The sequence below is a fragment of the Microbulbifer mixtoriginis (SeqCode) genome (genome assembly GCF_052468275.1).
The window spans coordinates 2705857-2936542 of sequence record NZ_CP174341.1; the positions used below are offsets into that span (position 1 = coordinate 2705857).

Consider the following 230686-nt stretch of genomic DNA (forward strand, 5'->3'; position numbering starts at 1 on the left):
TAAGAAGACTGGTTTTTGGCTGGAGGAATTTGCCGCGCCTTACTACGTCTTCAAGGATGCCGGGGCGCAAGTTACACTGGTTTCCCCCAAGGGCGGGCAACCACCGCTAGACCCCAAAAGTGATGAACCAGATTTCCAGACCGATGCCACCCTGCGTTTCCGCCAGGATCCGGCAGCCCAGCAAGCGCTTGCCAATACGGGCAAGCTTGCCGATGTGCAGGAGGCGGATTTCGATGCTGTTTTTTATCCCGGTGGTCACGGCCCCCTTTGGGATCTGGCAGAGGATAAGGATTCCATTTCCCTGATTGAGGCGTTCTATGGGGCTGATAAGCCGGTGGGTGCTGTGTGTCATGCACCGGCCATTTTTCGCCATACCCGGCGCAAAGGCGGCCATCCCCTGGTTTCCGGCAAGAGTGTCACCGGCTTCAGTAACTCCGAGGAGGAGGCGGTGGGATTGGTGGATGTTGTGCCCTTTCTGGTGGAGGATATGCTTAAAGATCGCGGAGGTAACTACTCCAGCGAAGACGATTGGGCACCCTATGTGGTCGTGGATGGCAAGCTGGTCACTGGTCAGAACCCCGCTTCTTCGGAGGATGTGGCACAAACCCTGATGGGAATGATCCCCGTTTGAGCCATTTTCGGGGGGCTGCTCGCGGCCGTCACCCTCCCGAAAAACACACCGGTTTCACTTGGGCGTTTCTGAGAGTAAAATACCCGACAAAGAAGCTCGGTTATTTGAGAAGGCTTATGTCAGAACTGAATGTCACCATCACTGAATCCGCGCAGGAGTACCTGAAGGAACTGCTGGCCAAGCAGGACTGCGAGGGAATCGCGATTCGTATGTTTGTCTCTAATCCAGGTACTCCCAGTGCCGAAACTTGCATTGCCTACTGTCGCCCCGGCGAGGAGGAGGCAGAAGATGTGGTGATGGAGATGAACGGCCTCAAGGCCTACTTTGAAGGCCGCAGTGTGCCTTACCTGGACGATGCCAGGGTTGACTACTCCTCCGATAAAATGGGTGGCCAGCTCACCATTCGCGCGCCCAACTCGCGAATGCCGAAGATCACCGATGACAGCCCAATAGAAGACCGTATTAACTATGTACTCTTCAATGAGGTAAACCCCGGGCTGGCGGCTCACGGGGGTCAGGTGAGCCTGGTGGAGGTCACAGAGGATAAATTTGCCGTGTTGAAGTTTGGCGGCGGCTGCCAGGGTTGTGGCATGGTGGATATGACCTTGAAAGAAGGTGTTGAGAAAACTCTAAAAGAGAAAATCCCCGAACTGGCCGGTGTTAAAGATATTACCGATCACACTGATAAGTCTCAGGCTTATTACTAGTAGTTGGGTCCGTATGCTCTTCCCGGAGAGCATTAAAAGGCGAAGTAATACTTCGCCTTTTTTCTTGCTTATCTGAACTGGTTAGTTCCTTTCTTATGATTTTGCCTCCCTTCTTACCTGTCGCTGCACTCCTTATTAACTTCTGAAGGCGCCTGGGCCGCCCCGGACTTTGCCTGCCCCGTATATATTTTAAAGACCTCTTGGATTTGTAGCTGGGGTGGTATCCACGCTCAAAAGGGGTGTATGGCGCCTTGTGGGCGCTCTGACTTCAGTGGCTATAGCGGGCAGGCCGGGATAGAGTTCTATGTTCGATCAGGTGGTATTCGCCGGTGGAGGAGTGCGCTGTACCTGGCAGATTGGGTTTTGGCAGTCTGTTGCAGACAGGATTCAACTTAGACCCAAGGTGGTGAGTGCCGTCTCAGCCGGCGCCCTGGTTTCCAGCCTGATATTGATGGGCAAGTCCTTGGATGCAGTAGAGTATTTTGCCGAGGCCTTCGAGGAAAATCCCAGTAATGTTCACTGGGGCAATCTCTTTCGTAAAGACCCGCTATTTCCCCATCACCACATCTACCGTAATGGCATGAACCGACTGTTTGAGGGCGGTTTTGAACGCCTGCGAGAGGCTGCGGAAATGCGAATAGCAGTTAGCCATTCGCCGGGCTGGTTAAATGGCTCTTTAGCACTAATTATCGGAGTTGGTATTGATTACTCCGATACCTTTCTCACTCGCTCACTGCACCCAAACACCGCCAAGCGCCTTGGTTATCGACAGTCCTTTTACTCGGTAAGAGACTGTAACAATGTGGGAGACCTGCAAAAACTGATCCTCTCCTCTTCTTGCACGCCACCTTTTACTCCCCGGCAACAGGATCGGGGTAGAGAGGTCCTGGATGGCGGTATCGTAGATAGCGTGCCGGTAGGCGGGCTCAAGCCGGGGCCTAGTCAGGTACTGATTCTGTTAACCCGCAATTACCCCCAGTACCCAAATCATTTCAGTTGCCAAAAGGGTGAGCAACTCTGGACCTATGTGCAGCCGAGCCGCCCCTTGCCGGTGAGCGTCTGGGATTTTTCCAATCCACAGAGTGTGTGGCAGGCCTTTGATGCGGGTTATGCCGATGGAGAGGCATTCCTGGCGGCATATTCTCCAGAGGGGAGCGCCAAGTGAAGAATTGGGTTATTGCTAGGTGGAGCAATTAAAGGGTGTTTGATCAGGTGGTATTTGCCGGTGGGGGTGGCCGCTGTACTTGGCAAATTGGGTTTTGGGAAGTGATTGCCGACCAGATAAAGCTCAAACCGAGAGTGCTCACAGGGGTTTCTGCGGGGGCCATGATTGCAGGTTTGATATTGATTGGTAGAGCAACTGCTTCGGTGGATTACTTCTCATCGGTATTCAATGCGAATCCTCGCAATGTGTATTGGAGAAACCTTTTGGGTAAGGCGCCAGTGTTTCCCCATTATGAAATCTATAGGGAAGGTATCCAAGAGCTATTTAGCGACCGCTTTAAAGACTTGAAATCCGCCGCGGAACTCAGGGTTGCTGTTTCCCGGCCACCCAATTGGCTGCCAGCATCAGTGGCATTGGCTGTTGGAGGGGCAATTTATTATTCCAACAAATATTTGCACCGCAAAATGCATCCAAAAGCGGCGCGGCGGTTGGGTTACAAACAGGATTTTTTCTGCGCTCAGGAATGTACTGATATCGGAGAATTTACGCAGCTGATCCTGAGTTCATCGTGCACACCACCATTTACGCCAAGGTTGAGCTTGGTGGGGAAAAAAGTTTTGGATGGTGGGGTAGTGGACAATGTACCGGTTGAGGGCATTGACCCTGGTGAAGGGCGAGTGCTTATTTTACTGACCCGTCGCTATCGGGGCTTTCCCGATTGGTTTACCCAGTCTCAAGGCAGGCAATTGTGGACTTATGTGCAGCCATCACAGTCGCCCCCTATTAGTGTTTGGGACTTCACTAATCCTGAAGGCTTGATCAATGCTTATGAAATAGGGCGCCGCGATGGACGTATATTTATGCAGAACATGTTGGCTGAGCGGGGTTTTTATACGGGCTCGCAGAAAAAGTAACTCGGTATTTTAACCGGCATAAACAGTTGCCAAGAGATGATTGCTACAGATTAGATTTATTCAGCGGGGGAAGTTCGGTAAGTGCCGGCTCAGGAAGAGCGGTACAGTGGTAATAGGGAGCTTTTCAATGTTTGATCAGGTAGTTTTTGCTGGCGGTGGCGGCCGTTGTATCTGGCAGATTGGTTTTTGGGAATCTGTATCTGGTGAAATCAATCTATCTCCCAGAGTGGTGAGTGCTGTGTCGGCGGGTGGTCTTGTGGCGGGCTTACTGCTGATCGACAGGGGCCCGGAGGCGGTGGAGTATGTTCGCTCAGTTTTTAGTACCAATCGCAAAAATATCTATTGGGGTAATTTATTTAGGCAGGAGGCGGTTTTTCCCCAATACGCTATCTGCCGCGATGGGATTCGACAGCTGTTCGAAAACGGACCTCAGGCCCTGCAGAGTGTGGCTGAGCTGCGTCTGGCGGTTAGCCACCCGCCCGCCTGGATGTACGGCCCTTTGGCGCTAACTTTTGGTGCGGTTATTTATTATGCCGATAAGGGATTTACCCGCAATCTTCACTCCACGGCAGCCACCAAACTTGGCTTCCGCCAGAATTTTTACCGCGCTCAAGATTGTAAGAATATGGATGAACTGGAACATCTAATTCTGAGTTCCTCTTGCACCCCGCCATTTACTCCAAGGCTCCATCTGAATGGCAGGGAAATTCTGGATGGCGGAATCGTGGACAATGTGCCGGTTGGCGGTTTGGATAGCAAAGAAGGCAGGGTGTTAATTCTGCTAACCAGTCGCTTCCGTGATTTCCCTGACTGTTTCACCCAGCGTCAAGGTGAACAGCTATGGACCTATGTGCAGCCCTCCAAAACGTTGCCGATTAAAGTGTGGGATTTCACTAACCCGGAAGCGGTTAACAAGACTTTGGAGATAGGTCGAGCTGATGGTAAGGCCGTATTGAGAAGGCTTAGAGAGGGCTCACCCCTTAGTGATGACCTAATCGCGCTTTAAGTTAATTTTGCTGATTAATTTTAAAAGTTGGGTGGCTCCGCGTGGGAGTAAAGGGGGCTGCTTTCTTGGTGGAAATGCCTGGGATGGCAGTGCTGAGGCCTCTGGTTGCACTAGCCCGCTGAATCCATTAGCTTATGCAATTAGTTGCATATAAGCTTTGTGCGGCGGTGCCCTAAGTGGAGATCGGCTTTAGGCTTTATAAGGGCAGTTTGCCCATTGAACAGGAAAGGATGCATGTTTGATCAGGTTGTATTTGCAGGTGGCGGCGGTCGCTGTACCTGGCAGATTGGCTTTTGGGAGTCTGTTGCCGCAGAAATTGGGCTTTCTCCAAGGCGGGTAACCGCAGTTTCTGCTGGGGGGCTGATGGCAAGCCTGATCTTGATGGGGCGTATTGAGGCGGGTAGGGAGCACTTCTGGTCGGCTTTTGCCGCCAACCGCAAGAACGCTTATTGGGGCAACGTGCTAAAGAAAGAGCGGGTGTTTCCCCAGTACGGTATTTACCGCAATGCCATGCTGGAGTTATTTCGCGATGGCCTTGAGCCACTGAGTGCGGCCGCAGATCTGCAGATTGGTGTTGTACACCCGCCGCGCCTTTTGCCTGCTGGGTTGGCGTTTGGGGTGGGGGCTTTGGCCTATTATACCGATAAGCACTTATTGCGCAGTCTTCATCCAAAAATAGCTCTGGGCCTGGGTTTCAAGCAGAACTTTTACCGCGCACAGGATTGCCAGAGTGTGGAAGAGTTGGTGGAGCTCATTCTTTGCTCATCCTGTACGCCGCCTTTTACACCGCGTTTGCGTCGTGCAGGAGATCCCGTGCTCGATGGTGGAGTCGTGGACAATATCCCCGTGGCTGGGCTGGATAGTGAGGCGGGACGGGTGTTGATTCTGCTCAGCCGCTGCTACCCCCGTTACCCAAACCGCTTTACCAGGCGCCGCGGAGAGCAACTTTGGACCTATGTGCAGCCCTCGCGGCCGCCTTATCTCAGCGTTTGGGACTACACCAACCCTGAGTTGGCACAAAAGACTTACGAGCTCGGCCGTACCGATGGCCGGGAGTTTTTACAAAAACACATGCTTGAACAGGAGATGCTCGATGAGCAATACCAATAACCCAATAGCGGAGTCAATCGCCCTGTGGCACGAGATGGTTGCGGAGCGGGACCTCAGTCGCCTGCCCACTATCGTTGCGGAGGATGCGGTATTCCGCTCACCGGCGTTCTTTAAGCCTTACCACAGCTCTGCGGCGGTCTGCCTGATCCTCAATACCGTGATGCAGGTATTTGAAAGCTTTGAATACGAACGCAGCTTCACCACCGAGTCAGGCCGCGATTTGGCTTTGGAGTTTAAGGCCAGCATCGGTGACAAGAGCCTTAAAGGGCTGGATATCATTCGCTTTGATGAGAATGGCAAGATTGTAGAGTTTGAGGTGATGATACGTCCCCTCAACGCCCTGCAGAAACTGGCGGAAGAGATGTCCGGCCGCTTGTCCCAGTATGTGACTCAGTACAAGGACTCCCAGCCGGCCTGATTCCCAATTTCCACCCGTCCAGTTGGCGATGGGTGGAGATTTAGGCGACATGAACGTGAGGAGTACTCTTATTCCTCGGTTTCGAGGGAATCGAAATACTCAAAAACGTCGATGCCATCCATATAAGCACCATCGAAGCCTGCATCTACGATCTTGAAGATATAGGAGCTGTTGTTGCCATAGATAATGTCCTGCCAGCCGGCTTTCCAGTACTCCACGTAATAGTTGCCCGATTCATTGGGGACTTCGTCCAGTAGCCAGGCCGGTGGATTGGTCGGCCAGGAGTTTTGCCAGTAGTAGCGGTTACTCTGGGCCATGCCAATGTTGACATAGGCCATCAACAGGCGGCGGCTGCCGTTGCTCTTCTTTTTTAACTGCTTGATCTGCTCTTCGGTATAGGGCTCCCCATCAAAGAAGAAGTCGATAATCAGCAGGTCGTAGTCGGTTTCGGATAACTTGTCCACGAATTCCTGGGGTGTGGAGAAGCTCGTAGTATTGGTGATATTAAGGAAATTTTTGACATCTTCCAGTTTATCAATGTCGTCATTGTTCACATTGAAAGGTTTTTCTGGGTAGGAAGGAATATTGTCCAGAAGCGTATTGTCGGCGGCGAAGGAGACGTAGCCGGCTTTCTCGTTCTCCTCGTAAGACTCTTTAACCTTGTCTTCGCTATAGGCGTAATCGGTCACCAGGATTTCACGGCCTTTCTCCTTGGCCAGGTTGAGATAGTCCTGCAGGCGCTTGCTTTCAGTTTCGCTGGTGGGTTGGTCTACATTACCGTTCTGCCCAAAGAAGACCGCCTCCTGGGCGATACCATCGGTAGAGTTTACATAGGCGTCATCTACCGGGCCATTGGTCCTGGTATTGGTGGTGATCAGCTCAATACCGTTTTGCGGAACGATAATAAAGTCTCGCTCAAGGCCCTTTGCATACTTGCTGATATCTTCCACAAACAGGCGCATTTCTTCATCGTAATCGATATTTACGGGAATAATGATGTCGGGTAAATCATCACTACAGCCAAGAAAGAGTAGTGGGCTGAAAAATAGCGCTAGCTTCCTATGCAAGGTCGTTCTCCAACTAGATGTAATAGTTAAGCTTAGATGTTTTGTCTGTTAGTAATCTATTGGCAGAAAAGTACAGATATTGTTCCCCATTGGCAAACGCCAACTTAAATTGCTGCAATCTAGTGGGGGATTGCTGAATGCGAACTTAACAGGGCTGAAAAACTTGATTTGGGGCTCTTAGGAGCCCCTGGGGTTATCCATTCTCTTTTTAGTCTTGTTGGTGGCGACCGCTGTACGGGGGTCATCTGGCCAGTAGTGCTTCTGATATTTGATACGCAACTCCTTTTTGACCTCTTCGTAGGTGTTTGCCCAAAAATTAGCCAGATCGCGGGTAATCTGTACCGGGCGACGAGCAGGGGAGAGCAGGTGAATCATTAGCGGGTATCCCCCACGCAAAACTGCGGGGGTTTGTGCTAGGCCGAAGAGTTCCTGTAAGCGCACAGCTAGGATTGGTGGGGATGCTTCGTAATCGATAGCAATGCGTGAGCCGCTGGGTACGGTGTAGTGGCTGGGAGCCAGCTCATCAACTTGCTGAATATGGGCCCAGTCGAGTTGTGCGCGCAGAATATTGAGCAGGTCCAGCTGCTTGAGCTGCTCAAACTTATAGAAGCCATGTAGATGCGGTAATAGCCAGCGCTCAAGGTCCTGCAACAGCGTATCATCACTCCAGTCGGGCAGCGGAGTGCCTTCCAGTGGTGACTTGCCACTTTCCTCCTTTCGCAAAAACGCCACCCGCGCACGAAATTGTAGGGCTTCTTTACTCCAAGGCAGTAGAGAAAGCCCTTTTTGGCGAATGGCATCGAGTAGTGCCCGGCTCAATAACTCTGATGGAACATCTCTGACGACTTGCTGCTGCAGCACCAGTTTGCCCAGTGTGACCTGCTCCAGGGCCTCGGCACGCCCGGCGGTATCATCCCAGCGAATAGTGGTATTTTGCTCGATTTGGTCGGCAAAACAGCGCTGTAAGGCGTTTTTTGAAATTGGAGCGGCCAGCTGTATTCTCGCATCGCGCCCCAGTCCATCCAGTTCGGCAACCACAAGGAAGTCGCTGAGAGCCAGGGCGTCTTCGTGCGAGAAATGTGCGCCTCGGCCGCTGCAAAGCAGGTAGCGGCGTGCACTATCTTGGCGGCTTTTGGCAATTCTATCCGGATAGGCGAGCCCCAATAGCCCCCCGATTCTATCGGTCTGGTCAATGCTATCGCTGTTACGAGGTTCTTGCGGCTTGAAATCCTTTAATTGCCCCTGCCAAGTGTTGGCCTGCTGGCGAATACGTTGCACCGCACCGCGGTCGATATTTTGCCCCTTAGAATGGGCCTGTAGTGCTTCGATACGTTTGCTGATGTCTCTATCCCAGCGTGCTTCTCCCCGGAAGATATCCCTCTCTGACAGTAGCGCCGCGAGTAGGCAGGCCTGTTGTGATAGATGCCAGTCGAGGCTGCGAAGCATCATATGGGCGAGGCGTGGATGGCAACCCAGGGAGAGCATGGCGCTGCCGTGTGGAGTGATGCGCAAGTCTTGGTCTAGTGCGCCCAGTTGCTTTAATAGTGCCTGGGCTTGGGCTAGAGGACCTGTGGGGGGAAGGTCCAGCCAGCTCAGGTCGGTGGGATCACTGACTCCCCACTGGGCTAATTCCAGCGCCAGGGGGGCCAAATCGCTGCGTATTATTTCGGGGGTGTTTTTACTGCTGAGGCTGCGTTGGCGGCCCTCGCTCCACAGTCGCAGGCAGAACCCTTCGCTGAGGCGCCCGGCGCGGCCGCTGCGCTGGGTGGCAGAGGCTTGTGAGATTCGGCAGGTCTCCAGCCGATTCATACCGCTGTTAGGATCGAAGCGAGACTCTCGCATTAAGCCGGAATCCACAACTATGCGGATTCCCTCAATCGTCAGGCTGGTTTCTGCCACATTGGTTGCTAGTACCACTTTGCGTTGATCGGGAGCGGCCGGAGCGATGGCCTGATCCTGCTGTTCGCGGGTCAAGTCTCCATAAAGTGGGGTGAGAATAATGCTATCTGGTTTGAGATCATCCGCAGAGGCGAGTTGTTCGCGCAGTAACTCCTCCACCTTGCGAATCTCGGAAACTCCCGGAAGAAATGCGAGTACACTGCCTGACTCTTTGCGAAGTGCTTCGAGAATCTTGCGACTCATGAGCGCGGGCATAGAGCGGTGATCATCGGGCTCCTCCCGCTGGCCAAGGTAATCGATATGTACGGGGAAGCTGCGCCCCTCACTACTGACCACTGGCGCACCGCCGAGCACCCTGGCTACCGCCTCGGTTTCCAGGGTTGCAGACATTACCAATAGTTTCAGGTCTTCGCGCAGATATTCCTGGGATTGCAGGCACAGTGCCAGGGATAAGTCGGCTTGAAGACTACGCTCGTGAAACTCATCAAAAATAACCAGCGAGGTTTCTGACAGTTCCGGATCAGACTGCAGCAGCCGGGTAAGAATACCTTCGGTAACAACCAGGATACGGGTTTTCGCACTTCGCCGCCGTTCCCCGCGTACCTGGTAACCCACAGTCTCGCCTAGCTTCTCTCCGAGCTGGGCAGCCATACGTGCCGCAGCCGTGCGCGCAGCCAGGCGACGAGGCTCCAACATAATGATATTGCGTTGCCCCAACCAATCGGTTTCGAGCAGGGCCAAGGGAACAACGGTAGTCTTGCCTGCGCCAGGAGGAGCTTGCAGTACCACATTGTTATGTGTTTCCAGTGCTTTGAATAACTCTGGTAGGGCGGAATAAATTGGTAACTCTGGCATAGCAGAGAATTATAGAGGATTAAGGGGTGTGAGTGTATGGGGCTATTGTACTCCTACAAAGTAGTAACTATTCGGCACTGAGTACTATTTGTACCTGATGACTACTTAATAGGCCCCATCTTTGCTAAGAAAGTGAGTGGTATTTCTGAAAAGTAAACTAGCTAGTAACCCAGTGAGAGATAAGCAGAGAAAAGCGATCATTAACGCATGAAATCCAGAGTGAAATGATGTTTGTCCCCACTCCAAAACCTGAGAATGTAGCGAAGAATCTGGGAAAATTCTTGTTATTTTTTTAAGAGGTTGAGCTCCAGTTATAAAGGGGAGAACATCCAGCATATTAACTTGGTGCTCATTGGAGAGAGTTTCTTTTGAGAGCATTGTGAAAGTTCGGACACTGACAGTGCTTACTATTATTCCTGTGAATGATATTCCTGCAGCATACCAGAGGTAGGTGTTAGAGATGAACAGCCCATAAGCTGCTCCCTTTTCATTTTTTGGGGCACTTTGAACTGCTGCAAGATTGGTTGAGGAGTACATTATTCCGGCAGTAATACCCATAAAAACCATGCCGAATATGAGGTAATGCCAGGACAGTTTATCTGGCATCAGTATTAGTGATAGAGCAGCTGTTAGACAGGTAAATTGGGCAAAGACGATGGAGGGGATGGGGTTGAATTTATTATTGAATATTCCAGCTGCAATTGAGGAAAAGCATAAGAATATTGTCATTATGAGAATGATGAGGCCAACCTTGGCAGCTTCATAGCCAAGTATATTCTCTAGGTATAAAGGTAAAATAAATAAGAAAGAGCCAAATATCATTTGAAAGCATGCGCGAGTTATAAGTAATCCTTGGAAAAGTTTGCTTTGGAGTAGGTTCAGGTTTATCAATGGTTGGGGTAGGGTTCTCTGCCATAGGAAAACAAAAATTAATATTCCTAAAGAGGATACAAGAGGTAGAATAAACTGAAAGCTGGCTATTCCTTTGTGAGGTTCAAGGTTAAGTGAAAGTAATATTAGGAGGTAGGCAGCTAGAATAAGAAATCCTGATTTGTAATGAATATATATTTTTTTGTTTTGAGTATCTCTTTTTGCGAAAATTTGCAAGATGGTGAGACATAGCAAGCATACAGGAATATTGATTAAAAAGGCCCATCTCCAACCCAGGTGGGTGACAATAAAGCCGCCTAAAATCGGGCCTATTGACTGAGCTGTAGCGGTAAAGATCACCAGTAGGCCAACGGCTAGGCCTTGTTCAGACTTTTGAAAGTGACTTTCCGCTAGAACAAAAATCATGCCGAAAGAGGCTGCCATGCCAGATCCTTGTATAAACCTGCCAGCGATTATGGTCTCAAGGTTGGGGGCTGCACTGGCAATTACTGATCCTAGAAGAAAAATGGTTATGCCCAGCATGAGGGTGTTTTTATGACCAAATCGATCTCCAAACTTACCCGTAGTAATGATTAGCCCGCCCATGGCAATAAGATAAATATTGTTAACCCACTGCAGCTGATATATTTTTGCGGAAAAATTTTCTCCTATAGTAGGGATCGCAAGGTTGATCACGGTGACATCAATATTGATGATCATTAGGCCAAGTCCAAGGCCGCCTAGTACCCACCATCGATGTTGATAAGGAAGTTCCGTTTGCTTACTCATGCCGTCCAATTAATCATGACTTTAGGGAAAGTGAGGGGATCTTTTTAGCTTGAAAGTAAAATATCTCAATAAATGAATATGTATCTGCTATCAGAATTTTGGAGTGTCTTTAGTTTCTCTAGAATCTCATTATGTATGGTAATTGAATGCTTGATATTAAAAGTTATAGCTTTGTTATAGGGGAGCTATTACTTATTGGATTGGACTGTAACAATATATGACAGTGATGTTCATTATTTGGTTGTCTACTTGAACCTATAAAATTTTAGGGGGCATCTATTGTTGATTAAGTTGATCTGAAATCTGAGTGGAGAAAGGTATGGGGCTAAATTTAAGGCGTGTAGTAACAGGGCATGATAATTCTGGTAGACCTATTGTGGTTCTAGATGACAGCGGTGAACATATATCTAGCTGGCGCTCGCATATGGAACAGCAACAATTCTGGACGACAGTTGAGCTGCCCGTAGAGATTGACTCAGAGAATAGTGATAAGGGCGCACGTGAGGTTGGCACTGTGATACCTGGTGGCTCAATCTTCAAGGTGGTGGAGTTTGGTCCTGGGGTAACTCCTCGTATACACCGCACAGATAGCCTGGATTATGCAATTGTACTCTCCGGAGAGATCGACATGGAGATGGGGGAGGATACGGTAATCCACTTATCGGAAGGTGATGCTTTAATTCAGCGAGCTACCGTTCATAACTGGGTCAATCGGGGAGATAAACCCTGCAGAATTGCGTTCGTATTAATCAGTGCCCAGGGCGATACTGCTATCGGTTAGCGACGGGCTATTAAAAGATAGTGGGGAAGGATACGCCACCCATGAGTTAAGTGAAGAATTATTGATTGTGAGCCTATCGGAGCAGGCTTGCTATTCATTAGAAAGACATCTCTCTGGGCATCAGGCGGTGTAAATATATAACGCTGAAACCGGGCTAAATTTGGGGCTTGGAGAGAATAGGTTCATCAATATCCTCAGTGTGCCCCAGTGCAGCTTCAATTCCGGCATGCACTCCGAGAGCCGCTGTCTCTCTCGACATGCTGGGGGTGCCGATGTTTTCTGCCAGCGCGGCTACTTGAGGTAATTGAGGAAGGTGTATCCAGCCTGCGCGAATATCCAGCTGATTGGTAATAACATAGTGAAGTACCCCATACATCAGGTGGTTACAGCAGAAGGTGGCGGCAGTGTCGGAAATATCTGCGGGAGCGCCGGCATTGCGCATGGCTTTTACCATTGCACGAAGCGGTAGATTACTGCGATAGGCGACCGGGCCATTGGGTATGGTGGGCTCATCCTGCATCTCCACCCCGCGGTTATCTTTAAGGCGGTAGCGTGTTGAGTCATTATAGTTTTGTGCGATTCTCTCTACAGTGATAACTGCACGGCCGGCATATTCACCAAGCATCATCACTATTTGTGGGCGAAGTTCGTTAATAGCCCTCGTGACGATCTCGATACATTCGAAAAAATTGTTTGGCACAAGTAGACCGCAGACTTCAGCGCTGCCAATACGGGTGCCATCCAGTACACGCATCACGGATTCGGCCGGGTTGATTGGTGTATGGCCAAAGGGTTCAAATCCAGTAACAAGAACTTTTGTCATGGCAGTTTATTGTTGATAGTAATTCGATGAGATCCGTATCTAACTAAATCCCCGAATTCACATTTGCCAGATCCGGGGTTTTAGCTCCTAGGGTTTACTGGATCAGCCCAAGCTCCTCAAGGAAAGAGTATTTATCCCAATCCACCCAGCTTTCTACCATCTTTCCACCTTCGTAGCGATCAGTATGGGTGCCTGTCCAGCTGCTGGTTTTATTGGTGGCCTCATACTGCATGAATTTACCTGTGTGAGTGGCCGTTACGCGCCAACGGGTACATACATAATCACCCTCTGCAACTTGCAGTAAAATCTCCATTTTTACGTCGGAGAAGCTATTGTGAAACTCCTTCACTAAGTCTTGCCACTCTTCCAGCGTTTCTGTTGAGGTACCTCCAGAGGCATCTGGCATTTGGTGATTTTTGTAATTGGCAGATAGATAATCTGAGGCTTCATGTGGGGTATTGTCCCCCCAAAGCTCAAGTAACTTTTTAGAAGTTGCTTTATGGTTGGCGGACATAGTGCTCTCCAGGATTGTGGATGGCGACATTTGTGTTGTCAGGCAGGGCAAGCATAGTGTAGAGAAGGAAAAATGCCCTATTGAGGCTGCTAGAAGTTGTCCTTTTACACGGCTATTCGATCAGTCTTCCGATTGTGTATCGTTTTGATATTGTTCGACAAAGGTTTCAGAAAGGTTCAACCAACAAGAAAGGGGCCTTGCGGCCCCTTTAGTTTGCTTCGCAAACTCTATTGATAGGTCATCAGTTACTCATACTGTTAGCGGTAGTTACTGATGCACTGATTGTATTCGCGGATGTAGATCTTACCACCATTCGCATGGTTACGGTTCGCCTTGTCTGCCGCGAAATTCATGCAGCCTCTTACTTGGTCTTGAGTCAGACCGTAGTAGCGAGGCGTAGGCGCACGCCAATAGTAGTTAGGTCGAGAACCGCGCCAGTAATAACGAGGCTGAGAACCGCGCCAGTAGTAACGGGGCTGAGAACCGCGCCAATACATATTTCTGGGCTGCTCATATTGACGGATAGCAGTGGGCGGATTTACTGGGTAAAAATAACGGCCTTGTTCATTAAAGGCATAAAAGGTATTTCCGCTTTGATAGTAAGTCTTGCCGAGTATTTGTACTGGTGAAGAGCCGGCAGGTAGCTGAGCGAGACGCTCTTGGGCTACACCGTACCCCGCAAGAGAGAACAGTAAGATCATTGAAAATAAATAGCGCATAACGTTTTCTCCTTCTCCCAACTTGGCAACAAGTCTACTCAAATGTGTGTTGTGTCCCAATGCGCTCTATTGGAAGTTTCGGTTGCTTCACCACTAGTTTTAAAGACTACAACGAAATAAAGGAAAATAAACCAATAGTAAAGTTTTCTGATATTTTCTTGGGGTGCAAAAATTGCTCTAATTGATGATGTTTTTAGGGAATTTAAATTCTACTCCTTGGCAAAAGTAACAACAGGGCGGGTAAAAGTGTTTTTCAGTTGGGGGGATATGAAGTTGATTATCTTTTGGTCGTCTAGCATTGAAAAGGGCTTTGCCATGAGATGAATGTATTCTTTTATTTTCAGTTGCGTGGCTGTGGGGGTGAATTCTGTGAGTATTAATGATGCCTGTTGTGTTTAACCAATATAAGGACACTAGTGGGGCCTACTTTGCTGGAGGTGCGGATGTCTTCCAGGGAGTGATGTTTGCCATGCAGAGCAGGGTTGGCTAGTGGCTGGATAGGGTATTTACTAGGTTTTAATGCTACATCGGTTGACTTGGTGGGATTGTTGCTTTGTATTTGGCTGGTTTTGATCGTTCTTAATCTTTTATCGTAGTGTATCAAAGCGTATTGTTGAGCGTAGATGAAAAGTCACTCAGTCTAGCTATTGGTCGCACGCAAAAGATGGAAGGGTTTAAAAAGTTTTCTGAATTAAGCTCCTCATTTACTACGGGTTTGGTAATAGTCTACGGGTGTTTTCTAAACACATATTGTATTCGCGTATATAGACTTTGCCGCCCTTAGCAGGATTGGCATTAGCCTTGTCTGCTGCCATATTCATACAGCCTGCAATTTGTCCTCGAGTCAGCCGCGGCCCTGGCTCCGTACGAGTAGAACGAAAAGATAGGTTTCTTGGGCGTTCATATTGGCGAATAGCGGTAGGAGGATCTACCGGATAGTAGTAACGTCCTTTTTCACTAAATGCATAGAAGTTATTGCCACTTTGGTAGTAAGTTTTTCCGAGAATTTGTACTGGCTGGGCATCAGCTGGAAGTTGTGCGAGTCGCTCTTGAGCAACGCTGAAATTGGCAATGGAGAGTAACAATAGTACCAAAAATAAAAAATGCATTCTGCGACCTCCCTCGCGCAACCTAGCAGAATTTTACTTTAGTTAAATGTAAGCCCCAATGTGCTTTTTAGGGCTCCTATCTGCTGTGAGAAAGATAATTTTAAAGCGATTTATAAAGACAGTTTCACTTTTCCAAATAAAAAATGAGCAAATTAATCTATAGGTAGGCGGCATATGGGGAGCCAAGATCTAAATTCGGAAGCTTTTGGTTTCATAATCTGTCTGTTAGCGCTTCACCCTGGATATCACCAAACCAGCTGGGTTTATGTAAAAGGTATAGGTTTGTCGTTGAGATAAAGAGAGGTCGTGACAGGTGTGGCTTTGGCTACCGTTTGCAGCGACATACAGGCTTGCCGGCAGCAGTGGGCAAACTCCACGAGTTTTTCCTCGGTCTCATCACTTTCTATAATCAAGTGAATCTCCACCCGGTCACCCTGACCAAATACCTTTTCGGGTTGAATTCCACCAAAGTTAAGAGTGGTTGAAAATTCGGTCTTTTGTTCAAGCCTTACCTGCTTAAGTTGAATATCAGAGAGTTGTGCCAGCATCTCTACATGAGACATCATGCAGAGTGCCAACCCTGCAGAAAAGTACATGATGGGTGATGGAGCGCTACCCCGGCCTCCAACCGCAGTTCCTTCATCACATATCAGCTCCCAAGTTCCTCCATTAGGCACATTCGAGAAAATAGTTGCCTTCTTTAAGTGATGTCCTTGGGGCATTTGTTCCACATTGATATGGGCATGAAATCTTAAAAGCTCCCCCTGTTTCACTTTGTCCAGGTGAGGTGGGGGAAATGTATCTTGCTCAGCCTCATCATTAAGCTTACGAACGATGGTTGTCGAGGACATATCCCATTCTACGGATTCCATAGTGGGTACCTCTTAATGGTTGTGGGTTGGCTTTGAAAGTGCCAGATGCTCAAAAGAACATAGAAATGTCGGTAGTTTAGAGTTTCTGCTAAGGGCTCCCCAATTGCAGGGGGAAAATCAGGGTGTGTAAATGTGAGGTTTTTCGCAGAGCCTTTAGGAGTTATGGTATTTGTCTATTGATCTTAGGCAAGCAGTGCTAGGCCTGTCCGTTGTTCTAACTCATAAGCATAGCGTTGAGCTTCTTTTAATTGCTGGTAGGACCTTGCCGTAATGCCCTCATTAAAAGTCGCGTATTTGAAAATAAGCACTACCTGATAGCTGGTATGGCCACTTCTGCTCTCTTTAGAGTGGCTAGAGCAGGAAACTATTTTAATACCTTTGAAAATCGTGAGGGGCTTTTCTTCTGTCCAGTTGTGCCAGAGAATTCGATTTTGAGACACGTATTGCCTAGTTTCAAAATCAATATAGTGATCTTTCTTGAACGAAAAAGTGATTACGGCGAGAAGGCAAAGTAGGGTGGTGGCAATCCAGGAGAATACAGAGCCAGTATCTAGGGCAAAGCTAAGGCTCACAAAGAGCCATATCAGAACAAAACCACCCAGTATATAGGTAAGTATTTTATTAGACTGCAGTTCCATTTAGCTGCTTCTATTCTAAAAGATTTATTCTTGGTCAATATTTGTACAGGTTTGATTCCCTGCCTATCTGGAAAACCGCTTCCTATGCCCTGTTTACTGTGGGGAGGGTACTCCTACGGCGTCCCATTGTCAGCCTTTCTGAGGCTTTTGGTGGTTAGGAGATATCTAAGCTCGCCATGAGGACGCTTGGGAGGGGCTGGCAGCCAGTATTAGAAATAAATAGCTGCCAGTTAGAGAAAAAGGGGGCACAGCCCCCTATAAAGTCACATACTTAGCAAGTTCTACTCTTCAGTGGCTCACGCAATTGTTCGGCCATACCCAGTAATAGGGACTCGGTAGTTTCCCAATCGATACACTTGTCGGTAACAGAGACGCCGTATTCCAGGTCATTCAGATTGGCGGGAATCTTCTGATTACCGGCTTTCAGATTACTCTCCACCATAATGCCAATAATTGATTGATTACCATCAAGAATCTGGTGAGTCACGTTATCTACCACCAGGGGCTGTAATTCGTGATTTTTATTGGAGTTGGCGTGGCTGCAGTCGACCATGATATTGGGGGTAATACCGGCGCTGCGTAGTTCCTGTTCACACATGGCAACGCTGACCGAATCGTAATTTGGTTTGTCGTTACCGCCACGAAGCACAACATGGCCATAAGGGTTGCCGGAGGTATGAATAATGGCAACCTGACCGCGCTTGTTGATACCGAGGAATCTGTGGGGATTAGCGACAGATTGCAAGGCATTAATTGCTACTTCTAATCCGCCATCGGTACCATTCTTAAAGCCCACAGCAGAGGAGAGGCCGCTGGCCATTTCCCGGTGGGTTTGGGATTCGGTAGTGCGTGCGCCAATGGCTGACCAGGAAATCAGATCTTGCAGGTATTGGGGAGAGATTGGATCCAGTGCTTCTGTCGCGGTGGGCAGCCCCAGTTCAGCGACATCTAAAAGTAGCTTGCGGCCGATATGAAGGCCTTCCTCAATCTTGAAGGAATCATTCAAGTGGGGATCGTTGATCAGGCCCTTCCAACCAACTGTGGTGCGGGGCTTTTCGAAATAGACTCGCATTACTATCAGCAGGGTATCGGAAACCTTATCTGCCACCGCTTTCAGGCGCTTGGCATAATCCATTGCAGCGTCCACATCGTGGACGGAGCAAGGTCCGATAACCACCATCAAGCGGTGGTCTTTACGATCGAGGATATCACGCACGGCGCTGCGCCCTTTGGCGACGGTCGCTTCGGCTGCATCGCTAATGGGGAGTTCTGCTTTCAGCATCTCCGGGCTGATCAGGACTTCCTGGGAGACGACATTCAGGTCGTCGAACTGCTGTGTAGTCATAGCGTCTTCTGATTACTCTGTTCCTTAGTGCCGCTCTGCACCTGCAGGCGGATGACTTATCCTACTGTGCCGCAAAGAATAGGGCGAGGGTTTCATTTGCAACCAAATATTTGGCCTGATTTTGGGATGTGCATTTGTATTTTTCCTATGACAGTTTGGCACTTCAGGAGCGTTTAGAGGAAGTCGGTTAGGAGAGTTTTGGCGTGGAAGAAGTGATGATTTGGAGCTTCATCAGTTGAGTACAAGCCTACTTATGAGTACCCAGTGATTAAGAGGTGATCAATGGGCCTTCCTTTCAGAGTTGTTCATGCTGAAAGGAGCTAGCTTATGATGAGCCACTCATTATGTGAGAAGTTCAGTTTTACAGAGATAGGAATAGCAATCCAAGTAACCACCTTGATAGATCTAATGCCAACTGCTTAGATGGCTTAACTCAGGGTAAAAAATTGAGCCTGTAGCTGAAACTACTGATATAACCTGTGCGGGAGAGTTCAGAAGTACCCCTGAATATGAGGGGCAGTATTCATGAAGTAAGCTGATTTCCCCGGACTGTAACTTGTGTCAACAAAGTACTAGGAAAGCTGAAGATGAAGAGGGGTTGATCTCTAAGGCTTAGATGACCTTATATATTGCGCTCATCCCTGAGCTTTACATTTCTAGACTTTTCAAGTCTGTTGATGTTGCAAAGAAATCATTAGTTACTCAAGAAGCGCCAATAAATAAAGTAAAAGCTAAAACCTATCATTAAGCACAGGCAGGCATAAGTGTAAACTAAGTACCACCCTTTTAAGTGATACTCTCTTGGTACCCATTTCCCGTTCATAACAAGAATGTTGAGTAAAGCAAAGATTGGAGCACAAACGAAAGATAAAGTAGTTACAAAGTCGATAAGGTTTTTTAACTGATCAGCAAATAGGGAGATAATAAACCAGCTTATAAGGCTTAGTATAACAAGGGTGGATACGTAGACTCTATTTTCTGGAATCTTGATACTATTCGATGATCTCAAGGCACTTCGCCAAACTTGAGGAAAGCCATCGGAGACTGCAAAGGTGGTTGAGAAAAGCGCGACAAAACAGATAATACTGATTGTTAAATGGCTCCAGTCACCAAGGGATTCAGTATAAATATTGATTAGCTGACCAGCAAATATGCCTGCAGATTGGGATAATTCAATATCTTTCCCAAACATTACTAGTGCACCTAACCATACAAATACAATCGCTAATAACAAACTGGTGAAATAGCCAACCTTAAAGTCAAATATGAGAGATTTCCTGGCAAACCCTCTATCTGGTTTTTCCTTTATCCTTCGTTCCGACCAAATAGAGTGCCAAACAGAAACTTCAATCGAAGTTGGCATCCAGCCGACTAAGGCGACAACAAATGCGATGCTCACAGCTGGTGCTATATCGGCTGTTAAATGGGATTTAGAGGGAAGAAGTCCATATTGACTTATTGCAGCAATGAGTGTGATCAAGCTGGCAATAGCCAGTATGAGGACCATCCACTTTAAGCTTTCATTCAGCCATTTAAATTGGCCAGCAATCAATATTGCACAGGTAATGACCAGAATGATGGCAGACCACTCTGAAACATTTAGGATATCGCCAAATAAATTGAGCGCTAAAGCAGCTGTGACAATCGTAACTGCAGCTTGAACAAAGAACATTGTTAGAAATGTGAGAGCCATATAACTATAAAAACCCACTCGACTGTGTTTTTTATAGCCTTCCAATAAACTCTCGCCGGTGACAGCTGCATACTCTGGACCGATTTTGAAAAAAGGGTATTTGACTAAATGAGCTAGGAAAATAAAACCAATCAAAGCGAAAGCGTAATCTGCTCCTGCGCGTGTTGACTGCACGATATGAGACACGCCAATACTGCTTGCGGCCCAAATAATTCCAGGGCCAAGGTTTGAGAAAGTGCGTTTAAATACATCCATTAATTCAGAACTGCTCGGAATGATGTTGCTCAAAATAGCTCTTAGCCACATCGATAAAGGTTTTAACCTTCAAGGAAAGCTCGCAGCGATGAGGGTAGAGCGCAAAAATAGTCAGTGGCTTTATTGTGAATTTAGGTAAAATCTCAGTGAGTTGGCCAGAGTCGACATAAGATTTGACAGAGTAAAAAGGCGCTTGGATTATTCCTTGTCCTTCAGCGGCTGCCTCATTCAATAGCCTCCCATTGTTGGATTGCCAGGCCCAGGGGAGTTTGATTTTTTTTATTTCTTCTTTGTCTTGAAATAGCCAGTGATCCCCTCGTATGCTGTGGTTAAAGAAAAGTAATTGATGCTTCTTTAATGAATCCATGTTTTCAGGGAGCCCATTCTTCTCAATGTAAGAATCACTTGCCCAGAGTGCTAGCTTAGTTTTCGCGATAGATTGGACGATATAGCTAGAGTCGGGTAATTCTGGTGCGATTCTAAAAACGAGATCGATTTTATTGTCGAGTAAATCGAGTGGGTCATTGCTGAGGTGAAAATCCAGGAATACCTGAGGGTATAGCCTGCGGTAATTGGCAATCAATCCTGAAAAATATTGACTGCCTAGCTCTATGCTGGTCGATATCGATAGCCTGCCTCTGGGCTCTTGATTATATTCTGACATCGCCTGGTCGACGGAGTGGAGTTTTTTTAGTATTGGTGAAATTTGCTTATAGTAATCATCGCCCGCTTCGGTTATTGATACTTTGCGTGTATTGCGCATCACCAACAGGCAGCCCAGTTCCTCTTCTAACTGCTTAATGTACTTACCAACCATTGCTGCGGAAATGCCGAGTTCGCGAGCAGCAGCTGCAAAGTTTTGTTTTTCGCATACCAAACAGTATGCCTCAAGGGCGTGTAACTTGTTCATTGACTCCCCTGATGGCTAGTCTTCTTCTCTTCTTACGGTGGGCGTAAACTGGAGTATACCGATAAGTATAATAAACCAATAGTTTATACACTATAAACTTAAATGATATTTAAAGTGCATCCCAAATGACGCAAAATTTTGCTATTAGGTTAAAATTCCCCACAGTCTTCTTTTAGATAAGTACATGAAAATAAAACAAATTTTTATTCTAGTGGCTCTATACATTGCTACCAACGGCGTTGTATTCGCAGAGGAAAGTAAGCTAGAGCAAGTCTTGCTCATTAACGCCAATATAGTGGACGTTAAATCACTCAAAATTGATGAAAGACAGTCGATTCTTATTGAAGGCGATAAGATCAAGAGAATTTCTTCAACGAATAAGCTCTCCAAAGTGAGGGGGGCCAGTGTTGTCGATTTAAAAGGGAAGTTTGTGATCCCCGGCCTGATAGATGCGCATGTCCACCATGCAACAGATCCGGATAGCTGGGATAAATTGTCAATCACTACTGAGCGACTTCGATACCTGCTTCGTGGTGGTGTCACTTCTGTGAGAGATATGGGCGGTGATGCGCGAGCCTTGGCCTACTTAAGACGTCAAGCAGAGGTCGACGCCATCGCTTCGCCAGACATCTACTTTTCAGTCATTATTGGTGGGGAATCCTTCTTCTCGGATCCGAGAACCATTGCCTCAGCTAAAGGGCGTACACCAGGCCACACAACATGGATGAGAGCAGTAGATCATAATTCAGATATGGACTCAGTAATGCTCCAGGCCATAGGCGCTGGTGCAACAGGCATCAAGATATATGCAGATGTTGAGGCCGAGACAGTGCCATTGCTTGCAAATGCAGCCAAAAGACATGGTTTAAAAGTCTGGTCGCATGCTTATATTGGCCCCTCCAAACCTTTGGATATTGTCAATGCTGGTGTTGAGACTATTTCACATGCCTCTGATATGTCCGCTCAGTTAGTTGATAACTTCAAGGCGTGGCGCAGGAAAACTGCTGAATTCGATGATTCAACTTGGGAAAAAATGCTGCAAAAAGATAGCTATTTAGATCTTTTTGGCGCGATGAAAGAGAAAGGGACAATATTAGATGCAACGCTTACAGTATTTGAAAGAAGAAATGACTTAAACGAAAAATACAGGCAGCTTGATCAGCTCAGTACACAAATGACACAATTTGCCTATCAAAGCGGCATTACCATTGCCGCTGGCACGGATGCATTTAGTGACCTTGAAAATGACACTACACCGATGATTCATCATGAGCTAAAGCTGCTTGTAGATGAAATCGGCATGACACCACTCGAGGCAATTCAGGCTGCAACTTTAAATGCTGCGAAAGTGATAGGGATAGAAGGTTCTGTCGGTAGTATTGAAGAGGGAAAGAAAGCAAACATGGTTGTGCTTTCAGAAAGTCCCGAAACAAATATTGAAAATAGCCAGGCGATAGCTCATGTAGTAAAGAACGGTCGTTTTATTTTTATTGGTGACGATCCACAGTTGCCTTTCTCTTCTTCACGTGAAATGAATGGAACCATTTGGTTATCCGGGCAAATCGGTAATCATCCTTCAACTTTAACCTTGGCAGGTGAAAGTCTGGAAGCTCAGATGCATCAAACAATGAAGAATATTGGCCAAGTTCTTGAGAGCAAAAACCTGGGCTTTGACGATGTAGTTAAGTGTACTTTGATGCTCGCTGATATTGATGATTGGCCAGCGGCGAACAACGTCTACATCCAGTACTTCAGTGGGAAAAAACCAGCGAGGAGTGCTTTTGCAGCAAGCGGCCTGGCACTTGATGCCAAAGCTGAAGTGGAATGTATTGCTTCACGAAGCACTGATTAATTCTGGAGTGGGGATCTTATGAGCGATATAAATAGAAGAGCACTAATTAAATCTCTAGTATCAGGTGGCGTTGGTTCATATTTGGCTATTAACTCGGGTATATTAAATGCTTTTTCTGGGGTTAATGCAGGAAAATCAACGTGGAATTCATACGGTTCATCGATTGTAATTGATGGTCTCAGCGTAGCATTCTCGCTCAGGGAGCCAGTCTCTGAAGAAACTCTGGGAATATTCAAGAGCTCGGGGATTAGTGCCTTGAATATGACAGTTCCCTATCCAGGTGATGACTATTCCGAGACTTTAAAGAAGGTTGAAAAAGCTAAGTCCATCATCGGGCAGAACTCAAGCTACTTGCGCTTAATTCAATCCGCATCAGATATCCTGAAAGCGAAGCAGGAGAGTAAGCTCGGTATCATAATGGGATTCCAATCAACTGAAATGTTTGATGAGTCACTTTCAGGTATTTCAGAATTCGCCAAAATGGGCGTTAAGATAATGCAGGTATCCTATAATGGTCCTTCTATCCTTGGCAGCGGCGGTCTCGTTAAGGAGGATTCAGGGATAACTTCCCTTGGCAAGAAAGCCATAGAAATAATGGAGGCGGAGAAAGTTCTGATCGACCTCTCGCATTCAGGAAAGAAGACAGTTTCCAGTGCTATCAGTCAATCAAAAAGACCGGTTGTGATCTCTCATACTGGCTGCAACGCAATTTACGACCACCCTAGAAATAATGACGATACAGAATTAAAAGCTGCTGCAGACACCGGTGGCTTGGTTGGAATCTACTTAATGCCATTTTTGGAAGGTGGCGAGCATGAAATAAAGGCCGATGTGGTAATAGAACATATACTGCATGCCTATAAAGTATGCGGTGAAGATCATGTTGCCATAGGTAGTGACCAAGGCGTAGTGCCGGTCAATGATGGTCCTGAGTATCGAGAAAGTATTCGTAAGGAAGTTGAGCGTCGTATTGCGGCTGGAATTTCGGCGCCCGGCGAAACACCAAATCGTCCACCGTTTATTCCGGAATTAAACTCCGAGAGACGGATGGAGCTTATTGCCTATAAGTTAAGCCAAAAAGGAATTCCTGATCGAGTGGTAGAAAAAATAATTGGTAAAAACTGGTTGCGTGTTTTTGCTACCGTATGGAATTAAAGGAAGGTGAGATTCAATGGTTAAATATATAAAGTTTGATGATGTTCTATCTCGACTGGTTGTTTGTGTTACGCTTCTCTTTTCACCTTTGCTTTTTGCTGAAGAGCTTAGCACTTACTCAGAATTTCCAAAAGATTCAAAGACGGAAGTAATTTCTTTTCCTATCGAATTTGCCTCAGATATCACCTTGAATGGTATTGAAGAGCTTGTGTTTCTGCCTGGCATGTATAAACAAGAAAAAGAAGATTTTTTTAGCTATGCTTTTTCTTGGACCCACAAGCCAGAGAAGAATCAAGTTTTTGGAAAGTTAGAAATTCAAGATTTTATAGCCGCCTACTATAGGGGGTTGTACAAAGCTGTCACTGAAGGCAAAGAGTATGAGCCTGCTATTACAATGGAGTGGGTTGATCGCAAGTATACTGGCCAGATAAAGTGGATTGAGCCATTTGTAACTAAAAAAGAACAGACCCTCTACTTTAAAGGGGATCAAGTTAACTGTAAAAAAACGAGTGAGCTTCGGTGGTACTTTATTGTTTCTCCACAGAATTCCTCTCACCCTGTATGGAGAGAACTTCAGTCGATAAAACCCAAAAGCTGCTAGTGATAAAAATCAAATGTTATCAATCCCTATAAAGTATTTTATATTGGGGGATCATAGAAAGCGCACAGCTTATACTCATCTGATTTTCAGAAATTTTTTTGGTCTTTTAGGTGAATAGGCCCTAAGTGTTTCTCTGCTTTGGGCCAGCTCCGTTCGTCATACGCAATGACTTGGCTGTCTGGGGTAGCAACCTAGTAGGCAATTTATTAGTATCCGGCTATCAGAAAATTCTTTTTTATGTAAAGTATCCCTTATCTTTAAAGAATCTACACTACTACCAGTATTCAAAGGCTGGGGGATGGCTATCTACCTCTTTACGAGAAACACACCTGGTTGGGCTCATAACATGGTTCGTTTTTCCTAACAGCAATAGTCGAGTGGATTTTTTTCTCCAGGTCTTAATGAAAAAGCTAAAGTAATAGTTAGGCGTTGCTTGCAAAGCCCTTTTGATTGCTATTCTTAGCAAGTCGATATGGTTAAAAGACCATTTGAAGTGCGGGGAAAAGAACGAGATGAATATTATTGTTATGGGCGCCGGAGCCCTCGGAAGCTACTTTGGCGGCCACCTGGCGAGGGCAGGACACAAAGTGCTCTTTATTGCTCGAGGGAGGCAGCTGAAGGCACTTAAAGAGCGTGGTTTAACGGTGCTGCCACTTGAAGAAGAGCCCTTTACTATCCAGGTTGATGCTGCGGAGACTACGACTTCGGTGGGGGGAGTGGATCTAATCCTATTCTGCGTTAAGACCTACGATACCGAAGCAGCCATAAAGCTTATCGCCCGTGCTGTAGGTGAAGACACAAAGGTGCTTACCCTGCAGAATGGTGTCGACTCCTTGGATTCCCTGAACGAAGCCTTTGGGCGAAAAGCTATTCTGGGCGGTATCTCATGGACTAATGTGGCGATCGAAGAGCCTGGAGTTGTGCGGCACAGATATCCCGGCCCACTTGTCTTTGGTGATCCAAATGCAACTGGCTCAAAGCGCAACCAAGTGCTTAAAGATACATTTCTACAAGCTGGGGTTGTCGCTGAGGTCAGAGATGATATCACTCGGGCTATTTGGGAGAAGTTCCTGTTCATCTGTGCGGTGAATGGAATGACAGCACTCACACGATTGCCTGTGGGTACGCTTCTAGCCTGCCATGCCTCTCGCGAGTTATTTGTTGACATTATGTGTGAGGTTTATTCCTTAGCACGGCGAAGTGGAATAGAGCTTTCGGAGGATACGGTTGAGCGTACAATTAGGCATATGGAGAAGGACTTGCCTCCTGGAGTACTCAATAAGACTCTTGGTTCGATGTACTTCGACATAGCATCTGGAAGGCGCCTAGAGCTTGAGTCTCTAAATGGCGCTGTTGTGCAAAGAGGGAAGCAGCTGAAGGTAGCAACACCGGTTAACAGTTTTGTCTGCGGGGCATTGAAGCCCTGGGCCAATGGCGAGCCTATGCGCAATGGGGTATAACAAGTTGAGTAAACACCCCGTATATAGCGCTTGATTCAAACGTTTTGCTCCCATTTCCTTGATCAGTGTACAAAAATAAGCCGTTGCTGAGTCGGATTCGGGGTTACTTCATAAAAACACAATCATGGAGTTCTTGGGTTAATGGTTTGGAGTAGTTGATAACTCCCGTTTAACCAGATTCCGCCAATGTGGTCATGTAGTGACCTATCTCGCCCTCCCCATTACAACTACGCCTCAATGGTCTCGTGTATCCGGAATCCCCTGGAGCTACCGGATCAGTGTGATGTCATTATCGAAAACGATTGTTATAGTAATAATATTAGCTGGAGGGGCCCGTGACTGTGTTCCTCACCTAGAAGGTGGCTTCAGCACGGACCATAGATAGCAGGCAGCAGGTAAATGAAGGGGAGGCATCCCCACTGAGTAAAGGCACGCTCGTAACAACTAGAGGACTAGATTCTGAGAACTAGAGAAGAAGCACTTCAGCTATTGGACAATCTGGATGCGCCCCAGCATCTCATTAATCACGTTACATTAGTTGGTGAGGCGGCCGATCTCCTGATTAAAAAGTTTATCGAAATGAAAGTGAATTTCGATCCGGACTTTGCCCGTGTTGGTGTAGTGATACATGATATTGGGAAAATTATACATAACAATGAAATGTATGGCCCAGGATCACAGCATGAACCTGAAGGTGAAAGGATATTACTATCAAAAGGTTTTACACCAGCAATCGCTCGATGCTGTCTTTCTCATGCCCGTTGGAGTGATATGGAATGTACGATAGAAGAGCTAGCGATAGCGCTCTCAGACAAGTTGTGGAAAGGTAAGCGCGTAGAGGAGCTTGAGCTCCAAATAATAGACCGAATATCACATATCTTAGATGTGGAACGTTGGGATATCTTCTCCGAATTAGATTTATGCTTTGAGAGTATTGCTAGTGAAGGCCTTAAGCGGTTACAGCGGAGTGTCACTAGAGGATAGATTATTCGAGATTCCTCTGAGTAAAATGGTACGTTATTTTCTAATAAGAAGCATTCAAAATTGACGTCACTTTATTAAGAAACTCCAAGATTATAAATTGACAGCCAATTGATATATCTCTTTCCTTAAATCCTGATATGGTTACTGGGAAAAAAGGTGCACGTGTTGGCAGAAGCCAGTGATTATCTACTGCTTGATCTGCTTTTGTAGGATGTGGAAGCCGATGCTAACAGATCAAGGGGGTATTGTCGACTGGATTATTTTGAGTAGTCTTAAGCCTTGATAGCCGAATTACTGTGAACCTTACTTAAAACATAGAAGTTTTTGGGTTTATTTTTAGTTGGGATTTGAACTCATTTTTAATTGGCGCCGTAATCTTTAGATTCGATAGTGAGTTGAAATATAACTTGCATCAGGTTTGAGGGTGAAGTGATACTCGTATTAGAGAAAGATTATAAATAAGGTGCTGGGCACCAAGGGAAGATTGTAATGTGCAGCAAAGAAAAGTTGGCTGGTTGGGCGTTATCAATATATGCTTTTCTATCACTTATAATATATATTTTTGGTTTTGTTGTTTTCTATTTTTTCTTTTTTAGTGAATTTCCTGAGTTGTTATCGTGGGCATTCATAGTTCTTTTAGTGTTATTGATGTCTATCAATTCTATTGGTCTGGCAGCAGGTATAAAGCTGATTCAAGAGGATAGAGGGGCATACAAAATAGCTATCCCTTATTCAATATTCTGCTTACTCAATTTCCCTGTCGGCACAGTGGTCGGCTTTTTCTGTCTGTGGGTATATTATGAGAAGGACGGTTAAGTCATGGTGGGTAGATATTTTGTAGCCAGCCTCTCTGTGGTGAAGAATCTATGTATTCTTATGTTGAGTGCTTAATATTGTTGGCCACATTTATGGAGTCATGATATGAAGATGAACTATGTGGTTCTCGGTAGTAATGATCTGGAGGCATCAATAAGGTTTTACAATTCACTTTTTGAAGATGCGAGATTTGAACAACTATTCTCTAATGAAAGGATGACTTTTTGGCGGTACAAAGAGTTTACATTTTCGGTGGCAGAGCCCTTTGATGGGGAAGAAGCTACGAATGGAAATGGAACAATGGTTGGATTTAATACTGAATCAAAGAAGGAGGTGATAAGACTATATGATAAATCGGTTGAATTGGGTGGCACCTGTGCGGGTAAACCAGCTCAGAGGGGCTTGAAATTTGCCGCATATGTAAGAGATTTAGATGGAAACAAAATATGTTTTTTTGAATAGGATTTATGTTATTTCAATGAGGTGGGTGATTTTTAACTTTAGGTTGTCTGCTTTTGGTGTAATAGTTTATAGAGTTATAACTATCAATTGATAGAGTTTGATAGGAAGCGTCTTGAAAAGAAGAGTAATGCATAGCGGCCTGATGGCAGCTTTTGTTAAAGCTTAAGTCTGCTAAAATTGTTTTTTATTGCCGCCAAAAGGGAATGTAGGCAAGTTCTATGCTATTGAAATTTAGAATGTCATGGAAAGAGCTGTATGAATAACGTCAGGGTTTTCGAGCTGGATTGGTTGAGAGTCATATTGATTTTGGCGGTATTCCTACACCATGCATTAATGCCATTTAATGGGGATGAATGGCATATCATGAATGCGGAGTCTAGCAAGCTGCTTGATGATGTTATGGTATATTTTGAGCAATTCAGGCTGCCAACACTATTTTTTATTGCTGGTGTAGGAAGTGTATTGTTGCTCCGTAAAGTCTATCCATCTCAGTTTTTACGAGATAAATTTTTTAGGTTATTTATTCCTTTGCTTGTAGGGGTGTTACTTGTTGTGCCGCCTCAGAATTATATTGAGGATATTGGTCAATATGGCTCATTTTTGCAGGCCTTTCCTCAGCTTGCTCTTAAGTTTGATTCAAACTACCTATGGTTTATTGAATACTTGGTCTTCTTTTCATTGCTTGCAGTACCGTTTTATTTTTTTCTAAGGTCACAATGGTCAAGTTCATTTAAAGGATTTGTAGAGTGGTTGTCGGAGACATCAAGTGGTCTATTTGGATTAGTTTTGGTATTGATTGTAATCAGAGTGGGGCTGAAATTATATTTTCCTGATAATGGTCATGGCATAGGCAATCTGTCTTCCACTTTGTTTTATCTTTATTTCTTTTTTGTCGGTATGTTTTTCATACAATCTCGGAAGATTTGGGCATCATTAAAGAAGTATCGGAAGGTAAACTTTGTGTGGTTACTGGTCAGCTCATTAATTTTTTATGCTTATTACTATTCTCCGGACTTAAGCGAGTATTTGTCGTTGCAAGCTCGTTGGTCAATTTGGTGGTTTGTAGGTTGTTTAGTCGCCTGGTCAGCGTTATTGACCCTGTTAGGTTATGCTCAACACCACCTAGCAAGCACCCCTAAATGGCTAAAATTTAGTAATGAATTGATATATCCATTTTACATTTTTCACCAAACAGTCATCGTTGTGCTTGGTTACTTTGTAATTAGCTTGTCAATGTCTTTGACGTATAAAGCTATGGTGCTAGCTGTTGGTTCTTTTTTGATAACTACAGCTATATGCTTGTTAGTTGTATATCCATTCAATGTAACACGTAGACTCTTTGGGCTTAAGCCTAGAAGAAGTAACGTAAGTGATGATATTGCTTGTAATAAAACAATTCACGGGACTGTCAGGTAATAGTAGTGTAAGTATGAGAATTGCAGTTTCTAACTGATAAGGCATGGTTGTTATAAAGAGTAGATGGAGTACCGTGATGAGCTTTTTTAACTTTATTAGGAGAGCGGTCACATAATAATTTATAGGGCTACTTTGGTTGAGGACACCTGTCTCTAATCAGCAACTTTTAGCACCTAGTATTGTAGGTGAGACGTATGTTTTAATTTTTGGATGTCACTGGTTCTGAGAGTTAGTATTAAAATCTTAACTTCCCACTGATGACAAAGCTGTAAGTGGGCTCTGCGATGAAAGGGCTTACTGGAGGAGCGTGGTGGTCTCTTAGACGGTAGATGTACTTAAATGGAAAAGAGTAGCAAAGAAACTCTTGCAAGTTTAATTGGACTACGGAGCTTGCCTGGCCATGAATGGTAATCCCCACTACAGCAGAACAGCTCAATATATCTAGTACAAAAATCTCACCTAGAAGATGGTAAGTAAGACCATGGTATCAATTTTACTTCAGAGTAAACCCGGACTACTCAGCGTCTCGCCCTATTAGATATTGATTCGGAAAACTGCTCTTCTTAAGTTGATAGTTTTGATTAAGTAAACTGTAAGGATAGCAGTTACTTAAAGTGAAAATTGGAATAATCTTTTAATAAAAATTAAAATCAATGTTATATTCGATTTTTGAGAAGCTTCTTTGTACAACTTCGTTACAAAAGGATAGGGGTAAAATGAAAAGATTAATACTTGGCATATTTCTGCTGATGTTGAATTTAAATGTGTCTTTTGCTGATGTGATAGAAGATAGACAGAGGCGTTACAAAGAAATTTTGGTGGAAAACGTTAAAATAGGTGAGCCTGGCGTCGCGGTTATTGTCAGTAAAAAAGGAAAGGTGATTTTCCAGGGGGCTTATGGCCTCGCAAATCTAGAGCACAATATACCTTTGACAGCTAATAGTGTATTTCGCTTAGGTTCTATCACTAAACAGTTTACTGCAGCAGCAATAATGATGTTGCAGGAACAAGGTAAGCTTTCACTAACGGATAATATTCATAAATATGCACCTGATTTTCCAACTGAAGGGAGTGATGTAACCATTGAGCATCTTTTAACTCACACTTCTGGTATTGCTAATTACACTGAAGATGAGGAGATTTTTGCTAAAGAAATACAGTTGCCGACAACCATTGACGATATGTTAATTCGATTTGCCAAGCACCCGATGAAATTTAAGCCAGGCGAGCAGATGCGTTATTCGAATACGGGTTATGTTCTTTTGGGAAAAATTATTGAGGTTGCTAGTGGGCAATCATATGCTGATTTTATCGATGAAAATATTTTTAAGAAAGTCGGCATGAAATCTAGCTACTATGGTGGTTCCAAAGTTATCCCAAATAGGGCTAATGGTTATGATACATCACCTGATGGCGTAGTTAATGCTATGTATATCGATATGATGTGGCCTCATGCTGCTGGAGCACTTTTATCTACTGTGATTGATCTGGATATATGGTTCAAAGCTTTACGAGACGGCGAGGTACTCTCCAAAGAAAGTTATCAGAAAATGATTGAACCGTTCAGGTTGAATGATGATTCTATGTCAAATTATGGCTATGGGTTGGGCATCGGAAAACTTAATGAATATGACATGGTAGCACACAGTGGTGGTATACCAGGTTTTGCTACTGATGCATTTTATATTCCATCTGAAGATTTGTACATTGCCGTCTTAAGTAATCTAAGTAGCCGTAACCCAAGTTTAATTAGTAAGTTATTAGCAGCTGAAGTTCTTGATATACCTGTGCCGAAGTTTAAATCAGTCGAATTAGATGAAAGTAAAGTTAAAGAGCTTCTGGGTAGCTATAAGATTGATGAAAATTCCGTTAGGATATTATCTTTGGAAGATGGAATTTTTTATTCTCAACGAAGTGGTGGTCCAAAATACGAAATTATTCCAATGTCTGAGAATAGTTTCTATTTCGAGAATACTTTGACCTATATGGTTATTGAGCAGGATAAAAATGGTAAGCAGGTCATGAGTTTCTATAATGATCTCGCCGTAAAGCCCCAGCAGGCAGTCAAGTTGTAGAAATATTTTACCCCCTCTTAAAAGAAGGATAGAGAGGGGGTAAATTGCCGTCATCAGGTATAAGGATAATATGAAAGGTGACTTAATCTTTCTTTATCGTATTCATGTGTAATCAAATATGGGAAAGCTTCTTATGGATAATGCTCCCACTGCTACGATAGGTATATTCTTAATGCCTATTCTAATAACAGGAGGGGTAATCCCAAAAACTCATGAAGATTCTTGTAGTTTTGTTTCGCACAGTAGAATAAAAGTAGAAGGCTCGACAGAAGTCGCTTGGGCAAACAACTGAAATGGCTTGGATAAATTAAAAGAAATGTCGGAATCATCCTGTAAAAAATCAAAGAGTAATATCATCATATTCAGTAACCATATCTGAAGAGTTTGTAATTCAATCTACCAATTGAGAATTATGAACATACACCATTTAGAAATTGTTACTCTAAATGTAGATAAAGTATGTGCAGCATACGAAGCTGCTCATAATGTCCGATTTGATGATGCTGATGAAATTCTCGGTGGAGCTCGAACATGTAGCTTAAAAGATTGCAGTATCGTCGGTGTGCGTCGACCTTTACGAGAGTCGAAAGAATCCGTAGTTCGCCCAAATTGGCTTGTTGAGGACATAGTAGAAAAAGCCATAAGCCTTGTTAAAGCTCAAGGGGCAAAGATTGCTGTTCCACCATTAGAGATACCTGGTAAAGGGATATTCGCTATTTATATCAATGGCGCTGTTGATCATGGCTTTTGGCAAGTTTGACGAGGGTAATTTTATTAGCCATCGAGTAATAGCTCAAAAATTGTCTTGAATTTATTACGATGATTGAATCTAGGTTCACTCTCTACAAGCCCTACAATCGATCAATTTTCGATCCCCATATAAATCATCTTTTTGGTAGATGAGAAGGAATTTAGGGGACGTGGATTCGCCCTCTAACAATTAGTTTAATTCTTATCTTAACTCAATAATCTATATGCTAGTATTCCGCTAGAGAATGATTAAAGTACCTCTGGCTCAGCTGGCTCCAGATTTAAGCATGTGATCAAAGCGTTGGGTCGACGGTTCGGTACTAAATCTAATTATGTAGCCTGGTCTGAGTAGAATAATTTTTACAAGATCGCCATATATCCCTGCTTAGACAAGTAATACAGTTAAATACGCATTTTGGATACATGTAAACTTTAATAAGGAAGCCTTTAACTACAGTTTAATCCGGCAAATTTGGGGTGACTAAAAGACCTTGGTTTCAAATAGTTCTTTTTTATATGTTATAATGGATTTAGATTTTAGGTTTAAATATGCGCCAGTTGACGGGCTTTACGTTTTACATTGGGCTTTTCATTGTTCTGAGTATTTTCATTAAAACATTATATTTTAAGGTTAAATCTATGTCGAAAGTTAAAGTAGAGTGGAAAGTTATTTTACTCTCCGCTTTTGCTGGTTCTTTCTTAACCGGTGTGTCCCAATATTTACTTTTAAATGCTTCATATGATAATGATATAAAAAAGGCAAAATTATTAGTAAGGCAAGAGCTCCTTATGAAAGAGCTAGAAGAGCGTAAAAAAGCATACAAAGGTATAAGGAAAGCTGTCTTGGAGTTTCATAGCGCCAGGTCTGAAAGAGATATGCTGGTTGCTGGAATTAAAATAAATGCTCTTAAGCCATATTTTGAAAGGGTATATAGATCTCAAGCAAGTGTTGAAGCTTGGCGGGAAAAAATGATGGAAAAAATTAAAAATAAAGATAAAGAAGCCTCTGACGATTTTTTTGAAGAGATGGAGGCGGCTTTTCATGCAGATTTAAAAAGAATTGAAAGTCAAATACTTGAATAACCTCTAATCAGCACATCCGTCAATTAAATTTCCTATGCTTCTGAACACTTATTTTGAAGACGTAAGATAATGGTGTAGCTTTTTAATGATAGATTTAACTTAAACCTGTAACTCTAAATTAAATGTAAAATGTGATCAGTAAAATACTGATTTATACACCCTTAAATGAGCATGGCTTTTCATACTTCATTTCGACGGCTTTTTGTTCACGATATTGACCGAGTAGTGAGATTCCTATTCCGGCCATGATAATAATTCCTCCAATAATTTGAGCAAAGTTTGGAATCTCTTGAAGGATAACGAAGGCGAAGAAAGTGCCTGCTACGGGGGTGATGGCGGTAGCGATAGAGATGTCGGCAGAGCTGGCCCCTCCTTGGAGCCCTTTAAACCAGGTGATCTGCCCAAAAACAATAATGACCGCTCCATATACAAGCATCCACACCCAGAGGAATGGGGAAAGGAGGTCGTTAAAGTGGTTGGCTCCAAATACAGAGAGGACAATGACCGAGAAGAGGATCACACCCGCAAGCATGCGGAAAACTGAAAAGACGCCAATAGGGACGCGATCAAGCAGTTTCCGACTGACTTGAACGGCAATGACGCCTAAGAGTGTTGCTACAGCGGTTAAAATTTCTCCAGCTTTGGGGAGGGTTTCTAGGAATTGGTTCATTGCTGGATTTCCAAGATTCAGCATTTTCATGCTCATTGGATCTTCCATCGGAGGTTGATGTAGCAAAAAAATTGCAATAACACCAACCGTTACCACAAGGGCACCCACTATTGAGAACCCTGTTGGCTTCTCCCGGAACATTAAAAAAGCAAATAAGAGTCCTAAGGGAGCATCTAAAGTTGCGATTAAAACGACATTAGTCACCTCTGTGATCATTAGAGCAATAAAAAAGAAAGCTGGGGCAAGAACGCCAGACATCAAGATGAGCACAAACATGTAAAACCAGTCCTTGAAAGGGTACTGTTTTAAGATGCTGAGGCGCCAATCTTTCCTATAGATTATCAAAAGGGTGATACCCGCCAAGAGATTTCCTGCGAACAAGAGATTGCAAAAAGAGATGGGATTGTTTCCATTAATGAGATGATGGGCACCGAGCTCCCCGATTTTCGCAACAACAGAGTTGGAAGCAGCAAAGATAAGAATCGAAATCCATAGCCAAAATCGGGTACTTTTTACGGTATGCTGATTTTCCATTTTGAATCCCCTGAGTGCTATGGCAAGCTTAAGCGGATTTACCTCGCCCTTTGCCAACTACGACTTATCTGATAGTGAAGGTGGGTCATTCTAATCTGGATTAGTTTAGACTAAATCTCATAATCGGCTGCCTAAAAGCAGTTAAAATTAATCTATATATCCACGTCAGAGTGATTTTTCTGGTCAATGTTTGAGGCAATGTTACACACTTTCTACCTGCGCTCAGTAAAATATTCGAATTTAGTTCGGAAAACATGATAGTGAAATCTGATTAAGCGGATGGATTTTATAGGCGTAATTTCATCTCTTATGCTGCATCGTCAAACAGTCCAGAGATGGATATTTTCTACGAGCCGAAAGTTTTGTGACGCTAATGGATGAAACTGGATGTTCGACTGCCTAAGGTGGTAGATCTCTTCTCGGTGGATAGGGTGAGGCCTAGGGCTTGGAAGTTCATAACTACTTGATCGTTTTTCACTTCCTGCACTGTGACTGAGACACTGTAAATAATTCTTAGTTTTGGACGGTTGAGCGCTAATGGTTAATCGGCTCGTTTTCTGCTGACACTCAAGATCAAGGTAAGTATTCTGAGCTGGGGAAGCTTGGTAATAAGTGGTGCCTGTAGTCTCAGTTTGGTGAACATAAGGGTAGAGAGTCTCGACTTGTTAAAGGTGGGTGTCAGGTTCCCAGTGATTAGGGATTTTTTCCAGAGTAATGAATATATTTTACTCTTTTATCTCGAACCAACTTGGCCAGTTGGTTCTTCATGCTTCGTTTAACTTTCTTCTTCAGTCAATAGTCTTGGTAGTTTATACTTTGCTGGTGGGTAGCCAATGGTTACTTCGACTGTATCTTTGTGAAAGGAGTGCTAGATATCAAGCCGTTTCATCTATCGTTCGTTGTTCCAGACCTAGAAAAGGCAAGGGAGTTCTACGTAAATCTACTTGGCTGTACTGTAGGCCGAGATACAGGAGAATGGATTGATGTAATATTCTATGGGCATCAGATTACTATACATCAAGAAAAGGATGGAATGGTAGCCAAGCCTATAGATCACTTTGGCCCATTACTTGAGAAAAAACAGTGGAGTGAAGTATTAGCTTTACTCAAAGACAGTTCGATTCCATTTGTACTGGAACCACTAGTGAGAGGCGAGGACTCTGAAAATGATGCTGGGAAATTTGTAGTTAAAGATCCGGCGGGAAATTTACTTGAGTTTAAGTACTACAATAATTTTTCAGGCACTGTAGTTGGTAATGATAAATAAAAAAGACAGATAGTAGCTATAGTTGTATATTACTTAGCAAGTTAGTTCGATAATCCAGGCTTGATGTATCTTGCAGTTTAATCAAGTTCAACCTATTTATCTTTACTGAAAATCAATTCAGGGTGTTTCCCGATCGGGAAGCATTGTGAGCGATGCATGGTGCCTGGCGGCGGAGTAGGTGATGGGCTTTTAATGGGGAAGGTGGGTAATAGGCTTTTAAAGCTTGGGGGTCTCTTCAATTTATTCAGGGTGATCGAATTTCATATTAAAGGATGTAAAGTTGGCTGGTTGATTTTTAATTTTTCTAAGTATTCTTTTTAGCTGTTAGTCTAGATGAATTGTACTTCTGTTTTGTCGGTGTCTAGGGGTATATGTTTTCAATAGGGTTGCCAGATTCGGATTAAGATTGAAGAAATAACTGTACTAACTATGACAGCAGTCCAACTTCTTTAATTGTGGTCATTAATGCCTAGCTTATCAGCGATTAGGTAATCTAAGCTAAATCGACCAGGGCCTGTAGTTATTAACCATACAAATAAAATAATATATAAAACTTGGGGTAGGTAAATAAACCAGCTTAGCCAATCCAATGGCCCTATGCCTTTGGGGATGACATGCTCAATTTCAACAGTGGTGATAGCCACAATCATTACGATAATTAGTATAATCGCAACAATTGAAGAAAAAAGCCCTGCTATTAATAGTAAGCCACCAAAAAATTCTACAGAAGCTAAAAATGTAGCCATAAGTTCATGAAAGGGCACTCCTATTTCTTTCATTAAATTTATTAGGTCTGCATGTCTCTCAGGTACAAATAGCTTGTTATAACCAGATACTGAGAAGAATAACCCCAATGACACACGTGCTACCAAGATAGGTATCCATTCCCAATTATGAGCACCAACAAGTATTTTCTTCGTCAGTGGAGAATCTTGTGTAAACATAAGCGCCTTCTTATATAGCAGTATTCTAACTGTCAGTTTTAATTTTAAATGCTTCGTATGCTTTTAAAGTCTTTTCTGCAGTCTGTACAAAATGTTGGAGTATTTTCATTCTCACCTTTTTCACTTTTACCTATAGGTGCGTATATTATAACGTCTTTTTATTGGGGCTGTTTGCAAACAAGTAATCACCTCAGTCATTAATGCTGTATCGTAAATAAATTATTTTTATTTAGGTATTAAACATGGCTAAAATGGCTGGCGCAGACGCAAATTGCCTTACTCGTTATACATCGAATCGGCATGATTTCGCATATCCTAAAAGCCAGCGACCTATCTTGACTGCGCACTCATTTCGGGTGCGAAAGCTAGAGAGATATTAAAAAATACGACAAATGCAATACAATCCGCAATGCTTTCACCATCTTAGCCTATTCAAATGTCAGGGCAAATTAAATCGATGATTGACCTTTTCCGCGCCATATGACGTGTTTGTGGTTAGGTAGCCCACAGAGCTCCTTATCCAATGGGAGCTTTGGTGCTATTTCTAATTTTTGCCGGGACTCACTCATGGACAAGTGTGGAGATGGATCAGAATATCCTGTAGTCCTTTTGCAATAGTGGTGAATGAAAAATCGGTCAGGAACAGGAAGCAGTGAGTGGCTATATCAAGGGAAGAGATTTTAATAGGGAGAAATGTACAAATGAAAAATACCGCCTGGCTTAATTCAAGAATTAATAAGAAGCTCGGATAAAAATAAGAGCAAAAAAGCATACTCTTTCTTCTTTAAATATTTGCCCCTTTAGCCTCCTCTTCTGTAACCGAAATAATATTCCCAGCTGTTATTCTTTACCGTTTCGGTATTTTTTACCAATCTCTTTCTTTTCTACCGGTGCTCAAACTGCGATGGGCATTCCTTGATGAGTTCGCTTGGAAAGTGGCTTAAAGCCGGAAGGTAAGGTTGGGGCCTGGGTTGTGTTCTTTGTATAGTAGGTATGATAAATTTTGTAAATGTAAAGATGCATAATATAGAACAGCTATTTTTGAATTAACTGTTAACCTCTTTAAGAGATCATAAATTGAATATTAAAATTCGTAATGAAAGTGGTGGAGATGCTGAGACAATCCACCGAGTTACAGTCCTAGCATTTCGGGATGCTCCACATAGTGATCACACTGAGCAGCTTATTGTGGAGGGGCTTCGCAATGCAGGTGCATTATCTTTATCTCTGGTGGCTGAGTCAGATGGAGAAATTGTAGGTCACATTGCCATTTCACCAGTAAACATTTCTGATAACTCGACCAACTGGTTTGGACTTGGGCCGATTTCAGTACTACCTGAGTATCAAGGAAGGGGAGTTGGCTCGAAACTTATGGGGAAAGCTCTTGCAGACCTTAAAGAAAAGGGGGCAGAGGGTTGTGTAGTACTTGGGGATCCTAATTATTATGGGCGCTTTGGCTTCAAGGTAATCGATGGATTGGTTTTGCCAGGGGTTCCAGCAGAGTACTTCCAGGCACTGTCATTTGGTAGCAATTTTCCGCAGGGAGAGGTTGTGTACCACGAGGCATTCTCGGTTCAAGGTTAAGAATCGGCTACACAGCGACTGACTTTCTACCGTTTTGCGGCTCTGGGCCGACGCGTGGCCTGAGTCAAGCACGGTTTATACACCGTTATTTGCTAGGGTTGTCTCTATAGAGATTATTAAGACTCTTTTTTTTGGGCCTCCTTCCTTGGAGAATCTACTTTCAACGCTTCCCATTGCCTGCTTTCGCTCGTTTCCGATACGTACATAGATCTCTTCTTCGGTTGATAGTCTTGGCGATTTATATTCTTATTTGGCGGGTGCCTAGGTTTGCCATTCGAGTTTTCCTACAAAGTTGAATTTACGAGTCGTGAACCTCTACAGCCAAATCCGCGTAAGAAATCCACGATTATCAGCTCGATTAACCTTAGATCCGTGGCAACCACATTCCCATCGTAGCGGCAAAAATACCAATGGCCATAAACACAGTCAAAGGTATCAGGGTACTGACAAAAGCAATCTGAGTACCTTGTGCGGTTCCACGCTTTTGACAGTGAAAATACCATTCCAGCATGGCCAGCGGGAGGAGGTATTGGCCGAAGCCCAGTGCATACAGGAATGGCCCGGTAAAAGATTCCCAGTCGACTCCCCAGCCGCCGGTGAGCATTGCCCAGCCCATCAAGGCTACACGAAAGAACCACACCGCACTGGCAGCCATAAATAGGCGTAAGGCCCAGCGACGGTGCTCAGCAAAGCGTCTGGCCATCGCGGTACGCACCGCCAGAAAGGCAAACATCAAAATTAGTATGCCGTCCATGGTGATACTGATCTGTGATACCAGATTACCAATAGTGTGCCGCGTCCAGGTCATGTAGAGCCCCGCAACACTGGCGATGACGGCAGTCAGCAGATAGCTGCGTCCCAACCAGCGATGGAAGTTGGGGGCATGCCGTCGCACTGAAGGGATCAGCTGCAGGGGCCCACCGCCGATTACAATTGCGGCCAATAGCACGTGACTCACCGAAGCGAGATTACCCAGTGTATCTCCCTCGCGGAAGCCTGCCGGAAGGTGCAGTCCTTTCAAGCCGTGCACCCCCGATTCGGCAATGGGTGGGTAGAAGACGGCCAGGATATAGGCAAAGAAGATCGCATGGCCGATGGCCGCGATGCAGAACCAGGTTTTTACCGACAGGTAAACGGCCCGCCGGGTGTCGAATGATCGCGGCAGTGTTTGGCTGAGTACAGCGTCGTTCATGGGGTTTCTCCAGGCGTTTATGGTGCGTGCTTGGGCTGAATGTGCCTGCCGAGCATGTTCGGTTTTTTCAGGCACACGCACATCGGCCACAGGCAGGAATCTGACCTCCCCCAAAAGGTGGAGATGCGACTGCTCCCGCCTCCCCCGAAAGCCCCATGACAGCTGGTTGTGCCTGGTTTAGCATGCGGAAATGAAATCGTCGTCCCTAAATACACCTGCGCCGAATCCGCTCAACACCAGCTCGGAACTACCCAAGCTTCCGGTGTGGCAGCCCTTTCGCGGGCCATTCGAACGCTGGCCGCACCTGACTGATCTGCTCATCGCCTTGCTCATGTTTTTGCTGACGCTACTGATGTGGTCGCGCGACGAGGCGCGGGAAGTGCTGGCCATGCAAAATCTGGGGGATGTTATTGCTTTCCAGTGTGCGTTCATTGGCTCCTTCGCTCTGTTGTGGCGTCGCACACACCCCTGGCAGGTACAGGCCGTTATTCTCGGCGCAACAATATTGCTGGAACTGGGTTTACCGGCGGATGGCATCGTTGCCATGGCGGTTTCGCTGTATAGCCTTGGCCGCTACGAGGCCAACACCCGGGCCAGTTTTATCGGAGTCATCGCAACGCTGGTTTTTGTGGCGATTGATCAGGGTATTCCGGTTCAACCAACTGCGGCAGGCACAGTAACGGTGATGCTGGTATGGGCGTTGTGGTATATCGGTCGCCGGCTGCGTTTTCGCGGTGAATATCTCCGCTTACTGGAAGAGAGAGCTGAGTATTTGGAGCGCGAACGCAATGCCGAATCCGAGCGTGCGGTAGCGGCCGAGCGCACACGAATCGCCCGCGAGATGCATGATGTGGTGGCGCATCAGGTGAGCCTTATGACCGTGCAAGCCGGTGCCGCCAGGGCCATCAGCCGCAATAACCCGCAAGCCGCCAGTGAGGCCATGGCTTCGGTGGAGGCTGCTGGCCGTCAGGCCATGACAGAAATGCGCCATTTACTTGGCGTACTGCGCCCGGCAAGTAGCGACACCGCGCTCACGCCGCAACCGGGTCTCAATGATTTACCGGCTCTGATTGAAAAGGTCCGGCAGGTGTTAACCGAGGTCGACTACGAAACCCACGGCATGCTGGAGAATGTACCGACCAGCGTCGCTCTCACCGCCTATCGTATCGTTCAGGAATCTCTCACTAATGTCATCAAGCACGTTGGAGCCGCTGCGCGGGTTCAAGTGAGCCTGCGCGTAGACCATGAGACTCTAGTGATTCGTGTAGCCGATGATGGCAACACCACTGGCGACCGGCCCATGGTGGAAACAACTATTGACGAGCAGCCTGGCGGTGGGCACGGCATTGCAGGCATGCGCGAGCGCGCGGAATTGCTCGGCGGCCATCTGTATGCGGGCGCGGTCGATGGTGGTGGTTTTGAGGTATATGCACAACTACCCACAGGAATGGTGAAAACATAATGTTGCGAGTGATGGTGGTGGACGACCAGGCTTTGGTACGGTGTGGTTTTGCGCTGATCCTGAACAATGAGCCCGATATTGAGGTGGTCGCCGAGGCGGGTACCGGCATTGAGGCAGTTGAAGCCGCACGAGCGCATCAGCCGGATATCATCCTGATGGATATCCGCATGCCGGAGATGGACGGGCTGGAAGCCACGGCACGCATCCTGGAAGCTAGTGATGCAACTTGCCGTGTCATTATTTTGACTACGTTCGATCCCGATGAATACGTGTTTCGTGCGTTGAGGGCAGGGGCCAGTGGCTTTGTGCTCAAGGATATTCCCCCGGAGGCACTGGTGCAGGCAGTACGCACCGTAGCAGAGGGCGGTGCCATGCTTGCACCGGGCATCACTCAACGCCTGATCAGCCAGTTCGCACAGAAATTGGGGGCAGGGCGCAACCTGTCAGAACGCCTGGAACGCCTCACTACCCGCGAGCGTGAGGTACTGGAGGCCATCGCCGCTGGTAAGAGCAATGCCGAGATTGCGGAGGCCCTGTTTATTGGCCCCGCCACTGTGAAAACCCACGTTTCCAGCTTGCTCTCCAAACTGGGGTTACGCGATCGTGCACAGGCGGTCGTGTTCGCTTACGAATGTGGCCTGGCCACCGTAGGGGAGCGCGATGTCGGTTTCTAGGTCAACACGCGCTTCGCAACGCAATGCACTGTATCGGCTTGCTGCCATCGGCGCAGTAATTCTGGGGCTGTTCCTCACCCTCGGAGCTCAAGGTCACTTTACTGCCGTTTGGCCACTGGTAACCAGCGACGGAATGGGTTTAGCCCGTCGCTTGCTGTTGATGTTGCCCGGCATGATGCTTGCCGGCACCGCGGTGTTGAACTTCCTGCTCTGCAAACCACTCTGGCAAGAACGTGGTTACGCCCTTAACGTTACGCTTGCGGGTAATCTGCTTGCCATGAGCTATTTGCTCTACCTGTTGTTACGCGGCGTACCCAATCACCCTATTGGCGTTTTCCTCGCATTGGAGATGTCTTTTGTACTGCTGCTCGTAGTAACAAGGGCGGGACTGGTCTGGCCTGCGGTAGCAGAAGCGCCGGTTGAGAAGGGCATGCAGTAATGTATACGCTCGGGGATTGCACTAGCTACCCGGCACCTTAAACCTCAAGCTTGTTATTAACTTGCTAGCTTCTTTCTGAAGTCAGACAAATCGATTTCTCTTTGTACTTTTGAAGCCCTAACCGGGTTGTTTTTGGAAAACAACTTCACCCGTCAAAATGATTTTGATCACCACCAAAACTTTCAAAGTAAAACACCTGTCCGCTAGTATTATCACGAAGTGACTCGAAAAGAATCTTCCCGGTAAGGTCATTGCTTTTTCTCCGAAGCCCGATCGATAGCTTCCCGCATAAACTTTGCTGAAACAAAATTTACCTGCTTGATGATTAATGTTTAGACCAGCAGATCCTTGTTCAGGGTTCTATCAAAATCTTTCCCTAAATATGTATACCCGTTAAAGAAGGCTTCTTAATCCATTGTATATTTTTGTGTGATCTGGGTGATGAGCTTTGGAATTAGGGAGTAGCATGATATATAGATGTTACTTTTGAGTTAACAGTTATGTGCCTTAGGTAAATTACGAGTATGGGTTTAAGAGCGACTCTTTATCAGATCACGAAGGAACAATATCGAGAGACCGGTCAAGGTAAGAGCTATGTTGATGGAATAGATGAGTCTGTTACGCCTCTATCACTTGGTAGGTCTTGGGGCTGCATCAGTTATCTGATAACCCAAGATGAAAATGCATCATTTCTAAATACCGGCAGGCAATGTGAAGATGTGTGTGAACATTGTGAAGCTCACTCACCTGAAGCTATTAGTGAGCTTGCAACGTATTTAGATGAATGTGAGTCGTCAGCGATTATGCAGCGTTATGATTCACACACTTTGCGGCACTTAGGTATATATAAATCTGATTACCCCAAAATGGATATTAGTAACTACCTAGTTCAGTTTACTGATTTTGTTAGGTCAGCAAAAAATTTGGGTAACGGAATATTAGTGGTAATATGCTAGCAGAACACAACAAATTTATCTTAGTGTCTTTTGTTGCTAAGCTTCATTTTTAGGTGATCGCGCCATAGTACCTCAAACTACATTTCATAACAAAAGTCCTATATAGCCACGTCAAATGATCCATGGAGAGTAGATGAAATCATTCCTCATTAATCTAATCGGCTTAGTTGGATCATGGTATTTGATTGATCTTGCTTCCAAGAACCCGCTTAATTCTACTTTTGCCCCGTTTGTATTTGCAGCTTTTTTTATATCCAGTTTGCTATGGTTTATTGTGAAGTTTGGAGTGACTCAGCGCTCTGGCTTTGCTGGTGACTCCGGAGGTGGTGATTCTGGTGGCTTTAGTGGTGGAGATGGAGGGAGTGGTGATGGTGGGTGTTAAATCAATTAACAAGCCTATATTGTCCGTCGCTATCGAAGCCGGAGTGTTCAGCCACCGCAAATATGAACGTTATGCATCAATAGAAGAGAATTATGAGTGCTCATAAATTTGTTTGTTATGAATATTTGCAAGCACTCAAGTGAGATCCAACAGATAATTCAATGGTTTGTGTCCCTCATGTCGCGCTGAGTGCGTGTATCTTGGAATGAAAATACCCATTCTCCAAAATCCAAACCATAAAAAATGAGAAGAGCTTAGGGTTCAATTCCTGAGTATGATTTTTAAAAGGCGGGTGTACTCGACCTTCGGCGGGTCCATGCTTTGGTTATATTTTTAGGTGAATTGTGATAGAGGTAATAATTTCAAATTTTCGGTATTTTTTATATAAACCAAGTTATTTGCAATCCTTTGTACGTTTGCCATGTTTTGTAAATCAAACGGAAGTTATGCCAAGTATCAAGTCAATATATTTGTTCTCTTAATTCGGTTCGTGGTGGCAACTCTCCCTCTTGGGTGGATGTTGCTTTGGCTCAATTACTCTGAGTCTGGCAGAAATGGGGAGCCAGGATTATCATTATTTTTTTATTAACTGGTATAAAATATAACAAGAAAAGGAAAAATGACAGATAAATAGGCACTTGCTTTTGATGTAGTGTATTTTAATTGGTGCCTACATCTAACCTAAAATAGACTGTGGAGCAGACCTTTAACGTTTGTGTGCAGTAACTCGAAACGAGCTATGCAGTCTATCGAACCAATAGTTGAATACATAGGTATATATCACGATGTAAATCACCATGACTATCTCAAGCATAAATGCTTCTAGGATAGTCAGATTAAAGCTCCAGGCGATTACTGGCAACGTCAGTACCAACATGCCCCCCTCAAACAATAACGCATGTATGGCTCTAACGATAAATGTCTTTTCTGGGTTTTTACGTATATTCAATAAGTACCAGTCAAAGGCGTGATTGAAAATCATATTCCAGACCAACGCAAATAGTGATAGTCCAACAGCAATTGCGAGCGACTGGTGTACCTCCAAATCAAATATTGGAACCACTAGTAGGCCACCCGTGAGCAGCAGAAAAAACTCGTAGGAAATTGCTTGTACTAAACGATTCTTCAATGAATAAGTCATCAACCATACTCACTCTGCTTGAGAAAATGTGCTTGAATGATATATAGTTAAGTTAGATGGAAAAAGTTAGATACCATACGTTAAACAGATAGATTGAATGAATGGCAGTTTCTATTGAACAACTGGAAGCATTTGTAGCTACTGAGCAGGCTGGCTCGTTCTCAGCGGCTGCACGTAAATGTGGAAAGGCACAGTCGGTAATCAGCTCACTGGTATCGAACCTTGAGGTTGACTTTGGAGTCAATCTATTTGATCGAAGTCAACGATACCCGCGATTGACGGACGCTGGTGAGTCACTGCTGGAACGCGCACGGAATCTTATCGAGCAGCGTGAGCGATTGATGGCGATCGCACAGGGGTTGTCTCTGGATGTCGAGGCCCGGTTGACGTTGGCTATTGCCCAGCATGTTCGTATTAAAAACCTGGGTGGACTCTTTCAAGAGTTTGAGACCAAATATCCGAATGTTCAAATTACGCTCAGAGCGGGAAGTGTTCAGGATGTACAGACCTGGGTTGAAGGGGATATAGCCCAACTCGGGATTATCACACAACTGGATGAAGTGCCCGCTGGATGCGATTTCAGGGCCCTGGGCCATCTGAAGCTTACAGGCATCGCCTGCGTTGATCACCCGATTGCGAGACTCACTGAAGTTACCTGGGAAGACCTGAAACAATACCGACAAATCTTATTGCAGGAGTTTGAGATATCCAGCCAAACTCGCTGGCTGGTGTCTCCCGACGTGTGGAGTGTGTCACGGGTTGATGATGCACTTGACCTTGTTGAGGCCAATTTGGGCTGGGCAGTATTGCCACTACACGTGGTTGCGAAGGGGATAGCGGCGAAAAAACTGATACAGCTTCCCCTAGTATTTGAGCAGGAGAAAGAGCTGTCACACGGTGTAGATATTATCTGGTCCAGTAAGCGTCCACTGGGTCCCGCAGCCACTGATTTGATGAAGTGGCTGAGCACAGAGGACGCAATACTGAACAAGGATCAGTCGTTATGAAGCGTTTGACAGGTCTCGGGCAAAATCTGTGATAGTTGTATCTGGTTTACCTAACACCTGCCAAGTTTTTTGACTCACTGGTTGCTCCTTTAGCTGTTCTACGTAAGTCAGCATATGCTCCATGAATACTGCCTGTTCTTCGGGCAGTCCCATTTCTGCAATGGCGGCGATAGGGTGGTGGACAATTTCTGTTCCCGGAGAATAGCCCTCGACAAACTTCTTGGCTGCTTCAGGCAAAGACACCCCCTCAGTACCCTGAACCGAAAAACTCTGGTTGTAAGCCATCTCATTCCCGATAGCATTACCGATCATCTCTGCCAGATCTGTTGTATTGGTGTAATAGATAGGGTGAACATGATTACCGATGATAGCAAATTGATCGTTCTCAATGAATGTAGGAAAAGTATCCAGGAAGAACGAACAGAAGAAGAAAGTGTAATCAATGCCAGAATTTTTAATGGCCTCTATACCTGGTTTACGGATTATATTGGTCTCATACTCTAGGCCCTTGTCTGCTAATTCCGGGTGTAGATAATCAATACCCGCAATCTGCATAATGTGCTGCACACCAGTGACCTTTGCAGCCTCAACGATATTAATCACTCCTTCACGTTCAGTGTGAAAGGGTAAGCTAGGGTCAAGTGACGTAGTATTCAGGGTAATATAAAGCGTTTTGGTACCAACCAGTGCCGAGACCAAGCTCTCTTTGTCCGAGACATCTGCTTCGACAAGCTGGATACTCTCTGGGAGGATAGTGCGAGCGCTAATTACGTCCCTCACGATCGCAGTTACCTTTACACCTTTTTGATCCAGTTTTCGTGCTACCTGACGACCTAAATGGCCTGTGGCGCCAATAATCGTAATAGTTTTCTGCATGATTCAACCTTTAAAGTAATGAATGAAGTAGCCCATACTTTGCCTAAGGTCTAAAAAATCTTACAGTTATGTACCATCTATCAAACAGATACTACGAAAGCTTTCACTGCATCAACGTATCTAAGCGACCGACAGGTTTTAGGGGGTAATTAACTTAAAGTGGGCTATGACTGACGATTCTTCAGTCTAAATACTAAAATATCATCGGCATCAAATTTGAAATTATGATATCGCCTTCTGATTAAATGATCACCTAATTCAGTTGGCGGGTGTCATTGGGTATTGGTATTCAGTTTATTTTGCTAATCCATTGCTTATTAATGTATAAGCATTGCAAGTGTAAGAAAAAACGTGACACTTAGTGCAGTTCCAAATGAGATCCAGGAAATGAGCTTATGTTATGAATCTACTAGCACGTTTCACAACACCGAAGGAGTTAGGGTTTAGATTGTTATCTAATCCATCTTTTAAATGGCCGCCAACTATAATTGATCATTACTTATAGATATTATAATAAAGTAAAAAGATAACCCTGCTGATACTAGGTTTTAATCATCTAGCCTATATGCGATAGATCAATGTCGATTTCATGGTCTTTGATAGCGGGACCACGGAAAATAGCTATATCAAAATAGTAATTGTCAAGGAGTGCAATTCTATTATCTTTTTATTTTATAAGACCATTAGCTTTGTTAAATCCATAATTTTTTCAAAAGATTTTATTTTGCTGCACTCTTTGAATATATTATTGCACTTATTGGTTTCGGGAGTGGGGAATATATTAAAAAATTTATTCTTTACTTCTTCAAGTGATAAAGGATTGTTGGCTGAGCCTTTGAAGTCAATAACTTCCTTGTTATAGTAGCTTCCATCAAGCAGTACAACTTTAACGTTGGCACCAAAACAATTGTCCGTATATTCTGGATTTTGATACAAATAAATAGAATCCATGATAGATAATATTTTTTCATCTTTAAATAACTTTTCATCATACTTTATGGAGGTAGGAGAGCCGTAAGTGAAAGTGAGAGCTACAACATAGTATATAGATAGTTGGGCGCTTAGTGAGTCAGTTATGTTTTTGTTAGAGCAGTGATCGATTGTAAACTTGCTAACTCCAATTTTTATACTACGTATAGAGTTAACATTTATAGGGTTTGCATTAATCAGGTGTTCCACTGCTTCTACAGCACCATGAAGAGCGTTGCAACAGTTGTATTTCTTTATTGCTGTTTCCATGAGCAAAAATTTTTGCCCAAGATGATTTAATATGATATTAAAGTTTCGCTCCTTGCTAAAATTGCAAATTCCATGTTTTCCTTCGATGACTGTATGAGGCGCTGTTATATTTATGGAGGCATAATGCGCAGATTCAATACCAGCACCAACTGCTACTGAACATAACATCCTCTTAACACTACCACCATGATCAGCCCACTCCTGTACCCCTCCACTATAAGAAGCGGCAATACAAAATGCATTTAGAAGCTGTTCCTTATTTAATCTCATGAGCAAACCAGCAGTAATGGAGCTCGCCAATGGCCCGACAACTGTAGGATTGTAAAAGCCATAAAAATTGTCATCTCTGAATGCAGCTCCAAGGCGAACAAAAATCTCCAGTCCAATGCAGTAGCTATAGAATACATCAGCGCCACTAGCATTATACTCTTCACCTATAGCTAGGGCTGTTGATAGAATAATGGTGGAAGGGTGAACGATAGCAATCATTGATGTCTCATCAAACTCAGTTTGATTTGCTAGGATGGAATTTATTTTTGCGGAAATTACTGCGAAAGATTTTTTGTTGAAGCCAATTATAGAGGCTTTATTTGAGTTTTGAATCAATTTCTTTCTCTCGTATAAAGATATGATATCTTTGGGTATGTTAAATGTTGAGCCTGCCAGCATTAGCCCTATACTATTAAGTAATAATTTTAATGTGTGAGTCTCTACTTCTTTTGGGAAATCTCTGTTTATATACTTTTTAATTGAGAAATTAACAAGCTCCTCTGAAATTTTACAATCTAAGTTTTCTGGATTCATAACATAACCCCTTTTAATGTTAAGAGTAAAAAGTAAATTGCTACCAATGGTTATCTAACTGGGTGAGATGAAGTCAAATATCATTTGGTATCATCAGTCTTTCAGCCTGGCGAGGACTTGCTGCAATGCCACGGCTCCGACTTAAAATCTGGGGCTAGGTTCCCATGAACCGCTTTAGGGGGAACCCATGAGCCTTCAAAGTATGTATTACTTCATTTGGCAAGTTCCTGAAGGATTGACAAGACGTCCTTGCCTTTTTGTGTTAGCAAGTACTTATATCGCTTAGGTTTTGACTGATATTGTTCTTTTACCAACATTTCCTCTGTTTCTAGCATCTTTAATCTCTCTGCTAGTCTATTTGTTGGTATTTTCTCAGGTGAATCAGCAAGTTCGTTATAGGTTTCTTTGCCACATAGTAAGTCTCTTAGAGTAACTAGCGTCCATTTATCGCCAAATACATCCAGTCCATTCAAGATAGGGCAATCGGAACGGATAAGTTGATCGTCAGGGCTCATACACACACTTATACATAAAAAATGAAATGGTAGACTAGTGACTTTAATTTCGTAAGTAATGGTAGAAATTCATGCCCAAAATATCCGGAGAGTGTTTGTACCGTTTTATTAATTATAATTGCTCCGAAGAGCCTGTAATGGCGGGGCATGGCCAATGTACAGATTGCCAGAAAGTTAGTGCCGCAGGGCACATTGCCGATATTGCTGTTCCTCGCGGAATTTAATCATAAACGGTGATCTTGCGTTTCATGAGAAGCAGGCGGATAGTAGAAATGCAGCAAGGAGGGGTTTTGTCCTCGTTGCGGTTCGCATAATTATGCAGAAAACAGTGGTTTGTCGTGGTTAGAATTTGTCCATGCCGGAAGTCTTCATGATTTGGAGCAATTCAACCCTACGATGATCGTATATGAAAGTAGCGGCGAACCTTGGGATTATATGGACCCAGATTTACAAAAGAATGAAAAAGTGCCAAAGATGTGATTGTAGTCACTCTGGCTAGAGGCCTACAAGACAGTTCGAGCTATGTCTATTGGGTGCTTATTACGTTCCTGCTTGTTTGAGATTGTGATTAAACGGCGTTTTATACAACGTTTGAAGATTTTTATTTCTACGAGTAAGCCTGCATAAGATGCCATAAAGGATTTACCCCTCGAGAGAATCAGCCAATGAGAAATTTAGCCATATTGATATTTCAAACTCTTGACGGTGTAATGCAAGCACCCAGTATACCCGAGGAAGATTTCTCCGGCGGCTTCCGTCATGGAGGTTGGGCAAAAGATTGTTGGGATGACGTTATGGAACAGGTTTCAAAGGAGGCAATGAAGGAGCCGTATGACCTGCTATTAGGGCGTAATACATATAATTTATTTGCCTCAAATTTTGCTAGTGCCGAACCTGATAATCCAGTAGCAGACAAACTAAATATGGCAAAAAAATACGTGGTGACATCAGGTACTGATGATCTAACATGGAATAATTCATTCAAACTAAAGGGCTCTAATGCAGCTGTAGAGGTCGCTAAAATTAAAGAAATAGATGGGCCCCTGTTACAGGTTCACGGTAGTTGGCAATTAGTGCAGTTACTTCTTAAGCATAACTTGGTAGATGAGCTTAGACTTTGGACCTTTCCAGTAGTTGTTGGTGAAGGAAAACGCTTATTTGAAAACGATGAAATTTCGTCGAAATACAAACTCATAAAATTTGCGACGTGTCCTTCAGGAGCCTTTATGCACTTCTATCAACCACTAGATCGAATTGCAGTATGAAATTTTACTTATATAGGCACTCACTCGTATGGTCTCTGATGCAAGGTAATATTTTTCTTTTAGCGTTGAGTAATTTTCGCAGTTAACGCAAAAGAGAATCCACAGAGTGACCAGTGATGCAAAAGGCACTCGACGAGATTAAAGAGCACATTGAGCTATTTCAAACCAGATACAAAATGATGGTTTAATCGACGATGAAGATTTTAGGTAGAATATTTCATACCATATCCATTCGAATAGATTGTAGAATGGCTGAAATCAGACTAGCAAAATCGATCAATATTTACACAATGAGTTGTCTGAAATCCTAATCGACTTCATCCCTTTAGGTTAAAAGGCATAACCGGTCAATACATCAGTAGGTAAATAATGCAGTTACTGACTTAGGTGTTTGTGCGATATCTGTATCTTACAGTCTAATACAGTTTTATCTTCTATAGACAAGACTCAGCTGGAGTTTCCTTCCTTAAAGAGTTTGTTCTTAACACACGTCCAGTGTCTACTTCTTGTTCTTTTTTACGCTCACAATTTTCTAAATTTGCAGGATCGTCTTTCGGCTCTGTGTACTTCAATATATCGTTTGAAAAGCGCCTTTGGCCTGAGTTCCCCAATGGTGGAGCAGCGCGAAGGAGAAGAAAGTTAGGTATAAACCTCGGTTAGCGGCCTAGTCTATATGGCATTGAAGCCTTGGATCTATCGCTGGCCCGTGCCCAACCTCGTGCATCATTATCAGATACGTTGAGCGCGCCACACTGGATGAGGGGCTGGAGAGAGGTTTAGCTGCCAAATAATCTAGATACGTCAGAGAATCTTATAAATCTCATATCTCAGCTTGGGGTAATATTTCTAGAATAAACGAAATACCGTTACTATTAGGGGTGCTACTGGAGCAAAAGTAAAGAACATAGGCCTCTTGCGGCACCTTTTGAATACATCCCTGTAGACTTGCAGTCGGGAGTTTGCGTTATAAGGCTTTGCATGGGGTCTATTCAGCCAAACCGGCTATTCACTAAGCCCAATAATACTATCAGTATCAACGTGCATCTTTATTGCGCAATACTATTGAGTAGCCCTTTAATCGGCGTATCTACACGGGTGACTTGGTGATTAATTTATCGTAGTCTTGACTGACAACTGATTAGCACCAAATTCACTCTGAGCTAATCAGAAGTTCCCTAGGATTTGAAATGGAACTATTGCCAAACGAAACTGTGACACATAATAATTAAGGCGGTGACAATCCTATGTTAAGTTTTGAATTTAATACTACAAAATCGATTATAAACAGTCCTGGCGGGTTAAATAAAATTAGTGAGATATGTGACCAACTAAATATAACTAAGTTGTTAGTGGTCACGGATCAAGGTATTGTAAATTGTGGTTTGGTTGAGAAACTGAAGGAGCAACTACATAGTAAATTTGCGACCATTATCTTTGATGGAGTTAGTGCTGATCCTAAAGAGCAGATCGTATTGTCGGCAGTAGCCTTAGCAAAGCAGCATAATGTTGATGGTGTAATTGGATTTGGTGGTGGCAGTTCAATGGATACCGCTAAAGTTGTTGCTGTTATGATGGATTCTCACCAACCTTTAGAACAGCTTTATGGGCTTGAACGAGTTCAAGGAGGTCGTGTACCTTTGGTTTTAATACCTACCACTGCTGGCACCGGTTCAGAAGTAACACCTATCGCGGTTTTAACAACAGGGGAAACCACCAAAGATGGCATCGTCGCTAAACAATTATTACCAGATGTTGCCTTATTAGATGCACAATTAACTCTAGGGTTACCAGCTCATGTGACTGCTGCAACTGGCATTGATGCTATGGTGCATGCCATAGAGGCATATACGTCTAAGCATAAAAAAAATGCCTATTCTGATATGCTAGCTAAGCAGGCGTTGTTATTGCTATCAAGAAATATAGAACAGGCCACACATCATGGCGAGGACATAGAAGCAAGACAGAATATGTTATTGGGTGCCTGCCTTGCAGGTCAGGCTTTTGCCAATGCACCAGTTGCCGCTGTACATGCTCTAGCTTACCCATTAGGGGGGCATTTTCATGTACCTCATGGATTGGGCAACTCGTTAGTATTACCACATGTAATGCGCTTTAATCAGAGTGATACGGCCAAGCTCTATAGTGAATTGGCGCCATATATTTGTGAACACATAAATACGTCTCAATCAGATCAAAAAGTGTGTTCTGATCTCATTGTCTTTATTGAGCGGATAATTGAACAATTAAAATTACCCCGGACCTTAAAGCAATTAGATATTGGCGAGCACCATTTAGAGATGCTCGCCACTGATGCAATGCTACAAACTCGCTTACTAATCAATAATCCGAAACCGCTGTCTCATGATGATGCACTCCTGATTTATCAGGCTGCTTATGAGGAGGCTTTGTGAGTAAGCAGGCTGTGTTACGTACAGATTATTTTTATTTTGAAGAGTTAACTACCAGATGGATGGATAATGATGTGTATGGGCATGTAAATAATGTAGTTTACTATTCCTATTTTGACACCATTGTGAACAGCTTTTTGATTAATAAGGCTGAATTAGATATTAAAACCAGTGAGAACATTGGTTACATAGTCAAATCTGATTGTAATTATTTGGCCAGTATTTCTTACCCTGAAAAAATACTTGGTGCTTTTAGGGTTAATAGAATAGGAAATTCTTCGGTGGAATATGGTGTCGCGATTTTTAAAGAAAATCAAGAAAATGCATGTGCGCATGGATCTATGACGCATGTCTTTGTTAATCGCCATACCGAACAGCCGACAAAAATTTCTGGTCAATTGCTCAAGTCGTTACAAAGTGCATCATTTGGTGCTGGTTAACTTTTTAGTCGATAGGGTTGAGGTTATACTTTTTAATTGGTTGGCGTCCAGGATTACTCTTTACACTGATGGCCTGTTTTTGTTCAGCTGGTTATGAAGATGAATGGGAAAAGGTAACTGATAAAATTAGAGTATACAGATTGCAGTAACGCTAACTATGTCTTGAACTCAGCTGATCCTCCTAATTAGTATTGATTTTTCAGTTATAGAGGGTGGGGAGTTACTTTCTGATAAGTGTGAAGATAAATGTAGGATTGTGACATTGCCCATCATAGAAATAGTGTGCGCTCAAAGGTGCCACTATGATGATGAAAGAGGGGAGGAGGTTTGGTTGGTGTTCCCTCCATTGTGAATCAACTCTCACCGTCTTTCGGTGCCTATTTTTTGTTCTCTTTCGATGTGTACAATGATCTCTCACAATGAACTGAGTGGTATTAGAGAGCGTGGGTACCTATCTTTACTTGGTTGGCATTCATTTTCAGCAATGTAATTGAGGCATTCGTGCCAATTTTTAGGTTATTTAAGGTTTGGCGATTTAGAATCGACCTGTTTGGTTGTTACTGATGCTTTTAGCTATGGGTGGGTATTACTAAGTGGAGAAGCTTGTATAAGGAAGGGGAGCGCGGCAACGGTGGGGGTAGAATAGAAATATGCCGCGCTAGGTACCTTTAACTAGCTATCTCATTATTTTATACCTTGAATAGAGGCTGAATTAGATGAAAATAGATCTATCCGATGAAGAAATCTCTACGCTACGTGAAGTCACCAAACAGTTGGTGGTGAAGAAGCGTACTGGAGAAGTGGGTATAATACATGGTATGAATCGCTTCGTTTCGACGCGAGTGGTTCTAAAGAAGAAGGGCCGTGAGAATCTATCTTCAGCCTTTAAGAAGCTGGGTTTGGCTGGTTTTCCTAAGGAGGTAGATGTGTAGTTCAAAGTAACACATAGTCTGATAGGTGCTCGTTCAGACCAAATCTCTATAAAGGAGGATGGGCTCGAGCCTCTTTCCATAGAAAACTCTCCTCGCTGCCTACTTTTTGTTCACTTTAAATGCGAGTACCGATTTCTTCGCGATGAACGGGAGGGCGCGTGGAATCCAAGCTTTACTTGAATGCCTTCCATCTCCTGCAATGTGCTTGAGATATACGTCCCGATTCTTAGGTTTTCGCCGTTTCGACGCTTTATGGTCAAAATGCTTATTTCGTGCTGATTCTCAAGCCGAGTGTAGGCATTCCTTGGTGGAGAAGCTTGATAAGTGAAGCCCTTAGAGGAATGGGGTGGGGTGAGATAGTGGTAGGTCCAGAGTAAGAATATGCGAAGCTAGGCCTCTAGATCCAGCTGTCCCACGGTGTTTTATTTGAGTCTACTCTTCAGTCTGATAGCTCTTGCGGTTTATACTTTCAATTTAGTGGGTATCCAGAATTGCACTAATATGGAAGTAAAATTAGAAGCATTAATAGAGTTGCCAATATCAGATCAGGCTAACGATCTTAGGAAAGAATGCAGTTCGACTGCAAGAGACGAGCTACTTACAGTAAGTGGATATCGAGACTTGGTCGGATATTCAGCTGATCATCAATTTCATTCGTTAAGTAAGCTTAATGACAACAATTTGGCGCGCGCAATAGAGCTGCATATATCAGATTTTAAAGTCAAAGATTGTTGCGCGTTCTTTGGCGGCTTTGCTCTAGTTTTAAATGGGGTAAATAAATTACTTCCCCAATGTTGTGGGACTATAGCTGATCTTGAGTCCTGGGTGCGCTTGAAGTCAGAGACCGATCTCTACATAGCCATTGAGGGGCATCCAAGTCCGCGTGCGTTTAGAAAGGGCGATAAAGTAATAATTGAGTGCATTGATGACGAGCCATTCATCCCGGCCACAGATAGAAAAATTGAGGTTGATTATCCTGCTGTGTGTGAGGCGATAGGGATGGCCGAGTCAGAGATTATCATGGTGGCTAATCGTATAGATGGTTTGGCAAGCTCAATGGGGTTGCCAAAAAATACATCCATTCACTTGCTAAGAGAGATGGCGTAGGACATGAAATAAGATAATACAGCGGAACTGAAACTCCGCTGATTTGGATGTTACCAAGCTGTGAAATAGGTGCAACAGTTGAAGATGATGGAAGAGAAAGTTATTTTAGCAGTTAAGGACTTTGCGAACTCGATAAATTCGGGGAGCAAAGTTGTTGCTGATATGTCTGCATTAGTTGATGTGACGAGTCAGTTATCGCTTTCCAGTTTTGACTACTGGGAACGGTTTATACGCTCTGAGTTCTCTTCAGCACTAAGAGAATCCACGCCTTCCAAGTGGAAGCTTTGGTCAAAACCTAAGGAGCTGATAACTTGGCTTGACCTAATTAGTTGGGATGGTTACAAAAGAGAGAAAGCTCTACGAGCCCTGTCAGGCGGAGCCCCAAATACATTCTTTTTCTCGCTTGCCGTTCGTAGGCTGAATGATTGGGTGCCTCAAGTACGTGAGGCTGCAAGGGTAAAGCTTCCTGAGATAGCAAAATTGACTGATCCAAAATACGTAGTTGAAGCACTATGTATTGCACTATCAAATTGGAACTCATGGGGCAGAATCAAGGAGGAAGACAAGCAGATTCTTCTTCAAATTATTTGTGAAAAGGATATAGCAGAGTCGCTTCGACGTAAGTTAATTTCGTCAGCGTCTGGGCCTATGCCGTCGCTCTTTTCCCAGCTTGGGCGCACACCTATTCTTGATGAGAATCTAGAGAAAATAGCGAGACTAGCTATTCAACCTTCGGTTAGAGCTAAGGCATATCGTAGTTTATTTGAAGGCCGTATTGTATGGGTGGAGGGCCGGAAATGGGAATGGACAGATATACGCTATTGTGAAGGTAGAGTAAGGCCCATCGTAGGTGAACGAAAACTAGACATCAAGATCCCGACACTCGATTTTTTAAAATTATCATCTAATGATCGCTCCTCTATCGTTAGACGAGTTTCAGCTGAGATTTTGATACGAGATCTGGATAAAATTGGAGTAGTTATTGCTAAAGAGTTAGCTAACAAGTTTGCTTCAGATAAGTCTCACCCTGTATCAGAAAGGGGTAAGTTTGCGAAAAGAAAATTAGAGGAAATGGCATCTGTCAATGACTCTTAACGAGTGTATATTGATAGATTCGCTTTCAGTTTCGGTCCAACAAGAAGGCTGTATTACTAAATGGGTAGCCATACATACAAGGTAACTTGCTATGTTTAAAGTGTTCTATAATTTTAATGTAAAAATAATAGTTTTCATGGCATTGACAGTTTGTTCCCATATTGCAAAAGCCTGCTTGTGTTCAGATAAACTAGCGCTTGAAAAAGGGGTTTCCGAAATTGCTACAAAATTTCCGACCAAAAGCGCAAAAATTGGGGGCTACAAGTTGATTATTGATGGTCGTTTCTATTTTGTGCTTCCGAAGGAAGAATCAAAGTATGGACGTGGCGGTGGTCAGCCGATTGTGAAAATACACCGTGAAAGCTGTCAGATAGTTGATATTTCACTCACTCGCTAGTTGCATTTCATCCTTGATTAATAGTTCCGTAGCATACCCATTGTCTAAAGGTATTAGCCCTCACTGTTCGATAGGAATTTCATTGGAAGCCAGCCAGGTTACGAGAAAGTAAAAAGGAATGCTGAAGGGAGAGCAAAAGAGTTGTTCAAACCACTTCCTGAAGACATTAAAAAAGAGCTTAAAAAAGGCAGTACCTTGGGTTCGCCGGAAAGCCTAATAGATCTTAGTGATGTGGAAGAGTAGGTTGAAAAACGATCAGGGTCTTCTGCTAAGCAATGATACTGCTGGTTCACTCTAATTTGCGTTGTCTTTACCTTTCTCTTGGTAAGTGATTTTCTGTAGTTGTGGAGAGGGTTTTATAAGTCCGAAGCCCTCAACCTCGAAGATTGCTGGCTATCAATAGCGCCTCCATGGAGCTTTATTGAGGTGGAGCCTCCTTCTTTGGAGAATCTGCCCTCAATGCCTTCCATTACTTACCCTCGGATATGCACATAGATCTATTTACGATGGGTTGAGAGTGCTTTAGGCGTTATTCTCGATTGCTTTTCACTTTTAGCGCAGTACCTGGGGCGATCGTTCTATTTTGAAGGCTTTCACCGGTTCGGTGCTTTATGGCCAGCCTATTTGCTTCTTAGTGGTATACAAGCTATGGGTGGGTATCTGTTGTTGGGGGACTAAGTAATGCCTTTGGGTGGTGAGTTGTTGCAATAGTGCAGAATAGGGCGGAGTGGGGGCTAGTCTTTCTGAGTTGGTATTTCACTATAACCTGTGAATCTAAATCATTTTTGTAGGGCCAATGCCAATTTTCTAATCTGGCTTCTACCGTTCTGCTCGCCCCTCTATTTGGTGGCTGTCCAGAACTGTTGTAAATCGGTGGGTATCCATAGCTGCAATTTCGTGTATTTTTATTATTACCTGGATTTGAATGGAATGTCATGACTGAAAGATATGAGATCCGAACAAAGAGGCTTCTAAGTCTACTGCGCCCAGGAAATACTAAAGAAGTATCGAGCGGGGGGCAGGTAGCTACAGGTTACAAGCCTGATTGCGTTTACAAGGAAGGAAATAAACTATGGGTGCTTGAACTTGAATCGAGTACAAGCAGAAAAGGATTTATTGGAGGCTATATTAAGGCCCAAAAGTATTTTCAGGAGAATTACCCATATGACGGTAGATTGTTATTTATTATCAATCATAAAAAAAGAAATTTAATGCCTATTTATCAGCAAATTAAACAATATCACGAGTGGCTTAAAGAAAATGGCATTTCAGTAATGCCTACGTATCTTATGTACGATGAACCGTTGCTTGAGTTAACAAAAAGAGATGTTTCAATTTTTTCTGAAGAGTTTTTAAAAAGCGCAGAGCTAGTTAAGTGAAAAATGTATAACAAAAGGTTATAGTACGTTCTGGATAATAGGCCTCACCGGACCACGTCTAACTTATCTCGCGCTGGTGTTAGTCTGATGATCATGGATTGATGCATCATTGCCCGATTAAAATTCCTTAGGTGGGTGAGGTGTTGCGAAATCAGTTGGGGTTTTCCTTCCTTGGAGGGCCTATCCTCACTGCCTTCGACTACCTACTTTAGGTTCCTTTTTGAGGCGCACATAGATCTCTCCACTGTGACCTGGGAGGGATTTTGAATTTTAATTAACTATTAAGATGAAAAGTCACCCATAATTACTATGACAAAACAACTTCATATTAAAAATCATTTCGTCCCTCAGTGCTATTTAAAAAGATGGGAGGAAGATAAAAAAATTTATGTTTATAGGACGCTAGTTAGTAATGAGAATGTTCCACTCTGGAATAGGTATTCTACCTCAGCGATTGCTTATCATAGGCATCTATATACTCAGGTCTTGTCTGGTAAAGAAACCGATGCAATGGAAGTATGGTTTGATCAAGAATTTGAATCTCCGGCAAATGAAGTAATTGAAAAAGCTACTAGTGACAAAAAGCTTTCGAAGGAAGACTGGAATATTTTAATCAGATTCCTCGCTTTGCAAGACGTTAGAACGCCCGCTCGCATGCTTGAGCACTTAAAGCGTGGTGAGAAAGAAATGCCTGGTATATTGCAGGATGTATTAAATGACCTAAAGATGAAGCTAGAAAATAAAGATTATGAATCCCTAAGGAAGCATGATAAGCCAGCAGCAAACTCCGAATTATTACCTATAAAGGTTGCCACAGAGTTCGAGGACGGAAAGGAAGACGGTACAATAAAAGTAGAAAGCTATATTGGTAGAAGTAGTTGGATTCATTCTATGAGGCATCTATTGGAACATACTGAAAAAATACTGCATTCGCATAAGTGGTCGATAGTTAAGCCTGCAAAGGGTTATTATTGGTTTACTAGTGACAACCCAGTTATAAAATTGAACTATATCAATAGTAATAAATATGACTTGCGGGGTGGTTGGGGAGTAAATAAGGGAAATATTATCTTTCCGATAGGTCCGGAGCATGCGATGTTTGTCCAAATTGGGGATAGACCAATACCCAAAGGAACACGCTTAACCGTTGCGCAAACGGTGGAATTAAGAAAGTTCATGGCTGAAAACGCGCATAGAATGATATTTTCTAAGGGTGAAGATAGGGAGGTTAGTATATTTAGGAAGAGGGTCGTTGATAGGGATCTTATTAAAAGAGAAAATGAAGAGATGAATAACTGGCATGAAAGAAATTCTGAAATGGAGCAAGATTACTTCAAATGCGATAAAGAAGACTAGCAAAAATCTAAATTCTGAAATATACCGCTATGTTTGTTTTGTGTCTTTCGTCGCACTCTTTTTAGATGAATTCTCTCCGAAGTACGTGCAGTTGAGCTTGGCTTTGGTGCGATAATCAAATCTTATATTCAAAAGAACGGGCAGGTCTCCTTCCTTGGATAGTCTGCCCTTAACGTCTACAAATGCCTATGTTTTTTCCACTTTTAGTGCGTACATAAATCTCCTCACGGTAGATGAGGAGGTGTTTGGGAGCCAAAAAGTCTCTATTTACTTGATCACCCTTTTGTGGTTGAAGCTTTAATACCAATTTTAAGGTTTTCACCGTAGGGCACAACATGTTTGTTTTCTACTGATAGTTAAGCCTTGGGTTGACATCCTTGGCGAGGGAGCTTGGTAAGTGACGTTTGTTTGGAGAATGGAGTGGAAAACGATATGGCTTAAAGCCGCTAACTTCTTACGTCGTTGCGCTGACATGCTTTGAAATTATAGAGAAGCATGGTAGATAGATGTAACTTTTGCATTCACTGATAACTGGATGGAGCCAGAATGAGGTACTTTGCTTACGGGTCAAATATGTCCCTTCCAAGACTGAAAGAAAGAGTTCCGAGTGCTGTGCGAATAGGAACGTTTACTCTTACTGAGCATTCTCTTCGTTTTCACAAAGTCAGCAGTAAAGACGGTTCCGGCAAGTGTGATGCACTGTTTACCCAAAATCCCAAAGATCATGTGATTGGTGCATTGTTCGAAATATCAGATAAAGAAAAAGGTGCTCTAGATAGGGTAGAGGGTTTAGGTTACGGCTATAAGGAAAAGAGGGTTCGGGTAACTGATACCAAGGGAAATTCCCTCGAAGCAATTACATATTATGCAACGAATACGGATCCTTCTTTGCAACCTTATTCTTGGTATCTATATCATGTCATATATGGAGCGAAAGAAACGGGGGTTCCTACGGACTATCTAAATAAATTGGAAGCAGTCAAAAGTATGGAAGACCCTGATAGAGAAAGGGATGCAAGAGAACGTGCAATATACAGTTGACAAACTAAGACACAACAAAGGCTATTGCGTTATGACTTCTCTTTTTGTGCTAAGTGCTTTCACGTGCTACATGCGATAGTGCGATAATCAAAGTTTAATGTAACTTGCCATCGGAAAAAGTTAAACTTTGGTAGAGAAAGTAGGGGAGGGGTAGGCCTCCTTCCCTGGAGAGCCTATCCTCTACGCCTTCCATTGCCTAGTTTTTGTTCATTTTTATGCGCACATAGATCTCTTCACGATGAACGGGAAGGGATTTGGGGGCGCGGATGCCTATCTTTACTTGATTTCCCTTCACTTCCAACACTGTGATCGAGACATTCGTTCCAATTCTTAGGTTTTCGCCTGTTCGGCGCTTTAGGATCAGCATGTTTGTTTCCTGGCGATACTCAAGCTGTGGGTGGGCATTCCTTGGTGGGGAGGCTTGGTAAGTGATGCTTGATGGAAGAGTGGGGTGGGGCGCGGGGGCGGTGGGCGTAGAGAAGGAAAAGGCGGGCGCTAGGCTCCCAGAGCTTGAGGAGTCGCTCCAAGCTGCTGATTGTGCTCCACTTTATTGAAGACGAGCGGGTTTCTAGCGTAGTATGCATACAGCCATCTTGATATCGTGTTTATCAATTTGGTTAGCTGGCCCCTGGTGTTGCAGCACCTTGGGTCAGCGCCCTTTCCCTATTCTAAGCTCATGTGATCATTCTCCTGCTGAAGGAATGATAATTTAGGAAAATTTCTGGATCTTTCTTTAGGTGTGGGCTTTATAGTGGTCACCTAAATACAGTCCACAAGTCTGATAAATGTCGATCAATTTTACGCAAAATTGACATGAAGAAAAGTCTAATAAATTCCAATAAGATGGTTTTGACGCCTATATTTCACGATGTATTCTTACATTTCTGCTGTGCAAATTTCTTCTTTAGTCGAAAATATTGGCGATCTATATTTCTGCTTGGTGATGGTCGAGGGTCAACCTTCATGGGCAGAAGCTAAACTTTTTGAGCTTACTGAAAGACTCTCTGAGAATTGCTGATTTTGAAATTAGCTAGCATAATAATTTATATTTTCGACAGAGCTATAGTGCCTACATATGAAACCGATTATACATCCGACTGGGTATCTAACTGAAAATTAGTATCATACTACAAAGGAGACTTTTACTTCGTGGGCTAAAGAAGGCCGGAAGCCAGTCATAGAAGAGCAATAGATCTACAGTGCGGTTAGGGGGTAGTCAGCGTGTACATGAAGTCTTCAACAAGTTTACGGTCGTTGGGTGTTAAATTCTAATTTGGTCGAAAATGCTATCGACTAAGTTGACTCCTAAGTTGCTTTAGGTTTGTAGATTTTTATTGAAGGTTCCGGTGTGAAGTTTGGCTATATTCAGAAATTTCTGAAAGCTAAGAACAATATGGATGGGGTGATTTTGAATAAAGTGCTACCAAGAGAGGGTGAAAGCCAAGAAATTGGCAAAATGGCATCGAGAGCATTTGTTGCGAAGTTGCCTGCGAATTGGATAGAAAAAGAATTGGATGGTGATTCCGACTTTGGGTTAGATTATTTGGTTCAATTAAAAAATGAGAAACATGGTGTTTCTGCTGGTTTTTACCTTCAACTTAAAGGTACAAGGGTACCCTCATTTGTTGATAGCGGAAGAGAAATATCTTATCAGTTCGATTCCTCTACTTTAAATTACTATCGAAGACTCGAGCCGGCTATTATGGTTGCTATCGTTGATTTGTCTGCCAACGATAAACCTAGAGAATGCCCGGTTTACTTTAAATGGCTTGATGAGGATTTTCTTGATTCAATATCTGAAAAGCTTGAAAAAAATGGCAAAGTGAATATTAGGATACCATTAGTAAACGTACTTGATGAGGGTTTAGATGTACTGCCATATTATAGAAAACGCCTAGAGGCGAGAAATTCTTTAATAAATCTTAGGCGAGCGGTTGAGCAATGTTCGGAAGATCCAGTTAGTCACATTGAAGCGTTAGCAGAAAGCGTAAAGGAGAAACCAGTAATTTTAGAATTGCCTAGAGATGATTCTGGTGCGCCCTGGGTTATCAACCCTAAAGATCTAATTGCTGGAAAACTATGTCAGATCTCAGAAGCTATTTCAGCGAATAGAATACAAACCGCAGAAGTTCTTCTAGAGGAAGTTGAGCGTGAAAATTACACTACCAAGCATGAGCAAGCAGAAATATTCTTCTTGAAAGGAAAAATTCTAACGCTCAAAGGAGAAGATGATCAGGCAGTAATGCTATTTGAGCAGGCTTATCGTATCTATAATGTGACTCGTTATAAAGTTGGATTTTATGAGTCAACATTAAGAGAGGGTAAAATCCCTAAGAAAGAGGTTTTGGATGGATATATTGAAGATTTAAATGTTAAAGTGTATTCAGAGTGTTTATTGAAATCTAAGTGTCTTGTTATTTTGGGGAGGGAGTCAGAGGCAATTAAGTGTTTAGACTATTACCCCTTGGATAAAGTTGTTGCATCTAAGTTGCTTGTATTTACATTGTCTGGAAATGTTAATGCTTTTGATGACTTGTCTTCGAGGATTGTTGAAGGTGATCTCTTGGAGAGCCAAAAATTTCTTTATTACACTCTTGTTGGTAGGCGATATTTCTATCGTGGGATTAATTATAATTATTCTTCCGCTGGAGAGGTGTTATTACCTGCAAAAGGTAAGAGAGGTTATGATTTTAAGATTTTAAAGAATGCATTTAAATACATAGAGATTGCCTTGACTCTTGCTAAAGACAGGGGTTACCCATGTGATACCTATATTCTTTTTGATGTTGCTAACTTGCTGTTTGGATTCTTTAATCAAGAACATGCTTTCACATCCTATCTTGAATCTATGTTGCAAGGTAGGCCTGGATCATTGCCAGTTATATCGGCATTGATTCATTTGAAATTCAATGCGAGAAATTATGAGGATGTACTAAAATTAATTGATGATTTAAAATGCGAAGGGCTTGAGTTTATATCTTTACAGATTTTGGCCAATTACCATTTGGGAAATAAGGTCAAAGTTGTTGATCTCATTACTATTAATAAAGAATATATCCTTCTTCAAAAGCCTCAGGGATATAGTGTGTTATTTTGCGTTGCGGCCCAGTGCGCATATGATCTTTTAGATGAAAGCAGGGAGGAGGAAATTCTAGAAGTTGTTGCGGGGTTTCAAGATGGGGAAGAATTGCTGGCAATATACAAATATGTTAAGAGTTGTAATATTTATCCTGAAAGGAGAAAAGAATTTAATCGCGATTTGTATGATAAGTACTTAAGTTTAAATAAGTCTTTTTCAGTTGCTGAACAATTGTATTCAAGTCTTGATGTGGAAAATTCTGCTGAATCATTGATGATCTGTGATTTGGCAACTTCAATTGTGGGTCGTAGAGAGCTTTATCCGGAAGAATGTATAACGCTTGCATTTGCTCTTTCGAAACATGAAAAGTGGTCAGAGCTAGAGGCATTATGTGAAAGGGTTGAAGTAAGAGGAACTCTTGATAATCTATGGTCGCTACTTAAGGCATCCGCGCTAGATGCGATGGGCAGGAGCGCTGAAGCTTTATCTATATTAGATGGGGCGGTTAGCCGTGATGGTAGATCGGTCGAACGTGCCGAGTATTTTGTACGTATGTGTGTTCATTTGGGTTTTTTTGAAAAAGCTTCTGCTAAGTTAGAGTGTCTTTTAGAGAAAGCTGCTCCTGATAAGCAAATTTATATACTTGAGTTATTGTTGTTTATATATTCCTCTAGCACAAAGCCTTCCAAAAAATTGATCCCAACACTTTTACGCTACGGAAGGCTCGTTGATCAGGGTGATGAGAAATCAGAAGGTCATTACCTAATGTCATTTCTTACGATGACAAATAGAGCTGAATGTGATGTAAGCGATTATGTTGATGATTTTAGAGAGAGGTTAAGTAAATATACTCAGAAATTCCCAAATTCGACCGTATTAAGAAAGGGAGAGGTATCTCTTGAATCTGGAGGGGATTCTATTCTGGAGGAGGTTCGAAGGATTGCAGGAATTACAGATGATCAAATTAAGGTTTGGGAGAGGAATAGAAATCAAATAAAATCCCGAAAACTGCCAGTCCCTTTTGCATTGCTACCAAACTTTCTGGATGATGTTGGTGATATTTTTTCTGCATGGGTTATGTGTAAATACTTTGGGCATAAAAGAAAAGAGTATCAATTGGTGCATTCAAAAAGTGCATCTCCAGAGATTGTTAATGGTTTAGGTGGAAATTACTCACAAGTAATTTTGGATGAAACGTCGTTAATCATTCTTAATGATTTAGGTGTTCTTGAGTTAGCTTTGCGTAATCTTCCTGGGGTTGTTGTAAGTAAGAGTACATATGATTTTTTCTCAAGGAAATCTCATGCTGTTATGGGTTCTATCTATTCATCAATTCCAAGGGATATTGTCCAGTCGTTAAGTGACAATCTTGGTTCCATTACTCTCAAAGGAAGCTTGACTCAGGATGAGTCTTTCATAGATAGATATGAGCTTATTATGAAGGAGCTAGATGCCCCCGTTTTCTGCTCCGATGACTTATATATGTCCATGTTTCTGGGGCATAGCGGTTTTTCGACTGTTAACTCTATAAATATTATCGATTGGTTGGAGTCGAAAGGTCACCTTGGTATGGACCAAAAAATTATTGCTGTTGAGAAGTTCTGTTCTTTTATGGTTGAAGGGGCTTCTTTAAATCGAAGCCATTTATTGCACTCAATAGGTTTTAATTTAAAAACTATTGGTGGGAATATATTTGATAGTGGGTTTGCTTCTGTGTTTAATGCATACTTCCCCCTTGACAAAGGATATGATAATGCGATTGTAGATCTAGGTAAGTTTTTTTCAGGCCTTCTAAATTCTTATGATGGCCGGATAGATCTCGATGGTTTGGAGGATGTCGTTAATGTGTGGATGGTGCGTTATCCTAGCCACGATAGGATTAGAATGGTTTCCACCTGGTTTGTTATATCTGTGTGTGGAGTGAAATATATTCCCGAGGGGATGTATCTTAATAGGGGGGTGGGAGAAGCAAAATTATGGTCGTTAGCTAAGAAGCTCACGGTTGAATCTGACAATAGGTATACGATAAGGGAACTTATAACGGCCATATGTCTGGCTATTTTAGGGTTGAAACCTAAAATGGCGTCCGATGTTTATGATAGGGTAAAGTTTTCTTTTATTGAAGGGTCAAATGAGAGGCAAATGTTTTCCAATATATATATAGAGGAAGCTGTGAAGGTGAGATCGTCTCAATCTCAATTTGAAAGTTGGTATTAGTCATTTATTTGTTGTTCTGTACCCGCTTTGTTAGTCGATTGCTAAGCTTGATATCTGGAATGTATGGAGTTGATTTTGGGGTAGTATCACAAATAAAGAATCAAACCAGATTTGAGGATTTAGTTCGGTTCTTACTAGAAATAACTGATGGTTCTCTCGGTAGAGGGGGATAAAGCAAATTTAGGTAGAATGTATGGCAGTTTTTTTACTGAACAGGATTATGCAGTTACATCTATATTTTATATTTATAGTTGCCCTAGTTAAAATTTTCTGCGGGTATTTTACTTAGGTTAAGGCAACACCTTTCGAGGATCAACAGGAAAATGCTGCCGTTTTATTCTGTTAAGCTAATCAACACCGAGTAAGTTAGTGTATGCAGTACATCAATGTATGCTTGCATCTATTCTCTAAAAAAGTATTAGAATTTCGTAACATACCCTAATCCAACTCCACCAACCTCCGCATCAACGGAAAATACAGCGCACACCGAATATTCCGCTCCCCCCGTGCATAAAAGAGCTTGCGGTAATTCTCCAGCTGATTCCGATACTGCTCCAATTGAGCCGCAATAAACTCTTCCTGGCTTTCCTCACCACTGGGCTCAGCCGTTTTGTAATCGACAATCCAGCGGGTACCTTCGTTATCAATAAAGGTGCGGTCAACAATGGAGCGCCTTAACTGTCGGCCGCCGCTGTGGAGTTCCAGTTCGCAGGCGGATTCCCTTAGTGAGCCATCCAATAGCCAGCGGCCGGTGGGGCAGTTGAGGCTGTTGCGTACGGCGATCTCCACTTTCTCGGCGGCGCGGTCCAGGCTGGTGGCGGATAGCCCTAATTGTTTCAGGCGCAGTTGCCATAGAGGGCGTTGGGCTTTCAGTTTGCTGGGTGTCCAGTCGTTGATATTGGTCTCGGCAATAGTGGCGAGGGTTTCGTGGGCTACGGTGCCGGCGTGTTTGAGCCAGCGCAGGGCTACCTGGCCCAGTTCGGGAATATTGTCTTCTTCCTCGGTTTTGGGTTGATAGTCTGGCATGCGGTACTGGGCCAGCCATTCCTGCCGGGGCATGGCTTGGGGTTGCCATTGGTTGGGCAGGCGCAGTAGGTAGTCGTGATCTCTGCTGGCTTCGTCCTGGTTTAGCAGGGGTTCTTCTGCTTCCAGCCAGTGGCACCAGTCGCTTTCCTGGTGATGCAAAACACTGGGCCAAATGCCGGCGAGTAGGGCGGCGCTGCCGGGGGCTTTTAGGTGGCCCTTTTTTTCATCCCGGTTGATGCAGGCCAAAAGATGCAGCGAGCGGATGGCGCGGGTGCAGCCTACATACAATAGGCGCGTACCTTCCAGGCGTTCGCGTTCGCTGTTGTCGTGCTTCAGGTATTCAAAAACCGGGTCGCGGCCGCCGCGTGCATTTTTGGGGGCGAGCAGGAAGCGGCTTTCGCCTTCGCGGTTGAGCCATTCGCTCCAACGCAGCAGTTGATCACTGCCGGGTTTGCCGCCTTGGTCCAGGCCTGGGATCAGTACATGTTCGAATTCCAGCCCTTTGGATTTGTGAATGGTCATCACCTGCACTTTGGCATCCTGGGCGGGGCGGGCGTAGAGCTGTTCCAGGGCCAGGCTGAACTGTTGCCAGTCGGTAATAGCGCCGCCGGTATCGAAGGCTTCTAATAATTGCAGAAAATCCTGCACATTATTCAGGTCAGATTTTTGTGCAACGGTGGCGGGGCCGCCCAGTTCCAGCCAGAGGCCTTCAATCCAGGTGCGCAGGGGTTTGCGGCCGCGCTGTTGCCAGGCGTGCAGCAGTTTGGGAGCCACTTGGGCCAGGCGTGTGCGCCCTTCATCGCTGAGCAGGGCGATATCGTCTACTTCCTGCAAGGCCATTAATAGTGGGCGTGCGCTGGTATCGGTTACGGTGATATCTCCATTGCCCCAGTTGGCCAGGGTGTAAAGGTCTGGCAGCTGTAGTCCGCACCAGGGGGCGCGGAGTACGGCCAGCCAGCTGATGCGGTCGCTGGGGTCAAGCAGGGCGCGGGTGAGGCTGAGTAAATCCAACACCACCATTTTACTGGCGAGCGGCGCCAGCTCTGGGGCCTGGAAGGCGATATTGGCGGCGCTTAGGGCCGGCAAAATCTTTTGTAGATGCTTTTTCTTGCGCACCAGAATGGCGATACGGCTTTCAGGGTCTTGCGCTTGTAATTGCTGCACCAGTTCAACCGCTTGAGTGGCTTCGCGGTTGCGGTCTTCGTCATCGATGCAGCCGTAAAAATTCACCGAGGGCTCGGCCCATTTGCTGCCTTTAAAAGCTTCGGATTGCAGATAGCGCACGGCGCCGCGACCGATATTGTCTGCTTGCGGGAAGGCCCTTTGGAAAGTCTCGTTAACCCAGTTCACCACTGCACTTTCGGAGCGGAAATTTACCTGGAGGTCGAGGGCTTCCAGGGGCACTTCACCGATACCGCGTTCGCGCGCATCCAGGAAAATACCCACGTTGGCATTGCGGAAGCCGTAACAGGACTGCATGCCGTCGCCGACAATAAATAGGGTGCGGCCGTCTCCCTGCTGCCAGCCGGCAGTGAGTTTTTCCAGCAGTTGTAGCTGGGTGTGGGAGGTGTCCTGGAACTCGTCCACCAGAATATGCTGGGTTTGCAGGTCCAGTTTTAGGGCTAGGTCTGTGGGGTTATCGCTATCGCCCAGGGCGATCAGTGCGGCCTGGGCCACTTCGGTATAGTCGGTGGCGCCAAGCTGTTGGAAAACCAGCTTTAGTTCGGCGACTAGTTTTGGCAGTACCTGGGCGAGCCCTTGCAGCAGTTGCCACTGGCTCTGTTGCAGTCCGCTGGGGAGCTTGCCCACTTCCCGCAGGGCGGAGAGCAGTGGTTCGTTGCCGGCCAGTTCCGCCAGCAGGTCTTTCATGCGCTGTTTGTATTCTTCGGCGATGGGGCGCTCGGGATCTTTTTTATCCGGCAAGCCAAAGCCGAGTTTTTTATTGATGCCGCCGCCTTTGCGCAGATCACCGGTGGTCGTGAGGAGCAGGCTGCCGAGTGCGAGCCAGGCGGGCAGGCCGCTGCTGTTTGCGCTGGGGAAATCGTCCAATTCGGCGAAGAGGCACAGGCCGTGGCTGGGGTTTTCCTTTTGTAAATTGCCGCCGGCATAACTGGCCAGCTCCAGCAGTTCCCCGGCGTAACTGCCGAGGGCTGTGGTGAGGTCTTGCAGCTTTTCTGCCACCAGTTCGTCGATAACAAAATGGAAATAATCCTGGGCACCGTCGAAGTTAACGCTCAAAAGTGGGCCGAGCCATTGCTCGCGCTTGTCCAGCAAAATACGCAGTAGCTTATTGAGCTGGCCCAGGTCGTTGTCCAGGTGGAGCAGTAGCTGTTGTAGGTCTGCGTCTGGGGTTTCGCCATCGAGGTGCTTGAGCAGGTTCACCACGGCCAGTTCGAAGGCGATTTGAGTGCGCTCCAGGGGTTCGCCCGGTGCGCCCAGGCCACTTTCGATCGGCAGTTGGCTGGCGAGGCTGCGGCAGAGGCCGTCGATGGTTTGAATACGCAGGCGCTGGGGTGTTTGCAGCAGTTCCCATTCCAGTTCGCGATCCCGCTCCAGCAGCGCGCGGGCTAAATCCCAGGTGATGGCATCGTGGGGGTTATCTGGCCGGGCTTGGTTGCGAGCGCTGTGCAGGGCGTCGATCAGGCGCTCGCGCATTTCACCGGCAGCTTTGCGGGTGAAGGTAATGGCCAACACTTCTTCCGGTTGCTGGCAGGCGGCGAGCAACTTTAATACGCGCTGGGTGAGCAGGCCGGTTTTACCGGAGCCCGCCGGGGCAGACACGGCAAAGCTACGGCTGATATCCAGGGCTTGGTTGCGGGCGTCAGCATCGATGGGGCGGCGCAGGGCGGGAGTCGTCACGACTTCGTTCATTCGGTTATTTGCTCCCTTTCCGGCCAGCGGTTTAGGGGCCAGAGTTCACTGTTGTTATCGGTGGGGCGATCAAAGGCGAGGGTGGCTACACCACTACGATATTCGGTGGCGAGGGATTCCAGGCTGTAGAGCCAGTGCTCCACCAGATTGCTCCAGGTGCCGTAGGGGGATTCCTTTTCCGTATCGCCCACGGCTTTAATGCCGGTAATGGGGTGCTCCAGGTCTCCGCAGCCATTCCATTTGCAGTCGCCGTTGCGCACTTGGCCGAAGGCGATGGCGTGGGCGTCCGGTTGGAATAGGGCGTAGAGCGGCAGCTGGGGTTCGCGGATACGCTGGGTAAGCCAGTCGCGAATACTGGGGACGCCAGTTTTGTAATCGATTACCAATTGTTCGCCGCTGGCGAGTTGGTCCAATCGGTCCAGGCGCAGGTTAAAGTGCAGCCCGCCGATTTCCACGGCTTGTTCCCATTCGACTTTTTCTACGGAGAAATTGGGCCTGTCCAGTTCCACGGATAGCCATTGTTGCAGCAGGCGCTCCAGGCGCTGCTTTTCCATGGCCCAAAATCCGATCGGCAGGTGATTGTATTTTTTGCGCACACTGCCGAGGGAGCGCTCCACTGCGCGTTCGATTTGCGCTTGGCGCTCCCCGTCGTCCATAGCTTGCAGTTGTGCGAGGGTGCCGCACTGTTGCCAGAATTCCGCCAGCACCTGGTGCACCACATTACCGCGCTCGGCAGGTCCGAGGCCGATATCCGGTTGGGTAAAACTGCTGGCGCCGAGGCGAAAGCGCAATTGCGCATTTAACGGGGACAGGGCCTGGGCTTTGAGTACCGAGGCACCGCCGCGCACTTGTTCGCATTCGGCGGGGGTGAGTGACGGTAGCTTTTTGTCTTCGACTTTTTCCAGCTGGCAGGCTTGCGCCAGTTGGCTGTAGTGATTGTGCAGGGCGCCTTCGGCAAAGTGTTGGGCTTGTTGCGGGCTTTCAAACAAGCTGCTCAGTCCTTGCTGAACGCCGTCTTCTTCACAGGTGTAACTCACGACGATATCGCCGCTGGCATTCTGCAGGTCGGCGGTGAGTTCGCGGGCCAGTTCCAATTCCCGTTCGGCGCTGGCGCGGGGCATCTTCCAGTGTTTTTGCCATTGAATCGGCAGCAGCGGATTGGGTGCCGGTGCCGGCGGCCACTGCTGCTGGCCGAAGCCGACCAAGCGCAGGTGATCGAAGGCGAGGCCGCCGGCTTCCAATACCCCGAGAATTTGCAGGGGGCCATCGCGGGTTTCCGCTTGGAAGGGGGTGCGGCTGGCAATCTGACGCAGCAATTGCAGGGCCTGGGTGAGGGTAAGGTTGCCACCGCAGGCGCTGAGTGCGGCGAACTCTTCCAGGATGGACTCCCACTGCATCAGCTGCTGGTATTCCTGGCTGTCCGGGTTGCGGTTGCCGGGCCAATTTAATGCGGTAAGTGTTTCGGAAAAGCGCGCGGCCCAAATTTCTGCGGGGGCTCGCTGCCAGCGCCGGGCGCGTTCGGCCATTTGCTCCAGCTGGCGGGGCAGTTGCGGTGATTCCAAGTGGAGGACTTCTGCGGTGCGCTCGGCCCAGTAGCGCAGGGTTGCGCCGTCGATGCGTCGCAGTTCCAGTTTTTGTAAACGGCGAAACAGGGCGCTGCGCAGCCAGGTTTCACTGTCGTCACCCCAGAAAGGGCTGAACAGGATATTTTGCAATTGGGGGTAATCCCATTCGTCTTGCAGCAGCGATAGCAATTGTAGGGCGGCGCTGCCGACCGGTGTCTGTGCCAGGGGCGTACCGGCGGAGAAGTTAAACGGCAGTGTGTAGCGCGGTTGCTGCGGGTCCAGGTATTGGGGTTCGAGCACGCGGGAAAATACCGCTTCCACCTGCGCGCGGCACTGGCCCAGATTGTTTACCACTATGCCTACGCTGTGGCCGGGGTTTTCGGCGAGCTTTTGCCCGGCCCAAAGAGCTGCTTGGTAGAGTTCTTCATCTAAATCGGCGCAGGCGGCTACGGACAGTTCGCTCTGCTGGGTAAGTCCCGGCCTTTCATTAACGGCTGTTGCACCTGCGTGAATCAGGGCATTGGCGAGGGGCGAAATCTGGGCAAAGCCGGCGGTATCAATTTGCGCGACGGGTTCCAGAATGCCTTCCTGGAATGCGCGCAGGATCAATTGATCGCGCTGGTCTGGTGTGATGGCGCTGTGGGCCTGAAGCTCAGAGGCAAAGGCCTTGATCATGGCGCACAGAGGCAGTTCGTCGCTACGCATAGAGAGTGCGAACTGTTCCAGTAGGGGAGTTAGCGCTTCATCTATTTGCGAGAGGTCGGAGATCAGCTGCCATTGGAGCAGCTGCGCCAGAGCGCTATCGGCATCCCGGCACAATTGCTGGCTGTTGAGCAGTTGCCGGTCCAGGGACTCATCCAGGGCGCGCTGCCAGAGTAACTGCCGCTGCTCGCGATTCAATACCTGCTGCAAGGCGGGCTGCCAGTTGCGCTGTTGCAGCTGGAACCAGAGCTTGTCCAGCCAACTGCGCAGTGATTCCACCGGCGGCGGCATCCAGCAGGCACCGGGCGACTGCTGCGCGGCAAACACCTGTTGGCAGCGGTTGCGCAAACGGTTGTTGGGGGTGAGCAGTAGTCCGCCGGGAGGCAGCTGCGCAAATATTTCGAGAGCGGGAAATGCCGGCTTCAGCATGAATTCGGGTACCGGTTAGGGCTTGTTATTCGGGGAACGGTCGCGGTTTGTGACGGAGCTGTCAACCTTGACGAGCAGTTGTCACTATTTTGGCGATCTTAGGTGTCGGGTTCGAGGGGTTCGGCAACTGGGGCGAACTCGCGGAAGGCCCGTTCTATGTTGCCGGTTAAGTCCACAGTGCTGGTGATCAGGCGGCCAGTGTTTGGAGCATCCGGCAGCATCAACTCAAGTTCTTCCAGCCACCAGCGTACGCGCCGGGCGATGGCTTCGCCGGAATCCAGCCATTGGATTGAGCGGGGGGCGAACTGGTCCAGTTCTTCCCGCAGCAGGGGAAAGTGGGTGCAGGCCAATACGGCAATATCCACTTGGTCACCGCCGGCGGTGTGGAATACGCGGTGCAAGACCGGCTCCAAATCCTCTGCGGTGATGGCTTCGCCGCGCAGTTTGCTTTCCGCCAGATGCACCAACTCCGGTGCGGGCACATTAATTACCCGGTTGCCGTTGGCAAATTGCTCGATCAGCTCGCGGGTGTAGCGGCGATTGACGGTGCCTTCGGTGGCAATCAGGGCAATAGTGCGGGAACGGCTGGCGGCAGCGGCGGGTTTCACCGCGGGCACAACGCCCACTACGGGTTTCTTCAGGGATTCGCGCAGCTGGGGCAAGGCCAGGGTGCTGGCGGTATTGCAGCCCACCACTAAAATATCGGCCCCGCAGTGCTCCATCATGGCTTGGGCCTGCTGGACGATGCGGGGGCGCAGCTCCTCTTCGCTTTTATTGCCGTAGGGGTAAAAGCCGTTGTCCACACCCAAGTGTAAGGTCAGGCCCGGCATCAGGCGGCGGATCTCGCGCGCAATGCTGATGGCGCCCACGCCGGAATCAAAGATCAGGGCGCTGGGGGCAGGGCTATCTGGGTGGGCGCTGTGTTTGTGCATGCGTTCTGGAGTACCAACATCGAAACCAATCCTCCAAGAATACCCTAAAACCCTTTGTAAGTTACTGCTGCGCCACGCATCCTCGGCAGGCTTCATTGGGGTTAAGAGTACTTTCCCTGGCCAAGCTGTTAGAATGGCCGCCTCGCCCACGGCTAGTAGTGGGTATGTCGATTGCGGGCGCTTGGTCTGAGCAGAAGCCTGCTTCACACTTCTATTCCGGGTCTGGGAGTACCTCTATATGCCAGCGTTCCCGCTGCAATTAAACGCCGATCACGTGCTATTGGCGGCTATCGCCTTGTTGATTTTGCTGGGACTCGCCTTCTGGGTGGGCCGTTCTGCTGGGCGCAGAAGAATCCTGCAAGTGCAAGCAGCGCAGCAGGAGGCGGTAGCAGCTCAGAGAGAAACCTTAGCGGCGCAGCAAGTCATACAGGCACACTTGGATACCAGCCGTGAGCGGGAAACCCAGTTGGGTGAAGAGGTGGATACTTTGCGCGGTGAGCTGGCGGCTAAGTTACAACAGCTCACCCGCAGCCAGGTACTGGTAGAAAAAGGAGAGCATGCCCTGGCGGAGCAGCGCAAGCTGATGGAGCAGATGCGCGTTGCTATGGGGGAACAGTTCGAGAATCTGGCCAACCGGATTTTCGAGGAGAAGCAGCAGAGCTTCGTGCGCCGCAGTGAAGATAGCCTGCGCAAAAGCCTCGATCCACTGGAGCGCCAGCTGGGGGATTTCCGCAAGCGAGTAGAGCATGTCTACGATCGCGAAAATGCCGAGCGTAACAGCCTGCTCGGGCAGATCAAAGCGTTGCGCGAGCAAACCCAACGGATCAGTGATGAGGCCCTGAACCTGACTTCGGCCTTGAAAGGAGATCGCAAGATTCAGGGTAACTGGGGGGAAGTGGTGCTTGAGCGCTTGCTGGAAGAATCCGGCCTGCAGAAGGGGCGCGAATATGAAACGCAAGTAACCCTCACCAGCGATGGCCGCAGGCGCCAGCCAGATGTGATTGTGCGCCTGCCGGAAAACAAAGACCTGATTATCGATTCCAAGGTGTCTTTGGTGGATTACGAGCGCTATAGCTCGGCGGAAACCGATGAGGAGCGCACTCAGGCCCTAAAACAGCATGTGAATTCCCTGCGCGCCCATATCACTGGCCTCAATAAAAAAGCCTACGAGCAGTTGGAGGGTGTTCGCACCCTGGATTTCGTCTTTATTTTCGTGCCCATCGAAGCTGCGTATATGTTGGCCATGCAGGCGGACCCGGATTTGTTCCGTTTCGCTTATGAGAAGCAAATTGTCCTGGTGAGCCCCACCAGTCTGATGGCGACCCTGCGCACGGTCGAGAATATCTGGCGCTACGAGAAACAAAACAAGAACGCGGAAAAAATCGCCGACGAAGCCGGCAAGCTGCACGACCAGTTTGCTATGGTGCTGGAGTCACTGGATGTTCTTGGTGACCGCCTGCGCCAGGCCGATGACGCTTATCAACAGACTTACAAGCGACTGGCGACAGGCCGCGGTAATGCGGTGAAACGTATTGATAGTCTGCGTAAGCTGGGTGCCAAGACCCGCAAACAAATTTCTGCAGACTTGCGCGATAAAGCCGAAGAGTCAGCGCTCAAGGCACTTCCCCAGGCTGAACTGGCACTGGACGAATAAATAACGATGGAAAATCTGGCTTTTGCTCTGCTGGTTACCGGCCCGATCTTTTTAATGATCGTCGGTGGTTATCTGCTCACACGGCAGGGCATGCTGCATCAGCCATTTATTAATGATGCTACTGCATTGGTTTTCAATGTAATGCTGCCGGCGCTGCTTTTTAACAGTATTTATAGTTCCACCGTGCAGCCATCCAAAGAAATCCCCTTGATCACCGCAGCAGTTTTGGGGACTTTCGCTATTTTGCCGTTCTCCTGGTTACTGGCCAGACCAATAGCAGTGAAAGATAGAAGCGCGTTTATCCAAGGCGCCTTCCGCGGCAACGTAGCTATTGTCGGCCTCGCCTGGGTGGAAAAAGCCTTTGGCACTGTTGGGGTTTCTCACTCGGCCGTGCTGGTGGCAGCACTTACCATCCAATTCAATGTATTCGCGGTGATCCTGTTCGTTTTTTACGATAAGGACAAAAAGTTTGGCCTGGGTATGTTACTGGCTGAGCTGGGTAAGAATCCGCTCATCATCGCTGTAATTCTGGCCATTCTTTTTAGAGTGGTGAGTATTCAGTTGCCAGAAGTGGTGCTCGATACGATTCAAATTCTGGCCTCTGCCAGTCTGCCTATGGGGCTAATTTGTATAGGCGCCAGCATGAAGTTTGGCCAGCTGTTGCGCAGTTCCCCAACGGCCTTAATGTCTTCATTTCTGAAACTAGTGGCTGTGCCGGCGCTCACAGTAGCTATTGGTTGGGGTATGGGGCTGAGCCCACAGTATCTCGGCTACCTGCTGCTGATTACCGGCTCACCCTGTGCGATATCGGCATTTGTTATGGCCCACTCCATGGGTGGTAACAGCCAGCTGGCGGCCAATATTGTTGGTCTCAGCACTTTGCTTTCTGTTGTATCTGCCAGCATTGGGCTGGCTTTGCTTAAGGTGTATATCTAATGACGGAATTTCCCATCTGGTTGCTGGTTATTGCGGCTTTAATTATCTTCACCCTCGCCGTTATTGCCGGCTACTACCTGCGCAAGCTCTCCGCAGCGCAAAAAAAACAGGCCGAACAACTAGCTGAATTGGAGCAGGCCGCACAAGAGCAGCGCCAAAGAGTGAACGATAGCATTCAGATTATTGCGCGTTCACTACTGGATGATGGAGTAGGGCTTACTGAAGCTTCCATTCGCATCCGCGTACTTCTGGATGCGCTTCAGGTGGAAGAGAGCGTGCGTGAAGAGTTTGTCGCTTTTTACACCATCGCAGAAAAAACCAGCCATATTCCAATTCTAAAAGAATGGAAAGCACTCCCTCGCAAAGAGCAATTTCAATATGAGCTGGAGATGGCGCAAGTGGAAGCGGACTATAAAGATTTCGCCCTAGATGCAGCTAAGCGTATTTTGGGTCGTACTTTTTGAACTCAAAAACTGACAAGTGATTCATTATTTAAAAGTACTCAGCGAGCAGAAATCTGCTCGTTGAGATTAGGCGAAGCCTTTCCCTTTAAGCTATTCTGAATTTCCTCTCGGATTAATTTTTTATTAAATCTCATATTTGTGAAAATATATCCCAATTAACTCACCTGCTATTAAGTGTAAACGCCAGCTTAGATATGTTTCCTTGTTTTTATAAGTTGACATATAGCCTGCTTTTTAGCCTAATCCCGCTCAAGGTAGCTAAAGCCAAAACCAGCCTCGTCTGTTTGCAGTACTTGGAAGTGGGCTAACTCATTGATTTTTAATGAAATTAGCAGTTTTATCTAAAGTAAAGAAAGCGAAAATGTAAAGAGCCGGTGTTATCTGTCTGCCAGGTGACTTTATCGTCGATAGCTTTCATTTACTGAAGGGGTTTCCTTTTTAGTTTCTATGTATCTTCCGGTCCAGGAATGCAAAGGAGAGTGATTTTTTAAATTTACCAATAGAGCATTGATATGAGCAGGTTGTGTGTATTTATATTGGTTTTATTTGGGGGTAGCCCAGTCTTACTTTCCGCAAAAGAGAGTTGTGAAGAAAAGCTGGAGATTGCGTCAAAAGTTTGCGTGCAAGTGGCAGAAAATGCTTATAGTGAAATGCTTGAAATAACGCTAACCCCTGGTTTTGATGCGCTAAATAATTTGGAGGTTTATCATGCGGGGGGGGCGTAGAATCCCTTTTAAATAGCTATGATTTGCGTATTGATTTCGCCGTGATAGGTGCTAGTAAAATGCTGAATATGAAAATTTCTGAGGATGATAAATATCATTTGCACACTTTTCTATCACGAGCAAAAGATTATCGAGAAAAATACCCTAGCACTGCAGTTGATACAAAGTACTCACTAGAGGCAAAGGAGGTTCTTGGTAAATATATTCCTCCAGAAAAGGATTTGGATAAAGAAAGGCAGAAAAAAATTATTCTTGATAGACTCCGCGAGTTGATCGGTAGGGATCGTGTTGAGTAACGTTAACTATTGCCGACAGTTAAGTAGAGGCTCCGATATTTTTGCTGGAAACCTTATATATGTTTTGTGGTAGGTCCACTCCTATTTGCACGCATGAAGTATCCAGGGCTGGCTGCTGTTGCCAACGACTCTAGGGGTATAAATTGATGGTTTTTAAATTTGTACAGCTACTTATTCCGGTGCTCATGATTTTGTTTGGGTTTTTCCAGACATTCATCTATCTGAAGCTACGTAAAACATTCAGTAATTGGCCTGTGGTAGTTGGAGAAATAACGCACTCCAGATTATTGAATCAATTGGATCTCAATGGAAAGAATGTAACTGAAGCAATAATTGCATTCAATTATAAATTTAAAGGGAAGGTGTACAGATCTGAAATGCCAGTCTTGCGGGGTTATGATCTGTTTCCAAGTTTAGAGTATGAAACCTACCTTACCAAGAAATACCGACCAGGGGATGTTGTTGAGGTTAGGGTGAATCCAAAGGTAAATGAGTTTGCATGCTTAGAGGTGGCGCCATTCAGCCGGCTAAGTGCCATTTTGGTGCCGTTAATGCCAATTCTGGGTATTGCTTTAATTGTTTTATTGAAAAATAATTATTTTTCAGAGTTATATGAATATTTGTTGTTGCAGTATGATCTGGCTATGTATGAAGCGCAAAATACCTAAAAAGACATTGCATCATGACTTCCTTGGCGGAAACCTTTTTTGGATGCTGCGTTTAGACCTCAAGGGCTGTTGAATTTTAGCGGTGCCTGGGATTGGTGTTATGCGTAAATTGATATGAGTGCTCTATTTTATCTGAGGTAGGAGGTTTTCTTGAAATTTTTAAATCAGTGGAGTGTGCATCCCATTGAATGGGAATCTGAAGATATTGTAAAGAGTGTTCTAGGAAGCTTATTGTGCAATATTTGTTGTCCAGCGGGTGTCTTCAGCAATAGAGTTTAAGTTGCTCAAAACATTCCTGCCGCCCTTTATTAGTGTATTATGATTGCTGCAGAATTAACAATGAAAGAAGTTGAAAATTACACCATTCAAGAATTACAAGAAGCCATCGATGGAATGGATCAGGAAAAGTATCCGGAAAAATATATTGAGATTCAATCTGAACTATCCAGGAAAAAGGTGAAGGTTCAAGAGCTGAATGATCGGATAGTGAAATTGTCTGGGGTAACGCCTTTGCAAAGAGCGATGGGTGAAGGTCAAAACACATTTACTTTCAAACGTTGCTTTTTAGCATGCTGTTGCAGTATTGGGCTGTTATGGTTGCTTCTTGGCATTCTAGGATTTTTTGGTTTTGGAACAATCATCGCAAATGGTGAGCAAGTACACGGTATTAGTGCATTGGTTTCCGCAGTGCTTGGTGGTGGTATTAGCTGCCTAATCTTTGGTTTTATGGTTTGGCTGGGTGAGAAGGTCCTTCGAATTTTCGAAGGCGCATGATGTAATTCGCAAGTGAAATGATTTATCATTAAGTTCGAATAATAAAGACCAAAGTGGAAATGAAAAATACATTTTACCTGGCTGCCATTTTTGTGATGGAAGGCGCTGGTAAACTATATTGGGTTCAGTTTCCCTTATATAAGCGGCTATCTTGATTAATCTTCACTGAGTTAGAAGTTCTGGGTAAGTTATCCAAAATCGGAATATCAATATTTGTTGTTGATATTATCTGGTGCGCAGACCTATTGGGGCCGGGCAGTCAAGTTCTGGTTAACGTTTATAATTTATTTGGGTGAAAAGTAGTGAAGATAGAAGCAAGACAAATGTTTCAGTCAAATGGGTTGATTGATGATCTTGTCCTATATGCGAATTCAGAGGATTACTTACGGCTCGCTGATATTGTTGGAATAGCTATTGGTTCAAATAAGCCAATGCTCATGATGTCTGAGTCAGAAATATCAATCGAGATTATTTGTGATGAAGCAAAAGAGGAGCTTTTTACGGCTCTTCAGAACAAGGCTAACGACTACTTCTCAATGGATGATTGGAATAGCCGGAACATTTTAAGAGTATACGGAAGTGGTGATATCCTTGCTAACTTTCAGCAGTTTCTGGTCAAACTATCTGGGCGAGGTCCCGGGTACAGTTATATCAGTGAATACTCAGAAGACTATAGTTACTCGCGCTATTCACCTGAGTGGAGGCTTCATGTTGAATCCTGCTGATAAGTTAATAAATATCGTCACCCGATAGCCGCACTCTATGTTGTTAGTTCTTAGCTGTGGGCGCCTGAGGTTTTAAGTACAAATTAGATTATGAATGATATTTTACTTGGGGTGATTTTATTTGGACTTCTTGTCTTAGGTCTGGTTGGAATCATTTTTTTGATTCCATTGTGGGTAAAGGTATCAACCGAGTCAGAACGAGATCCCGATCATCTTTACAGTATTTTCTGGGAGGAGGCCGGCTCCCAAGGACATAAAATTACATCAGCTACAGGATGCCTTTTACCCTTTGTTTTTTTGTCTAATCCTAATTTCAGTATTGAGGGGCTGGTTTTATGTTTTGTTGTTTCGGTGGTTTGCGGGCTATATCACTCTTCTGTTTATAGAGGTTATGCGATAATTACCGGCAAAATGAAAGTGGCTGGTGCGGCAGCTCTATGTATGCTTACTGCCGTTAGCTTTATGGTAAGGTATCAAGAGTTATCAAGCTTTTATATTATCTTCTGTGTCGCTTCAATTGGTGCTGCTTGGGGTAGTTATGCTGTCTACAGACGCGCTTACCTAATTCGATTAGAAAGGGTGGTATGGAGAGTAAAAAACCAGACTAAGCCGCCTCTTGTAAGCTGAGCCCCATATGAATTCTACTAATAGGCGAAGTGGTGCAACCTATATCTGGCTAAGAGGCCGCAGGAGTATAATATAGACAGCTAAAGCGACTCTCATTACATCTTTATTAGGCTGGGTGGTTATCATTTCTGATACAGAGGTCTATAAATGGTGATGATTCACGTTTCATAAAGGGTTGCTCTATATGAGCATAAAACCGTCAAAGATATTACTGATAAATATATTGATTACTGGCGCATTTTATGTGGCCGGTTTTGTCGCATTAGGCAGCTCGTATCCAACTATCGATTCTAGTGGTGAGCAAATAGTCCATTGGTTTTTAAATAATGGATCGAATGCTCGATTTTATGCTTGGACAGCCGCTTTCTTTTCTCTTGGCCTCGCTATCTTTGGTGGGCAGGTTTCAGCTCTGTTACCAAAGCCGAGTAGGTATATCTTTCTGGCAGGTGTACTAGGGTTTGCCATCACAGCTCAGGTACAGGCTTGGCTATGGGCAGGATTGGCACTGCATCCTGAAGGATTAGAGCCTGCAGTTGCTCGCACACTCTTTGACATATCTTCTTATTGGGGACCTTTGGTGAATGGGTCAACAACTGCGATGGCGGTAGCGTTTCTTGTTGTAGGGTTTGATAAATATGTTGAGATCCCGCGTTGGCTTACATGGCTCAGTATCATTTTCTTTGTAGAGCAGGCAATTGAGACGATTACTGTATTCGGTCACAAAGGCTTTATAGCCCCGGGGGGAACTATGAATGTCTATCTAGGAGGCCTTATAGGGTTTCTATGGATTGCAGGGGTTGTACGTTGGGCGATACCACGCATCAATCAGTCCTCTTAATATAAAATTAGTAGTCGCAGTTTTATTTCGCTTATGTGCTGCACTAGGAATACCTGATGCGAATTTTCAGCATTGGGCTGTATGAAATTTCAGGTAATGTAAGGGCTGAATCTAAAAGATTAGGAAAGAAACTTAGCGGGGGGTTCCTTTGGTATCTATGAAAACCTTCTCAGCCGTAAAAATTCTACTCTAAACTAATCGGTCAGGGTTCTATAGATTTTTTCATATTTACATTATCAGATTTCGATTGCTACATTCGTTTGAGAGCTGCAATCTGTTATGGTGGCTAATTGATAAGGTATGGCAAGGCATAAATACTAATAGGTTGTAGCAGACCTTTGGTTTTCAATGAGATAGTAATGCTACTTGCCAGTCGCCCAGTTACGGATATTAGAGGCTCAAGTGTAAAATGACACCAGCAATTTCTATGGCCAAGAAGGCTAAAATCTCTCATAAAGTACATGAATACACGCATGATTCATCGAGTGAATCATACGGATTGGAGGCTGCTGAAAAATTGGGGGTGCCCGAGTCTAGGGTCTTCAAAACACTAGTTGTTAGCCTGGAAAACAAAGAGCTGGCCGTTGGGATAATTCCTGTTTCATCAATGCTCAGTATGAAGCTCTTAGCAAAATCTGCTGGCGCTAAGAAAGCCACAATAGCTCCAAAATCAGATGTAGAAAGATCAACTGGTTATGTGTTAGGAGGTGTTAGCCCATTAGGTCAAAAAAGGCGACTTAAAACCATCATTGATTCTTCGGCTAGAAATAACGCTACGATTTATATTAGTGCGGGCCGCAGGGGGCTTGAAATAGAGCTGGCTTCTGATGACTTGGCAAGTCTTGTCAGCGGGGTTTTTTCTGAAATATGTCAGTAATTCCATATCTAATTGTATTGAGTGATTAAACTAGCAGGGGAGTGATTATGATAAAAATACAAGCTTTCAAGGGCTAAACTTAGCAATTCCATACGTTTCAAACTACACAAGGGGTGTGCTGGTAATGGGGGTTGATACACCATTGCGAACAATAAAGCTGAAAATACTATGAAAGCTATCGAATATCTAAAATTTAGCGAGGTTAATCCGCACAAATTTCTGCCTATATTAAATAGCCATAAGACAAGAAAGCATTTGATTGAGCATGAGATATTTACACTTAAAACAGTAACAGAATGGATGCATTCAAAAATAGAGGTAGATAAAGAGGCAGGTTGTAGAGTTAGAGCCATTATTGTTGATGATGAATTAGCTGGTTGGTGTGGGATTCAACAAGAATGTGGAAAGTATGAGATCGCGATTGTCATTGATGACCAGTTTTGGGGGGTAGGTAGAATAGTGTTTCAAGATCTAATGAGGTGGGCGCGGGAGCTTAATCATGATGAGGTATTAGTCAACTTCCATCACACTCGTCCTATTTATAAGTTCTTGGAGAAAATCGCTGAGGATATTCATGAGTCTGAAATATATGGCAGTAAATTTACAACGTATAAAATTAAATTGAAATAACATTGTTCAAAAATCAATGTTGATAGACACTAGAAAATTTAGTATTCAGGATGATTCGAACGTTCATTGCTACAGACTTTCCAAGAATCTTGGAGATCTATACTCTCTCTAAGTTAGATGAGCTTAGATTTGAAGCTGTGGAATTTGAGTTTCTACCGTTGGAAAAAGATGCGAAGAGGCTGTCAGCGCTAAGGGAGTCAGATATTTACGTCTACGAAGATGAAACAATTCTTGGCTATGGCGCAATGTTCTAGCAAGAAATTCAAGCTCTGTTTGTATGCCAGAGGGGAAGGGGTAGGGAAGTCGATGCTTGAGTTTCTGCTAGCAAAGGTCAGTGGCCAAGCTAAGTTGTTCGTTGCAAAATCTAATTGGCCTGCAATCAAGTTTTATCAAAAGTTTGGATTTGAAACAACCAAAGAGTTCATTGCTGAATACAATGGTACGCCGGTGCAGGTTATCGAAATGGTTTGTTCAAATAAGAAGTGTTAGCATCTCGATGTTTATTACTCCGACCTTACAGGGCTCCCAGAGGTTGCCCTAGCTTTACCTAGGCGATGGGCTAGCTCTTTCTAAGGAATCAAATATGACTGGTAGATTTAATTATTTGGGATTGGCGGGAATACTTACTCTGATCGTTGCAGGGTTGCATGCTGGTTGTATTCTGTTTGGTGCGGAATGGTATCGATTTTTAGGTGCCGGAGAGGCAATGGCTCAAATGGCTGAAGCTGGAGATTCTTACCCTACAATAGTTACAGGGATTATTGTGAGTGTTTTACTAGTTTGGTCTGCCTATGCTTTTTCCGGGGGTGGCCATATATTCAGACTCCCATTATTACGCACAGGGCTTACACTTATATCTCTAGTGTTGCTTGTGAGGGCGCTCGGTTTTTACTTTATCATGCCAGCTTTTCCGGATAACTCATTAACCTTTTGGCTTGTTAGTTCAGCATTGTGTTTTACTTTAGGTATTACCTACTTGCTAGGCTTGCATCAGTCATGGGGACGTTTATCCAGCAAAGCCTAACAAAGCCGTTAAGAATCGTCACTAAAAATACAACAGTAAAAAGCTGAAATATCGCTTAATTTGCATGGTCCTTTTGCTCGCAAATAGGAGTAGTTTCTAGAAGACTTACATAAATATCTGATGTAGCCAACATAACTGTGCTATCTCAAAGAAGAGGGTATATTGGGTTGGATGTATCTTTAAAAGAGTAACTCATACCCTGACTTTTTAAGTTCTTTGTTAACGAGTCTGCGTAATTTGGCTGTGCACCTGCGGTTAGCCCTCTGGTTATATAAGCGGGATATCGTTCGCAGAGAAGATAGTCCGCGGCTACCAATGCCGTCGATAACCACAAAATGGCTATTAATCTCATCCCATACAATATTAACCGTACGTAAGTCACGAACGACAATAAAGGTCTGCTCTAACCATTTCAGTAGGTCAATAAGGCCGTCGATATGCTTCTGGTTGAACTCCTGACTGGTGATCAATTTATGAAGAGTATCAGCTAACTCTCCAGTGTGTTTTTTGACGGCTCTTACAGTAATCCCCAGCCCTAAGTTAGTATCCACAAATCCTTTAAATTCTTGTACAAAGTGCGTATCTTTTACCTTACCTTCGCGCAAATAGATGTGCTCGGAAACCTCCTTTATGTATGGCCAATAGTAAGTAAGTCGGCGTAACCGAGTGGAAATGGAAAACTTGTAATCCATTGTTCTTCTAAACTGATCACTGATTACTTTAATAAGGAGATCATCTGATTCCGGGTGAGGAAATACTAGCTTCTCATTTCCCTTTGCGATGGCTTGGTCTAACCTTAACTGCATGTCCATAGTGCTTGCTCAAGAAAACTAGTCTTTTTTATTTTGTATTCCACTTTGAGGTTTGGTAGCCGATCAAAGGGAATGACTACTTAATTATAGTTAATATTTTATTTTTCTCTTGCGAAATGTTAGTTGAGAGAAAATGGGTTTAGCTGCTGTGCTGATACTGGATGTAAACTCTAGTGGACTTTATTTGTATAGGTACGGTGGTTTAGCAATTGGTAGTTAGGGAGTAAGTAGATGTATGTTTCTGAAGACTAAGAGAGTCTCTGAATAATTTCGTGATACCTCTGACTTTAAATCAAGATGTGGCTTTACTGGATCTTTCAAGCAGTCGCAATGCTGAGTATGAATGGCTCTGCAAGCACCGTAAGGGCTGGCCATGGAGGCCACTGATGTTGCGTGCACGAAAAATAATCGAAAAATCTGAGTTGAGAAAGTAATAGAGTGTGCTAAGCAACACGTTTGAAGGAATATGTTTTTATAAATTGAATAGAGGTTATATGTGTGCTTAGGGTGCTATTTTTGGAAAGTTGTCGTTAATGGCTATGTGGGCTTACTTATTGCCGGTGAAGAATAGCAGTATTTTCTTTAGGTTTAATGAAATCAGATAATGCTCGATTTTTGTAAAGATTAACTTATTCTCTTAATTATCCACTACGATGATTTTCTATCTTAAATTTGCAAAAATGTGAAACAGTCTAACCGAAGCCTAATGACTATTTCTCACCATTGTTGACTCTATCAGCTAAAAGAGTCATACACTTTATCTTTGGGGTTTATCTATCAATACCCTCGCTTCGCCGATACTTCGCATTTGGGGTGTTGAAACTCATTTTATTTCAGTGCTTACTATAAAATAGAAAATTGAAGTTTTCTTTTTAGAAGCCTTTTTAGTTAATTTTATGTTGCGGTCTTATAAGAATGATTAATGTAAAGAGAGCGGGTTTGGGTGCATTGGTAGTTTCATCGGTTCTTATGGGGTGCACTGTTGCCGATAACCAAACTGATGTGGCAGGTAGTGAAGCTGTAGATGACTCAGCACTACTCCATGACCTAGCGGATCAATATGCTGAGGTTTATTTAGAAAACTTCCAACCATATGCTTACTTCTCCGATATGGAGCTGGACAGGCACAACCTTTTCTTAAGTAACTCCCCCGCGAACTCTGCCTCTCTAGCGGCCTCTGAGGACAAAATTCTCAGTAAATTGGCTGAAATAGATCTGAATGGGCTAAAAAGTGATCAAGAGAAAGTGTTCTACTTCAAGCTGAAAGAGCGATTGGAGTCGAATGTTGGCTTAAGGGTCTGTAAGACTGAACTCTGGTCTGTTGATCATATGTTCGGTCCCCATATTATACTTGGCTTTTTGACGGAGGTTCAGCCGGTTGAAACTGCCCAAGAAAGGGCAGATGCGATTGAGCGTTGGCTTGACGCGGCTCGTTACTATGAGCAAGAAATAGCCAATCTCCGCCGTGGGTTGGAGCAAGGCTACTCCGCACCTCAGAGTGTGGTTAAGAGAGTCATTCAGCAAGTTGATGGTTTGACCCAAGTACCCATTGATGAGCACCCTTTCCTGAGTTTAGCGAAGAAAGCTAAGGACCCGGCATTTGAGGCAGCATTTAAACAGGTGCTTTCAGATCACGTTATCCCTTCAATGGTGAATTATAAGAATTTTCTAGAATCCACTTATTTACCTGAAGCCAGAGCCGAGCTTGGCATCCATGCGATTCCTAATGGCCGTGAATGCTATATGGCTCAGTATCGTTCTTATACGACATTGCAGAGAACACCAGAAGAAGTTTTTGAGTTGGGTTTAAGTGCTGTCAACGCAAACAAGAGCGAAGTGGTTCGCTTAGGCAAGGCGTTCTATCAAGTAGATTCCTATTCTGAGGCAGTGGCAAGGGCCAGTGAAGATAAAACTCAGAAATTTAACAGTGCTGATGAAATGCATCAGTTTTTTGAGGGCTTGGTAGATAAGTCTAGAGATTTAACCGTGGACTTTTTCCATGAAATGCCTTTGATAGAAATGGAAGTGAAGGCCATCCCTGAACATGAGCAGGGTTCTGGTCGCAGTGCACACTATATTCCGGGCACTAAGGAGCGAAAGGCAAGATTTGGATATGACCCGACAACCTATCAGGATGAGTCATACGCTTCTGCAGAGAAGGTAACTATCCATGAAGGATACCCGGGCCATCATATGCAAATTGCTCTCGTTCAAGAGCAGGAAAAGTTTCATAAAATAGAAGATGCCTTGTCTAACTCTGCTTTTGCTGAAGGTTGGGGCAGGTACTCTGAACATCTAGCGGAAGAAGCTGGGATGTATCAGTACGGGTCCACCAAAATCCTTAGGCGTGCTTGGCCTGCCCGAGGTATGGTAGCGGATATCGCAATGCATGTACTCGGTTGGAGTGATGAAAAAGTTGCGGAGTTTTTGCAGGATTCTGGCGCTTCATTTGCGAAAGGCCCGAGGACTCTAATGGACCGAATGGCAGTAATGCCCGCCCAGCTTACCTCTTATGATTCTGGTGCCCTCGAGATTTTCGCCTTGCGAGAACTGATGCAGAATGAACTGGGTGAGGACTTCGATATTAAGGACTTCCATGAGATTATTCTGAGAAATGGCAATGTCCCTATGGCCGTACTGAGTGAACAGGTAAGGGACTTTATCGAAAAAAAGAAGAAAGGTTAATTTAGGATCTTTACTAACTCAGTCCCACACCCATGCGGGACTGAGTTATAAATAGGCTTAGCAAGAGGCTTTTATCCTGCTCCTCTAAATACCCATCTGCCTGGAAGCCAGATCCCGCATTATTTCTTCAGATCCGCCACCAATCGCATTCACCCGCACTTCACGATAGATACGCTCAATCCGACTGCCACGCATATAGCCTGCGCCACCTAACACCTGCATCGCTTCCCGGGCGCAGAATTCAAGGGTTTCTGTGGCTTGGACTTTGAGTAGAGCGATATCGGCTACCTTGAGCTGATGCTGTTGCTCCGCCCAGGCGCAGAGGTCCAGATAGGCTTGGGTGGCATTGATGCGTTGAAGCATCTGGGCAAACTTGTGTCGAATCACCTGGTGATTGGCGAGGCGCTTTCCGAAAGTTTGGCGCTCTTGGGCCCACTCAATGGCATCTTGCAAACAGACCCGGCTGAATTCTACACAAGAGGCGGCAATGCCCAGGCGCTCGCGATTGAAGTTGTGCACTATGGGTAAGAAACCTTGGTTCTCACCGCCAATTAGATTGCTCGCGGGCACGCGCACCTGATCAAAAAAGATACTGGCCGTATCAGAGCACCACCAGCCCTGCTTTTTATCGAGTAGCTGCCGGCTTACCCCTTTGGCATCCGCAGGGATTAAGAGCAGGGAGATACCGCCGAAGCCTTCTTCACCAGTGCGCACGGCAGCAGTAAACCAGTTAGCGCGCATGCCACCGGTGATATAGGTCTTTTCGCCGGTAACGATATAGCCATCCCCATCACGCTCTGCGCGGCACTGGAGATTGGCTACATCGGAGCCTGCGCCTGGTTCGGTAATTGCCAGGGAAATATGCTTATCACCACGTAATACCGAGGGAATAACCTGATCTTTTAGGGCCTCGCTGCCATAGTGCAGTAATGGGGGCAGGGCAATGCCGTGGACCATTAGGCTGGCGTAGAGGCCACCAGCGCCGGGGCGGGCTAACTCCTCTGCGGCAACAATCATATGGAAGACATCGGTTTCGATGCCGCCGTAGTTTTCCGGATAACTCATCTGCAGAAGGCCAACTTCTGCCGCTTTTTTCCAAAGCTCGGCGGGCAGTTGGCCGTCTTCGTCCCATTGAGTGATGTAGGGAGTAATCTCACGGTCGACAAAGCGGCGCAACTGGGTGCGCCATTCCTGATGGCCTTCGTCATAAAAGGGGCTTGCCATACGGGAGGCATCAATATCGTACATTTTGATCTCCTTTAGGAAGTAGCGTCACTGGGAATTTTGGCGGTTTCCGTGGGAGCGGCTTCGATCTGGACTAACAGCTGGCCACCGCGCACCTGGTCTCCTTCACAGGCGCCCAGTTTAATTACGGTTCCGTCGCGGTCTGCGCGCAGGGCGTGCTCCATTTTCATGGCTTCCATTAAGGCGATAGTGTCTCCCCGCTGAACGCTTTGATTGGGCTCAACCAATACCTGCACCAGGCAACCGTCCATAGGAGCCGTGATACGGCCACTGCCTTCGTTAAGGCTCGATTTGGCTGGGGCGTGGGTGATATCGACAAAATGAAATTGCCTACCGTCTAACAGGAGATGCAGATTGCTTTGGTTGGCTAGGAACAATCTCTTTTGGCTAACGCCATCCAGCAGGAGTTCAGCACTGTAAAGTCCACTTTCTTTTTGTGATTGCTCAAAATGGACCCACTGAATCAGGAACTGCTGTTCGCCTACCAAGATTTGGTAAGAATGATCTACTAACACCAGCAGCTCACAGTTTAGGGTTTGTCCTGAAATTTCCAATCGATAGTTGATTGGCACACTGTTGTCGCCACTGCGCCAGTCGCTGCGGCCGCTACGCCGATCTTGAGGGTTGGCTTGGTGCAAGTGATTCAGTAATGCGGCTTGGGCTGCAATTACTGCTGGAACTGGTTCTGCGGATGTCAGTGTACTGTTTTGGTCGAGAAAACTGGTATCGGCATCGCCAGCGATAAACTGTGATTCAGCCAGGATCTTCTGCAGGAAATGGATATTGTTTTTAGGACCGATAAATTCCAGCTGGCTTAGGGATTGGGTTAGCTTGCGCCGAGCTTCTTCTCGATCCTGCCCCCAGGCAATTAATTTGCCGAGCATAGGGTCGTAAAATGGCGTAATTTCGCAGCCACTTTTCAAGGCGTGGTCGATACGGATTCCTCGCCCCTTTGGCGCCTTCCAGTGGAGCACTTTTCCGGCCTGGGGCAGGAATTGTTGTTCCGGGTCTTCGGCATACAGGCGGACTTCCATGGCGTGGCCATGCTGGGTGACTTGCTGCTGGGAAACGCATAGAGCTTCGCCGCGTGCTACTGCCAGTTGCCAGGCTACCAGGTCAAAACCGGTTACCATTTCTGTTACCGGGTGCTCTACTTGCAAGCGGGTGTTCATTTCCAGGAAATAGAATTCGCCGTTGGGGCAGAGTAGAAACTCTACGGTTCCCGCGCCTAGATAACCGCAGGCTCGCGCGGCGTCGACTGCGGCTTGCCCCATTCTTTCCCGCAGCTGGGTGTCGACCGCTGGGGAAGGGCACTCTTCGACCACTTTTTGATGGCGTCGTTGTACGGAGCAATCTCGCTCCCCCAGGTGAATACAGTTGCCATGACGATCCGCAAATACCTGGATTTCGATATGGCGAGCGTTGACCAGTGCCTTTTCCAGAATTAACTCGTCGCTGCCGAATGCACTCATGGATTCACTGCGGGCAGCGCGCAACTGGGAGGCCAGTTCGCTGTCTCCGTGAGCCAGGCGCATGCCGCGCCCACCACCGCCTGCGGCGGCTTTGATCATTAACGGGAAGCCAATGCGCCGCGCCTCGGCGATCAGGGTGTCGTCGTCCTGGGCACCCTGGAAGCCGGGAATACAGGGTACGCCGGCAGCGGCAACAAACTCCTTGGCTTTGCGTTTGTTGCCCATTAGCTCTATGACTTCGGCACTCGGGCCAACAAAACTCAGTCCATTCTCTTCGCAAGCGCTGGCAAATTCCGCATTCTCAGCGAGAAAGCCGTAGCCGGGGTGGACGGCGGTGGCTCCGGATTTTTTAGCCGCGTCGAGAATTTTCTGGATATCCAGATAGGACTCCGCCGAAGTCTGCCCGCCAATGGCTACGGCGATATCGGCAGTCTGTGCGTGAAGTGCATCGCAGTCCGCATCGCTGTAGACGGCGACTGTGCGATAGCCCTCCGCCCGGGCAGTACGCACAATTCGCAGTGCGATCTCGCCGCGGTTGGCGATTAACAGGGTCTCTGTTGTCGACATCAGTGCTGCCACTCCGGTGATCGTTTTTCCAGAAATGCACGGGCGCCTTCGCGCCCTTCATGGCCTTGAATTGCGCGGGAAAACTGCTGCGCAGCGCCGTCGAGTAGTTGGCCGAGGGCAGTCTCATCGCTCACCCGCGCTGCATCCAGCAAGATCTGCTTGGTCGTTGCCAGGGCGCCGGGAGCGCAGGCATTGATCGCGCCCAGGTGTTCCTGCAGCGCGCCTTCGAGGGCTTCGGGATTATCGAGTAGCTGATGGATTAACCCAATTTCCAAGGCCTGCTGAGCGTTGACTTTTGCTCCGCTGAGGGCCAGGCGTCGGGCCTGGGAGAGGCCGACCCGTGCTACGACAAAGGGAGCAATTTGTGCAGGCGGTAAACCCAGGCGGGTTTCCGGAAGGGCAAAGCGGCAACTGCGATCGGCGATGGCAATATCGGCACTGCAAGCGAGCCCGAAACCCCCGCCCATTACGGCACCTTCCAATACCGCAATGACTACCAGGGGAGTGCGATTAAATCGCTCCATCAATTCGCCGAATCGGCGGTTGAGGTGGAAGAACGCATCGCTATTACCATTACTCGCGCCCTGTTGCGCATTGAGCATATCGGCAATATCACCACCGGCGCAGAAATGGTGTTCTGCGCCCCGCAGCACCAGTGCTCGCACCTGCGGGTCTTCTTCCGCTTCTGCGAGCTTTTGCAGAAGCTCATCCACCATTTGCAAACTGATGGCGTTGCGCTGTTGCGGGCGATTTAGCGTGAGGTGGCAGGCGATGCCGATGGTTTCATCAATGATTGTCTGCATGGCCTGACCTTATGCGTTGGGTTTACGCTTGCCGGGCAGTATGCCCATCAGCTTACAGATAATGCCGAGCATTACTTCATCGGCACCGCCACCGATAGCGGTGAGGCGGCTATCCCGATAAGCGCGGTTGATAACGGTTTCCTCGATATAGCCCATGCCACCCCAGAACTGCAGGCACTGATCGGGAATAGAGCGGGACAGGCGGCCAGCCTTGAGCTTGGCCATTGAAGCAAGGGTAGTGACATCTTCACCAGCTACATAAGCTTCCACCGCACGCCAGGTTAATGAGCGCAGGCACTCCACTTCAGTCTGCATTTCTGCGAGGGCAAAATGGATAGTTTGATTGTCGATCAATGGTGCTTTAAAGGCCTGACGCTCGCGCACATAGTCGATGGTGCTACTCACGCAGTTTTCCAGGCCTTTTAAATTGAGTGCGGCGCCGGCGAGGCGCTCTTCCTGGAATTGCAGCATCTGCAGCAGGAAGCCGGCACCCTCATCGCCGATGCGGAAATGTTTGGGCACCCGCACATTGTCAAAAAAGATAGGGGCGGTTTCTGATGAGCGCATGCCCAGTTTGTCGAGCTTTTCGCCGATGCGTACCCCTGGCGTTTTTGCCGGAATAATGATCAGGGATTTGTTGCTATGGGCTTTGCCCTCACTGGTATTGACCAGGGTGCAGAAAAAGTCTGCGCAGGGGGCGTTGGTGATCCACATCTTGCTGCCGTTGATCACATAGTCGTCGCCATCGCTTTTGGCAGTGGTTTTAATCGAAGCAACATCGGAACCGGCGCCCGGTTCGGATACGGCGATTGCGCCGATCATCTCTCCGTTCACGGCGGGAATCAGGAACTGCTCTTTGAGGTCCTGGCTGCCGAAGTTGGCCAGGGCAGGGGTACACATGGAGGTCTGCACCGAAATCGATAGGGGCACGCCGCCACAGTGGGCACCGCCCAGCTCCTCGAGAAAAACGGTTTCATAACTGAAGTCGAGACCCAGACCACCGAAGTCTGTGGACTTGCTGATGCCAAGCAGGCCCAGACCGGCCAGTTGTTGGAAAATTTCGCGGATGGGAAAGCGGCCGGCCTTTTCCCATTCGGCCACGTTGGGATTGATTTCCTGCTGTACAAAGTTTTGTACGGTGCGCTGCAGTTCCCGGTGTTGATCGCTAAATATCATTATTATTTTCCCTGCCTTGAAGTGTGAACCCGGTGATGGTGTTAATGGGCAACCGCACTTCCTTGTTGCCCAGGTTTTTCGATCTAAAACCTTGCTACCCCGAAGGTGTTTTTATTCAGTTTGCTCTGCTCGGCCTCATTGCAAACTTCTAGCAACATGCCTAAAAGTTTGCGCGTATCGCGGGGATCGATAATGCCGTCATCCCAGAGGCGCGCACTGCAGGCGAGAGCATCGGAATTGCCCTGCATAAATGCGCTGGTGTCGTTTTCCAATTTGTCTAATACCGCCTCATCCACATTGCCGCTGCGTTGCATTTTTTGCTCGGTGACGATGCGCATTACCTTGCCGGCCTGGGCTGCGCCCATAACGGCGGTGCGGGAATTGGGCCAGGCAAAAATAAAGCGGGGGTCGAATCCGCGGCCACACATGGCGTAGTTGCCGGCCCCATAGGAGCCGCCTACGACAATGCTGAGTTTTGGTACGCTGGCATTGGCCACGGCCTGAATCATTTTGGCCCCGTGCTTGATGATGCCGTTGCGCTCCACCTCGGTACCCACCATAAATCCGGTGGTGTTATGTAAAAACAGCAGTGGCGTGCCACTCTGTTCGCACAACTGAATAAACTGCGCGGCCTTGTTGGCGCCCTTGGGGGTGATCGGGCCGTTATTCCCAATAATTCCCACAGGGAAGCCTTCGATACGAATATGGCCGCACACGGTTTGTCGATCGAATTCTGGCTTGAAATCCAGCATGGCAGAGCCGTCGGCGATACGAGCCAGAATTTCGCGCACGTCGTAGGGCTTTTTGCTGTCTGCTGGAATCAGGCCGAGCAGGTCGTCGATAGGGTGCAGAGGGTCCTGGTAATCTTTATCTACTGAGCGTTTAATTGGTGAGGGGAGGGCGGCAACAATCTCTCTTGCGATTCGAATCCCATCGGCATCGTTCTCTGCCAGGTAATCGCCACTGCCGGATTCGGTACAGTGCATTTCCGCTCCGCCGAGGTTCTCTTCATCGGCAATTTCACCGGTGGCAGCTTTCAGCAGCGGCGGCCCAGCCAGGTACATACCGGTTTGGCCGCGCACCATGACCACATAATCTGACAGGCCCGGCTGGTAGGCGCCGCCAGCAGTAGCGCCGCCGTGTACCACAGTAACTTGCGGAATACCGGCGGCGGACATTCGCGCCTGGTTGGCAAAACCCCGCCCACCGGGAGCAAAAGTGTCACTGGCGTACATCAGGTTGGCGCCACCACTTTGCGCCAGGGCGACTACCGGCAAATGATTTTCCAGAGCGATCCGCTGCATTCGCAGGGCTTTATCCATCCCGGCTGGTGAGATGGTGCCGCCTTTTACGGCATAGTTATCAACCCGCACCATACAGCGTCGACCACTGATTTGACCGATGCCGCAAATGGCACCGCCACCTGCACCGGTACCGTCCTGGTCGTCAAACAATTTATAGCCGGCGAGGGAGCACAGTTCGACAAAAGGGGCGCCGGGGTCGAGGAGCAAATTAAGGCGCTCCCGTGGCAGCAGCCAGCCCCGTTCACGATAGCGCGCAGCCTTACTTTTCTCTGCCTGTACCGGGCGTTGCTCAGCTTCACGAAACTGGTCGATCTGCTCCAGCATGGCAGCCTGGTTGTCATTGAATTCTGCCGAGCGGTTGTCGAGCTGGGAATCAATCGGCTGCATTAGAGCTTGCCCTCCGCTTCCAACTCTTCCACAACTTGGGGCCGGCGTTTGCGGTGGAATCCATTAAAGCGCTTGGAGTTGTTGGCGGCTTGTGGCTGCCAAAGAGGAGAGTGGTGCTTGAGGCTGGAGCCACCATCGATACGCAGGGTTTGCCCGGTGATATAGCTGGCCGCATCGGAAAGTAGGAAGCACACGGCCCCGCTAACTTCCGCTTCCTCTCCCAATCGGTAGAGGGGGATACTGTCGCGGAAGCCCGGTAGTAGCTCGCGCAGGAATTTGGGGTCGTAAGTATCAAAGCCGCTGGAAAGAATATAGCCTGGCGCCACGGCGTTAACTCGAACGCCAAAAGGCGCCCACTCCAATGCAGCGGTTTCGGTAATATTTTCCATGCCTGCGCGAGCGGCACCGGAGTGGCCCATCATTGGCATGCCGCCGGCGTTATCTGCGGTGATATTTACGATACTTCCGCCATACTGTTTCATCGACTGCACAAAGACTTCTCGGGACATTAAGAATCCACCGAGCAGGTTACTGCGTACAACAGCATCGAAGCCTTTTGTGTTGATCTGCTCAAGGGGGGAGGGGAACTGGCCACCGGCATTGTTCACCAGCCCATGAATTTGGCCTCGGGCCTGGACAATTTGCCCAACCGTTTCCTGAACACCCTCTTCATCGCGAATATCCAGGCTGAACAAACTGCACTCGCCACCATCGTTATTGATTTCACCGGCAACCCTTTCCAGCTTGTCCAGTTTGCGCCCAATCAATACAACATGGGCGCCGAGGCTGGCCAGTTCGTGGGCGATACAGCGGCCAATACCACTGCCGCCGCCGGTGACGATATAGGTTTGCTCGCTAAAGCTGCCTGAACGCAGCTGGCTTTGATAGCGCATGAAAGTTTCCTTTTCTTGGGCCTGTCAGGCCTGTTCAATTTTTATTGTTCTTGTTGGCGCTTGCGCCTGCGTGTGGGAAAACGCAGAATAGCTTAACGCTACCAAGCAAGCGCTTGGTATTCAAGGGTTGGCGCCTTTTTGATTGTGTGATTGTTAGGTTGCCGATTAGTCTGCAAAACAAAGCAAAAAAGAAAACAAAGAATTGGGAGTGTTTCGTGCAAGAGGGCGCACAAGTGGTGGTAGAGGTGCAAGGTGCTATGTCGCCACAGCAACTTATTGGAACCCTGGTAAAGGCAGGAGAGCTTACAGACCCGGCCTCCCCGCGGGGGCGTTTGCTCAATGCTGCCGCGCGCCTGTTTGAGCAAAAGGGCTTTTCACGTACTACTGTGCGAGACCTGGCGGCGGAAGTGGGCATTCTGTCTGGCAGTATTTTTCATCACTTCTCCAGCAAAGAGCAGATTCTCTGCGAGGTGATGAAGGAGGTAACTATTTTCGCCAGTGCTCGTATGCGTAGTGCGGTGGAGCAGGCCGCGTCACCTCAGGAAAGACTGCGGGCCTGTATTCAGTCTGAGCTTGAGGCGATTCACGAGCGGGCGGTGCCGGGCTTTTCCATCTTGGTAATGGAGTGGCGTAGTCTGTCAGATAAAAGCCAGAAAGAGGTGTTGTTGCTGCGCGATGAGTACGAGCAAATATGGCTGGATGCGATCAATTCCGCCCGTTGCCCAGGCGGGGATGCCACAGTGGTGCGCCGACTTATGGTTGGTGCATTGAGCCATACCTACAGCTGGTTTAAAGCCAGGGAAAATGGATTGACCATTCCCGAGCTCGCCGATCGGGCCTATCAAATCTTCGCGCCCAAATCCTAAGCGTTAACAATACGAGTTACTGGCAAGGTGCCGTTAAAACTGTGCACTTTGCCACCTTTCCTGCCAATTTCTCTCTTTTGAAGAGTTTCCTGAGAACTGGTGCGCACCTGTTTTTCTCCGAATCTTTTACCCTGCGCGCAAGATGATAAGAATGTGACAATAAGTGTCACTTGGTGACAGGAGAAGGGAATGGCGGGCCAGGATTTATACCAGGTGGTTTCCACGGGAAGGACACTCCACGCCAAAGAAGCAGGGGCTGTGACTCGGGATATCGCCAAACTATTTTCGGTTCCTGAGGCCCAGGCTCGCAGATTACTGTTAAAAGGCTGGGTGATTAAAGACAGCCTGGCATCGTCACAGGCCCTGGAGTACAGGGCCAAGCTGCACAAGATCGGTCTTCGTGCCGAGGTTTGCCCTGCGGGAAAGTTCGATAACCAACAGCTGATTGCAAAAATCAAAGTGGCCCAACGGCGCAAGGCCAATGCAGCAGAAAAGATGCTGACAAGTACGGCCTCGGCAGGTGCATCCAAGGCTGGGACTGCACGAGAGCAAGAGGTAGAGAAATCCCTTTCGGTGAGCAATGCCAAAGGAAGCGTTGCCCCCCCTAAGGATTCCGAAAAGGTCAAACCTCAGGCAACAGAGCCTGAAGCCAATGAAAAGAGGCCGTTCTTCAGCAATAGAAAAACGCAGCTGGCTACAGTGGGTTGGCGAGTGCTATTCGGATTACTCCCTGCTTTAACGGTACCCACAATTTTTATCGGCTTGGCAGCTCTGTGTCTCTATGGTGCCGGTGCATTGCTCTGGCAAACTCCCTTGGCAGTTTGGCAGGGGGAGTTAACTGGTGGCACTTTACTCATCAGTCTAGGGGGGACGGCAGTCTTTATTTTTTTATTGTTGCTGGTCGCTTTGCCTTATTTTTGCTTCCCTCGAGAAATGCGTTCAAGGCCTGGTGAAGTCCCTCTGAAGCAAGCGGACAACCAAGATTTGTTGCCCTTACTTGGGCAATTGTCTAGTGCAACGAAACTGCCCAGGGTGCAGGAGCTGATAGTCAGCCCAGACGCTCGTATTTATTGCGAGCCCAGGTTTTCTGAGGTAATGCGTCAGCAATTGCGGTTAAACCTGGGCCTGGCCAGTGTGGCTTCCCTTAGTGGCCGCGATACCCTGGCGTTAGTGGCACGCAGCCTTGGCCTTTATCAGGGAAAACTCAATGGGCTACTGGCCTGGCTGGTGTTAGATGGCGTTAGGCGCTTGGAGCTGATGCAGTGGGCACTGGAAAATGATCGAAGTGTGCTGTACCGAAGCGGGGAACCGGGTCCGCTAAAATCCTTGCATCAATTACTGGCAACTTGTGGCCACTTTCTGTTGCCATTGATTGAGCGGCTAGAAAATCTGCACCGTATTGTCACTCGGGGTAGCGCACGCTATTTGGAATGCCGGGCTGATCTCTGGGCTGCCGACTTGATTGGCAGTGGGGCTTTTGCCGAATTTGCCGGGAACTGGCATCGCCTGGTGCATGCCGACCTAATGGTTGCCGAGACTGCCCGCGAGGCCTCGGCAGTGGGGCAGTGCTTTGAAAATATCCCTGCCGCTGTAGCCTGGACACTGAACAATCTGGATGAGGAAACCAGTAATACCATTGAGCTTGCGATGGCTCAGGCCAGTGATCCCTGGGATGTTTTTGAGGCGGCGGATCTACAGCGTATTGAGGTGGTTCAAAAGCGCAATATTAGTGGGCGTCTTCAACGGGAGCTTGGCTGCATGGAGCTTTTTGCCGATTTTCCCAAGTTGGCCAGTGAGGTCAGCGGGGAGGCTGGCGCGTCGGACTGTCAGGTTGTGGAGAATCGCCGATTACTTTGTGCCAGTCGCGAAGCGGAGGAGGCGTTACAGATCCTGGATGTTTATTTTAACCGTCTGCCGCCGCTCAACCTGCTGCCACTACGCAGGCCTGCGACTCAGGAAATGCAGGCGATGGATTTACAGGCCAGTATCAATTGGCTAAGAAGCAAGCTCATTGAGCTGCGTGAACTCCGGGAACAACGCGAGAACACACGTCAGCTTATGGTGTCGGTGCAACTTGGCGCGGCGCTGATTCGGGCCAAGGTGCGTATCGAACCACAGGAATACTCTCTGAATAGCGCAAGCCTTGCAGCGGCGCAGGAAGCATCGGCGTTAAAGCGGTCTGAGTTGGAGGAATTCGAGCGTCAGCTGCAGAAGATCTACTCGGTGTTTTACCAACGGTTGTGCTTGGCTTTAGTCGCTATGCCGGCACGGGAGCGCCAGCAGGCAAGGGGAATGCTTAGCCAGTTGGCTGCTTACGACGCGCTGGCCACACACCTCGAGCGCCTTGCGGGGTACAGTACCAGCCTCTCTGTATTCTCACGCCGCTTATCCCCAGGTCTTGCCGAGCGGGAGTTGGTACAGAAATACCTGGCCCTCTCTGCTCGGGAGTTGGATGCGACCTTTGCCACAGTGGAGTCTTCTGAGCTATTAAAAGCCCAGGGTTTGGATAGCGCACTTTGTATCAAGGCAAAACGCGAGCCATTGCAACAGCTACCGCAGCGCCACCAGGAGGCATTGGCCGTGGTGCGTACTATGGAGTCCCGCTGTAACTATGCAAGTACGGTAATTCTGGAGCGCTATCAAATCCAGCTGGCGGCGCTACTGCAACGTTGTCTGCATAGAGAAGGGCAGCTGGAAGTGAACCCTTTACGTCTCCTGCAAGCGGTTTAGAGCCTGTTGGTATTCAATGAGTTGTCGCCAGGCTCTATCCGCCGGCAAGCTTCACTTTGTAGTTTTTGGATTCCAATAGCGCTTTGATTTCCGCGCGCTTGTCGCCCTGGATTTCGATCACACCGTCTTTCAGGGCACCACCGCAGCCACAGCGCTTTTTCAATTCCGCCAGTAGTAACTTCAGCTCACCATCGGTGCCGTCCACGCCACGCACACAGGTAACCCCTTTGCCCTTGCGTCCTTTAGTCTCTCTTTGGATGCGCACAATCCCATCACCCTGGTGACGCTTCTCTGCTGCGGGCTCTTCTTTGATACGACCGCGGTCGGTGGAATAAACGAGACGGTTCTCCTTGGCCATGGTTGGGCGCTCTCCAAAAAATTGTTGCACAGGGTAACTGGGGCGCGATTGTGCCCGAGGCGTGGGGGAAGTCAAAGAGGTCGCGGCTGAATATCTGGATGAGAGTGGAATAGGGGGCGACCCACCAGCCCCCAGCAGGTAAAATTTGAGCGCAAATCCTTGGTAGCTGGTAGAAGAGGTTGATCCATGGCGTTGACTGGACGTCGCAAACTGCTCAATGAAGTGATCTTTGGCACCGAGACGCCCGCAGGGCGCAACTTTGATGTGTTTTTGATCTGGGCAATTTTAATTAGTGTGGGACTGGTACTGCTGGCTTCAATTGGACCAATAGCTGACCGCTACGGCACGCTCCTGATCACATTGGAATGGCTGTTTACCGGGCTGTTTACCCTGGAATATGCCGCCCGTATCTATTGTTCAGTAAACAGACGCAAGTATATTTTCAGTTTCTACGGTGTTGTTGATCTGCTGGCAATTCTGCCTAGCTATCTGGCTCTTCTGTATACCGGTGCAACCTACCTATTGGTAATCCGTTTGCTGCGGGTGTTGAGAATCTTCAGGATATTGAAGCTGGTGCGTTATTTACAGGATGCCAACCTGCTACTGCGGGCCCTGGGTTTGGCCCGGCGAAAGATCCTGGTGTTTTATTCCAGCGTACTAGTGATGTGCGTCATCTTCGGCTCATTGATGTTTGTGGTAGAGGGGCCGGAAAATGGATTTACCAGCATCCCCACCAGTGTTTACTGGGCCATTGTAACGATTACCACGGTTGGCTACGGGGATATCTCTCCGCATACGCCACTGGGTCAGGCGATAGCGGCCATGACCATGTTGATTGGTTATTCAATTATTGCTGTACCCACCGGAATTTTGACTGCAGAGCTGGCCGGTGAGATGCATCGCGAACGCAAGCATCACCGCTGCAACAACTGCGGGCGCAGTGTCCATGATCCAGATGCTGAGTTTTGCAAGTTTTGTGGTTACCGGCTCGAGCCGTCTTTACAAGTGGAAGAGGTTTGATTTGATTGCGGGTGCCTCACAGAGGCTCCCGCTAACCCTAATTTTTGCGGATTACCATTCGTCGGGTACACGTACCGCGACCACGTCGGCCTTAGCGCAGAGGCGCCCGTCACTGCTGAGTTCACAGTGCAGGATAGTTTTCTTGGGGCCACGCTCGACAATGGTGGCTTCCAAGAGTACTGGTTGATCAATAGCGGCGGGAGCCAGGTATTTTATGTCCAGCTTGCCGGTGGCGAACCAGATCTTGTCTCCGCTACCTACCGTGCGACCAGCCTGCAGATAGCCATCGGCGATAGCGGTACACACAGTGTGGCAATCGATGACTGTGGCGATAATGCCACCGTTCAAATACTGGGCGGGTCCTGCATTGTGGTAAGGGCTGGGAGTGAATAGACAGCGGGACTTATCCGGCTCTACCCAATAGCTTTTAATACGCAGGCCTTGGTCATTGTCCGGCCCGCAGCCAAAACAGTGGTTGCCTTGAATCTGATCCTGAATGGCGATTTGCTCAGTCATAACTATCCCTCGCTGTGGACGCGCATAGTAACGATTTGCGCCAGGGAGGGGAAGAAACTAACCTTGCGGACCTGCAATAGAGTTACCCAAATTATTTGGACCTAGATACATGGAAATATACGGCTTTTGCGCCCCCGGTTTTGAAGCCCTGTTCGAGGCTTTCGCAAAGAATTTTCGCGAGTGTGGAGATACCGGTGCCGCCTTCGCGGTGCGCCAGCATGGCGAGTTGATCTGCTCCCTGTGGGCGGGCAGCGCCGATCGGGATGGGGAGCAACCCTTTACCGAAGAGGCTCTGGTCAATGTGTTTTCATCCAGCAAAGGTGTACTGGCACTGCTGGCTATGCAGCAAGTACAGGCTGGCAAACTGGATCTGGATCGCCCGGTTGCAGACTATTGGCCGGAATTTGCACAGCACAAAGAATCTGTCACCGCGCGACAATTACTTAGCCATCGCAGTGGTTTGGTCGCTTTTCGCGAGCGGGTTAAAGACAACCTTATTTACGATTGGCAAGCGGCCTGCGATGCGGTTGCCGAAACAGCCCCCTGGTGGGAGCCGGGTAGTGAACAGGGATATGCGCCTTTTCTCTACGGCTGGAGCCTGGGCGGCCTGATCGAACGGGTTGCTGAAAAACCTCTGTTGGAACTTTATCGGGAAATGCTAGCCAAACCCCTCAATCTCGATGGTGGCTTTGGTGCGCTGGGGCATAGTTCAAGCCGAATTGCCGATGTGAGCCCATTGAAACAGCCATTGCCGGAGTTGCGTGAGAATGCCATTGGCCGGGCAATTAAAGAGGATCGCAAAGGCCCCGTGGCCATGGCGTTTAGCAACCCCGTTAGCTTAATGATGGGCACCAATAGCCCCGAGTGGCGCGGTGCCCTGATTCCTGCAGCCAATGGCCATTTCAGTGCGCGGGATCTTGCTGCAGTTTATGGGGACCTGGCGGGGGGAAATCCAATTACCCTGAGGCAAAAATGGGTCGATGAGGCTTCCCGAGAGCAGAGTCGTGGGCGGGATAAAGTATTGCAGGCCGAGGTGAGTTTTGGCTGTGGCTTTATCCGTAGTACTCAGGCGGCCGATCTGCGTTTTGGTGGAAAGCAAGGTTTTGGTCACCCTGGTGCTGGGGGCAGCGTCGGCTTTGCCGATCCGGAGCAGGGACTGGGGGTGGGTTATATCACTACACGTCTGGGGCAGAGCCTGTTTATGGATCGGCGCGCGGTTAGATTGGTCGAGACTCTGTACGGATTATTGAAATGACAGAAGACGTTTTAAAACTGATGGAGCGAATCGATGAGCTGGAGACTCGCTTGGCTTTTCAGGAAGATACGATTTCTCAATTGAATGATGTCATTGCGCGCCAAGATGCGGATATTCGCTCTGTAGTAGCAAGAATGCGTGAGCTTGGAGAGAAGTACAGCGCGCTGACCTTTGAAATGCAGGCTGGCGGCAAGCCAGTCGACGAAAAACCCCCTCATTACTGAGGAACATTAAAAGTAGGGGAATAAAGTAGGCGGGCACGCCACTTGATTGCCTTAATAATATGCTGGCGCAGAAATACAAATTTGCTGGCTTTGATGAAATTTATGTCGACAGGCATCGCCAAAATTTATTGAAAATAACTCGATGTCACTTCGGCGCTGCCTTAAGTATTAAAGCGTCTAAAAAAGTTTGTATTGTATCGTCTTTGCTATTGACAAACTTTTCCACACTCAATAGTGGGCTAACTGGCGCTCTAGTATTTATCGGCCCAGCTGGTACATAATTTCTTGCGTCGCCTATAACTCTTTGTTTTTAAAGAGAAAACTAGAGAGTTTAAAAAATAAACAAATCGCTGTAAGCGAGAGTCAATGCCGCCTGGCGGGGACCTTCGTTTATTAATGCACAAAGTTATCCACAGAAGCTGTGGAAGAAGTTTGCAGCGTTTACTTTTTGTGCAGCAACTTAGTGCGAAAGTGCCGCAAGCTGGAAATTCGATGCTTGCAATGGGGACTGGTCAATAGAACTGGTAATGGCTTCGCCGTAATCTTCACATAATTTGGTTGGGTTGATTCAGCCGCCGGTCAGCTTTTAGCTGGATAATGCCGGCACTGTGATGGAGCACTGGGTTCAGTGCGTCCCGATACCCATTTATTAAAAGTGCGTTAGGAGAACCAATAATGAAACATTGGGTAGCAATTCTCGCTATGGGCTCACTGGTAGGCTGTTCCACCCTGGATCCCTACACCGGTGAAAGCAAAACCAGTAATGCCGCCAAGGGGGCCGGAATAGGTGCCGTAGCAGGTGCTATTGTCGGCGTGGCAACAGCGAGTAAGAAAGACCGCAAGAAGGGAGCTCTGACTGGTGCTCTGGGCGGTGCCGCGATTGGTGGTGGTATCGGTTACTACATGGATCGCCAGGAAATGGCTTTGCGCCAGCGTCTGGAAGGCAGTGGTGTGAGAGTCCAACGTGAAGGGGACAACATTCGCCTGATCATGCCGGGCAACATCACTTTTGGTTCCAATCGCTCAGATATTCGCACGGATTTCTATGACACGCTCGAATCCGTAACGGTAGTTTTGCAGGAGTTTAATAAGACCGCCATCCGCGTGAGTGGCCATACCGACAGTACTGGTTCCGACGTGTATAACCAGTCCCTGAGTGAACAGCGGGCTAACTCTGTGGCGAGCTTCTTCAGCCATAACGGCGTTTCTTCCGGCCGCGTACAGGCTGTTGGTTATGGTGAGCGCTATCCGCTGGCCAGCAATAGTTCTGAGTCTGGCCGTCAGGCCAACCGTCGTGTTGAGTTGGAGTTACTGCCTCTGTAAACACTTTGTGCAGCGTATAAACTGCTGCACTGTCAATCACTGCGTCTCGATAACCCCAAGCCCAGGTGGAAGTCTTGTACGCAGTGAAGTTACTTTTCTTTTTTAGCTAATAAAATTCCAGTTGAAACCTTTCCCTCTGTATAAATTCTCTCCTTTCGATTTCTATTAGACACTGAGTTGCACAAGGTTCTAGCGGACACCCCGGACGTTTTTTACACCCATATAAGTTTTGCTCCGACAAATGATTCCGGTGCATAGCTGAAGGTTAAAAAACCCGGCGATTGGCTGGTTGGCTGTGCTATCTCTACATCTACTAATAAGTAAATAGTGGAGCAAAGCCGTGAGTCATCGCCTGTTCAAATGGAAATCCATATGGGTCTTTGCCTTGGTGCTAGTGGCCATCCAGGTTTTTGCCTGGCAGGAGGAAATGGCGGAATCCAGCACTAACCTGGAGGTCCGATTTGGCGCGGCTGCCGTAGTGGCACAGGTGGAGGTCATAGGTATTCACCGGGATGTAGACAGCGCGCTGTCGGAGCCGGGTGTCACGGCGATTTCAGGTTATGTCTATTCCGCGGTGCCAGGCCAGGTCTGGAAAGGTATTGTGGCGGACCAAATTACCTTTCGCCTGGGATTGGAATATTGCGACAAGAAGCTTGAAAAGGGCGAGCGCTATCTGATTTTTGCCAGGCTCGATAGCTACGGCAGGTTGCAGTTGCAGAGCTGTGATTCCGCGGTTGTTGAATCGGAGGCTGAGGCACTGTTGGCTGAGCTCAATGAATTCAGCTCCCAAGGCTGATTTCTCCAAAAGGCCACACTCATTAGAATATTCGGTTGTAAGTCGCGGGCCAGTTACAGCAATCCAGACTCTTCTGCGTAACCCCCGTGCCTTGAAGAACCCTCATGCCGGGTTATTCTTATCATTATTGGCGCCACCTTCTTTGGCCGATTGAAGTTGAACTTCCTTTGCTTCGGCGTCAAGAGGCTGCAAGGCCAGCGATTATCGCGCGGAAGTAGGTTCCCAGAACCCTGGGGGCTGGCCAAGCAAGAGCGCAATTCTTGTAACTGCCTGGGGTCGAGAGGTCGATATATGAAGAAGCTATTGATTCCACTGATCATCCTGCTGCTGATCATCGGATACTTTATGTCGCGTAGCGGCGAACATAAGGCCAAGGAAGCCTACGATTCGATGAACACTCCCAATAGTGAGCAGATGAATGACAGTTCCAAGCCACCTGGCAGCGGAAGTGATTCAACTACTCCCAACAGTACTACCACGCCACCAGACGGTATGGGTAACCCCGATGCACAGATGCCACAGGGCTCTGGGCAGACAGATCCAACACCGCCTGGGGGGAATGGCTCCAGCAGTGGGGAAGGCCCGGATACTATGGGGGCTGGATCGGGGGCTGGATCGACAGGGGATGCTGGCGCCGCGGGTGCTCTTCGTGGGCCTCCTGGTGAGCCTGGCGCAGAAGGGGACTCTGCAGATACGCCCAATGCAGGTTCAGATACCCCAGCGGGCAGCGTAGCGGAAGATGCCGCCAATGAGGCCCAGAAAGCTGTGGAAGGTGCAGACAATATGGATAGCACTACACCGGATGGCGATAGTGAGATGGATCAGGGCGTGGACAACAACGAAGACCAGCCCTAGTAAAAGGATTATTAGATACTCAGTTAATAAGGAGATATTGCGGGCCACCTATTGAGGCGGCCCGCAACCTGTGCAAAATGATCGAACATAAATGGCTACAGGGACATACCGTTTTACAGGTTCGGCCGCGTGGAAAATTTACCGCAGAGGATTTTCATCAGCTGGCAGAAAAAATAGATCCGATTATTCGCGAGCAGGGCAGGATAGAGGGTTTACTGATTGACGCTGAAGATTTTGCCGGCTGGGAAAATTTTGTCGCGATGGTCTCGCATTTTCGCTTTGTACATAATCACGAGAAGCATATCCAGAGGATTGCGGTGGTGTCAGACAACCCGGTTCTGAAATTTATGCCGCACCTGGTTTGCCATTTTATCAGTGCGGAGGTTCGGCCTTTCCCCCTAAATGATTATCCTGAAGCCCTGGCATGGTTAAAAAATCCGGGTTAGCATCGCGCACCGTTTAACTGTTATATGGAGTGCCGGTGAGTCCAGTCTTGGCCATTATTGCGACGACTTCCGCAGACCTGCCCAACGCCCAGGAATTATCCAGTCAACTCAACCTTCCCTGTTTGGGTGTTGCTTCCCCCAGCGAAATTAATGAGGTTCCCCAAGTATTAGCTTGTGGAGAGCAGTTGCAACTCTGTGCGACCGGGCGCAAAGCACCGGGGCCAGTTTCTGTTGATTTCGTTGGTGGGGCTTTGGCGCACCGACGCAAATATGGTGGGGGTAAAGCCCAGCCGGTTGCCAAGGCCGTGGGTTTGCGCCCTGGTTTTTACCCTCGCGTGTTGGATGCCACTGCCGGGTTGGGACGTGATGCTTTTGTGTTGGCGACTCTGGGCTGCGAAGTGAAGATGCTTGAGCGCAATCCGGTTGTACGCTTGCTCCTTCAGGATGGTTTGCGGCGATTGCAAGAGGCTGCCACTGCCGACCCGGAATTGGCCGCCATTGTTGGGCTTTTATCTCTGGCCGATGATGTTGCACCGGCCGCAGACTGGCTGGCCCAGCAGAGTGAGGAATCTTGGCCGATTGTTTATCTGGACCCCATGTTTCCGCCCCGGGGCAAAAGTGCCAAGGTAAAAAAAGAGATGGTGGCTTTTCATCATCTGGTTGGAGAGGACCTGGATGCGGACGATCTGCTAGAGCCAGCACTCAGGGCCTGTTATTACCGCACTGTGGTCAAACGGCCCAAGCTGGCACCATATCTTGCAGATAAAAAGCCAATGCTTTCTTTTGAAGGGAAGTCAGGGCGTTTCGATATTTACACCAAGCACGGTGTGCCGGGGTAATAGGCGGATTTTAAATAGAGTTGGCACCTACTAGTATTTTTGGATTTTCTACACCTTAAGTCATTGTCTAGCTTATCTACACTGGCAGATAGTCATTCGCTAAGTGCCTAATCCGATAGAGTGGAGGGGTAGCTGTGAGGCGTAACATCGACGAATCGCAGCAGCCAGATATATCCAACCGTAAAATATTCTCTGCCAGCGCTCTAGGCTTTCTCACCGCAGCAACGATCGTAACCAGCCTTCGCAATTTGCCCATGATGGCGCAGGAGGAGATGACGATGTTTTTCTACATCGGCATTTCCGCCCTGTTATTTTTGATTCCGGCTGGACTGGTGGCCGCCGAACTGGGCAGTGCTTTCTCCGACCGCACCGGCGGTGTTTATACCTGGGTGGGAGAGGCTTTTACGCCTAAGATGGGTTTTGTCGCTATTTGGTTGCAATGGGTGGAGTGTGTGGTCTGGTATCCCACCGAGTTGGGGTTTGCCGCAGCCGCTATTGCTTATGCGCTCGGAGAGCAGAATCTCGCCAGTAATACCTACTATATCGGCGGCTTCTGTATCGTTGCCTATCTTATTGCCACTGCTGTCGCCCTTTCGGGAACCAGATTTCTGGTGGTAGTCACCAAGTATGGATTCCTGGTGGGCACACTAATGCCTTGTTTGATTCTTATTGCCCTGGCAGTGGGCTGGGTGGTGATGGGAAACCCCTTGGGCTGGGAAACCGCTACCGACCCGGCTGTAGCCGTAAGGGAAGATGGGCAAGTACATCCGCGCTGGTTTCCCCATATTACCGGTCTCGGTGCTGTAGCCTTTCTTGGAGGGATACTGCTCTCTTTCGCTGGAATTGAGGCCCAGGCCAGCCATGTCTCAGAAATGCCCAACGCCCGCCGTGGTTATCCGGTTGTTATTGGCATTGCCGCTGTCGTTTCTTTTCTGATCTTTACGCTTGGGGCGCTCGCCATTTCTGCCATCCTTCCCTATCAACAGATATCAATAGAGACGGGATTATTCACAGCGTTTGGTCAGGGGTTTTCCCAGTTGTTGGGTATCGGTTGGCCGGTTCAGATTCTGGCGGGATTGATTGCTTACGGTGCCCTCGGGGGAGCCCTGGCTTGGTTGGCCGGTCCCAGCAGAGGGCTATTGGCCACCGCCCAGGATGGCATGCTGCCCCCCTGGTTTCAGCGGGAAAATGCTCGCGGCGTACAGAAAAATATCCTTTACGCCCAATGCCTGATTGTCTTGCTCATCTCATCGATTTATATCCTGGTGGATAATGTGTCGACCGCCTTTGTTTTGATCTCGGTTATGGCGATAAGCCTGTATATCATTATGTACTTAATGATGTTTGCTGCGGTTATCCGTTTGCGCTACACCCAGCCAGACCTTCCCAGGGGTTTTAAAATTCCCGGTGGAATCACCGGCGTTTGGATTACTGCAGGCACTGGCATGGCCGCAGTTTCTTTTGCGCTGTTGGTGTCCTTTTTTCCTCCTCAGCAGCTGTCAGTGAGTGACCCCAGACTGTATGTAGCTTTGGTCTTTTCTGGGATTGTTATTACGGTGACTATTCCGCTATTTATTTTCTACTGGCGTAAGCCCTCCTGGCGTAGAGAGGGTGGGCATAAGCAGCAATCTTTTTCAGACATTAACGAGTGACAAGGAGGTCGGTCGTGAAGCAAAAGTCGCCATTCGATATGTTTTTCGATGAATACAATGAGGATATCCCCGAGGATCATTTCCCCAGGGGGAGTATCTCTGCGCATGCGGCGGAGGCGATAGTTACCAGCGAGACCTGGTCTGATGCCAAGCCGGCCATGAATCTTTCTTCTTTTGTCACTACATTTACCGAGCCAGAAGCTTTCGATGTTGCTAAAAAACATTACCTGAAAAATTATATCGACCACGATATGTATCCGCAGTTATTTGCTATGGAAGCGCGTATGGTGCGCTGGCTGCATCAACTGTGGAATGGGCCTAAAGGAGTGAAGCCCTATGGCGCTGCAACTATAGGTTCCTCCGAGGCTTGTATGTTGGCGGGATTGGCCCATAAATGGAACTGGCGCAAAAAGAGAGAGAAGGCCGGCAGGGATGCTTCCAAGCCAAACCTGGTTACCGGGGCCAATGTTCAAATTGTCTGGGAAAAATTTATGCGCTATTTCGATGTGGAGCCGCGCATAGCAGCCCTAAAGCCTGGGCATTACCGCTTTAATAGCGAGCATCTGGATGAGCTGGTAGATGAAAATACCATCGCGGTGGTGGCGATTGCCGGGCAGACTTTTACCGGAGAAGACGACGCCTTTCGCGCTATCCATAATTGGTTAGACCGCTACCAGCAGAAAACAGGTCATGATATCCCAATGCATATAGATGGTGCCTCTGGGGGATTTGTAAACCCGTTCTTATACCCCAACTATCACTGGGATTTTCGCCTGCCGCGGGTAAAATCTATTAATGCGTCGGGGCATAAGTTTGGCTTGGTGCCACCGGGGCTGGGCTGGGTGATTTTTCGCGAGCGTTCCGTTTTTGATGAAGATCTGATGTTTTATGTCAATTACCTGGGGGGAGAGATGCCCACGGCAACTTTGAACTTCAGCAGGAATGCATCACCGGTTGCCTATCAATACTACAACTTTATTCGTCTCGGTTTCGAAGGTTATAGAGATATTATGCAGCACACTTTGGCGAATGCGCAGCTATTACGCCATCGTCTGGTAGAAAGCGGCTACTTCGAAATTATGAATAAAACCCAGCGTATTCCTGTAGTGTCGATGACCCTGAATTCTAAATATACCAATTTCAATGAATACGATATATCTGACAAGGTACGTGAACGCGGCTGGGTGTTATCCGCCTATTCAATGCCGCCTAATGCTCAATCGGTAAATTGCTTGCGTATTGTAGTGCGACCACACCTTAATCTGAATGCGATTGAAGGTCTTGCTGACGATATTATCCATGCGTGTGAGTGGCTAGAGCAGCATGGGGGTAATGCCACTCCACCAAAATTGCATGATCCTCATAAGGTAGCGGCGAGTAAATGTTAAGGATTTGATTTATCTCTGTAATGATTGTTCAGAAATCAATGAATAAAAAAATAAGGCGACTTAAATTGTTCTATAGAGAAGATCGAATCCAACGGTAAATTCTATGGAAAGGTGTGTGCTGAACAGCGACTTGCAGGAGCCGGAAGGCCCGGTTTGTTTACCTGACGGCCAGATATTCGTTGCTGAAATGTCGAGCGCGCGGAATTGTGTTAGTCGCATTGATATACGTGGAGGATATCATCAGGTCGGCCATCCCGGCTGGCGGCCCAATGGTATGGTGATCGATGGCGATGGCAATTTTTGGATAGCGGGAGGCGGGGGGAAAAAGCTGGTACACATGAGGCCCGATGGAACAGTCCTCAATACTTATCTGGGACCTGCAGATCGCCCCTATCTTTGGCCCAATGACCTGGTATTTGGTCAAAATGGTTTGCTGTATATGACGGACTCCGGCATTGACCCGGATAGCTTTGTTGAGGGGCAGGCAATCCGCCCTGACTTCCGAAAGTGTGATTATGATGGGCGGGTATTTGAAATTGACCCTAGTAATGGCCGCGTATTGCGCTTAGTAGATACGGGTTTGTTATTCCCAAATGGCATTGCATTTGATGCCGATGACTTACTGTATGTGGCAGAAACCCTAACAGGAAATATCTACCGTTACGATCTCAGCTCCTCAGCCCCCGGTGAATCTGAGCTATTTGGCAATGTTAACCTGGGATCACCAGAAGAATTCATTGGGCCTGATGGAATGGCTTTTGGTGATGATGGCCGGCTTTACTGTGCCGTATTTGGTCAGGGTGATGTGAGTGTTTTAGATCACGATGGCAGGGTGGCTGAGCGCATTCCGACTTGCGGGAAGCGCCCCACCAATATCGCTTTTTGTGAAGATCAAAAGGGTGGGGCGGTGGTGACAGTTTTAGATGCTGGTTGTTTGGAATGGCTGGGCCTGCCCTGCCGAGGTAGAGATTTATATCACCCCGAGATACGAACTTTACTTGGTTAATACAAAAGAAAATGTAGGATTACAATAGCGCAATGTTCAGAAGCCGTTTCATAACTTCTTTAGCGTAATAAACATGCAGTCGATATAGAAAAAAGCTCTAGAAGCCAAATAGGGATCTCACCTAACGGCCAAGCAGTAGTAGTTTCCGAGCCATACATAAGTTCGCTCAGTTTTCCAGCGTCACATATGCCTTCGAAGTTATCTACCATCTTATTTCGAAGGCTTTCTTCTATTCCTACGGTGAGGGCAATTCAGGTCAATTTTACGGTGGGCGAAGCTATTGCGTAAGGGGGCAGAATCTGCAGCTTGGTCGTACACTAGGCGCCGATATTTTGTATTTTTATAGATGACATTGAGAAGTGGATGTAATAAATTTACTCCTGCTGGTGAGGCCGAAGTAACGGTGTATCCCAATGGAATACCCTTGTCATTGACCACCACCGTCCACTTTGTACCCTTGCCTGCTTGGTTTTTCCAGTTTCTGCTCCTTTTTTTGCTGAAGCAAAGCTGACATCCGAAAAACTTCTTCCCAGTCAAGCAGGGATCTTTGATCGGACTGTCCGAGAAATTTTTGCCAAGCCTCCAGCCAAGCGCCCGGTTCTTCCCAAACTGAAGCCTTCTCCAGCAAGTACTTTGCGATGGGTAAGGTGGGGGAAAATCCTTCCATCGGACTCCTTAGCGCAAAATTCATAAGATATCTTCAAAACATGCAGGGTTATCAATGGGCTCGGGGCCATCTATTTCACGTTTTAGCTGGGGAAGGCAAGGTACAATCAACTCCAATTGAGCGTCGGTTAATTCTCACTTAAATCTATTCACGTTTGCTGGTCTTATTATTTCATGAGACCGCAAGAATAACTGATTTCAAGATATTAAGCAGTGTCCAGTAGTAGTTGGCTAACCTCTCCTATATTCCTATTGCAACTGCCATACCTAGTGGTAGTAGAGGACGCCTGCAGGATGATTGTGTTTTATACAGACAGGCCACTCCCTAAGGGAATCTCTACCAGCTGAGTATCCTTTTGGGGCGATGGTAAATCAAACCTTAATGTGAGTACGGCTATCTAACTCAAGCAGTTGTATTAAATTTTATGGATATATACGTATCAAATGCATATAATATATTAGTTAGGCATGATTGGGTTTAGGATATTTTTTAATGAAGGTCTTTGTCAAAAAAATTAAGCGATCAACTTTTTTTTCGAGAAAAGATGAAGGAAAGTACATAGTTGAATTTTCATTTCAACTATGTGCAGATGATTCTCGTCACGCTCGATCAACAAATGCAGGTAAATCCAATGTAAAGTTAGGTGGAAATTCTGCTCGTTTTTTCTTTCGGGATGACCTGGAGCTCCCACACCCTGACTTATGCGCTTTAGCAGCACTTAAGATTATAAGCCCTTATATCGGCAGTACTTTAGTTATGGATAGGCCGGTATCATATAAAATGGCTCAAGCGATAAAGAGGGCCTACCCAAATATAGCATATGTCAATGCTGCAGACGTTAAGCCTAGACAAGCAATTAGTGAATCACCAGCAGTATCATTTTCTGGAGGCGTGGATAGTGTCGGTGTTGCTTCAGTTTTAGAGGAGGGCGTACCGCTAGTACTTTTAGCTAGAGTTTTTCATCCCGATATAGGCCCATTTGAAACTTGGTATAATACATCTTCAAATGTCAAGACTTTAGAAGCCATGCCAGCAAGATTCAAGAAAATTGTAGTTTATAGTGATTTTGAATTTTTGAGCACTAATGGGCACTGGTGTATTTATCCCGATAGTTATGCGTTTACAATTCCCTGTATATTACTCGCCGACAAATTGAATTTGTCTCATATTTTGACTGGAGATATTTCATTTGCCTTTACAGGAGATGAAACTATTTATAATAAAGATCTTACTACTCGGCATGGTACATTATTTGAGGCTGTATCTTTACCATTGGAGTATCCCTGCAATGGGTTGGGAGAGCTTGGAACGTTGAGGCTGGCGAATCACTATGGTCTTGATGATATCCCAACTAGTTGCCAGTACGGTTTTTTTAAAAAGCCTTGCATGAAATGTATTAAATGCTTTAGAAAGTCATTATATGCTTGGGCAATTTTCAATAAACCTTTGTCGGATAAGCAGCTGTCTGTTTTCGATATGTGTGCTCCAGTAAAAAAACTGGCTCAAGATGAGAGCAGGAATGGTTGGAAGATCATGCCAACTTATAAATATGTCTTCAGTAAAATTGGTAGAAAATTTTCCGGTAATATTGGAGTTATTCAGTCTAGGGCGGAAAAGATAAATTACGATGTGGGTTTTGTAGATAAAATATACCCGGGCGCTTATAACTCATCCTCTGCGAAAAATAGACCAAAATTTATAGTGAGGGCGCTGGAGAGAATTGAAAGAATTGTTCCGTATATGTCTCAAGCAGATGAGCAAAACTTTAAGAAGATGGATTATAAAAAATATGTAAGTAAGGGGTGAGCAGAGGGCAGCAAGCCAATGATGGATAATTTTTAGCAGTCAATTCTTTTTGGCTGCTGGGCTCTGAGTATTCCAATATTTTTTCGCCAGATTTGGTAGAAGTTTATCATTTTCTGGGGTATTGAAAATTCTTTATCATTTCTTTACGGTTAACTAAAAAGAGTTTATCTATGACCAAACCTACTTTCTAATTGGATGCCATCATCAAAGCTTTGGGTGAAGGCAAAGACCTCAATGGCAAAGATGGCATCTTGACCTCTCTGATCAAACAACTCCTTGAAGTTGTCATGAAAGTGGGGTTGGAGGAGTACCTTACCAATACGGAGCGGAGCTTTACAAAGGTACCTCTGAACTTCAAGTTTGGCGTGAGCGTGATCTGGAGGTGATCTAATTCATTTCCTAGTTTGATGCTATCCACGACATAATCAAGGAAAATAGTCGCTACCCCAACAAGCCCATTTACGTGAATCTTAGGCTCAATATCGAAGGATAGAAGGAGCTGCAGGGGCTCTACTCATCAGACCAAGAAGGCGCACATGACTGACTGACAGCTCTACCAACCCCTGCAATCGTGTAGTTAAAGATATCCTAATAGTTTATGTTGGTGGTCTGTAGGGTTTTCCAGAGGCCTAGTGGGGGGATCTTTATCTGATGGTGATTAGGTTCTAGTGCGGTAAATGGCCGACTCTCTCGGCTTACTTTAAGTATCCATAATACAGCCGCACACTGACCTAAACCACTAATGTGGAAGAGGTTGTCCATAGGGATTTCCACAAGTTGACTAATACCAAAGGCGGTTTCGCCAATGAGGGTAGCTGACTGAGGCTTCTCTACGCCGTTTTACTAAAAGCCACCGAATGCTGGGTACTCCCGATTCAATATTGGAGTTCGATTGCAGTAGTTGATGTTTCACTTCCCTGATTGTTTGGAGAAATGTATCAACCTGTAAGGCTATTATAATTACTGACAAAGAGTCCTGAGCGCTAGCAGTTATTATTTTCTGCTCTGTCTGGTGATTATTCTTCTATTGATTGCCTTGTTTAATTTTTATTGATTGTTTGGGTGATGTGAGTGTTTTAGATCACGATGGCAGGGTGGCTGAGCGCATTCCGACTTGCGGGAAGTGCCCCACCAATATCGCTTTTTGTGAAGATCAAAAGAGTGGGGCAGTGGTGACAGTTTTAGATGCTGGTTGCCTGGAGTGGTTCGGCCTGTCCTGTCGCGGCAGAGAGTTATTTCATCCAAAATTATATACGTAATAGATTTTTCGTTTAGATGTTACGGTGTGATAAAGGAAAGCGAGCATGCAAAATTTAATACTAAAGTTTGCTTGCCATGAATTATAAATTGTTGGCTTTACCAATCTGATCGAACTGAGCGAGTCTAATTGTGCTCATAGTGGGGGGTGCTTAACAAACCAGAGAGATGGTTAGTTTTATAATTCAACTGAAAGAAATATATATTTTACTCTAGTTTTATGGGGGGTAGTTGAAGAGTCCTGTTCTGTTGGTGAGTGTTGTAAGTAGGTAGTATCCGTTTTTAGTTGGTGTTGAAATTTTGTAAAGGGTTTGGTTTCACGTTTTAGTTGTATTGTAATAGAGGGCACAATTGGATTCTTTATGTTGTTTTTTGTTGTTATTCTTGAGTCGAAAAGAAAGCAGTTTGTTGTGTTTTCTCGGGGTGAGATAGTGCCCGTGAAGGATACCTCACCTAAGAGAATGGGTTTGATTATTTATATCCGTATTCAATGGCGTAGATGTGGCAATAAGCATTGCTTGACCCACTCCATAAAACATCAGTAAAACCACGAAGGTTAATCGAGTCGCCGCTATGATAAGCTGCCAAAAGCATGCTTATGCTTGAAGAATACCCGATATCATCAACTTTAAGCCAATAACCTCCACTACAAGAACTTCCGTTGTTCTCAAGTATAATGCTGACGTCACCATTATAATAGGACGTTATTCTCTGTATTTGGGAAGTTGGGGAACGTTCAATGCCGGCAAATGCTGAACTGGCATATAAAGTAATCAGAGTTAATAAGAGTGCTCTTTTCATGAAGGGTAAAGCTGTAGTTAGTTTAATGTGCGGCGTTTGCCAGTTGATGGCGCTGATTATATGGGTTTGTGTTTTCTGGGAGAAGGGGGTGTTAAAAATAATTTCATTGCGCTTGAACTTTCGCTTTTTTTTGAAAGTATTTTTAATGTTTTTTTGTTTCTTTTTTTGCTTTTAGTGAGCTTTTCCGTTTTTATTATTTTTATTTGTTGGGATATTTTTCTCTGCAGGTTTGACTTGTCAGTTTTTTAAGGGGGTGGTTATTTTTTTGGGTTTGTTGGGTTGGTTTTCAGTATGTATACTTCGCGCGCAATTTGGGGTGGCACGCTAGATGGGGGTGTTGCTCTCAAAGGTAGGTTTTTCTAGGTTTTTTATAAAAAGTTTTCCTATAAAAATGCATTTATAAAGTACGGTTTCTAGCGTGCTTTATGTCTTCAATCCCCGGTGATGCCTTTTAGAGATGTTTATGCGCACTTCGTTTTATTTTTTATTGGTGCTCTTTGTCACTTTTTCTGCTCATGAAGCTGTCGCTTCGGGGATTATGAAGAATGGATATACGGTTTATCGTGGGGATGTTAATGATGACGGACGTGAAGACCTTTATTTTGAGTACAATAGACCAGTAATTCTTATACATGGAGATATTGCTTCTCCTCTGGTAATGCCCCAGCTGCCGAACTTTGTTCTGTACTTAAATCGAGGGAGCGAGAGCTATAAAGATCCGGTTGAAATAAGCCTGACAGAACAAGAAGTCGCAAATCTCGATCAGCTTGAGGATAGTCTTTCAGTATTTGGGGACTTCAACGGTGACGACGCAACAGACTTACTATTTATCGATACCATGCCACTGGTTATACATGCCCAAGGGAATGGGCTACCAGAGCTTGTTCAGACCCTGTCGGTTGAAAACCGGGATGATGAAATTTCTTATGCGGCGGCCATTCTCACCAGTGTAAACCCTGACTCTATTGTGGTGTTGGATGAAAATAATGATGGTAGGGCGGATATATCTGTAGGAGACTTTATGTTTCACGCAGATGAATCTGGGGTTTTTGGTAGCTATACCACTCCAACCACAATTCAAGCGCCCAATATGGCTGGAACCTCTGGAGGCCAATTCCGGGTTAGTGAATCCGGTGCGGCAACTTACTCTTTTCCAATAGCAACGGCTACTGGTACAGCTGGTGTTGTACCAGAAATCTCCCTGAACTATAGCAGTAGTGGTAGTAATGGTTTAGTCGGTAAAGGGTGGGCTATTGGAGGTCTTTCTGGAATTTCCCGCTGCCGTCAGACGCTGTCAATTGATGGAAATGTGGGGCCTATCAACTGGACAGACTCAGACAGGTTCTGCCTTGATGGTCAGCGCCTAATAACAGTAAATGACTCTCAATATGGCGCTGTTGGTGCCGTATATAAAACTGAAATGGATTCCTTTGTCAAGGTAACTTCACTTGGCGGCAGCCTTGGAAATCCGAACCACTTTATGGTAGAGCGCAAGGATGGATCAGTCAGTTATTACGGCGAGAGTGATGACTCTAAGCAGCTTGTAGGAGGCAATGTACTTACTTGGGCACAAAATAGATTTGAGGATAGTGTCGGTAACCACATTGAGTATCTGTATGATGGGGATTCAGAATCAGGGCACCGTGTCAGTTCAATTCGATACGCTTATGGTTCTGGCTTCTATGAGGCGGATGTAGAGTTTGTTTATGAAGATCGTCCTGAGCACCTTAGAGGCTATACCGCAGGTTATGCACTCAGTACTACTAAGCGCCTGGATAAGATTATCTCCAGTTCTAATGGTAGAGTGATACGCGAATATAAGTTGGGTTATAAGCCGGTTCTGCCATTTATTCCCGGTGAGAAATATAATGACAGAACCTCATTGCTAACTTCATTACAAGAGTGTGTAGATTCTAACTGTCTTCCTGCAATCAGTTTTGAATGGCTGCAAGCTCCATGGATGCAATACGGAACTCAGTCAGAAGCTATTGATTTTTCTCCTACCAATAACCGATTTTTGAGCGATTATAAGTACGCTGACTTCAATGGAGATGGCAAGCAGGATATCGTTTGGATTGAGGGGTACAATGACGATGGGAGTGATACTGACATTCGTGTTAAATACGCGATTTCTTATGGCTCGAAGTTCGTAAAACAAAATTTCACGGGTGGCTTGTTTTCTTCCGAGTATTTTACCAGTGCCAATGTTGGTGAGGGTTTTTCGATACGAGTGTTGGACTACAACGGCGATGGTCGGCATGATTTGGCGATCTACAATCCACGTACTACCAAGTATGGAATTCCAGGCAATTATTGGCATGTTTTTTTAAGCCGTTATGATACTGGAAGTAAGCGTTGGAAATTGGATTCCAGACCAATAAGTACGGGTAGATCAAATAAAGATGCGATCTTTGCTGATTTTAATGGTGATGGACTGGCTGATTATATTTCTGTCAGCTATAGCAGCAGTACGGGTGCAAGAGTACTCGTTAGGCTGATGGAGCCTTCAGGGGATGACGTTTCATCTTATAAGCATTATAAATTCAGTGATGAATACACCAGTTATCCCTTAAATATTTCTGGTGCTAACAGCATGAAGTCTAGCGGCCGAGTACCCGATACTTTAGGGGACTTTAATGGCGATGGAGCTATGGATATTCTGGTGGCAACTTCCGCTGGATTTGAAGCAGCAGTATTTGATCAGGAAGCGGGAGAGTTTCACTCAATTGGCCTTTTCTCTACAACAAATACTTCAAAAAGCCCGATAGCAGTAGATATTAATGGGGATGGCCTAACGGATGTTGCCTATCCAGGAAACTCTGGTGGCTTGTTTGGTCAACTAAGTACAGGAACTGGATTTGTTAGTTTGGGATACTTGGGGGGCAGTAAGGGAACTTTTGTTGATCTAAATAATGATGGTTACCAAGACTTTGTTTGGCCGGTTTCTTATAGTGATTTTATTTATGTACGTTTCTTTGATCAGAACACCGGTACTTTTGTTGACACTGATGACCGTAAGACTTTTGATGCTATTTTTCCTTGTACCTCGCAGGCAAAAGAACTCAATATCGCCTGTGGTGATCTGAAGGATAACGACTTTATTTGGTTTGCTGATACTAATGGGGATGGCGAGCCAGATTATCATCGCTATGAAAGTTCCAGTGGTAAAGTATATACCCGCCTGGATAACTCAAAAGATTCGCAATACAGCAATACTCCACGTAATGTAATTCATAAGATTGATAATGGGTTGGACAATATTACCCAGATCACTTATGAAAATATGGTAGATGGAGAAGTCTATTCTCGTTTGGATGTAGCTACATCAGGAAGTGTGACCGATTTCTACTCTGCATTAAATGGCGAATGGATACTGCCAAGCGGAAGCCAAACTTTAGGTAAAGACAAGCCTGTACTGGATATTTTAAGCCCAATGTATTTGGTGGCTAAGGTAGAAAGTTCTGCCCCTGCCGCCGCTGCAGCACCTGGTTCTGTCGACCAGTCCGCCCTCAGCTCGGTTTCTTACCACTACCATCAGATGAAACTCCAGGCTGCTGGAAGAGGGATGTTAGGCTTCCAAAAAGTTAGCACCACTGATAATCAAACTGGTGTAGTAACAGAAACCACCTATCGACAAGATTTTCCTTTTGTAGGTATGCCCCTACAAACAGAAACTCGCTCAGCAGAAGGGCAACTGCTAAGCCGAGCGAGCAACAATTGGCGTCTACAGGGCTGGAATGGTAGCGGGAAACCTCTGCCGTCTTATCAGCCTTATATTTATCAAGCGGTGGAAGAAACTTATGACTTGAAGGGTGCCGGTAGTGCGCAGGGAGAATTGCTGCAAAGTGTTACCACCACAAACAGCTACGATACCTATGGCAATGCGCTCAGTATTGACGTTGTCACTAAAGACGGCATCTCTGGTGACCAGTTTGCTAAGAAAACGGAAAATACCTATGGCAGCAATGTTTGGGAAAAAGAAAAGGGCCGTCTAACTGCAACAAAGGTGACCAGTTCCCGCCCAGGTATGCCCAGCCATATCCGTGAGTCGGCCTTTAGCTATTATGCATCGGGCATACATAAAGGCCTTTTAAAAATCGAGGTTATTGAACCTAATAAACCAGAGTACAAGCAGATTACCGCTTATGAATATGACAATTTTGGCAACGTTAGTAAGAAGACGGTAACTGCCCCCGGCGAAGTCGCTCGCAGTGCAAGAACGCTGTATGACCTCTCGGGCCGCTATGTGTTTGAAAGCTACAATGCCCTCGATCACCTAACCGAAAGGGTAGTATCCCGCAACCACTTTGGCGCTCCGTTGGAAGTTAAAGGGATGAATGGGCTGGAAACCGTGTTCGCTTACGATGGGTTTGGTCGTGAAACCATTAGCCAGAGCAATACCGGCGCGGATAAGCTGACGGATTATGATCGTTGTGTTATCGCCTGTCCGGCCGGTGCACAATATATGGTGACCACTCATAGCAGTACCGGTAGCTGGAGTAGGGAATACTTCGACGCACTGGGGCGCTCTATACGGACTGAAACCAAGGGCTTCAACAGTAAAATCTATACCGATAAAGAATACGATAATCTAGGCCGCGTGAAGTTTGCCAGTGAGCCTTATTTCTCTGGTGATACCCGCCTATGGTCCAAAATGGAGTATGACCTGCTCGGCCGCCCAAGCCGTGTCACTGCGCCAGATGGCTCAGTGTCCAGCATCACCTACAGCGGCCTTGAGACCATCACCACGAATGATAAAGGCCAGCAAAAAACTGAGATCAAAAATGTTGCTGGGGAGCTGGTAGAAGTCATCGATGCGATTGATGGCCGCCTCACCTACGAATATGACAGCCAGGGTAACCTGTATAAAGCCAAATCCTGGGGTAAAACCAATGCTGCAGGTGCTCATATCGACGAGGGCGACGGTCTCAGTTATCCCATTGTGGTTACAATCGAATATGACGATCTGGGCCGAAAAACCCGTATGGACGATCCCGATAAGGGAGAGTGGCACTACGAATATACCGGCTTTGGTGAGCTGAAAAAACAAACCAATGCAAATGGACACACCGTAGAGTTAACCTACGACGAATTGGGCAGACAGTCCACGCGTATTGAAAAGTCTAAAGGCTCTTCCGCCCCCACTAGCGATGTCATCTGGTTGTATGACAGTGCAGCCAATGGTTTGGGCCTGGTGGAAATGGTTATGGACAGCGTCTCTGGATATCAGGCGGTGTATGAGTATGACCAAGTTGGCCGAAATCATATCCAGGCGGTGGACTTTGATGGGGCTGGTACACAACCCTCTTATGTCACCACCACGGTATTTGATGGTCATGGCCGTGTCGAATACAGCTACGATGCGCTCGATAGTATACTCGATGGTGGCAAATCAGGGACTCAGAATTTCTACAATACCTATGGATATCTCTACAAGGTAGTAGACTTGGCCACCGGGGACTTGATTCAAGAGGTGAAAGCCCAGACCGCTCGCGGCCAACTGAAAGAGCAGCTATTGGGTAACGGCGCAACGTCTAATTTTACTTTCGAAGCTGCCAGCGGCCGCCTAACAAAGCAGACCTCTACGGTATTGGGAGCCTTTGGTATCCAAGATATCAGCTACCAGTGGGATACCCTCGGCAATCTCACCAGCCGTCACAACCAGAGCGGAAGCAAGGATCTGCGTGAGAGCTTCTGCTATGACAAGCTCAACCGTTTGATAAAAACCCATATTGGTAACAGCAATGTCAACTGTAGTGGCCTAAGTACGTCCGAACAGGATATCCGCTACAACGCTATCGGCAATATCACCTTTAAAGCCGGCGTAGGGGATTATATCTATGGTGAAAATGGCGCTGGCCCCCATGCGGTGACAACCGCCGGAGGCGTTAGCTATAACTATGACCTCAATGGCAATATGACTTCGGATGGTTTTGATGGTGGCCGCACCATCAGCTACACCACCTTCGATAAAGCCTCCCTGATAAAAAAGGGAAATAACACCACAGAGTTCCTCTATGGCCCGAGCCACAGCCGCTATTACCGCAAGGATACCAATAGCAGTAATGGCGAGGTGACAGAGACCTGGTATATCGGCGGTATCGAGCGTATCCAGAAGTCCAGTAAGCCCAATGAGATCGAGTGGAAGCGTCACCTGGTGGGCACGGCGGTCTATACCGTAAAAACCGACAAGGAATTCAAGGTACTCTCGACTGATAAGCTGTTCCTCTACAAGGACCACCTGGGCTCCATGGATCTCATTACCGATAAGGCCGGTAAGGTAGTGCAGGAAATGTCCTTCGATGCCTGGGGGCAGCGCCGCAATAGCGCCAACTGGAATGCGTTATCCCTGACTGCGCTATCGAACTTCGATCACAGCCGCACCACCCGTGGTTACACCGGCCATGAAATGCTGGATGAGGTGGGGCTGATTCATATGAATGGCCGTATCTACGACCCGCGTCTGGGGCGCTTTATGCAGGCGGACCTTATTGTTGATGGTAAGTTTAATACTCAAGGCTACAACCGATACAGCTACGGGAAAAATAGCCCTCTGAGTGGCGTTGATCCAAGTGGCTATGGATTTTTCTCAGAGGTATTCGATGACATCTTGGGTATTACTGAGAGTTCAATTCTTAATGCGGTTGCTCAAGCTGCGGCTTGTTATTATGGAGGCCCAGCAGGTTGTGCTGCCTACGCAGCGGCATCTGCTAAAGGACATGGAGCATCTTGGGGGGACGCATTTAAAGCAGGAGCTATAGCTTATGTTTCGGCCTACGCGTTTGGAGAAATTGGTACTGGTTATGAAGCTGGTGCTATTTCCTTGGGTGAAGCAGCTCTCTATTCTGGCTTAGTGGGCGGCACAATGAGTGTTTTGCAAGGTGGAAAGTTTGGGCATGGTTTTGTTTCTGCTGGAGCAATGGCAGCTACGGGCCCACTAATAGGAAATATAGGCAACAGAGCTGCTCGCGTTACTGGCCGAGCTATATTGGGTGGTACAATTTCTAAGCTTACTGGTGGTAAGTTTGCAAATGGTGCAGCGACAGGAGCATTTCATGAGGCGGTTAGTTCAAGGGCATCTGATAAAAATATCTCTGATGATGATTTAGTGGGGAAAATGGTTCCTGAAGTCCAATGGAATCAACTTGATGATGCAGCTGCATATCAATATGCCGCAGAAGGGTTAGCGGCAATGGAGGGGGATTTGAATGTCGATCAGGGGGCCCTTCGAGTTGCCCAATATAGGTTGGGTGCCCATCGAGTTATATCAAGCTTGGCTGCATCTACACTAACTTCTAAAGAGGTTTCTTGGGGAGTGTTTAACCATAATTTTTATCGCGATCAAAAATATATTGCTATTGGTGGTGCTGGCGTTTTGTGTGGAGGTTTTTTCTCAGCCTGTACTAGTGGGTTAAGTTATTACGGTTATGGCCAATTAGGAAAATCCACTTATGATTTGGTTACTGACCCTTCTGCCGGTAATGGGTATCGTTTTGGTGTAAATGTTACTAGAGAAGTGTTTACAACAATGGCACATCAAGGGGCACCAGCACCAATCAAACCTATCATTTGGTTTAATGCAGCTGTTGGTGAGGCTGCGGGGAGGATTCCAGTTGAATAGCCATAGAAAAGTTCGGGAATTTATTTTAATCTTTAGTACTGCTTTAGCCTTAGTTCCTGTTTGGTTTGTAGGGATAGTCGAGGTCGAGATTTGGGTTTTGTTGCGAGTAATTTTGTTGTTTTGTGCATTGATGCTCGGCCTAAAAATTTATGATCTACTTGGTGTGTATGAACTAAAGGTAAGGCTCGTAAGGTATGGTTTTTTATCTTCTGCGCTTATCTCAGTAATTTCTTTTCAGTTTTTAAGGGGAGGGTTTGCTGGGGCTTCAGAAAGAGAGTGGTTTGTTGCGGTTTCTTTTTTGCCGTTAATCACTGTTGTGCTTTTGCAGAAAATAGTTTCTTTTAGGGGGTTGGGTAAGGATGAGTAAGGAATAACTGGGCTCAGAGTAAAATGTTGGTGTTATATGTCTCTTTGTGAGAACAATAGGGCTGGGAGTAAGTGGTCGGTGCTGATTTGACTTTCGAAAATGTCTTTTTATAGGGTATTTTGATGGCTAGGTCTTTAATAGTTTTAATAGTGCTTCTCTGCGGCTGTTCTCAGGCATATTCAGATTCTGAGAGTTCAGATTTGAATGGAAAGGTATCTGGTTTTATGGAAGGGGCAGGGTCAACTTTAATAAAATTGATTCCGGAGATGCGCAATTACTCGAATGGTGAGCCTGTCTATACTGATAAGTTTTTGTGTTCTATAGATCCTGATACAAATGAGAGGGGAAAGTATTTATTTATAAAAAATTCTTTGCTCTTGATAATAGGAGAGGAGTTTCCTTGTGAGCGAGGTATAGATGCTTATAGGCGATACTTTACATTAGAAGATGACGCTCTTTACTGGGTGTCCTTGGCGTCAGGAAATGAAATGTTTCTCAATTATTTTGAGAGGTTAAACGGTGTTTGTAAATTACGTGATCGGTATCCTGAGTCTATACGTTTTTTGAAGCATCGCACTCATACTAGTATCGCGAAAAGGCTTCTACTTCAGTGGAAAGAATGCGATAGGTAATGGATAAGGCTGGGAGAATGAATGCTTTAAGTGGTCTTAAGTGCTGGCATTGTATGGTTATTCAGGAGGATTATATAGTTGGGAGTAAGTCGTGAATGCTGACTTGGCTTTCGAGAATCAATTTTTGATTAAGATTGGTTTGAATATGGGGTAGGATATTGTATTGGTTAATGGTTTTTAGACCTTGCTTTAAAAAATAACCTTTTTGTTCTTTTCAATTCCTTCGGTTAAGTCTTCAGTCACTTATGATATTGGTCCTTTGGGTAGGGCCTGTCCTGATGGTGCATCTATTAAATTATGATTCTTAAGTGGCTCCTGTAAAGAGTATTATGAGTGAATATTAAGAATTAAAAATTAATAAAGGTGATTTTTACGTGGTATGGGAGTGTTTTAAAGGTTTAAATCATCAATTAAGATTTTCAAAAAATGTTGGTGTGAATGGTTTCGAGCTTATTGTATATCATGTATAGAAAATAGAGTTCTTCATGATTTTGGATGGCTAACTATTATTTATAGGGATTATAAACTCTCTAAACGAGCTAGGAGATGTTCCCTCCCAACGCTTAAAAGCTTTACCAAACGCACTCTCATCCGCGTACCCAAGTGCTACGGCAATTTCTAGGTTGGTTTTTTCGCCCTCTCTTAACCACTGCTTCGCATAATAGCTGCGTACCTCATCCTGTAGTACACGGAAGTTAAGTTGTTCTTCTTGTAATTTTCGCGCTAGGTGCCTTGGGCTAAGGCAAAGGCGCTGTGCGACTTGCTCACGTGTTAAGTTTGGAGCTTGCTGCAGCAATAGGGTTACTTTCCGGTGCAGGGATTTCTTTGTAAGCGCCTGTAGGAGGGCTTCTGCCTTTGGCTTTAAGCAGGCCTCCACTTCTTTATCTGCGGCGATTAATGGCAGCGACAGATCTTTAGTGGGAAATTGGATTGCCGAAATCCCTGCATTGAACTCAACGGGTATTTGTAACAGTGCCTGATAGCGTTGCTGCAGGGCAAGGCTAGGCGCAGGGTAGGCGAGCAGTAGTTTGAGGGGCTGAAACCTCCCACCGGTTAACATTCGGGTTTGCGCAATACAAGCAGCGAGCACCGTTTCTACCCGGATTTGCGCAAAATTCAGGAAGTTGGGGTGATAGCAGAGGTTTACCGAGAATGCATCGCGTCGCAGTTCAAAGTGCCCACCTTCGCCCAGCAGTGGGTGGTAACTAATCAATTGCTCTATCGCCTCTCCCAAATCTTTTTGCGTCATCAGCAGGTAACCAACTAGGCCGATTTGGTTGGCCTGCATGGCAAGCCCGAGCTTAATACCCAGTAGAGTGTCGGGGTAGCTATTGATTACCGACTCCCACAGCCGCTCCTGCAGATGAATAGAGATGCGTTCCTTCTGGTGTATTTGGGACAGGATTTTATTGGTTTCCCCCGGTATAGGGAGATCCATGCTGGCTAAAGCCTCTAGTAAAGCTTTGGTATAGCTCAGATTAACGCTTCTGGTGTCGGTCAAATCCATTATGAATGTCCCAAAATAACCAGTACCTGCCCGATAATGACGATCCTTAGTGTGTTTGTCACGATATATTCCTTCTGGCTCGGCTCTTAAACAAGTCAACAGGGAGGGGCAACTACCGTGAAACCTTACGCCGTAATTGGTGCCGGTCCTATGGGGCTTTGCACCGTTCGAAATTTACTCAAATGCGGTATTCCCTGTATTGGCTTTGAGTCGCACAGTGATGTGGGTGGCTTATGGGATATTGATAACCCCACTAGTACTATGTATGAGTCGGCCCACCTTATTTCCTCCAAGAAAATGACTGAATTCGCTGAGTTTCCGATGGGGGAGAGTGTTGCTGACTACCCAAGTCATCGGGAGATGCGGGATTACTTCTGCTCCTATGCGAGAGAATTTGGCCTTTACGGCCATTACGAGTTCGACACAGAAGTTTTGAGATGTGAGCGCAGTGGAGAAAACTGGCTGATTACCACTCGTAGAAAGTGGCAGGAAAGAACTCGGGAGTTTAGCGGATTACTCATTGCCAGCGGCACTTTGCACCACCCCAATCAGCCTGCACTTCCAGGCCAATTTAGCGGGGAGTTGTTACATTCTGCACAATACCAGTCCTCTGAAATCTTTGCTGGAAAAAGAGTCCTGTTGATTGGTTGTGGCAACAGTGGAGCGGATATTGCTGTAGACGCAGTCCATAAAGCGAAAAGCGTTGATATCAGCCTGCGCCGAGGCTATTACTTTCTGCCGAAGTACATAGCCGGTAAGCCTATCGATCAGCTGGGCGGCAAGTTTCGGTTACCTCTCTTTGTTAAGCGGCGCCTTACAAAAGCGCTGGTCAAATTCTCTTTAGGCAGCCCATCTCAATATGGTTTGCCAGAGCCCAATTATCGACTCTTTGAATCCCACCCGGTAGTCAACTCCTTACTGCTGCATCATATTGGCCATGGCGATATCAACCCCAGGTCTGATATCAAATCGGTGCATGGGAATAAGGTGAAGTTCTCAGAGGGTGGATGTGGAGAATATGACCTGATCGTACAGGCCACCGGTTACAAGTTGCACTATCCGTTTATCGATAGCAGTGAACTGAACTGGAGTGGTTATGCACCGAGCCTGTATCTGAATGTATTTCATCCTGAATCCGATAACCTATTTATGATGGGTATGGTGGAAGCGGCTGGATTGGGGTGGGAAGGGCGTAACAAGCAAGCAGAGCTTGTTGCCCTTTATATTCGCCAGTTAATTTCTGGTGCACCGTCTGCTAGTAGATTTAGGAAAATCATCCAGCAGAGATCGGCAAATCGTGTAAACGGCGGTATGCGTTATCTGGATCTTGAGCGCATGGCGTATTACGTACATAAAGAGGCCTATTTAAAGGCACTCAGAACGCATAAGGCAGATTTACAAAAAGACCTGCTACCGCGAGAGGAGGTTTTTCATACAAATGGATCAGAAGCGACTTCCTGATAGGAGCCTCAGAATGAACAAGCGGGTTTTAATTACCGGGGCGGCGGGATATATCGGTCATCAGCTTGGGGAGCAATTGAGGAAGACTTTCCCTGTGATCGGGATGGATATTCGAACTAGAGCCGCGAGTTTTCCCATTCTGGCGTGGGATATTTGTGATAAAGACCTTGGTCAGTTTATTCAGGCGGAATCTATAACCCATGTGATTCATCTAGCGTCGGTAATGGCTGCGTGTCGTGATCATGCCGCTGAATACCGTATAGATGTGGAAGGCACAAGGAATGTATTAGAGGCCTGTCTCTACGCTGGGGTTGAACATATCACTGTGACAAGTAGCGGCGCCGCCTATGGTTATTATCCGGATAATCCACCCAGGCTCGAAGAGCATCATCCCTTGAGGGGGAACCCTGAATTTGGCTACTCCAATAACAAGCGTAAAGTAGAGGAGTTGCTGGCTGAATACCGTGAGCGGTATCCGTATCTCAAGCAACTGGTATTTCGCGTGTCTTCCGTTTTAGGTGCCAACACCAATAATAAGATCAGCGCACTCTTTAGCCGAAAAGTACTTCTGGACCCCGGTGGGCATAATTCCCCCTTTGTCTTTATCTGGGATCAGGATGTGATCCGCGCACTCACGCTTGGTGTGAGTGCTGGGAACAGTGGCATATTCAATCTAACCGGTGATGGCAGTCTCAGCCCCAAGGAAATAGGTCAAATTCTGTCCAAACCACTGATGAGACCACCAGTATGGCTGATAAAAGCGGTTCTCTGGCTGGGTTACAGCCTCCACCTAACGGATACCCACCCAGACCACGTGGCCTTTTTGCAATACAGGCCGGTACTGGATAATCGCCGTTTAAAAGAAGAGTTGGGGTTTATTCCGGAGAAGACTTCAAAAGAGGTTTTTCACCTGTTTGCAGAAAGGGCACTCGGCATAGTAGCACTCTCCAGTAAAACTCCCTTGTCTGTGGAGGAGAGTTGAGATGGACATAAATCAGTCGGAAAATTTACAGAAGACTTTTGTGATTACAGGGGCTGCCGAAGGCTTGGGTTGGGCGATTACCCTGTGCCTTGCAAAAAAATATAGAGCTGAATTTGTTCTGGTTGATATTTCCACTGAAAAACTTCGCCAAAGAGAGGCCCAACTCAGGGCTATCGGTGTTCGAGTCAGGATATATACCGTTGATCTATCAAATTATTTGGCCGTAGAGGAGCTGGTTGAATCCTTACGGAATGAGTGCTCGAGAGTTGACCTGTTGGTAAACAATGCCGGCATTACACACCGAAGCCTCTCTACACAAACGTCCAGCGCGGTTATTCGCAAGGTGATGGTGGTGAATTACCATGCACCGGTAGAGCTTACTCAAGGCTTGTTTGCGGGGCTAAAAGCGGCCTCTGGCTGTGTGGTAAATATCAGTTCAATGGCTGGATGGATGCCGGTATTGGGGCGCGCGGGCTATTGTGCAGCCAAGAGTGCATTGCACCAGTATTTCGAGGTATTCCGTGAGGAAGTGCGCAACGATGGAGTTAGTGTATTAATGGTTTACCCAAGTTTCCTGGCTACAACGATTGAGCAAAACGCTTTAGCTGGAGATGGTGGGCAGGCCAAGCACCAAAGGAGCACGGTGGGAGCGGTGCGTAGCCCTGAGTGGATGGCCAATCAGATTATGACGGCATTAGAAAAGGGCAGGGAGCGTTGGTTTCCGAAAGATATAAGCCTGATTGGAGCCTACTTGTACAGGCTGGCCCCGATGACCTTTCTCAAACAGTTAAGAAGGCGCTTTCGTATGGAGCTAGGTACCACTCCCTAAGGTACAACTCCCTAGTGGGAGCACTCTAGGACGCTGAGTGAACTATAGCTTAGGAGGAAAATCTTTAAAGTAGGCCATTTATAATACAGCTATTGAGTTATCTGCTTCATTCCTTCCCTTAATTTCTATTTTTATAGACAAGAGTTAGCTTTAGGTGCTACTATCCTGATAGCTGGTATAAACGCCCAGTTTTTATTTTAGTTCAACTCGTAGTTTTAGTCATAATCCTTCGTTCTGTCTCTTTTAAATTCTCAGTTTTTGCCCGCTCGACCAACAGGTCAACTATGATCAATTTATTTTCTCAGGATATTTATTATGTCTAACACAACGACTGGTACTGTTAAGTGGTTCGATGAAGCCAAAGGTTTTGGTTTCATCGCACAAAAATCCGGCCCCGATGTTTTTGCGCACTTCAGCAATATTGCCAGCAGTGGCTTTAAAACATTGCAGGAAGGGCAAGCTGTAGAGTTTACAGTGACCCAGGGTGCCAAGGGCCCTCAGGCAGAAAATATTATTTGCCTCTAAATTTTTAAGTCTTATTGCTTTTTAGTAATGGCTTGTTTGTCGCCCTTTCGAGCTTTGCTCGTAAGGGCGATATCGTCTAAATTGTATATATAGTTTATTCTATTTCTTCAAGTAGCCAATCAAGAAACACACTAACCTGCTTGTTATTTATATTGCGGCCTGGGATTACTGCGTAGTATGAAAGCCCTTCAGCCTTTTGCTTTATAGCTGCGCTTTTATACGGCACCAACCATTCGTTCTGTAAGGCATTCTGAATCAGCAGGGAACTGACTAAAGCAATCCCCTGGCTAGCCAGTGCGGCTTGTATAACGTGATGCTCCTGATCATATTGACGAATGGTAAGGTTTTTTTTGAAGTTGCCAAGTAAGGATTTCCAACTGAATGGGGTTAAAGATTGGTTGATCCATTTGGTTTCTAATAGCTGCGCCTGCTCGAGGTCGGTTATGTTTGATAAGTAGTTCCGCGTAGCATACATACCCACTGATTCAGTAATAAGCTTTGTGGTATTTTTGGCTTTTGGATCAAATTTACCGTAGCGAATAGCTATATCAATGTGTCGGTCGCGCTCAATATCATCTATCTGTTCACCGGTCGAAATGGATATCTCGATACCAGGATGCTTCTGATAAAAGCGTTCCAGGTGGGGAACCAGCCACAGTGCAGCAAAAGATGAAGTTGTACTGACAGCAATCACACGATTTGAATTGGCTATTTCACCTATGGTTTCGACAAGTTGCTGAAAAACTCGTGAAGTTGTTTCTGCGAGTAGCCTTCCTTCTTCTGTTAATTGTATTGCGCGGGTTTTACGCTCAAACAGCTGGCTGCCTAGCGTTTCTTCCAGGCTTTTTATCTGATGGGATACTGCTGTAGGGGTAATAAAGAGTCCCTCCGCAGCTTTCTTAAAGCTACCGAGCCTCGCAGCTGCATCAAAAACCTTTAAGGAATTGAGGGAGGGTAGGTTTGGATACATGGACTACTCTTCCTTATAAATGAAATTAATTCATCTATAAGGAGAAATATCTCATTTGTCAAGAATGCTTATAGACTGCACTATCGCTGGACCAAATGATGAATTTTTCGAGGTCTAATAGATGAAAACTCTTCTTCATATTGAAGCCAGCGCTCAGATTTTTGGGACTATTCAGGTACCGGAGGAGTATAGGGACATACCAAAACACTCCTCTATCTCCAAGGCCGTTGCCGCAAGTTTTGTGAAGCGTTGGCTTGGGCTAAGACCAAAAGATAAACTCATCTATAGGGATGTTGGCCAGACCCCGCCAGGATTCATTACCCAGGATTGGATTGCCTCTGTATTCACTCCAGAAGATCAGCGCAGTGAAGAGCAAAAATCGTTGGTTACATTATCGGATACTTTGATCAATGAACTCGACCAGGCGGATGTCATAGTAATGTCCTCCCCAATGTATAACTACGGTATGCCGGCGGCTTTAAAAGCCTGGTTCGACCAGGTGATACGTATTAATAAGACCTTCACCTTTGACTTGGCCCGTGGAGACTATCCGCTTGAGCCCATTATGTCGGGAAAGATGCTGGTGCTAATTACTTCTGCTGGAGAATTTGGCTTTGCAGAGGGGGGAGTGCGCGAGAACATGAATCACTTGGGGCCTCATATCAGGACATTGAGCCATTACCTGGGGGTCGATCAAGTATATGAAATCAATGCGGAATTCCAGGAATTTACGGATGAACGGCATCGAAATTCGGTAAACCAGGCCTTGTTGCAAAGTCAGTCATTGGCCGAAGAGCTTGCGACTAAACTCAAAAGTCAACTTACTCACTCTCATTCAACGCAGCCCAAAGCGCTCGCCCTAAGAAAGCAAAGTATTGCTCAAATACAATATTGAACTGCTGGCGCTGGTGTCCTATCGGGAAGAGGCCAAGCTAGGCCTCTTTACTGGCCTTTGAGCCCGCCATCAGAAGAGTCATAAAAAGAAGATGTCCTTGGCCGACCATCGATTCTATTTCGTCCCCCAAATTTTTTAGCCCTATGAAATAAACTTCAGGGTTTGGTCAAGCGCTTGCTCAGTATTACAGCGTTGCACCTCTAAATGATGAACGCCACTGTTGTGAAGCTTCTCCTGAATTTGAGCTAGCTCCTCATCACTGGTGAGGTGAGGATGTCTGGTAAGGCGTACTTGCATTGCTGTTCCCGCCTCGACGAGTAGCTCTACACATTGCCAGGGTGCTGTACCGCTACCATCTACCCCGGTAATGGCAGGGTAATTTTCCGGCAACGCTTTTATATCCAGCCCAACCCAGTCCAAGCTGGGGATCAAGCGACTCAGTTTCCGAGGGTAGATCCCGGCAGTATGTAAACCTATCTTAAACCCCAGGCTTCGGGCTTGGGCAATGGCGGCTTCCAGTGCCCCCTGGGCAGTTGGCTCTCCGCCAGAAAATACCACCGCATCCAGCAGTCCTTGCCGGCTGGCGAGGAACCCCAATATCTGGTCCCAGTCGTAGGCACTGGGCGCGCGGGCCGGCAACAGATCACCATTATGGCAGTAGCGGCAACGCCAGGGGCACCCCTGGCAAAAGACCACCGCGGCCAATTCACCAGGGAAGTCGATAGCGGTAAATGGTGTAAAACCGCCAATGCGCAGCTTTTCAGCCATAGCTATTTGCCATTACCTGCAACAAAAAAGCGGCGCTCCCTGTGTTCCGATTGTTTGCCTGGATTCCAGAAGGAGACCGGGCGGTGATAGCCCATCACCCGGCTCCAGACTTCACAGCGGGTGCGCTCTTCATTTTTGAGTGGTGAGGTTGGTTTATTCATGATGTCTCTCCTTGGTGGTTGGTTTTAATCTCTGCAGCAAGATTGCTCACGAGCGAGCAGAGCCTCATCGCAGCGGGGACAGAATTCGTGTTCGCCGCTCAGGTAGCCGTGTACTGGGCATATAGAAAAGCTGGGAGTTACTGTGATATAGGGCAGCCGATAATTTTTCAGGGCGCGCTGTAATAAGCGGCGGCAGCTATCGGCATCTGGCAGTTGTTCACCCAGGTATAGGTGCAGCACAGTGCCGCCCGTATAACGGGATTGTAAGGATTCCTGCCGGGCCAACGCTTCGAAAGGGTCATCGGTAAAGCCGACTGGTAGCTGGGATGAGTTGGTATAGTAAGGTGCTTCCGTGCTGCCAGCCTGAATAATATCTTCATAGCGCTTTTGGTCTTCGCGGGCAAAACGGTAAGTAGTTCCCTCAGCCGGTGTGGCTTCGAGATTATATAGGTGGCCAGTTTGTTCCTGGAACTCTGTCATTCGCAAACGAATATGGTCGAGCAACTGCTCGGCAAGTTTTTTACCGGTATCTGTGACGATACTTTCACGGTCTTCACTAAAGTTTCGCAGCATTTCATTAATGCCGTTAACGCCAATGGTAGAGAAGTGGTTACGCAGAGTGCCAAGATATCGACGCGTGTAGGGAAACAGGCCGGCGTCCATATGCCGCTGAATCACTTTGCGTTTCACTTCCAGGGAATCCCGTGCAAGTAGCAGTAGTTTATCTAACTGGGCGAGCAGGAGGTCCCAGTCCCCCTTATACAAATAGCCCAGACGTGCACAGTTGATCGTTACTACACCGAGAGAGCCGGTCTGTTCCGCGGAGCCAAATAATCCATTGCCACGTTTAAGCAGCTCTCGAAGGTCCAGTTGTAGGCGGCAGCACATGGAGCGCACCATGTTTGGACTGAGGTCTGAGTTAATAAAGTTTTGGAAGTAGGGCAGTCCATAGCGGGCAGTCATAGTAAATAGCCGCTCCGCATTCTCGCTCTCCCAGGGAAAGTCCTCACTGATATTGTAAGTTGGAATTGGGAAAGTGAAGACCCTGCCGCGCGCGTCCCCTTTACTCATCACCTCAATATAGGCGCGGTTAATCAGGTCCATTTCCACCTGCAAGTCACCATAAGTGAATGGCATTTCTTTGCCGGCAATCACCGGCAGCTGGTCTTGCAGGTCTTGAGGGCAAACCCAATCGAAAGTGAGGTTGGTAAAGGGAGTCTGGGTGCCCCAGCGGGATGGCACATTCAGGTTAAAAATCAGCTCCTGCATGCACTGGCGTACGCTGGCGTAATCCAGCTGATCCTTGCGTACAAAGGGTGCGAGATAAGTATCGAAGGAGCTAAATGCCTGGGCTCCAGCCCATTCGTTTTGCAATGTGCCAAGAAAGTTAACGATCTGCCCAACTGCACTGGTCAAGTGGGCGGGCGGTGCCGACTCCACTTTGCCGGGAACTCCATTCAGCCCTTCGTGCAGTAAGGTACGCAGTGACCAACCGGCGCAATAGCCGGCCAACATATCCAAGTCATGGATGTGTAAATCACCATCCCGGTGGGCTGCACCAATCTCCGGGGAATAGACATGATTTAGCCAGTAATTGGCAATCATTTTACCGGCACTATTTAAAATCAGGCCGCCGAGAGAGTAGCCCTGGTTGGCATTAGCAGCGACACGCCAGTCCGCCTGCTCCAGATATTCTTCAATGGAAGCCCCAACATCTACCAGAGTTTGTCGATCATTGCGTATGCGCGCATGTCGCTCCCGATAGGCGATGTAGGCCCGAGCAGTATCTATATAATCGCAATTGATTAATATTTGCTCGGCAATATTTTGGATTTCCTCAATATCGACTGGTGTCACAGCATTAAAGCGATGATTAATCACCTTCAAGATGCCCTGGGTTAGCCAATCAACTTCATCTTCACCAAATTCACCAGTAGCCTGCCCGGCCCGCACAAGTGCCGAAGTAATACGTTGAGGATCAAAAGCCACAGCGCGACCATCTCGCTTTCGCACCAGAAAACTGCTTAGGTTTTGAGTGGGAGATGCGTCACTTTCAATTTCTGGGGTAGAGGTACTGGTCATGGGCCTTCCTTCACAGATTGTGCGGGAAGGTTATAGAAGTGCAAGAGAGGAGCGCTTGATCTGGATCACTATATATGGTGTCTACTGATAGCTTTTAGCACATTATATTGTATCCATTGGCTGGGGTGCCTAGCTGAAAAATATTGTGTCTTCAAGATGTCGGCACTGGGGTAATGGGGTAAGGGTATAGGATTTTCAGGTAGTTCGTATAAGAAACAATCTATTTGGTACTTGGCGCTAGATATCGATATGTCATTGATATTTTCATATCAAGTGATTGGCACTATTAGAAAATGATTAGAATGCAGAGCCTTTGCTCTTTCTGAGGGGCTTTAAGGATGTTATTTTTATGTCAATATTTTATTTGGCTTCATTTTTTCAAAAACCAAATATGATAATTATGCGAGTTTTCTTGGAGGGGGTAGTAGATATGCCTGGTTGTGATTTGGGGAGTGTCAGTGAAATTTGGTGATGCGGTTAGACGTGTGGCTTTAGCCTTCATTCGAGAAAAACAGTTACCCGAAAGTGTTTGGTATGGAGATCGTATCGATTTCACATTTACCTCATTGTTTTGGGGAGCGCTTTTGCTTTCAGCCTCAATTGTACTTTCCCCATTAATTTGGTTACTTCTCCAGCCCGTGCTTTATTTTATGTCCCAGGATATATCTAATCCTGTGGAGAGATGGCTCTGGCTTCTTCTGCTAGTTGTATTTATGGTAATTGTTAGGGTGCTTGATAGCTTTGTTCGGAAGGCAGATAGGAAACTTAGAATTTCATATGATGACTTGGGTTTGGGAGAAAAATTGATCTATTGGTTGGCTTCATTAGCTGCATTCAGTTGGATGTTTTCTCCTGGATTGGTAACAACTATGGATAGACTGTTTACAATGTTATTATGTATGTGGTATGTCTTTTTTTGTTCTATTCTTGCCGGTATGTTTTAGAGAAGTAGTAGCGATCAGATATGTTCACTAGCTGCCTTGGTTGTTAAGGAATGGAGAATTGGAGCTAAAATAATTAGGGTCAGAGTAAAATATTTACACCAAATTATATTTTTCCATTAAGTGGATGAGCAGAATTCCCAGTTGCCGCCCACAGCTTGCTAGCCCCATCCAGCAGCTGAAAAACCTTTATCTTTGCAGCGGCTAAAGAAAGCAACTCAAAAATAAAAATAAACCTCCACTAATTGACCTCAGTGAGAAAAAGATCGTTCTCCTGGTTCTATTGGCCATCTCTTGTTTGTTACAGATAGGAAGCGGAACGGCGAGAGAGCAGGTGTTGCTGAAGCCTGGGTTGCTGCGTGAGAAATAAAAAATCGCTCAAAAATAACTGCTGTAGATTGATCCAGGCTTAGCAGAAAATGGCAGAAAGAAAGTCTCGACAATCTCAAAAGCCGCACCCCAGTGCTTTCGCACCTTTATACAGGCCAAGCCCACAGCCTCTGTTAATCCCGGCGGTTGCCTAAGGCAAGTTTCACCGATATATCTGAAAAAGAGCTTGTGCCCAAAGGGAAATTCTATTCGATGAAATTTAAACCTGGATATCTATAGATTGGAGAGCTGAAGTCCAAGCCATATTTTGTTTTTGCATGCACTTTCGTGGAGCCGATCATGAGGAGAAAGAGGGGGCTATTAATAAAGAGTGATACTTATTCCAATGATAGTTGAATCATACTCCAAACTATCCCCTTTTCCTTATGAGCCAATCCGATTTGAAATTTCCTTCAAACGAATAACCTGCTGAACATAGAGTGGTAACGCAGATACCTTCCCAATAAAGTCGAAGACGTACATTAACAGGGCAACGATCAATCCATAGTTCACTAGGCCCCCATCGATTGCCGCTATGGGAGCGTAAACAAACAAAGCGACTATGCCAGCCCACAATATAAAGTAGGTGCCTGTTTCCAGGTCGCTCAATTCAATATTCCACCGCATAAGGCGCCGGAAGTGTGCTTTTGCATGCTCAACATTAGGTTGTTTAAGGGCATCAACCTGATATTCCAGCTCATTATTATAAGATTCATTCAGCTGGTAATTGGTATTTCCGATTACGCAATAGATCAGGATAATCAAAGCGAGAATTGCCAGGCAAGCCAGAAAGACGTTGAGGTTGATGGCGCTAATAATAATGAGTAAACCCACTGTGCCAATAGAAACGCTAATGACCTCTGGCAGGCTGTTTTCAAAAAATTCGACAATTTCAGTTAACAAACCGGAGCGCGCAGTAATAGTCGATACAGACTGTTTCTTTGCTTTTTCACGGGCTACCATTTCCGAAGTAACTACTTGATAAATATGTGCGTAGACTCTGGTATCGTAAAATCTTCGGGCGCTTCCTATAAGAATAGAAATGCTACCTAAGGTTGCCAAAAGATAGATGCCATTGTAGGACTGTTCTAATAGACTATTGATAGCCCAGCCGATGGCAAGTGGAAAAAGTAGTTCGAGGAGTGTTTCAATAACGACCAGCGATAGGGTCAAGGATACTCGCCACTTAAACCGGGTAAAAATCGAAAGTAAAGAATGTTTGTGCTTGCCTTTCGTATAATCATCATCTGTTGATTTTGAAACAGTGGTAACTGGCTGAGTCATTTAACAACACTCTCAATGGTTAACGAGCAACGCCATTGCAAAATGTGTGAAACGCTAAATCGGCCAGCGTATCGTGATCTATGGATTCTACATTTTTTGTTAGCCAAGATGTATAAAGCAGCCCCTCTACCAGGTTTACCACCCAGGAAGTAGGAAGTTTCTTGGACAGGCTGCCTTCAGATTTTGCGTATTCCACCAATGTTGCGATTTCACTCTCTTGTTTCTCATAGATAGCGGTGAGCTCTGGGTCATCTTCATCAAAGTCTCCCAACTTCATTAAAAACTCCATTTCGGCCGACAGCGGAAAAATCGCCTTGAACATCAGGTGGAAGGCTTGCAGAGCCGATTCAGCCTCGCTTTCCAAGTGTTCGGTGGCTTTATCAAATGCCTCCAGGCAGTGAATCGCAACCGCCTTAATCAGCTTTTCTCTCGTGTCATAAAGACGGTAAAGGGTAGTGCGCCCAACTCCGGCCGCCCGGGCAATATCGCTAAAGGATGCCTCCCTATTTTTGTTCAGGAGTTCCATACCCGCCTTCATGATCGCAGTTTGTGACTTCTGAATACGCGCATCTAGGTGATCTGCCATGGAGTTATTACCTGAACTTTATGGAACATGCTTGTATCATAATCTGCTATTAGTTATGGTTCAAGTATGTTCCATAAAATGTAAGTTGCCTAGGCATGATGAAAATGGCGGGAATCTGGTTAAAGCGGCGGGCTGCAGGTATTGTTGCCACCAGCTTGCTGGTCTTGGTAGGGCTGTGGCTTATGGCTGAGCAGCAGCCTGCAGCCATGGTGGAAAAGCCCAAAGAGTCTGGCCTTACTGTTACTGTCGTGGAGGCAGTACCGGCGGATGCTCAGCTTGAAGTCAAAACAACAGGCATAACACAACCCCGCTGGGCGACTGAGGTTATCGCATCAGTGAGCGGGCGTGTCACCCATATTGCTAACCAGGCAATGCCGGGCAGTCTCATTAGGAAGGGAGAAATACTGGCGTCGCTACAGGATACTTTTTACCAGGCTGAAATCCGTGCTGCTCAAGCCAGAGTGTCAGAGGCTGAGCTCAACTTGGCCGAAATACTCATGCGTCAATACGTGGCAAAACGCGGGGATAAAGCGAAGTCATCATTTGGCCGACTAGAGCCGCATGTCAAAGCCGCAGAGGCAAATCGAGAAGCGGCGAGGGGAGCTCTCGCATCCTCCCTGCAGAGGCTGGCTGATACACAAATTAAAGCACCTTTTGACTCGGTGGTTATTGCTGATTTAATCCATCCTGGCCAATGGATAAATGAGGGGGATGTACTCTTTCGAGTAGCAGCCAGTGACTACCTGGATGTCAAAGTTGAGCTTTCCGAGCAGACTTGGCAGCGCTTAAACGGACTTCAGCAAGGCCCCTACAAAATCACAATAGAGGCGCCTGATGGACAACAGTGGCAGGCCTCGGTCCGTTACCTAAGCCCAATTATGGATGCGGACACCCGTCAGCGCAGCCTTATGTTGCAAGTGGCTAACCCCTTTCAGCGCGAGACCCCCTTGCTTGCTGATCAGCAGGTTGATGTAGTGTTTGCAGGCAACACACAGGGCTATGTTGTCAGTGCACCAGCATCGGTTCTTACAGAAGATGGGAAAGTATGGAGCGTTTCTGAACAATCCCTACTTTTGGAAGAGATAGAGCTACTGGATATGCGGCCGGATTCGGTTCTATTTCGTTACAAGAATCGACCCCATCAGAATCGTCAGCTTGTTCGCTTCCCTTTGACCAACTTCTTAGAAGGTCAAGCGGTTGCAATGACTATCCACTAAGGCCTGGATATGAAAAAACTCTCACGCTGGTTCCTGGATAACCCGGTTGCCGCTAACCTTCTCATGGCGTTCATTCTGGTTGCAGGCTTGCTGACCTTTCAAAATCTGCGGGTGGAAAGCTTTCCACAAATTCCTCCTACGGAAGTCGAAATCTCCGTTGTCTACCCCGGCGGTACTGCCCGCCAGGTCGATGAGAGTATTACACAGCGTATTGAGGAAGCTATTAGTGGTGTTGCGGGAATAAAGCGCATAACCAGCCAATCAAGCAAAGGTTACGCTTTATTAGTAGTGAAAAAAAATACTAATGTGAAGCTGGACCGTTTGATTGAAGATATTCGCAATCAAGTTGAAAGTATCGAAGGCTTTCCCGTATTGGCGGAGCGGCCGCGTATTTATCGCAGTGAATATACGAATCTTGCGGCGTTTGTCATGGTCTACGGTGGTGACAATAATGATTCGCTTCAGCAGGTATCCTTACGAGTAGAGCGAGCGCTTAAGAAGCATCCTGCCATTTCCAAAGTGACAAACCTGGGGAAAAGAAAGCAACTACTGGCTATAGAGCCAGACCCCAGGAAGCTTCAACGCTATGGTTTATCTCTTGAAAACCTAACGGAACGTATTCGCCAGTGGTCAGTGGAGTATCGCAGTGGTGAATTAAGAACTGCCAATGGCAATATTGTGCTGCAGGGCAGTTCCCTGGCTGACAACTTGGCGGAACTTAGGAATATTCCCATTATCACTAAATCGACGGCACGAGTGAGACTCAGTGATATCGCTACTGTTAAGCGAGATTATGAGCAAACCGACAGTATTGTTCGATATCAGGGGCAACCAGCAATCGCACTAATGGTATCCACCAGCCAAAAGGATAACCTGTTTCATATCCATGAAGCCACAAAATCAGTATTAGAATCCTTAGAGACGACACTACCCAAGAACCTGCAGTTGGATGTAATGGCGGATATGTTCCCCTATATTTCCGAGCAATTAGACTTGCTAAGTACCAACGCCTTGCAGGGGTTATTCATCGTATTATTGCTATTGGTGCTTTTTTTAGATACGCGGCTGGCCTTTTGGGTTGCCTTAGGTATTCCCTTATCCCTGGCTGGTGCGATTACATTGATGGGTTTTCCTTCCCTGGATTACAGCATCAACGATATCACTATATTCGGTATGATTTTGGTACTGGGGATATTGGTAGATGATGCCGTTGTGGTCGGTGAAAGTATTCATCAGGCGAGACAAAATACAACTGACACGAAAGAGGCTGCCTGGAAAGGGGTTGAAGCCGTAGCCGTGCCCACAGTTTTTGGCGTATTGACTACAATCGCGGCCTTCTCACCGATGCTATGGATTGAAAATGAGTTGGCAAAAGTTTTATCAGGATTCTCTGCTGTAGTGATATTTGCATTGATATTTTCGCTAATTGAAAGCAAATTTATATTGCCCGCGCATTTAAGCTACCCAAATACACGTACTCACACCAAATATGCAATGAAGCGATGGATTGAGATCGCCAGAGAGAAATGTAACCGTTCATTAAATCAATTTTCAGATAAGATATATATTCCGCTTTTGTCATTGAGCCTGGCAAACCGGAAAACAAGTATCAGTCTATTTGCCATCTTTTTGCTGCTGGCCTATGGCGCTATGTTCAAGGGACATATCGCTTCAGTATTCTTTCCCGAAATTCCAGGACGCTATGCTACGGTTAAAGTCACTATGCAGCATGGAGTTGCAAATACTTTAGCGGAACGTAATACCGATCAACTTGAACAGGCCATCAAGCGAACCGCAAATAGATTGCAGCAGGAGTATGGACTTCCGGAGCCTCCTGTTAGCAAGTATATCGTGTCAAAGGAAGATGCTAAGACCATAGAGTTGACAGCGGAATTAACACATGACGCCTTGGCTAGAGTAGAGGGCAACCGCTTTTTGCAGGAGCTACGGCTGCAAACAGGTATTTTGGAGGGGAGCTATGCAGTGAAGTTTAGCCTTACCGAAGAGCCGGCGGGCGATACTGCCATTGCGGTTTCTGCCAGCAATCGGGATCAGGCGAAACAAGTGGCCGACCGCCTCAAGGCTTCACTGGTAGAGTTACCCGGCGTGAACGATGTCTACGATGATAGCCAACTAGCCAAAAGACAGCTGAAAATTATGGTCAATGAGCGGGGAGCCAGTCTGGGCATTGATCAAAGTCATCTGGCTTCTGTGATTGGAGGTGCATTCGGCCAGATTGAGATACACAGGCTGTTGGATAACGGGGAAGAGACATTGGTATTGGCTCGCTTACCTCAAATGCAGACTAAAACAATCGAGCAGTTAAAAGCCACTCCTATTAACCTGGGCAACAACAGCTACGTAAGCTTAGGTGAAATAGCGCAGCTGAAGTATGAGCGGGAACCGGAGGTCATTTATCGGCGAGATCGCGATGAAGTGGTCAGCATCTACTGGCGTCAGAATCGCTCTGTCAGTTCACCGGAAAAAAACTGGGAGCGGTTAAAAGAAGAGCTGGTGCCAGAACTGGAGCGCCTTTATCCGGGTGTCCAAATTAAAGCCGTTGGTGAATTTTCCGAAATAGTAGAAGTACAGGCTGGATTTAAAAAGTCCATGTTGCTGACGCTTTTACTTATCTACGTTTTGTTGGCGATACCATTAAAATCCTATTGGCAGCCAGTGATTATTATGTCGGTGATTCCAATGGGCTTTGCGGGGGCAATTATTGGACATGGCCTACTGGGCTTCCCAGTAAGCTTATTATCCTTATTTGGAATGATGGCAATGACTGGGGTAGTGATTAACGATTCCCTAGTATTAATGAGCCGATTTAATCAACTCTACACGCAGGGTGTGCCAGTAAAAACAGCGCTACTTCAAGCTGGGAAAAGTCGCGTAAGGGCAATTTTCTTAACTACGGTGACTACTATCTGTGGGTTGCTACCCTTATTAGCCGAAACCAGCGAGCAAGCCCAATATTTAAAGCCAGCGGCTATATCCCTAGTGTTCGGGGAGCTATTTGCTACACCGATTACTCTAATCCTGATCCCTTTGTTGCTTTCTTTTAAGAAGAGAAAAATTGCTTTGAAAAGCGATAGTGCTTCTTATCCTGGGCAAGTCTCGCTTAGGTGACTTAAGCTGTAAGGTTAAGCTGATGAGTGAACGTTTAGGAGCGAGCGCCGGCTAGACGTTCATTTATTTGCTGCTAAAGCCTCCAGTTTTTTTGCGGAAGCAGGTGATCGGCTGTCATCAATAAGCAATTCGGGAGTGCTCATACTGAATAATATCACCCATTTTTAATAGAGCTTTATGAATGTAGAGCACGCTTCTAACGCAATTTGTATATAGGTGACAAATATCGTCAGAAAGGCACCGATATAGGCAGGCTTTAGTTTCTTCATTTTTTTAAATGCGACACAGAAAATTATTCACGAAAAAATAAAATTCTTTTCGTATTTTCATTTCGTGACTCATTGGAACTTAATTCTTAATCCTTACCTAACACACAAATCAAAAAATAAGATTTCAGGCGATTATGGACAAGTTATTTAGCAAGAAACTATTGGTGCTGGCATTAACTGCAGCTTTGGCTGCGTGTAGCGGCGGAGGGGGCGGTTCTTCAGACTCTGAACCTGAGACACCAGCTGTGGGTGATGGTGGCAGTAATAATGGTGGTGATCAGGGTGGCGATAACCAAGGAGGTGATAGTGGTTCCGGCGATACTGGGAGCGATACGCCCCTTCCCGATAATGATCCCTCAACGGTAACGGTTGGAGACGTTTCTACTTCCGATCTGGGGTTTGCCACTATAACTGCTACAGATATCACCCTGCCTGATGCAATGGTAAACGCCCAAGAAGTTTACCAGCTTGCACACTATATTGGCCGAACAGATAGTGAGCAAGATGAAGAAAATATCGACATCCCTATTCGTAGCTATACGGCAACTTGCGCTACGGATACTGATAAGCCGCGGATGTTCGTATCCACTACATTATCAGAAGGGTTAAAAGCTTCTGATCCAACATACGGTTCTGTTTACGAGCTGCAGTATAACCCTGAAACCTCAAGCTTCGATCAAACGGGTAATACCACAATCCTTAAACAGTGCTATGAAACCCATGGTATTACTGCAAGTGCAGATTGCTCTAGAGTCGCTGTTTTATGCAACACCGAATATAAAGCCAGTGAGCGCTATGATATTAAGAAAGACATAGTGGAAGAGCATGGCACTAGCAAAATGAAGATTAACGAGGATAACCTCGCTAGTGTTGCCGGTACTGATAATGAGAAAAAGTACAATGATCAGATTTGGTTAATGGAGTGGGATGACAAACCCTTATCTGAAAAACCGGATGCTTACGTCGTTAACAAAATGCATGGCGGCACCCACTTAGGCACCCAAGAGCTTATATATGTTGAGAATGACAGCAAAGGGCGTACAAATTATGCTTTTTCAGTCACTGCACGTGTACTCTCAAGTGGTTCTCATTATTCAGCGGGATTAACCGTGATTGATCGGGATGATTGGTCCTTAACAATGACGGGAGATGATCGTAGAGGCTGGGATTGGTTATGTGGGCATGGGCACGTACTTAATATCCGGGCTTTCTATAACCCTGGAAATGAAATGTTTGGGGCGCTTTGCACCAGTGATGGAAATAAATACCACCCTTCACCTGGCTTGAATGCAATTGCGATCAAAATGGAAGATGATGGCTCATCCATCTTGGAAGGCACCTATAATCACGTCGTTCCTACAACAAGTGCAATGATTTCGAATGGGGGAGGGCACACAGTCGTTCCGGTAGATGCTAATACCAATCTCTCAGTGGTTGTTTCGCCGAAGTACATCGAAGATGAGGATATGGATAGGTTCTTACAGGATACACTCGGTATTGATACCAGTGGAGATGGCCCCTTTGATGATCAATGTGCTGCTAAGGCCAATAAGAATTGCTTCTTCTCGTATCTCGAAGAGATCGAATATGATGAGGGTAACTATTCACTGATGCCAAGGCAAGGGCTCTATTCTGGCGGCGCCCTGGATGAATCATCCTTAACTCGTGTAGGTATTGCTAAGGTTGATTGGGAAGGTAATATTGAGGGAGTTGGCATCAATTGGTTGGCGGAAGATTCCGACTGCCAAATTAGTGACCCCCAGCTCGTCGACTTGAAGAATGGCCGCTACTTGTTTGGTTATGCACAGTTCCAGTGTATTTCCGATAACCTTCCCTACAATCGCAGTTACAACAAGAAAGGCGAGGCTATGCGTATGTTGGTACCTAAAGCCTACTATGTGATGGAGATTGACGCAGACCTCAATGTACTTGAAGGGCCAGTAAAACTCACCGATTATGGATGGGGTGGATTGGATGAGCCGATGTATCTAGGTAACGGCAAAGTGGCCTGGAACTATATCAAGAATCCTACCTTTGAGAATTATATCGGCGGTCAGCAAAACGTGTGGCAAGCGATTGTTTACCACTCTAAAAGTGTGAACTAATCCAGCTATTCATCTTTATACGGGGGTAGGCTTGCCTACCCTCGCAATTTCTGATGCTTATAATTGCACCGCTTTAGTGAGTTTAAAATAATTAAAGGCTCAAGTCTTATCTATTCAATGTGATTTTAACGTTCCACTGCAGTCTTAGTATTACATCTTTCAACTACATCATAGATTTTTTTAGATAGCTCTTTAAGCATATTAATCTGAGGTCTTTCTGCATTCCTGTTGGTGAGAATGACAAGTGCAAGCCCTGTTTCAGGAGCAACATAAGCAGCCGTGTACACCCCAATATTGCCACCCCAATGGCTTAAATAGGAGCGCTTTTTGTAGTTATAGCTATTCCATGCAACAAGTTGACTTTCCAGATGGTCTGGAATGCCACTCATGGAGCGCTCAGCAAACATCTCTTGAAGCACCTTTTGGGAGGAAATAGTCTCCCTCATAAATACACCTGAATTAGCAACCGCACCAAAGAATTTTGTCAAATCTGATACTGTTGAGCGCAACATTCCTGCCGGATATCCGGGAGTACTACTTTGTGCAATTGCGACTAGCTGGCCATCAGAAAGGGTTTGATAAGGCGTTGCGACTTCTAACCCAGACGTATCTGCTATAGTCCAGAAAGTATGATCCATTCCCAGTGGCTCAAAGAAGTTTTTCTGAGTCCAATCTTTTAAATTCAATCCAGATTGTTGCTCGGCCCAGTTGCCCAACAAGTTGTAGCCCATATTGCTGTAGCTCCATTGCTCCCCGGGCGGGGATTTCAGGAAAGACTTATCTGCTGAATAATATTTGCCGCTCTCTAGAAGGACATCTTCCAGCAGCTCGGAAAGCTTCATTGCTGAATCTTGCCCGGGTGTTCTGAAATCCACCTCATAATACATACCATCCTTTATGCTGGATGTATGTGTAAGCAATTGGAGTAGGGTGATTTCCTTTGAGGGGTGATGGGGGTTCGCTAGGAGAGAGCCTGGTCCAAGGGCCACAGAACTTTCTAGTTCGAGCAAGTGCTTATCAGCAATCTCCATTACCGCCAAAGCTGTGATTGGCTTGGTTACTGAGGCAATCTGGAAAATAGTGGAGGGAGTAACCGGTGTTTTGTGTAACTTGTCAGCAAAGCCAAAACCTTCTTCATACACCAATTCTCCGTCTAACGCTGCTCCTATCGCTATCCCCGGTATATCGGCCTCAACTCTAAGAGCTTCAATATCCTTTGAAAGGTCTTGTAACTGAACAGAGCAGTTTGTTTGAGCTAGCGCTCCCCAAGACTGTAAGAAAAGAGTGAAGATGATCCATTTTGTCCGCATTGCTACCCTCCATAAATATATTTATAAACATGTTTATAAATATATTTGAAGATTATGGTAGAATCAAGCATCAATACTCTGCTGATGAGCCCCAAATTAATTTGAAAGATGGATGAGAGTTGTCTTTTATGAGCCCTGAGAATTACTTTATTGGCAAGACTGCGGAGACTATCTCTACTCTTATCACCAAGCAGTGCGAGATAATTCTCACGAGAAATGGTGTGGAAGTTCCGGTTAAATCTTGCTCAATCATCGTGACTTTGCATCGATTGGATGGATTGTCATTGAATGAAATTGCTCGTGAGACAGACTCCTCCCCTCAGCTGATTAAGCAGAAACTTCCGAAGTTACTTAAGCTCTCACTCATTAAGCATGAAGATGACTCAAGTGATAAGCGAAGGAGGCTTTTCTTTCTGACAGATAAAGGAAAGCTGCAGGTAGAGAAAATACTTGAAACATTTCAGGAGTTAGAGCGTACATTGGATAGGCTCAATAAACATCTGGGGTTCAGCCTTTTCGAAAAGCTCGAGGAAATAAAACGGGCACTTACTGAAGTTCCACTTCATTCAGATGGTGAGCATTCTATTAAACAATAAATTGTCTTGAGGAAGTGGACTGGTCTACTAAACCTGGACCCCAATTTGGGTGGTAAGATTGCTGTGAAAACACATCTGTTCAAAGTGTAGACAACGTTGACCTTTTCTCCTGAATTTAACGTCTGGTAGTAGATCTGGGCTATAAATAGCTGAAGCGGCCTGTTCATTGGATATTAGTACATCGGTCATCTGCCTGTTGGTTGAAGCAACTAGAAGTAAGGTGTGGGGAAGCATATCTGCAAGTAGAGCATTTTTCACTGAGCAATAGATCTCTCGGGAGTTTGAAGCCCATATCGGTTGTCTAGAAAGGGAGAGGCATGAAATAGGCTACCGTTCACTTGATATCGGGCGAGATAAACCGTACTCGCTGATAGGCTCGATTGAGTGAGCGGGAATTCTTTAAGCTGGTCTGCAAAGAGTTTGAAATACCCTGATTATGCTACTACGAATATAGGAAAAGGAAGGTCATCCGTTGATGTACCCAGAGCGCAGCTTTACTCCAAGGTCATTGAGGTATTCGAGGGCAGTCGTAGTTTTGCAGGAAACTGTACAATTGAAAGTTTACTTCATGAGTAGTGGATATCAATCGAGCGCTTAAAAGCCTGAAGGCTAATGTGTAAAGCGGCTTTGGTTTGTAAACAACCTAGTCCTCATGATCATTAGAAAGCAATAGTCGAGCACTTGGATATACTGAGTGAACTTGATCGCCGGTTTAAAGTGGAAAAAATTAATCATGATTATTGTGGTGATGATACTTATATCGAGGCTGGTTCAATCTGGTGTTACCTAGCTAGCGTCATAGCTTTTATATGCTCGGGTAGCGTTGGATGAGCCCTCCCTGGTAAGCCAGCCACTAACGATAAAAGCGCTGAAGATGGCTTGAGAGCAGTAAGGAATAGCCGGTGGGGTATATTTCACTCGGATCAAGGCAATCAGTGGATGAGTCATCAGTTCTGCCAACGGTCTTGGCCTTATGGAATGATCCAGAACATGGGTCGATGTGGGAATTCCTGAGAGAGTGTACAATTAGAAGACTGTTTCGGAATCTGAAAAATGAATGGATACCTTCTCTCGGTTACATGTAAAGCAAGTCAATACATCACTCATTACTTGATAACTTACAACAACTGGTAGTGCAGCTACCAACTCAAGTAAGGTATGTCGCCTGCTAAAGCGAAGGAAAAACTTAATTTGCTATCCGAGAATCGCTGATTACTACAGTCTATTTAGTTTACTCGGTAAATTGGCGTATAATAATTTGCTACAAAACTATCAAGGTATAAATAAGCTTAGATCACTTTATGATCGATAATCTCTAAAGCTGAATTAGTCTAAGGAATTTTTGGGTATGAATTTAGTGGAGTGCGCTGCTTGTGGGAATGATATATCAAAGCAAGCTATAGCTTGCCCGAATTGCGGTCATCCAAGTGCATCTAAAGGGTCTAAAGGGACCGCTGGGAAGGACGTTAAATCTATTGGCGGCATGCTATGTTTGGGGATATTTTTGTTTCCTTTGATTTTTTCTTGGGTCACCCTAAAAAAAGAGTATTCTAACACTATAAGAACAGTTTCCTTTCTTTGGATGTTAATTGTCTTCTTATATATGTGGAGTATCCCTACTGATGAGGGGCAAATGTCCCCCGCTGCAGCCGAAGTTAGCTCTAAACCGCAAAAAATACCAGAACAAGTTGCTGCCGAACAAACTGAATGTCGTAAAGATTTGAAGTGTTGGGCTGAAGAAAACTTCATTTCAGCAACGGTACACTGTAATCGGTATATTGAACAGCTTGCAGAATATAGTCACAGATGGACTAATGCCTGGTTGGAGCCAAAATTTAGTTATTATCGTTGGAAAGATATAAGTGCGGGTGTTGTCACTTATATCGGAGACAAAATACAGTTCCAGAATGGTTTTGGAGCTTTTCAAAATCATGTGTACGAATGCGATTATTCCCCAACTTTTGAGTCTGTAATAGACGTTAGGGCAGAGCCAGGAAAAATATAGATCTATTTGAGAAGTCAATGAGTTTAAAGGTGGTTATTATTTAGGTTAGTCCTAGGTTAGTTTAGTGTTCGTACTTTATTTTTTCATTATACATTCTGAGTATTGCGGGCTCAGTAGTGCTTACCCAGGACGCCAAAGAGTCTATTATTAATAATTCGGCAAAGTAGTAGTTTAACTCTTTAATCTTCGTTCAAAATGCTTGTAGAGCCTAAATGAGGCTTTGTAGGCATTTTTTGTTTTGAGGTTGCCATTTTCCCAGGGGTGGATTTAGTAAAATGTAACTCCAAATTAATTTAGTGCATTAGTAGCTGCAAGAGATAGAGGGGAAAGAATTGAATTAGGGAAAAGTGATGATTAAGCCTTAGAAGCTATTTAGTTACTCCTATAATGAAATTGATATGTGGAGAAGTCATGATAAGAGGGTAAGCAGCTCTCCCGCCGAGCGACCCAAAAGGGGCAATTTCCCAGCCATGCAGATGAGATCTTTACGACTCAGCAGGCTATCCAGAAGAAGATCAGAGGAAGAGGCTTTGTTGCACACTAAGCGATGAGTCTTTTTTTATAGGATAAATCAAGTAATGGACGTAATAATTTTACACCTCTCAATTAGGTCAAAATAATAGTGCCTCCCAATTGAACCCCTAAGCATAAATAGAGTAACGAGGCCAAACCCAGCCCCGGCATAAAGAAACCCATCAGCAGTTAACGGCGTTAACCGCCAGCCCACCCAAGGAAGTTTCTTTGTATTTGCTCTGCATATCGATACCGGTCTGGCGCATGGTTTCGATCACGCTATCTAGCGGTACGATATGGGAGCCGTCACCGCGTAGGGCCAGGCGTGCGCCGTTGATGGCTTTTACCGCGCCCATGGTGTTGCGTTCGATACAGGGCACTTGCACCAGGCCGCCGATGGGATCGCAGGTGAGGCCCAGGTTGTGCTCCATGCCAATCTCGGCAGCGTTTTCGATTTGCTGATTACTGCCGCCTTCCACGGCGGCCAGGCCTGCGGAGGCCATTGAGCAGGCTACGCCGATCTCACCCTGGCAGCCCACTTCGGCGGCGGAGATAGAGGCATTTTTCTTAAATAGCATGCCGATGGCGCCGGCAGTGAGCATAAATTTCACCACCTGCTCTTTGAGTTCTCCGTGCACTTTCGGATCGTGCACAAATTCCACGTAATAGGCGATCACTGCGGGAATAACACCGGCAGCCCCGTTGGTGGGAGCGGTAACGATACGTCCGCGAGCAGCATTTTCTTCATTGACTGCAAGCGCGAACAAACTCACCCAGTCGAGGATGGCGAGGCCGCGATTGCGCTCTTCCGCTGTTTGTTTGCTCAACTCCTGATAGAGCTCGGCGGCTCGGCGGCGTACCTTCAGGCCGCCGGGCAGAATCCCTTTTTGTTGGCAGCCCCGCTCTATGGAGGCTTTCATCACTTTCCAGATATTCCACAGGCGGTCTTTGACTTCCTGCTCGCTGCGAAATGCTTTTTCGTTTTCCATGGCCAACTCGGCAATGGTCCAGTCGTGTTGGTCGCAGATCTTCATCAGCTGTTCGGCACTACTGAAATCGTAGGGCAGCAGCGTGGCAATTTCTTCTTTGTGAGCGAAGTCTTCCTCTGAGAGAATAAAGCCGCCGCCGATGGAAAAATAACTGCGCTCGAATAGCAGTTCTTCGCCGCAATAGGCTTGGCAGGTCATGCCGTTGGAGTGTTGCGGTAGGAACTCTTCCATATGGAAGAGCAGGTCGCGATCGCGAACAAATTCTATTTTGTGGTCACCATTAAGTGTCAGCGCTTTTTCGCTGTGAATGGCGGCCATCTTCTCATCGATACTATCGACATTGATGGTATCGGGGGTTTGGCCAAGCAGTCCCATCAGTACCGCCATATCGGTGCCGTGGCCGATACCGGTCAGGGCCAGGGAACCGTAAAGGTGTACTTGAATGCGGTCGGTTTTTGCGAGTTGGTCGCGGTCGCGCAGGTCCTGAACAAATTGGCGGGCGGCGACCATTGGGCCCACCGTATGGGAGCTAGAGGGGCCTACGCCAATTTTAAACAGTTCAAATACGCTAATACTCATATAAATTCTCTGCGCTGGGCCGCAGACAGTCGCGGCCTTCCCTTAAGGATATAGTTGCACCATTTGGGGGCGCACTTTGCCCTACAAGGCGCAACAATCAAGATGGCAGTCGCTATTCCGTACAAAATTCTATTTGTTACGGCTTTTGCGGAATTTATGAGTTTCCAGATTGTGGCTGTGAAACAAGCTATGGCGCTTCCGCGACCAAAACAGCCCGTTTGGGCGCGGGGTGACCTTCTACTGTTTTGTCCGGTGATTGCGGATCGAGAAAGTCGGCCAGTGATTCAAAGTGCATCCAGTCGGTGCGTCGCTGTTCCTCCAGGCTGGTGATATTCAAGTCTACTGTCCTAGGATTGCGAAAACCGCACTTGCGCAGCCAACTTTCCAGGGTTGCGCAGCTGGGAAAGAACCATACATTGCGCATTTTAGCGTAGCGGCCCTCTGGCACCAGGCAATCCCCGAGCCCGCCATCAATCACCAAGGTCTCCAGCACCAGTTGTCCACCAGGGCGTAAGGTCTCACGCAGTTCGCGCAGGTGGTCCATCGGCGAGCGGCGGTGGTAGAGCACACCCATTGAAAAGGTGGTATCGAAGGCGCGCAGATTTGCGGGCAGGGCTTCGATGCCGAGTGGCAGCAGGTCTACCGGCTGTTCGTCGCCGAGATATTTTTTCAGGGCGTAAAACTGCGCGACGAATTTTGCCGAGGGATCTATGCCGATCACCCGCCGGGCCCCAGCGCCATAGGCGCGCCAACAGTGGTAGCCGTTGCCGCAGCCAACATCCAGTACCAGTCTGTTTTCCATAGGAGCGAGGTGCGGCAGCACCCGGTCCCACTTCCAATCGGAGCGCCACTCGGTATCGATAGGCAGGCCAAATATTTCCCAGGGGCCTTTGCGCCAGGGGTGTAGTTTTCTCAGTTCCTGTTCCAGTCGCTGTAATTGCTGAGGCGAGGCGTCGCTGGCCTTGCCGATACGCACGCTATTGCTGAGCTCGATGCTGGAGGGAGCGATATTCGGTAGGGCTTCGACAGCTGCGCGCCAGTCGGGCAGGTCGCCCCAGCGATGAGGGCTAAGGTTTTCGGCTACCTGTTGAGGAAGCTGAGCCAGCCAGCTGCGCAGCTCTGGGATATGTTGCAAGCCTTGGTAGAGTTGGGTGTAGTCAATCACGGGTAGTTACTTATCGGGGCTGCCTTTGATAGCGATCAGGGAGGCAAAGTTAAAACATTGGAACCAGACATCGACGCTAGTGAAGCCGACGCTCTTAAGACGAGATCGGTGGGTGTCTAAGGTCTCTGGAATCAGCACATTTTCTAAAGCGGAACGTTTCTGTGCAATTTCCAGTGCGCTGTAGCCATTGGCGGCCTTGAAAGAGTGGTGTAACTCAATCATCAGTTCATTGTGGTCTTTATCGGCGAAGTCCACTTTCTCGGAAATAATCAGGATGCCGCCGGGGCGCAGTCCCTGCTGGATTTTGCGCAGGATTTCCTCGCGCTCCTCAACCGGAATAAATTGCAGGGTGAAATTCAGTACCACAACGGAGGCGTTTTCAATCGCTACGTTTTGCAGGTTGTCGCAAATGAGTTGCACGGGTACTTCACCGCTATCCGCTTCGAGTACAGTGCGCGCCTGGGATACCATCGCTTCGGAATTATCTACGGCAATGATTTCGCAGTCTGCTGCGGGAATACGGTGGCGCATGGCCAGGGTGGCGGCACACAGTGAGCTGCCCAGGTCATAACAACGGCTGCCCGCTTGGGCATAGCGTTCCGCGAGGGTGCCGATCATGGCCACGATGGTGGTGTAGCCGGGCACGGAGCGCTTGATCATGTCCGGGAAGACTTGCACCACCTGCCGATCAAATTCAAAGCCGGCCACCTGGCCCAGTGGGTTTGCGTAGATATTATCTTGTTTGCTCATCGGAACTTCGCTTAGGGATCACGGCATGGATCCAGGAGAAATGATTACTGCCGAGTACTATTTATCTGCAAACGGGTTAAACCGGCGCCCCGGCAGTAGATACTGCCGGGGCCAGGCTCAATTACAGTTTTTCTTCTTGCAGGTTGAGCTTCGCAGCCGCTTCACTGCCCTGGGGGCCGGTAACAATCGCGGTGCTGGCTTTTGACGGTTCCAGGTAAGTGGCACCAACGCGCTGCAGGTCTTGCAAAGTAACTTCGGTCACCCGCTTGCGGAACTGCTGGCGTACTTCGTGGCTGCGTCCATAGAGGCCTGAGTGGAAATTCTTTTTGGCCTCGCCGGCGGGGGAGCCGGGTTTATCCAGGCCGCCAATCACACCGAGGATGGACTCCTCCACTTGCTCTTCTTTGTGCTTGCCTTCGGCCAGCCACTGCAGGGAGGCATCGAAGTCCTCTAGGGTTTCTCCCATACGCGGATCGCGATAAGAGTAAAAGCGGAATACCCCGATATTGCTGTCGTGCCCGGCACCACCACCGTAGGCGCCGCCCTGTTCGCGAATCGTGCGGTGCAGGAAGCCATTGCGCAGGAAACCGCTCAATACGGACAGCGGCGCGGCATCCGGGTGCGACATGGGTACGGTGGCGTAGGCTTTGGAGCAGAAATTCACCTGGCTGTTGGCCACCCAGAGCTCCTGTACCCGTCTGCGCTCGAAAGGCGCGTCCGGATTGGCCGCAGCCGTGCTGGATGAAGAGATAAGTGGTGCCAGTGCCTGGCTGAAGTCACTGAGTTTTTCCTCTTCGCCAATAAGCAAGAACTGGCGCGGGGCGGCGAGGATCTTGTTGTGGATTGCCTGGAAGTGCGCAGAAAGTTGCTGCAGGCCATCTTTCTCATCGAGTCCTTTGACCATGGCTCTCAGGTTGCGCAGGCCAAGCAGTCCGCCGCTGGCATGGCTCTCCCAGGCTGCGCGATTATAACCGGCACTTGCCGCCGCCATGGCGAGAGCATGGCCGTTGCCGACAACACCCTGTTCGCGGCGCGCCAGGGTCTGTTGCAATAACTCTTTGATACGGGCGTGCTCATCGAAGCGCACCTGTGCCATAGTGGCCTGCATCAGCTCGGTCAGTTCACCCTGGTTTCGAGAGAGCGCCTTGCCGGAGAGAATAAAGTGGCCGGACAAGTGATCGAGGTTGTCGATGGCGGTGCGGCTGCTGGTGAAGCCATGCAGAGCACCGGCGACACGGGTCTGCCACTGCTGGACCTCCAGGTAGTCTTTATCGGCGAGGCCAACCTCGCTCAATACCTGGCAGTAGTAGGGCAGTAGTGCCTTTTCTTCTTCGCTGAATTCCGGCAGGGCGCACACCATTTGTTGGTAAACCAGACCATTGGTGCCAGCGCTGTAGCGGGTGAGTTTTTGTTCGCCGATCTCAGTGGTTTCACCCTCGACATCGGGCATTTCCGCGGGGATATCCTCTACACCCACTTTGGGCAGGATGGAGGCATCATCTTCGCGATTCTGGCGGTCCGTGAGGGCCTTGGCAGTTTCGACTATTTGCGCTTTTTCCTGCTCGCTAAGGCGCGCTTTGATCTGTGCCAGCTGTTCCTTTTCCGCCTGCTCTTTACGCCCGGCCAGTTTATCGTCCGGGCTCATTACCAGGCGCACGCGGTGCTGGTTTTCCAGTAGGAGTTCGCGCGCTTTATTGGCGATAAACATCGGGTCTTTGATCTGATCGCGCAATTTTTCCAGGGTAGTGTCGATATTCAGCAGGCCAACCGCATCACCGCGGTGAGTGGCGCCGGTGAGTGCGGTAAGGATCAGCTGCAGGCCATAGGGGTAGCCATCGCCTCCAATTTCGCGCTGCTGCAGTTCCAACTGATGCAGACTGGCAGCTACTTGCTCGTAGGGGATGCCTTTCTCGGCGACTTCTTCCAATACGGAGAGCACTTGTTTTTCTAGCTCGTCGGCGCGCTCGCGCTCGCTGCCTTCAATGCCACAAACAAATACCAGCTCCCGCTGGGAATCGTCCAGCCCGATAAGGGGGGAGGGGGAGGTGCCGAGGTCAGTGGTCTCGAGCAGTTTCATCAGTGGGGAGGCGCTGTTATCCAGCAGCACGCCGGCGAGCAGGTGTGCAGTGAGTGCCTCTTCCAGATCGGTAACGTCGCCGAGTAGCCAGCTCAGAACGATATGGGTTTTTTCTTCCAGTGCTTCACCACTAAGCGGGTAGTGTTCTTCCACCTTGAGCGGGGCGTGATAGCGGTCTTCGCGGCCCACTTCGATCGTCTTGTCCAGCTTCTCAAATTTGTGCAGCGCTTTTTCTTCGAAAGCTGCCTGGTGTTCGGCGGCGGAAATATCGCCGAAAGTCATAAAAATGGCGTTGCTGGGGTGGTAGTGACTGCGGTAGAAATCTACCAATTCTTCATAACTGAGTTTGGGGATATCTGTAGGCTCGCCACCGGAGTTGAAGTGGTAAGTTGTGGTGGGGAACAGATATTTACTCAGGGTGTGCCAAAGCTGCGAGCTGACCGAACTCATGGCGCCCTTCATTTCATTGAACACCACGCCTTTGTATACCAGCTCGCTGCTGGTGTTTTCAGTTTCGGCGAATTCCAGGCGGTGCCCTTCCTGGGCAAAATCCAGTGGGTCCAGTGTGGCGAAAAATACCGCATCCAGGTAGACATCGAGAAGGTTATTGAAATCCTTGCGATTCTGGCTGGCAAAGGGGTAGGCGGTCCAGTCCGAGCTGGTGAAGGCATTCATAAAGGTGTTGAGTGAACGCCGAATCATCATAAAGAAAGGGTCGCGCACCGGGTATTTGTCACTGCCGCACAGTGCGGTGTGCTCAAGAATATGGGCCACACCGGTGGAATCGTGAGGCACAGTGCGCAGTGCCACCAGGAAAACATTTTCCGCGTTGTCTGCGGCAATGTGCAGGTGTTGGGCACCGGTGGTGGTGTGGCGGTATTCCTCGACACGTACGCCGAGGGAATCGATATCTGCGCTGGTAACCAGTTCAAATGCAGGATGTGAGTTGTTCAAAAGACAGCTCCCTGGAGTTATAGAAAATTTTCTGGCCGGCCTCTGCTGCCGGCGAAAGGGCGCTATTCTACCGCTTGCACACACCGGAAAGACAGTGTTGACAAGGATGTCAGCAAGGCGAAGACTTCACCTACCGAAGCCCCGGCATAAATGTAGACGAACAGGGAGATAGAGGTTGTCCTGGTTGGATATCGCCAGCGTCACTGGCTTTTTAATCACATGGGTCGGTTACACCGTCTTTGCACGCAAGAAAGCCAAAGAGACTTGGTGTCTCACATCATCATTACAGTGGTACCGGGTGGAGTGGATGCTGCGCATGCTCGATCGGGATATGCGCATGGCAGATACCGCAATCCTCAGTAACCTGGAGCGGGTGATTGGTTTTTTTGCCTCCACTAGTATTCTGATTTTGGCGGGCCTGGTGACGGCCTTGACGGCGAACAAAGCTGCCATCGAAGTGCTTACCAGCTTGCCTTTTGCCGAGCCTACCACGGTTGAGCAGTTTGAACTGAAAGTGATGCTGCTTATCCTGATTTTTATTTTCGCCTTTTTCAATTTCACCTGGTCCCTGCGCCAATACTCGTTTGCCAATGTGTTGATTGGAGCCGCACCTCCGCCGGAAGCGGGTGAACTGTCGGAGGATGAGCGCCTTCGTTTTGCTATCAGCACCGCTAAGGTGATCGACCACGCCGGGCACAGTTATAACTACGGGCTGCGCTCCTATTACTTCTCCATGTCAGTGCTGGGCTGGTTTATCCATCCGCTGCTGTTTATTGCCGGTTACCTTTTTGTGGTTTGTGTCTTGTATCGGCGGGAATTTATGTCCCGCGCACTCAACTCGATTTTGGCGGCGCGGGAGGGCGGCCTGGAGAGGCAGCAGAGGAAGAAGTTCAGTGGAAAATAGTGAAATTGTGGCGGCTTTTGACAAGGTGGCCAAGCTACGGGGCTGGGAGCAACTACATACTGCAAAGAATCTGGGGGTGGCACTTTCGGTAGAGGTGGCCGAGTTGAATCGGCATTTTCAATGGTTCGAAGACGCGGATATTCATTCGCTGATGCAGAGTGAGAATGCTAGAGAAGTTGCTGCAGAGCTGGCGGATATCCAAATGTACCTGTGTAAGTTGGCAGAGGTGCTGGGGGTGAATATGGATTTAGCGCTGCGCGATAAGATTGCGGAAAACGAGCGCCGCGCGATAGAAGTTGTAAATGGTGGGGCTCCATGAGTGAGGTAGATTTTAGCGACAGGAACTTTGATGACCTGGCGCATCGATTTCGCGATCGTATTTATGGCGGCCTCAAGGGGGATATCCGTCTGGCGGTGTTGAATCGGGATTTAGCTGCGATCGTCAGCCGGGAATCGCGCACCTTAAAAATCGTGGATGCAGGCGGTGGCCAGGGGCACTTTGCCATGGACCTGGCGGCTGCGGGGCATCAGGTGTACTTGGCAGATATTTCGGCACAAATGCTGGAGCACGCAGCCGCTGAAGTTGAGGCGAGACATTTACAAAAGCGAGTAACCCTTTTGCACAAGCCCCTACAGGCGCTGGCACAGATGAAAGCGTTGCAGGGCGCGGACATTGTGATTTGCCATGCAGTGCTTGAATGGCTGGAGGAGCCACGCTTGGCCTTACAGCAGCTACACCGTTTGCTCAAGCCGAGTGGCCATTTGTCCCTCACTTTTTACAATCGGCGCGCGCTGGAGTTTCGCTTGTTGCAGCGTGGCAGTTTTCGCCAGCTGGAGCGCAATATCGATGAAGACTATTGGGGTGGGCACCCCGGGAGCCTGACACCACAAAACCCACTGCTATTGGAGTGGGTGAGTGATTGGCTGCAGGAGGCCGGTTTTGAGGTGACCTGCCACAGCGGTATTCGTTGCTTTCACGATTTTATGACGCCTGCTATTCGTGACAAGTTACCCGCTGCGGCAATTGTACAAAAAGAATTGGAGTATTCTCAGACCGACCCTTATCGCCAGTTGGCGCGCTATGTTCACCTCTTGTGTCGTGTACCAGAATAACCTTGCCCTGATAAATAGTCGCGATCAGAGCGTATTCAGCAGCAGTTCTTTGGCGGCATTTACTCTTGAAGCTAGATAGTCGTTGCCGCCACGATCCGGGTGTAGTTTTTGAATAAGCTTGCGGTGAGCGCCGATAATTTCATCGCGTCCGGCATTGGCGCCAACGCCTAGAATTCGTCGCGCTTCGTGTTCACTCAGAGGCGGCCCTTGGTCGGCCTGGGCGGCTTTTTGTTCCTGATGGGGTTCTTGTTCTTGTTGTTGGCTTTGATTTTGTCGATTGCGCGCATAACGCTCGAACAAGGGGGCCAGCCAGGGCATTAAACGAGTGAGTTGATTGAGCAGGCGGCCCAGCACCGGTAGGATCAACAGAACCATGGCACCGACCCAGTGCAGCCTTCCGCTGACGGCTAGTAACACTACGATGACTGCTGCACCCAGTAGGGTGATAAAGAAAATCTGCTTGCGCCTATCGCCTTTTGAGCTGGACTTGATTTTCTGCCAGGCATACCAGATGCCGAGTAAGATCAGTATTAGAAGAATTAAACGTGCCAATGGCGGCTCCTTAGGTTCTGCACTTGCCAAGTTTGTGCCCAGGGCTTAAATATCTTTTCGATCCCATGGATTGTCAGGTTAACATGGCTCGCCTCAAGCCTTTCCAATCTCTGGGCGGAATGAGGGCTTGTGGCTATCCTGTTTGAAGAAAATTTCAGCACTTGAGATAACAGTATGCAATACGACAAATTCCAGATCCCGGATGCGGATCAGATTTTGCCCGGCCGACCACAGCCGATGGAAATCACCGGTATCCATCATGTCAACGGCAATTCAATCCAGGAGCCATTCCCCGAAGGCATGGAAGTCGCAATTTTTGGCATGGGGTGTTTCTGGGGTGCAGAGAAACAGTTTTGGGACATTGACGGTGTCTATGCCACTGCGGTGGGTTACTCGGATGGTGCCACCGAGAATCCGAATTACGATGAGGTATGTAGTGGGCGTACCGGGCATGCCGAAGTCGTTAAGGTAGTGTTTGACCCCAACAAGGTCAGCTACTCGGAATTACTAAAAACTTTTTGGGATATGCATGATCCCACCCAGGGAATGCGCCAGGGCAATGATATCGGTTCCCAATACCGCTCCTGTATTTTCTGCACTCACGAGGGGCAAAAGAAAGAAGCGGAAGCGAGTAAAGAAGCGGTGCAAGCAGCCTTGAACGAAAAGCAGCGCGGTGAGATTACTACCGAAATCAGCATGGCCCAGCCATTTTATTACGCCGAGGAATACCACCAGCAGTATATGGCGAAAAATAAAGAGGCCATCTGTCCAATATTGCGCAACCCCATGTACGATTGAGTCAGATCCGTTTGGCCAGAGGGGCGGTAACCACCGCCCCTTAATCCTGCCTGCCCATTAATCTCATTTTATTTCTTACTCAGCTTTTTCATGGTCTGTCATGTCAGCTCATGGTGCGTTTATTGAGGGTGCTGCTTTCCGCTTTATTTCCCTTGTCGCTGATGCGCGCACCAGTCACTCCAGCTGCCGGGATAGAGCAGGGAGTCCCGGCGTCCGGCAAGTTGTTGGGCAAAATAGTTCACACAAGCTGTCACCCCGGAGCCGCAGTAATTCAGAATAGGGCGTCCATCGGAGCGAGCGTCCCATAGTGCTTGGAGTGCTGCAGTTGACTTCACTTTACCCACATCATCGGTCATTTCGCGCCAGGGTTGGTTAATCGCACTGGGAATATGGCCGGCAATAGGGTCTATGGGTTCGTGTTTTCCGGCGAAGCGATCCTTATCGCGGGCATCGATCAGCTGCCAGGGTGCGTTGCCCAGGGAGGCCTTGAGGGTTTCGTAGTGCACCAGCAGGTTATCTTTGGGGTTTGCTTTGAAATTACCCTCTGGTGTGGTGGCGGGTTCACGGGTCTCTAGCGATAGGCCGGCATCGAGCCAAGCCCGCAGGCCCCCATTGAGAACCTTAATATTAGTGTGGCCAAAGAAGAAAAACAGGAACCAAGCCCGTGCGGCAAAGCCCAGGCGATTATCATCGTAGACAACGACTGGCGTATCGGCGTTGATCCCCAGTTTGCGGGCGAACTGTTGGAACTGGGCGCTGCTGGGCATAGGATGGCGCCCACCCAATTGATGGGTAGGGGCCGATAAGTCCCTATGCAGGCTGGCATAGTGGGCTCCGGGAATATGCCCCGCTGCATACGCCAGGGCGCCACTCTCCTTATCGGCGAGGTCATAGCGACAATCCAGAATCCCTACGGTTTTGTTAGCGATTAATTCTTGTAAGTCTTCCACCTCAATAAGCGAAGCGCTACGAACTCTGTCCATGCTGTTTCCTGCTGTCGTTCAAAGACACCAATTGATTAAGGGCTGCTTTCTGGGGCCTGTACTCCGCTGGAAGGAGCCTCTGTCTGTTCATCTTGGTTCTGCCCCTGCTGTTCTTCCTGGATCTGATCGGCCAGCTCCTGCTGGCGGCAGATTTTGGTGGGCTCGGTCTGGTCGCTTGTCGGGTTATCGAGAAAGCGTGCTGCCGCTTTTTCGGCACAGCTGCTGGCGGAAATAATATCGTGAGCTAATTGAGGGAAGAGCAGCCACTGGTGATTGGGTAGTGCCTTGCGCGCTACATCTACATCTTCGGCTGATAAAACAGGATCTAGGCCGCCGTGTAACACCATAACCGGCGCGGGAGTGGCGATGGGTTGTGATTCCAGCAGTGGTGCGGCGGGGATCGCCCAGATTCGGCATTGTAGTTGCAGCAGCTCCAGGTCTGAGCGCACGGCGCCACCGAGAATACCTGTGTCCTCGGCGCTTTCGCGGGCCTCGTCGAAATCGACAAAGGGGGCTTCCTCATAGCAGAAATGGCTAACTCCGGCGGCATCGCCGAAGTAGGGGTCCAATACGATCTCCATAAAGTGCCCTATGGCCTTTTGCGCGGGCTTCAGACCTTCATCGCCACTGTTTTCCAGGCCCTCAATGAGTTTTGGCAATTCACTGTAAAAGTTCTCGTTGTATAGGGCTTGGAACAGTACCCGTAGCAAGCGTTGGCCAGTGAGTACAAAGGGATAGGGCTGGTTGGAATAGCGGTGTTTGATGGAGATCGTGCGCGGTTCTTCATCCAGGGTTTGCACCAGATTTTCCAGGCGGCGGCGCAAGTCTGGGTAGCGGCTGTTGCATTTCGCATCTTCAATACAGTGCTTGAGGCCGCGCTCGTAAGCTGCCAGTGAATCTTGTGCCAACTGTTGGGTGTAGACAATATTAGGAAAGACGGCGCTGTTGAGTACCAAGGCGCGGGTTGAATCGGGGAAATCCCGCGCATAGGTGAGGGCATAGCGAGAGGAGTAGGAAACGCCGTAGAGGTCGAGTTTATCGATTTTTAACCGCTTGCGGAGTTCATCTACATCCCGCGCAATCACCGAGCTGTTGTATTGCGCCATATCTGCGCCCTTGCTCAGGCGGCTATAGCAGCGCTCCATACTGAAGGCGAAGACACGCGCTTCTTCTTCCGGGGAGAGATTGCGCTGGAAAGCTGTCTGCGCATCTTCGATAAATTCGCTGCAGGTAAGGCGCGGCCTTGCCATGCCGGTGCCGCGCGGGTCTATCACAATCAGGTCGCGCCCATCCTCTACAGTCATGGCGGCGTAATTCAACCATAGCCAATCGCTGGCGTTTTCTGGTTCCAGGCCCATGCTGGCACCGGGGCCACCCGCCCCGAGATGCAGCAGCGGGGCCTTGTTTGGCGCTGGATTTTTGGCGCGAAAGCGTATAACCGGGAAGCGGATTTTGCGCCTTTCTGGATGGGCGTAATCCTCCGGTACTTCCATCATGAAGCACTGAGTGGCGGGCCAGCTGTCGTCTGTTTTGAACCAGCAGGATCTGGGGTATAGGTGGGTATAACTTCTGGGCTTTTTCGCTGCGGGGGAAGTTGTCCCTTGTTCAGACCGATCACAGGCACTCATCAGCAGGCCGATCAAAATGATGGAGGCGGTCAGTGGGCGGAAGTTTCGCACTAAGAGTATTCCTGTGGGCCGAAAAAGTTCTGGGTTTTGTAAATTGAGCCGCTCAATGATTGCCAAATCGGGCAATGGGAGCGGATAGATTCCATCGCAAGGCCGCTAAGCGAATTGACAAGGTCACCACTACAGCGATGGCAATCACCAGATCCCCCGGCAACTTACCACTGGCATCCAAGGCAACTAATACAGCGGCGCCGGTAAGAGCTGCTGTGGCATAGATCTCCCGGCGCAATAGCAATGGGATATCGCCGGAAAGTACATCGCGAATTACTCCTCCGAAGGTGGCGGTCATCATGCCCATTACGATCGCAATAGTGGCGGAATAGCCAAGTTCTAAACCTTTCTGCGTGCCGATTACTACAAACACCGAGAGGCCGATAGCGTCTGCCACCATCAGCAGACGCATGGGTACCTGTAGATAGCGTATCAGGTAAAAACTAATTACACCGGTCGCGACAGCAATCCACAAATAGTAGGTGTCCTGCAGCCAAAATACGGGGATATTGAGGATGATGTCCCGGATGGTGCCCCCTCCCGTAGAGGTAACACAGGCGAGCACTACTGCGCCAAATAAATCCATCTGCTTGTGACCTGCAGCGAGTACGCCACTAAAGGCAAAGACTGCGATACCGATCATATCGAACCAATGCAGCAGCTCATCCATATCATCATTACATCCTGGAATTGGCGGGCAGGGGAGAATAGCACTTCTATTTAAGCAAAGGGAATCGTCTACTTTACCGCTGGAGAGAAGTGTGAGGTCGTGCAGAGTGGGGCATTAGAGCAATTCCGTTAGCGGTTGCTATGTTTGGCAAAGCGGGGAGTTGTTTTCTTCCGCTCCAAAAATTTTTACCCCCCTATAAACGCTAAAAAGAGAGCCTGCTGAAGTGGCAGCGAAACGGGCAGAAGCACAGGATGGATAACTCTTAACATGCCAATTCATAGCATTTTAAAAGCACTGGCTTGTGTATTCATCATTGGTATGGCCTATCCGATTGTTAAGTTGGCTCTCAGTGATGTTCCCCCTTTGATGCTCACGGCGATGAGATATGCCTTGGCGTCTATTCCATTTGTTTGGTTTTTCCCTTTTCCAAAAACCTCAGTATGGAATGTTGTCCTGATAGGCGTATTTTTACAGCTTCTCACTACGGGACTGGTTTACTTGGCGATGCGCACTGATGCGCAGGCAGGAATTGCCTCGCTGCTGGTGCAGTCACAAGTGATTTTCACCTTAATTTTCAGTATCTGCTTTTTTGCGGAAAAAATAAGTTGGCAGCAGCTTGTGGGTCTGTTGATCGCGGCCGCTGGCTTTACATTGTTTTTCATTGATGCTGATAAGGGAGGGGCCACAACGCAGAAAGGGTTTTTGCTCTTGATGGGCTCGGGTATGGCTTGGGCCATTGCTAATCTGGCTTTGAAAAGAATGCGGGGAGTAAATTTATTCCATCTGATGGTCTGGGCATCGCTGGTGCCGCCAATTCCTCTATTCGTATTGTCCTATTTCCTGGAAACTCGAAAGCCCGTTCAGCATTTACTGGAGGCCTCGCCAATAGCCTGGGGTGCGATCCTCTATCAAAGTCTATTCCTTACGTTGCTCGCTTATGTTTGGTGGGGGGACTTGATTAGGCGTTATTCAGCTGCTTTTGTTGCCCCCTTTGGGCTGCTGGTACCGGTATTTGGTTTGATGGGATCCTGGGTGATTTTAGGCGAATCGATGGATGCGATGGAGTGGGGTGCATCTCTATTGGTTTTTATCGGAATTGCTTTTTGTGTGATTAATGTGCAGGCGATAGAGGCACAGGCCAGGCAATAGCAGTGCGCTAAAAGGGAGAAAAGTTTACTGTGAGCGCGCCACCCGCGTATGCCGCGGGTGGCGCCCGGTGAGGCGTTAGACGAACGCCTGTAGGCCGGTTTGGGCACGGCCCAGAATCAGGGCGTGAACATCGTGGGTGCCCTCGTAAGTATTTACCGCTTCCAGGTTCATCACATGGCGAATCACGTGGAACTCGTCGGAGATACCATTGCCGCCGTGCATATCGCGGGAAATGCGGGCGATATCCAGGGCCTTACCGCAGTTATTGCGTTTCACTAGGGAGATCATGGTGGGGTCGAACTGCTTGTTCTCATCCATGATGCGGCCAACGCGCAGGGAAGCCTGCAGACCCAGGGTGATTTCGGTTTGCATGTCGGCCAGCTTCTTCTGGAACAGCTGGGTTTGAGCCAGTGGGCGGTTGAACTGCTTGCGGTCCAGGCCGTACTGGCGCGCTGCGTGCCAGCAGAACTCACCGGCACCCATGGCGCCCCAGGAAATACCGTAGCGGGCGCGATTCAGACAGCCGAAGGGGCCGCGCAGTCCGCCAATTTCGGGGAACTTGTTTTCTTCGGGTACGAAGACATTGTCCATCACGATCTCGCCGGTGATGGAGGCGCGCAGGGAGAATTTGCCCTCGATCTTCGGCGCGCTCAGGCCTTCCATCCCCTTCTCTAGTACGAAACCACGAATGATGTCTTCGTCATCTTTGGCCCAAACCACGAATACATCGGCGATGGGGCTGTTGGTGATCCACATCTTGGCGCCGCTGATGCGGTAGCCGCCGTCTACTTTTTTGGCGCGGGTTTTCATGCCGCCGGGATCGGAACCTGCATCCGGCTCGGTCAGGCCAAAACAGCCAACCCACTCACCGCTGGCCAGTTTGGGCAGGTACTTCTGCTTCTGCTCTTCGCTGCCGTAGGCGTAGATCGGGTGCATTACCAGGCTGGATTGCACGCTCATTGCGGAGCGGTAGCCAGAGTCCACCCGCTCGACTTCGCGGGCTACCAGGCCGTAGGAAACGTAGTTGAGACCGGCACAGCCGTAGCCTTCGATGGTGGAGCCCAGCAGGCCCAGCTCGCCCATTTCGCTCATGATTTCACGGTCGAAAATCTCGTGGCGGTTGGCCTCCAAGACCCTCGGCATCAGCTTGTTCTGACAGTATTCGCGTGCGGCATCGCGCACCATGCGTTCTTCGTCGGTCAACTGCTGGTCCAGCAGCAGGATGTCGTCCCAGTGGGCGAGTGGCTGATGTTTACTCATGGCTAGTCTCTTCTACTTCTTCCGTTATTAATCGGCACCGGGGTTTGTCGCCAATCCGGCAAAAGTTGCCGAATCTTGAAAGGGACATTGGCAAGCATCCCGCGGCAAAACCCAGTGACCATTCAGTTTATTGTGGCGCATCATACCTAAGTAGCTGCGATGGGGCACTCCTAACGGCAGCAAAATTTAGACTGGTTTGAGCATGGCTGTGTAAACAAGGGTAAAACGCCTTGCGAGCTATTTTTGTCGGAAGATAATGGGCGCAATAATTCTCTGTTTTTCCTGTTTTTAAATACTTTTCCGGTGATTTTTCTTGGGCTTTTACCGTGTTTTGGCAATTTGTGTTCCACTGCTGGCCAGCTGTTCCTCTCAGCCCCTTGAGACTGTCGAGCCGCAGGATATTTTGTCTCTGCCGCAGACATTCAGCGCCTCGGGTACTGAGGCGGCCGATGTCCGGTGGTGGCGAGGGTTTGAAGATCCACAGCTCGACCAGCTGGTAGAACTGTCTCTGCGGGATAATCCCAGCTTGCAGGCCAGCTATTGGCGCCTGCGCCAAGCTGCGGCGGCGGCCCGTGGAGCCCGTTCAGGGCTTTTCCCCCGAGTGACTGCCCAGATAGAAAATACCGAGCAGCGCTACTCCTCTGGGGAATTTACCGACCCTTCCAACGAGGGTAACAGCTGGAGTACCCGTATCGCTGCCAGTTATGAGCTGGATCTCTGGGGACGCGTGCGCGCCGGAGCCAGCGCGGCTGAGGCAGGGCTTCAGGCCCAGCAGCAAAATCTACAGACCGCCGCTCTGAGCCTCGCGGCGGAAGTCTCCTCAACCTGGTTGCAGCTGTGCGAACAGTGGGGGCAGCACAACTTACTGCTGCAGCAGCTGGAAATTAATCGGAAGTCTCTCAGGGTGCTGGAGTCGCGTTTTGCACGCGGGGTCAGCGACGCCGCCGATGTGCTGCAGCAGCGCCAGTTGGTGCAGCGCTCTGAGCAGGAGCTGGAACAGACAGGCTCCGATATTGAAGTGCTGAAGGTGCAACTGGCCACTTTACTGGGCATCAATCCGGATCAGTTGACTGGATATATCCACAAAGAGGCGAGTCTGCCGTTTTTGCCGGCCCTGCCTGATACAGGCATCCCATCGCAACTGTTGCTACGGCGCCCAGATGTACGGGAAGCCCAGCGCAAGCTGGAGCAGGATTACCACCTGGCTGATCAGGCTTGGGCGGACAGGCTGCCCGTACTGAGTCTATCCGCTGTGGCCAGTAACGGTACCAGCCTCATCAGTGATATTACCGAGAACTGGCTGTTGGCTATCGCCGCCTCCCTGGAAGGGGTGATCTTCGATGGCGGTGCGCTCAGTTCCGCACGGCAGCAACAGGATGCGGCTTTGCAGGAACGTTGGGCGCTATATCGAGAAACCGTGAACCAGGCACTGTCAGAAGTGGAGCAGGCCCTGATTCGCGAAGGTGCCTTGAATCGGGAACTCGAACACCTGCGAGAACGAAAGCGTTTATCCGAACTGATCGTGCAGCGGCGTAACCGTGCCTATACACGCGGTGCTGTCGATTTTCTCAATCTGCTGACGGCTACCACCGAACAGCAGAGCCTGGCTCGTGAGGTGTTGTCTGCCGAACGCCAGCTGCTGCAAAACCGAGTCACATTATATCGCGCACTGTCCGGGGGGCTGCCGCAGCAAGATCTGCCCGAACCGGAGCCCGCAGACCTGGAGTTGTACTTGGAGGGAAATAGTTGATGTTAAAGAAGTTCAATCCGCGCTCGCTCATACCTGTGGCTTTACTGGTGTTGGCAGCTGTGATTGCCGCCTGGATGCTGCGGGAGAAACCCACAGTCTCTCGCGGTGAGCGCAAGATGCCACCGCCGGCTGTGGATGTGGCTGTGGCGGAGCAGGGGAGTTTCCCCATGACTTTAAGCGCCCTGGGAAAAGTGACCGCGCGCGAATTGGCGGAGTTGCAGCCTTTGGTAGACGGGCAGGTGGAATGGCTCGACTACGATCTGGGGCCGGGCGCGGTTCTACCCAAAGGTAAAGTGCTGCTGCGTATTGATTCTGAACCCTACCAATTGGCCCTGAAATCCGCTCAGAGCACCCTCGCCGGCCGGCGTGCGGAGTTACAGCAGGAGTTGGGGCAGCAGCAGGTGGCACAGGAAGAGTACGAACTGCTTGGCACTGCTCTGGGAGAAGCCGACCGTGCACTGGTATTGCGTGAACCCCAGAAAGCTGCGGCCGAAGCAGCCGTGCAGTCGGCGGAGGTCGAGGTGGCTCTGGCGCAGCGTAATCTGCGCCTGACCGAAGTGCGTGCCCCTTTTGACGCATTAGTGGTGGCGCGTAATGTGGATGTGGGGGATCGAGTATCCCCCGGGATTAATCTCTACAGTTTGGCCAGCGCTAGCCGCTTCCAGATTGCTGTTGAGGTACCTGCTAGCCAATTACACCGTCTGGATAGTGGCGATGTGGAAGTCCGCATTTATGGCAGTCAGTGGCCCGCCGGTAGTTTCCGCCAGGGAGAGTTTGTTCGGGTGATACCGGTGCTTGAGGAGCAGGGGCGGCTGGCACGCGTACTGGTGGAATTGAAAGATCCTCTCTCTGTATTGGACCCCTCTCAGCCGCAGCTTTTGCTGAATGATTTGGCCAGGGTGGAAATTGTCTCACGAGCTGAGGAGGCGCTGGTGCGAATCCCCCTTACGGCCCTGCAAGATGACAACCTGGTTTGGGTAGTGCGCGACAATCGTACCAGTATTCAGCCGGTTGAGGTTGCCTATACCAGCGGCGATTTTGCAGTGCTCGATAAGGGGCTAAATGGTGGCGAAACCCTGGTTACGACTCGTCTGATCACCGTTACTGAAGGTATGCCGGTGCGGATTGCCGCAGGCCCCCGTTCGGTAAAAGAGCTGCCCGCCGATGCTGCCGCTTCAGCCAGTGAGGCCCCAGGTGCCGGAGCGCGGCGCCGTGAAACTGGGGGTGACAATGACTGAGCGCAAAAGAAGTGATGCGACTATTGATACCCGCCAGGGCGCTATCGCCTGGATGGCGCGCAACCATGTAACCGCCAACCTGTTAATGCTGGTCCTGATTGTGGGCGGGCTGGTTTTCTCCCTGGTGGTGAAGAAAGAGGTTTTTCCTGAGTTCAGTCTGGATAGGGTGACGGTTTCCATTTCTTATCCCGGCGCCAGTCCGGAAGAGGTGGAGCGTGGTGTATTGGTGGCCGCCGAACAGGCGGTACAGGGTATTGTCGGCATTAAAGAGATGCGCGGTGCGGCCAACGAGGGTAGCGCTTCACTGATTCTGGAACTTGAGGGCGATGCGGATGCCAATCTGGTTTTTCAGAATATTCAGCAGGCCATTGATTCGGTGACCACGTTCCCCGGTGACATTGAGCGCCCACAGGTGAGTCTGGCCGAGCGCAAGCGCGACGTATTGGACCTGGTCCTGCATGGCAATCTGGATGATCGCAGTTTGCGCGCCCTGGCCATGCAGGTGTACGACAAACTGGAGGCGCACAGCGGTATCACCCAGTTGGAGGCCCAGGGCGTTCGAGATCTGGAAGTGGCCGTTGAGATACGTCGCGACGATTTGCGGCGCTATGGCCTGACTCTGACAGAAGTTGCCCAGGTGGTAAAAAACGCGGCGGTGGATATTCCCTCCGGCAGTGTTAAATCCAAGGCCGGCGAAATCCTGGTTCGGGTTACCGAACGGCGTGATTGGGCGCGCGAGTTCGGCAATGTGGTGGTCACCCGTGGCAGTGGCGGCGGCCCGGTGTATCTGCGTGATATCGCCAATATCAGCGATGCCCTCGAGGACGAGGCGCGCAATATGGTGTTTAACGGGGAGCCCGCCGTCAGTATCAAAATTTACCGCGTAGGTGAGCAGACACCGATGAGTGTCAGCGAGGCGGCGCGGGAAGTGATCGATGAGGTCAGAGCCAGCCTGCCGCCAGGAGTGACGCTGACCATTCGCGATGACGACTCGGAGATCTTTAAAGAGCGCCTCTCTCTGCTGTTGAAGAACGGATTTATCGGCCTGCTGCTGGTATTTGTGGTACTCGGTGCCTTCCTGGAATTGCGTCTGGCATTTTGGGTGACCCTCGGTATTCCCACCAGTTTCCTCGGTTCACTGCTGTTTCTGCCCGGGCTGGATATCTCAATCAGCATGGTGAGTATGTTCGCCTTTATTATCGCCCTGGGTATTGTGGTGGATGATGCCATTATCGCGGGGGAAAATATTCACGAATGGCGGCAGAAAGGTTATAGCAATTTAGAGGCGGCTATTGCCGGTGCTCGCCAGGTAGCGGTACCACTGACCTTTGCCATCCTCACCAATATCGTCGCCTTCATTCCCTTAATGGAATTGCCCGGCTTTATGGGCAAGATTTTTGGCGTAATTCCTTTCGTGGTGGGTTCGGTATTTATCATCTCCTGGGTGGAGGCGCTGTTTATTTTGCCTGCGCACCTGGCCCATTCACGTCGGGGTTATAAGAGTCGGCGGGCCCGCCGTTTCGCCGCTCGACAAAAATTGTTGGCTCGTGGTCTGGACCGTTTTGTGCAGAGGCGTTTCCGTCCCTTTTTGAACCTTTGTGTAGCGCACCGCTACAGCACCATTGCCATCGCTATTGCCATCTTGTTGGTGATGGCGGGCTATGCGGCCAGCGGGCGTATGGGCTTTACCTTAATGCCGCGAGTGGAGCGGGACTCTGGCCGCTTTGCGGTAACTTTCCCTACCGGTACCCCTCAACAGCAGTTGGAAAAAGCCAGGACGCAGATTATTGATGCCGCCGACAGGGTGCTCGAACAGTACGACCGCGATCGGGTTTTCCTCGGCAGTCGCGGGATGATTGGGGACGATGCGATTCAGGTGGATGCCTATTTTGTTGCGGCGGATCAGCGCAGTTTTTCTACCGGGGAGTTTGTACGTCAGTGGAGAAGGGAGGTGGGGCCGATAGCCGGTTCTCTCAGCGCAATTACTGCATCCGATCGCGGTGGGCCTGGTGCCGGTTCCTCTCTCACTGTGGAGCTTCGCCACACGGATACGGACATACTGGAACAGGCCGCATTACGCTTGGCTGGTGAGCTGGAGAAATTCCCCAATGTCAGCGACATCGATGCGGGTATTTCTCTCGGTAAAACCCAGCTCGACTTGACCCTGACGGAAACGGCCAAAAGCTTGGGCGTTTCTGCGGAGGAAATTGGCCGCCAGCTGCGTGCCTCCCTCTATGGGGCTGAAGCCTTGCGTCAACAGCGCGGGCGCGACCAGGTGAAGGTGATGGTGCGCCTGCCGGAAACTGAGCGGGTTACGATGGACGATATACACAATATGATGATCCGCGCCGGCAATGGCCAGTGGCTGCCACTTCTCGACCTGGTCGAAATTGAGCAGGGGCGGGCCTACGCCAAAATCAACCGTCGCGAAGGGCGTAGGGTGACCACGGTTACTGCTAATGTGGAGCCCAGCGATCAGGCGGCACTGGTGATTAACGAGCTGAATATCAGTGTGATGCCGCAACTGAAAGCGGAATTTCCCGGCCTTGGTATCTCCTATGAGGGACGTCAGGCGGATGAGCGTGAGGGACTCGCCTCATTGGGGATGACATTTATGCTGGCTATGGCGGTGCTCTACCTGTTGCTGGCGATTCCGCTGAAGAGCTATATACAGCCATTAATTGTGATGATTGCCATTCCCTTCGGTGTGATCGGCGCATTGCTCGGCCATTTGGGGATGGGCTATGGCCTCAGTATGGTGAGCCTGCTGGGTATGGTGGCGCTCGCCGGGGTGGTTATTAACGATACTCTGGTGATGATCGAATACAGCAACCGCTTGCGCAATGAGGGTGCTGACCTGGAAACTGCAATTAAGCGCGCAGCGGCGCGCCGTTTTCGCCCAATTGTGCTGACTACGGTTACCACTTTCTGCGGCCTGATGCCGATGATTTTTGAAACTTCAGTGCAGGCGCGCTTTATGATTCCGATGGCGATTTCCCTCGGCTACGGAATTCTCGCAGCTACAGCTATTTCTCTTTTGTTGGTTCCCTGCCTTTACCTGATGTTCGGAAAGGATATTCCCTTACTGTTGGAGAAGGCGAAAGTAGCGATTAAATCCCTAGTCAGGCCTGCGCAGGTTTAATCCCTGCGCAGTTCGTCTTTGGTGGCGATAGGGTTGGGAAAATTCATCACCACGATATAAGAGGACACCAGGAAGGTCAGGATGGCGGTGGCCTGTATCAGGTGCGAGGCTTCGCTGCCGATTAGGTTCTGGCTAAAGGCGAGTAGGGCGATCAGTAGGGAGAATTCACTGATTTGCCCCAGGCGGAAGCCGATATCCCAGGCCAATATTTTGAGTTCACTGTGGCCACCGAGTAGATAGCGGAATACCACTGGCTTGGCTAGCAGCACCACCACGGCAGTTACCAGTGCAGGAACCAGAATTTCCGGTAGCATTGACAGTTTGAACTGGGCGCCAAGGCTGAAGAAAAACAGGATCAAAAAGAAATCCCGCAGGGGCTTCAAATTGAGGGCTATGTACTGGGAAATCCGGCTGGCGGCGAGGGTGATGCCGGCGATAAATGCGCCGATCTCCCGTGACAGCCCCAGCGTTTCTGCCAGTTCCGCCATGCCCATGCACCAGCCCAGCGCCATCAAAAACACATACTCATGAAAGCGGTCGAAACGGCTAAATAGTGGCAACAATAGGTATTTCACCACTACCCAGGCAAACGCTACTAATAAGGGCAGGGCTCCGAAAGATAGGGCTACTTGTCCCAGGTGCATATCCCCACTGCTGTCACTGAGCAGAATCATCAAGCAGACGATGGCGACAAAATCCTGAAACAGTAACAGGCCCACCATCAACTCCCCCAGCTTCTTGTGGTGTAGTACCGTGGTAGGCAATAACTTGATACCGATAATGGTGCTGGAAAACATCAAGGCCATACCGATCACCCAGCTCTCCATGGTGGTAAAGCCAAACAGCTGACCGATAGAAAAACCAATACCCAGGAAGATGGCGCAACTGATAATGCCAACAAAAGTAGCCTTGCGCAGCACCGAGACCAATGCCTGGGGCTGCATATCCAGCCCCAGCAGGAACAGCAGGAAAATGATACCCACGTTGGACATATCTGAGAGCAGGCGCAGGTTATCGATGACCGCAAGCCCAGATGGTCCCAGCAGTACACCCAGGGCGATATAGGCGACTAATAAGGGTTGGCGGCCGAAGAGTGCCAGGGTGGCAACTATCGCGGCGCCACTAAAAATGAGAAAGAAGGATTGGAAGAGGGAGCTGTCCGCCACAAGTCATCCTTGAAAGTGAGCGAGGTCTCATCATTATCCACAGATGGGCGAACAGCTAAACCCTTATCACTCCTGGTTTTCTGAGGGAATGGGCAGCTCAGTGGTGCTTTTGATCTGCTCCAGGGCGAAATTTGAAATGATATCGCTGATGCCTACGTGCCTGATCAACTCCTTGTAAAAGCGGTCATAGGCAGAAATATCGCTCACTACCACTCGCAGCAGGTAGTCGTAGTCCCCGGCCATTCGGTAACAATCCACCACCTCCGGTAGTTGTCCTACATGCTTTGAGAAGGCTTCTGCCCACTCCGGGGTATGCTGGTCGGTTTTTACCTGGGCGAACACCGAAACTGGCAGGCCCAGAATTTCCGCATTGAGCAGGGCGACCTTGCGGCGGATGATGCCGCTTTTTTCCAGCTTCTGCACCCGGCGCCAGCAAGGGGTCTTTGTGAGTCCCACACGCTCCGCCAGCTCCTCAATAGAAAGGCTGACGTCCGATTGCAGAATAGCGAGCAGGTGTCTATCAATCGCGTCAAGTGAGGACATAGTGCTACAGCGCTCCCTTGGCCTAGGGTCTTGTGTCCCTGTATCGAAGTAGAAGCCCTCACTGGCATTGCCCTGGCGGTGGTTTGATGTTCTGGGTGGTTAGAAGGCTGGCAGGTAGTTTGCCTCTTCCTTTTCCACCTGACGTAACGATAGGCTCATGGGAATTGCGCCGGTAGTGGAATTTTCCCCAAGTGCAACTTCAATGAGAGCACTTTGTGCAAATAGGAAGTGGATGCGGGTATTGAAAGGATATGGGAGAGAGAGTGCCGGGCGCTGCGGTAGCGCCCGGCAGATAACTTTTAGGCGGCATTCTTCGGCGGGAAGCGGGGCTCGAACAAACCAAGCTCAATGGCTTCGCGCACCATGGCCATCAGGTCAATTTCGGTAAGCTCCTGCAGCTGCTGCAAATTGTTCAGTACATAATAAACCGGCTGCACAATGTCGATACGATAAGGCGTGCGCAGTGCGTCGATGGCGCTGAAGTCGAAGCGCTCTGGTTCATTACTCAGTGCATAGAGGGTTTCCTTGGGAGAGGAAAGGATACCGCCTCCGTAAATACGCAGGCCGTCATCGGTGCTGAGCAGACCGAACTCCACGGTGAACCAATAGAGTCTCGCCAGATAAGCGCGCTCTTTAGGGGAGGCTTTTAGGCCTAACTGGCCATATTTCTCGGTAAAGTTGGCGAAGGCCGGGTTGGTCAGCATGGCGCAGTGGCCAAAAATTTCGTGGAAGATATCCGGTTCCTGTAGATAGTCGAATTCCTCAGGGGTGCGAATAAAAGTGGCAACAGGGAATTTGCGATCGGCGAGCAGGCCAAAAAAGGTTTCAAAGCCGATCAGAGCGGGTACACGTGCTACTTCCCAGCCAGTCTCCCTGCGCAGTACAGAGGAGATTTCCTCAAGCTGGGGGATGCGATCGCGGGGCAGGTCGAGCAGCTCAAGGCCGTGCATATACTCATCACAAGCGCGACCGGGCAATACCTCCAGCTGGCGCTTTATCAGGCGCTGCCAGGTTTGATGTTCCAGCTCGGTGTACTCAATAAAGCCCTCGGCGTTGGGCTCTCGGGCCACGTACTGGGTGCTCTTCTTGGCTGCTTCTTTTTTCATGATTTTGTCTCCTGCGGCCTGCCAGTCTCTCCAAGTGTTGAAGGCTAGTGGCCCTGCCGCTGAATCCTTGTTGTTATGTGTCTCCTCTATTTTTAGTCAGAGGCCTGCCTTTAGGGGAGGCTTAGCGTGGAGGTATTGCGCCCTCCAATACAAACCTCTTACACTTTTTGTAAAGAAAACTTTACAGGTGGGCTGGTGAGAGTCGAAATAACCTGCGCTAATCGTGTCGGTATTTTGCATGAAATTATGCAAATATTTGGCGAATATCGGATTAATGTAACCTCTGGGGAGCTGGGGGGGGACAGTGGAGATAAGGTCTACCTGTTGGCGCCAGGTATGCTCACAACCCAGTACCAGGCTATTGAGAAGTCTCTCTACCGGGTTCCCGGTGTCCAAAGGGTCAGGCGCATCTCGTTGCTACCCTTGGAACGGCGATATTTTGAACTGGATACCCTCTTACAGCACGTGACCGATCCAGTGCTCAGCGTGGACCATGCCGGCCGGGTTATTGCCGCTAACGTTGCTGCTGCGCGCGCCTTCGGGGTCAGTCTCGATCGGGTACCGGGTTTACAGTTACAGCGTTTTCTACCGTTGATGCAAGTGGCCGAGCTGCTGAGAGATTTTGCGGTGCCCCGTTTTGGGCTCCCAGTTGTGGTGCGGGGTCAAAATTTCCGAGTGGACTGGTCACCGATAGCCTTAGATAACACTGGTGATGTGGACTCTTTGGCCGGTGCCGTGTTGCGTATGCAACCTGCGGAGAAAAGTGAGTTTGCTGCAGGACTTCCACGCCCTGTGGCGCTGTGGGATTTTGATTTACGCCGGGAGACTTGCCTGCAACTGCAGGACCTCTCTGAATTGAATTCTCCTTTGCTGGTTTGTGGCGAGGCGGGGACCGGTAAAACTACTTTTGCCTGTGCGGTGCATTATTTATCACCCGCTGCTGCCCGTGTAGATTGCCACCGTATTGTGCCCCAGAATGGGAAAATGGAAATCCCCAGGCATCTGCGCTCAACTGGAACCTTAATTTTGGAGGATCTTCATCAGCTGGATGGCGAGGCCCAGCTGACAATCGCCCGCCGTTTGCGCGGCCTGCCACCTTCAATACGCTTAGTGGCCACTTGTTCCGAGCCTCGGTCATTGGTGCCGGCTCTAGCTCAGCACTTTAGTGCGCTCTCCTTGGTCTTGCCTCCTTTGCGCAATATGCGACCGGGGCTACCACGATTTGCTGAAACGCTCTTGCGACAGGAGTTCCCCGATCAGGAGGCGCCTGTTTTGGCGTTGGAGGTGCTCGAACTGATTCGCCGTCATGACTGGCCGCAAAACTTCAATGGTTTACGTGACTACCTGGCAGCTGCCCTGGGCAGCTGTAAACGTCGTGGCGCCAGCAAAATAGATATTGAGGACCTTCCGGACTTAACCGTGCCGGCGAGTTTACCCTGGCGGGAATGGGGCAGGGGGCTCAGCTACAAAGAGATGATGGAGCAGCTGGAGCGATCATTACTCAGTGAATTGTTGGTGGGGCGCTCCTCTACTAGAGAACTAGCCAAGGAGTTGGGCATTTCCCATACCGCTGTGGCCAACAAGCTGCGTAAATACGGCCTGTCGGCCCACAAAAAATAGGCGAGTTCAGCGTTCAATACGCCCCAACAGCATATCCTTAAACATCACAAAGTCCCCCATAAAACTATAAAAGGGGTACTTAAAGGTGGCAGGTCGATTGTGTTCAAAGAAGAAATGCCCAATCCAGGCAAAACCATAACCAGCCAGCGGTGTAGCGGCAAACCACAGCATATTGCCTGTGCTGATCGCTGCGATCACGGTGGCAAATACGAGGCTGGTACCAATAAAGTGCAATCGTCGGCAGGTTAGATTGCTGTGCTCTTGCAGGTAGAATGGGTAAAAGTCGCGGAAAGATTCGAATTTTTGGGCTTCTATAGCAGCCATGCTATGCCTCCTTATTTTTATTGCTCCCGCAGTGTAAGGCCAATTCAATAGTCTTCCAAGCTGGGCGCATATCGGGAATATCTGTTAGTCTGCCGCAAAAATTTTCGGGGATGCACCCCGTATTAGTGAAACGAGGAAGTTATGGCAGGACCGCTCGCGCATCTCAAAGTACTCGATCTCAGTCGTATTCTTGCAGGCCCCTGGGCCGGACAGGTTTTCGCCGATTTTGGCGCCGAAGTGATTAAGGTGGAGCGCCCTGAGCGCGGTGATGACACTCGTCACTGGGGCCCTCCCTACCTCAAAGACGCCGAGGGCAATGACACCGCCGATGCTGCGTATTACCTGAGCGCCAACCGCGGCAAGAAATCGGTCACTGTAGATATCACCACGGAAGCCGGCCAGGGCTTGATTAAACAACTGGCTGCCCGCTGCGATATTCTTCTGGAGAACTACAAGGTAGGTGGCCTAAAAAAATACGGCCTGGATTATGACGCTATCAAGGCCATTAATCCTGGAGTGATTTATTGTTCCATTACCGGCTTCGGTCAAACGGGCCCCTATAAAAACCGCGCCGGCTACGATGCCATGATTCAGGGGATGGGCGGATTGATGAGTATCACTGGTGTGCCCGAAGGGCAGCCTGGTGCTGGGCCGCAAAAAGTGGGGGTGGCCGTTGCCGACCTGATGACGGGCATGTATGCGGTTTCCTCGGTGCTTGCCGCTGTAGTGCACCGCCAGCAGACGGGAGTGGGGCAGCATATCGATCTGGCCCTGCTGGATACCCAGGTGTCCTGGCTTGCTAATCAGGCCCAGAACTACCTCACCTCGGGCAAAAGTCCCGAGCGCCAGGGCACAGGCCACCCCAATATCGTGCCTTACCAGGCTGTGCCCTCGCAAGACGGCTATTTTATGTTGGCGGTTGGCAACGACGACCAGTTCAAGCGTTTTTGTAAGATCGCGGGTATAGAACAGCTTGCAGAAAATCCCGCTTATGTCAGTAATTCCTCACGGGTAATAGCCCGCGATGAGCTGATCCCTCAAATTGAGAATGCCACCCGCAAGCAGAACTCTGCCTGGTGGTTGGAAAAACTCAGCGAAGCCCATGTGCCTTGCGGACCGATCAATACTCTCGAAGAGGTCTTTGCCGATCCACAGGTGCAAGCGCGAGGTATGGTGGTGGAGCAGGATCACCCGCAAGCCGGCAAAGTAAAAACTGTTCGCAACCCGGTACTCTTTTCCGAATCTGCCCTCGATTACCAGCAGGCTCCACCGGTATTGGGTGAGCACACTGAAGAAGTACTGCGCGAGTTACTGGGAAAAGATGAGCAGCAAATTAACCAACTGCGCCGCAACGGCGTCGTGTAGTTAATACCCGGGCCCGGCAAACATTTTTTGCCGGGCTTAAATCACAATATCGAGTCAGATTTAACTGGGGAGGCAAGGAAGCCCTGCTTTTAAGACATGCTGTGAATAGATCGCGATAGGCTCGTAAACGGGTTATCTTTTGCCTATATCTTATAAAGGAAATAGCACAGGGAAGCGTTATGCAATTGGACCATTTCAATATTACTGCACCTTGGAGTCAACTGCTGCAGGTGCGGGACTTCTATACAAATGTTCTTGGTCTTATAGAGGGAGAGCGACCAAACCTTAAAAACAACGGATTTTGGCTTTACGGTAATGGCAAACCGATTGTCCATCTCATGGAGGGAGAAGTCTCTGAACAACAGGCTACAAAGCCCTATTTGGACCATATGGCTTTCCTTACCGAGGACCTTCAACCGATAAAACAACAGTTGGATTCGATGGGTGTTGCCAGCGAGCAAAGGGATGTACCGGGCCGTAATCTAAGGCAGTTGGTATTTTTTGATCCGGTGGGGATCAAGGTGGAGGTGAGTGCGGAGATTTAAGTATACTTAATAGTTTACCTGCTTGCTTATAGGGTATGATTTTCATGCTTTAGCTTTTCTGCGCTTACATGGCTCCTACCTGTCTATGAATTTGCCCAATTCTTCTTGATAGTTGGCCTGCACCGTCATCTGTAATGATCTGCTTGTGTTCATAGAAAATAGCTCTTCATAATAATTATACTCAATAGGCGATCTCCAGATTGTTTTAAGGCCGCAAAGCCATCTCGAGATCTGCAATCCCATCTTTAATTAAGGGGCGGAGGGTGCCTTTTCTGTCACCACTTTATGTATGGTTTGGTCATTTGATGGTCACTGAGCCTGAAAGGTTAATAATCTGTTGCTTGTCTCCTATAGGTATATTTAAGGATATTAAGAGTGGGTCTCTAATTTGCCCATAAGCCCATAAGTAGCTTCAGTTCTGGTGATGGATTGAGGGTGTCTATTGTGACTTTTCCTGAAGTTATTCTTTTTTTTATCATTTTTTTTTGGCTTGATAATTTTTTGATATATATGTAGATTGCCGAAATTCCTCCCTTATAGGGAGTTAATAAATAAGTTGATAAAAATTAATTTGGGGCTTGCCTTTCCTGGGATCTTTCTCTATGCGTCTCATTCTTGCTTTTCTGTGTTTGATTATTGGTGGGGTATTTCCTGTAGTTACAGTTGCCTCTACTGGCGTCATGGATAAGGGGTATAAAATCTATAGTGGTGACATTAATAAAGATGGTTTTAATGATCTTTATTTTGAGTACCACCGTCCCATTATTATGCTGCATGGTGAAGTGATTACCCCGGTAGCAATGCCTGAACTTCCAAGTTTTGTGATGTATGGAGCACTTATTGGAGGGGGGCATAATTACACCTCTCCAGTTGCCACCACATTGAGTGATTCTGCAGTTAACGCTTTAGAATTACTGGATGGAAAAATTTCCCTAACCGGCGATTTTAATGGTGATGGTGCATCTGACCTTTTGGTGCTCTCATCTACGCCGCTAATTTTGCATGCGAATGGCAATGGTCTTCCTAGCCTGGCCCAGTCTTTTCCCATTGGAAGCAACACTTCAGAAGTGGCTGTCATCCTATCTAGTGCCAACCCGAACTATGTCACGATTGAAGATATTGATGGCGATGGACGTGATGATATTTTAGTTGAGGGTGCTATTGACGCTTCTTTACTAGCAAATAGCTCTGGTAAGTTTGATAGTTATGGTGCCCCCGTAGTAACCGGCAGCCCCAATATGGCTGGTGTGACAGGAGGGCAGTTCCGGGTTAATGAGTCTGGTGCAGTGACCTACTCAGTACCACTTGCTGTGGCAACTGGTACCGCCGGCGTTGCCCCGGAAATATCTCTCAATTATACAAGTAATGGTGGCAATGGTCTTTTAGGTAAGGGCTGGTCCATTGGTGGTTTATCAGGAATATCTCGCTGTCGTCAGACCCTGTCTATTGATGGAAGTATGGCCCCGATTAAATGGACAGAGTCTGACCGGTTTTGCTTGGATGGACAGCGACTATTAAAAACAAGTGGCTCACAGTATGGGGCGGTTGGCGCTACTTATAAGACTGAGATGGATTCCTTTGCCAAGGTTGTTTCCATTGGTGGTAGCCTTGGTAAACCAGATTATTTTAAGGTTGAGCGCAAGGATGGTTCGGTAAGTTATTATGGCAATAGAGGCGATGCAAAATTACTAGCCGGCGGTCATACATTAGTTTGGGCTCTGGGACGTTTTGAAGATAGTGTCGGTAACCCTATCGAGTTCCACTATGAAGGGGATGCGAGTTCAGGCCACCGTATCCAGGAAATTCGCTTTGCCTATGGTTCTGGCGGTTACGATGCTGAAATTGAATTTAAATATGATGGTCGTCCCGATTACTTGAAAAGTTATACGGCCGGCTACGAATTTAAGACAACGAAGCGTTTACAAAAAGTTGTTTCCAAATCCAATGGCTCTGTAATCCGCGAGTATACTCTTGGATACCAACCTGTCCTGCCTTTCGGCTCGGGTCAAAAGTATATGGACAGAACTTCACTTCTGTCCACCTTGCAAGAATGTGTTGGTTCCAGCTGTCTTCCTGCAATAAATTTCGAATGGCTGCAAGTTTCTTTGAAGCACAATGGTAGTGGCCATGAAACCATTGATTTTTCTCCGGCCTCTTCGCGATTCCTGGTTGACTATAAATATGCCGATATTAATGGTGACGGCAAACAAGATATCGTTTGGATTGAAGGGGATGCGGACGGGGATGACACCGATACACGGGTTAAATACGCTATTTCTAATGGTGTAAAATTCACCCTGCAAAAATTTGCGGGCACTCGATTTAACCACAAAAACAATCATGGTATTTACTTTACCGGCACTAATGTCGGTAAGGACTTTGCGATCCGAGTTCTCGATTATAATGCTGATGGTCGTCAGGATTTAGCAATTTTTAATGAGCGTGGAGCTTATAACTATACTGGTGGAAAATGGCATATATTTCCCAGCCGTTATATTAATGGCGCCTGGCGATTAGACTCAGAAGGGATTAGCACTGGGCTGGGTGATAAAGATGCGATCTTTGCCGATTTCAATGGTGATGGACTCGCGGATTATATTTCCGCTGCCACCGATGGCAAAGTCAAGGTTCGCCTATTGCAACCATATGGTGCCTCGGTATCTTCTGATCACTACTATAAATTTAGCAGTACAGAAAAAACCTATCCGCTTAATGTGAGCGGAGCTACTATTGGCGATCCGGATAAGCGAGTCCCGGATACTCTCGGCGACTTCAATGGCGATGGTTCTATTGACCTGCTGGTGGCAACCTACTCTCAGAGGTATGGTTGTGTCACGACCGGTACTGGCGGTGGCAATGATCCCCCCAGGCACGAGCCATTCTTGCCAAGGCAATTGCTAGGCGGCCCAGACAGCTGTGGAGTAAATCAACAATGGCGCTTTTTGGGCACCTATTTCGATGGCTATCGAGTAGCTGTATTTGATAAGCAGACAGAATCTTTTAACTCTCTGGAGCTGTTATCCTCAAGTAACGATTCGAAAACGCCGATTGCAGTAGATATCAATAGTGATGGGCTTACTGATGTTGCTTATGTTACCGGCACTGATAGTCTGGTCATCAAGCTAAGTACCGGTAACGGCTTTACCAGCCTTGGTTTTTTTGCAGGCGGTGAAAAAGCAAATTTTGCCGACCTAAATAACGATGGTTATCCAGATCTGGTATGGCCGGACTTTAATACTGGCTATATCAAGGTGCGTTATTTCGATCAGAATAGTGGCACTTTTGTCAGCAACGCCATAAATTGGAAGTACATCGGCAAGGATAAAAAGGACTTCCCCTGGTTTGCCGATACCAATGGTGACGGTCAGGTTGATTATCATAAGTATGATCAGTCCAGCGGTAAGGTGTATACCTATATTGCCAATGACAATTATCCAGAGGAAAGAAATAAACCTCACAATGTTATTCATCGCATTGATAATGGCATTGGCAATATAACGGAAGTCACCTTTGAGAATATGGTGAATGACGGTGTTTACTCCCGTCTTGAAATGTCCACCAGCACCACGCAGAAATGTGTAACTCATATCGAGGATTTAGAGCGCCTGGATGCGCGATCCTCTGTGAATGTTAACCGCGAGACGATCTGCTACCCAGTGACGGTAGGCAATCCAGCCTCTCTTTACAGTGCCCTCAATGGCAGCTGGGTTTTGCCTTCAGGAAGCCACACATTAGGCAAAGACAAGCCAGTATTAGATATCCTCTCCCCCATGTTCCTGGTTTCCAAGGTGGAGAGTTCCGCGCCGGCTGCGGGTGTCAACCCGGGAGCGGTCAATCGATCTGCCACCAGCTCGGTGTCCTACCACTATCACCAGATGAAGTTACAGGCCGCCGGCCGCGGTATGTTAGGTTTCCAAAAGGTGAGCACCACCGATAACCAGACTGGCGTGGTGACAGAAACCACCTATCGCCAGGACTTCCCCTTTATCGGTATGCCGCTTTACACAGAAACCCGTACTTCCAAGGGGGCACTTCTGAATAGGGCATCCAACAACTGGCGCCTGCAGGGGTGGGGTGGCAGTGGCACACCTTTTAGGCCGTACAAACCCTATATCTACAATGCGGTCGAAGAAACCTATGACTTAAAAGATAACGGCAATAGTGCTGGAGAGCTGCTGCAAACGGTTAGTACTACTAACAGCTATGATGGCTACGGTAACGCTCTCACTATTAACGTGGTGACAAAGGATGGAGCATCCGGCCAGCAGTTCGTCAAAAAAACCGAGAATGTGTATGGCAGTACTACCTGGGAAAAAGAGAAGGGCCGCCTGAGCCATACCAAGGTTACTAGCACCCGCCCAGGGATGCCCAGCCATGTGCGTGAATCGGCCTTTACCTACTACACCTCTGGAGCCCACAAAGGGCTGCTGAAAACCGAGATCATCGAACCGAATAAGTCGGAATTTAAGCAGGTCACCAGCTACGAGTACGACGGCTTCGGCAATGTCAGCAAGAAAGCACTCTCTGCCGCTGGCGAGACAAGCCGCAGCGCCAGAACGGTGTACGACCCCTCCGGTCGCTATGTCTCCGAGAGCTATAACGCCCTAGGGCACCTGACTGAGAAGGTCGTCTCCCGTAACCACTTTGGTTCCCCCCTGATAGTGGAGGGCCTGAATGGTCTGATCAGCTATGCCTCCTACGACGCCTTTGGCCGTGAAGGCTACAGCTGGAACAACGCCGGTGCGGATAAGAAGACTCTATATGAACGCTGTACCAGTGGCTGTCCCAGTGGCGCCAAGTACAGAGTGACCACCAGCAGCAGTACCGGCAGCTGGGGCAGGGAATACTTCGATGCCCTCGGCCGTTCCATGCGCACCGAAACCCAAGGGCTGCACAATAAAGTCTATGCAGATAAAGAGTACGATAACCTCGGCCGGGTGAAATTTGTCAGCGAGCCCTATTTCTCTGGGGACACTCGTATGTGGACCGAGACCCAGTACGATCTGCTCGGCCGTCCTATCCGGGTCATCGCCCCCGACAACTCGGACGCAACGATCATTTACGCCGGTCTGAAGACCATCACCACCAACGACAAGGGGCAGCCTAAGACCGAAGTCAAAAATGTCGCCGGTGAGTTGGTGGAAGTGATCGACGCAATGAATGGTCGCCTCACCTACGAGTATGATAGCCAGGGCAACCTGCACAAAGCGAAATCCTGGGGCAAGACCAATGCCTCCGGCAGCCATATTGATGAAGGCGACGGCCTCAGCTACCCCATCGTCGTCACCATCAACTACGACCATCTGGGTCGTAAGAAAAATATGGATGACCCCGATAAGGGCGCCTGGAGCTATGAATACACGGGCTATGGCGAGCTGAAAAAGCAGACCAATGCCAATGGTCACACCGTCGCCTTCACCTACGACAAGCTGGGTCGCAAGCTGACGCGTATGGAAAAAGCCGGAGGCAGCAGTCTCACCAGCAACGTAACCTGGCTCTACGATACCGCCCAAAATGGCCTCGGCCAGCTGGAAATGATCAGCGACAGCGTCACCGGCTACCAAGCCGTGTACCAGTACGACCAGCTGGGTCGCAACCATGCCCAAGCGGTAGACTTCGATGGGGCCGGCCCTCAGCCCGCCTACGTCACCACCACGCTATTTGATGATTACGGCCGGGTAGAGCGCAGTTACGACGCCCTCGGCAGTCTGCTAAGCACCGGGCAATCAGGTGTGCGCAACTACTACAATGGCAATGGCTACCTGTACAAAGTGGTCGATCTTGCGACTGGAGACCTGATCCAGGAAGTCAAAGCCCAGACCGCCCGCGGCCAGCTGAAAGAGCAACTATTGGGGAACGGCGCCACCACCAGTTACAGCTACGAAGGGAGTACTGGTCGCCTGCTCAACCAGACCTCCAGCGTACTGGGCACCTTTGGTATCCAGAATATTACCTACCAATGGGATACCCTCGGCAACCTCAGTAGCCGCCACAACCAAAGTGGTAGCAAGAATCTGCGCGAGAGTTTCTGTTACGACAGCCTCAATCGCCTGATCAAAACCCATATCGGCAGCAGCAACTACAACTGCAGTAGTCTCAGTAGTGCCAACCAGGATGTGCGCTATAACGCCATCGGCAATATCACCTATAAAGCCGGGGTTGGATCCTATGTGTACGGCGAGAATGGAGCCGGTCCCCACGCAGTGACCACTGCCGGCGGCGTGCGCTACAACTACGACGCCAATGGCAATATGACCTCGGATGGCTTTAACGGTGGCCGCACTATTCGCTATACCACCTTCGACAAAGCCTCCTGGATCAAGAAAGGTAATCACACGACTGAATTCCTTTACGGGCCCAGCCACAGCCGCTATTACCGCAAGGACACCAACAGTAGCAATGGCGAAGTCACGGAAACCTGGTATATCGGCGGCATCGAGCGTATCCAGAAATCCAGCGCCCCCAACGAAATCGAATGGAAGCGTCAACTGGGCACCGCCGTATATACGGTCAAGACCGACCTGGCCTATGCCGTACAGTCCACCGACAAACTGTTCCTGTATAAGGACCACCTGGGCTCTATGGACCTGATTACCGACAAAGCCGGTAATGTCAAGCAGGAAATGTCCTTTGACGCCTGGGGTCAGCGCAGAAATACGGCCAACTGGAATGCGCTCTCTCTCAGTGCGCTGTCCAACTTCGATCACAGCCGCACCACCCGTGGTTACACCGGCCACGAAATGCTGGATGAGGTGGGCCTGATCCATATGAATGGGCGGATTTACGACCCGCGCCTGGGGCGCTTTATGCAGGCGGATCCCTTTATCCAGGCCGCAGCGGATACGCAGATGTATAACCGCTACAGCTATGTGCGAAATAATCCGCTGAATGCGACGGATCCCAGTGGGTATTTCCTGGATCTCATAGATGGGTTGATATTCTCTTATATTGATTCGCAACTAAGTAAGCCGGTATTTAATGAGCTGGCAAAGAACCCGGCGCTTGCCACAGCTGTGCAGATAGTAGGCTCAGCAGTTAGCGCATATTACTGTGGGGCTTGCTCAATAGGTTTCAACGCACAATTTTCCAAAAATATGGCTTATGCTCAGAGCGACGACTTTGCTAAGGCTATGGAAGCTGCAGCTATTTCAGGAATTAGTTCTGCAGCCTTTTATGGGGTTGGGAGTCTTCACTTAGAAGGCGCTGCTAATATTGTTGCTCACGGTGTGGTCGGCGGTGTAATGGCGGAGCTTCAGGGGGGGAGTTTTGGGCATGGCTTTGCCGCAGCTGGATTCTCAGCATATGCAAGCAGTAAAGGTTGGACAGGCCCAGAAGGTATAGGCCCAACCGTTGATGGCGTTGTTGTTTCTGCAGTGGTGGGGGGGACTGCCTCGGTAATAAGTGGTGGTAAGTTTGCCAATGGTGCTGTAACCGGGGCGTTTAGCTATGTATTAAATAGTAGCTTACATGCAGATGCACCAGAAACTCCTCAAGAGAGGGTTAACAGGCTCGCGGAAGAAGTTTATAAAGATTTTCCGGAACTGCGAAGAGCCAATTTAATTGCGGTTGAAGATATTTCAGGATTGTTTCATGAAAATGACGGACAATATATGGGAGGGAGCGATATCCTGATAAAGTATAAAAGCTCTAGCGATGACTGGATTAAAAGCACAATTTTCCATGAATTACTCCATATGGATGAAGCTTTAACGGTAGCTAATGGTTCTAAGTGGGGTTACGCTGCTTATGAGTTTTATACTCATAAAGGCCATGATCCATGGATTAATTCAGCTGATATGCAATACAATAGTTATTTGTACAATCCTAGAGCCGTAAAACCAGATTTATCGAGCGCGCCATGGAGGTCTCAGGAATGAAAGGTTATTTATTTGGCGGCGGGCTCATTGTTCTGACCATTGCCTCAAGCTACCTTTTTTATGGTTATCAGGAGCAAGAATTTTACAGGAAAAAAAGGGTGCATTGTGAGCTCTTTGAGATTTCAAAAATCTTAAATTCTTACTACGCGGAGCACAAAGTCTACCCTTTAGATGATGACTGGATAAATGAAATAAATTCAAACTTATATTCAGTGAAGTGTGGGCGTACTGTTCCAGTGGTAAATGGTGAAGTGTTGGATCCTTGGGGTGAGGCGTATAGGTTTGACATTTTTTCAAAAGGTAGAGTTGATATCTATTCTGAAAATCTAGAGGGCCTAAAAGTTAACCTCAAAAATGGTGGCGCTATTAAAAATGGTGCCACCCGTTAGTACAATGAATTCATAAATTATTGGTGAGGGCGTTCAAAACTCTGTGCCAGCCAAATAGTCTGATGTATTTCTCCAGTCGATCTGGGAAGTGGATCGTCAGCTGTGATAGTGTCAGATTCCAATTTTGAATTGGGTGCGTCCAGCGCTCGGATGCTTTTAGTATACCGGCGTACAGAAGTTTCAGTAAGCTATTTTCATTGGCAAAGACCCCTCGTCTTGGTCAATTTGCGGAATTGCTGATGTACGGCCTCGACCGCATTAGTAGTGTAGATAGGAGTACGGACGTATTCCGGGTATTTGAAGTAAGCCGTGAGGATTGACCATTTACCCCGTCACGACTATCACCTTCGGATACTTATCACGCCACTTGGCTTCCTGCTCGTCCTAAGGCACTTTCGGCGGCATTGGCATTTTCATTGAGTGTTGCCTTCTTATAGGTGTATCTGAAATAAACCATATAGGCCTTCTGGTTTTTGAAGCCGAATATTTAAGTGAGTTGCAGATCAGGTGGATGATGCAGTGCTAGGCTTGGTCTTGGGATAGATTCTCTCTAATATCCTTAGGGAAGCTCCATTGGCCATCAATACAAGTAATTGCTTTGCCCCCATGGTTGTTGAGAGCAATCAGGGCGCTCAGCCAGTGATGTACAGCTTGCTGCCAGACTGATAGAGCCCTTAGTAACTCTTTTTTGCCTTCGAGGTAGAGCCCAAGAATAGTATTAGTGGCCTTGCTAGGAGAACGACCATCCTTGATTGGTAGGAGATAGCATTGAGCCAGACAGTGGGAAAAACAGTCTCAAGGTCGTGCTTACAACGAGCTTGAAGTTCAGGGCGTAGCTTATAAGTAACGGCGTTAATGGTACCGTTGGGGAGCCCCATTTTATGGGTAGCGTAATATGTATGCGAATATTCTGGTAGCTGTTACCAAGAACAAGCAAAGCTGTGATCTTGCGATCCAGCTCGCCGATGGGCTGCGTTTGATGCTTCTTGTTCATTTGAGACTTGAAGGTTCCGGCGCGATCTCGCGGCGTCTGTAGCTAGAAGCTATAGACGGGGTTTATGGTTTTTGACGTGGGCCATCCTTACCTTCATAGCAGCTTTAAGGAGTTGTTTATTATGGATCATCTTCTTTTAGCGAATAGTGAGGAAATGACACATAACTCTGAGCATTGCCGGATTATCAAATAGTTCGCACTGCGATCTTTCATCACACCACCCGCTTTGCGGGTGGTTACTGATGGCAAAGCTTTAACTAAAACGAAGAATTTGTACGATAAGCTTCATCTAGTAGATGTTTTAAAGGAAGCTCTGGGATTGAGAATTCACCGCCATGTTCATCTTTTACTAGAATACTAATGAAATTTTCATCCCCTTCAGGACCAGAAGTGGTAGATATGTTGAGTTTGTATGGCGCAGCAAATTTAGCTTCATTGTTAGCCATAGGGATCGGGATATATAGCTTTGCTTCCCCGTTTCCAAACCATAGTGAATCAATAACGATGACACTCTCATGGTTGTTGTTTGGGTTCGCCGCTATCTTGTCGTTTAGTGATAATCTGAGCCTGTTCCCGTCGAGAGTAAGAATTTTAATATCAGTGACTTTTCCTGGGGTTACATCAACCAATCGACCTCCTACATGAAATAATGGCTGTCCTTGGTTTCCTGGTTGATTTGCACCGATAAAACTCTCTGCTTCGGATACAAAGCCGTCAATGTAAATATTCTGATCGCTAGAATTTTGAAAATCTACACCATGCACTTCAATGTTGAGTTGGCGGTATACCCAGGTGTTGCCAACTGTGGCCCGGTGTAATCCATTAGTGGAGTTGAAATTCCTTACGGATAATTTGGACGCATTGGGGAAGTTTACATCTAGCGAGGTTATCACAGCGGGAGATGAAGGATCTGCCTGATCAATGATCAGTGTTGCAGAGTTGGCTCCATTTAGGTCGAGGCCTGGATACTGTAATGAGGCATTAGATGAAGTAATATCTTGAATTTCGTATTTGAAGGTTTTTGCTTGTGCTTCAAAGGCAAGGAAGGCTGCAGAAATAGCTGCTGTTACTAAGGCATATTTAGGAAACATATCAATCTACTGCTTAATAATTGTATTTTTTCACCAAGTGATGCTAAAGGTCTAAATAGTGAGGTTATTGGCCTGCCCACTTGATGTGTTAAATGTCACACTTTGAAATAGTGTCTCTTGAAAAAAAGAGCCTTAAATCTTGAAGTGTGAAATAAGTTGTGAGAATTTTCAGTTTTTTCAGGCGATTGATCGCTTGAGGTAAAATATCTGAATTAATTTATCCCTCCGTGATTAAAATTATCCAATAATTTATGGAGAGCTTACAGTACGGTTTTAAATAAGTAAATAAAGCTGGTTTCAAGGTGTACACTGTATTTGGTACTGTAACTCCATATTTGTTAGTCTTTTGCTCTTTTAAGGTTCAATTATGATTAGATGAGCTTGAGTGAATATGCTTCGTTATTTTGGCAGAGTAGAAACGTGTATGAATATTCATGTGAGTGAGTTTGCTTTTTACTGTGAGTGGGTTTAGGTAGGGCCTAGCAATGTGGCTACGATGAGCCCCGTCCGTGTTGGCTCGCTTTTGGGTTTACGCTGTTTCGATGGATCTTCCATTACTCAGAGAGGCTTTGAAGAAATGGCCGAGATGGATCCAGTTAGAATGTTAAAAGTTGGCGCACCGGGCTACCCAGAAGTTGATTTTTAAATCACTGGCGGCGTTATTACTTTGGCATGGTAAGTAGCTAAGATTTTTCTTTGCAACTGTTCTATCACCAACAATCTTTTTCATGTTTGGTATAGATGCCTATAAAAAATTGTCAAAACCATATATGTAGGGTTAGTCCACGCTACTAGTATCTTGATACCCTCTATACCCTTCATAGGTAAGGCAATCCTACTTCCAATCACTTCTCATTCGCACATTTACCACTTCATCTGTACTATATCCGCGTTAAAAACAGCATGCAGTGTGACTGAGTTAATAATTCAGTTCACGCTGTCAGGATTGATAAGGAAAATAATGATGAAGCGTATTCCTGAGCCATTCCGGATTAAGATGGTTGAGCCGATCAAAATGACCACTCTGGCCGATAGAGAGAAGGCTCTGGCGGAAGCTGGCTTGAACCCTTTCTTACTGCGCAGTGATGATGTCTATATTGATCTGCTAACAGATTCTGGCACTGGGGCCATGAGCGATAACCAGTGGGCCGGTTTGATGTTGGGGGATGAGTCTTACGCAGGTAGCCGCAACTATTACAACCTGTGCCAAGCAGTGGAGCACTTTTTTGGTTATAAATTAACCGTTCCCGCCCACCAGGGCCGTGGTGCTGAACAGATCCTGTTTCCCGCTCTGATTGAGCGTATGCGCCAGGTACGTGGTGGTACGACACCAGTCTTTATCTCCAACTATCACTTCGATACCACCGCGGGCCATATTGAGTTGAATGGTGGCAAAGCGGTTAATGTGTTGGACAAGCGGGCCTTTGATACCTTAACGGCTTATGACTGGAAAGGTAATTTTGACCTGGATCTTTTGGTCGAGACCATTAAGGAGCATGGGGCGAATAATATTTGTGCAATTATCACCACGGTAACTTGCAATAGCTCGGGTGGCCAGCCAGTTTCCATGGCGAATATGCGCGCAGTATATGAGATAGCCGCGAAATACGATATTCCAGTAGTGATCGATTCGGCACGTTACTGTGAGAACGCCTACTTTATCAAGCAGCGCGAAGAAGGTTATCAGGACAAGTCGATCCTGGAGATTATTCGCGAGATGTATCAATACGGCGATATGCTGACCATGTCTGCCAAGAAAGATCCGATGGTGAATATTGGTGGCCTATGTTGTATCCGTGATCATGAGGAGCTTTTCCAGGCGGTGCGTACCCGCTGCGTACCTATGGAGGGCTTTGTAACCTACGGGGGCATGGCGGGGCGTGATATGGAAGCATTGGCGCGGGGTCTTTATGAGGCCGCCGATGAAAATTTCCTGCAATACCGCATCAGCCAAGTAGCCTACTTAGGTGAGCGTTTGCGCGAGGGTGGGGTGCCCATTCAGTCTCCAACAGGTGGCCATGCGGTGTTTGTCGATGCGGCTAAGATTCTGCCGCATATCCCACCAGAGCAATTCCCCGCACAAGTTTTAACTAACGCGCTGTATCTGGAAGCGGGTATCCGTGCGGTGGAAATTGGCTCCTTATTGTTGGGGCGTGACCCGGAAACCGGTGAACAGAAGAAGGCGGATTTGGAATTGATGCGCCTGACGATTCCGCGTCGTGTATATACCAATGATCATATGGACTATATCGCTGATGCGATTATAGAGCTGCAGAATCGAGCACATGAATTGAAGGGGCTGACTTTTGAATATGAGCCGCCAGTGTTGCGACACTTTACGGCTAGATTTAAGTCTCTGTAAGTAATGGATGGCTAGGGAAATTTCTTTTAGTTTTTTCTGCTGGGTCATTTACCTCCCTAAAAGGGCCCTTCGTGGGCCTTTTTTTGTTTTTGCCTGAAGTTCTGATCTGCTACCACGCGCTGGCTTTTTCTTTCCCTGTCCGTTGGCGATAAATGTACCCAGGTGCTAAAGGCTGCTCCCCAGTTTTCTAATGAGCCAAGGGCTCCTGGAGTGACGGGGCAGTCTGGCAGTACTGTTTGTGTGAGTGCCTGGGAGAGCCCCTTTGTTTTGTGACTTGTTAGTCTGTTTTTTATCTTGTATCCCCGGCAAAAATCCAATTTAATTAATCGCGTGATTAATTAAATTGGATTTCAAGTTGACTAACACCACACCCAGTCGTGGCCGTGGACGGCCCAGGGACCCGGAGCGTGAAAGGCAGGTACGCGAGTCCCTGATGCAATCTGCCCATAGACTTCTTCGTGAGAAAGCGTTTCGTGATATCTCAATTCGCGAGATCGCTCAGGGTGCTGGGGTAAATTCCGCCATGATCAGCTATCACTTTGACGGTAAAGAAGGGCTGATTATCGAGGTTATACGCGGTCAGTTTATGCAGAGTGGCCCGGCATTTCTCACTATGAGTCTGGGGGATAAGGAGCCCAGTCTAGAAACCCTGAGGGATGCAATGGCTCGTATTATCCGCCTTTATATCCGTGAGCCCTGGATACCTCGTTTTATTGTGGGGGAGGTGGCCTCCAAGCCTGGTCGAATGCGCGATTTATTCACCGATAGGCTGGCATCTGTACTGGGCCCTATGTTGCGGGAGCTCTTACAAGCGCTTCAATGCGCCGGCCACCTACGTCCAGATTTAGATATTAATCTTATGCCGATTTCTTTTGTCAGTTTGGTTGCATTCCCCTTTATTGCGGGGGATCCCTTCAAGGAGATTTTCTCTTTTAGGTTGGATGAAGAAACCAGCGATAAGTGGATTGACCACACCGTTAAGTTGCTGCTCCATGGAGTGGCCAACAACGCTATAGCCGAGTAACACGAATATTGGGAGATTGGTGGTGATGAAAAAGGTCCAACTACAGAAACTGATGAATCGCCGCCTGGCGCTTCCTATTCTTGTTGCCGTTGGTATTTCTCTTTCAATGGCATTGGTCATGAGTAAGAGCCCGCCCAACCACGATGTGCAGGATGCACTGATCACCCCGGTAAATGTTGTGTTGGTGCAAGAGCTGCCGCTACGTGCCCAAGCAGTAGCTTACGGTGAAGTGAAACCCAGCACCTTTCTTGAAGCCAATGCTGAGGTGAGTGGTCGGATAGTCTACACGGCGCCGGAGTTAGAGAGTGGAAATATTATTCCTGCCGGCACCCTGGTATTGAAAATTGATGATACTAGCTACCAATTAGCCTTGGCGCGGGCTGAAAGTGATTTGGCAGCTAACCGTGCTAATTTGCAGGAACTCAAGGTTGAGGAGGTCAATAGCCAACGCTCTTTGGAGATTGCCGAACGTACGTTGAAGCTGGGTGAGAAAGAGTTAGAGCGCAAGCAAACGTTAGTGGCCAAGGGCACGGTTTCTCGCTCAAGTGTGGATGTCGAAGAGCAAAATGTGCTGCGCCTGCGTCAGGAAGTGCAAAACCAAACCAGTCAGCTCTCCTTATTTCCAACGCGCCGCAAGGTAATCGAGGCCCAGATTGCGCGCTCTGAGGCTCAAGTGCGCGATAGTAAATACAGTCTGGAGCGTACCCGGGTAACCTTACCCTTCGATGCGCGTATTGGTGAGGTCCATGTAGAGGAAAATCAATATGTGGCAGGCAATGCGCGCTTATTCGATGCCAGTGGTCTGGATCAGGTGGAAATTGCCGCTGAGCTTCCCATGCTTCATGTGGCGCCACTGTTGCGTAATCTCAGGCCAGGCAGTGACCTTGTGCCAGCGCCAGAAGAGCTTCCCAAAATATTATTGGGCTTGGAGGCGCGCATCACTCTGGTTGGTGGGCCTGGAGACAATGAGTGGAAGGGCCAGGTCGTACGTCTGGGAGGGGCCCTCGATAGTACCAGTCGTACGCTTTCAGTAGTGGTTGCCGTAGACGATCCCTATGGCGAAGCCCTCGCCGGAAAAAAGCCGCCGCTGTTTCGAGGCATGTATGCTCGTGTGGAATTAATAGCACCCTCCGCTCCAGCCCTAGCCATTCCCCGCCGGGCCTTGCATGAGGGTAGGGTGTATCTGGTGGAGGATGGCAAGTTACGCCTGCGGCAGGTGCAGGTGGATTACCATCAGGGGGATACTACGGTGATTCGTGCAGGCTTGTTTCCCGGTGAGCAGGTTATTGTCACCGATGTGATACCGGCGATTGATGGCATGGACGTGTCTGTGAGCAGCGGCCAGCAGGCCGTGGTGGTGAATACTGGAGGTACACTGCAGTGATTCGTTTTTTTGCCGCACACCCCACCGCAGCGAACCTGTTAATGGTTGCACTCATGTTGAGCGGACTGTTTGTCCTACCCAGTATGAAGCGCGAAACCATGCCGGAAATCGATAAATTCGAAGTGCAGGTTTCCGTCCCCTATGCCGGTGCCGCCGCTGCTGAGGTCGAAGACAGTATTTGCCTTCCTTTGGAGGAGGCCACTGACGGTATCAGCTTTATTGATGAACGCCTGTGTGAAGCTAAGGATAATCTCGGGCTGATGACCCTGAAAATGCAGGAAGCTGGAGATATGAACCAGTTTGTTGCGGATGTGGAGTCTGCGGTTGATAGCATTGATTCGCTGCCAGCAGAGAGCGAGCGCCCGGTAGTCAAGGAAATGGGGCGCACTCAAGGCGTTGTAAGTATTGCTATCAGTGCCGATCTGCCATTGCCACAATTGAATCAATTGGCGGAACACTATCGCCGCGAATTACTGCGTGACCCAGCCATCCCTATAGTGCGTATCTCGGGCTTCTCAGATCATCAGCTGCAGATCGAAATATCCGATTACAACCTGCGCCAGTACGGGCTCAGTGTGATGGAGTTGGCCAATATTATTGATCAGCAAGCCATTGATATGCCTGCCGGCAAGGTATCCACACCTGATCGTGAATATCAGCTGCGTTTTACTGAAGAGCGCCGTAACGTAGAAGAGTTGGAAAATCTTGTAGTCCTTAAAGGCGAAGATGGCGCCGAAGTGCGCCTTGGCGATATCGCGAAAATTTATGATGGCTTTGAGCTGGCGGAGGACAAGATTATTTTCGATGGTCATCGCGCAGCCTTGCTCAATGTAGAAAAAAACAGTGTGGATGATAGCCTGCGTGTACTGGAAGCTGTGCGTGCTTTTGTCGATCGTGAAAGTGCGAAGTTGCCCGAGGGGATCAAGCTAACCCTTACCCAAGACAGCGCCTCCATCGTTGCCGATCGATTGCAAATGATTATCTCCAATGCCTGGCAGGGCCTGATTCTGGTCGCCCTAGCGCTGTATCTTTTCTTTAGTGGTCGCTATGTATTCTGGGTGGTGATGGGACTGCCGGTATCCTTTCTAGGCTCCTTTGCCCTGATCACCGCCATGGGCGTATCCATCAATATGATCAGCTTGGTAGGTTTACTGATTGCTATCGGTATTTTGATGGACGATGCCATAGTACTTTCAGAAAGTATTGCCAGCGAACATCGCGATGGTCGCTCCCCGTTAGAGGCTGTAGTGAATGGGACCAAGCGCGTTGCCCGTGGAGTCCTGTCTTCTTTTGCAACCACAGTGATGGTATTTGGTGGGCTGATCTTTATTAAAGGGGATATGGGGCAGGTGCTTAAAGTGCTGCCGATTGTCCTGATTTCAGTATTAATTGTTAGCTTGTTAGAAGCCTTCTTAATTTTGCCTGCACACTTGCGCCATGCGCTTGAACACAAAAGCCGAACACCCGCTTGGAAGAAGGCTTTTGCCAAACGCTTTGAAGGCTGGCGTGAGAGTGTGGGGCGTGCGGCAGATTGGGCCGTTAAATACCGTTACGCCTTTGTTGGTGGGGTACTCGGTCTATTTTTCTTGACTGTAAGTTTGTTGCCGGCTGGGATTGTGAAGTTTCAGGGGTTTCCAACTTTGGAGGGCGATTTGCTGCAAGCTCGCATCCTAATGCCTCAGGGTACCTCCTTGCAGGATATGGAAAAACTGGTCGATAAACAGTTAGATGCTCTTGATTTAGTAGCCGCTGAATTTTCTGAAAGGGAAAGCGCTCCTCTCGTCAATCACGCAAGTGTAACCTTTGGTGTCAATGGCGATGCCTTTGAAACTGGACCCCATGTGGCAACGATTAATGTCGACTTACTGGCTGCGGAAGGGCGTAAAACCAGTTTGGATGAATTACGCCATGCTTGGCGTGAGGCTGCAGGTGAAACTCCTGGTGCGATCGCGATTCTTTATAAAGAACCAGCCTTAGGTCCCGCGGGCCGTGCTATTCACATGCGCCTCAGCGGACTGGAGTTGGATCAGCTGAAAGAGGTTTCTATTCGCTTGCAGAATTGGCTGCGAGGATACGACGGTGTAGTGAATGTGGTGGATGACCTACGTCCAGGCAAGCCGCAATTAAACATAAAAATGCGTGAGGGTGCCTACGCATCTGGCCTGGATGCCAGTAATGTTGCCAACCAGTTACGTGCGGCTTATCAAGGAATGGAGATTGATGAGATTCAGTACCGGGGAGAAACCTATGAGATCCAAGTGCGTATGGATGCGGATTCCCGTGGAGCCCTGAGCCGTTTTGATGAACTGGTCATTATCCATCCTGTTACCAAGCAGCGCGTCCCTTTGATTGCCATTGCCGATGTTGAGATGAATCGCGATTACGCACGGATTCAGCGAATAGATGGTGAACGAGTAGTAAGTGTATTTGCCGACGTCTTCACTGAGAAAGCTAATGCGGGCCAGGTGCTTGGGGATACCCAAGAGAAATTTCTCGCTGAACTTAAAAAAGAATTTCCCGGTCTTCGTGTCGGTATGCAGGGAGAGATTAAGAACAGTGAAGTCACAGGTAAGTCCATCGGCAGCGCCTTGTTGGTCGGTGCTATTGGTATCTACCTGATATTATCTTTACAATTTCGCAGCTATGTAGAGCCCTTAATTGTATTGGTCGCCATTCCACTAGCGTTGATCGGCGTTATCTGGGGCCATCTAATTATGGGGCAGAATATGTCTATGCCAAGTATGATGGGCTTTGTCTCTCTTGCCGGTATTGTGGTGAATGACTCCATCCTATTGGTGGAATTTGTAAAACGGCGTGTACGCGAGGGTATGGATGTTCATAGCGCTGCAAGCCAAGCCAGTCGCGACCGCTTCCGCGCAATCTTCTTGACCTCCCTTACAACCATCGCTGGTCTTTTGCCCCTACTGTTTGAAACAAGCTTGCAAGCCCAGGTTTTGGTACCCCTGGTAACCAGTATTGTATTTGGAATCAGTAGCTCAACGGTGTTGATCCTTTTGGTGCTGCCGGCGCTTTATGGAATTTTGGAGGACTTTGGGTTTACGGAACCTCAAGAGGAAGTTGAGGGGAGGGAGCTATCTGGGGACGGAGTACTTGCTACCGGGTAAGAAAAAAGTGAGTCGACGCTTTCTAAATTCTAACATTGAGGTAGTCATTTGGTATTGGTGCACTTTTTAATTGGTGTTAGAGAATGCTTTCTTGTTATCGATGCATTTCAGACTTTAAGCTCTTTTATCTTCTTCGAAGTTATAAGGCTAGTTTTGTGCTCTTTAGCTTGTTACATTTTTCAAGTGATAAAGATTCTGTTTAGGTTGTTAGGCTAAAATTCAACAAGAAAGCGTCCAATTCTCTGTTTGACAAATTCGAAAGTGTTTGCAAAGGATAAGAGCATTTTGAATTTTACTCTTTGCTGCCAATTTACTCCGGCTGTCATCGCACGGCCTTCTTCGGTGACTCGTATCGCTTCGGCGCCTTCTTTATGACGGAGGGAAGAATAACCCTCAACAGTTCCCTCGACAATTCTTCTAGCTAATTCTGCTGCGTCAGCGATACCTAAGTTCATGCCTCTCCCCCCTACCGGGGCATGGCAGTGTGCCGCGTCTCCAGCTAAGTGAATATTAGCTTTGGAGTAGGTTTCCGCCTGGCGAATCGAGATGCGAAAGGTGCCTTTTCGATGGAGCTTAATGACATCTATTGGTAAGGGCAAGGCTGCCAAGGCGTCTTCGTGGCTTGCTACGAGTCGATAGCGAATAGCTCCCATTGGCGCAACAACAACCACTATTCCAGGTGAGACTTGAACTAATGTTATTTTTCCCGGGTGTCGCCAATTTCTAACATCGACATCGGCGATTGACCAAAGTTGATTGAGATCAGTACCTGGGTATCTGATGTTAGATGATTCTCTAACAGCGCTTTTAATGCCATCGGCCCCTATAACTTTATCGAAATTTTCTTCTGATCCATCTGAAAATATAGAAAGAACGCTGTCTCCATTGTCCTTGAGATCGTTTAACTTTAAATTATATTTAATTGAGCCTCCCAGGTTTTTAAATACATCAACCATTATCGATTCGGTTCTATCTTGGGGTAATCCTAGAATTGTTGGAAAAAATGTACGCTCAGAATGGAGAGGCATTTCTAATACTAATGAGCTATTTCTATAAATTCGTAATCCATCCATTTCTACTCCTTCCTTTATTAGTCGTTCTGAAACTCCGGATGGTGAGAGTAGTTGGAGACTTTTTGGTGTTATGCCCACTGCTCGGCTTAATGTGGAGGCGCCTTCTCGCTTGTCAATAATAGTTGGAGTTATTCCACGTCTTGCTAATTCTATCGCGGCAGTTAAACCGGTGGGGCCAGCCCCAACAATTAATATCTTCAATTCATTAACTCCTGGCGTTTTAATTTACATTTGAGTGTAAGGATGCGTCTTGGTTGAGGGGTGGTAAATATAGTTTATTGGGGGGGTGATGTGCTTGCTATCTCTGGGTGGATAACTTGATGATTTTAAAAAAAATATATTACCTGGCATTCAATCGACATACCTTCCTGTAGCTTGGTCCAACAATAATAAAAGGATCAAATTTAAATGTTGAGGGGCGTTTCAGACTATTATCATTTATTTAGAGTGCTGTAGAAAATAGCATTGTTTTTTATTGTGAGTGCTATTGGTAGGGAGGGACTGCGAGTGAGCGATCTGAAGCTACAACTAAGAATGTAAAGAGTAGGTTTATGAACAAGCTAGTCGAATAAAATTTGGAGTATGGTGCCCCGAATATAAACTAGATGCTGCCTGTCTAGTAGTAGATCAAAGCTCTTCAATCCCTGAAGCGATCCTGTTGGTACAACAGCTATCCGACGTTGGGTGAAGTAATAAGAGGCAGAGTGTGGTGGAGAGACACCTACAAGTAAAGGGCATATCACCGAGCAACAAAAAATCAAGGGGTGAGGCAAGTTTAGTGTGGTGACATTAGCTATATCTGGGCTGTTCAAAGTCGGTGTTATCTAGCTGCCGTTATAGATTTACATGCTCGCCGTATCGTTGGGTGGGCCCTCTCAGGGGAAACAGATACAGCATTAACTATAATGGCACTGGAAATGGCCTGGAAGCAGCGAGGAAGGCCCGATGGAGTTATGTTCCAGTCGTATCAAGGCGAAACAAAATCATTACCTGATGACTTACTACAATTGGTAGGGTCCGTACCAACACAATGATGGAATACCGCCTGCGAAGTGGAAGAAAAACTTTTACTTACTGTCCGGAAATAGTAGACCACTACATAAGTGCTCTTTTAAGTCTGTCATCACTCTTTAGCACTACTCAATTTAGTCGCTGAGCTTGCGCCCCTAAATATTTCATGTGTTGTAATTTTTATTAAGGGCCCCCTCTATTACCAGTCTTGATTAAAAATCAACCAAGGTCTGATAGGTACTTGTGACAACTTTAGAATTGACCTCATGCGACTCATGTCGCATACTTGCGCCAGATGTAGCGGAAATGCGATTAGCGTCACGAGAAGATAATAAATGAGAGAAGCCAAACCCTCCCCCACAGAGCTTACTTTGCTAAAGGCACTCTGGAAGCAGAGTCCACTAAGTGCAAGAGAATTGCATGAAGAGGTGAAATCAGAACTCTGCTGGTCCTATTCATCCACCAGGAAAACGTTGGATAGAATGCGGGATAAGTCTTTTGTGATTCAGTCTGAAGTACACGGCATTCAAGTCTATAAGGCAGCTCTTGAAAAGGTCGAAACACTTGCACAATATGCCACAGACTTCGCCTCACGGGTTCTTGAGCTGGATGGTCCGCTTCCTATAGCTATGTTTGCTAACAGTAAATTAATGAATGACCAAGATCTGGAAGAGCTACAGGAAATGTTGAATACCTGGCCTGAAGCAGATTGAATCGGGGAGGCTGTGAGATTATATGCAGGAATTACTATCCTCGTTGTCATTCTTTACGCCCAATCTTTTTGTTACATCTATATTTTCCGTAATTTGGGCATGCTTCATTTATATAACTGTAAGAGCAATAACCTCTCTGGCCAGTTTTAAGTCTAGGCGTGTTACTAGCTGGCGTAGCTTTTGGGGGTGTGTTTTATGTGTGATTAGTCTGCCATTTTTTCTTGCGCAATTATTGGGTTTCTTTTCAACGGGCTTAGTGCCTGAATTTAGATATGATCTTACGCCTCCAGAGGCGGCTTTTAGTTATACAGTAATTGAAAGTGCTCAGCTGGAGAATAAAACACTAACTTTGAATTATATCGACATTCTAACGGGCTCCTGGATGATTTTGTATCTTGGCGGGGTATTACTAAGCCTGATAATAATGTTTAGAAGGCATAGTCGATTGGTTAAAATGCTGGATATTGCTAATGAGGTGGACCTTAAGCGACAAGTTGTCAGTAATCTGCTAACCAGTAAGCAGTCTGATTACCTGTCTAAAAAGAATGTAAAACTAATTGTTACAAAGGCTCAGTGCTCACCCTTCGTTTTTGGTTTGCTTAACTTGAGGCTCGTTTTGCCTGGTTATCTAATATCGATGGATGCCAAGGAAAGGCAATTAATTATGGAGCACGAATTAACCCATATAAGAAGGCGAGACCCCTTGCTTATTATGGTTGCCCATGTTTTGGTGAGTTTTTTATGGTTCATTCCATTTGTTAGGTGGGCTAAAGAGCAATTGTTATGGGCTATTGAGCTATCCTGCGACCGAGAAGTATTAAAATCCTCCGAAATAGGAAGTGGAAGAGTATATGCCCAGGCAATGCTGCGAACATTACAGCAGTGCTCTGGGCAAACCAGCTGTAAGGGTGTTGCTGCCTTTTCAGTATTTGAAGAGGCTAATCAGTTAACTTTTTTTAAAAAGAGAGTGGTGAATATCAGGGAGGCTGCTTGTGAAAGTTCTGAGCTTAATAGATTGGTTTCAGGGATCTTTAGGGGAGCACTTGTATTTTTTACCATATTTCTAATATTTTTTGGGGTTTTTGTAAATTCTAGCTTTTCAATCGCTAGCTCTAAAAAAGAAACATGGATAGCCCCGGTTGAAGGTGCACGTATAAGCAGTCAATTTGGAGGTTTAGAGGAGTTCAGAAGGAAACCTCACCTTGGTACGGATTTCGCAGCTCCGCTGGGTTCGCCAATAGTTTCTGTTGCTAGTGGAATTGTTGTTGTTTCAACTGATCAGTACAAACATAGAAATTACGGAAAGATAATTATTGTTGATCATGGAGATAATACACAGACACTTTACTCGCATTTAGATTCTCGGGAGGTGAGGGTTGGTGAAAATGTGAAAGCCGGACAAAAGATTGGAACAGTTGGTGTTACCGGGAAAGTAACAGGTCCTCATCTTCATTTTGAGTTGATTGAGCAAGGTGAAAGAGTTGATCCGGAACATTTGCTTGCATTGTGGTTTGGTTGAGATATGAAAAAGTGTCTAGTTGGAAATGCTGATTCTGAAAGAATATCGTTTTCTTTTGGCAGAATTACTCTTAAATTGATTTATATTCTAATGATGGTACTGCTATACCCAAAGGTACTTCAGGCAAAGTCATTTGATCAGAAAGAGAGTATCTTTAAGCTTAATGAAGATGTTCTGTCTATATTTTATTTGGCAAAAACGGATAGGTTCTATTTGAGGGTGGAAAATACTCAAATTGATGAGTCTGAAATGGGTGGTGTACCCCTTATTACCAATAAATATGACCGAATAAAGTCCGTATCGCTTGCTAAAAATCAGGGTTTGTTATCCTTGCTTATTGAAAACTCCGTTGGTAATAAAGATGCATATAGAGTCATACAGCTTTTATCTGAGCACTTTGATGTCAATGCAATACCAGTGGGGAAGGTTTTTCAATTAACTTTTGATGAGCAATCACAGTTTCAAAGTATTGGGGTGAAATTGGCATTTGCTGAGAGTCTAGAGATTAAGAAATCTAGTCAAAAATTCATCGTTTTCAAGAAGAAAAACCCAACTACTTTGCAAAAACATTATGTTGAAGGTGAGATTGCAGGTAGCTTATATAAGTCTGGTCTACAGCTTGGTCTGAATAATGCGATACTGACTAAGCTGAATGAAATTTTAAGTTACGAGATAGATTTTCAGCGTGAGATTCGTTCAGGTGATCGCTTTTCCATCTTTTATAGTACTTTGCGGGATGATATAGAGGGTGATGAAGTTTTCAATGCAATACATGTTGCTAAGATTTCTCTAGAAAGTGATTCCGTTTCCCTTTATCGCTATCAAGATCGTGAGTCAGGCGTTGTTGATTACTTGGACCCTAGTGGAAAAAGCTCAAGAAGCTTCCTTATGAAGACTCCATTAAAGAATGCACGTCTATCATCATATTACGGCAGACGTAAACATCCAGTATTGGGGTATACAAGAATGCATAATGGCCTTGACTTTGGTGCTCCATCAGGTACACCAATACTTGCCGCTGGAGATGGCACTATAGAAAGGGCCTCTTACTTTGGTAGCTTTGGAAATTATATTCGCATTGCCCACAAATCGGGCATTCAAACTATTTATGCGCACCTTAAAGGTTATGCCAAGGGTATCAAGGCCGGTATGAAAGTGAAGCAAGGGCAGGTGATAGGTTATCTCGGGGCTACAGGTAGGGTTAAGGGGCGGCATTTACATTATGAAATTCATAAAAATGGTAAAGCAATAGATCCACTTAGATTAGATCTTCCTACTTCTGATCGTTTAACAGGAAAAAGTTTGGAACGTTTTTATGAATTTGTTGAGGCGGTAGATGAAACCTTAAGGGTCTACAAGGCACTTAAAAGCTGAAAAATTATTTATTTGTTTGAGCTAGGGGCCCAGTATAAATGATAGAGCATTTTTTCTATCTTATGTGGGTGGCAGAGCTTGAGCTTAGCTGTACTGCATGTTTGGTTCCGATAGTGATCGTTTATTAATAATGAGAGTAGGAAAGCAGAGGCCTGAAATTTACCTTTGAGTGAGATAATTGTCTCGGTTGGATATAAAAATCTAAACTCCTTACTTGTTGCCAAGTAATTTTTTATTTTCACTTCTATGCCGCATGTCTCTCATATACCTGTGGTAATTGATGCTTTTATGATCTGATTGCTATTTGGGTAGGCAAAGGTTTTTAGGGTGCAAAAGTAAACTCTGAGGAGTAGAGTGTGTATAAGTTAATATATATTGTAGTCGTGTTATTCCTATGTTTCGTCAATGCGCTGGCTGAAGAGCTTGTTACTCCCAAGCCTGGAGGTTTTGAGCTAGATAATTCTGAGGTTTTTACAATTCATTCAAAAATATTAGGGCGAACATATGATTTATACATTAAAACGCCTGCTGGGTATTATGATGATTCTCAGAGTGATCGAACTTATCCCACCCTTTATCTAAATGATGGCCCTTATACTTTCAAAGTCGCTGCAGGTGTGACACATCTGAAAAGTATGAATAAGGCGATTGTAATCGGTATCTCTTTTGCGCAAGGGGAGCTGGGACAGTTTAGTCGAGTGCGGGATCTTACCCCGGTGGTTGATAAAAGTTGGAGGCGCTACAAGACCGGCGGTGCTCCAGAATATCTTAGGTTTATTGAGGGAGAGGTTATCCCGTTTGTAGAGAAAAATTATCGTGCAAATCCTGTAAAAAGAATTTTGGCTGGCCAGTCTTTAGGCGGGTCATTTGGTGCCTGGGTATTGTTTAATAAGCCGGATCTGTTTTCCAGTTATATTCTCACTAGTCCATCGCTTTGGTATAAAAATGAAATGATTTTTGATATTGAGGAGGCGTATTCAAAAAGGAATAAATCATTAAGTGCAAATATTTACCTTGCAACTGGTGCTCTCGAGACTCAAGAAAACGGGAGGATGAATCATGACATGGTGGGCGGTCACAAGGCCTTTGTTGGGCGTTTGCGTTCACGAAATTATCAGGGTATGTCTCTCAATGATGAGGTGGTAAGCGGGGCTGATCACTATTCAACCTTTCCAATTGGCTTGGCAAAAGGTTTAAGGTGGCTTTATCAGGATCAGTGGAAGATGCACTAATGCATCACGACATTGAATTTAGGTAAGCTCTTTGATCATCTGCTCATAGTAAATAGGTGAAACCTAAGTAGTGGAGGGTACCTTGGTGTGTATATGAAGCTAGTCTTTTTATAGCATTTCGGTATACCAAATCTTAGGTGTACCTATGACTTCAGCCTCTTTTCGGGAGTCATGTAACTCGTTACTGTTCACGAATGCTTCAGCTTTCTCCTTGGAGGTGAATTCATGAATCACGGTCACATTATTGGGGCTGCCTATTTCTTGATACACTGATGTATTTGTACTGCCCATTCGCTTTAAAATTGGCATGAAGTCCATAAGGACTCCCTGCCATTTATCAAAATCTTTCACTGAGGCCTGCATAAAGAGGTAAACCATTAGATATTCCTCAAGCAGTGGTTATTAGGGGGCGTCTGGACTAACTATAGCATCGAACACTTCTCTTCGATGTGGTCAGTTAGAGGCCCGGCAAAAGAGAACAGAACTCGCCTAACTCTTCGCCGGGTTATAGATGCAGGTGCCTTGATAAAGAATTTATCTTATAGCCAGATATTAGTTCATCACTCCAAGCTTACAGCCCTTGTTTTTGATCTTGACCCATTTGCTCATAAAGTTAACTGGTGATGTGTAGGCTTCATAGATTACCGCTTGTCCCCAGGGAGTTACTGCACCTTGCATAGGTTTTGAATAGGAGAAGGCCCCCATTACCCAGGCACTCTTGGTAACGCAGTCTCCACTTGTGGGAAAGCTGGAGGTAAGAGTTGGGTTGTGGTTATAAACAAGATTGGTAGCGTTCAAGAGCTGTTGGGCTCTATTTACAACAGTTGCTACTTCGGTATTTGTAGCAGGGTGTACATAGATAGTGATGTCATTTGCTGAGCTTGGGTAGAACATAACATCATTTACAGTCCCATGGGTTTCACCAGTGGCAGAGTTTTGTGCCCAGGTTTGCCAGCTGCTGTCGCAGACTTCGTCCCAGCTCTGCAATCCGTTGGCGTCCACAACAAATGGTGATACATGTCCACCGCCTATGGTCTTCTTAAAATTACTAAATGACGTTAGGGTTTTACCTGCTTGTATCATTACACCTATACAACGCATATTGGCTTGAGGTACTCCCAGAGCGGTGCTCAGATCGGCGAGCATGTCATTGCAACTGGTAGCAGTAGTGCGGCTCCGGACTTGATTGGGCATAGCGTATTCTCCTTCAATATAGGGGGTTGTTTCTATTGGGTTCTTTTTAAGGTTGTTTTTTAAGGCAAAACGAATTGATGTTGATTTAAATCCGTAGTTATTTTCAAAAGGAATGTTTAAGTGACCACTTCTTTAGCATTACTTACAATTAAGGTAAATTAAAAGAGAGTGGATTAAATAAAATCTTCTGGGAAAAGCCTTTTTTAATTTTTGCCTACAATATTATTTAGTAAGTCTGTAGGCAATAAAGACCTTCGATTGTTATTGGTTTGCTTGTTTGTGTCTAATAGCACTAAATGGCTTTATCGGCTCTTTTGAAAAGAGTTATTGCTTTCAGAGACATTTCTTTCAGAAGTTCGATAAAACGTGTTACTGTCATATTTCTTTCAGGGGAAATGTAATATTGCCCAGGGCCTTGTTCAGAAATTCTTAGGCCGTTTGGAGGGGTTGTTCCAGCAGGGAAGCGACAGACCCATCCGATGAGCGTTGATTGATTAATGCTCTCTTGGTCGAAGATTCTTATTCCTTTTCCGTTTGCAATAACGATGCTGATATTATTTAGAGAGGTAGTATCCAGATTAGATATCAGCATATTGACATCCTCCTCTCTGGAATAACCAAATTTTGGTAAGGAATTGGAGTCAATATAGATTTCTCTGAGGGACATCTCTTTCTCCCTTTTAAAACCAATTTGGCCATTGGTTAATAGCTGTTGATAGTTGCTAATTCAGAAGTTGTTTATCTTCTCTGCTTTTTTGAAAGCAGAAGTGTTTTTTTTAATTTTTTTGCTTCTTGACTTGAATCATAACTGTGGCTTGGTGTTTGGCGCAACAAGTACGATTGTTTAACTGTTATATTTTATAAAATTCGATAATTGGCGAGTGTAAAGTTCACACTAGTTCACATTTTGTCGCCTTTTGTAACTCCGGGGGAGTTCAACTCGCAAGTTAATCAAAAATTCCAGTTTATGAGGATAATGGCTTTAATAGAGGCGTTATTGGAGAAGGTTCTCTTGGGGTTGGGGTTGGAGTTCTGGGTGGCGAGGAGGCTTAGTTTGTTATAACTCATTGTGCTGACATTTTGCGATGCTCGTTTTAAAACGAGATTTTACTGGTTGCTTAAAAATATGTTCTAGATAGGCTTGAAAAGCTTTAGAGTTAAATAATTAGTATTGATTTTTAGATTGTATCTGTTTCATCCCTTAGCGTGCGTCGTGCAGCCTTTAAAACATTAGAGCGAATAACTAATATGGATAAGAAGAAAACGCCGGAGAAAAAAAATCATCTAGCAGGCATTGACCGAAGAACTTTTACCAAGCGCGCCCTTCAAATGGGCTTGGCAGCAGGTGCTGTTGCTTCTGGGTTTGGCTCTGCATTTTCGGGTAGTTCAAATCAGTTTTATGATGTTTATGATTACGTAATTGTTGGTTCTGGTGCGGGAGGGGGGCCATTAGCGGCAAACCTGGCAAAGGCGGGCTTTTCGGTATTGGTGCTTGAGGCGGGGGCCAATGACCCTAGTGATGACATACATAATATTCCCGCTTGGCACCCTTTTGCGTCAGAAGACCGCAAGCTGAGCTGGGATTTCTTTATTAAGCATTACGCGGATTTTAATCAACAACAGCTGGATGATAAGTATATTCCAGGTAAAGGTGTTTTATATCCGCGGGCTAGTACTATAGGGGGCTGTACGACACACCATGCGCTGATTACTGTCTATCCCCACAACAATGACTTTGACCGTATTGCTCAAGCGACAGGAGATAGTTCTTGGGGCAGCAGCAATATGCGGCGATATTTTGAGCGGCTTGAGCGATGCCAATATGTTTCCCGTCCAATATTTTCGAATCCCTCTCGCCATGGTTTTGATGGATGGCTTCCTACTAATAGAGGTAATCCGGCTTTGCTGTTGGAAGACCCGGCAATATTAAAAATCGTCAAGGCAGCATTGGCGAAATACGGACTGGAGGGAGCCCTTGAACAGATTATTTCTGGAAACCTACGCTTAGATATCAATCACTGGGATGTGGCCTCAGGAGAGGAGGGGCCTTTTATTGCCCCGATGGCTGCAGATAGCAGAAGTCGTCGCAAGAGCGTACGAGAGCACCTTTTGGATACCCAGAGTCGCTATCCAAACCTGTTACATATTCGCACCAATGCGCTGGCAACAAGGGTGATGTTTGAAGGTAAAACGGCTATTGGGGTGGAGTTTATGGAGGGGGCGAATCTCTATAAGGCTGACCCTTATCACGATGATGCCGGCTCCATTGGTACTATGCGGCAGGTGAGGGCGAGTAGGGAGGTGATTCTTTCGGGAGGGGCATTCAATAGTCCTCAGCTGCTGAAATTATCCGGAGTGGGTCCAAGCCAAGAGCTTTTTCAGCACGGAATTGATCAGATAGTTGACTTGCCGGGTGTAGGTGAAAACCTGCAGGATCGTTACGAAGTCGGCATTGTTAGTGAGATGACCGAGGATTTGGCCCTTCTCAAGGATTGTACCTGGGGCGAGCAGGGTGACCCCTGTCTGAATCGATATCGCTACGGCTGGCTGAATAAAGGCCCCTACAGTGGCAATGGTCCAGTACTGTCTTTGGTGAAGCGCTCCCACCCCGACCTACCAGATCCTGATTTGTTTATTTTTGGAGCGCCCTCTGATTTCCACGGTTATTACCCCGGTTATTCTCAGGCGCTAAGGGACTACAAAGATCGCTTCTCCTGGATCGTACTTAAAGGTCATACTAATAATACGGCTGGGCGGGTAACTTTGCGCTCTGCCAATCCGCAGGACACCCCAGAGATTAATTTTCACTATTTTGATGAGGGTAGTGGTGATTATGAAAAAGACTTACAGGCGGTAGTCGAGGGTGTAAAAATATCCCGGGATATTATGTCGGCCCCTATCGTTGGCCAGCAGGTAGCCAGGGAGTTATTGCCCGGTGGAGATGTGCAGACCGATGAGCAAATCGGTCAGTTTGTTAAAAATCAGGCATGGGGTCACCACGCTTCCTGTTCCAATAAAATGGGGCCAGCCAGTGATCCAATGGCAGTAGTGGATAGTAAATTCCGGGTACATGGCACTAATAATTTACGAGTGGTGGATGCTTCGGTATTTCCTCGTATTCCGGGCTTCTTTATCGTGGTGCCGGTGTATATGATTAGTGAAAAAGCTAGCGATGATATTATTGCGGCGGCAGCGGGCCAGATTGCCTGATAGGGCCTTACTAAACCCAGGTTGAAAAAGAAAAAGCCCCGCAGAGCGGGGCTTTTTAATTAGAACGAGATGTTCTTTGGTGTGCGCGGGAAGGGGATAACATCGCGGATGTTTCCCATGCCAGTTACGTAAGACACGATGCGATCGAAGCCCAGACCAAAGCCTGCGTGAGGCACTGTGCCGTAGCGGCGCAGGTCGCGATACCAGTCGAGGTGATCTTTGGGGATGTTCATTTCATCCATGCGTTCGTCGAGCTTCTCAAGGCGTTCTTCACGCTGGGCACCGCCGATAATTTCACCGATACCCGGTGCCAGTACATCCATGGCGGCTACAGTTTTACCGTCATCGTTCATACGCATATAGAAGGCTTTGATATCCTTCGGATAGTTCAGAACAATCACTGGCTTCTTGAAGTGTTTCTCAGCCAGGTAGCGTTCGTGCTCAGAGGCCAAGTCTATACCCCAAGAGACGGGGAATTCGAACTTCTCTTTACAGTTTTCCAGGATTTCGATGGCATCGGAGTAGTTGATGCGAGCGAAATCATTCTCGATGATGTTCTCCAGGCGGCTGATGGCCTCTTTATCGATGCGCTGGGCGAAGAAGGCCATATCGTCGGCACGTTCTTCCAGTACGGCTTTGAAGATGTACTTCAGCATTTGCTCAGATAGATCAGCGATATCGGCCAGATCGGCAAAAGCCACTTCCGGCTCTACCATCCAGAACTCGGCTAGGTGGCGAGTGGTGTTGGAGTTCTCCGCACGGAAGGTGGGGCCAAAGGTGTAAACCTTGGATAGGGCCAGACAGTAGCTCTCAACATTCAGCTGGCCAGATACGGTAAGGAAGCTCTCCTCGCCAAAAAAGTCCTTGCTGTAATCGATAGCGCCCTGCTCGTTGCGTGGCAGGTTTTCCATATCCAGAGTGCTGACCCGGAACATTTCGCCGGCGCCTTCACAGTCAGAGGCGGTGAGAATGGGCGTGTGTACGTAGTTAAAGCCGTTCTCGTGGTAGAAGCGATGAATCGCCTGAGCGATACAGTTGCGAACTCGAGCCACCGCGCCGCTGACATTAGTACGGACGCGTAGATGCGCGTGTTCGCGCAGGTGCTCCATGGTGTGGCGTTTGGGGGACATTGGGTAGGTGTCCGGGTCTTCTACCCAGCCGACCACTTGAACTTCAGAAGCTAACAACTCGATCGATTGGCCCTTGCCTTCTGAAGGCTTGACGGTTCCAACAATATCCACTGCACAGCCTGTGGTCAGGCGCTGTACTTCAGACTGGTAATTGTGCAGATGATTCTCGGCAATGACCTGAATAGGGTCAAAGCAGCTGCCGTCGTGTACTGCCAGGAAAGAAAGACCGGCTTTGGAGTCGCGACGGGTTCTGATCCAGCCCTGTACGCGAACTTCTTCGCCCTCACGGCCGGTGGATTTTAATAGGCTATCTACGGATTCGACTTTTACTGTCATTTTCTATCGGTTTCTCGCTAGTCCTGAAGGTGGTGTTCTGCCGACTTGCCTAAAAGCTGACCACGCCACCAAGGTGAAGTTACGGCGGGCATATTGACCTGTTGCTGAGGGGAAATCCAGTCCCTTGGCAATTTGGAAGCTTGCCGGGAGAGCGGGCCTATTTGGGTGGCGCCATTGAAAAGCATCAGGATTGTGTGGGTAAAGTACTTGGCGGCTTGCGGGAAGGAGGGAGTGGGGCCTGGATTCGATACCTGCCCCAAAATCGCACGGGCCTAGCCGCGCGGCTTCTTCACCGTGTGCAGTACTGTGTCTCGCTCAAAGAAGACATAGAAGTCGTTGTATTCCCAGCGGGTGATAGCGGGCTCGCCGACGGGGCCCATAATACTGAGGGGCTCACCAAGGCGCGTGCTGATATCGTTTTTCTTCATGCCGCGAGCTTCACCAAAGGACAGCTCTGCGCCCTGGGAGCCCACAGGAATCTCCAGGGTTTTTGCCTGGGCGCCAAATGCCAAAAGAAGTGCCACGGTACCAGCGATCTGGGCCACTCCGTTGCGATTTCTGCTGAACATTTATTGTTCTCCGATTTAGGTGTTCGAATACGCCGGGCCATTAAAACAGAAAAAATGCCAAAACACTTGAACTTCTTCACGTTTTTATACCGAAGAAGGCGCCTTGTAGGGGAAAAAGGTCCGGGGAAGGAGAGTATGTGTGTGCTAGGCTGACCATTGGGCTTAGTCCTGTGGGCGGGCATGGATGCGACTCTCAAAAACCTTCTCAGTTCTGGGGCTATTGCTTGGCGCTATTCTCTTTGCTCTCTCTCTTACGCCCTCTCTGATTCCACGCACTGCCCTCATGCAAGGTGTTCTCGCCGGAACCTCCTTTACTTTTGGCTATGTGATCGGCTTGTTTATGCACTGGCTGTGGAATTACTTTGAGCTTCCCGACATTCCTCTCAGTCCTGGGGTGCGCAGAGTGCTTAAACGCTTAGCGCTGGTTGCCTGCATATGCCTGATCATTATTTTTCTTTGGCAGGGGGCGCACTGGCAGAACTCGGTGCGGGCCTTGATGGGTATGCAGCCGGTTACCGGGATCGGGCCCTTTACCGTGGGGTCCGTGGCCCTGCTGGTCTTTCTCTCATTCTGGGTGATGGGTAAAGGGTTTCGCCGAGTCATTCATGCTGTTACCAAGTATCTATCCGTGCATATTCCTGAAAGGGTGGCTTTGCTCATTGGGTTGCTGGTGGCAGTGGCACTTTACTGGGGCATTCTAAATGGGGTGCTCCTGAAGGTAGGGGTGCATATTGTCTCGGTCATTTGGGAAAAACATGATCAGGCAATTGCAGAAGGGCTGAAGGCACCTGAGGACCCCAACAAGGTTGGCGGTGCGGACTCTCTATTAACTTGGAAAAGTGTCGGGCATCAGGGGCGTCGCTTTTTAACCCTTGGCCCCTCTGTGGAGGATATCCGTGAGGTTGCCGGGTTAGGCAAAGAGCCGATAAGGGTCTTTGTGGGTTTGCGGGCTGCAGAAACTCCATTGCAAAGAGCCTTCCTGGCACTTGCTGAACTAAAGCGCCTCAATGCATTCGATAGAGAGATATTGCTAATTGCGACACCCACTGGCGAAGGCTGGTTAGATCCTGGGGCTATAAACTCCCTGGAATTTCTTTATCGAGGGGATGTGGCTACCGTTGCTACCCAATACTCCTTTTTGCCAAGCCCAATTGCATTATTAACAGATAATCAATATGGGCTGGATTCCGCCAGGGCTTTGTTTAAGGTGATCTACGAATACTGGGAGGAACTGCCCGTTGAAACTCGCCCAAGGCTGTACCTCTTTGGCTTGAGTCTCGGTGCTCAGTTATCAGAAGCCTCCTTTGATTTTTATGACATTATTGATGATCCTATCGATGGCGTACTCTGGGCAGGGCCGCCATTTGGCACAGGCATCTGGCGCATCATCACGGATAGTCGCGACCCCGGAACCCCAGCCTGGTTACCGCAGTTTAAGGGGGGAGAGGTTGTTCGTTTTGGTAATCAATATGGCGGTTATTTAGGGCAGGAACCCTGGGGAAGCTTTCGAATCGCCTTTTTGCAGCACGCCAGTGATCCAATAGTCTTTTTTGATCTGCGTTGGATGTTTCAAATGCCGGATTGGTTGGAGCGCCCACGAGGGCCGGATGTCTCTCCAGACCTCTACTGGTTTCCTATAGTGACCATGCTGCAACTACTGGCAGACCTAAACTTGGGGATTGCGCCACTGGGGTTCGGGCACCGCTATGCACCTGAAGGGTATGTCCTCGCTTGGATGGCGTTAACCGAGCCGCCCGACTGGAGTGACGAGGAGTTAAAGCGCCTACGGGAAAAGCTCAGAACTTATCCAGTGCGTTGAGTGCGGCCTGCCGTAAGAAGGTACTCTTTCAAGATCAAAAACATTTCTGGCTGTTTATTGGGTTACATGGGGCTGTTCAGTGAGAAGTTGGCGCAAGCCATTTTGATCTGGGGCTCAAGCTTATCGGCGGCATGAATGCAAAAATTAACCGCTTTCTCAATTTCAGGTTTACTGTTGGGCGCGATATGCTTCGCTCTGAGCCTCACTCCTTCTCTGATTCCTCGCAATGCCTATGTGCAGGGTATTCTTTCCGGTTTTTCATTCACCGTTGGGTATTCACTGTCTGTGCTGGTCCGCTATGTTTGGAAGTATTTGGGCGTTCCCGATATCCCGCTAGACCATCGGCAGCGACAAATATTGAGAGGGCTGATAATTATTTTGGGTGTCAGCCTTATTTTAGTTTTTCTTAGGCAGGGGACGGAGTGGCAGAATTCAGTGCGATCATTGATGGGCATGCCGGCAATTTCTGGCGTCGCCCCAATTACGATTGGTGTTGTTGCGCTCTGCGTATTCCTGCTCTTTAGATGGGCAGGCAAAGGCTTTCTCAGGGTGGTTTTGCGCGTATCTGCCCGTTTAGAAAAGACCATCCCTCCAAGGGTGGCAGCCCTTACTGGGCTGCTTGTCGCGTTGTTGCTTTATTGGAGTGTGTTGAATGGAGTGTTGTTGCAGTCGGGCCTCTATGCAGTCTCACTTATCTATGAAAAGCTGGATCTGATTGTTGTTGCGAACTTGCCGCCTCCGCAAGATCCCAGCAAGTCAGGTGGAGCGAACTCGCTACTTGCCTGGGATAGGTTGGGACATGAGGGGCGCCGATTTTTGTCTCTTGGGCCATCTGCGGAGGATATTCGGGAGGTTGCAGGGGAGGGCATGGACCCCATTCGAGTTTATGTGGGAGTGCACTCAGCAGACACGCCACAGCAGCGTGCACTATTGGCACTTGAAGAGTTGAAGCGCGTAAAGGCGTTTGAGCGAGAAATTTTGCTGATTGCAACCCCGGTTGGGGATGGCTGGATCGACCCAGGGGCAGTGAATTCTCTTGAATTTCTGTACCGAGGGGATGTAGCTACAGTGGCCGTACAGTACTCGTATTTACCGGGCCCCATCGTATTGTTTACAGATGCTCAGTCGATCAGAACATCCGCTCGCATACTGTTCAAGGTGATTTACGATTACTGGGAGGAGCTACCGGTAAACACTCGCCCCAAACTTTATCTATACGGGCTAAGTTTAGGAGCCAAGCTCTCTGAAGACTCCTTTCAGTTCTACGATGTGATTGATAGCCCCATTAATGGTGCTCTTTGGGCTGGTCCTCCGTTTAGTATGCGGTCCTGGAGAATGATTACCGATAATCGTGATCCCGGCACCCCCGCTTGGCTCCCCCAGTTTAAAGGGGGAGAGGTGGTGCGCTTTGGAAATCAGTACGGTGGTTATTTGGGGCAGAAGCCCTGGGGTAGATTCCGTATCGCCTTCCTGCAGCATGCTAGTGATCCGATTGTCTTTTTTGACTTTCGCTGGGCGTTTCGCAGACCTGACTGGCTGGAGCGCCCCAGAGGGCCCGATGTGTCTCCGGACCTTCGCTGGTTCCCTGTTGTCACTATGTTGCAGCTGTTAGCGGACTTTAATGTAGGGGTCACACCACGGGATTTCGGACACCGCTATTCGGCAGCAGGATACACGCTCGCCTGGATTGCCCTGACCGAGCCTCCGGATTGGAGCGAGGCAGAGCTGCAGCGCCTGCGGGCTAAGCTAAAAATTTTTCCCAAGCGCTGAAGTTGTCTAAATCCTTGGATTTCTTGACTATTTTCCGTTTAAATCGGCTCTATGTTAAAACCTGTCCCCCTTTTTATTGGCCTGAGATATGTGGCTGCCCGCCGCAGGCAGCAGTTCATTTCCTTTATTAATGGCTTCTCCCTGATTGGCATGGCGTTAGGCGTTCTTGCCTTGATCGTCGTGACTTCTGTGATGAACGGCTTCGATCGTGAGCTGAAAACACGAATATTGAGCGTGGTTCCCCACGGTTTCATCGAGCGCGAAGGCGGCTTGCGAGAGTGGCAGGGCGTGGCTCAGAAGCTTGAACAGCAGCCCCATGTGGAGGCGGTGAGTCCCTTTGTAAAAGGGTTTGCCCTGTTGAGCGCCTACGGCGATAGCCACGGGGTCGAGTTCCAAGGTGTAGATCCCAAGGCCCTACGCGATGTCTCTGAAGTTGGCGAGCATATGGTGATGGGCAGCCTGGATGAGTTACAGCCCCGCAGTTACCAAATAGTGCTCGGCCGTATTCTCGCCCAGCAGCTCAATGTGCTGCCCGGCGAGTCCGTCACTCTGACCCTGCCCGAGGTGGCGGTAACTCCCGCTGGTATCTTCCCACGCACCAAACGCTTTACCGTCGCCGGAGTTTTCTCGGTAGGCGCTCAGGTGGACCAAAATGTGGCACTGATGAACGTAGAGGATGCAGCCCGATTAATGCGCATGTCCGGCAGGGTGCAGGGATTACAGCTGCGTTTTGACGATATGGATAATGCTCTCGGTAGGGTTGAGCCCTACGCCGCGGCCCTCGGAGAGGGTTTTAGTGGTGAGGATTGGAGCCATTCCCAGGGAAGCCTGTTTCAGGCGGTGAAGATGGAGAAGACGGTGGTCACTTTAATGTTGATGATCATCGTAGCTGTAGCGGCTTTTAATATTGTCTCGGCCCTGGTGCTGATGGTGGCGGACAAGCGCTCCGATATCGCCGTGCTCAGAACCCTTGGGCTCACTTCACGCCAAATAATGGCAGTGTTCGTTGTCCAGGGCAGTGCGATCGGGCTGATAGGCGCATTTACTGGCGCCTTGCTGGGTATCCTAATCGCGCTCAATCTCACCGAGATGGTGAGCTGGATGGAAAACCTTTTGGGCGCCAAGATTTTTGATCCGCGGGTATTTTTCGTGAGCTATTTGCCATCGGAGTTTCGTGTTGGCGATGCAGTGGTAGTCTTATCCGCCGCTATCTGTATGAGTTTATTAGCGACACTGCTGCCCGCATGGCGGGCGGCCCAAATCGAGCCAGCGGAAGCTTTGCGTTACGAATAATTGTTAAATAAATCATATAGATATGATCAGTACCTAAAGTAATTTCTCAGAATTTGGAAGCGGCAAATATTGATGAATAGTCGAGTGGAAATAGACACTGAGAAGGCGAGGCCGGCAACGGCTCCCGGTGATGCTGTCCTGGCCTGCCGCCAGTTGCGCAAGAGCTATCGCCAGGGCGGCAGAGATCTTGAGGTTCTGCGTGGTGTGGAGTTGCAAGTAGAGCGGGGTGAGAAGCTGGCCATCGTGGGGGCCTCGGGCTCCGGCAAATCCACCTTGCTCAACTTACTCGGCGGGTTGGACACGCCGAGTAGTGGAGAGGTTTGGGTGGCCGGCCAGAACCTGGCGACACTCAATGCCAATGAGCGCGGCTGGTTGCGTAATAGCAGTCTCGGTTTTGTTTACCAGTTTCACCACCTGCTCAATGAATTCAGTGCCCTGGAAAATGTGGCAATGCCACTGCTGATCGGTAAGCACAGCGTGGCCAATGCACGGACCGAGGCCAAATCCATGCTGGAAGCGGTAGGCCTGGGTGAGAGGGTTGATCATAAGCCTTCGCAGCTCTCCGGGGGAGAACGCCAGCGTGTAGCGATTGCGAGGGCGCTGGTGACTCGCCCTGCCTGTGTGCTGATGGATGAGCCCACCGGCAACCTGGATAGAACCACGGCAGGGGAGATTCACAAATTGATGGACCGGCTCAATCAGGAGATGGGTATCAGCTTTGTGATTGTCACCCATGACCCAGACCTTGCCGCAGCCCTGGATCGCTGCTTGCACCTAGTGGATGGCGAGCTTCTCAGTGATTGGCACCAAGGTGATCATGTTTAAGCCACTCCCAGCCTTTATCGGCCTGCGCTATGCCGGAGCCCAGCGCCGCAGCGATGACTCCGTAGGCTTGGTGTCATTTATTTCCGGCCTGTCGATGATTGGTTTGATTCTCGGCGTTGCCTTGATGATCGTGGTGATGTCGGTAATGAATGGCTTCGATCGCGAGCTGCGTGAGCGTATTCTCGGCATCATGCCCCACGCGACTATCTATAACGCCACTGTGGCGGTGGATTGGCCTGCTCTGCGCGATCAGCTGGCGGCGGATGCTGAGGTGGAGTCCGCGGCGGAAGTTTGGCAGGTGAACGCACTGGCTCGTCGTGGCAGCGAGGTTACACCACTGCTGGTGCAGGGGGTAAATCCGGACACCATCGTCAATGTATCGAATATCAATGATTTCCTCAGTTCCAATGCTTTTCCAGCCATGCTCGATGATTCCGAGCCGGGTGTAATTCTCGGGCGCGGAATCGCAGAAAAACTGGGAGTGGAGCAGGGCGATTACCTGTCTTTGATAGTGCCCAATAACGATGCGGCCTCGGGTAGCCGCCGCGCCGCTCGTGTGGCCGGTTTCAAGGTGGCGGAGGTCTTTCATTCTGGGACAGTTCTGGATCAATCGTTGGCCCTGGTTTCCTGGGAGCAGGCCCAGGGCCTGGCTGGCCAAAAGGGTGGCGCAGGTATCCAGTTACGTATGACCGAAATGCTGGAAGCCAACTGGATTATGCGGCGGCTGTTGAAAGACCTGCCTCGCGATGGCTATTACGGAACTGATTGGAGTCGCACCCACGGTAATCTCTACCAGGCGATCCAGATGTCCCGCAATCTGGTGGGGTTGCTGGTGCTGCTGATCATTGCCATTGCCGCTTTTAATGTGGTCTCGACTTTGGTGATGGTGGTAATCGACAAGCACTCGGATATCGCCATTCTGCGCACAATGGGCGCTAGCACACGGCAGATTCTCCTCACCTTTGTCAGTCAGGGGGCGTTAGTGGGATTAGTTGGCGCACTCGTTGGCGGTGTATTGGGGGTCCTCACTTCACTGGCGGTCACCGACCTGGTGGCGGGCCTTGAATCCACATTAGGCATTCAGTTCCTTAAGTCCGATGTGTACCCGGTGGATTATCTGCCATCAGAACTATCTTGGGCAGATGTGGCTTTAGTAGTTGGTGCGGGCTTCCTGCTCAGTCTGCTGGCCACGCTCTATCCTGCGTTCCAGGCCAGTCGTGTGCAGCCTGCCGCGGCGCTGCGAAACGAATAGGCGGTTTTGATTGGTGCCGAGCAAGGCTTTCCATGTTTTGCGCAAACTGCTGCCGCTACCGGCGGCACTTACTGCCTGGGTCCTCGTTCTTGTGGCGAGCCTGAAATTTGAAAGCTGGCGGGTAATGACCTTCTGCCCGGATGGTATGCGCGAAGGATCTGTGTGCTATGCCGCAGGTTGGCAGGTCTTACCTCTATGGTTGATCTGCCTGGGCGCTATGATCTCTGCCTTGGTGGTGGTTTGGGTGGTGGCCTTAACCGCCGCAGGAAGTCGGGTTAAGGCTGCATCCATATCTTTTTTGCTAGGGACTTTTGTAGCCCTGGCATTGGGGGCTGTCACCGATCATGCCCTGCCAGCATTGCTGGCCATAGCAGCAGGCGCTGCGGTTTTGGGTTGGGTCGACAAGTGCTTTGGAAGTGAGGCTAGCTGCTGACCGCAGAGCGGCGCTCAATACGCAGCTTCCAGCGTTTTACTACATGCCAGCGCCACAGGGCGCGCATAGAAAAATAGGCAACAGTGGCAAAGAAAACCCCCGCCAGGACTGAGCCAAAAAACAGCGGCATCCAGATTTTCCCTACTTCTTCCGTCAACCACTCCCAAGAGAGCTCGATATCAAAGTCCACCGGGGGCGTGCCCAGAATCCATGCGCCCAGTTTATAGGTGCTGTAGAAGATTGCCGGCATAGTCACCGGATTGCTGATCCATACCAGAATAATCGATAGCGGAAGATTGCAGCGCAGCCATAAAGCGAGCAGTGCGGCAATAATCATCTGCCCTGGCAATGGCAGGAAGCTGGTGAACACGCCAACGGCAAAGGCGACTGAAACTGAGTGTCGGTTCAGGTGAAATAGGTTGGGATCGTGGAGAAGAGTCCCCAGAAACTTGAGCCCATTCTTGGCTCGGATTTCTTCGGGGCTTGGCAGCCATCGCCTGATAATACTCTTCGGCATAACTCTATCTGAAACCTGGGTGCTGGCAGCCTTGTTAATGAGTGCTGTACCGGGGTTTGGAAAATTCGTTCGTCGGGATTTTTTCCCTACCCCAGATAAGCATAGAGCGCCCAGGGTGGTAGGGCATGCCGTATCTGGCGCGGGCGCTATTATGCCCACTTAGTGATGGCAAAACTACTACCGTGATAGAAGTCATTTTACGCCATTAATTGTCAACAATTAGTCATGCGGATTCGAGTTGACGCCCAGGTCGCACTCATTTATGGTCTGCAATCCCAAAGAATTGTCGACAATGTTAAAGTCATATGGGTGTCACTGGAACCAACAGCCCCTTGCGGGAGCCACATCAGAGCCTGGCTGAGCGCCTGTTTTTGACCTTGCGCGGTGAAATTGTGGAAGGTCGCATACCTGCAGGCAGCAAGATTAGTGAGCCGGAATTGGCCCGCCGCTTCAATGCCAGTCGCGGCAGTTTGCGTGAAGCCCTGATGCGTTTGGAGTCTCTGGGTTTGCTGGAGCGCCGGGTAAACATAGGTGCCCGTGTGGTGGAGCTGAGTGAGCGTGGTCTGCTGGAACTCTACGAAGTGCGTGAAGCTTTGGAGGGCATGGCCTGCCGCCTTGCCGCTGAGCAGCGCAGCGAGGAAGACCTGTTGGAACTGCGCCAGATGTTATCGCGCCACGAACAGCAGGAAGAGCTGCAAGCCGGTAAGGCGTATTTTCAGCCGGAGGGAGACTTCGACTTCCATTTCCGTATTGTGCAGGCCTCGAAGAATGATCTGTTGATCGACACCCTGTGCAACCGTCTTTATTACCGTGTTCGTATGTATCGCTACCAGCTGGGCATGGCCAGCCCCAGGGCACAGCGCGCTTTTCGCGAACACAGCCATATTATCGAAGCCATAGAAGCGGGGGATGGTGAATTGGCGGAGCTGTTGATGCGCCGACATATCCGTGCTTCCAGGCAGAATATTGAAAATAAACTGAGGTAGAGCATGAGCCAAAAGCCTTCCGCCGGCGCGCGTTTCCGCAGCGCCCTTGCCGAGAACCAACCGCTTCAAGTGGTTGGCACCATAAACGCCTATTCCGCCATTATGGCCGAGCGTATTGGCCACAAGGCGATTTACCTTTCCGGTGCTGGTGTTGCCAATGCTTCCTACGGCCTGCCGGATCTGGGTATGACCAGCCTAGACAATGTGCTAGAGGATGTGCGTCGTATTACTGCAGCCAGTGAGCTGCCGTTGCTGGTGGATATCGATACCGGTTGGGGTGGCGCTTTTAACATCGCCCGCACTGTCAAAGAAATGATTCGCGCCGGTGCTGCAGCGGTGCATATCGAAGATCAGGTGGCACAGAAGCGCTGTGGCCACCGCCCGAATAAAGAGATTGTTTCCAAGCAGGAGATGGTGGATCGCATCAAAGCTGCCGTGGATGCACGCACCGATGATGACTTCTTTGTCATGGCCCGCACTGATGCCTTCGCCCAAGAAGGTTTGGATGCCGCTGTTGAACGCGCTCAGGCCTGTATCGAAGCCGGCGCAGACGGTATTTTTGCGGAAGCCGTCACCAAGTTGGAGCACTATCGCGCATTTAAAGACGCGCTGAACGTGCCGATTCTGGCGAATATCACCGAATTTGGTAAAACCGAGCTCTATAACGCCAAAGAGTTGGGCGAAGCTGGTGCAGATATCGTACTGTATCCGCTGTCGGCGTTCCGAGCTATGAACCGTGCGGCGGAGAATGTGTATACCAGCATTCTGCAAAATGGTGACCAGAAAGCGGTAGTGGATACCATGCAGACCCGCGAGGAGCTTTACGACTACCTCAATTATCACGTATTCGAGCAGAAGCTCGATGAGCTGTTCAAGAAGTAATTTACTTTATAAACCGTGTGAGATGCCGGGTTAGGTTGCTTGCATGGCGGTTTTCGGACGAACACAGAAACTGTGCCTACAAAGGGGAGATAAGGAAGATGGCAGAAAAAGCATTGAGTGGCGCCGGCTTGCGTGGCCAGGTTGCGGGTAAAACTGCGTTGTCCACGGTAGGTAAATCCGGCTCTGGCCTCACTTACCGCGGTTACGATATCAAAGACCTGGCTCAACACTGCGAGTTTGAAGAAGTTGCCTACCTGATTTTCTACGGGGAGCTGCCCACCAGCGACCAGTTGGCGGAATACAAGGCCTTATTAAAAGGTATGCGCGGTTTGCCGCAAGCACTGAAAGAAGTGCTTGAGCGTATTCCCGCCGATGCCCATCCGATGGACGTAATGCGTACTGGATGCTCCATGCTGGGCAACCTGGAAGGGGAAGAGTCCTTCGCGCAGCAGCTGGAAAAAGCCAACCGCTTACTGGCTGCTTTTCCCTCCATCATTTGCTACTGGTATCGTTTCACCCACGACAACGTGCGCATTGAAACGGATACCGACGATGACAGCATCGGCGGCCACTTCCTGCATATGCTGCGCGGTGAGAAACCCAATGCCCTGCATGAGCAGGTGATGAATGTTTCCCTGATCCTCTACGCAGAGCACGAGTTTAACGCGTCCACTTTCACTGCGCGTGTTTGTGCCTCTACCCTGTCTGATCTGTTTAGCTGCATTACCGGTGCTATCGGCACTCTGCGTGGCCCGTTGCATGGCGGCGCCAACGAGGCGGCAATGGAAATGATCGAGCGTTTTGCCAACCCGGATGAAGCAGAGAAAGAACTGCTGGGTATGCTGGAGCGCAAAGAGAAAATCATGGGCTTCGGCCACGCGATTTATCGCGAATCCGATCCGCGCAACGAGATCATCAAAGCCTGGTCTGAGAAACTGTCTGAAGATGTGGGCGATAAGGTCTTGTACCCGGTTTCCGTACGCTGCGAAGAAGTCATGTGGCGCGAGAAAAAGTTGTTCTGTAATGCCGACTTTTTCCATGCATCCGCTTATCACTTTATGGGAATTCCCACCAAATTGTTCACGCCGATTTTTGTAATGTCGCGTGTTACTGGTTGGGCTGCCCACGTATTTGAACAGCGTGCAGACAACCGCATTATTCGCCCGAGCGCTGAATATGTAGGTCTCGAACCGCGCGAAGTACCGCCTATCGCCGAGCGCGGTTAATTTTCCTTTCACTATTGAAATGAGGCACACCCAGTGTGCCGGCTTCAGGTTGCCTTTTTGGGTGATCTGGAGCCTCTCTCAGAAGAGACACGACTTTAAAAAGATTCGACTGAACTGATTTACCTAGCTATGAATACTGATTACCGCAAATCACTGCCCGGTACCGACCTCGATTATTTCGATACCCGCGCCGCCGTTGACGCGATCCAGCCCGGAGCCTATGCCAAACTGCCGTATACCTCACGTATTCTGGCGGAAAACCTGGTGCGTCGCTGTGAGCCGGAAAAACTGACCGACTCGCTGAAGCAGATTATCGAGCGTAAACGCGAGCTGGACTTCCCATGGTTCCCGGCGCGAGTGGTGTGCCACGATATCCTCGGTCAAACCGCATTGGTAGACCTGGCCGGTCTGCGCGATGCCATTGCCGATAAAGGCGGTGATCCCGCCAAGGTAAATCCAGTTGTTCCTACCCAGTTGATTGTGGACCACTCCCTCGCGGTAGAGCACCCCGGTTTTGAGAAGGATGCTTTTGAAAAAAATCGTGCGGTAGAGGAGCGTCGCAATGAAGATCGCTTCCACTTTATCAACTGGACCAAAACCGCATTTGAAAACGTCGATGTGATTCCCCCCGGTAACGGCATCATGCACCAGATCAACTTGGAGAAAATGTCTCCGGTGGTGCAGGTGCGCGAAGGCGTGGCCTTCCCGGACACCTGTGTGGGTACCGACAGCCACACGCCGATGGTCGATGCTCTGGGTGTGATTTCTGTGGGCGTTGGCGGCCTGGAAGCTGAGAGCGTGATGCTTGGCCGCGCCTCTTATATGCGTCTGCCGAATATCGTTGGGGTTGAACTCTCTGGAAAATTGCAGCCTGGGATTACCGGTACCGATTTGGTACTGGCTCTCACTGAATTCCTACGCCGCGAGCGTGTGGTCGGAGCCTACCTGGAATTCTATGGTGAAGGGGCTTCCAACCTGACCCTGGGGGATCGCGCTACTATTTCCAATATGACTCCGGAGTATGGCGCTACTGCGGCCATGTTTTCTATCGATGAGCAAACCATCGACTACCTCAAACTCACCGGCCGCGATGATGAGCAGGTAGCTTTGGTAGAGAAGTTTGCCAAGGAAACGGGCCTCTGGTCCGATACCTTGAAGGATGTCGAATACGAGCGCGTACTGAAGTTCGATCTGGACACAGTAGGTCGTAACCTTGCTGGCCCCTCCAACCCTCACGCGCTGCTGCCGGCCTCGGAACTGGCCAATCGCGGTATCGCCAAGGCCTGGGAAGAGAAAGCTGGTGAGATGCCTGATGGTGCTGTGATTATTGCGGCGATTACCAGCTGCACCAATACCAGTAATCCGCGCAATATGATTGCCGCAGGCCTGATTGCCCGCAATGCGAACAAGCTTGGCCTGACCCGCAAACCCTGGGTGAAATCCTCCCTGGCGCCGGGCTCCAAAACGGTAAAAATGTATCTGGAAGAGGCCGACCTGCTACCGGATCTGGAGCGGATGGGCTTCGGCGTAGTGGCTTTCGCCTGTACCACCTGTAATGGCATGAGCGGTGCCCTGGACCCGAAAATCCAGCAGGAAGTGATCGACCGCGATCTGTATGCTACTGCAGTCCTGTCTGGAAACCGCAACTTCGATGGTCGTATCCACCCCTATGCCAAGCAGGCTTTCCTGGCTTCACCGCCGCTGGTCGTTGCCTACGCTATTGCCGGTACCATCCGTTTCGATATCGAAAAAGATGCGCTGGGTTACGATGCCGATGGTAACCCGATTACCCTGAAAGATATCTGGCCCAGCGACGAAGAGATTGATGCGATCGTACGTCAGAGCGTGAAGCCACAGCAGTTCCGCGATGTGTATATTCCCATGTTCGAAGAACGGGATGCCGCAGAAGAGCAGGGCCACGCACTCTACGACTGGCGCCCGGTGAGTACCTATATCCGCCGCCCACCTTATTGGGAAGGTGCCCTGGCAGGCGAGCGCAGCTTGAAGGGCATGCGCCCGCTGGCGGTGCTGGGTGACAATATCACTACCGACCACTTGTCTCCCTCCAATGCCATTCTGGCCAGCAGTGCTGCCGGTGAATACCTGGCGAAGATGGGATTGCCGGAAGAGGACTTTAACTCCTACGCAACCCATCGTGGTGACCACCTCACTGCCCAGCGTGCAACTTTCGCCAACCCGAAGCTACTCAACGAAATGGTGCGCGATGATAAGGGCGAGATTCGCCAGGGCTCTCTGGCTCGTGTCGAGCCGGAAGGGCAGGTTACCCGTATGTGGGAGGCGATCGAGACTTATATGGATCGCAAGCAGCCGCTGATTATCATTGCTGGTGCCGACTATGGGCAGGGCTCTTCCCGTGATTGGGCCGCGAAAGGTGTGCGCCTGGCCGGCGTAGAAGCGATTGTGGCCGAAGGCTTCGAGCGTATTCACCGCACTAACCTGATCGGTATGGGCGTTTTGCCGCTAGAGTTTAAGCCGGGAACTACTCGCGAAACCCTGGGTATCGACGGTACCGAAAGTTTCGACGTAATCGGTGAGCGTACCCCCCATGCCACGCTGACTCTACTGATCCACCGCGCCAACGGTGAGACAGTTGAAGCTCCGGTAACCTGCCGCTTGGATACTGCAGAAGAGGTTTCCATTTATGAGGCTGGGGGTGTTTTGCAGCGCTTTGCGAAAGACTTCCTCGAAGCAGAGGCGACGGCTTAAATGTTGAAATTTGCTCCTCAAGTCAAAATCCCCGCGACTTATATGCGCGGGGGCACCAGTAAGGGCGTTTTCTTCCGTTTACAGGATCTACCCGAAGTTGCGCAGGTTCCAGGAGAGGCCCGTGATAATTTGCTGTTGCGGGTAATTGGTAGCCCGGACCCTTACGGAAAGCATACCGATGGGATGGGTGGAGCCACTTCGAGCACCAGCAAAACGGTGATCCTGTCTGCCTGTGATAAGCCCGATCACGATGTGAACTACCTGTTTGGCCAGGTTTCCATCGATAAGCCCCTGGTCGATTGGAGCGGTAACTGCGGTAATCTCACTGCGGCTGTTGGAGCTTTTGCGATTAATAGCGGTTTTGTTGATGCTGCGCGAATTCCAGAAAATGGTATTTGTACAGTGCGCATTTGGCAGGCCAATATTGGCCAAACCATTATTGCCCATGTACCTATTACCAACGGTGAAGTGCAGGAAACCGGAGATTTCGAGCTGGATGGTGTAACTTTCCCAGCAGCCGAAGTGGAAATTGAGTTTATGGACCCCTCGGACGGCGAGGGTGCCATGCTTCCCACCGGTAACCCAGTCGATGATCTCGAAGTGCCAGGAATTGGTGTACTCAAGGCGACCATGATCAATGCCGGCATCCCCACGATCTTCGTCAATGCGGAAGATATTGGCTATACCGGCACCGAGCTGCAGGATGCCATTAATGGCGATAGCAAGGCGCTCGCCATGTTCGAGACCATCCGTGCCTACGGTGCGGTGAAGATGGGCCTGATTTCCTCTGTGGAGGAGGCCGCGGCTAGGCAGCACACGCCGAAGATCGCCTTTGTCGCCAAGCCGCAGGACTACATTGCCTCCAGTGGAAAAAAGGTAGCGGCGCAAGATATTGATTTGCTTGTGCGAGCCCTCTCCATGGGTAAGCTGCACCACGCCATGATGGGTACAGCCGCCGTGGCTATAGGAACTGCAGCGGCTATTCCCGGCACCCTGGTAAACCTTGCCGCCGGTGGGGGTGATCGTAACTCCATTTGCTTTGGCCATCCTTCAGGCACATTGCGGGTTGGAGCCCATGCGAAAGTGGTAGATGGCCAGTGGGTTGCCACCAAAGCCATTATGAGCCGTAGTGCGCGCATCCTGATGGAAGGCTGGGTGCGAGTGCCAGGCGATAGTTTCTAGTCTTGGTATAATCACATCTTTAGGGGCGTGATACGCCCCTTTTTAGTGGTCGGCTTGTACTCTTGAAGGGTTTCTATTTTATTAGCCGGCTCACACAATATTTTCGTAGACTCTCATACAGCTTTGGGCTACCTTTCCCTGCACCCCGAGCCACCCATCCCAGCCCCTGGCTTATCCTCGGCCGCAATCTCACTCGGGTCTTACGCTGTTTCTATAAGAATACAGTTTGATTATTAGGTAGTGCTCTTGGCGAAATTACACATCGCCGTGCCTCTTATTGTTAGCAGGAAATAAACTTGGTAGCAGCCAAATCGTTAATGTCGCTCGGTGGCGATAACACTATCGATGAAACTCTATTTGCACACATCGCTAGGGATCTTACCGAGCAGGGCTATAGTATTCGCCATGCCGCACTACCCGAATCACTCTCCAGTGCGCTTTTTACCTATCGGCAGGAAATGAACGGAGAGAAATTTATTGATGCAGGGGTCGGGCGAGGTGACGATTACCTACGGAATGAATTCGTGCGAACGGATGAAATTTGTTGGATTACCGGGGAATCTGCTACAGGAAGAGATTGGCTCAGCTGGGCGGGCCAGCTTCAGGTTTATCTCAACAGGCATCTTTTTCTGGGGCTCTTCTCATTTGAAAGTCATTTTGCCCATTACCGGCCTGGGGACTACTACAAAAGGCACTACGATGCATTTCGCGGAGAGGCGAACCGGGTGCTCTCATTGGTCGTCTATCTTAATCCAGGCTGGAGCACTGCGGATGCTGGTGAGCTTGTGCTCTACAAAGATGAGCAGGATAGGGTCGGCACCAAAGTAACGCCGTTAATGGGAACGGTAGTGACTTTCTTAAGTGAGGAGTTTCCCCACGAAGTTCTACCAGCTAATCGGGATCGCTACTCCATTGCAGGCTGGTTTCGGGTAAATACTTCAGTAACCGATCGGGTTGATCCGCCCCGTTAAATTAATGAGTTACCCGCTTAAAATTAACCTCTAGTGAGCCACCTACCTAGGTAAACCTACTAGTACCCTGCGGTAACCGCAGGGTTTAAAGGGTACTAAATCACCTTTCGATTGATTTAGAGATCCGATTGATCCTAATCGCGATCCGCCCCATCGTATCTCAGTTTCACAGAACTCTCCTTTTTGAGATTTTAACCTAGCCGACGTACAGCCGACGGCCCGTAGGTAAGCCACGCATAACAATCAAACCGGCTTTCCTGTTGCAGCAGATTGGAGAGACATCAATGACAATTAAAAAACCACTTACCCTTGCGATTGCAATGGCCAATATAGCGGTGGCCTCAGCCTGGGCACAGGAAGCTAGTAATCAAGAAGATGACTGGGCGTTGGAAGAAGTCACTGTTACTGCGACGAAGCGCGAAACCAACCTGATGGAAACTCCAGTAGCCATTTCCGCTTTCACCCAGGAAGAGTTAGATCGTCAGGGTATTAAGAATGTAAAAGATCTGGGCAGTACAATTCCCAATGTGGATATCGGCTATGATGCTTCTCAGTCTTCACCAGTGATTTCTATGCGTGGTGTTCGCTCTACCAATACTACTGAGTTTGGTGATCCAGCTGTTGGCTTACACTTCGACGGTATTTATTCTTCGCGCCCCCAGTCTGCAATGGCAATGATGTTTGACTCTGAAAGGGTAGAAGCCATGCGTGGGCCTCAAGGTACTCTTTACGGGCGTAATTCTACTGTTGGTGCCATTAATGTAATTTCAAAAAGACCGGTAATTAATGAGTTCGAAGGTTCCGTGGGCGTTGAGCTTGGTCGCTGGAATCAAGAGCTGGTCAAAGGCGTTATCAATATTCCGGTTTCAGATACCTTTGCTCTTCGTGCGTCCTTTATGGATGAGACACGGGATTCCTACCTTACCGGGTTTTATGACGTTAACCAGTGGGATAATCGCTATATTGATGCTGACTCTGTAGGTGCGAGCGTTTTATCTGGTGACGCTTCAAAAACCTTCATTCAAGCGAATAATGCTGAAGGAGCTACGGACCATCAGCTAGTTAGAGCTGATGGTGATGATTTTTATGGGAATGTTGATCAGCAGGCGGTACGTATAGGTGCGTTATGGGAACCAACTGACGATATTTCTTGGTATGCCGTAGCGGAACACTATCAAGATAGTAGTGCAGGCGGCATCAACACTATTGACTGTGAAAAGGCTGAGCAGCGAGAAGATGGTGTAAATTGTGAAACCTACTACGGATCCGGAGCTGACGAGTACACAGTTGCTGTGAATGTACCGGGTGAGCTTGATCTCACCATGACTTCATTCCGCTCTAACTTCCGCTGGGATTTCAGCGATACCATGGCGTTTGTGTATAACACCGGGTATGCCGTCCAGGAGCGAAGCAACCTGATTGATATTGATGCTGGCCGCAATACCTGGGATATGAGTATGAGTATTACGGACTCAGAAAATGTCTCTTACTCCCATGAATTGCAGTTGCAATCTACAGGTGATGGTCCCCTACAGTGGATTACAGGTTTGTTTTATTTCCACGAGACCACTGATCTGAAAGGTTACTTCCTGGCCTCATTAGATAATGCCGTATTCTGGAGGCAGCCAGATAGAACTATAGAAGCCAGCGCAGTATTTGCTCAGGCTACCTATGACCTTACTGATACCCTCCACCTAACTGTTGGTGGTCGATATACGGAAGATGAGAAGAGTGATGTAGGTGGTAACAACCTGAGTTGCACTCGAGACTGGTCCACTGAATCAGATGAAGAGTATGGCTGCTTCCCTGCCTATTTACAGGGCACCTTTAATAGCTTCTCTACCAACCACTTTGCAGACAGCTCAATTTATACAATTGATACTTACAATGATGCCAGCAAGAGCTGGGATTCATCCGACTTTCGAATTGGTCTCGATTATGACCTGACAGATGAAGTCATGCTGTATGCATATGTTGCAAGTGGATTTAAGTCCGGTGGTTTGGGTGATGTTGTCATCCAATATGAGCAAGACCCGGACACGGCTGAGTATATCTACGATGATGAGGGAAATCGGGTTGTTCAACAGGTAATTGACACTAGCTATGATGAGGAGAAAGTCATTACTTGGGAGCTAGGAGCAAAAGGTACCTTCTTGGATGGTCGACTAAATCTGGCTAGTACCTTCTTTTTTTCCGACTATAAGGATATGCAGCTAGCTGCACCTGATACTGCATACTCGTACTATGCGGTAGAGCGAGAAGGTGAGAACGCAGGTGAAATTACAACCGAGCCCGTCGTCATTTACCTTACTAAGAATGCTGCTAGCGCAGAGATTATGGGGCTAGAGTTAGAGTTTGATTGGGCCCCCTATCCGAATGGCCGAATCAGTGGTTTTGCTACCTGGATGCAAACAGAAATCACCTCTGATTTTCAGAACCGCTGGAATTTCAATAACCAAGCGTTATTCGAAATTTCGGATTATGGTTTAGCTCATGACAATACTAATGAAGAGCTCTTCCGAAATTTGAAGGGTAATGAGCTGCCTGTATCACCTGAATTCAGCTTCACAATCAATTATGATCACACCTTTGAGTTGGCCCACGGCGGTGCAATTATTCCGTTTATAGGCATCCACTGGGAAGATGAGTCTTATCTGACCTACTGGAATGTTGACAAGCACGACTTCCCCACTGGTGATACTTCTGCTTTTGATGACAGTCGTGATTCCTTCTGGATGGTAAATGCTTCCGTGAAGTATGTAAGCCCGGACGATCAGTGGAACGTTGAAGCCTTTGGTAATAACCTGACTGATGAGATTGTTCCCTACTACGCTGATGGAAGTGATGGCCTCGTATCTGGGCCATTCTCCACTCCAATGAGCTACGGTGTACGCTTTAACTACAACTTCTAAGTAGCTACTGTTACTCCATAGTAAAAAGCCGGGTCAATAGATGGTCCGGCTTTTTTTATGGCTCGTGAGTGAAGTCAAAACTTCTCACGAGTACTTTAGCCCATATCAAGACATGCGTGTATCTTGGGGCTATGTAAACTGCTAGGTTCTGGTTTTACGCCAAATTATGCGAATCAGATAAAATACAAATAGGGCGATAAGCATCCAGGGTAAAAGGTAGGCGATTGCAGTGATTGCTTCAGATAGCCCATCAGACAAATTTTCACCAAAATGAGATAGGGAGTCTAATATGGGACTCCAGAAAGAAGTATAAGATTTTGAGTGTAACTCAATTTCAACCACATCCATCTGAGTTCGCTTGAGCAGTTTAGCTTTTTTACCTTGTGAATACTCAATATCAGATTGTACCGATGCTAACTTTTCAGCAACCTTTATTAGAGTATCAATGTCACTCGCAGATTTTTGTTCCAGTTCTATAAGTCTCGATTGATACTGGAGTAACATTTCAAGTCGTTTTTGGCCGTCGATAATGACATCCTGTAAATCTTCTGCTTTGGTTTCCCGCTGTATCACTCCTCCTTGCTTTGATGCCAGATCAATGATTTTATCGACTCCGGTGGGGTGTATTCTAAGGTGAATCCTTCCGTAGGGCTTTTCATCATTGCGGAGACTAGAATGCAATATTGTGCATTTTTTCTCCATCTCCTGTTGGCAAAGTAATTGGAGTCTGTGGAATACAGGTTCAACTTCTTCAGCAGGTAGTTCAGTTGTCAGGAAATGTTCGTAAGCAATATACTGATCTTGTCCACCTCGATTGCCCGCTGTGATAGGTTCCGGGAACCGGATATCTGCATCCCTGTTGCTGGTGGTATGGGCATTGGGACTGTATGAAGTTGTTGATCTATCACTGCTTGATTCTGAGCAGCCAGAGCTACTGCCCAATATAAGCAGGACAAAGACGTAGTTAAAGAGTCTCATTTTGATCCCGTTTTTTAGTTAATCCGAATAGATTCGAATCTAACATTGTCCGGTTTGCTTATAAAGATATGCGCCGCTGTACATGTTGTTTACTTGGAGTCATGCATTTGGGATTCATTAAGGGTCTCAACATTTATGTTATTCTCATATGGGGCTGAGTGTTTGTTCTAAATTTGTGTGTTGATGGAAGATAGGTGATGTCGACAATAGAACTGGAAGAAAGGCGAAAGTTAGAGCTAATCGAAAAGATTAGGGGTTATTTATCTAAAGAATTTGAGTTGGAGATTGGCAGTTTTGAAGCGGAGTTCTTTATTGATTTTCTTGCAAAGGAGATGGGGGCAGGGTTTTATAATCAAGGTCTACATGATGCTCAGGTAATAGTGTCCTCTAAATTGGAAGATATTTCTGATGCAATTTATGAAATAGAAAAGACTGTCGACTAGAAATATTGCCTCTATTGATGGCAATTTGATTCTATTGTTCTTGAGTTGTTTAGGGGTGTTTTTTCTTGGGTTTTTCTGCTTGGATAAATAACATGGCTGCAAATACTAAGATTATTCCAGGTATAAAGTTGATAGAGAATTTCGTCATTTCCAATGCTGTAGCCAATACCAGTACAAATACCGGATTCAAGAAGCTGTATGCTGCAACTTTGGTCGCCCCGATTCTTATTGTGCTAAATTGCAGCAGGAAAAAACTGATTAATGTTGTGAATAAGGCTAAATAGAATAGCCCTCCGTAAGTTTCGACAGGTATATTTCGCCATTCTATTTGGCTTAAACTTGGGAATGAAAGCAGTAATAACCAGAGGGCGCCAAATAGAATAACCCAGAATGTCATAACCTCTGTAGGCTCCCCTGAGTGGACTCTCTTGATCAGTGGATTATACAAGCTGAGCGATATAGCACCTAAGGTGAATATCCAATCCCCTCTATTTAGATCCAGCGTTATCGCTGTTGTAATACTCCCTTCAAATACAATCCAGGCCGCACCCAATGTTCCAAGGATAAGACCGATGACTTTGCGGGCGCTGCTACGCTCACCATTGATGATCAAGGCAAAGACGGCAGTCATTGCAGGAACGGTTGTAAAAAGGGCGCCGGTATTCACTGCTGTGGTGTATTTGAGCGCTTCAAACATACACCAGAAAAAGATAACCAATGGGATGCTGAGTAGCGCATAACCCAGTAGCTTTTTGGGGGGTGGAAGCTGAAATCCATGCTTTAAGAATATGAAGGGCGCAAATAGCCCTGTTGCAATTAAGAACCGAATCATCATCAAGCAATCTGCCGGTAACGAATCGGCGATTAACGCACCAACAGGAAATGAGCCAGCGACAAGTAATGTGCAGGCTATCATCAAGCCGTGAACCCACCACAATGATGTGCCGCTGCTTGCCGTTGCTGTAGGGTTGATACCCCTTGAAAGTTCGCGCATGACTCTTCCCTCAATAAAAGCGAGATCAGAGTAACTCGTTTCTGATAAACTGATAATCCATCAATTAAGATACATACTGTTGAGAGAAAGGAAACAGTAGTTTATGGAAAGTTTTGCAGCCATACCGGTATTTGTCACAGTGGCCGAAACCGGTGGCTTTTCCCCGGCCGCCAAGTTGCTGGGGATATCCAAGTCTGCAGTTAGTAAACGGGTCAGTCAGCTGGAAGAGCAACTTGGGGTAAAACTATTGCATCGCACCACCCGCAAGCTGAGCTTGACAGAGGCGGGCGAGCATTTTTTTCAGCATGCCCGAATCGCTTATCAGGCCGCACAGGACGCTCAGGATGCCGTGACTCAGCTTCAAGGTGAGCCTCAGGGGCGCTTGCGAATCAATGCCCCAATGTCCTTTGGCAGGTTGCATTTGGCACCGCTTATCCCAGTGTTTCTAAAGCGCTATCCAAAAATCACGATTGATCTGGTGATGGACGATAAGGTGGTAGACCTGATTGGAGAGGGGTTTGATATCGCTATCCGTGGTGGTGACCTGCCTGATACCAGTTTGATTGCCCGCAAGCTGGCGCCTCTGCAAAGCGTGCTCTGTGCCTCTCCCGCGTACTTGGAAGAGTTCGGCAAACCGATCGAGCTTGAACAGTTAACAGAGCACAATTGTTTGATGTTTACTTATTCCAGGGATGTAAAAGAGTGGAATTTTATTCAGGATAACCATCTACACACCATAGAAGTCAGGGGTAACTACCAGGTCAATAACAGTGAAGCGCTGCGGGAAGCCATTCTCCAGGGGCTTGGCATCGGCCGCCTGCCGACTTTTGTCGCAGGAGCGGATATCAAGAGTGGTCTCCTGGTGCCTTTGTTTGAAGAATATCAAATGCCGGCCAAGACTATTTATGCCGTATTTCCGGAGCGGCAGTATATGCCTGCCAAAGTACGGGCCTTTATAGACTTTGCCATTGAGTACTTTGGTGGCGACATTCCCTATTGGGATTGTTAGTTTGTAAACTTTTTCTCAACAATCTTTTAACAAAAGAGCCCATTATCAAGCCAGGAGAAACCCAATAAGCTTTCTCTCATCGACATTCACAAGATGATTAATTGTCAGAGGGAAATTATGGACCTGTTCACTGCTGTTGAAACTCGCCGTTCGGTCAAGCATTACGATGTATCTGAAAAGATGACATCAAGTGAGTTTAACCAGCTTATCCAAGCCACAATGTTATCGCCAACATCCTATAACATTCAGCATTGGAG

General features: G+C 47.6%; 183 protein-coding genes and 3 pseudogenes (2 of these 186 running past the window's edge). 120 read left to right on the plus strand and 66 right to left on the minus strand.

Going from position 1 to position 230686, the window contains the following annotated elements:
* The 7 genes from ACJJIC_RS11895 to ACJJIC_RS11925 all read left to right on the plus strand — a co-directional run.
* Window positions 1–631: the 3' portion of a type 1 glutamine amidotransferase domain-containing protein gene (locus ACJJIC_RS11895; RefSeq protein ID WP_445356996.1), read on the plus strand. Its footprint begins 50 nt before the window's first position; only the last 631 of its 681 coding nucleotides appear in the window; its start codon lies beyond the left edge, outside the window; its stop codon occupies window positions 629–631.
* A gap of 116 nt (window positions 632–747) precedes the next feature.
* Entirely contained in the window at window positions 748–1338 is a 591-nt protein-coding gene (gene nfuA, locus ACJJIC_RS11900; RefSeq protein WP_252085598.1) for a Fe-S biogenesis protein NfuA, read from the plus strand.
* A gap of 304 nt (window positions 1339–1642) precedes the next feature.
* Window positions 1643–2503 carry a patatin-like phospholipase family protein gene (locus ACJJIC_RS11905; protein ID WP_444938900.1) on the plus strand — a complete coding sequence of 287 codons (861 nt, stop codon included), beginning with the start codon at window positions 1643–1645 and terminating at the stop codon, window positions 2501–2503.
* A gap of 35 nt (window positions 2504–2538) precedes the next feature.
* Window positions 2539–3417, plus strand: a complete 879-nt coding sequence (locus ACJJIC_RS11910; protein WP_445356997.1) for a patatin-like phospholipase family protein — start codon at window positions 2539–2541, stop codon at window positions 3415–3417.
* 127 nt (window positions 3418–3544) lie between these two features.
* Window positions 3545–4423 carry a patatin-like phospholipase family protein gene (locus ACJJIC_RS11915; RefSeq protein ID WP_445356998.1) on the plus strand — a complete coding sequence of 293 codons (879 nt, stop codon included), beginning with the start codon at window positions 3545–3547 and terminating at the stop codon, window positions 4421–4423.
* Between the two features lie 234 nt (window positions 4424–4657).
* Window positions 4658–5533 (plus strand): patatin-like phospholipase family protein, encoded by an 876-nt coding sequence (locus ACJJIC_RS11920; RefSeq protein ID WP_445356999.1) that lies wholly within the window; start codon window positions 4658–4660, stop codon window positions 5531–5533.
* Window positions 5517–5951, plus strand: coding sequence for a nuclear transport factor 2 family protein (locus tag ACJJIC_RS11925; protein WP_444888795.1), 435 nt, complete (start codon window positions 5517–5519; stop codon window positions 5949–5951). The genes ACJJIC_RS11920 and ACJJIC_RS11925 overlap by 17 nt, the downstream gene beginning before the upstream one ends.
* A gap of 68 nt (window positions 5952–6019) precedes the next feature.
* On the opposite strand, the gene ACJJIC_RS11930 is transcribed toward ACJJIC_RS11925, so the two are convergent.
* From ACJJIC_RS11930 to ACJJIC_RS11940, 3 genes are all read right to left on the minus strand, one after another.
* Window positions 6020–7018 carry an endo alpha-1,4 polygalactosaminidase gene (locus ACJJIC_RS11930; RefSeq protein ID WP_445357000.1) on the minus strand — a complete coding sequence of 333 codons (999 nt, stop codon included), beginning with the start codon at window positions 7016–7018 and terminating at the stop codon, window positions 6020–6022.
* A gap of 177 nt (window positions 7019–7195) precedes the next feature.
* Entirely contained in the window at window positions 7196–9772 is a 2577-nt protein-coding gene (hrpB, locus tag ACJJIC_RS11935) for an ATP-dependent helicase HrpB (protein WP_445357001.1), read from the minus strand.
* Between the two features lie 105 nt (window positions 9773–9877).
* Window positions 9878–11431 carry an MFS transporter gene (locus ACJJIC_RS11940; RefSeq protein WP_445357002.1) on the minus strand — a complete coding sequence of 518 codons (1554 nt, stop codon included), beginning with the start codon at window positions 11429–11431 and terminating at the stop codon, window positions 9878–9880.
* 319 nt (window positions 11432–11750) lie between these two features.
* Here ACJJIC_RS11940 and ACJJIC_RS11945 point away from each other — a divergent pair, with 319 nt between their 5' ends.
* Entirely contained in the window at window positions 11751–12212 is a 462-nt protein-coding gene (locus ACJJIC_RS11945) for a cupin domain-containing protein (RefSeq protein ID WP_444885217.1), read from the plus strand.
* Window positions 12213–12366: 154 nt separating this feature from the next.
* On the opposite strand, the gene pcp is transcribed toward ACJJIC_RS11945, so the two are convergent.
* The 9 genes from pcp to ACJJIC_RS11990 all read right to left on the minus strand — a co-directional run bounded on the left by pcp (window position 12367) and on the right by ACJJIC_RS11990 (window position 21090).
* Window positions 12367–13035, minus strand: coding sequence for a pyroglutamyl-peptidase I (gene pcp, locus ACJJIC_RS11950; protein ID WP_445357003.1), 669 nt, complete (start codon window positions 13033–13035; stop codon window positions 12367–12369).
* 94 nt (window positions 13036–13129) lie between these two features.
* On the minus strand, window positions 13130–13549 hold the full coding sequence (locus ACJJIC_RS11955) for an ester cyclase (RefSeq protein ID WP_252085609.1): 420 nt from the start codon (window positions 13547–13549) through the stop codon (window positions 13130–13132).
* Between the two features lie 257 nt (window positions 13550–13806).
* Complete coding sequence (locus tag ACJJIC_RS11960) at window positions 13807–14268, minus strand: hypothetical protein (RefSeq protein ID WP_444885215.1); 462 nt, start codon at window positions 14266–14268, stop codon at window positions 13807–13809.
* A gap of 707 nt (window positions 14269–14975) precedes the next feature.
* On the minus strand, window positions 14976–15377 hold the full coding sequence (locus ACJJIC_RS11965; RefSeq protein WP_445357004.1) for a hypothetical protein: 402 nt from the start codon (window positions 15375–15377) through the stop codon (window positions 14976–14978).
* A gap of 263 nt (window positions 15378–15640) precedes the next feature.
* Window positions 15641–16249, minus strand: a complete 609-nt coding sequence (locus tag ACJJIC_RS11970) for an OsmC-related (seleno)protein (RefSeq protein ID WP_445357005.1) — start codon at window positions 16247–16249, stop codon at window positions 15641–15643.
* Between the two features lie 182 nt (window positions 16250–16431).
* Complete coding sequence (locus tag ACJJIC_RS11975; RefSeq protein ID WP_445357006.1) at window positions 16432–16887, minus strand: hypothetical protein; 456 nt, start codon at window positions 16885–16887, stop codon at window positions 16432–16434.
* A 271-nt stretch (window positions 16888–17158) separates the two neighbouring features.
* Window positions 17159–18232, minus strand: coding sequence for a 3-deoxy-7-phosphoheptulonate synthase (locus ACJJIC_RS11980; protein ID WP_444890554.1), 1074 nt, complete (start codon window positions 18230–18232; stop codon window positions 17159–17161).
* Between the two features lie 694 nt (window positions 18233–18926).
* Window positions 18927–20213, minus strand: a complete 1287-nt coding sequence (locus ACJJIC_RS11985; RefSeq protein WP_445357007.1) for an NRAMP family divalent metal transporter — start codon at window positions 20211–20213, stop codon at window positions 18927–18929.
* Complete coding sequence (locus ACJJIC_RS11990) at window positions 20185–21090, minus strand: LysR family transcriptional regulator (protein ID WP_445357008.1); 906 nt, start codon at window positions 21088–21090, stop codon at window positions 20185–20187. Before ACJJIC_RS11990 ends, ACJJIC_RS11985 begins: the two co-directional genes overlap by 29 nt.
* Window positions 21091–21274: 184 nt before the next feature.
* Here ACJJIC_RS11990 and ACJJIC_RS11995 point away from each other — a divergent pair, with 184 nt between their 5' ends.
* The 11 genes from ACJJIC_RS11995 (at window position 21275) to ACJJIC_RS12045 (ending at window position 33744) form a co-directional block, all read left to right on the plus strand.
* Window positions 21275–22942: an amidohydrolase family protein gene (locus ACJJIC_RS11995; protein ID WP_445357009.1), complete on the plus strand. Its 1668-nt coding sequence runs from the start codon at window positions 21275–21277 to the stop codon at window positions 22940–22942.
* An 18-nt stretch (window positions 22943–22960) separates the two neighbouring features.
* Window positions 22961–24097: a dipeptidase gene (locus tag ACJJIC_RS12000; protein WP_445357010.1), complete on the plus strand. Its 1137-nt coding sequence runs from the start codon at window positions 22961–22963 to the stop codon at window positions 24095–24097.
* 16 nt (window positions 24098–24113) lie between these two features.
* On the plus strand, window positions 24114–24698 hold the full coding sequence (locus ACJJIC_RS12005; protein WP_444885206.1) for a hypothetical protein: 585 nt from the start codon (window positions 24114–24116) through the stop codon (window positions 24696–24698).
* Window positions 24699–25210: 512 nt separating this feature from the next.
* Complete coding sequence (locus ACJJIC_RS12010; RefSeq protein ID WP_445357011.1) at window positions 25211–26158, plus strand: ketopantoate reductase family protein; 948 nt, start codon at window positions 25211–25213, stop codon at window positions 26156–26158.
* 489 nt (window positions 26159–26647) lie between these two features.
* Window positions 26648–27142 (plus strand): HD domain-containing protein, encoded by a 495-nt coding sequence (locus tag ACJJIC_RS12015; protein WP_445357012.1) that lies wholly within the window; start codon window positions 26648–26650, stop codon window positions 27140–27142.
* 489 nt (window positions 27143–27631) lie between these two features.
* On the plus strand, window positions 27632–27958 hold the full coding sequence (locus ACJJIC_RS12020; RefSeq protein ID WP_445357013.1) for a hypothetical protein: 327 nt from the start codon (window positions 27632–27634) through the stop codon (window positions 27956–27958).
* 105 nt (window positions 27959–28063) lie between these two features.
* Window positions 28064–28420, plus strand: a complete 357-nt coding sequence (locus ACJJIC_RS12025) for a VOC family protein (RefSeq protein WP_445357014.1) — start codon at window positions 28064–28066, stop codon at window positions 28418–28420.
* Between the two features lie 255 nt (window positions 28421–28675).
* Window positions 28676–29836, plus strand: a complete 1161-nt coding sequence (locus tag ACJJIC_RS12030) for an acyltransferase family protein (RefSeq protein ID WP_445357015.1) — start codon at window positions 28676–28678, stop codon at window positions 29834–29836.
* Window positions 29837–30552: 716 nt separating this feature from the next.
* Window positions 30553–31911 carry a serine hydrolase domain-containing protein gene (locus ACJJIC_RS12035; protein WP_445357016.1) on the plus strand — a complete coding sequence of 453 codons (1359 nt, stop codon included), beginning with the start codon at window positions 30553–30555 and terminating at the stop codon, window positions 31909–31911.
* 412 nt (window positions 31912–32323) lie between these two features.
* Entirely contained in the window at window positions 32324–32671 is a 348-nt protein-coding gene (locus ACJJIC_RS12040; RefSeq protein ID WP_445357017.1) for a VOC family protein, read from the plus strand.
* Window positions 32672–33300: 629 nt separating this feature from the next.
* Window positions 33301–33744, plus strand: coding sequence for a hypothetical protein (locus tag ACJJIC_RS12045; protein WP_445357018.1), 444 nt, complete (start codon window positions 33301–33303; stop codon window positions 33742–33744).
* A 151-nt stretch (window positions 33745–33895) separates the two neighbouring features.
* Here ACJJIC_RS12045 and ACJJIC_RS12050 read toward each other — a convergent pair whose 3' ends face one another.
* Window positions 33896–34948, minus strand: a complete 1053-nt coding sequence (locus ACJJIC_RS12050; RefSeq protein ID WP_445357019.1) for a DMT family transporter — start codon at window positions 34946–34948, stop codon at window positions 33896–33898.
* Window positions 34949–35813: 865 nt separating this feature from the next.
* On the opposite strand from ACJJIC_RS12050, the gene ACJJIC_RS12055 reads away from it, so the two are divergent.
* Window positions 35814–36215 (plus strand): VOC family protein, encoded by a 402-nt coding sequence (locus tag ACJJIC_RS12055; protein WP_445357020.1) that lies wholly within the window; start codon window positions 35814–35816, stop codon window positions 36213–36215.
* 449 nt (window positions 36216–36664) lie between these two features.
* On the opposite strand, the gene ACJJIC_RS12060 is transcribed toward ACJJIC_RS12055, so the two are convergent.
* A complete protein-coding gene (locus tag ACJJIC_RS12060) occupies window positions 36665–37159 on the minus strand; it encodes a DoxX family protein (protein ID WP_445357021.1) in 495 nt (164 codons plus the stop codon).
* Window positions 37160–38236: 1077 nt separating this feature from the next.
* Between ACJJIC_RS12060 and ACJJIC_RS12065 the strand changes: the two genes are divergently transcribed.
* On the plus strand, window positions 38237–38743 hold the full coding sequence (locus tag ACJJIC_RS12065) for a GNAT family N-acetyltransferase (protein ID WP_445357022.1): 507 nt from the start codon (window positions 38237–38239) through the stop codon (window positions 38741–38743).
* A 364-nt stretch (window positions 38744–39107) separates the two neighbouring features.
* Here ACJJIC_RS12065 and ACJJIC_RS12070 read toward each other — a convergent pair whose 3' ends face one another.
* Window positions 39108–39935 carry a DUF2306 domain-containing protein gene (locus ACJJIC_RS12070; protein WP_445357023.1) on the minus strand — a complete coding sequence of 276 codons (828 nt, stop codon included), beginning with the start codon at window positions 39933–39935 and terminating at the stop codon, window positions 39108–39110.
* A 190-nt stretch (window positions 39936–40125) separates the two neighbouring features.
* Between ACJJIC_RS12070 and ACJJIC_RS12075 the strand changes: the two genes are divergently transcribed.
* The 5 genes from ACJJIC_RS12075 (at window position 40126) to ACJJIC_RS12095 (ending at window position 43954) form a co-directional block, all read left to right on the plus strand.
* Window positions 40126–41397: a sensor histidine kinase gene (locus tag ACJJIC_RS12075; RefSeq protein ID WP_445357024.1), complete on the plus strand. Its 1272-nt coding sequence runs from the start codon at window positions 40126–40128 to the stop codon at window positions 41395–41397.
* Window positions 41397–42071 (plus strand): response regulator, encoded by a 675-nt coding sequence (locus tag ACJJIC_RS12080; protein WP_444888822.1) that lies wholly within the window; start codon window positions 41397–41399, stop codon window positions 42069–42071. Before ACJJIC_RS12075 ends, ACJJIC_RS12080 begins: the two co-directional genes overlap by 1 nt.
* Window positions 42058–42510: a hypothetical protein gene (locus tag ACJJIC_RS12085; RefSeq protein ID WP_445357025.1), complete on the plus strand. Its 453-nt coding sequence runs from the start codon at window positions 42058–42060 to the stop codon at window positions 42508–42510. The genes ACJJIC_RS12080 and ACJJIC_RS12085 overlap by 14 nt, the downstream gene beginning before the upstream one ends.
* Window positions 42511–43034: 524 nt before the next feature.
* Window positions 43035–43466: a DUF1877 family protein gene (locus ACJJIC_RS12090; RefSeq protein ID WP_445357026.1), complete on the plus strand. Its 432-nt coding sequence runs from the start codon at window positions 43035–43037 to the stop codon at window positions 43464–43466.
* Window positions 43467–43771: 305 nt separating this feature from the next.
* Window positions 43772–43954 (plus strand): hypothetical protein, encoded by a 183-nt coding sequence (locus tag ACJJIC_RS12095; RefSeq protein ID WP_445357027.1) that lies wholly within the window; start codon window positions 43772–43774, stop codon window positions 43952–43954.
* Between the two features lie 600 nt (window positions 43955–44554).
* On the opposite strand, the gene ACJJIC_RS12100 is transcribed toward ACJJIC_RS12095, so the two are convergent.
* The gene (locus ACJJIC_RS12100; RefSeq protein WP_444924895.1) at window positions 44555–44977 is read right to left on the minus strand and encodes a PACE efflux transporter; all 423 of its coding nucleotides are present in this window, start codon (window positions 44975–44977) and stop codon (window positions 44555–44557) included.
* A gap of 113 nt (window positions 44978–45090) precedes the next feature.
* On the opposite strand from ACJJIC_RS12100, the gene ACJJIC_RS12105 reads away from it, so the two are divergent.
* The gene (locus ACJJIC_RS12105; RefSeq protein WP_445357028.1) at window positions 45091–45996 is read left to right on the plus strand and encodes a LysR family transcriptional regulator; all 906 of its coding nucleotides are present in this window, start codon (window positions 45091–45093) and stop codon (window positions 45994–45996) included.
* Here ACJJIC_RS12105 and ACJJIC_RS12110 read toward each other — a convergent pair.
* The 3 genes from ACJJIC_RS12110 to ACJJIC_RS12120 all read right to left on the minus strand — a co-directional run bounded on the left by ACJJIC_RS12110 (window position 45991) and on the right by ACJJIC_RS12120 (window position 49430).
* Window positions 45991–46872 carry an SDR family oxidoreductase gene (locus ACJJIC_RS12110; protein ID WP_445357029.1) on the minus strand — a complete coding sequence of 294 codons (882 nt, stop codon included), beginning with the start codon at window positions 46870–46872 and terminating at the stop codon, window positions 45991–45993. The genes ACJJIC_RS12105 and ACJJIC_RS12110 overlap by 6 nt on opposite strands.
* 672 nt (window positions 46873–47544) lie before the next feature.
* Complete coding sequence (locus ACJJIC_RS12115) at window positions 47545–48915, minus strand: MmgE/PrpD family protein (RefSeq protein ID WP_445357030.1); 1371 nt, start codon at window positions 48913–48915, stop codon at window positions 47545–47547.
* A 212-nt stretch (window positions 48916–49127) separates the two neighbouring features.
* Complete coding sequence (locus ACJJIC_RS12120) at window positions 49128–49430, minus strand: winged helix-turn-helix transcriptional regulator (protein ID WP_445357031.1); 303 nt, start codon at window positions 49428–49430, stop codon at window positions 49128–49130.
* Between the two features lie 71 nt (window positions 49431–49501).
* Here ACJJIC_RS12120 and ACJJIC_RS12125 point away from each other — a divergent pair, with 71 nt between their 5' ends.
* The 5 genes from ACJJIC_RS12125 to ACJJIC_RS12145 all read left to right on the plus strand — a co-directional run bounded on the left by ACJJIC_RS12125 (window position 49502) and on the right by ACJJIC_RS12145 (window position 54475).
* Entirely contained in the window at window positions 49502–49654 is a 153-nt protein-coding gene (locus ACJJIC_RS12125; RefSeq protein WP_445357032.1) for a GFA family protein, read from the plus strand.
* Between the two features lie 441 nt (window positions 49655–50095).
* Complete coding sequence (locus tag ACJJIC_RS12130) at window positions 50096–50695, plus strand: dihydrofolate reductase family protein (RefSeq protein ID WP_445357033.1); 600 nt, start codon at window positions 50096–50098, stop codon at window positions 50693–50695.
* A 1244-nt stretch (window positions 50696–51939) separates the two neighbouring features.
* Window positions 51940–53106 (plus strand): iron-containing alcohol dehydrogenase, encoded by a 1167-nt coding sequence (locus ACJJIC_RS12135; RefSeq protein WP_445357034.1) that lies wholly within the window; start codon window positions 51940–51942, stop codon window positions 53104–53106.
* Window positions 53103–53543: an acyl-CoA thioesterase gene (locus ACJJIC_RS12140; RefSeq protein WP_445357035.1), complete on the plus strand. Its 441-nt coding sequence runs from the start codon at window positions 53103–53105 to the stop codon at window positions 53541–53543. The genes ACJJIC_RS12135 and ACJJIC_RS12140 overlap by 4 nt, the downstream gene beginning before the upstream one ends.
* Window positions 53544–54259: 716 nt before the next feature.
* Window positions 54260–54475, plus strand: coding sequence for a hypothetical protein (locus tag ACJJIC_RS12145; RefSeq protein WP_445357036.1), 216 nt, complete (start codon window positions 54260–54262; stop codon window positions 54473–54475).
* Window positions 54476–54585: 110 nt separating this feature from the next.
* Here ACJJIC_RS12145 and ACJJIC_RS20970 read toward each other — a convergent pair whose 3' ends face one another.
* The gene (locus ACJJIC_RS20970; protein ID WP_507011604.1) at window positions 54586–54735 is read right to left on the minus strand and encodes a carbon storage regulator; all 150 of its coding nucleotides are present in this window, start codon (window positions 54733–54735) and stop codon (window positions 54586–54588) included.
* Between the two features lie 241 nt (window positions 54736–54976).
* Between ACJJIC_RS20970 and ACJJIC_RS12150 the strand changes: the two genes are divergently transcribed.
* The 6 genes from ACJJIC_RS12150 to ACJJIC_RS12175 all read left to right on the plus strand — a co-directional run bounded on the left by ACJJIC_RS12150 (window position 54977) and on the right by ACJJIC_RS12175 (window position 60850).
* Entirely contained in the window at window positions 54977–55582 is a 606-nt protein-coding gene (locus ACJJIC_RS12150; protein ID WP_445357037.1) for a hypothetical protein, read from the plus strand.
* 84 nt (window positions 55583–55666) lie between these two features.
* Window positions 55667–56677 carry a hypothetical protein gene (locus ACJJIC_RS12155; RefSeq protein WP_445357892.1) on the plus strand — a complete coding sequence of 337 codons (1011 nt, stop codon included), beginning with the start codon at window positions 55667–55669 and terminating at the stop codon, window positions 56675–56677.
* 91 nt (window positions 56678–56768) lie between these two features.
* A complete protein-coding gene (locus ACJJIC_RS12160) occupies window positions 56769–57074 on the plus strand; it encodes a hypothetical protein (RefSeq protein WP_445357038.1) in 306 nt (101 codons plus the stop codon).
* A 935-nt stretch (window positions 57075–58009) separates the two neighbouring features.
* Window positions 58010–58453: a hypothetical protein gene (locus ACJJIC_RS12165; protein ID WP_445357039.1), complete on the plus strand. Its 444-nt coding sequence runs from the start codon at window positions 58010–58012 to the stop codon at window positions 58451–58453.
* A gap of 309 nt (window positions 58454–58762) precedes the next feature.
* Entirely contained in the window at window positions 58763–59809 is a 1047-nt protein-coding gene (locus ACJJIC_RS12170; protein WP_445357040.1) for a DUF4238 domain-containing protein, read from the plus strand.
* Between the two features lie 546 nt (window positions 59810–60355).
* A complete protein-coding gene (locus tag ACJJIC_RS12175) occupies window positions 60356–60850 on the plus strand; it encodes a gamma-glutamylcyclotransferase family protein (RefSeq protein ID WP_413665590.1) in 495 nt (164 codons plus the stop codon).
* Between the two features lie 196 nt (window positions 60851–61046).
* Here the strand turns inward: ACJJIC_RS12175 and csrA are convergent, their stop codons facing one another.
* The gene (gene csrA / locus ACJJIC_RS12180; RefSeq protein WP_371844791.1) at window positions 61047–61217 is read right to left on the minus strand and encodes a carbon storage regulator CsrA; all 171 of its coding nucleotides are present in this window, start codon (window positions 61215–61217) and stop codon (window positions 61047–61049) included.
* Window positions 61218–62198: 981 nt separating this feature from the next.
* On the opposite strand from csrA, the gene ACJJIC_RS12185 reads away from it, so the two are divergent.
* Complete coding sequence (locus ACJJIC_RS12185) at window positions 62199–66146, plus strand: DUF4365 domain-containing protein (protein ID WP_445357041.1); 3948 nt, start codon at window positions 62199–62201, stop codon at window positions 66144–66146.
* A gap of 438 nt (window positions 66147–66584) precedes the next feature.
* Here the strand turns inward: ACJJIC_RS12185 and ACJJIC_RS12190 are convergent, their stop codons facing one another.
* The 3 genes from ACJJIC_RS12190 to murI form a co-directional block, all read right to left on the minus strand.
* Window positions 66585–70043: a UvrD-helicase domain-containing protein gene (locus ACJJIC_RS12190; protein ID WP_445357042.1), complete on the minus strand. Its 3459-nt coding sequence runs from the start codon at window positions 70041–70043 to the stop codon at window positions 66585–66587.
* Window positions 70040–72739 (minus strand): PD-(D/E)XK nuclease family protein, encoded by a 2700-nt coding sequence (locus ACJJIC_RS12195; protein ID WP_445357043.1) that lies wholly within the window; start codon window positions 72737–72739, stop codon window positions 70040–70042. Before ACJJIC_RS12195 ends, ACJJIC_RS12190 begins: the two co-directional genes overlap by 4 nt.
* A 98-nt stretch (window positions 72740–72837) precedes the next feature.
* The gene (gene murI, locus ACJJIC_RS12200) at window positions 72838–73878 is read right to left on the minus strand and encodes a glutamate racemase (RefSeq protein ID WP_445357044.1); all 1041 of its coding nucleotides are present in this window, start codon (window positions 73876–73878) and stop codon (window positions 72838–72840) included.
* 31 nt (window positions 73879–73909) lie between these two features.
* Here murI and ACJJIC_RS12205 point away from each other — a divergent pair, with 31 nt between their 5' ends.
* The 14 genes from ACJJIC_RS12205 to ACJJIC_RS12270 all read left to right on the plus strand — a co-directional run bounded on the left by ACJJIC_RS12205 (window position 73910) and on the right by ACJJIC_RS12270 (window position 83909).
* Window positions 73910–75325: a DNA recombination protein RmuC gene (locus ACJJIC_RS12205; RefSeq protein WP_445357045.1), complete on the plus strand. Its 1416-nt coding sequence runs from the start codon at window positions 73910–73912 to the stop codon at window positions 75323–75325.
* Window positions 75326–75331: 6 nt separating this feature from the next.
* On the plus strand, window positions 75332–76261 hold the full coding sequence (locus ACJJIC_RS12210) for an AEC family transporter (protein WP_444924917.1): 930 nt from the start codon (window positions 75332–75334) through the stop codon (window positions 76259–76261).
* A complete protein-coding gene (locus tag ACJJIC_RS12215) occupies window positions 76261–76725 on the plus strand; it encodes a DUF2489 domain-containing protein (RefSeq protein WP_445357046.1) in 465 nt (154 codons plus the stop codon). Before ACJJIC_RS12210 ends, ACJJIC_RS12215 begins: the two co-directional genes overlap by 1 nt.
* 512 nt (window positions 76726–77237) lie before the next feature.
* Window positions 77238–77450, plus strand: a complete 213-nt coding sequence (locus tag ACJJIC_RS12220) for a hypothetical protein (RefSeq protein WP_445359690.1) — start codon at window positions 77238–77240, stop codon at window positions 77448–77450.
* Window positions 77451–77509: 59 nt separating this feature from the next.
* On the plus strand, window positions 77510–77746 hold the full coding sequence (locus ACJJIC_RS12225; RefSeq protein WP_445357047.1) for a hypothetical protein: 237 nt from the start codon (window positions 77510–77512) through the stop codon (window positions 77744–77746).
* A 146-nt stretch (window positions 77747–77892) separates the two neighbouring features.
* Entirely contained in the window at window positions 77893–78414 is a 522-nt protein-coding gene (locus tag ACJJIC_RS12230) for a DUF3592 domain-containing protein (RefSeq protein WP_445357893.1), read from the plus strand.
* 339 nt (window positions 78415–78753) lie between these two features.
* Window positions 78754–79188: a hypothetical protein gene (locus ACJJIC_RS12235; RefSeq protein WP_445357048.1), complete on the plus strand. Its 435-nt coding sequence runs from the start codon at window positions 78754–78756 to the stop codon at window positions 79186–79188.
* A 302-nt stretch (window positions 79189–79490) separates the two neighbouring features.
* Window positions 79491–79913: a hypothetical protein gene (locus ACJJIC_RS12240; RefSeq protein ID WP_445357049.1), complete on the plus strand. Its 423-nt coding sequence runs from the start codon at window positions 79491–79493 to the stop codon at window positions 79911–79913.
* 90 nt (window positions 79914–80003) lie between these two features.
* Complete coding sequence (locus ACJJIC_RS12245) at window positions 80004–80540, plus strand: hypothetical protein (RefSeq protein ID WP_445357050.1); 537 nt, start codon at window positions 80004–80006, stop codon at window positions 80538–80540.
* 184 nt (window positions 80541–80724) lie between these two features.
* Window positions 80725–81378, plus strand: coding sequence for a hypothetical protein (locus ACJJIC_RS12250; protein WP_444909782.1), 654 nt, complete (start codon window positions 80725–80727; stop codon window positions 81376–81378).
* A gap of 409 nt (window positions 81379–81787) precedes the next feature.
* Complete coding sequence (ybaK, locus tag ACJJIC_RS12255; RefSeq protein WP_445357051.1) at window positions 81788–82255, plus strand: Cys-tRNA(Pro) deacylase; 468 nt, start codon at window positions 81788–81790, stop codon at window positions 82253–82255.
* Window positions 82256–82423: 168 nt separating this feature from the next.
* Window positions 82424–82885 (plus strand): GNAT family N-acetyltransferase, encoded by a 462-nt coding sequence (locus ACJJIC_RS12260; protein WP_444909780.1) that lies wholly within the window; start codon window positions 82424–82426, stop codon window positions 82883–82885.
* A gap of 237 nt (window positions 82886–83122) precedes the next feature.
* The gene (locus ACJJIC_RS12265) at window positions 83123–83374 is read left to right on the plus strand and encodes a GNAT family N-acetyltransferase (RefSeq protein ID WP_445357894.1); all 252 of its coding nucleotides are present in this window, start codon (window positions 83123–83125) and stop codon (window positions 83372–83374) included.
* Window positions 83375–83468: 94 nt separating this feature from the next.
* Window positions 83469–83909 carry a hypothetical protein gene (locus ACJJIC_RS12270; RefSeq protein ID WP_444909778.1) on the plus strand — a complete coding sequence of 147 codons (441 nt, stop codon included), beginning with the start codon at window positions 83469–83471 and terminating at the stop codon, window positions 83907–83909.
* A 179-nt stretch (window positions 83910–84088) separates the two neighbouring features.
* Here the strand turns inward: ACJJIC_RS12270 and ACJJIC_RS12275 are convergent, their stop codons facing one another.
* Entirely contained in the window at window positions 84089–84721 is a 633-nt protein-coding gene (locus ACJJIC_RS12275) for a YrbL family protein (RefSeq protein ID WP_444909777.1), read from the minus strand.
* A gap of 939 nt (window positions 84722–85660) precedes the next feature.
* Between ACJJIC_RS12275 and ACJJIC_RS12280 the strand changes: the two genes are divergently transcribed.
* Window positions 85661–87406, plus strand: a complete 1746-nt coding sequence (locus ACJJIC_RS12280) for a DUF885 domain-containing protein (RefSeq protein ID WP_445357052.1) — start codon at window positions 85661–85663, stop codon at window positions 87404–87406.
* 84 nt (window positions 87407–87490) lie between these two features.
* Here ACJJIC_RS12280 and ACJJIC_RS12285 read toward each other — a convergent pair whose 3' ends face one another.
* From ACJJIC_RS12285 to ACJJIC_RS12310, 6 genes are all read right to left on the minus strand, one after another.
* Window positions 87491–88654, minus strand: a complete 1164-nt coding sequence (locus ACJJIC_RS12285) for an acyl-CoA dehydrogenase family protein (protein ID WP_445357053.1) — start codon at window positions 88652–88654, stop codon at window positions 87491–87493.
* Between the two features lie 11 nt (window positions 88655–88665).
* Entirely contained in the window at window positions 88666–90690 is a 2025-nt protein-coding gene (locus ACJJIC_RS12290; RefSeq protein WP_445357054.1) for an acetyl/propionyl/methylcrotonyl-CoA carboxylase subunit alpha, read from the minus strand.
* The gene (locus ACJJIC_RS12295; protein ID WP_445357055.1) at window positions 90690–91493 is read right to left on the minus strand and encodes an enoyl-CoA hydratase/isomerase family protein; all 804 of its coding nucleotides are present in this window, start codon (window positions 91491–91493) and stop codon (window positions 90690–90692) included. Before ACJJIC_RS12295 ends, ACJJIC_RS12290 begins: the two co-directional genes overlap by 1 nt.
* Before the next feature lie 9 nt (window positions 91494–91502).
* Window positions 91503–92669: an acyl-CoA dehydrogenase family protein gene (locus ACJJIC_RS12300; protein ID WP_252085687.1), complete on the minus strand. Its 1167-nt coding sequence runs from the start codon at window positions 92667–92669 to the stop codon at window positions 91503–91505.
* 83 nt (window positions 92670–92752) lie between these two features.
* On the minus strand, window positions 92753–94360 hold the full coding sequence (locus ACJJIC_RS12305; protein ID WP_445357056.1) for an acyl-CoA carboxylase subunit beta: 1608 nt from the start codon (window positions 94358–94360) through the stop codon (window positions 92753–92755).
* Window positions 94360–95253, minus strand: a complete 894-nt coding sequence (locus ACJJIC_RS12310; protein ID WP_445357057.1) for an SDR family oxidoreductase — start codon at window positions 95251–95253, stop codon at window positions 94360–94362. Before ACJJIC_RS12310 ends, ACJJIC_RS12305 begins: the two co-directional genes overlap by 1 nt.
* A 215-nt stretch (window positions 95254–95468) precedes the next feature.
* Here ACJJIC_RS12310 and ACJJIC_RS12315 point away from each other — a divergent pair, with 215 nt between their 5' ends.
* Together ACJJIC_RS12315 and ACJJIC_RS12320 are read left to right on the plus strand one after the other, a co-directional pair.
* Window positions 95469–96119: a TetR/AcrR family transcriptional regulator gene (locus ACJJIC_RS12315; protein ID WP_252085690.1), complete on the plus strand. Its 651-nt coding sequence runs from the start codon at window positions 95469–95471 to the stop codon at window positions 96117–96119.
* A gap of 189 nt (window positions 96120–96308) precedes the next feature.
* Window positions 96309–98849, plus strand: a complete 2541-nt coding sequence (locus ACJJIC_RS12320) for a hypothetical protein (RefSeq protein WP_444909770.1) — start codon at window positions 96309–96311, stop codon at window positions 98847–98849.
* Between the two features lie 34 nt (window positions 98850–98883).
* Here the strand turns inward: ACJJIC_RS12320 and yciH are convergent, their stop codons facing one another.
* Window positions 98884–99207, minus strand: coding sequence for a stress response translation initiation inhibitor YciH (yciH, locus tag ACJJIC_RS12325; protein ID WP_252085692.1), 324 nt, complete (start codon window positions 99205–99207; stop codon window positions 98884–98886).
* 186 nt (window positions 99208–99393) lie between these two features.
* Here yciH and ACJJIC_RS12330 point away from each other — a divergent pair, with 186 nt between their 5' ends.
* Window positions 99394–100227 carry an ion transporter gene (locus ACJJIC_RS12330; RefSeq protein ID WP_252085693.1) on the plus strand — a complete coding sequence of 278 codons (834 nt, stop codon included), beginning with the start codon at window positions 99394–99396 and terminating at the stop codon, window positions 100225–100227.
* Between the two features lie 51 nt (window positions 100228–100278).
* On the opposite strand, the gene ACJJIC_RS12335 is transcribed toward ACJJIC_RS12330, so the two are convergent.
* Window positions 100279–100743 (minus strand): PaaI family thioesterase, encoded by a 465-nt coding sequence (locus ACJJIC_RS12335; protein WP_444909769.1) that lies wholly within the window; start codon window positions 100741–100743, stop codon window positions 100279–100281.
* Between the two features lie 109 nt (window positions 100744–100852).
* Here ACJJIC_RS12335 and ACJJIC_RS12340 point away from each other — a divergent pair, with 109 nt between their 5' ends.
* The 10 genes from ACJJIC_RS12340 (at window position 100853) to ACJJIC_RS12385 (ending at window position 110527) form a co-directional block, all read left to right on the plus strand.
* Window positions 100853–101998: a serine hydrolase domain-containing protein gene (locus tag ACJJIC_RS12340; RefSeq protein WP_444909768.1), complete on the plus strand. Its 1146-nt coding sequence runs from the start codon at window positions 100853–100855 to the stop codon at window positions 101996–101998.
* Entirely contained in the window at window positions 101995–102222 is a 228-nt protein-coding gene (locus ACJJIC_RS12345) for a SlyX family protein (RefSeq protein WP_252085696.1), read from the plus strand. The genes ACJJIC_RS12340 and ACJJIC_RS12345 overlap by 4 nt, the downstream gene beginning before the upstream one ends.
* A 675-nt stretch (window positions 102223–102897) precedes the next feature.
* On the plus strand, window positions 102898–103545 hold the full coding sequence (locus ACJJIC_RS12350; protein ID WP_252085697.1) for a YiaD family glycine zipper/OmpA-like lipoprotein: 648 nt from the start codon (window positions 102898–102900) through the stop codon (window positions 103543–103545).
* Between the two features lie 340 nt (window positions 103546–103885).
* Complete coding sequence (locus ACJJIC_RS12355; RefSeq protein ID WP_444888869.1) at window positions 103886–104341, plus strand: hypothetical protein; 456 nt, start codon at window positions 103886–103888, stop codon at window positions 104339–104341.
* Between the two features lie 291 nt (window positions 104342–104632).
* Window positions 104633–105196 (plus strand): hypothetical protein, encoded by a 564-nt coding sequence (locus ACJJIC_RS12360; RefSeq protein WP_445357058.1) that lies wholly within the window; start codon window positions 104633–104635, stop codon window positions 105194–105196.
* A gap of 77 nt (window positions 105197–105273) precedes the next feature.
* The gene (locus ACJJIC_RS12365; RefSeq protein ID WP_252085700.1) at window positions 105274–105642 is read left to right on the plus strand and encodes a SpoIIAA family protein; all 369 of its coding nucleotides are present in this window, start codon (window positions 105274–105276) and stop codon (window positions 105640–105642) included.
* Between the two features lie 35 nt (window positions 105643–105677).
* Window positions 105678–106481: a class I SAM-dependent methyltransferase gene (locus ACJJIC_RS12370; protein ID WP_444888871.1), complete on the plus strand. Its 804-nt coding sequence runs from the start codon at window positions 105678–105680 to the stop codon at window positions 106479–106481.
* A 134-nt stretch (window positions 106482–106615) separates the two neighbouring features.
* The gene (locus tag ACJJIC_RS12375; RefSeq protein WP_445357059.1) at window positions 106616–108133 is read left to right on the plus strand and encodes an amino acid permease; all 1518 of its coding nucleotides are present in this window, start codon (window positions 106616–106618) and stop codon (window positions 108131–108133) included.
* A 14-nt stretch (window positions 108134–108147) separates the two neighbouring features.
* Window positions 108148–109521 carry a glutamate decarboxylase gene (gad, locus tag ACJJIC_RS12380; RefSeq protein ID WP_445357060.1) on the plus strand — a complete coding sequence of 458 codons (1374 nt, stop codon included), beginning with the start codon at window positions 108148–108150 and terminating at the stop codon, window positions 109519–109521.
* 115 nt (window positions 109522–109636) lie between these two features.
* Window positions 109637–110527, plus strand: a complete 891-nt coding sequence (locus tag ACJJIC_RS12385; protein WP_445357061.1) for an SMP-30/gluconolactonase/LRE family protein — start codon at window positions 109637–109639, stop codon at window positions 110525–110527.
* A gap of 427 nt (window positions 110528–110954) precedes the next feature.
* On the opposite strand, the gene ACJJIC_RS12390 is transcribed toward ACJJIC_RS12385, so the two are convergent.
* Entirely contained in the window at window positions 110955–111194 is a 240-nt protein-coding gene (locus ACJJIC_RS12390; protein WP_445357062.1) for a hypothetical protein, read from the minus strand.
* 492 nt (window positions 111195–111686) lie between these two features.
* Between ACJJIC_RS12390 and ACJJIC_RS12395 the strand changes: the two genes are divergently transcribed.
* Window positions 111687–113000: a DUF6395 domain-containing protein gene (locus ACJJIC_RS12395; protein WP_445357063.1), complete on the plus strand. Its 1314-nt coding sequence runs from the start codon at window positions 111687–111689 to the stop codon at window positions 112998–113000.
* Between the two features lie 1728 nt (window positions 113001–114728).
* Here the strand turns inward: ACJJIC_RS12395 and ACJJIC_RS12400 are convergent.
* On the minus strand, window positions 114729–115058 hold the full coding sequence (locus ACJJIC_RS12400; protein WP_444909759.1) for a hypothetical protein: 330 nt from the start codon (window positions 115056–115058) through the stop codon (window positions 114729–114731).
* A gap of 463 nt (window positions 115059–115521) precedes the next feature.
* On the opposite strand from ACJJIC_RS12400, the gene ACJJIC_RS12405 reads away from it, so the two are divergent.
* Window positions 115522–122679: an FG-GAP-like repeat-containing protein gene (locus ACJJIC_RS12405; RefSeq protein WP_445357064.1), complete on the plus strand. Its 7158-nt coding sequence runs from the start codon at window positions 115522–115524 to the stop codon at window positions 122677–122679.
* A complete protein-coding gene (locus tag ACJJIC_RS12410) occupies window positions 122672–123046 on the plus strand; it encodes a hypothetical protein (RefSeq protein WP_444909757.1) in 375 nt (124 codons plus the stop codon). Before ACJJIC_RS12405 ends, ACJJIC_RS12410 begins: the two co-directional genes overlap by 8 nt.
* 1131 nt (window positions 123047–124177) lie before the next feature.
* Here the strand turns inward: ACJJIC_RS12410 and ACJJIC_RS12415 are convergent.
* Complete coding sequence (locus tag ACJJIC_RS12415; RefSeq protein ID WP_445357065.1) at window positions 124178–125185, minus strand: AraC family transcriptional regulator; 1008 nt, start codon at window positions 125183–125185, stop codon at window positions 124178–124180.
* A 117-nt stretch (window positions 125186–125302) separates the two neighbouring features.
* On the opposite strand from ACJJIC_RS12415, the gene ACJJIC_RS12420 reads away from it, so the two are divergent.
* The 4 genes from ACJJIC_RS12420 (at window position 125303) to ACJJIC_RS12435 (ending at window position 128982) form a co-directional block, all read left to right on the plus strand.
* Entirely contained in the window at window positions 125303–126646 is a 1344-nt protein-coding gene (locus ACJJIC_RS12420) for a flavin-containing monooxygenase (protein ID WP_444909755.1), read from the plus strand.
* 13 nt (window positions 126647–126659) lie between these two features.
* Window positions 126660–127628 (plus strand): SDR family oxidoreductase, encoded by a 969-nt coding sequence (locus ACJJIC_RS12425; RefSeq protein ID WP_444909754.1) that lies wholly within the window; start codon window positions 126660–126662, stop codon window positions 127626–127628.
* A gap of 1 nt (window position 127629) precedes the next feature.
* Window positions 127630–128457: an SDR family NAD(P)-dependent oxidoreductase gene (locus ACJJIC_RS12430; RefSeq protein WP_445357066.1), complete on the plus strand. Its 828-nt coding sequence runs from the start codon at window positions 127630–127632 to the stop codon at window positions 128455–128457.
* A gap of 315 nt (window positions 128458–128772) precedes the next feature.
* The gene (locus ACJJIC_RS12435; protein ID WP_020412807.1) at window positions 128773–128982 is read left to right on the plus strand and encodes a cold-shock protein; all 210 of its coding nucleotides are present in this window, start codon (window positions 128773–128775) and stop codon (window positions 128980–128982) included.
* Window positions 128983–129076: 94 nt separating this feature from the next.
* On the opposite strand, the gene ACJJIC_RS12440 is transcribed toward ACJJIC_RS12435, so the two are convergent.
* A complete protein-coding gene (locus ACJJIC_RS12440) occupies window positions 129077–129952 on the minus strand; it encodes a LysR family transcriptional regulator (RefSeq protein ID WP_444909752.1) in 876 nt (291 codons plus the stop codon).
* A gap of 121 nt (window positions 129953–130073) precedes the next feature.
* On the opposite strand from ACJJIC_RS12440, the gene ACJJIC_RS12445 reads away from it, so the two are divergent.
* Window positions 130074–130847 (plus strand): FMN-dependent NADH-azoreductase, encoded by a 774-nt coding sequence (locus tag ACJJIC_RS12445; protein WP_445357067.1) that lies wholly within the window; start codon window positions 130074–130076, stop codon window positions 130845–130847.
* A 141-nt stretch (window positions 130848–130988) separates the two neighbouring features.
* Here the strand turns inward: ACJJIC_RS12445 and ACJJIC_RS12450 are convergent, their stop codons facing one another.
* A complete protein-coding gene (locus tag ACJJIC_RS12450; RefSeq protein WP_444909750.1) occupies window positions 130989–131615 on the minus strand; it encodes an anaerobic ribonucleoside-triphosphate reductase activating protein in 627 nt (208 codons plus the stop codon).
* 2 nt (window positions 131616–131617) lie between these two features.
* Window positions 131618–133858, minus strand: a pseudogene (locus tag ACJJIC_RS12455) (ribonucleoside triphosphate reductase).
* Window positions 133859–134316: 458 nt separating this feature from the next.
* Between ACJJIC_RS12455 and ACJJIC_RS12460 the strand changes: the two are divergent.
* On the plus strand, window positions 134317–134802 hold the full coding sequence (locus tag ACJJIC_RS12460) for a hypothetical protein (protein ID WP_444886043.1): 486 nt from the start codon (window positions 134317–134319) through the stop codon (window positions 134800–134802).
* Between the two features lie 750 nt (window positions 134803–135552).
* On the opposite strand, the gene ACJJIC_RS12465 is transcribed toward ACJJIC_RS12460, so the two are convergent.
* Entirely contained in the window at window positions 135553–136452 is a 900-nt protein-coding gene (locus ACJJIC_RS12465) for an ABC transporter six-transmembrane domain-containing protein (protein WP_444898321.1), read from the minus strand.
* A 19-nt stretch (window positions 136453–136471) separates the two neighbouring features.
* Window positions 136472–137038, minus strand: coding sequence for a TetR/AcrR family transcriptional regulator (locus ACJJIC_RS12470; RefSeq protein WP_444898320.1), 567 nt, complete (start codon window positions 137036–137038; stop codon window positions 136472–136474).
* Window positions 137039–137142: 104 nt separating this feature from the next.
* Here ACJJIC_RS12470 and ACJJIC_RS12475 point away from each other — a divergent pair, with 104 nt between their 5' ends.
* The 3 genes from ACJJIC_RS12475 to ACJJIC_RS12485 all read left to right on the plus strand — a co-directional run bounded on the left by ACJJIC_RS12475 (window position 137143) and on the right by ACJJIC_RS12485 (window position 143758).
* On the plus strand, window positions 137143–138255 hold the full coding sequence (locus ACJJIC_RS12475) for an efflux RND transporter periplasmic adaptor subunit (protein WP_444898319.1): 1113 nt from the start codon (window positions 137143–137145) through the stop codon (window positions 138253–138255).
* Between the two features lie 9 nt (window positions 138256–138264).
* Entirely contained in the window at window positions 138265–141384 is a 3120-nt protein-coding gene (locus tag ACJJIC_RS12480) for an efflux RND transporter permease subunit (protein WP_444898318.1), read from the plus strand.
* Window positions 141385–141787: 403 nt separating this feature from the next.
* A complete protein-coding gene (locus ACJJIC_RS12485) occupies window positions 141788–143758 on the plus strand; it encodes a hypothetical protein (protein WP_444898317.1) in 1971 nt (656 codons plus the stop codon).
* A 125-nt stretch (window positions 143759–143883) separates the two neighbouring features.
* Here the strand turns inward: ACJJIC_RS12485 and ACJJIC_RS12490 are convergent, their stop codons facing one another.
* Window positions 143884–145068 carry a serine hydrolase domain-containing protein gene (locus ACJJIC_RS12490; RefSeq protein ID WP_444898316.1) on the minus strand — a complete coding sequence of 395 codons (1185 nt, stop codon included), beginning with the start codon at window positions 145066–145068 and terminating at the stop codon, window positions 143884–143886.
* Between the two features lie 128 nt (window positions 145069–145196).
* Between ACJJIC_RS12490 and ACJJIC_RS12495 the strand changes: the two genes are divergently transcribed.
* Both ACJJIC_RS12495 and ACJJIC_RS12500 read left to right on the plus strand, forming a co-directional pair.
* The gene (locus tag ACJJIC_RS12495) at window positions 145197–145664 is read left to right on the plus strand and encodes a hypothetical protein (protein ID WP_445357068.1); all 468 of its coding nucleotides are present in this window, start codon (window positions 145197–145199) and stop codon (window positions 145662–145664) included.
* A gap of 1348 nt (window positions 145665–147012) precedes the next feature.
* Entirely contained in the window at window positions 147013–147669 is a 657-nt protein-coding gene (locus ACJJIC_RS12500; RefSeq protein WP_445357069.1) for a zinc ribbon domain-containing protein, read from the plus strand.
* A gap of 695 nt (window positions 147670–148364) precedes the next feature.
* Here ACJJIC_RS12500 and ACJJIC_RS12505 read toward each other — a convergent pair.
* The 4 genes from ACJJIC_RS12505 to ACJJIC_RS12520 all read right to left on the minus strand — a co-directional run bounded on the left by ACJJIC_RS12505 (window position 148365) and on the right by ACJJIC_RS12520 (window position 154696).
* Window positions 148365–149750: an L-serine ammonia-lyase gene (locus ACJJIC_RS12505; RefSeq protein ID WP_445357070.1), complete on the minus strand. Its 1386-nt coding sequence runs from the start codon at window positions 149748–149750 to the stop codon at window positions 148365–148367.
* A 187-nt stretch (window positions 149751–149937) separates the two neighbouring features.
* Window positions 149938–150915 (minus strand): tRNA 5-methoxyuridine(34)/uridine 5-oxyacetic acid(34) synthase CmoB, encoded by a 978-nt coding sequence (gene cmoB / locus ACJJIC_RS12510; protein WP_252085732.1) that lies wholly within the window; start codon window positions 150913–150915, stop codon window positions 149938–149940.
* Between the two features lie 6 nt (window positions 150916–150921).
* Window positions 150922–151665, minus strand: coding sequence for a carboxy-S-adenosyl-L-methionine synthase CmoA (gene cmoA, locus ACJJIC_RS12515; RefSeq protein WP_252085733.1), 744 nt, complete (start codon window positions 151663–151665; stop codon window positions 150922–150924).
* A 121-nt stretch (window positions 151666–151786) separates the two neighbouring features.
* Window positions 151787–154696, minus strand: coding sequence for an insulinase family protein (locus tag ACJJIC_RS12520; protein ID WP_445357071.1), 2910 nt, complete (start codon window positions 154694–154696; stop codon window positions 151787–151789).
* A 175-nt stretch (window positions 154697–154871) separates the two neighbouring features.
* Between ACJJIC_RS12520 and ACJJIC_RS12525 the strand changes: the two genes are divergently transcribed.
* From ACJJIC_RS12525 to ACJJIC_RS12535, 3 genes are read left to right on the plus strand one after another with little or no spacing between them, the layout of a single operon-like run.
* Window positions 154872–155600 (plus strand): DUF599 domain-containing protein, encoded by a 729-nt coding sequence (locus ACJJIC_RS12525; RefSeq protein ID WP_252085735.1) that lies wholly within the window; start codon window positions 154872–154874, stop codon window positions 155598–155600.
* The gene (locus tag ACJJIC_RS12530) at window positions 155590–155919 is read left to right on the plus strand and encodes a nucleotide pyrophosphohydrolase (protein WP_445357072.1); all 330 of its coding nucleotides are present in this window, start codon (window positions 155590–155592) and stop codon (window positions 155917–155919) included. Before ACJJIC_RS12525 ends, ACJJIC_RS12530 begins: the two co-directional genes overlap by 11 nt.
* Window positions 155916–156713 carry a methyltransferase gene (locus ACJJIC_RS12535; protein WP_445357073.1) on the plus strand — a complete coding sequence of 266 codons (798 nt, stop codon included), beginning with the start codon at window positions 155916–155918 and terminating at the stop codon, window positions 156711–156713. Before ACJJIC_RS12530 ends, ACJJIC_RS12535 begins: the two co-directional genes overlap by 4 nt.
* 24 nt (window positions 156714–156737) lie before the next feature.
* On the opposite strand, the gene ACJJIC_RS12540 is transcribed toward ACJJIC_RS12535, so the two are convergent.
* On the minus strand, window positions 156738–157265 hold the full coding sequence (locus tag ACJJIC_RS12540; RefSeq protein WP_444885110.1) for a J domain-containing protein: 528 nt from the start codon (window positions 157263–157265) through the stop codon (window positions 156738–156740).
* Between the two features lie 174 nt (window positions 157266–157439).
* Here ACJJIC_RS12540 and msrA point away from each other — a divergent pair, with 174 nt between their 5' ends.
* Window positions 157440–158063, plus strand: coding sequence for a peptide-methionine (S)-S-oxide reductase MsrA (gene msrA, locus ACJJIC_RS12545; RefSeq protein WP_444885109.1), 624 nt, complete (start codon window positions 157440–157442; stop codon window positions 158061–158063).
* Window positions 158064–158206: 143 nt separating this feature from the next.
* Here the strand turns inward: msrA and ACJJIC_RS12550 are convergent, their stop codons facing one another.
* Genes ACJJIC_RS12550 through ACJJIC_RS12560 form a run of 3 tightly spaced genes read right to left on the minus strand, consistent with a single transcriptional unit; the run spans window position 158207 to window position 161395 of the window.
* On the minus strand, window positions 158207–159046 hold the full coding sequence (locus tag ACJJIC_RS12550; RefSeq protein WP_445357074.1) for a sulfurtransferase: 840 nt from the start codon (window positions 159044–159046) through the stop codon (window positions 158207–158209).
* Window positions 159047–159081: 35 nt separating this feature from the next.
* Window positions 159082–160725, minus strand: a complete 1644-nt coding sequence (locus ACJJIC_RS12555) for an alpha/beta fold hydrolase (RefSeq protein ID WP_445357075.1) — start codon at window positions 160723–160725, stop codon at window positions 159082–159084.
* Window positions 160726–160777: 52 nt separating this feature from the next.
* Window positions 160778–161395, minus strand: a complete 618-nt coding sequence (locus ACJJIC_RS12560; protein WP_252085742.1) for a trimeric intracellular cation channel family protein — start codon at window positions 161393–161395, stop codon at window positions 160778–160780.
* A 267-nt stretch (window positions 161396–161662) separates the two neighbouring features.
* On the opposite strand from ACJJIC_RS12560, the gene ACJJIC_RS12565 reads away from it, so the two are divergent.
* Window positions 161663–162544 (plus strand): DMT family transporter, encoded by an 882-nt coding sequence (locus tag ACJJIC_RS12565; protein WP_252085743.1) that lies wholly within the window; start codon window positions 161663–161665, stop codon window positions 162542–162544.
* 75 nt (window positions 162545–162619) lie between these two features.
* Here ACJJIC_RS12565 and ACJJIC_RS12570 read toward each other — a convergent pair whose 3' ends face one another.
* Window positions 162620–163804, minus strand: a complete 1185-nt coding sequence (locus tag ACJJIC_RS12570; RefSeq protein WP_444885105.1) for an acyl-CoA dehydrogenase — start codon at window positions 163802–163804, stop codon at window positions 162620–162622.
* A gap of 313 nt (window positions 163805–164117) precedes the next feature.
* Here ACJJIC_RS12570 and ACJJIC_RS12575 point away from each other — a divergent pair, with 313 nt between their 5' ends.
* The 3 genes from ACJJIC_RS12575 to ACJJIC_RS12585 are packed head-to-tail and all read left to right on the plus strand — an operon-like array spanning window position 164118 to window position 169934.
* Window positions 164118–165554 carry an efflux transporter outer membrane subunit gene (locus tag ACJJIC_RS12575; protein WP_445357076.1) on the plus strand — a complete coding sequence of 479 codons (1437 nt, stop codon included), beginning with the start codon at window positions 164118–164120 and terminating at the stop codon, window positions 165552–165554.
* Window positions 165554–166792 (plus strand): efflux RND transporter periplasmic adaptor subunit, encoded by a 1239-nt coding sequence (locus tag ACJJIC_RS12580; RefSeq protein ID WP_445357077.1) that lies wholly within the window; start codon window positions 165554–165556, stop codon window positions 166790–166792. The genes ACJJIC_RS12575 and ACJJIC_RS12580 overlap by 1 nt, the downstream gene beginning before the upstream one ends.
* On the plus strand, window positions 166785–169934 hold the full coding sequence (locus ACJJIC_RS12585) for an efflux RND transporter permease subunit (protein ID WP_445357078.1): 3150 nt from the start codon (window positions 166785–166787) through the stop codon (window positions 169932–169934). The genes ACJJIC_RS12580 and ACJJIC_RS12585 overlap by 8 nt, the downstream gene beginning before the upstream one ends.
* Here ACJJIC_RS12585 and ACJJIC_RS12590 read toward each other — a convergent pair.
* The 3 genes from ACJJIC_RS12590 to phhA form a co-directional block, all read right to left on the minus strand.
* Window positions 169931–171100 carry a cation:proton antiporter domain-containing protein gene (locus ACJJIC_RS12590; protein WP_252085748.1) on the minus strand — a complete coding sequence of 390 codons (1170 nt, stop codon included), beginning with the start codon at window positions 171098–171100 and terminating at the stop codon, window positions 169931–169933. The two genes, ACJJIC_RS12585 and ACJJIC_RS12590, sit on opposite strands and share 4 nt — an antisense overlap.
* Before the next feature lie 66 nt (window positions 171101–171166).
* A complete protein-coding gene (locus tag ACJJIC_RS12595) occupies window positions 171167–171643 on the minus strand; it encodes an Lrp/AsnC family transcriptional regulator (RefSeq protein WP_252085749.1) in 477 nt (158 codons plus the stop codon).
* 299 nt (window positions 171644–171942) lie between these two features.
* Window positions 171943–172749 carry a phenylalanine 4-monooxygenase gene (gene phhA / locus ACJJIC_RS12600; RefSeq protein WP_445357079.1) on the minus strand — a complete coding sequence of 269 codons (807 nt, stop codon included), beginning with the start codon at window positions 172747–172749 and terminating at the stop codon, window positions 171943–171945.
* A 195-nt stretch (window positions 172750–172944) separates the two neighbouring features.
* Between phhA and ACJJIC_RS12605 the strand changes: the two genes are divergently transcribed.
* Entirely contained in the window at window positions 172945–174369 is a 1425-nt protein-coding gene (locus ACJJIC_RS12605) for a TyrR/PhhR family helix-turn-helix DNA-binding protein (protein WP_444900878.1), read from the plus strand.
* 6 nt (window positions 174370–174375) lie between these two features.
* Here the strand turns inward: ACJJIC_RS12605 and ACJJIC_RS12610 are convergent, their stop codons facing one another.
* A complete protein-coding gene (locus ACJJIC_RS12610) occupies window positions 174376–174693 on the minus strand; it encodes an Mpo1-like protein (RefSeq protein WP_252085752.1) in 318 nt (105 codons plus the stop codon).
* Window positions 174694–174834: 141 nt separating this feature from the next.
* Here ACJJIC_RS12610 and ACJJIC_RS12615 point away from each other — a divergent pair, with 141 nt between their 5' ends.
* The 4 genes from ACJJIC_RS12615 (at window position 174835) to ACJJIC_RS12630 (ending at window position 184869) form a co-directional block, all read left to right on the plus strand.
* Window positions 174835–176058: a CaiB/BaiF CoA transferase family protein gene (locus ACJJIC_RS12615; protein ID WP_252085753.1), complete on the plus strand. Its 1224-nt coding sequence runs from the start codon at window positions 174835–174837 to the stop codon at window positions 176056–176058.
* Window positions 176059–176237: 179 nt separating this feature from the next.
* The gene (locus ACJJIC_RS12620) at window positions 176238–176603 is read left to right on the plus strand and encodes a VOC family protein (protein ID WP_445357080.1); all 366 of its coding nucleotides are present in this window, start codon (window positions 176238–176240) and stop codon (window positions 176601–176603) included.
* 602 nt (window positions 176604–177205) lie between these two features.
* Complete coding sequence (locus tag ACJJIC_RS12625) at window positions 177206–184480, plus strand: FG-GAP-like repeat-containing protein (RefSeq protein WP_445357082.1); 7275 nt, start codon at window positions 177206–177208, stop codon at window positions 184478–184480.
* Window positions 184477–184869: a hypothetical protein gene (locus ACJJIC_RS12630; RefSeq protein ID WP_444909725.1), complete on the plus strand. Its 393-nt coding sequence runs from the start codon at window positions 184477–184479 to the stop codon at window positions 184867–184869. The genes ACJJIC_RS12625 and ACJJIC_RS12630 overlap by 4 nt, the downstream gene beginning before the upstream one ends.
* A gap of 10 nt (window positions 184870–184879) precedes the next feature.
* On the opposite strand, the pseudogene ACJJIC_RS12635 reads toward ACJJIC_RS12630, so the two are convergent.
* Window positions 184880–185905: pseudogene (locus ACJJIC_RS12635) on the minus strand (IS256 family transposase); the annotation flags it as partial.
* A 215-nt stretch (window positions 185906–186120) separates the two neighbouring features.
* Window positions 186121–186954: a hypothetical protein gene (locus ACJJIC_RS12640; protein ID WP_444909724.1), complete on the minus strand. Its 834-nt coding sequence runs from the start codon at window positions 186952–186954 to the stop codon at window positions 186121–186123.
* A 964-nt stretch (window positions 186955–187918) separates the two neighbouring features.
* On the opposite strand from ACJJIC_RS12640, the gene ACJJIC_RS12645 reads away from it, so the two are divergent.
* From ACJJIC_RS12645 to ACJJIC_RS12660, 4 genes are all read left to right on the plus strand, one after another.
* Complete coding sequence (locus tag ACJJIC_RS12645; RefSeq protein ID WP_252085756.1) at window positions 187919–189316, plus strand: tryptophanase; 1398 nt, start codon at window positions 187919–187921, stop codon at window positions 189314–189316.
* 355 nt (window positions 189317–189671) lie between these two features.
* Complete coding sequence (locus ACJJIC_RS12650; protein WP_444885096.1) at window positions 189672–190340, plus strand: TetR/AcrR family transcriptional regulator; 669 nt, start codon at window positions 189672–189674, stop codon at window positions 190338–190340.
* A gap of 25 nt (window positions 190341–190365) precedes the next feature.
* Entirely contained in the window at window positions 190366–191724 is a 1359-nt protein-coding gene (locus ACJJIC_RS12655) for an efflux RND transporter periplasmic adaptor subunit (RefSeq protein WP_445357083.1), read from the plus strand.
* Complete coding sequence (locus ACJJIC_RS12660) at window positions 191721–194849, plus strand: efflux RND transporter permease subunit (RefSeq protein ID WP_444909722.1); 3129 nt, start codon at window positions 191721–191723, stop codon at window positions 194847–194849. Before ACJJIC_RS12655 ends, ACJJIC_RS12660 begins: the two co-directional genes overlap by 4 nt.
* A gap of 212 nt (window positions 194850–195061) precedes the next feature.
* Here the strand turns inward: ACJJIC_RS12660 and ACJJIC_RS12665 are convergent, their stop codons facing one another.
* Window positions 195062–196123 (minus strand): FAD-dependent oxidoreductase, encoded by a 1062-nt coding sequence (locus ACJJIC_RS12665; protein WP_445357084.1) that lies wholly within the window; start codon window positions 196121–196123, stop codon window positions 195062–195064.
* 578 nt (window positions 196124–196701) lie between these two features.
* Here ACJJIC_RS12665 and ACJJIC_RS12670 point away from each other — a divergent pair.
* The 5 genes and pseudogenes from ACJJIC_RS12670 to ACJJIC_RS12690 form a co-directional block, all read left to right on the plus strand.
* A pseudogene (locus tag ACJJIC_RS12670) lies at window positions 196702–196896 on the plus strand (DDE-type integrase/transposase/recombinase); the annotation flags it as partial.
* Window positions 196897–197268: 372 nt separating this feature from the next.
* Window positions 197269–197646, plus strand: a complete 378-nt coding sequence (locus ACJJIC_RS12675; RefSeq protein ID WP_445357085.1) for a BlaI/MecI/CopY family transcriptional regulator — start codon at window positions 197269–197271, stop codon at window positions 197644–197646.
* Window positions 197647–197668: 22 nt separating this feature from the next.
* Complete coding sequence (locus ACJJIC_RS12680; protein ID WP_445357086.1) at window positions 197669–199165, plus strand: peptidoglycan DD-metalloendopeptidase family protein; 1497 nt, start codon at window positions 197669–197671, stop codon at window positions 199163–199165.
* 3 nt (window positions 199166–199168) lie between these two features.
* Window positions 199169–200539, plus strand: coding sequence for a M23 family metallopeptidase (locus ACJJIC_RS12685; protein WP_445357087.1), 1371 nt, complete (start codon window positions 199169–199171; stop codon window positions 200537–200539).
* A gap of 356 nt (window positions 200540–200895) precedes the next feature.
* Window positions 200896–201771: an alpha/beta hydrolase gene (locus ACJJIC_RS12690; RefSeq protein ID WP_445357088.1), complete on the plus strand. Its 876-nt coding sequence runs from the start codon at window positions 200896–200898 to the stop codon at window positions 201769–201771.
* A 108-nt stretch (window positions 201772–201879) separates the two neighbouring features.
* Here the strand turns inward: ACJJIC_RS12690 and ACJJIC_RS12695 are convergent, their stop codons facing one another.
* From ACJJIC_RS12695 to ACJJIC_RS12705, 3 genes are all read right to left on the minus strand, one after another.
* Window positions 201880–202149 carry a hypothetical protein gene (locus ACJJIC_RS12695; protein ID WP_445357089.1) on the minus strand — a complete coding sequence of 90 codons (270 nt, stop codon included), beginning with the start codon at window positions 202147–202149 and terminating at the stop codon, window positions 201880–201882.
* Window positions 202150–202323: 174 nt separating this feature from the next.
* The gene (locus tag ACJJIC_RS12700; protein ID WP_252085765.1) at window positions 202324–202965 is read right to left on the minus strand and encodes a hypothetical protein; all 642 of its coding nucleotides are present in this window, start codon (window positions 202963–202965) and stop codon (window positions 202324–202326) included.
* A 292-nt stretch (window positions 202966–203257) separates the two neighbouring features.
* A complete protein-coding gene (locus ACJJIC_RS12705; RefSeq protein WP_445357090.1) occupies window positions 203258–203632 on the minus strand; it encodes a hypothetical protein in 375 nt (124 codons plus the stop codon).
* Between the two features lie 581 nt (window positions 203633–204213).
* Between ACJJIC_RS12705 and ACJJIC_RS12710 the strand changes: the two genes are divergently transcribed.
* Window positions 204214–206175, plus strand: coding sequence for a GMC family oxidoreductase (locus ACJJIC_RS12710; protein WP_445357091.1), 1962 nt, complete (start codon window positions 204214–204216; stop codon window positions 206173–206175).
* Between the two features lie 59 nt (window positions 206176–206234).
* On the opposite strand, the gene asnS is transcribed toward ACJJIC_RS12710, so the two are convergent.
* Complete coding sequence (gene asnS, locus ACJJIC_RS12715; RefSeq protein WP_252085768.1) at window positions 206235–207641, minus strand: asparagine--tRNA ligase; 1407 nt, start codon at window positions 207639–207641, stop codon at window positions 206235–206237.
* Window positions 207642–207913: 272 nt separating this feature from the next.
* On the minus strand, window positions 207914–208210 hold the full coding sequence (locus ACJJIC_RS12720; RefSeq protein ID WP_252085769.1) for a hypothetical protein: 297 nt from the start codon (window positions 208208–208210) through the stop codon (window positions 207914–207916).
* 184 nt (window positions 208211–208394) lie between these two features.
* Between ACJJIC_RS12720 and ACJJIC_RS12725 the strand changes: the two genes are divergently transcribed.
* The 6 genes from ACJJIC_RS12725 (at window position 208395) to ACJJIC_RS12750 (ending at window position 215602) form a co-directional block, all read left to right on the plus strand.
* Complete coding sequence (locus ACJJIC_RS12725) at window positions 208395–210029, plus strand: alpha/beta hydrolase (RefSeq protein WP_445357092.1); 1635 nt, start codon at window positions 208395–208397, stop codon at window positions 210027–210029.
* 135 nt (window positions 210030–210164) lie between these two features.
* Entirely contained in the window at window positions 210165–211799 is a 1635-nt protein-coding gene (locus tag ACJJIC_RS12730; protein WP_445357093.1) for an alpha/beta hydrolase, read from the plus strand.
* A 51-nt stretch (window positions 211800–211850) separates the two neighbouring features.
* Complete coding sequence (locus ACJJIC_RS12735; RefSeq protein ID WP_445357094.1) at window positions 211851–213092, plus strand: lipoprotein-releasing ABC transporter permease subunit; 1242 nt, start codon at window positions 211851–211853, stop codon at window positions 213090–213092.
* A gap of 72 nt (window positions 213093–213164) precedes the next feature.
* Entirely contained in the window at window positions 213165–213917 is a 753-nt protein-coding gene (gene lolD, locus ACJJIC_RS12740; protein WP_444886076.1) for a lipoprotein-releasing ABC transporter ATP-binding protein LolD, read from the plus strand.
* Window positions 213910–215169, plus strand: coding sequence for a lipoprotein-releasing ABC transporter permease subunit (locus tag ACJJIC_RS12745; protein ID WP_445357095.1), 1260 nt, complete (start codon window positions 213910–213912; stop codon window positions 215167–215169). Before lolD ends, ACJJIC_RS12745 begins: the two co-directional genes overlap by 8 nt.
* Window positions 215170–215179: 10 nt before the next feature.
* Complete coding sequence (locus ACJJIC_RS12750; protein ID WP_445357096.1) at window positions 215180–215602, plus strand: hypothetical protein; 423 nt, start codon at window positions 215180–215182, stop codon at window positions 215600–215602.
* Here the strand turns inward: ACJJIC_RS12750 and ACJJIC_RS12755 are convergent.
* Entirely contained in the window at window positions 215592–216119 is a 528-nt protein-coding gene (locus ACJJIC_RS12755; protein ID WP_444885079.1) for a DUF2062 domain-containing protein, read from the minus strand. The genes ACJJIC_RS12750 and ACJJIC_RS12755 overlap by 11 nt on opposite strands.
* 332 nt (window positions 216120–216451) lie before the next feature.
* On the opposite strand from ACJJIC_RS12755, the gene ACJJIC_RS12760 reads away from it, so the two are divergent.
* From ACJJIC_RS12760 to ACJJIC_RS12790, 7 genes are all read left to right on the plus strand, one after another.
* The gene (locus tag ACJJIC_RS12760; protein ID WP_252085777.1) at window positions 216452–217105 is read left to right on the plus strand and encodes a GntR family transcriptional regulator; all 654 of its coding nucleotides are present in this window, start codon (window positions 216452–216454) and stop codon (window positions 217103–217105) included.
* 3 nt (window positions 217106–217108) lie between these two features.
* Window positions 217109–217987 carry a methylisocitrate lyase gene (gene prpB / locus ACJJIC_RS12765; RefSeq protein ID WP_445357097.1) on the plus strand — a complete coding sequence of 293 codons (879 nt, stop codon included), beginning with the start codon at window positions 217109–217111 and terminating at the stop codon, window positions 217985–217987.
* A 98-nt stretch (window positions 217988–218085) separates the two neighbouring features.
* Complete coding sequence (gene prpC / locus ACJJIC_RS12770) at window positions 218086–219213, plus strand: bifunctional 2-methylcitrate synthase/citrate synthase (RefSeq protein ID WP_445357098.1); 1128 nt, start codon at window positions 218086–218088, stop codon at window positions 219211–219213.
* A gap of 129 nt (window positions 219214–219342) precedes the next feature.
* The gene (gene acnD / locus ACJJIC_RS12775) at window positions 219343–221940 is read left to right on the plus strand and encodes a Fe/S-dependent 2-methylisocitrate dehydratase AcnD (RefSeq protein WP_445357099.1); all 2598 of its coding nucleotides are present in this window, start codon (window positions 219343–219345) and stop codon (window positions 221938–221940) included.
* On the plus strand, window positions 221941–223122 hold the full coding sequence (gene prpF, locus ACJJIC_RS12780; RefSeq protein WP_445357100.1) for a 2-methylaconitate cis-trans isomerase PrpF: 1182 nt from the start codon (window positions 221941–221943) through the stop codon (window positions 223120–223122).
* 296 nt (window positions 223123–223418) lie between these two features.
* Window positions 223419–224093, plus strand: a complete 675-nt coding sequence (locus ACJJIC_RS12785) for a 2OG-Fe(II) oxygenase (RefSeq protein WP_444886081.1) — start codon at window positions 223419–223421, stop codon at window positions 224091–224093.
* A gap of 284 nt (window positions 224094–224377) precedes the next feature.
* A complete protein-coding gene (locus ACJJIC_RS12790; protein ID WP_445357101.1) occupies window positions 224378–227005 on the plus strand; it encodes a TonB-dependent receptor in 2628 nt (875 codons plus the stop codon).
* Window positions 227006–227146: 141 nt separating this feature from the next.
* Here the strand turns inward: ACJJIC_RS12790 and ACJJIC_RS12795 are convergent, their stop codons facing one another.
* A complete protein-coding gene (locus tag ACJJIC_RS12795; RefSeq protein ID WP_445357102.1) occupies window positions 227147–227983 on the minus strand; it encodes a DUF4349 domain-containing protein in 837 nt (278 codons plus the stop codon).
* Between the two features lie 197 nt (window positions 227984–228180).
* Here ACJJIC_RS12795 and ACJJIC_RS12800 point away from each other — a divergent pair, with 197 nt between their 5' ends.
* Window positions 228181–228426 (plus strand): DUF2164 domain-containing protein, encoded by a 246-nt coding sequence (locus tag ACJJIC_RS12800; RefSeq protein ID WP_152453703.1) that lies wholly within the window; start codon window positions 228181–228183, stop codon window positions 228424–228426.
* A 49-nt stretch (window positions 228427–228475) separates the two neighbouring features.
* On the opposite strand, the gene ACJJIC_RS12805 is transcribed toward ACJJIC_RS12800, so the two are convergent.
* Window positions 228476–229420 carry a DMT family transporter gene (locus ACJJIC_RS12805; protein ID WP_445357103.1) on the minus strand — a complete coding sequence of 315 codons (945 nt, stop codon included), beginning with the start codon at window positions 229418–229420 and terminating at the stop codon, window positions 228476–228478.
* Window positions 229421–229523: 103 nt separating this feature from the next.
* On the opposite strand from ACJJIC_RS12805, the gene ACJJIC_RS12810 reads away from it, so the two are divergent.
* Window positions 229524–230429, plus strand: coding sequence for a LysR family transcriptional regulator (locus ACJJIC_RS12810; protein WP_444885071.1), 906 nt, complete (start codon window positions 229524–229526; stop codon window positions 230427–230429).
* A 117-nt stretch (window positions 230430–230546) separates the two neighbouring features.
* Window positions 230547–230686, plus strand: the 5' end (the start) of a protein-coding gene (locus tag ACJJIC_RS12815; protein WP_252085787.1) for a nitroreductase family protein. 463 nt of this gene lie beyond the right edge of the window; only the first 140 of its 603 coding nucleotides appear in the window; the start codon lies at window positions 230547–230549; the stop codon falls past the right edge of the window.

Coding starts and splice junctions, on each gene's coding strand:
- nfuA (WP_252085598.1), top strand. CDS start 748: ATGTCAGAACTGAATGTCACCATCACTGAATCCGCGCAGGAGTACCTG.
- ACJJIC_RS11905 (WP_444938900.1), top strand. CDS start 1,643: ATGTTCGATCAGGTGGTATTCGCCGGTGGAGGAGTGCGCTGTACCTGG.
- ACJJIC_RS11915 (WP_445356998.1), top strand. CDS start 3,545: ATGTTTGATCAGGTAGTTTTTGCTGGCGGTGGCGGCCGTTGTATCTGG.
- ACJJIC_RS11920 (WP_445356999.1), top strand. CDS start 4,658: ATGTTTGATCAGGTTGTATTTGCAGGTGGCGGCGGTCGCTGTACCTGG.
- ACJJIC_RS11925 (WP_444888795.1), top strand. CDS start 5,517: ATGAGCAATACCAATAACCCAATAGCGGAGTCAATCGCCCTGTGGCAC.
- hrpB (WP_445357001.1), bottom strand. CDS start 9,772: ATGCCAGAGTTACCAATTTATTCCGCCCTACCAGAGTTATTCAAAGCA.
- ACJJIC_RS11940 (WP_445357002.1), bottom strand. CDS start 11,431: ATGAGTAAGCAAACGGAACTTCCTTATCAACATCGATGGTGGGTACTA.
- ACJJIC_RS11945 (WP_444885217.1), top strand. CDS start 11,751: ATGGGGCTAAATTTAAGGCGTGTAGTAACAGGGCATGATAATTCTGGT.
- pcp (WP_445357003.1), bottom strand. CDS start 13,035: ATGACAAAAGTTCTTGTTACTGGATTTGAACCCTTTGGCCATACACCA.
- ACJJIC_RS11955 (WP_252085609.1), bottom strand. CDS start 13,549: ATGTCCGCCAACCATAAAGCAACTTCTAAAAAGTTACTTGAGCTTTGG.
- ACJJIC_RS11960 (WP_444885215.1), bottom strand. CDS start 14,268: ATGCGCTATTTATTTTCAATGATCTTACTGTTCTCTCTTGCGGGGTAC.
- ACJJIC_RS11965 (WP_445357004.1), bottom strand. CDS start 15,377: ATGCATTTTTTATTTTTGGTACTATTGTTACTCTCCATTGCCAATTTC.
- ACJJIC_RS11970 (WP_445357005.1), bottom strand. CDS start 16,249: ATGGAATCCGTAGAATGGGATATGTCCTCGACAACCATCGTTCGTAAG.
- ACJJIC_RS11975 (WP_445357006.1), bottom strand. CDS start 16,887: ATGGAACTGCAGTCTAATAAAATACTTACCTATATACTGGGTGGTTTT.
- ACJJIC_RS11980 (WP_444890554.1), bottom strand. CDS start 18,232: ATGACTACACAGCAGTTCGACGACCTGAATGTCGTCTCCCAGGAAGTC.
- ACJJIC_RS11990 (WP_445357008.1), bottom strand. CDS start 21,090: ATGAACAAGTTACACGCCCTTGAGGCATACTGTTTGGTATGCGAAAAA.
- ACJJIC_RS11995 (WP_445357009.1), top strand. CDS start 21,275: ATGAAAATAAAACAAATTTTTATTCTAGTGGCTCTATACATTGCTACC.
- ACJJIC_RS12000 (WP_445357010.1), top strand. CDS start 22,961: ATGAGCGATATAAATAGAAGAGCACTAATTAAATCTCTAGTATCAGGT.
- ACJJIC_RS12005 (WP_444885206.1), top strand. CDS start 24,114: ATGGTTAAATATATAAAGTTTGATGATGTTCTATCTCGACTGGTTGTT.
- ACJJIC_RS12010 (WP_445357011.1), top strand. CDS start 25,211: ATGAATATTATTGTTATGGGCGCCGGAGCCCTCGGAAGCTACTTTGGC.
- ACJJIC_RS12020 (WP_445357013.1), top strand. CDS start 27,632: ATGTGCAGCAAAGAAAAGTTGGCTGGTTGGGCGTTATCAATATATGCT.
- ACJJIC_RS12025 (WP_445357014.1), top strand. CDS start 28,064: ATGAAGATGAACTATGTGGTTCTCGGTAGTAATGATCTGGAGGCATCA.
- ACJJIC_RS12030 (WP_445357015.1), top strand. CDS start 28,676: ATGAATAACGTCAGGGTTTTCGAGCTGGATTGGTTGAGAGTCATATTG.
- ACJJIC_RS12035 (WP_445357016.1), top strand. CDS start 30,553: ATGAAAAGATTAATACTTGGCATATTTCTGCTGATGTTGAATTTAAAT.
- ACJJIC_RS12040 (WP_445357017.1), top strand. CDS start 32,324: ATGAACATACACCATTTAGAAATTGTTACTCTAAATGTAGATAAAGTA.
- ACJJIC_RS12045 (WP_445357018.1), top strand. CDS start 33,301: ATGTCGAAAGTTAAAGTAGAGTGGAAAGTTATTTTACTCTCCGCTTTT.
- ACJJIC_RS12050 (WP_445357019.1), bottom strand. CDS start 34,948: ATGGAAAATCAGCATACCGTAAAAAGTACCCGATTTTGGCTATGGATT.
- ACJJIC_RS12060 (WP_445357021.1), bottom strand. CDS start 37,159: ATGTTTACACAAGATTCTCCACTGACGAAGAAAATACTTGTTGGTGCT.
- ACJJIC_RS12070 (WP_445357023.1), bottom strand. CDS start 39,935: ATGAACGACGCTGTACTCAGCCAAACACTGCCGCGATCATTCGACACC.
- ACJJIC_RS12075 (WP_445357024.1), top strand. CDS start 40,126: ATGAAATCGTCGTCCCTAAATACACCTGCGCCGAATCCGCTCAACACC.
- ACJJIC_RS12080 (WP_444888822.1), top strand. CDS start 41,397: ATGTTGCGAGTGATGGTGGTGGACGACCAGGCTTTGGTACGGTGTGGT.
- ACJJIC_RS12085 (WP_445357025.1), top strand. CDS start 42,058: ATGTCGGTTTCTAGGTCAACACGCGCTTCGCAACGCAATGCACTGTAT.
- ACJJIC_RS12090 (WP_445357026.1), top strand. CDS start 43,035: ATGGGTTTAAGAGCGACTCTTTATCAGATCACGAAGGAACAATATCGA.
- ACJJIC_RS12105 (WP_445357028.1), top strand. CDS start 45,091: ATGGCAGTTTCTATTGAACAACTGGAAGCATTTGTAGCTACTGAGCAG.
- ACJJIC_RS12110 (WP_445357029.1), bottom strand. CDS start 46,872: ATGCAGAAAACTATTACGATTATTGGCGCCACAGGCCATTTAGGTCGT.
- ACJJIC_RS12115 (WP_445357030.1), bottom strand. CDS start 48,915: ATGAATCCAGAAAACTTAGATTGTAAAATTTCAGAGGAGCTTGTTAAT.
- ACJJIC_RS12120 (WP_445357031.1), bottom strand. CDS start 49,430: ATGAGCCCTGACGATCAACTTATCCGTTCCGATTGCCCTATCTTGAAT.
- ACJJIC_RS12125 (WP_445357032.1), top strand. CDS start 49,502: ATGCCCAAAATATCCGGAGAGTGTTTGTACCGTTTTATTAATTATAAT.
- ACJJIC_RS12130 (WP_445357033.1), top strand. CDS start 50,096: ATGAGAAATTTAGCCATATTGATATTTCAAACTCTTGACGGTGTAATG.
- ACJJIC_RS12135 (WP_445357034.1), top strand. CDS start 51,940: ATGTTAAGTTTTGAATTTAATACTACAAAATCGATTATAAACAGTCCT.
- ACJJIC_RS12145 (WP_445357036.1), top strand. CDS start 54,260: ATGAAAATAGATCTATCCGATGAAGAAATCTCTACGCTACGTGAAGTC.
- ACJJIC_RS12150 (WP_445357037.1), top strand. CDS start 54,977: ATGGAAGTAAAATTAGAAGCATTAATAGAGTTGCCAATATCAGATCAG.
- ACJJIC_RS12155 (WP_445357892.1), top strand. CDS start 55,667: ATGATGGAAGAGAAAGTTATTTTAGCAGTTAAGGACTTTGCGAACTCG.
- ACJJIC_RS12160 (WP_445357038.1), top strand. CDS start 56,769: ATGTTTAAAGTGTTCTATAATTTTAATGTAAAAATAATAGTTTTCATG.
- ACJJIC_RS12165 (WP_445357039.1), top strand. CDS start 58,010: ATGACTGAAAGATATGAGATCCGAACAAAGAGGCTTCTAAGTCTACTG.
- ACJJIC_RS12170 (WP_445357040.1), top strand. CDS start 58,763: ATGACAAAACAACTTCATATTAAAAATCATTTCGTCCCTCAGTGCTAT.
- ACJJIC_RS12175 (WP_413665590.1), top strand. CDS start 60,356: ATGAGGTACTTTGCTTACGGGTCAAATATGTCCCTTCCAAGACTGAAA.
- csrA (WP_371844791.1), bottom strand. CDS start 61,217: ATGCTGATCCTAAAGCGCCGAACAGGCGAAAACCTAAGAATTGGAACG.
- ACJJIC_RS12190 (WP_445357042.1), bottom strand. CDS start 70,043: ATGAACGAAGTCGTGACGACTCCCGCCCTGCGCCGCCCCATCGATGCT.
- ACJJIC_RS12195 (WP_445357043.1), bottom strand. CDS start 72,739: ATGCTGAAGCCGGCATTTCCCGCTCTCGAAATATTTGCGCAGCTGCCT.
- ACJJIC_RS12205 (WP_445357045.1), top strand. CDS start 73,910: ATGCCAGCGTTCCCGCTGCAATTAAACGCCGATCACGTGCTATTGGCG.
- ACJJIC_RS12210 (WP_444924917.1), top strand. CDS start 75,332: ATGGAAAATCTGGCTTTTGCTCTGCTGGTTACCGGCCCGATCTTTTTA.
- ACJJIC_RS12215 (WP_445357046.1), top strand. CDS start 76,261: ATGACGGAATTTCCCATCTGGTTGCTGGTTATTGCGGCTTTAATTATC.
- ACJJIC_RS12220 (WP_445359690.1), top strand. CDS start 77,238: ATGAGCAGGTTGTGTGTATTTATATTGGTTTTATTTGGGGGTAGCCCA.
- ACJJIC_RS12225 (WP_445357047.1), top strand. CDS start 77,510: ATGCTGAATATGAAAATTTCTGAGGATGATAAATATCATTTGCACACT.
- ACJJIC_RS12230 (WP_445357893.1), top strand. CDS start 77,893: ATGGTTTTTAAATTTGTACAGCTACTTATTCCGGTGCTCATGATTTTG.
- ACJJIC_RS12235 (WP_445357048.1), top strand. CDS start 78,754: ATGAAAGAAGTTGAAAATTACACCATTCAAGAATTACAAGAAGCCATC.
- ACJJIC_RS12245 (WP_445357050.1), top strand. CDS start 80,004: ATGAATGATATTTTACTTGGGGTGATTTTATTTGGACTTCTTGTCTTA.
- ACJJIC_RS12250 (WP_444909782.1), top strand. CDS start 80,725: ATGAGCATAAAACCGTCAAAGATATTACTGATAAATATATTGATTACT.
- ybaK (WP_445357051.1), top strand. CDS start 81,788: ATGACACCAGCAATTTCTATGGCCAAGAAGGCTAAAATCTCTCATAAA.
- ACJJIC_RS12260 (WP_444909780.1), top strand. CDS start 82,424: ATGAAAGCTATCGAATATCTAAAATTTAGCGAGGTTAATCCGCACAAA.
- ACJJIC_RS12265 (WP_445357894.1), top strand. CDS start 83,123: ATGGCGCAATGTTCTAGCAAGAAATTCAAGCTCTGTTTGTATGCCAGA.
- ACJJIC_RS12270 (WP_444909778.1), top strand. CDS start 83,469: ATGACTGGTAGATTTAATTATTTGGGATTGGCGGGAATACTTACTCTG.
- ACJJIC_RS12275 (WP_444909777.1), bottom strand. CDS start 84,721: ATGGACATGCAGTTAAGGTTAGACCAAGCCATCGCAAAGGGAAATGAG.
- ACJJIC_RS12285 (WP_445357053.1), bottom strand. CDS start 88,654: ATGTACGATATTGATGCCTCCCGTATGGCAAGCCCCTTTTATGACGAA.
- ACJJIC_RS12290 (WP_445357054.1), bottom strand. CDS start 90,690: ATGTCGACAACAGAGACCCTGTTAATCGCCAACCGCGGCGAGATCGCA.
- ACJJIC_RS12295 (WP_445357055.1), bottom strand. CDS start 91,493: ATGCAGACAATCATTGATGAAACCATCGGCATCGCCTGCCACCTCACG.
- ACJJIC_RS12300 (WP_252085687.1), bottom strand. CDS start 92,669: ATGATATTTAGCGATCAACACCGGGAACTGCAGCGCACCGTACAAAAC.
- ACJJIC_RS12305 (WP_445357056.1), bottom strand. CDS start 94,360: ATGCAGCCGATTGATTCCCAGCTCGACAACCGCTCGGCAGAATTCAAT.
- ACJJIC_RS12310 (WP_445357057.1), bottom strand. CDS start 95,253: ATGCGCTATCAAAGCCAGCTGCGTTCAGGCAGCTTTAGCGAGCAAACC.
- ACJJIC_RS12320 (WP_444909770.1), top strand. CDS start 96,309: ATGGCGGGCCAGGATTTATACCAGGTGGTTTCCACGGGAAGGACACTC.
- yciH (WP_252085692.1), bottom strand. CDS start 99,207: ATGGCCAAGGAGAACCGTCTCGTTTATTCCACCGACCGCGGTCGTATC.
- ACJJIC_RS12330 (WP_252085693.1), top strand. CDS start 99,394: ATGGCGTTGACTGGACGTCGCAAACTGCTCAATGAAGTGATCTTTGGC.
- ACJJIC_RS12335 (WP_444909769.1), bottom strand. CDS start 100,743: ATGACTGAGCAAATCGCCATTCAGGATCAGATTCAAGGCAACCACTGT.
- ACJJIC_RS12340 (WP_444909768.1), top strand. CDS start 100,853: ATGGAAATATACGGCTTTTGCGCCCCCGGTTTTGAAGCCCTGTTCGAG.
- ACJJIC_RS12345 (WP_252085696.1), top strand. CDS start 101,995: ATGACAGAAGACGTTTTAAAACTGATGGAGCGAATCGATGAGCTGGAG.
- ACJJIC_RS12350 (WP_252085697.1), top strand. CDS start 102,898: ATGAAACATTGGGTAGCAATTCTCGCTATGGGCTCACTGGTAGGCTGT.
- ACJJIC_RS12360 (WP_445357058.1), top strand. CDS start 104,633: ATGAAGAAGCTATTGATTCCACTGATCATCCTGCTGCTGATCATCGGA.
- ACJJIC_RS12365 (WP_252085700.1), top strand. CDS start 105,274: ATGATCGAACATAAATGGCTACAGGGACATACCGTTTTACAGGTTCGG.
- ACJJIC_RS12390 (WP_445357062.1), bottom strand. CDS start 111,194: ATGGAAGGATTTTCCCCCACCTTACCCATCGCAAAGTACTTGCTGGAG.
- ACJJIC_RS12395 (WP_445357063.1), top strand. CDS start 111,687: ATGAAGGTCTTTGTCAAAAAAATTAAGCGATCAACTTTTTTTTCGAGA.
- ACJJIC_RS12400 (WP_444909759.1), bottom strand. CDS start 115,058: ATGAAAAGAGCACTCTTATTAACTCTGATTACTTTATATGCCAGTTCA.
- ACJJIC_RS12405 (WP_445357064.1), top strand. CDS start 115,522: ATGCGCACTTCGTTTTATTTTTTATTGGTGCTCTTTGTCACTTTTTCT.
- ACJJIC_RS12415 (WP_445357065.1), bottom strand. CDS start 125,185: ATGGATTTGACCGACACCAGAAGCGTTAATCTGAGCTATACCAAAGCT.
- ACJJIC_RS12425 (WP_444909754.1), top strand. CDS start 126,660: ATGAACAAGCGGGTTTTAATTACCGGGGCGGCGGGATATATCGGTCAT.
- ACJJIC_RS12430 (WP_445357066.1), top strand. CDS start 127,630: ATGGACATAAATCAGTCGGAAAATTTACAGAAGACTTTTGTGATTACA.
- ACJJIC_RS12435 (WP_020412807.1), top strand. CDS start 128,773: ATGTCTAACACAACGACTGGTACTGTTAAGTGGTTCGATGAAGCCAAA.
- ACJJIC_RS12440 (WP_444909752.1), bottom strand. CDS start 129,952: ATGTATCCAAACCTACCCTCCCTCAATTCCTTAAAGGTTTTTGATGCA.
- ACJJIC_RS12445 (WP_445357067.1), top strand. CDS start 130,074: ATGAAAACTCTTCTTCATATTGAAGCCAGCGCTCAGATTTTTGGGACT.
- ACJJIC_RS12450 (WP_444909750.1), bottom strand. CDS start 131,615: ATGGCTGAAAAGCTGCGCATTGGCGGTTTTACACCATTTACCGCTATC.
- ACJJIC_RS12465 (WP_444898321.1), bottom strand. CDS start 136,452: ATGACTCAGCCAGTTACCACTGTTTCAAAATCAACAGATGATGATTAT.
- ACJJIC_RS12470 (WP_444898320.1), bottom strand. CDS start 137,038: ATGGCAGATCACCTAGATGCGCGTATTCAGAAGTCACAAACTGCGATC.
- ACJJIC_RS12475 (WP_444898319.1), top strand. CDS start 137,143: ATGGCGGGAATCTGGTTAAAGCGGCGGGCTGCAGGTATTGTTGCCACC.
- ACJJIC_RS12480 (WP_444898318.1), top strand. CDS start 138,265: ATGAAAAAACTCTCACGCTGGTTCCTGGATAACCCGGTTGCCGCTAAC.
- ACJJIC_RS12485 (WP_444898317.1), top strand. CDS start 141,788: ATGGACAAGTTATTTAGCAAGAAACTATTGGTGCTGGCATTAACTGCA.
- ACJJIC_RS12490 (WP_444898316.1), bottom strand. CDS start 145,068: ATGCGGACAAAATGGATCATCTTCACTCTTTTCTTACAGTCTTGGGGA.
- ACJJIC_RS12495 (WP_445357068.1), top strand. CDS start 145,197: ATGAGCCCTGAGAATTACTTTATTGGCAAGACTGCGGAGACTATCTCT.
- ACJJIC_RS12500 (WP_445357069.1), top strand. CDS start 147,013: ATGAATTTAGTGGAGTGCGCTGCTTGTGGGAATGATATATCAAAGCAA.
- ACJJIC_RS12505 (WP_445357070.1), bottom strand. CDS start 149,750: ATGAGTATTAGCGTATTTGAACTGTTTAAAATTGGCGTAGGCCCCTCT.
- cmoA (WP_252085733.1), bottom strand. CDS start 151,665: ATGAGCAAACAAGATAATATCTACGCAAACCCACTGGGCCAGGTGGCC.
- ACJJIC_RS12535 (WP_445357073.1), top strand. CDS start 155,916: ATGAGTGAGGTAGATTTTAGCGACAGGAACTTTGATGACCTGGCGCAT.
- msrA (WP_444885109.1), top strand. CDS start 157,440: ATGCAATACGACAAATTCCAGATCCCGGATGCGGATCAGATTTTGCCC.
- ACJJIC_RS12550 (WP_445357074.1), bottom strand. CDS start 159,046: ATGGACAGAGTTCGTAGCGCTTCGCTTATTGAGGTGGAAGACTTACAA.
- ACJJIC_RS12560 (WP_252085742.1), bottom strand. CDS start 161,395: ATGGATGAGCTGCTGCATTGGTTCGATATGATCGGTATCGCAGTCTTT.
- ACJJIC_RS12565 (WP_252085743.1), top strand. CDS start 161,663: ATGCCAATTCATAGCATTTTAAAAGCACTGGCTTGTGTATTCATCATT.
- ACJJIC_RS12570 (WP_444885105.1), bottom strand. CDS start 163,804: ATGAGTAAACATCAGCCACTCGCCCACTGGGACGACATCCTGCTGCTG.
- ACJJIC_RS12580 (WP_445357077.1), top strand. CDS start 165,554: ATGTTAAAGAAGTTCAATCCGCGCTCGCTCATACCTGTGGCTTTACTG.
- ACJJIC_RS12585 (WP_445357078.1), top strand. CDS start 166,785: ATGACTGAGCGCAAAAGAAGTGATGCGACTATTGATACCCGCCAGGGC.
- ACJJIC_RS12595 (WP_252085749.1), bottom strand. CDS start 171,643: ATGTCCTCACTTGACGCGATTGATAGACACCTGCTCGCTATTCTGCAA.
- phhA (WP_445357079.1), bottom strand. CDS start 172,749: ATGAAAAAAGAAGCAGCCAAGAAGAGCACCCAGTACGTGGCCCGAGAG.
- ACJJIC_RS12610 (WP_252085752.1), bottom strand. CDS start 174,693: ATGGCTGCTATAGAAGCCCAAAAATTCGAATCTTTCCGCGACTTTTAC.
- ACJJIC_RS12615 (WP_252085753.1), top strand. CDS start 174,835: ATGGCAGGACCGCTCGCGCATCTCAAAGTACTCGATCTCAGTCGTATT.
- ACJJIC_RS12620 (WP_445357080.1), top strand. CDS start 176,238: ATGCAATTGGACCATTTCAATATTACTGCACCTTGGAGTCAACTGCTG.
- ACJJIC_RS12625 (WP_445357082.1), top strand. CDS start 177,206: ATGCGTCTCATTCTTGCTTTTCTGTGTTTGATTATTGGTGGGGTATTT.
- ACJJIC_RS12630 (WP_444909725.1), top strand. CDS start 184,477: ATGAAAGGTTATTTATTTGGCGGCGGGCTCATTGTTCTGACCATTGCC.
- ACJJIC_RS12640 (WP_444909724.1), bottom strand. CDS start 186,954: ATGTTTCCTAAATATGCCTTAGTAACAGCAGCTATTTCTGCAGCCTTC.
- ACJJIC_RS12645 (WP_252085756.1), top strand. CDS start 187,919: ATGAAGCGTATTCCTGAGCCATTCCGGATTAAGATGGTTGAGCCGATC.
- ACJJIC_RS12655 (WP_445357083.1), top strand. CDS start 190,366: ATGAAAAAGGTCCAACTACAGAAACTGATGAATCGCCGCCTGGCGCTT.
- ACJJIC_RS12675 (WP_445357085.1), top strand. CDS start 197,269: ATGAGAGAAGCCAAACCCTCCCCCACAGAGCTTACTTTGCTAAAGGCA.
- ACJJIC_RS12680 (WP_445357086.1), top strand. CDS start 197,669: ATGCAGGAATTACTATCCTCGTTGTCATTCTTTACGCCCAATCTTTTT.
- ACJJIC_RS12685 (WP_445357087.1), top strand. CDS start 199,169: ATGAAAAAGTGTCTAGTTGGAAATGCTGATTCTGAAAGAATATCGTTT.
- ACJJIC_RS12695 (WP_445357089.1), bottom strand. CDS start 202,149: ATGGTTTACCTCTTTATGCAGGCCTCAGTGAAAGATTTTGATAAATGG.
- ACJJIC_RS12700 (WP_252085765.1), bottom strand. CDS start 202,965: ATGCCCAATCAAGTCCGGAGCCGCACTACTGCTACCAGTTGCAATGAC.
- ACJJIC_RS12705 (WP_445357090.1), bottom strand. CDS start 203,632: ATGTCCCTCAGAGAAATCTATATTGACTCCAATTCCTTACCAAAATTT.
- ACJJIC_RS12710 (WP_445357091.1), top strand. CDS start 204,214: ATGGATAAGAAGAAAACGCCGGAGAAAAAAAATCATCTAGCAGGCATT.
- asnS (WP_252085768.1), bottom strand. CDS start 207,641: ATGACAGTAAAAGTCGAATCCGTAGATAGCCTATTAAAATCCACCGGC.
- ACJJIC_RS12720 (WP_252085769.1), bottom strand. CDS start 208,210: ATGTTCAGCAGAAATCGCAACGGAGTGGCCCAGATCGCTGGTACCGTG.
- ACJJIC_RS12725 (WP_445357092.1), top strand. CDS start 208,395: ATGCGACTCTCAAAAACCTTCTCAGTTCTGGGGCTATTGCTTGGCGCT.
- ACJJIC_RS12730 (WP_445357093.1), top strand. CDS start 210,165: ATGCAAAAATTAACCGCTTTCTCAATTTCAGGTTTACTGTTGGGCGCG.
- ACJJIC_RS12735 (WP_445357094.1), top strand. CDS start 211,851: ATGTTAAAACCTGTCCCCCTTTTTATTGGCCTGAGATATGTGGCTGCC.
- lolD (WP_444886076.1), top strand. CDS start 213,165: ATGAATAGTCGAGTGGAAATAGACACTGAGAAGGCGAGGCCGGCAACG.
- ACJJIC_RS12745 (WP_445357095.1), top strand. CDS start 213,910: ATGTTTAAGCCACTCCCAGCCTTTATCGGCCTGCGCTATGCCGGAGCC.
- ACJJIC_RS12755 (WP_444885079.1), bottom strand. CDS start 216,119: ATGCCGAAGAGTATTATCAGGCGATGGCTGCCAAGCCCCGAAGAAATC.
- prpB (WP_445357097.1), top strand. CDS start 217,109: ATGAGCCAAAAGCCTTCCGCCGGCGCGCGTTTCCGCAGCGCCCTTGCC.
- prpC (WP_445357098.1), top strand. CDS start 218,086: ATGGCAGAAAAAGCATTGAGTGGCGCCGGCTTGCGTGGCCAGGTTGCG.
- acnD (WP_445357099.1), top strand. CDS start 219,343: ATGAATACTGATTACCGCAAATCACTGCCCGGTACCGACCTCGATTAT.
- prpF (WP_445357100.1), top strand. CDS start 221,941: ATGTTGAAATTTGCTCCTCAAGTCAAAATCCCCGCGACTTATATGCGC.
- ACJJIC_RS12790 (WP_445357101.1), top strand. CDS start 224,378: ATGACAATTAAAAAACCACTTACCCTTGCGATTGCAATGGCCAATATA.
- ACJJIC_RS12795 (WP_445357102.1), bottom strand. CDS start 227,983: ATGAGACTCTTTAACTACGTCTTTGTCCTGCTTATATTGGGCAGTAGC.
- ACJJIC_RS12800 (WP_152453703.1), top strand. CDS start 228,181: ATGTCGACAATAGAACTGGAAGAAAGGCGAAAGTTAGAGCTAATCGAA.
- ACJJIC_RS12805 (WP_445357103.1), bottom strand. CDS start 229,420: ATGCGCGAACTTTCAAGGGGTATCAACCCTACAGCAACGGCAAGCAGC.
- ACJJIC_RS12810 (WP_444885071.1), top strand. CDS start 229,524: ATGGAAAGTTTTGCAGCCATACCGGTATTTGTCACAGTGGCCGAAACC.